General features: G+C 65.0%; 222 protein-coding genes, 4 tRNA genes and 1 riboswitch (2 of these 227 cut by a window edge). Of the genes, 125 read left to right on the top strand and 101 right to left on the bottom strand.

The window, feature by feature from the left end; translation table 11 throughout:
• A protein-coding gene (locus tag KYE46_RS05170; protein ID WP_219003947.1) for a circularly permuted type 2 ATP-grasp protein crosses the window boundary here: on the bottom strand, positions 1-439 show its beginning. It extends 986 nt beyond the left edge of the window; only the first 439 of its 1425 coding nucleotides appear in the window; its start codon is at positions 437-439; its stop codon lies off the left edge, out of view.
• A 553-nt stretch (positions 440-992) separates the two neighbouring features.
• Between KYE46_RS05170 and KYE46_RS05165 the strand changes: the two genes are divergently transcribed.
• The 4 genes from KYE46_RS05165 to KYE46_RS05150 all read left to right on the top strand — a co-directional run bounded on the left by KYE46_RS05165 (position 993) and on the right by KYE46_RS05150 (position 5355).
• Complete coding sequence (locus KYE46_RS05165) at positions 993-2135, top strand: NAD(P)H-dependent glycerol-3-phosphate dehydrogenase (RefSeq protein ID WP_219003946.1); 1143 nt, start codon at positions 993-995, stop codon at positions 2133-2135.
• Positions 2132-2923, top strand: a complete 792-nt coding sequence (locus KYE46_RS05160) for an HAD-IIB family hydrolase (RefSeq protein WP_219003945.1) — start codon at positions 2132-2134, stop codon at positions 2921-2923. Before KYE46_RS05165 ends, KYE46_RS05160 begins: the two co-directional genes overlap by 4 nt.
• Entirely contained in the window at positions 2923-4416 is a 1494-nt protein-coding gene (ggpS, locus tag KYE46_RS05155; RefSeq protein ID WP_219003943.1) for a glucosylglycerol-phosphate synthase, read from the top strand. The genes KYE46_RS05160 and ggpS overlap by 1 nt, the downstream gene beginning before the upstream one ends.
• 66 nt (positions 4417-4482) lie before the next feature.
• The gene (locus KYE46_RS05150; RefSeq protein WP_219003941.1) at positions 4483-5355 is read left to right on the top strand and encodes a UTP--glucose-1-phosphate uridylyltransferase; all 873 of its coding nucleotides are present in this window, start codon (positions 4483-4485) and stop codon (positions 5353-5355) included.
• 97 nt (positions 5356-5452) lie between these two features.
• Here KYE46_RS05150 and KYE46_RS05145 read toward each other — a convergent pair whose 3' ends face one another.
• A complete protein-coding gene (locus tag KYE46_RS05145; protein WP_219003940.1) occupies positions 5453-5614 on the bottom strand; it encodes a hypothetical protein in 162 nt (53 codons plus the stop codon).
• A 319-nt stretch (positions 5615-5933) separates the two neighbouring features.
• Here KYE46_RS05145 and KYE46_RS05140 point away from each other — a divergent pair, with 319 nt between their 5' ends.
• The 3 genes from KYE46_RS05140 to KYE46_RS05130 all read left to right on the top strand — a co-directional run bounded on the left by KYE46_RS05140 (position 5934) and on the right by KYE46_RS05130 (position 8967).
• Positions 5934-6668: a class I SAM-dependent methyltransferase gene (locus KYE46_RS05140; RefSeq protein ID WP_247716919.1), complete on the top strand. Its 735-nt coding sequence runs from the start codon at positions 5934-5936 to the stop codon at positions 6666-6668.
• 22 nt (positions 6669-6690) lie between these two features.
• Positions 6691-7380, top strand: coding sequence for an N-acyl amino acid synthase FeeM domain-containing protein (locus KYE46_RS05135; protein WP_219003938.1), 690 nt, complete (start codon positions 6691-6693; stop codon positions 7378-7380).
• A 177-nt stretch (positions 7381-7557) separates the two neighbouring features.
• Positions 7558-8967: a sensor histidine kinase gene (locus tag KYE46_RS05130; RefSeq protein ID WP_219003936.1), complete on the top strand. Its 1410-nt coding sequence runs from the start codon at positions 7558-7560 to the stop codon at positions 8965-8967.
• Between the two features lie 205 nt (positions 8968-9172).
• Here KYE46_RS05130 and KYE46_RS05125 read toward each other — a convergent pair whose 3' ends face one another.
• The gene (locus tag KYE46_RS05125; RefSeq protein ID WP_219003935.1) at positions 9173-9577 is read right to left on the bottom strand and encodes a response regulator; all 405 of its coding nucleotides are present in this window, start codon (positions 9575-9577) and stop codon (positions 9173-9175) included.
• A gap of 195 nt (positions 9578-9772) precedes the next feature.
• Positions 9773-10954, bottom strand: coding sequence for a S41 family peptidase (locus KYE46_RS05120; RefSeq protein ID WP_219003934.1), 1182 nt, complete (start codon positions 10952-10954; stop codon positions 9773-9775).
• A gap of 191 nt (positions 10955-11145) precedes the next feature.
• On the opposite strand from KYE46_RS05120, the gene KYE46_RS05115 reads away from it, so the two are divergent.
• Positions 11146-11973: a manganese catalase family protein gene (locus tag KYE46_RS05115; RefSeq protein ID WP_219005017.1), complete on the top strand. Its 828-nt coding sequence runs from the start codon at positions 11146-11148 to the stop codon at positions 11971-11973.
• Between the two features lie 19 nt (positions 11974-11992).
• Complete coding sequence (locus KYE46_RS05110) at positions 11993-12436, top strand: ferritin-like domain-containing protein (RefSeq protein WP_219003933.1); 444 nt, start codon at positions 11993-11995, stop codon at positions 12434-12436.
• A 301-nt stretch (positions 12437-12737) separates the two neighbouring features.
• On the opposite strand, the gene KYE46_RS05105 is transcribed toward KYE46_RS05110, so the two are convergent.
• Together KYE46_RS05105 and rarD are read right to left on the bottom strand one after the other, a co-directional pair.
• Positions 12738-12827, bottom strand: a tRNA-Ser gene (locus KYE46_RS05105).
• A gap of 53 nt (positions 12828-12880) precedes the next feature.
• The gene (gene rarD / locus KYE46_RS05100) at positions 12881-13774 is read right to left on the bottom strand and encodes an EamA family transporter RarD (protein WP_219003932.1); all 894 of its coding nucleotides are present in this window, start codon (positions 13772-13774) and stop codon (positions 12881-12883) included.
• Between the two features lie 375 nt (positions 13775-14149).
• On the opposite strand from rarD, the gene KYE46_RS05095 reads away from it, so the two are divergent.
• On the top strand, positions 14150-14800 hold the full coding sequence (locus KYE46_RS05095; protein WP_219003931.1) for a DUF1236 domain-containing protein: 651 nt from the start codon (positions 14150-14152) through the stop codon (positions 14798-14800).
• Positions 14801-14879: 79 nt separating this feature from the next.
• On the opposite strand, the gene ychF is transcribed toward KYE46_RS05095, so the two are convergent.
• Complete coding sequence (ychF, locus tag KYE46_RS05090) at positions 14880-15977, bottom strand: redox-regulated ATPase YchF (protein ID WP_219003930.1); 1098 nt, start codon at positions 15975-15977, stop codon at positions 14880-14882.
• A 156-nt stretch (positions 15978-16133) separates the two neighbouring features.
• Here ychF and KYE46_RS05085 point away from each other — a divergent pair, with 156 nt between their 5' ends.
• Positions 16134-17471 (top strand): MATE family efflux transporter, encoded by a 1338-nt coding sequence (locus tag KYE46_RS05085; protein WP_219003929.1) that lies wholly within the window; start codon positions 16134-16136, stop codon positions 17469-17471.
• Positions 17472-17764: 293 nt separating this feature from the next.
• On the opposite strand, the gene KYE46_RS05080 is transcribed toward KYE46_RS05085, so the two are convergent.
• Positions 17765-17950, bottom strand: coding sequence for a hypothetical protein (locus KYE46_RS05080; RefSeq protein WP_219003928.1), 186 nt, complete (start codon positions 17948-17950; stop codon positions 17765-17767).
• Between the two features lie 200 nt (positions 17951-18150).
• On the opposite strand from KYE46_RS05080, the gene trpA reads away from it, so the two are divergent.
• Entirely contained in the window at positions 18151-18954 is an 804-nt protein-coding gene (trpA, locus tag KYE46_RS05075; protein WP_219003926.1) for a tryptophan synthase subunit alpha, read from the top strand.
• A 79-nt stretch (positions 18955-19033) separates the two neighbouring features.
• Positions 19034-20197, top strand: coding sequence for an alpha-hydroxy acid oxidase (locus KYE46_RS05070; protein WP_219003924.1), 1164 nt, complete (start codon positions 19034-19036; stop codon positions 20195-20197).
• Here KYE46_RS05070 and KYE46_RS05065 read toward each other — a convergent pair.
• Positions 20152-21324, bottom strand: coding sequence for an MFS transporter (locus tag KYE46_RS05065; RefSeq protein ID WP_219003922.1), 1173 nt, complete (start codon positions 21322-21324; stop codon positions 20152-20154). The genes KYE46_RS05070 and KYE46_RS05065 overlap by 46 nt on opposite strands.
• Positions 21325-21460: 136 nt before the next feature.
• Between KYE46_RS05065 and KYE46_RS05060 the strand changes: the two genes are divergently transcribed.
• Positions 21461-22114, top strand: a complete 654-nt coding sequence (locus KYE46_RS05060; RefSeq protein ID WP_219003920.1) for a 50S ribosomal protein L25/general stress protein Ctc — start codon at positions 21461-21463, stop codon at positions 22112-22114.
• A gap of 403 nt (positions 22115-22517) precedes the next feature.
• On the opposite strand, the gene KYE46_RS05055 is transcribed toward KYE46_RS05060, so the two are convergent.
• Both KYE46_RS05055 and KYE46_RS05050 read right to left on the bottom strand, forming a co-directional pair.
• Entirely contained in the window at positions 22518-23222 is a 705-nt protein-coding gene (locus KYE46_RS05055; RefSeq protein ID WP_219003918.1) for an FkbM family methyltransferase, read from the bottom strand.
• Positions 23223-23271: 49 nt separating this feature from the next.
• The gene (locus KYE46_RS05050) at positions 23272-24285 is read right to left on the bottom strand and encodes a zinc-binding dehydrogenase (protein WP_219003916.1); all 1014 of its coding nucleotides are present in this window, start codon (positions 24283-24285) and stop codon (positions 23272-23274) included.
• Positions 24286-24382: 97 nt separating this feature from the next.
• Between KYE46_RS05050 and pth the strand changes: the two genes are divergently transcribed.
• From pth to KYE46_RS05035, 3 genes are all read left to right on the top strand, one after another.
• Positions 24383-25090, top strand: a complete 708-nt coding sequence (gene pth, locus KYE46_RS05045) for an aminoacyl-tRNA hydrolase (RefSeq protein ID WP_219003914.1) — start codon at positions 24383-24385, stop codon at positions 25088-25090.
• Complete coding sequence (locus KYE46_RS05040; RefSeq protein WP_219003911.1) at positions 25087-26103, top strand: DUF2332 domain-containing protein; 1017 nt, start codon at positions 25087-25089, stop codon at positions 26101-26103. Before pth ends, KYE46_RS05040 begins: the two co-directional genes overlap by 4 nt.
• Positions 26104-26185: 82 nt before the next feature.
• The gene (locus KYE46_RS05035) at positions 26186-26566 is read left to right on the top strand and encodes a DUF2237 family protein (protein WP_219003909.1); all 381 of its coding nucleotides are present in this window, start codon (positions 26186-26188) and stop codon (positions 26564-26566) included.
• Positions 26567-26702: 136 nt separating this feature from the next.
• Here the strand turns inward: KYE46_RS05035 and trpB are convergent, their stop codons facing one another.
• The 7 genes from trpB to KYE46_RS05000 all read right to left on the bottom strand — a co-directional run bounded on the left by trpB (position 26703) and on the right by KYE46_RS05000 (position 31072).
• Positions 26703-27932: a tryptophan synthase subunit beta gene (trpB, locus tag KYE46_RS05030; protein WP_219003907.1), complete on the bottom strand. Its 1230-nt coding sequence runs from the start codon at positions 27930-27932 to the stop codon at positions 26703-26705.
• A 114-nt stretch (positions 27933-28046) separates the two neighbouring features.
• Positions 28047-28691, bottom strand: coding sequence for a phosphoribosylanthranilate isomerase (locus KYE46_RS05025; protein ID WP_219003905.1), 645 nt, complete (start codon positions 28689-28691; stop codon positions 28047-28049).
• Between the two features lie 4 nt (positions 28692-28695).
• Positions 28696-29046: a LapA family protein gene (locus KYE46_RS05020; RefSeq protein ID WP_219003903.1), complete on the bottom strand. Its 351-nt coding sequence runs from the start codon at positions 29044-29046 to the stop codon at positions 28696-28698.
• Positions 29047-29106: 60 nt separating this feature from the next.
• The gene (gene ihfB / locus KYE46_RS05015; protein WP_219003901.1) at positions 29107-29394 is read right to left on the bottom strand and encodes an integration host factor subunit beta; all 288 of its coding nucleotides are present in this window, start codon (positions 29392-29394) and stop codon (positions 29107-29109) included.
• Positions 29395-29633: 239 nt separating this feature from the next.
• A tRNA-Arg gene (locus tag KYE46_RS05010) sits at positions 29634-29710 on the bottom strand.
• Positions 29711-29793: 83 nt separating this feature from the next.
• Positions 29794-30255: a GNAT family N-acetyltransferase gene (locus KYE46_RS05005; protein WP_219003899.1), complete on the bottom strand. Its 462-nt coding sequence runs from the start codon at positions 30253-30255 to the stop codon at positions 29794-29796.
• A gap of 127 nt (positions 30256-30382) precedes the next feature.
• A complete protein-coding gene (locus KYE46_RS05000; protein ID WP_219003898.1) occupies positions 30383-31072 on the bottom strand; it encodes a phosphoribosyltransferase in 690 nt (229 codons plus the stop codon).
• A 74-nt stretch (positions 31073-31146) separates the two neighbouring features.
• Between KYE46_RS05000 and KYE46_RS04995 the strand changes: the two genes are divergently transcribed.
• Positions 31147-32322: a M20 aminoacylase family protein gene (locus KYE46_RS04995; protein ID WP_219003897.1), complete on the top strand. Its 1176-nt coding sequence runs from the start codon at positions 31147-31149 to the stop codon at positions 32320-32322.
• Here the strand turns inward: KYE46_RS04995 and KYE46_RS04990 are convergent.
• From KYE46_RS04990 to KYE46_RS04940, 11 genes are all read right to left on the bottom strand, one after another.
• Positions 32319-33230, bottom strand: coding sequence for a nucleoside hydrolase (locus KYE46_RS04990; RefSeq protein WP_219003896.1), 912 nt, complete (start codon positions 33228-33230; stop codon positions 32319-32321). The genes KYE46_RS04995 and KYE46_RS04990 overlap by 4 nt on opposite strands.
• Before the next feature lies 1 nt (position 33231).
• Positions 33232-34569 carry an amidohydrolase family protein gene (locus KYE46_RS04985; protein WP_219003895.1) on the bottom strand — a complete coding sequence of 446 codons (1338 nt, stop codon included), beginning with the start codon at positions 34567-34569 and terminating at the stop codon, positions 33232-33234.
• Positions 34566-35627 (bottom strand): ABC transporter ATP-binding protein, encoded by a 1062-nt coding sequence (locus KYE46_RS04980; protein WP_219003894.1) that lies wholly within the window; start codon positions 35625-35627, stop codon positions 34566-34568. Before KYE46_RS04980 ends, KYE46_RS04985 begins: the two co-directional genes overlap by 4 nt.
• 15 nt (positions 35628-35642) lie before the next feature.
• Positions 35643-36431: an ABC transporter permease gene (locus tag KYE46_RS04975; RefSeq protein WP_219003893.1), complete on the bottom strand. Its 789-nt coding sequence runs from the start codon at positions 36429-36431 to the stop codon at positions 35643-35645.
• Position 36432: 1 nt separating this feature from the next.
• Positions 36433-37257: an ABC transporter permease gene (locus KYE46_RS04970; RefSeq protein ID WP_219003892.1), complete on the bottom strand. Its 825-nt coding sequence runs from the start codon at positions 37255-37257 to the stop codon at positions 36433-36435.
• A 75-nt stretch (positions 37258-37332) separates the two neighbouring features.
• Entirely contained in the window at positions 37333-38370 is a 1038-nt protein-coding gene (locus KYE46_RS04965; protein WP_219003891.1) for an ABC transporter substrate-binding protein, read from the bottom strand.
• A 163-nt stretch (positions 38371-38533) separates the two neighbouring features.
• Complete coding sequence (locus KYE46_RS04960; RefSeq protein WP_219003889.1) at positions 38534-40405, bottom strand: adenine deaminase; 1872 nt, start codon at positions 40403-40405, stop codon at positions 38534-38536.
• A complete protein-coding gene (locus KYE46_RS04955) occupies positions 40405-41367 on the bottom strand; it encodes a nucleoside hydrolase (RefSeq protein ID WP_219003888.1) in 963 nt (320 codons plus the stop codon). Before KYE46_RS04955 ends, KYE46_RS04960 begins: the two co-directional genes overlap by 1 nt.
• A gap of 96 nt (positions 41368-41463) precedes the next feature.
• Complete coding sequence (locus tag KYE46_RS04950) at positions 41464-42567, bottom strand: M24 family metallopeptidase (protein ID WP_219003886.1); 1104 nt, start codon at positions 42565-42567, stop codon at positions 41464-41466.
• Positions 42568-42646: 79 nt separating this feature from the next.
• Positions 42647-44236 carry an ABC transporter substrate-binding protein gene (locus KYE46_RS04945; protein ID WP_219003884.1) on the bottom strand — a complete coding sequence of 530 codons (1590 nt, stop codon included), beginning with the start codon at positions 44234-44236 and terminating at the stop codon, positions 42647-42649.
• A gap of 27 nt (positions 44237-44263) precedes the next feature.
• Complete coding sequence (locus tag KYE46_RS04940; protein WP_219003882.1) at positions 44264-44881, bottom strand: helix-turn-helix domain-containing protein; 618 nt, start codon at positions 44879-44881, stop codon at positions 44264-44266.
• Between the two features lie 145 nt (positions 44882-45026).
• Between KYE46_RS04940 and KYE46_RS04935 the strand changes: the two genes are divergently transcribed.
• The 5 genes from KYE46_RS04935 to KYE46_RS04915 are packed head-to-tail and all read left to right on the top strand — an operon-like array spanning position 45027 to position 49071.
• The gene (locus tag KYE46_RS04935) at positions 45027-46082 is read left to right on the top strand and encodes an ABC transporter permease (RefSeq protein WP_219003881.1); all 1056 of its coding nucleotides are present in this window, start codon (positions 45027-45029) and stop codon (positions 46080-46082) included.
• Between the two features lies 1 nt (position 46083).
• Positions 46084-46980 carry an ABC transporter permease gene (locus KYE46_RS04930; RefSeq protein WP_219003880.1) on the top strand — a complete coding sequence of 299 codons (897 nt, stop codon included), beginning with the start codon at positions 46084-46086 and terminating at the stop codon, positions 46978-46980.
• On the top strand, positions 46977-47807 hold the full coding sequence (locus KYE46_RS04925) for an ABC transporter ATP-binding protein (RefSeq protein WP_219003879.1): 831 nt from the start codon (positions 46977-46979) through the stop codon (positions 47805-47807). Before KYE46_RS04930 ends, KYE46_RS04925 begins: the two co-directional genes overlap by 4 nt.
• Positions 47804-48553, top strand: coding sequence for an ABC transporter ATP-binding protein (locus tag KYE46_RS04920; RefSeq protein ID WP_219003878.1), 750 nt, complete (start codon positions 47804-47806; stop codon positions 48551-48553). The genes KYE46_RS04925 and KYE46_RS04920 overlap by 4 nt, the downstream gene beginning before the upstream one ends.
• 14 nt (positions 48554-48567) lie before the next feature.
• A complete protein-coding gene (locus KYE46_RS04915) occupies positions 48568-49071 on the top strand; it encodes a GAF domain-containing protein (RefSeq protein ID WP_219003877.1) in 504 nt (167 codons plus the stop codon).
• An 11-nt stretch (positions 49072-49082) separates the two neighbouring features.
• Here KYE46_RS04915 and KYE46_RS04910 read toward each other — a convergent pair whose 3' ends face one another.
• Positions 49083-50342 carry an MFS transporter gene (locus KYE46_RS04910; protein WP_219003876.1) on the bottom strand — a complete coding sequence of 420 codons (1260 nt, stop codon included), beginning with the start codon at positions 50340-50342 and terminating at the stop codon, positions 49083-49085.
• A 320-nt stretch (positions 50343-50662) separates the two neighbouring features.
• Here KYE46_RS04910 and KYE46_RS04905 point away from each other — a divergent pair, with 320 nt between their 5' ends.
• The 3 genes from KYE46_RS04905 to KYE46_RS04895 are packed head-to-tail and all read left to right on the top strand — an operon-like array spanning position 50663 to position 54098.
• A complete protein-coding gene (locus KYE46_RS04905) occupies positions 50663-51649 on the top strand; it encodes a TAXI family TRAP transporter solute-binding subunit (protein ID WP_219003875.1) in 987 nt (328 codons plus the stop codon).
• Positions 51646-52119 carry a DUF1850 domain-containing protein gene (locus KYE46_RS04900; protein WP_247716918.1) on the top strand — a complete coding sequence of 158 codons (474 nt, stop codon included), beginning with the start codon at positions 51646-51648 and terminating at the stop codon, positions 52117-52119. Before KYE46_RS04905 ends, KYE46_RS04900 begins: the two co-directional genes overlap by 4 nt.
• Complete coding sequence (locus KYE46_RS04895; protein WP_219003874.1) at positions 52119-54098, top strand: TRAP transporter permease; 1980 nt, start codon at positions 52119-52121, stop codon at positions 54096-54098. The genes KYE46_RS04900 and KYE46_RS04895 overlap by 1 nt, the downstream gene beginning before the upstream one ends.
• 125 nt (positions 54099-54223) lie before the next feature.
• Here the strand turns inward: KYE46_RS04895 and KYE46_RS04890 are convergent, their stop codons facing one another.
• Entirely contained in the window at positions 54224-54535 is a 312-nt protein-coding gene (locus KYE46_RS04890; protein ID WP_219003873.1) for an ETC complex I subunit, read from the bottom strand.
• Between the two features lie 423 nt (positions 54536-54958).
• Between KYE46_RS04890 and uvrB the strand changes: the two genes are divergently transcribed.
• The gene (uvrB, locus tag KYE46_RS04885) at positions 54959-57160 is read left to right on the top strand and encodes an excinuclease ABC subunit UvrB (RefSeq protein WP_283095210.1); all 2202 of its coding nucleotides are present in this window, start codon (positions 54959-54961) and stop codon (positions 57158-57160) included.
• 25 nt (positions 57161-57185) lie between these two features.
• On the opposite strand, the gene KYE46_RS04880 is transcribed toward uvrB, so the two are convergent.
• Positions 57186-57920: an NYN domain-containing protein gene (locus KYE46_RS04880; RefSeq protein ID WP_247716917.1), complete on the bottom strand. Its 735-nt coding sequence runs from the start codon at positions 57918-57920 to the stop codon at positions 57186-57188.
• Between the two features lie 58 nt (positions 57921-57978).
• Positions 57979-59340, bottom strand: a complete 1362-nt coding sequence (locus KYE46_RS04875; RefSeq protein WP_219003871.1) for an SLBB domain-containing protein — start codon at positions 59338-59340, stop codon at positions 57979-57981.
• Between the two features lie 240 nt (positions 59341-59580).
• On the opposite strand from KYE46_RS04875, the gene KYE46_RS04870 reads away from it, so the two are divergent.
• Positions 59581-60321, top strand: a complete 741-nt coding sequence (locus tag KYE46_RS04870) for a metallophosphoesterase family protein (RefSeq protein ID WP_219003869.1) — start codon at positions 59581-59583, stop codon at positions 60319-60321.
• Between the two features lie 48 nt (positions 60322-60369).
• On the opposite strand, the gene KYE46_RS04865 is transcribed toward KYE46_RS04870, so the two are convergent.
• Positions 60370-61047, bottom strand: a complete 678-nt coding sequence (locus KYE46_RS04865) for a sugar transferase (protein ID WP_219003867.1) — start codon at positions 61045-61047, stop codon at positions 60370-60372.
• A gap of 187 nt (positions 61048-61234) precedes the next feature.
• Here KYE46_RS04865 and KYE46_RS04860 point away from each other — a divergent pair, with 187 nt between their 5' ends.
• On the top strand, positions 61235-62323 hold the full coding sequence (locus KYE46_RS04860) for a DUF1972 domain-containing protein (protein ID WP_219003865.1): 1089 nt from the start codon (positions 61235-61237) through the stop codon (positions 62321-62323).
• 67 nt (positions 62324-62390) lie between these two features.
• Here the strand turns inward: KYE46_RS04860 and KYE46_RS04855 are convergent, their stop codons facing one another.
• Both KYE46_RS04855 and KYE46_RS04850 read right to left on the bottom strand, forming a co-directional pair.
• Positions 62391-62909, bottom strand: a complete 519-nt coding sequence (locus KYE46_RS04855; protein WP_247716916.1) for a tRNA (cytidine(34)-2'-O)-methyltransferase — start codon at positions 62907-62909, stop codon at positions 62391-62393.
• Positions 62902-63738 carry a DUF6206 family protein gene (locus tag KYE46_RS04850; RefSeq protein WP_219003863.1) on the bottom strand — a complete coding sequence of 279 codons (837 nt, stop codon included), beginning with the start codon at positions 63736-63738 and terminating at the stop codon, positions 62902-62904. The genes KYE46_RS04855 and KYE46_RS04850 overlap by 8 nt, the downstream gene beginning before the upstream one ends.
• A gap of 170 nt (positions 63739-63908) precedes the next feature.
• On the opposite strand from KYE46_RS04850, the gene KYE46_RS04845 reads away from it, so the two are divergent.
• From KYE46_RS04845 to KYE46_RS04835, 3 genes are all read left to right on the top strand, one after another.
• Positions 63909-64643 carry a hypothetical protein gene (locus KYE46_RS04845; protein WP_219003861.1) on the top strand — a complete coding sequence of 245 codons (735 nt, stop codon included), beginning with the start codon at positions 63909-63911 and terminating at the stop codon, positions 64641-64643.
• Positions 64644-64746: 103 nt separating this feature from the next.
• Positions 64747-65217, top strand: a complete 471-nt coding sequence (locus KYE46_RS04840; RefSeq protein ID WP_219003859.1) for a HugZ family pyridoxamine 5'-phosphate oxidase — start codon at positions 64747-64749, stop codon at positions 65215-65217.
• Between the two features lie 71 nt (positions 65218-65288).
• Positions 65289-65819 carry a hypothetical protein gene (locus KYE46_RS04835; RefSeq protein ID WP_219003857.1) on the top strand — a complete coding sequence of 177 codons (531 nt, stop codon included), beginning with the start codon at positions 65289-65291 and terminating at the stop codon, positions 65817-65819.
• Between the two features lie 3 nt (positions 65820-65822).
• Here the strand turns inward: KYE46_RS04835 and KYE46_RS04830 are convergent, their stop codons facing one another.
• The 4 genes from KYE46_RS04830 to KYE46_RS04815 form a co-directional block, all read right to left on the bottom strand.
• The gene (locus KYE46_RS04830) at positions 65823-66287 is read right to left on the bottom strand and encodes a DUF427 domain-containing protein (RefSeq protein WP_219003855.1); all 465 of its coding nucleotides are present in this window, start codon (positions 66285-66287) and stop codon (positions 65823-65825) included.
• A 131-nt stretch (positions 66288-66418) separates the two neighbouring features.
• Positions 66419-68710: a right-handed parallel beta-helix repeat-containing protein gene (locus tag KYE46_RS04825; RefSeq protein WP_219003853.1), complete on the bottom strand. Its 2292-nt coding sequence runs from the start codon at positions 68708-68710 to the stop codon at positions 66419-66421.
• Between the two features lie 247 nt (positions 68711-68957).
• Positions 68958-69377, bottom strand: coding sequence for a DUF4864 domain-containing protein (locus KYE46_RS04820; protein WP_219003851.1), 420 nt, complete (start codon positions 69375-69377; stop codon positions 68958-68960).
• Positions 69378-69428: 51 nt separating this feature from the next.
• Positions 69429-71009: a lysine--tRNA ligase gene (locus KYE46_RS04815; RefSeq protein ID WP_219003849.1), complete on the bottom strand. Its 1581-nt coding sequence runs from the start codon at positions 71007-71009 to the stop codon at positions 69429-69431.
• 115 nt (positions 71010-71124) lie between these two features.
• On the opposite strand from KYE46_RS04815, the gene KYE46_RS04810 reads away from it, so the two are divergent.
• Positions 71125-71541 carry a tellurite resistance TerB family protein gene (locus KYE46_RS04810; protein ID WP_219003847.1) on the top strand — a complete coding sequence of 139 codons (417 nt, stop codon included), beginning with the start codon at positions 71125-71127 and terminating at the stop codon, positions 71539-71541.
• A gap of 8 nt (positions 71542-71549) precedes the next feature.
• On the opposite strand, the gene KYE46_RS04805 is transcribed toward KYE46_RS04810, so the two are convergent.
• Entirely contained in the window at positions 71550-72137 is a 588-nt protein-coding gene (locus tag KYE46_RS04805; protein WP_219003845.1) for a gamma-glutamylcyclotransferase family protein, read from the bottom strand.
• A 74-nt stretch (positions 72138-72211) separates the two neighbouring features.
• A riboswitch (glycine riboswitch) is annotated at positions 72212-72312 on the top strand.
• A 146-nt stretch (positions 72313-72458) separates the two neighbouring features.
• Between KYE46_RS04805 and gcvT the strand changes: the two genes are divergently transcribed.
• The 3 genes from gcvT to gcvP all read left to right on the top strand — a co-directional run bounded on the left by gcvT (position 72459) and on the right by gcvP (position 76921).
• Entirely contained in the window at positions 72459-73565 is a 1107-nt protein-coding gene (gcvT, locus tag KYE46_RS04800) for a glycine cleavage system aminomethyltransferase GcvT (protein ID WP_219003844.1), read from the top strand.
• Between the two features lie 26 nt (positions 73566-73591).
• Complete coding sequence (gene gcvH, locus KYE46_RS04795; protein ID WP_219003843.1) at positions 73592-73954, top strand: glycine cleavage system protein GcvH; 363 nt, start codon at positions 73592-73594, stop codon at positions 73952-73954.
• Between the two features lie 132 nt (positions 73955-74086).
• Positions 74087-76921, top strand: coding sequence for an aminomethyl-transferring glycine dehydrogenase (gene gcvP / locus KYE46_RS04790; RefSeq protein ID WP_219003842.1), 2835 nt, complete (start codon positions 74087-74089; stop codon positions 76919-76921).
• A gap of 116 nt (positions 76922-77037) precedes the next feature.
• Here the strand turns inward: gcvP and KYE46_RS04785 are convergent, their stop codons facing one another.
• From KYE46_RS04785 to KYE46_RS04770, 4 genes are all read right to left on the bottom strand, one after another.
• Positions 77038-77541: a DUF4329 domain-containing protein gene (locus KYE46_RS04785; protein ID WP_219003841.1), complete on the bottom strand. Its 504-nt coding sequence runs from the start codon at positions 77539-77541 to the stop codon at positions 77038-77040.
• Positions 77542-78588: 1047 nt separating this feature from the next.
• On the bottom strand, positions 78589-78795 hold the full coding sequence (locus KYE46_RS04780; protein WP_219003840.1) for a cold-shock protein: 207 nt from the start codon (positions 78793-78795) through the stop codon (positions 78589-78591).
• Between the two features lie 256 nt (positions 78796-79051).
• Positions 79052-80707 carry an energy-dependent translational throttle protein EttA gene (gene ettA / locus KYE46_RS04775; protein ID WP_219003839.1) on the bottom strand — a complete coding sequence of 552 codons (1656 nt, stop codon included), beginning with the start codon at positions 80705-80707 and terminating at the stop codon, positions 79052-79054.
• 103 nt (positions 80708-80810) lie between these two features.
• Positions 80811-82715 carry a putative bifunctional diguanylate cyclase/phosphodiesterase gene (locus KYE46_RS04770; protein WP_219003838.1) on the bottom strand — a complete coding sequence of 635 codons (1905 nt, stop codon included), beginning with the start codon at positions 82713-82715 and terminating at the stop codon, positions 80811-80813.
• Between the two features lie 283 nt (positions 82716-82998).
• On the opposite strand from KYE46_RS04770, the gene KYE46_RS04765 reads away from it, so the two are divergent.
• Positions 82999-83598, top strand: coding sequence for a nicotinate-nucleotide adenylyltransferase (locus tag KYE46_RS04765; RefSeq protein ID WP_219003837.1), 600 nt, complete (start codon positions 82999-83001; stop codon positions 83596-83598).
• Between the two features lie 10 nt (positions 83599-83608).
• Here KYE46_RS04765 and KYE46_RS04760 read toward each other — a convergent pair whose 3' ends face one another.
• Complete coding sequence (locus KYE46_RS04760) at positions 83609-84481, bottom strand: DMT family transporter (RefSeq protein ID WP_247716915.1); 873 nt, start codon at positions 84479-84481, stop codon at positions 83609-83611.
• A 136-nt stretch (positions 84482-84617) separates the two neighbouring features.
• Between KYE46_RS04760 and dacB the strand changes: the two genes are divergently transcribed.
• Positions 84618-86099 carry a D-alanyl-D-alanine carboxypeptidase/D-alanyl-D-alanine endopeptidase gene (gene dacB / locus KYE46_RS04755; RefSeq protein ID WP_219003836.1) on the top strand — a complete coding sequence of 494 codons (1482 nt, stop codon included), beginning with the start codon at positions 84618-84620 and terminating at the stop codon, positions 86097-86099.
• Positions 86100-86173: 74 nt separating this feature from the next.
• Here dacB and KYE46_RS04750 read toward each other — a convergent pair whose 3' ends face one another.
• The 3 genes from KYE46_RS04750 to gltX form a co-directional block, all read right to left on the bottom strand.
• The gene (locus KYE46_RS04750) at positions 86174-86362 is read right to left on the bottom strand and encodes a PLD nuclease N-terminal domain-containing protein (protein ID WP_219003834.1); all 189 of its coding nucleotides are present in this window, start codon (positions 86360-86362) and stop codon (positions 86174-86176) included.
• A gap of 66 nt (positions 86363-86428) precedes the next feature.
• Positions 86429-87820, bottom strand: a complete 1392-nt coding sequence (locus KYE46_RS04745; protein WP_219003833.1) for an MATE family efflux transporter — start codon at positions 87818-87820, stop codon at positions 86429-86431.
• 132 nt (positions 87821-87952) lie between these two features.
• A complete protein-coding gene (gene gltX / locus KYE46_RS04740) occupies positions 87953-89278 on the bottom strand; it encodes a glutamate--tRNA ligase (RefSeq protein ID WP_219003831.1) in 1326 nt (441 codons plus the stop codon).
• A 69-nt stretch (positions 89279-89347) separates the two neighbouring features.
• Between gltX and KYE46_RS04735 the strand changes: the two genes are divergently transcribed.
• Complete coding sequence (locus tag KYE46_RS04735) at positions 89348-89764, top strand: metallopeptidase family protein (RefSeq protein ID WP_219003829.1); 417 nt, start codon at positions 89348-89350, stop codon at positions 89762-89764.
• Between the two features lie 43 nt (positions 89765-89807).
• On the opposite strand, the gene KYE46_RS04730 is transcribed toward KYE46_RS04735, so the two are convergent.
• The 3 genes from KYE46_RS04730 to KYE46_RS04720 all read right to left on the bottom strand — a co-directional run bounded on the left by KYE46_RS04730 (position 89808) and on the right by KYE46_RS04720 (position 92485).
• On the bottom strand, positions 89808-90236 hold the full coding sequence (locus KYE46_RS04730) for a DUF1801 domain-containing protein (protein WP_219003827.1): 429 nt from the start codon (positions 90234-90236) through the stop codon (positions 89808-89810).
• 66 nt (positions 90237-90302) lie between these two features.
• On the bottom strand, positions 90303-91832 hold the full coding sequence (locus KYE46_RS04725) for a cryptochrome/photolyase family protein (RefSeq protein WP_219003825.1): 1530 nt from the start codon (positions 91830-91832) through the stop codon (positions 90303-90305).
• Complete coding sequence (locus tag KYE46_RS04720; protein WP_219003823.1) at positions 91826-92485, bottom strand: SDR family NAD(P)-dependent oxidoreductase; 660 nt, start codon at positions 92483-92485, stop codon at positions 91826-91828. Before KYE46_RS04720 ends, KYE46_RS04725 begins: the two co-directional genes overlap by 7 nt.
• Before the next feature lie 252 nt (positions 92486-92737).
• Here KYE46_RS04720 and KYE46_RS04715 point away from each other — a divergent pair, with 252 nt between their 5' ends.
• The 7 genes from KYE46_RS04715 to KYE46_RS04685 all read left to right on the top strand — a co-directional run bounded on the left by KYE46_RS04715 (position 92738) and on the right by KYE46_RS04685 (position 101249).
• Entirely contained in the window at positions 92738-94321 is a 1584-nt protein-coding gene (locus KYE46_RS04715; RefSeq protein WP_219003821.1) for a 2-isopropylmalate synthase, read from the top strand.
• A 313-nt stretch (positions 94322-94634) separates the two neighbouring features.
• Positions 94635-95675, top strand: coding sequence for a rod shape-determining protein (locus KYE46_RS04710; RefSeq protein WP_219003819.1), 1041 nt, complete (start codon positions 94635-94637; stop codon positions 95673-95675).
• 23 nt (positions 95676-95698) lie between these two features.
• Positions 95699-96643: a rod shape-determining protein MreC gene (gene mreC, locus KYE46_RS04705; protein WP_219003817.1), complete on the top strand. Its 945-nt coding sequence runs from the start codon at positions 95699-95701 to the stop codon at positions 96641-96643.
• Positions 96640-97167 (top strand): rod shape-determining protein MreD, encoded by a 528-nt coding sequence (locus KYE46_RS04700; RefSeq protein WP_219003815.1) that lies wholly within the window; start codon positions 96640-96642, stop codon positions 97165-97167. Before mreC ends, KYE46_RS04700 begins: the two co-directional genes overlap by 4 nt.
• Positions 97168-97183: 16 nt before the next feature.
• Entirely contained in the window at positions 97184-99133 is a 1950-nt protein-coding gene (mrdA, locus tag KYE46_RS04695) for a penicillin-binding protein 2 (RefSeq protein ID WP_219003813.1), read from the top strand.
• Positions 99130-100269, top strand: a complete 1140-nt coding sequence (rodA, locus tag KYE46_RS04690) for a rod shape-determining protein RodA (protein WP_219003812.1) — start codon at positions 99130-99132, stop codon at positions 100267-100269. Before mrdA ends, rodA begins: the two co-directional genes overlap by 4 nt.
• 38 nt (positions 100270-100307) lie before the next feature.
• Positions 100308-101249 carry a 2-hydroxyacid dehydrogenase gene (locus KYE46_RS04685; RefSeq protein WP_219003811.1) on the top strand — a complete coding sequence of 314 codons (942 nt, stop codon included), beginning with the start codon at positions 100308-100310 and terminating at the stop codon, positions 101247-101249.
• Between the two features lie 67 nt (positions 101250-101316).
• Here KYE46_RS04685 and KYE46_RS04680 read toward each other — a convergent pair whose 3' ends face one another.
• Positions 101317-102090 (bottom strand): SseB family protein, encoded by a 774-nt coding sequence (locus tag KYE46_RS04680; RefSeq protein WP_428845073.1) that lies wholly within the window; start codon positions 102088-102090, stop codon positions 101317-101319.
• Positions 102087-102671, bottom strand: a complete 585-nt coding sequence (locus KYE46_RS04675; protein ID WP_219003810.1) for a uracil-DNA glycosylase family protein — start codon at positions 102669-102671, stop codon at positions 102087-102089. Before KYE46_RS04675 ends, KYE46_RS04680 begins: the two co-directional genes overlap by 4 nt.
• A gap of 76 nt (positions 102672-102747) precedes the next feature.
• On the opposite strand from KYE46_RS04675, the gene KYE46_RS04670 reads away from it, so the two are divergent.
• From KYE46_RS04670 to ureG, 16 genes are all read left to right on the top strand, one after another.
• Positions 102748-103101, top strand: coding sequence for an ArsR/SmtB family transcription factor (locus KYE46_RS04670; protein ID WP_219003809.1), 354 nt, complete (start codon positions 102748-102750; stop codon positions 103099-103101).
• Entirely contained in the window at positions 103094-104119 is a 1026-nt protein-coding gene (locus tag KYE46_RS04665; protein ID WP_219003808.1) for a permease, read from the top strand. Before KYE46_RS04670 ends, KYE46_RS04665 begins: the two co-directional genes overlap by 8 nt.
• 59 nt (positions 104120-104178) lie before the next feature.
• A complete protein-coding gene (locus KYE46_RS04660) occupies positions 104179-105441 on the top strand; it encodes a Na+/H+ antiporter NhaA (protein ID WP_219003807.1) in 1263 nt (420 codons plus the stop codon).
• 175 nt (positions 105442-105616) lie between these two features.
• Positions 105617-106276 carry an ABC transporter ATP-binding protein gene (locus KYE46_RS04655; RefSeq protein WP_219003806.1) on the top strand — a complete coding sequence of 220 codons (660 nt, stop codon included), beginning with the start codon at positions 105617-105619 and terminating at the stop codon, positions 106274-106276.
• Positions 106254-108053 carry a KpsE/RkpR family capsule polysaccharide export protein gene (locus tag KYE46_RS04650; protein ID WP_219003805.1) on the top strand — a complete coding sequence of 600 codons (1800 nt, stop codon included), beginning with the start codon at positions 106254-106256 and terminating at the stop codon, positions 108051-108053. Before KYE46_RS04655 ends, KYE46_RS04650 begins: the two co-directional genes overlap by 23 nt.
• 40 nt (positions 108054-108093) lie before the next feature.
• The gene (gene kdsA, locus KYE46_RS04645; RefSeq protein ID WP_219003804.1) at positions 108094-108927 is read left to right on the top strand and encodes a 3-deoxy-8-phosphooctulonate synthase; all 834 of its coding nucleotides are present in this window, start codon (positions 108094-108096) and stop codon (positions 108925-108927) included.
• Positions 108927-110255 carry a mechanosensitive ion channel family protein gene (locus KYE46_RS04640; RefSeq protein WP_219003802.1) on the top strand — a complete coding sequence of 443 codons (1329 nt, stop codon included), beginning with the start codon at positions 108927-108929 and terminating at the stop codon, positions 110253-110255. Before kdsA ends, KYE46_RS04640 begins: the two co-directional genes overlap by 1 nt.
• 75 nt (positions 110256-110330) lie before the next feature.
• Positions 110331-110405, top strand: a tRNA-Gln gene (locus KYE46_RS04635).
• A gap of 277 nt (positions 110406-110682) precedes the next feature.
• A complete protein-coding gene (locus tag KYE46_RS04630) occupies positions 110683-111483 on the top strand; it encodes an urease accessory protein UreD (RefSeq protein WP_247716914.1) in 801 nt (266 codons plus the stop codon).
• Between the two features lie 3 nt (positions 111484-111486).
• Positions 111487-111789: an urease subunit gamma gene (locus KYE46_RS04625; RefSeq protein ID WP_219003797.1), complete on the top strand. Its 303-nt coding sequence runs from the start codon at positions 111487-111489 to the stop codon at positions 111787-111789.
• A 19-nt stretch (positions 111790-111808) separates the two neighbouring features.
• Positions 111809-111979, top strand: coding sequence for a hypothetical protein (locus KYE46_RS04620; protein ID WP_219003795.1), 171 nt, complete (start codon positions 111809-111811; stop codon positions 111977-111979).
• Positions 111976-112281, top strand: a complete 306-nt coding sequence (locus tag KYE46_RS04615) for an urease subunit beta (RefSeq protein ID WP_219003793.1) — start codon at positions 111976-111978, stop codon at positions 112279-112281. The genes KYE46_RS04620 and KYE46_RS04615 overlap by 4 nt, the downstream gene beginning before the upstream one ends.
• Positions 112282-113991: an urease subunit alpha gene (gene ureC, locus KYE46_RS04610; protein WP_219003790.1), complete on the top strand. Its 1710-nt coding sequence runs from the start codon at positions 112282-112284 to the stop codon at positions 113989-113991.
• A gap of 6 nt (positions 113992-113997) precedes the next feature.
• Complete coding sequence (locus KYE46_RS04605) at positions 113998-114471, top strand: urease accessory protein UreE (RefSeq protein ID WP_219003788.1); 474 nt, start codon at positions 113998-114000, stop codon at positions 114469-114471.
• Positions 114461-115108, top strand: coding sequence for an urease accessory protein UreF (locus KYE46_RS04600; protein WP_219003786.1), 648 nt, complete (start codon positions 114461-114463; stop codon positions 115106-115108). Before KYE46_RS04605 ends, KYE46_RS04600 begins: the two co-directional genes overlap by 11 nt.
• On the top strand, positions 115105-115740 hold the full coding sequence (gene ureG, locus KYE46_RS04595) for an urease accessory protein UreG (protein ID WP_219003784.1): 636 nt from the start codon (positions 115105-115107) through the stop codon (positions 115738-115740). Before KYE46_RS04600 ends, ureG begins: the two co-directional genes overlap by 4 nt.
• Positions 115741-115760: 20 nt before the next feature.
• Here ureG and KYE46_RS04590 read toward each other — a convergent pair whose 3' ends face one another.
• Together KYE46_RS04590 and KYE46_RS04585 are read right to left on the bottom strand one after the other, a co-directional pair.
• Complete coding sequence (locus tag KYE46_RS04590) at positions 115761-116666, bottom strand: hypothetical protein (protein ID WP_247716913.1); 906 nt, start codon at positions 116664-116666, stop codon at positions 115761-115763.
• Positions 116663-117649 (bottom strand): 2-hydroxyacid dehydrogenase, encoded by a 987-nt coding sequence (locus KYE46_RS04585; RefSeq protein ID WP_219003782.1) that lies wholly within the window; start codon positions 117647-117649, stop codon positions 116663-116665. The genes KYE46_RS04590 and KYE46_RS04585 overlap by 4 nt, the downstream gene beginning before the upstream one ends.
• Before the next feature lie 132 nt (positions 117650-117781).
• Between KYE46_RS04585 and KYE46_RS04580 the strand changes: the two genes are divergently transcribed.
• Entirely contained in the window at positions 117782-118309 is a 528-nt protein-coding gene (locus KYE46_RS04580; RefSeq protein WP_219003780.1) for an SH3 domain-containing protein, read from the top strand.
• A gap of 34 nt (positions 118310-118343) precedes the next feature.
• On the opposite strand, the gene KYE46_RS04575 is transcribed toward KYE46_RS04580, so the two are convergent.
• The 7 genes from KYE46_RS04575 to KYE46_RS04545 form a co-directional block, all read right to left on the bottom strand.
• A complete protein-coding gene (locus KYE46_RS04575; RefSeq protein ID WP_219003777.1) occupies positions 118344-120362 on the bottom strand; it encodes a M3 family metallopeptidase in 2019 nt (672 codons plus the stop codon).
• Positions 120363-120413: 51 nt separating this feature from the next.
• The gene (locus KYE46_RS04570; protein WP_219003776.1) at positions 120414-121211 is read right to left on the bottom strand and encodes an amino acid ABC transporter permease; all 798 of its coding nucleotides are present in this window, start codon (positions 121209-121211) and stop codon (positions 120414-120416) included.
• Positions 121212-121253: 42 nt separating this feature from the next.
• A complete protein-coding gene (locus tag KYE46_RS04565) occupies positions 121254-122042 on the bottom strand; it encodes a substrate-binding periplasmic protein (RefSeq protein WP_219003775.1) in 789 nt (262 codons plus the stop codon).
• Positions 122043-122114: 72 nt separating this feature from the next.
• Positions 122115-123167: a HesA/MoeB/ThiF family protein gene (locus tag KYE46_RS04560; RefSeq protein ID WP_219003774.1), complete on the bottom strand. Its 1053-nt coding sequence runs from the start codon at positions 123165-123167 to the stop codon at positions 122115-122117.
• Complete coding sequence (dut, locus tag KYE46_RS04555; RefSeq protein WP_219003773.1) at positions 123167-123649, bottom strand: dUTP diphosphatase; 483 nt, start codon at positions 123647-123649, stop codon at positions 123167-123169. The genes KYE46_RS04560 and dut overlap by 1 nt, the downstream gene beginning before the upstream one ends.
• Before the next feature lie 19 nt (positions 123650-123668).
• On the bottom strand, positions 123669-124883 hold the full coding sequence (coaBC, locus tag KYE46_RS04550; protein ID WP_219003772.1) for a bifunctional phosphopantothenoylcysteine decarboxylase/phosphopantothenate--cysteine ligase CoaBC: 1215 nt from the start codon (positions 124881-124883) through the stop codon (positions 123669-123671).
• Positions 124884-125052: 169 nt separating this feature from the next.
• A complete protein-coding gene (locus KYE46_RS04545; protein ID WP_219003771.1) occupies positions 125053-125934 on the bottom strand; it encodes an RNA polymerase factor sigma-32 in 882 nt (293 codons plus the stop codon).
• Between the two features lie 102 nt (positions 125935-126036).
• Between KYE46_RS04545 and cobU the strand changes: the two genes are divergently transcribed.
• The 4 genes from cobU (at position 126037) to KYE46_RS04525 (ending at position 129520) form a co-directional block, all read left to right on the top strand.
• Positions 126037-126588 (top strand): bifunctional adenosylcobinamide kinase/adenosylcobinamide-phosphate guanylyltransferase, encoded by a 552-nt coding sequence (gene cobU / locus KYE46_RS04540; protein WP_219003770.1) that lies wholly within the window; start codon positions 126037-126039, stop codon positions 126586-126588.
• On the top strand, positions 126585-127166 hold the full coding sequence (locus tag KYE46_RS04535) for a histidine phosphatase family protein (RefSeq protein ID WP_219003769.1): 582 nt from the start codon (positions 126585-126587) through the stop codon (positions 127164-127166). The genes cobU and KYE46_RS04535 overlap by 4 nt, the downstream gene beginning before the upstream one ends.
• A gap of 58 nt (positions 127167-127224) precedes the next feature.
• Positions 127225-127911, top strand: coding sequence for a glutathione S-transferase (locus KYE46_RS04530; RefSeq protein WP_219003768.1), 687 nt, complete (start codon positions 127225-127227; stop codon positions 127909-127911).
• A gap of 67 nt (positions 127912-127978) precedes the next feature.
• A complete protein-coding gene (locus tag KYE46_RS04525) occupies positions 127979-129520 on the top strand; it encodes a YifB family Mg chelatase-like AAA ATPase (RefSeq protein ID WP_219003767.1) in 1542 nt (513 codons plus the stop codon).
• On the opposite strand, the gene gshB is transcribed toward KYE46_RS04525, so the two are convergent.
• The 3 genes from gshB to rsmI form a co-directional block, all read right to left on the bottom strand.
• The gene (gshB, locus tag KYE46_RS04520; protein ID WP_219003765.1) at positions 129517-130461 is read right to left on the bottom strand and encodes a glutathione synthase; all 945 of its coding nucleotides are present in this window, start codon (positions 130459-130461) and stop codon (positions 129517-129519) included. The genes KYE46_RS04525 and gshB overlap by 4 nt on opposite strands.
• A gap of 66 nt (positions 130462-130527) precedes the next feature.
• Entirely contained in the window at positions 130528-130881 is a 354-nt protein-coding gene (locus tag KYE46_RS04515) for a YraN family protein (protein WP_283095220.1), read from the bottom strand.
• Positions 130878-131735, bottom strand: a complete 858-nt coding sequence (gene rsmI / locus KYE46_RS04510; protein ID WP_219003763.1) for a 16S rRNA (cytidine(1402)-2'-O)-methyltransferase — start codon at positions 131733-131735, stop codon at positions 130878-130880. The genes KYE46_RS04515 and rsmI overlap by 4 nt, the downstream gene beginning before the upstream one ends.
• A 197-nt stretch (positions 131736-131932) precedes the next feature.
• On the opposite strand from rsmI, the gene KYE46_RS04505 reads away from it, so the two are divergent.
• The 4 genes from KYE46_RS04505 to KYE46_RS04490 all read left to right on the top strand — a co-directional run bounded on the left by KYE46_RS04505 (position 131933) and on the right by KYE46_RS04490 (position 138495).
• Complete coding sequence (locus KYE46_RS04505; RefSeq protein WP_219003761.1) at positions 131933-133102, top strand: penicillin-binding protein activator; 1170 nt, start codon at positions 131933-131935, stop codon at positions 133100-133102.
• A complete protein-coding gene (locus tag KYE46_RS04500) occupies positions 133062-135893 on the top strand; it encodes a [protein-PII] uridylyltransferase (RefSeq protein ID WP_219003759.1) in 2832 nt (943 codons plus the stop codon). The genes KYE46_RS04505 and KYE46_RS04500 overlap by 41 nt, the downstream gene beginning before the upstream one ends.
• The gene (murJ, locus tag KYE46_RS04495) at positions 135893-137515 is read left to right on the top strand and encodes a murein biosynthesis integral membrane protein MurJ (protein ID WP_219003757.1); all 1623 of its coding nucleotides are present in this window, start codon (positions 135893-135895) and stop codon (positions 137513-137515) included. The genes KYE46_RS04500 and murJ overlap by 1 nt, the downstream gene beginning before the upstream one ends.
• A gap of 68 nt (positions 137516-137583) precedes the next feature.
• Positions 137584-138495 carry a putative rhamnosyl transferase gene (locus KYE46_RS04490; protein ID WP_219003755.1) on the top strand — a complete coding sequence of 304 codons (912 nt, stop codon included), beginning with the start codon at positions 137584-137586 and terminating at the stop codon, positions 138493-138495.
• On the opposite strand, the gene KYE46_RS04485 is transcribed toward KYE46_RS04490, so the two are convergent.
• Positions 138446-139165 carry a rhomboid family intramembrane serine protease gene (locus KYE46_RS04485; protein ID WP_247716911.1) on the bottom strand — a complete coding sequence of 240 codons (720 nt, stop codon included), beginning with the start codon at positions 139163-139165 and terminating at the stop codon, positions 138446-138448. The genes KYE46_RS04490 and KYE46_RS04485 overlap by 50 nt on opposite strands.
• A gap of 71 nt (positions 139166-139236) precedes the next feature.
• Here KYE46_RS04485 and trpS point away from each other — a divergent pair, with 71 nt between their 5' ends.
• The 12 genes from trpS (at position 139237) to KYE46_RS04425 (ending at position 149893) form a co-directional block, all read left to right on the top strand.
• A complete protein-coding gene (gene trpS / locus KYE46_RS04480; protein WP_219003754.1) occupies positions 139237-140262 on the top strand; it encodes a tryptophan--tRNA ligase in 1026 nt (341 codons plus the stop codon).
• A 468-nt stretch (positions 140263-140730) separates the two neighbouring features.
• Positions 140731-141594 (top strand): branched-chain amino acid aminotransferase, encoded by an 864-nt coding sequence (locus tag KYE46_RS04475; RefSeq protein ID WP_219003751.1) that lies wholly within the window; start codon positions 140731-140733, stop codon positions 141592-141594.
• A 62-nt stretch (positions 141595-141656) separates the two neighbouring features.
• A complete protein-coding gene (locus tag KYE46_RS04470) occupies positions 141657-142112 on the top strand; it encodes a universal stress protein (RefSeq protein ID WP_219003749.1) in 456 nt (151 codons plus the stop codon).
• 123 nt (positions 142113-142235) lie between these two features.
• Complete coding sequence (locus KYE46_RS04465; RefSeq protein ID WP_219003747.1) at positions 142236-142799, top strand: NifU family protein; 564 nt, start codon at positions 142236-142238, stop codon at positions 142797-142799.
• A gap of 66 nt (positions 142800-142865) precedes the next feature.
• Positions 142866-143513: a tRNA (adenosine(37)-N6)-threonylcarbamoyltransferase complex dimerization subunit type 1 TsaB gene (tsaB, locus tag KYE46_RS04460; protein ID WP_219003746.1), complete on the top strand. Its 648-nt coding sequence runs from the start codon at positions 142866-142868 to the stop codon at positions 143511-143513.
• Complete coding sequence (gene rimI / locus KYE46_RS04455; protein WP_219003745.1) at positions 143510-143926, top strand: ribosomal protein S18-alanine N-acetyltransferase; 417 nt, start codon at positions 143510-143512, stop codon at positions 143924-143926. The genes tsaB and rimI overlap by 4 nt, the downstream gene beginning before the upstream one ends.
• 180 nt (positions 143927-144106) lie before the next feature.
• A complete protein-coding gene (locus KYE46_RS04450; RefSeq protein WP_219003744.1) occupies positions 144107-145102 on the top strand; it encodes a BMP family lipoprotein in 996 nt (331 codons plus the stop codon).
• Between the two features lie 105 nt (positions 145103-145207).
• Positions 145208-146755 (top strand): ABC transporter ATP-binding protein, encoded by a 1548-nt coding sequence (locus tag KYE46_RS04445; RefSeq protein WP_219003743.1) that lies wholly within the window; start codon positions 145208-145210, stop codon positions 146753-146755.
• A 1-nt stretch (position 146756) separates the two neighbouring features.
• The gene (locus KYE46_RS04440; protein ID WP_219003742.1) at positions 146757-147848 is read left to right on the top strand and encodes an ABC transporter permease; all 1092 of its coding nucleotides are present in this window, start codon (positions 146757-146759) and stop codon (positions 147846-147848) included.
• A complete protein-coding gene (locus KYE46_RS04435) occupies positions 147845-148276 on the top strand; it encodes a hypothetical protein (protein ID WP_219003741.1) in 432 nt (143 codons plus the stop codon). Before KYE46_RS04440 ends, KYE46_RS04435 begins: the two co-directional genes overlap by 4 nt.
• Positions 148273-148911: a LysE family translocator gene (locus KYE46_RS04430; RefSeq protein ID WP_219003740.1), complete on the top strand. Its 639-nt coding sequence runs from the start codon at positions 148273-148275 to the stop codon at positions 148909-148911. The genes KYE46_RS04435 and KYE46_RS04430 overlap by 4 nt, the downstream gene beginning before the upstream one ends.
• A gap of 4 nt (positions 148912-148915) precedes the next feature.
• Positions 148916-149893 (top strand): ABC transporter permease, encoded by a 978-nt coding sequence (locus tag KYE46_RS04425; RefSeq protein ID WP_219003739.1) that lies wholly within the window; start codon positions 148916-148918, stop codon positions 149891-149893.
• A gap of 380 nt (positions 149894-150273) precedes the next feature.
• Here KYE46_RS04425 and KYE46_RS04420 read toward each other — a convergent pair whose 3' ends face one another.
• The 6 genes from KYE46_RS04420 to KYE46_RS04395 all read right to left on the bottom strand — a co-directional run bounded on the left by KYE46_RS04420 (position 150274) and on the right by KYE46_RS04395 (position 155680).
• Positions 150274-151848: a polyamine aminopropyltransferase gene (locus KYE46_RS04420; RefSeq protein ID WP_346345223.1), complete on the bottom strand. Its 1575-nt coding sequence runs from the start codon at positions 151846-151848 to the stop codon at positions 150274-150276.
• Complete coding sequence (locus tag KYE46_RS04415) at positions 151845-152063, bottom strand: DUF350 domain-containing protein (RefSeq protein WP_219003737.1); 219 nt, start codon at positions 152061-152063, stop codon at positions 151845-151847. Before KYE46_RS04415 ends, KYE46_RS04420 begins: the two co-directional genes overlap by 4 nt.
• A 30-nt stretch (positions 152064-152093) precedes the next feature.
• Positions 152094-152276, bottom strand: coding sequence for a hypothetical protein (locus tag KYE46_RS04410; protein ID WP_219003735.1), 183 nt, complete (start codon positions 152274-152276; stop codon positions 152094-152096).
• The gene (locus tag KYE46_RS04405; protein ID WP_219003733.1) at positions 152276-153553 is read right to left on the bottom strand and encodes a DUF4178 domain-containing protein; all 1278 of its coding nucleotides are present in this window, start codon (positions 153551-153553) and stop codon (positions 152276-152278) included. Before KYE46_RS04405 ends, KYE46_RS04410 begins: the two co-directional genes overlap by 1 nt.
• Positions 153550-154185, bottom strand: a complete 636-nt coding sequence (locus tag KYE46_RS04400; RefSeq protein ID WP_219003731.1) for a DUF4178 domain-containing protein — start codon at positions 154183-154185, stop codon at positions 153550-153552. The genes KYE46_RS04405 and KYE46_RS04400 overlap by 4 nt, the downstream gene beginning before the upstream one ends.
• 124 nt (positions 154186-154309) lie before the next feature.
• Positions 154310-155680, bottom strand: a complete 1371-nt coding sequence (locus KYE46_RS04395) for an aspartate aminotransferase family protein (protein ID WP_219003730.1) — start codon at positions 155678-155680, stop codon at positions 154310-154312.
• Between the two features lie 374 nt (positions 155681-156054).
• On the opposite strand from KYE46_RS04395, the gene KYE46_RS04390 reads away from it, so the two are divergent.
• The 5 genes from KYE46_RS04390 (at position 156055) to KYE46_RS04370 (ending at position 161171) form a co-directional block, all read left to right on the top strand.
• A complete protein-coding gene (locus KYE46_RS04390) occupies positions 156055-157233 on the top strand; it encodes a M24 family metallopeptidase (RefSeq protein WP_219003729.1) in 1179 nt (392 codons plus the stop codon).
• Positions 157234-157321: 88 nt separating this feature from the next.
• The gene (locus KYE46_RS04385; protein ID WP_219003728.1) at positions 157322-158308 is read left to right on the top strand and encodes a succinylglutamate desuccinylase/aspartoacylase domain-containing protein; all 987 of its coding nucleotides are present in this window, start codon (positions 157322-157324) and stop codon (positions 158306-158308) included.
• A gap of 203 nt (positions 158309-158511) precedes the next feature.
• Complete coding sequence (locus KYE46_RS04380) at positions 158512-158817, top strand: hypothetical protein (protein WP_219003727.1); 306 nt, start codon at positions 158512-158514, stop codon at positions 158815-158817.
• 68 nt (positions 158818-158885) lie between these two features.
• On the top strand, positions 158886-160430 hold the full coding sequence (locus KYE46_RS04375; RefSeq protein WP_219003726.1) for an ATP-dependent DNA helicase: 1545 nt from the start codon (positions 158886-158888) through the stop codon (positions 160428-160430).
• 12 nt (positions 160431-160442) lie between these two features.
• Complete coding sequence (locus KYE46_RS04370) at positions 160443-161171, top strand: SDR family oxidoreductase (RefSeq protein ID WP_219003725.1); 729 nt, start codon at positions 160443-160445, stop codon at positions 161169-161171.
• 94 nt (positions 161172-161265) lie between these two features.
• Here the strand turns inward: KYE46_RS04370 and KYE46_RS04365 are convergent, their stop codons facing one another.
• The 3 genes from KYE46_RS04365 to KYE46_RS04355 are packed head-to-tail and all read right to left on the bottom strand — an operon-like array spanning position 161266 to position 163354.
• Complete coding sequence (locus tag KYE46_RS04365; protein WP_247716910.1) at positions 161266-161682, bottom strand: nuclear transport factor 2 family protein; 417 nt, start codon at positions 161680-161682, stop codon at positions 161266-161268.
• Complete coding sequence (locus tag KYE46_RS04360) at positions 161679-162434, bottom strand: TIGR02186 family protein (protein ID WP_219003724.1); 756 nt, start codon at positions 162432-162434, stop codon at positions 161679-161681. The genes KYE46_RS04365 and KYE46_RS04360 overlap by 4 nt, the downstream gene beginning before the upstream one ends.
• Positions 162431-163354 (bottom strand): sulfite exporter TauE/SafE family protein, encoded by a 924-nt coding sequence (locus KYE46_RS04355; protein WP_219003723.1) that lies wholly within the window; start codon positions 163352-163354, stop codon positions 162431-162433. Before KYE46_RS04355 ends, KYE46_RS04360 begins: the two co-directional genes overlap by 4 nt.
• 245 nt (positions 163355-163599) lie before the next feature.
• Here KYE46_RS04355 and KYE46_RS04350 point away from each other — a divergent pair, with 245 nt between their 5' ends.
• The 4 genes from KYE46_RS04350 (at position 163600) to KYE46_RS04335 (ending at position 167253) form a co-directional block, all read left to right on the top strand.
• Complete coding sequence (locus tag KYE46_RS04350) at positions 163600-164145, top strand: RNA polymerase sigma factor (protein ID WP_219005005.1); 546 nt, start codon at positions 163600-163602, stop codon at positions 164143-164145.
• Entirely contained in the window at positions 164142-166199 is a 2058-nt protein-coding gene (locus KYE46_RS04345) for a VWA domain-containing protein (protein WP_219003722.1), read from the top strand. The genes KYE46_RS04350 and KYE46_RS04345 overlap by 4 nt, the downstream gene beginning before the upstream one ends.
• A 202-nt stretch (positions 166200-166401) precedes the next feature.
• Complete coding sequence (locus tag KYE46_RS04340; RefSeq protein WP_219003720.1) at positions 166402-166824, top strand: hypothetical protein; 423 nt, start codon at positions 166402-166404, stop codon at positions 166822-166824.
• Positions 166825-166959: 135 nt separating this feature from the next.
• Positions 166960-167253, top strand: a complete 294-nt coding sequence (locus KYE46_RS04335; protein ID WP_219003718.1) for a hypothetical protein — start codon at positions 166960-166962, stop codon at positions 167251-167253.
• A 258-nt stretch (positions 167254-167511) separates the two neighbouring features.
• On the opposite strand, the gene KYE46_RS04330 is transcribed toward KYE46_RS04335, so the two are convergent.
• A tRNA-Ala gene (locus KYE46_RS04330) sits at positions 167512-167587 on the bottom strand.
• 90 nt (positions 167588-167677) lie between these two features.
• On the bottom strand, positions 167678-168016 hold the full coding sequence (locus KYE46_RS04325; protein WP_219003716.1) for a TIGR02300 family protein: 339 nt from the start codon (positions 168014-168016) through the stop codon (positions 167678-167680).
• 126 nt (positions 168017-168142) lie between these two features.
• On the opposite strand from KYE46_RS04325, the gene KYE46_RS04320 reads away from it, so the two are divergent.
• Both KYE46_RS04320 and KYE46_RS04315 read left to right on the top strand, forming a co-directional pair.
• Positions 168143-168862 carry a M48 family metallopeptidase gene (locus KYE46_RS04320; RefSeq protein ID WP_219003714.1) on the top strand — a complete coding sequence of 240 codons (720 nt, stop codon included), beginning with the start codon at positions 168143-168145 and terminating at the stop codon, positions 168860-168862.
• Between the two features lie 4 nt (positions 168863-168866).
• Positions 168867-169520, top strand: a complete 654-nt coding sequence (locus KYE46_RS04315; RefSeq protein ID WP_283095209.1) for a GntR family transcriptional regulator — start codon at positions 168867-168869, stop codon at positions 169518-169520.
• On the opposite strand, the gene KYE46_RS04310 is transcribed toward KYE46_RS04315, so the two are convergent.
• From KYE46_RS04310 to KYE46_RS04290, 5 genes are all read right to left on the bottom strand, one after another.
• Positions 169517-170497 carry a Hint domain-containing protein gene (locus KYE46_RS04310; protein ID WP_219003712.1) on the bottom strand — a complete coding sequence of 327 codons (981 nt, stop codon included), beginning with the start codon at positions 170495-170497 and terminating at the stop codon, positions 169517-169519. The genes KYE46_RS04315 and KYE46_RS04310 overlap by 4 nt on opposite strands.
• A gap of 89 nt (positions 170498-170586) precedes the next feature.
• Positions 170587-171975, bottom strand: coding sequence for a dihydrolipoyl dehydrogenase (lpdA, locus tag KYE46_RS04305; RefSeq protein ID WP_219003710.1), 1389 nt, complete (start codon positions 171973-171975; stop codon positions 170587-170589).
• Positions 171976-172134: 159 nt separating this feature from the next.
• Positions 172135-172536 (bottom strand): MAPEG family protein, encoded by a 402-nt coding sequence (locus KYE46_RS04300; protein ID WP_219003709.1) that lies wholly within the window; start codon positions 172534-172536, stop codon positions 172135-172137.
• Between the two features lie 62 nt (positions 172537-172598).
• Positions 172599-173021 carry a uracil-DNA glycosylase family protein gene (locus KYE46_RS04295; protein ID WP_247716909.1) on the bottom strand — a complete coding sequence of 141 codons (423 nt, stop codon included), beginning with the start codon at positions 173019-173021 and terminating at the stop codon, positions 172599-172601.
• A 146-nt stretch (positions 173022-173167) separates the two neighbouring features.
• Positions 173168-173554 (bottom strand): MAPEG family protein, encoded by a 387-nt coding sequence (locus KYE46_RS04290; RefSeq protein ID WP_219003707.1) that lies wholly within the window; start codon positions 173552-173554, stop codon positions 173168-173170.
• A 342-nt stretch (positions 173555-173896) separates the two neighbouring features.
• Between KYE46_RS04290 and KYE46_RS17580 the strand changes: the two genes are divergently transcribed.
• Positions 173897-174064, top strand: coding sequence for a YHYH domain-containing protein (locus KYE46_RS17580; protein WP_219003706.1), 168 nt, complete (start codon positions 173897-173899; stop codon positions 174062-174064).
• A gap of 85 nt (positions 174065-174149) precedes the next feature.
• Here the strand turns inward: KYE46_RS17580 and odhB are convergent, their stop codons facing one another.
• The 10 genes from odhB to KYE46_RS17535 form a co-directional block, all read right to left on the bottom strand.
• Complete coding sequence (gene odhB / locus KYE46_RS04280) at positions 174150-175694, bottom strand: 2-oxoglutarate dehydrogenase complex dihydrolipoyllysine-residue succinyltransferase (protein ID WP_219003705.1); 1545 nt, start codon at positions 175692-175694, stop codon at positions 174150-174152.
• A 5-nt stretch (positions 175695-175699) separates the two neighbouring features.
• Positions 175700-178654, bottom strand: coding sequence for a 2-oxoglutarate dehydrogenase E1 component (locus tag KYE46_RS04275; RefSeq protein ID WP_219003702.1), 2955 nt, complete (start codon positions 178652-178654; stop codon positions 175700-175702).
• A 79-nt stretch (positions 178655-178733) separates the two neighbouring features.
• The gene (locus tag KYE46_RS04270; protein WP_219003701.1) at positions 178734-179318 is read right to left on the bottom strand and encodes a DUF805 domain-containing protein; all 585 of its coding nucleotides are present in this window, start codon (positions 179316-179318) and stop codon (positions 178734-178736) included.
• Positions 179315-179842 (bottom strand): hypothetical protein, encoded by a 528-nt coding sequence (locus KYE46_RS04265; RefSeq protein ID WP_219003700.1) that lies wholly within the window; start codon positions 179840-179842, stop codon positions 179315-179317. Before KYE46_RS04265 ends, KYE46_RS04270 begins: the two co-directional genes overlap by 4 nt.
• 3 nt (positions 179843-179845) lie before the next feature.
• A complete protein-coding gene (gene sucD, locus KYE46_RS04260; RefSeq protein WP_219003699.1) occupies positions 179846-180727 on the bottom strand; it encodes a succinate--CoA ligase subunit alpha in 882 nt (293 codons plus the stop codon).
• Between the two features lie 112 nt (positions 180728-180839).
• Positions 180840-181364, bottom strand: coding sequence for a succinyl-CoA synthetase subunit beta (locus KYE46_RS04255; RefSeq protein ID WP_247716908.1), 525 nt, complete (start codon positions 181362-181364; stop codon positions 180840-180842).
• A 138-nt stretch (positions 181365-181502) separates the two neighbouring features.
• Positions 181503-182696: an ADP-forming succinate--CoA ligase subunit beta gene (gene sucC, locus KYE46_RS04250; protein ID WP_219003698.1), complete on the bottom strand. Its 1194-nt coding sequence runs from the start codon at positions 182694-182696 to the stop codon at positions 181503-181505.
• Between the two features lie 364 nt (positions 182697-183060).
• A complete protein-coding gene (gene mdh / locus KYE46_RS04245; RefSeq protein ID WP_219003697.1) occupies positions 183061-184023 on the bottom strand; it encodes a malate dehydrogenase in 963 nt (320 codons plus the stop codon).
• 116 nt (positions 184024-184139) lie between these two features.
• The gene (locus KYE46_RS04240) at positions 184140-184454 is read right to left on the bottom strand and encodes a hypothetical protein (protein WP_219003696.1); all 315 of its coding nucleotides are present in this window, start codon (positions 184452-184454) and stop codon (positions 184140-184142) included.
• 124 nt (positions 184455-184578) lie between these two features.
• Positions 184579-184710 carry a hypothetical protein gene (locus KYE46_RS17535; protein WP_283095208.1) on the bottom strand — a complete coding sequence of 44 codons (132 nt, stop codon included), beginning with the start codon at positions 184708-184710 and terminating at the stop codon, positions 184579-184581.
• Between KYE46_RS17535 and KYE46_RS04235 the strand changes: the two genes are divergently transcribed.
• The 16 genes from KYE46_RS04235 to KYE46_RS04160 all read left to right on the top strand — a co-directional run bounded on the left by KYE46_RS04235 (position 184709) and on the right by KYE46_RS04160 (position 196099).
• Complete coding sequence (locus KYE46_RS04235; protein ID WP_219003695.1) at positions 184709-185590, top strand: HpcH/HpaI aldolase/citrate lyase family protein; 882 nt, start codon at positions 184709-184711, stop codon at positions 185588-185590. The genes KYE46_RS17535 and KYE46_RS04235 overlap by 2 nt on opposite strands.
• Positions 185587-186141 carry an NnrU family protein gene (locus KYE46_RS04230; protein WP_219003693.1) on the top strand — a complete coding sequence of 185 codons (555 nt, stop codon included), beginning with the start codon at positions 185587-185589 and terminating at the stop codon, positions 186139-186141. Before KYE46_RS04235 ends, KYE46_RS04230 begins: the two co-directional genes overlap by 4 nt.
• Before the next feature lie 2 nt (positions 186142-186143).
• Positions 186144-186347, top strand: a complete 204-nt coding sequence (locus KYE46_RS04225) for a DUF1737 domain-containing protein (RefSeq protein WP_219003692.1) — start codon at positions 186144-186146, stop codon at positions 186345-186347.
• Complete coding sequence (locus tag KYE46_RS04220) at positions 186344-187372, top strand: MaoC family dehydratase (RefSeq protein WP_219003690.1); 1029 nt, start codon at positions 186344-186346, stop codon at positions 187370-187372. Before KYE46_RS04225 ends, KYE46_RS04220 begins: the two co-directional genes overlap by 4 nt.
• Before the next feature lie 94 nt (positions 187373-187466).
• Positions 187467-187889: a DoxX family protein gene (locus tag KYE46_RS04215; protein ID WP_219003689.1), complete on the top strand. Its 423-nt coding sequence runs from the start codon at positions 187467-187469 to the stop codon at positions 187887-187889.
• Positions 187890-188118: 229 nt separating this feature from the next.
• A complete protein-coding gene (sdhC, locus tag KYE46_RS04210; RefSeq protein WP_219003688.1) occupies positions 188119-188502 on the top strand; it encodes a succinate dehydrogenase, cytochrome b556 subunit in 384 nt (127 codons plus the stop codon).
• An 11-nt stretch (positions 188503-188513) separates the two neighbouring features.
• A complete protein-coding gene (gene sdhD, locus KYE46_RS04205) occupies positions 188514-188885 on the top strand; it encodes a succinate dehydrogenase, hydrophobic membrane anchor protein (protein ID WP_219003687.1) in 372 nt (123 codons plus the stop codon).
• A 10-nt stretch (positions 188886-188895) separates the two neighbouring features.
• Positions 188896-190716 carry a succinate dehydrogenase flavoprotein subunit gene (gene sdhA / locus KYE46_RS04200; protein ID WP_219003686.1) on the top strand — a complete coding sequence of 607 codons (1821 nt, stop codon included), beginning with the start codon at positions 188896-188898 and terminating at the stop codon, positions 190714-190716.
• Positions 190716-190997 (top strand): hypothetical protein, encoded by a 282-nt coding sequence (locus KYE46_RS04195; protein WP_219003685.1) that lies wholly within the window; start codon positions 190716-190718, stop codon positions 190995-190997. Before sdhA ends, KYE46_RS04195 begins: the two co-directional genes overlap by 1 nt.
• Complete coding sequence (locus KYE46_RS04190) at positions 190994-191410, top strand: hypothetical protein (RefSeq protein WP_219003684.1); 417 nt, start codon at positions 190994-190996, stop codon at positions 191408-191410. Before KYE46_RS04195 ends, KYE46_RS04190 begins: the two co-directional genes overlap by 4 nt.
• 5 nt (positions 191411-191415) lie before the next feature.
• Positions 191416-191769 carry a succinate dehydrogenase gene (locus KYE46_RS04185; RefSeq protein WP_219003682.1) on the top strand — a complete coding sequence of 118 codons (354 nt, stop codon included), beginning with the start codon at positions 191416-191418 and terminating at the stop codon, positions 191767-191769.
• Complete coding sequence (locus KYE46_RS04180; RefSeq protein WP_219003680.1) at positions 191769-192098, top strand: hypothetical protein; 330 nt, start codon at positions 191769-191771, stop codon at positions 192096-192098. The genes KYE46_RS04185 and KYE46_RS04180 overlap by 1 nt, the downstream gene beginning before the upstream one ends.
• Positions 192099-192143: 45 nt before the next feature.
• Positions 192144-192938 carry a succinate dehydrogenase iron-sulfur subunit gene (locus KYE46_RS04175; RefSeq protein ID WP_219003678.1) on the top strand — a complete coding sequence of 265 codons (795 nt, stop codon included), beginning with the start codon at positions 192144-192146 and terminating at the stop codon, positions 192936-192938.
• Between the two features lie 3 nt (positions 192939-192941).
• A complete protein-coding gene (locus KYE46_RS04170) occupies positions 192942-193640 on the top strand; it encodes a ZIP family metal transporter (protein ID WP_219003676.1) in 699 nt (232 codons plus the stop codon).
• Between the two features lie 96 nt (positions 193641-193736).
• A complete protein-coding gene (locus KYE46_RS04165; protein ID WP_219003674.1) occupies positions 193737-194591 on the top strand; it encodes an urea carboxylase-associated family protein in 855 nt (284 codons plus the stop codon).
• Positions 194592-194929: 338 nt separating this feature from the next.
• On the top strand, positions 194930-196099 hold the full coding sequence (locus KYE46_RS04160; protein ID WP_219003672.1) for a type III PLP-dependent enzyme: 1170 nt from the start codon (positions 194930-194932) through the stop codon (positions 196097-196099).
• A 117-nt stretch (positions 196100-196216) separates the two neighbouring features.
• Here KYE46_RS04160 and KYE46_RS04155 read toward each other — a convergent pair whose 3' ends face one another.
• From KYE46_RS04155 to KYE46_RS04140, 4 genes are all read right to left on the bottom strand, one after another.
• Positions 196217-197188 carry an aldo/keto reductase gene (locus tag KYE46_RS04155; RefSeq protein ID WP_219003670.1) on the bottom strand — a complete coding sequence of 324 codons (972 nt, stop codon included), beginning with the start codon at positions 197186-197188 and terminating at the stop codon, positions 196217-196219.
• Positions 197185-197889, bottom strand: a complete 705-nt coding sequence (gene deoD, locus KYE46_RS04150) for a purine-nucleoside phosphorylase (RefSeq protein WP_219003668.1) — start codon at positions 197887-197889, stop codon at positions 197185-197187. The genes KYE46_RS04155 and deoD overlap by 4 nt, the downstream gene beginning before the upstream one ends.
• Positions 197889-198206: an H-NS histone family protein gene (locus KYE46_RS04145; RefSeq protein ID WP_219003667.1), complete on the bottom strand. Its 318-nt coding sequence runs from the start codon at positions 198204-198206 to the stop codon at positions 197889-197891. Before KYE46_RS04145 ends, deoD begins: the two co-directional genes overlap by 1 nt.
• Before the next feature lie 116 nt (positions 198207-198322).
• Positions 198323-200287 (bottom strand): protein meaA, encoded by a 1965-nt coding sequence (locus tag KYE46_RS04140; protein ID WP_219003666.1) that lies wholly within the window; start codon positions 200285-200287, stop codon positions 198323-198325.
• Between the two features lie 272 nt (positions 200288-200559).
• On the opposite strand from KYE46_RS04140, the gene KYE46_RS04135 reads away from it, so the two are divergent.
• Both KYE46_RS04135 and ccrA read left to right on the top strand, forming a co-directional pair.
• Positions 200560-201948: a 1-acyl-sn-glycerol-3-phosphate acyltransferase gene (locus KYE46_RS04135; protein WP_219003665.1), complete on the top strand. Its 1389-nt coding sequence runs from the start codon at positions 200560-200562 to the stop codon at positions 201946-201948.
• Between the two features lie 253 nt (positions 201949-202201).
• Positions 202202-203497: a crotonyl-CoA carboxylase/reductase gene (gene ccrA, locus KYE46_RS04130; RefSeq protein WP_219005001.1), complete on the top strand. Its 1296-nt coding sequence runs from the start codon at positions 202202-202204 to the stop codon at positions 203495-203497.
• Positions 203498-203567: 70 nt separating this feature from the next.
• Here ccrA and KYE46_RS04125 read toward each other — a convergent pair whose 3' ends face one another.
• The gene (locus KYE46_RS04125) at positions 203568-204416 is read right to left on the bottom strand and encodes a MurR/RpiR family transcriptional regulator (protein ID WP_219003664.1); all 849 of its coding nucleotides are present in this window, start codon (positions 204414-204416) and stop codon (positions 203568-203570) included.
• A 102-nt stretch (positions 204417-204518) separates the two neighbouring features.
• On the opposite strand from KYE46_RS04125, the gene murQ reads away from it, so the two are divergent.
• Genes murQ through KYE46_RS04090 form a run of 7 tightly spaced genes read left to right on the top strand, consistent with a single transcriptional unit; the run spans position 204519 to position 212625 of the window.
• Complete coding sequence (gene murQ / locus KYE46_RS04120) at positions 204519-205451, top strand: N-acetylmuramic acid 6-phosphate etherase (RefSeq protein ID WP_219003663.1); 933 nt, start codon at positions 204519-204521, stop codon at positions 205449-205451.
• 35 nt (positions 205452-205486) lie between these two features.
• Positions 205487-207004, top strand: coding sequence for an ABC transporter substrate-binding protein (locus tag KYE46_RS04115; RefSeq protein WP_219003662.1), 1518 nt, complete (start codon positions 205487-205489; stop codon positions 207002-207004).
• A 25-nt stretch (positions 207005-207029) separates the two neighbouring features.
• Entirely contained in the window at positions 207030-207992 is a 963-nt protein-coding gene (locus KYE46_RS04110) for an ABC transporter permease (RefSeq protein ID WP_219003661.1), read from the top strand.
• Positions 207989-208831 carry an ABC transporter permease gene (locus tag KYE46_RS04105; protein ID WP_219003660.1) on the top strand — a complete coding sequence of 281 codons (843 nt, stop codon included), beginning with the start codon at positions 207989-207991 and terminating at the stop codon, positions 208829-208831. Before KYE46_RS04110 ends, KYE46_RS04105 begins: the two co-directional genes overlap by 4 nt.
• Positions 208828-210531 carry an ABC transporter ATP-binding protein gene (locus KYE46_RS04100; protein WP_219003659.1) on the top strand — a complete coding sequence of 568 codons (1704 nt, stop codon included), beginning with the start codon at positions 208828-208830 and terminating at the stop codon, positions 210529-210531. Before KYE46_RS04105 ends, KYE46_RS04100 begins: the two co-directional genes overlap by 4 nt.
• The gene (locus KYE46_RS04095) at positions 210528-211496 is read left to right on the top strand and encodes a serine hydrolase domain-containing protein (RefSeq protein ID WP_219003658.1); all 969 of its coding nucleotides are present in this window, start codon (positions 210528-210530) and stop codon (positions 211494-211496) included. Before KYE46_RS04100 ends, KYE46_RS04095 begins: the two co-directional genes overlap by 4 nt.
• Positions 211489-212625 (top strand): anhydro-N-acetylmuramic acid kinase, encoded by a 1137-nt coding sequence (locus KYE46_RS04090; RefSeq protein WP_219003656.1) that lies wholly within the window; start codon positions 211489-211491, stop codon positions 212623-212625. The genes KYE46_RS04095 and KYE46_RS04090 overlap by 8 nt, the downstream gene beginning before the upstream one ends.
• A 29-nt stretch (positions 212626-212654) precedes the next feature.
• Here KYE46_RS04090 and KYE46_RS04085 read toward each other — a convergent pair whose 3' ends face one another.
• The gene (locus KYE46_RS04085; RefSeq protein ID WP_219003654.1) at positions 212655-213581 is read right to left on the bottom strand and encodes an XdhC family protein; all 927 of its coding nucleotides are present in this window, start codon (positions 213579-213581) and stop codon (positions 212655-212657) included.
• Between the two features lie 164 nt (positions 213582-213745).
• On the opposite strand from KYE46_RS04085, the gene KYE46_RS04080 reads away from it, so the two are divergent.
• Positions 213746-214999: an adenylate/guanylate cyclase domain-containing protein gene (locus KYE46_RS04080; protein ID WP_219003653.1), complete on the top strand. Its 1254-nt coding sequence runs from the start codon at positions 213746-213748 to the stop codon at positions 214997-214999.
• Here KYE46_RS04080 and KYE46_RS04075 read toward each other — a convergent pair.
• Entirely contained in the window at positions 214996-215940 is a 945-nt protein-coding gene (locus KYE46_RS04075; RefSeq protein WP_219003651.1) for a LysR family transcriptional regulator, read from the bottom strand. The genes KYE46_RS04080 and KYE46_RS04075 overlap by 4 nt on opposite strands.
• A gap of 128 nt (positions 215941-216068) precedes the next feature.
• Here KYE46_RS04075 and KYE46_RS04070 point away from each other — a divergent pair, with 128 nt between their 5' ends.
• The 3 genes from KYE46_RS04070 to KYE46_RS04060 all read left to right on the top strand — a co-directional run bounded on the left by KYE46_RS04070 (position 216069) and on the right by KYE46_RS04060 (position 220624).
• Complete coding sequence (locus KYE46_RS04070) at positions 216069-217076, top strand: TAXI family TRAP transporter solute-binding subunit (RefSeq protein ID WP_219003650.1); 1008 nt, start codon at positions 216069-216071, stop codon at positions 217074-217076.
• 88 nt (positions 217077-217164) lie between these two features.
• Entirely contained in the window at positions 217165-219381 is a 2217-nt protein-coding gene (locus KYE46_RS04065) for a TRAP transporter permease (protein WP_219003649.1), read from the top strand.
• Positions 219382-219385: 4 nt separating this feature from the next.
• Entirely contained in the window at positions 219386-220624 is a 1239-nt protein-coding gene (locus KYE46_RS04060) for an NAD(P)/FAD-dependent oxidoreductase (RefSeq protein ID WP_219003647.1), read from the top strand.
• A 6-nt stretch (positions 220625-220630) separates the two neighbouring features.
• Here the strand turns inward: KYE46_RS04060 and KYE46_RS04055 are convergent, their stop codons facing one another.
• The gene (locus KYE46_RS04055) at positions 220631-222115 is read right to left on the bottom strand and encodes an inorganic phosphate transporter (protein WP_219003646.1); all 1485 of its coding nucleotides are present in this window, start codon (positions 222113-222115) and stop codon (positions 220631-220633) included.
• A gap of 193 nt (positions 222116-222308) precedes the next feature.
• On the opposite strand from KYE46_RS04055, the gene KYE46_RS04050 reads away from it, so the two are divergent.
• Positions 222309-222935, top strand: the 5' portion of a protein-coding gene (locus KYE46_RS04050) for a LysR family transcriptional regulator (RefSeq protein ID WP_219005000.1). The gene runs 255 nt beyond the window's last position; 627 of the gene's 882 nt are visible here — the first part of the coding sequence; its start codon is at positions 222309-222311; its stop codon lies beyond the right edge, outside the window.

The raw sequence follows: 222935 nt of genomic DNA, 5'->3' as shown, positions 1-222935 counted from the left end.
TATCGGTGCCGACGATGTGGGTATAGACGCCACCGGGCGGGGCAAAATCGATCATCTGCGGCAGGAACGCATCGTTCTGCGCGATCAGCGAGACCGGCACGATGCCTGCGCGCAGGATCTCCTGCCGGTTGTAGATGTCATGAAGGAAGGCGTTCACCGCCCTCACCCGCTGCTCCACCCCGCGCGACAGCAGGTTCCATTCCTGACCTGATAGGATCCGGGGAACCAGATCGAACGGGATCAGCCGCTCTTCCGCGTCATCCTGTCCGTATACGTTGAAGGTGATACCGGTACGCCGAAAGAAGCGCTCGGCTTCCTTGGTCTTCTGGGCCAGCCGCGCAACGTCCTGCGCTTCAAACCACTTCTGGTACCGGTCATAGGGAGGTCGCACACCGTCTGCGCGACACATCTCGTCGAAAAAACCATCTGTTGTCGTCATGGCTCAAGTCTTTCGAGACATTGGCCGAAACGCAAGGAAGGACTTGGCGGCGTTGAAATTGACCTCTGAAACTGCACAGAATTCAGGCATTTGCCGGCCATCAAAGATGACGGCGCGCTCAGGTTTTGACAGGCTGATGCCTTTTGCGAGCGACGATTTAGGCGAGAGACGGACCGCGCCGGGGCTTCGAGCAGTGTGATACTTCGGAGGCTCATGGCGCGGATCGGTGGGTTCAAGGGGCTGCTCCCGTGCTCGGTTTCAAGGCATCGTTGGACCTTCACCTAGCACTCTGACGCAAATTTCGAGCAGCACGCGTAAAAAATGAGCAAAAACCAATGTTTCTTGCCGGGGGAGGGAACATTTCTCTGCGGTGCAGCATTGACAGGACAGAGGGGCAATACAACGTTAACGACATGTATGTTTCAAAAACGACATCGTTGAGCCCCGCCGACACGTCACGCGGCGGGCGCAGAGAAGCCTCCGACATCGATCCGCGCCACCGCCTGACACAGCGTCACGCCGAAAGAAGCGCCCCAAGGGAAGGGAGACCTGCATGAAACACCAAAGCTTTCAGAACGGCCCCGTCCCCTCTGCCGTCACCCCCTTCACCGCGCCCACCGTCATCGGCGCGGGGGCGTGGGGCACCGCGCTGGCCGCGTCCCTTGCCGAGGATGGCACAGCCGTCAAAATCTGGGGCCGCAGCGCGGCGGTGGTCGATGATATTACAAACAACAACCGCAACAGCGCCTTCACCGGAGAGGCACCGCTGCCGCCCTCGCTGAGCGGCTGCTACGAGATGGCGGATGCCCTGCGCGGCGCGGACGTTGTGCTGCTCGTCGTGCCCTCCGGCGCGATCCGCGCGGTCGCCCGTGACATGCGCCCCCACCTCGCGCCCGGCACCCCGATTGCCGTTTGCGCCAAGGGGATCGAGCCCGAGACCGGCCTCCTGATGACGCAGGTGGTGGAAGAGGAGCTCTCCAGCCACCCGGTCGGCTGCGTCTCCGGGCCGACCTTCGCGAAAGAGACGGTCCTGCACCATCCGACCGCCGCGACCGTCGCCTTTGCCTTTTCCCCGGCCGAGCGCCTCGACCCCGCCCGCAGCGTCGCGGCGCGGCTGGCCGTGTCCCTCTCCTCGCAGCATTTCCGCGCCTATATCTCCGACGACCTCGTCGGCGTGGAGATCGGCGGCGCAGTGAAAAACGTCATCGCGCTGGCCTGCGGTATGCTGACGGGCGCCGGTTTCGGCGACAACACCCGCGCTGCCTTGATCACGCGCGGACTGGATGAGATGAAGGCGCTGGCCCTCGCGCTCGGCGGACGTCGCGAGACCCTGACCGGCCTGTCCGGACTGGGTGACCTGACCCTGACCTGCAACAGCCCGACCTCGCGCAACATGTCGCTTGGGCTGCAACTGGGCCAGGGCATCGCGCGCGAAGATTGCTTCGAGGGCCGACCCGTCGTGGTGGAAGGAGAGGCCAACACCCTCTCGATCACCGACCTCGCGCGCGCCCTCGGGATCGAAATGCCGATCTGCGAATTCGTGCGCGCCATCCTCCACGACGGCGCCGATCTCGGTCAGGCCTTCGCCGCCCTCTGGGCGCGCCCGATCGAGGCAGAACCCTTGGCGATGGATGTAGCCTTCGCCCACCCCGCAACCGACCAAGACATTGCAACACTTGCAGAAAGGATCTCATGACCCGGCACGAAACGTTCGACGTTCACCCGATCGCAGAGAAAGACTTCGTCCTCGCCACGGACCTCGACGGAACATTCCTCGGGGGCACCGAGGCGCAGCGCGCCGAGTTCTATCAATGGATTGAGAACAACCGGGCCCGGGTCGGTCTGATCTTCGTTACCGGGCGCGACCCCGGCTTCGTGACGCAACTGGTCCGGGACGGCGTGCCGCGGCCGGATTTCGTTGTCGGCGACGTGGGCACCACGATCGCGGCCTTCGACCTCAACGGCCAGGTCTGCCCCATCGACGCGCTGGAGGCCGAGATCGCCACGGCGTGGGGCGATGCCTCGACCCGCGTCCATGCCGCGCTGCACAGCGCGCCGGGGCTGACGCTGCAATCCACGGCGTTCCGCTACCGGGTCAGCTATGATCTGGACCCGGACCGGTTCGATAACAAGACGCTCGACGTGGTCGCCGGTCTGGGGCTCGACGCGCTCGTCTCCGACAACCGTTTTCTCGATGTCCTGCCCGTGGGCATCAGCAAGGGGCCCTCGCTCCTGCGGCTCCTGGCGCATCTGGGGGTGAAGAACGAGAACACCCTTGTCGCGGGCGACACACTGAATGATCTGTCGATGCTGGAACTGGGATTGCCCGCCGTCGCCGTGGGCGGCTCGGAGCCTGCCCTGCTGGAGCGGTTGGAGGGTCAAGCTCACGTCCATTGCGCCGAGGGCGTGGGCGTCGCCGGGATCGCCGAGGCCATTCTCCACCACAAGCTATTGTCCGAAACAAAGCCACAAGGAGGCGCGTGATGTCATCTGAACTCGTCATCGTCTACCACCGCCAACCCTACGAGGAAGTCGTCGAGAACGGCGAGACCATCCGGATCCCGAACAAGAGCCCGAACGGCATTGTCCCGACGCTCAAGAGCTTCTTCGGCAGCGTCGAGCACAGCTCGTGGATTGCCTGGAAACTCGCCGAGGACCCCTCCGCGCCCGAGTTCGACCGGAAGGTCGAGATCTCGGACGAACACGGCAGCTACACCGTCTCGAGGCTCCCGCTCTCTGAAGAGCAGGTCCGCGAGTTCTATCATGTCACCTCGAAAGAGGCGTTCTGGCCGATCCTGCACGCCTTCAAGGAGCGCTATAACTACGACCCCGTCGACTGGAACAACTTTCGCGACGTGAACCAGCAGTTCGCGCAGGCCGCGGCCGAGGAAGCCGCTGAGGGCGCGCTAGTCTGGGTGCATGATTACAACCTCTGGCTGGTGCCGGGCTACTTGCGGGCGCTGCGGCCTGACGTGCGCATCGCGTTCTTCCACCACACGCCCTTCCCCTCCGCCGATACGTTCAACGTCCTGCCGTGGCGGCGCGAGATCATCCAGAGCCTGCTGGCCTGCGATGACGTGGGCTTCCACATCCCCCGCTACGCGGCAAATTTCGTGTCCGTTGCCAGCAGCCTGTTCGACGTCGATCTGGGCGAGCGGGTGTCCGTCGATCGCTCGTTCATCAGCGAGGCCACGGCCCTGACCGAACGCGAGGTGCGCACCTCGATCACCCATGAGGGCCATACCACCGCGATCAGCGTCTGCCCCGTGGGCGTCAACACGCGGTATCTGGAGTCCGTCGCGCAGACCCCTGAAACCGCTGCAAAGGTGGCCGAGATTCGCAAGGATCTGGGCGACTCGCGGCTGATCATCTCGGTCGGGCGCACGGATTACACGAAGGGCGGCGTGGAACAGCTGGAATCCTTCGAGCGCATCCTCGACGCCCACCCGGAACTGCGGGCCGAGAAGCTGCGGCTGATGCATATCTCCGTCCCCGCCAACCGCAACATGACCGCTTACGCCGTGACGCAGGCGCAGATCGAGGAGGCCGCCGGCCGGCTCAACGGGCGCTATGGCACGTTGGACTGGCAGCCCGTCACCCTCGTCTCGCGGGCGCTGCCGCTCGATGAGCTCGTGGCCTACTACCAGGCCGCCGACGTGGCCTGGATCACGCCCCTGGCGGACGGCATGAACCTCGTGTGCAAGGAATACGTGGCCTCGCGCACCGATGATGACGGCGTGCTGGTCCTGTCCGAATTCGCCGGCGCGGCCGTGCAATTGCACGGGGCGGTCACGACGAACCCCTACTCCCACCGCGGCTCCGACCACGCGATCCTGCAGGCCCTCTCGATGGAGCCGCTGGAGCGCAAGCGGCGCATGAAGCACCTGCGCGCCGCGGTGAAGGCCGACGACATTTCCGGCTGGCGTCCGGGAACGTTGGAGCTGGGTGCTGCGTTAAAACCCGGAGCCGTTGCCTGACTGACAAACCCGATTTCAGCCTGTCCCGCAGGCGTCCCTATTGCTGTTTTTATGAGGTCCACATCCATGACACACCCCGTCCGCACCGCCATCTTCCCTGTTGCCGGCCTTGGCACCCGCTTTCTGCCCGCGACCAAGGCGACGCCCAAGGAGCTGTTGCCGGTGCTCGACACGCCGCTGATCCAATATGCGATCGACGAGGCGCGCGCGGCGGGGGTCGAGCGGATGGTCTTCGTCTCGCACCCCTCCAAGCCCGCGATTGAGCGCCATGTGATGGACGACCTGCGCCTGCGCCGCGAGCTGGAGGCACGCGGCAAGCCGAAATTGGCGGAGGAATTGAAGGAGGCGGCGTTCAATCCGACCGACGACGTGGTCTTCGTGATGCAGGATGAGCCGAAAGGTCTCGGCCACGCGGTCCTCTGCGCGCGCGAGCACGTTCTGGACGGCCCCGTGGCGGTGATCCTCCCCGACGACCTGATCCTCGGAGCGCCCTGCATCCGCGAGATGATCGACGCCTACGACGGCGGCCACATGGTCGCCGCGATGAACGTGGCGCCGGCTGAGGTCTCCAAATACGGGATCCTCGCGGTCACGGGTCAGGAGGGGCGCATCACCCGCGCCGAGGACATGGTCGAGAAACCCAGTGCGGAAGAGGCCCCGTCACAGATGGCCGTCATCGGCCGCTACGTGCTATCGCCCGAGATTTTCGACGCGCTCGAAACCCAGGGCGCGGGCGCCGGGGGCGAGATCCAGCTGACCGACGCGATTGCCAAGGCCGCGAAGACGCGCCCGATCTCGGGCTTCCGCTTTTCGGGCACCCGGTTTGATTGCGGCTCGAAGGCGGGGATGTTGCAGGCCACGCTGCACCTGGCGTCGCAGAACCCAGAATTGGCGGAAGTCATCGAAATGTTCGCCACAGCCCACCCAAGCGCCGCCTGACCGCCGCCGTCCCATTGCCATCGCCCGAAAAAGCGCGCCCTCACGGCGCGCTTTTTTCATCTGGACTGTCCGCGGCGCAGTGGGTGCGACCGGTGCCCTACCCCAGCAGTGGCGTGAGCAGCGGCCGTGTCATGCGAGAGGCTTTTGTGCGCAGCGAATGGCGCGGCGGCGCGTTGTCATTGTCATGGGCGGCCATGCCCAGAAAATGCGCGACGAGCTCCAACTCGACCGGACTATCATAAAGCGCTGTAACTTTCATCACGACTCCGATTCGCTGCCAAATATCAGCTCAACCGTCGTCTGCGAGAATTGGGGCGGCAATTTGGCAGACTGAAGGCAAAGCCCGCCGAAATGAGGCAATAACGCCTTTTTTCCTTGGCTTTTTCGTGGCATCGCGCCCCCCGCCAGACCCCCGAAACCGCCCTCCTCCACCCCTCCCGAAATCGAAAACTCCTTGCAATCAATGACGTAGCAGGTCATTTTTCTCTTACGCACCTTATCGTGCGAAAGTTTTTTACCAGTAAATCAGGAGACGTTCTCCAAAGCCGTCACACGCTTGTGCTGAGAGGTTAATCGAAGTGAACGTCCAAAATCCTGAAACATCCGGTCGGTCGATCCGAGCCGATTGGAGCGCCTACGCCACGGCGTACGATCTGCTCTCCGAGCATAATCCGGCGTATCAGGAGCTTCTGCAGGACTTCGAGGCATTCCTCGGGACTATCGAGACGCCCCGGTTGATTTACGACATTGGCGGCGGCACCGGCAATTACACCGAAGTCGCGGCCCGCACCTGCCCCGATAGCGAAATTCACCTTGTCGAACCCGACATCGGCATGAACGCGGCTGCGCGCGCGAAACTGGCGCAATTCGATAACGTCGAATACGAGGCCTTCGCGCTGGAGGATATCGGCGCCTCGGGCACGGCTGACCTTTTGATCTGCGTGCACGCGCTCTACGCGATGCCGGATCCCGAGCAGCGCCTGCGCGACATGCGCCGTCTGCTGCGCCCGGGCGGCTGGCTCTACCTCATCGACCTTGGCCGCGACATGGATGTCGCCGACTGGCGCAGCTACCTCTTCTCCAGCCTCAAGCGCGAACACGGTCTGACCGGCGCGCTGCGCGTCTTCTGGCAGGGCCGCGAGATCGCCAAGCAGAACAAGACGATCCTCAAGGCGCAGCAAGAGGGCACCTACTGGACCCATACCGCGGAAGAGATCGCCACGGCTGTCACCGCCGCGGGGTTCGAAATCCATCGACGCGAGGCGGTCTACCGAGATTACAGCGACCTCCTCGTATGTCGCGCAAAACCATAATCGCCAGAGCGGAGGGACTTTCATGAACAGTCAAGTCATCGAAACGCTGTCGCGCGCGCGGTACAAGGTTTTGACCAATCAGGACGACCTAGAGCAGGTCTACCGCCTGCGCTACGATTGCTACCGTGCCGAAGGATCGATCGTCGCGAACGAGAGCCGGCTGATGACCGATCCGTTCGACGAGAGCCCGAACTGCGTCCATGTCTCTGTTGAACTCGACGGCGAGGTTTTCGCGGCCGTCAGGCTCCACGTGATGTCGAAGCTCACGCCCACGTCACCCACGCTGGAGGTCTTCCCCGAGCTGATGAAGACGATCAGGCGCGGTCAGACGGCGCTGGACGTGACCCGTTTCGTGATCACGCCGGCCGCCCGCAAGCAGCGGGTGCCGCTGCACTTCCTTGTCCTCCGCATCCCGTTCCTTGCCACGATGTTCTACGACATCGACGTGGCCCTTGCCCCCGTTCGCACCGAACACACTGCCTTCTACCGGCGCTACCTGGGCTACGAGATCGCCTCCGAGCCGCGCAGCTATCCGGCGCTGAAGAAGCCGATCCAACTGCTGACCGCGAAAGTGCGCGAGCAGCGCGCGGCTGTCCTGAAGCGCACACCGGTTTTCGGGCCCGTCAGCGAAGTCCCGCATTCCAACATCGATTTCCCCGAGCTTGCGGACGTCTACGTCGCCTCCAAAAGCACCCGCTTCGAGGCTGCCTGAGCGCGATCAACTGCCTCCTTTTTTCAGCAGAACCTCACGCTACGTCACTTCAGTGGCCGCAATGCTATAATTTCGCCGCAAATTGGTACGAATATGGCCACGTCATATCCGGTAAGCGGTCTATTTTAAACGCATTTGAGCGGTAACTTTTACTTTCACAGAGTGTGGAAGGTGGGAATGGAAAACCTGAAATCTATTTGGGTAAACAGGAGCGACTGGTTCAGTTCGGTCGGTCGCGAGCAGAGTATCCGCGACTATATTCGCCTTGCGAACCAGTTGATCTGGAAGCGTCAGGCGAGCTTTCTTGCCGCCGCGATCCTCGCGGCCTTCTACTATGACCCGGTCACTGTTTTCGCCTGCTACATCATCGTCGCGCTGACCGAGATGATGGATGAGCTCCTCGGCCGCCGCTCGCAATCCTGGGATGGCAAGGACCCCGTCGTGGGGCGCCGCATCCTTAGGCGCATCGCCCGCAACACTGCGCTCAGCGCGGTGGCGATCAGTCTTTTCAGCGTCAACATCGCTGTCCAACAGGGCGAGCCCGGCCATTTCACGCCGCTCTTCTTCCTGTTCTCCGCCGCCGTTTTCGCGGCGATGTACAACAGTCAGATGGTCGGCATCCTGATGCTGCGCCTGTCGATCTACGCGGTCGCGTTCCTGAGCATCGCGTTTCTCGATGTCTTCCGCTACCTGCCGCCGCTCGAGTCGCGGATCTGGCTGGAGTTCTTCACCATCATCTTCGTGCTCTACTTCATCGTCGACATCTCGGTGAAGTTCTACACGAGCCACCAGGAACGGCTCGAACAAATGGAGTTGATCCGTGAAGAGAACGAGCGCACGAAAGCCGCGCTGGAGGTCAAGTCGCGCTTCCTCGCCACCGTCAGCCACGAGCTTCGCACGCCCCTCACCTCCATCATCGGCTCGTTGGAGCTGATCCGGAACGAGAAGCTCGGCCCCCTGCCCGACACGGTCAAACCCGCCATCGGGATCGCGGCCAAGAACGGCCATCGCCTTGCCGCCCTGATCGAGGATCTTCTCGACATGCAGAAGATCGAGGCGGGCGAGATGAAATTCCACTTCAACCCCATCGATGCCAATGCGTTGGTCTGCGAGGCGGTGGAATCCACCGCGGGCTTCGCCAGCAAACTCGGCATCCAGGTCTCGACCAATCTCTGCGGCGAGGACTGCGTGATCAAGGGCGACCGCGGCCGCCTGATCCAGGTGTTGAGCAACCTTCTGTCCAACGCGCTCAAGTTCTCGGACGAAGGCGGCGCGGTGAACGTGAAGGTGGAAGTCCGAGGCTCGCGCGTGCGCATCTCGGTGCACGACGAGGGCACCGGCATCCCCGCCGGCGCATGGGACCGTGTCTTCGGCAAGTTCAGCCAGGTGGATTCCTCCAACATCCGCAAGGTTGGGGGCACCGGCCTCGGGCTCAACATCAGCAAGCAGATCGTGCAGCGCCACAACGCCGTCATCGACTACGTGAGCGAGCTGGGCGTGGGCTCCACCTTCTTCGTGGAGTTCGACCGTCTGAAAGACGAGAACAGCCCCAACCCTGTCTTCAAGCCCCTCGGCAAGGCCGCCTGACCCGAAGGCTGTCCGCCGATGCAGGAGACTGCATGGTGGACGGCCTATCCCCCTCCTAGACAGTAGCGCGGCTTAGAAGCCCCCCGTGTCCAACGACAGGGGGTGCCCCTCCCCGAAGAGGCCAGCGCACGAACAAGCGCCGCCTGAAGCGGGCATTTGTCTAACGATCAGGAAAAATCTCAGGGGCAGCGCATCGAACGGCCGCTCAGGACGCGGCTCGGTCCTTCATGGCGTTGCGCCACAGTTCGACGATCTCGTCGGCCAGGGTCAGGGGATCGAACGGCTTCTTGATCACCGAAAGCGCCCCGTGGCGCATGAGCATCTCGATATCATCGGGCGACGATTTCGCCGTCATGAAGATCGCAGGCGTCTCGTCGAACCCCGGCACCTTGCGCAGCGCCTGCAGGGTTTCGATGCCATCGATCTCGGGCATCATCACATCAAGCAGAAACAGATCCGGCTGCCATTCGGGCGCGATTTCCACGGCCTTGAAGCCGGACGAACACTGCGTGATCGCAAGGTCACCAACGGTTTCCAGTGCCATTCGGGAGATTTCCAGAATGTCGAGATCATCGTCCACATGGAGGATCTTGGGAGTAGCGTTCTGCATCGATTTGCGCCTCGTATGTCGAGTTGCGTTGAACCGTTGCCCGTCTGTTTCGAAGACGTGTTCCGAATCGGAACGGCCCCTTGCGGACTAACGATACGCCAGACGTATCATTCAACTAAGGCGTTTTTGGGATTCGATGCAGGCACGAAGGCGGCGGCACGCCCAGGCGGAAGGTCTGCGCTAACCGCGCATCCGCTAAGACTTCAGGTTATCCAGCACTTCCCGGCATAACCGATCCCGCGAATGGACATCGTCTGAAATCGCGGCCCAACGACGGTCCACCTCCATTGTTCCGACCGCGACGATCTCTTCCGCGATCTCGCGCGGGGTGGTCTCGTCGATGCGCCCCCCGGCCCAATCGTGGAAGGCCGTCGAGTATCGAACTGCCGCGCCGCTGACGGGCAACTCGATCGTGCCCCCTTCCGCGAAGAACGTCAGGCCGTCCCCCATCTCTTCCCCGATGAGGCTGAGCCGGTCTCCGAGGCGATGCTTCAGGATCGCGACGAAAACGATCGCGGCGGAGAAGGTGAACTTGTCGACCAGCACCGCGACCCGGCGCTCCTCGGCCCCTTCCGAAATCGCGTCGATCAAGGGCATGGTTCGGAGGAAATCGCCTCCCGTATTTCCGCGCACATCGACGAAGATGGGCGCGCGCGGGCGCGATCTCACGTGGGCCGTTGCCTCCGATATCGCAGCCGACAGGACAGTCTCTCCGGGGTCAAAGAAGCTCGGAAGCCCGAGGAAGACGCCCCGCTCACCAAAGTCTGTCATCTCCAGAAAGGTCTCAGGCACCCATGCCGCGTCCGTTTTGCCATGCTCGTTTCGCGGGTAGAGCACCGATGCGGGGATCGTCACGGCCGTATCCGGAACAAGCTCACGGACCCGTCCCTCCCCGTCGCGAAGCTGGTAGGTGATCGTCCCGCTGCCGGAGAACGCGGCCAAATGGACCAAAGCGCCGGGCCAGGCGAAGAGGATCGGCCCGATGACGCGTTTACGCTGCGGCGTTCCCGCCAGAAGCTTTTCTGCGACGCGGTCGATCTCGCTGAGAGGCACACCGTTCACGGATAGCAATTTACCGCCAATCGCCGTGGAGAGCCCCGGCGGCGCAGCGAGCAGTCGGACAGAGCCCTCGATGGTGACGAACCTGAGAGGCAGAACCGAGATCGCATCATTTGGGATAAGGCGCGTATGACCGTTCCCGGGAAGCGCCAGAAGGCGCATCACTGACAGCAGAAATGCGTCCTTACCGTGCGCCAGCGCGGCGCACCGCGCGTCGTCGATATGACGCGCCATCACGTCGCGTCCGATGGCCCGGAAACTCGGGTCGACCGGCAGAACCGTCCTCTCAATCAGTTCCAGGTCCTGGATCAATGACATGGGCCACTGTGCATCCATGCGGGATTCAATGTCCAGGAAGGGAAGATACAACCTTAGCACCAAAAAACAGATAAGCCTTTGCCCGACCTATCGGCAACCTATCGCTCAGCCGGACAAAAGCTGGAACCTTGGCGGACTGCCGTTGTTTTCCTCCTGCAAACCCCGCGTTTCAAAATTATCAGGAGAGCTCAATGTTTCATCATTCAAGCAAACTGCAATATAATGTCCGTGTCGATAAACCCGATCCTCAATTCGCCAAATTTCTCCAGCAGGCAATTGGCGGCGTCGAGGGCGAAATTCGGGTCGCCATGCAGTATTTCTTTCAGGCCATGGGCGCGCGCGGTGACGACAAGTATCGCGACATGCTGATGATGACGGCAACGGAGGAATTGTCTCATATCGAATTTCTCGGCCATGCCGTTGCCCTGAATCTCGAAGGGGCCCCTCTCACCGTGCAGGAAGAGGCCGCGAAAGACCCGGTCGTCAATGCGATCATGGGCGGCGCAAACCCCCGGCACATCCTTTCCTCGGGCCTGTCGGCCATGCCGGTGAACTCCAATGGCGTGCCATTCGACATGAGCCACGTTTACGCCACGGGCAATCTTGCCGCGGACATGATGGCAAACGTGACAGCGGAAAGCGGCGGCCGTGTTCTGGCGTCGCGCCTTTACAACATGACCGACGACACAGGCATGAAGGACATGCTGTCCTTCCTGATCGCCCGCGACACGATGCACCAGCAACAATGGCTCGCAGTGATCGAAGAGTTGGGCGGCTGGGAAGCAGCCATGCCGATCCCCAACAGCACGCCGCAGGAGCATGAAGCGACGGAGCATTCCTACTACTTCCTCAACACATCGCTGGATGAACCCACACCCGAGGGGCGTTGGACGTCCGGTCCTTCGTTCGATGGTCGCAGCGAGTTCTCGAAGCGGGACAAGCCTGATCCGCTGGGACAGAAGCCCAGCCTCGGCAAAGCGCGGCCGCATTCCGGCACCCAGACCGAACAGCAGAAATAACTGATAAGGGAGATTATTCATGCCAACCACAGTTGGAACCGAATCCACAGTAGCTGATCTCGTTAAAAACCTCCTCACTTTGGAATATGACGCTATCGCGGCTTATGACAGCACCATTGAACGGCTCGACAACTCGGAATATCGCCAACAGATCGAGAATTTCCGGCGAGATCATGAGTCCCATATTCAGGAGCTCGGCCGCATTGCGGATAGCTTGGGCATCGAAAAACCAGTGGAGGGCGACATGAAACAGTGGCTTACCACCGGGAAAGTCGCATTGGCGGACCTCGCCGGCGATGATGCTATTCTGAAAGCGATGAAAACAAACGAGGATGATACCGTCGCTGCTTATCAGCAGACCCTCGAAAATGATGTCACGGATGCGGAATTACGGCCCGTTGCCGAAAAAGGGCTTGCTGACGAACGCCGTCACCGCGCCTGGATGGAAACAGTCCAAAGTTGAAATCAACCCTATGGGTCGGCGCCTTGAATGCGCCGGCCCAGACCACCGCTGGACACATTAAGTGTCCGCCCGGCGTCAACAGCGCTGAATGGGCTCCTCTTCTGTGAGGGGCCCATTTGCGTTTGGCGACCACGTATAAGCCATTGCTATCGCCTTGTTAGCCAGCGCGCAGGTAGCCGATGAGCCTTTTCCACGAGGCGAGCGGAACAAGTACAAGACATCCCGAACGACGCGCTACACCCTGCAGGACAGAACAAAGGGCCGCCCAAGGCGACCCGATCAAACTGACGAAATTGGCGTGTGGCGGAGACGAAGGGATTCGAACCCTCGAGACAGTTTCCCGCCTACTCCCTTAGCAGGGGAGCGCCTTCGACCACTCGGCCACGTCTCCGTTGACCCGTCTAATGTCGGTGTTCGGGGAAAACAAGCCGGAAATCTCGGGTGTCATGCGACCTTTCGGGATTGTCGGAACAGGGCCACGGAATAGAGCACCAGGGCCGCCCAGATCATCGGGAAGGCGATCATGCGGGCCGGGCCGAAGGGCTCGCGGAAGAGGAAGACCGCGACGAGGAAGATCAGCGTCGGCGCGATGTATTGCAGGATGCCGATGGTGCTCAGCCGCAGCAGCTTGGCGCCGTTCACGTAGAGGATCAGCGGGATCGCCGTGACGAGGCCGCAGCCCAGCAGCAGCCAGGTGTCGAGCGCGTCTCCGGCAAGGAACTGGCCCTGCCTCGTCGCGCCGAGCCAGAGCACGTAGGCCAGCGCCGGCACGCAGAGGATCGCGACCTCGAGGAAGAAGCCCTGGTTCGGGCCGATTGGCAGCTTGCGCTTGCAGAAGGCGTAGCCGCCCCAGCTCAGCATCAGCGCGAGCGCCACCCAGGGCAGGCGACCCTCTTCGACGGTCAGCACGAGCACGGCGAGGGCGGCCAGCGCGACTGCCGCCCATTGCAGGCGGCTCAGGCGCTCTCCCAGCAGGACGGCGCCCAGAAAGACGCTGAAGAGCGGGTTGATGTAATAGCCCAACGCCCCGTCCAACGCGCGGTCATGGGCGATGGCCCAGATGTAGACGCCCCAGTTGATCGAGACGAATAGCGCCGTAATCGCCGCCATGCCGAGCATCCGCGGGCTGCGCAGCGCCGCTTTCAGGTCCGCCGTGCGGCCGGTGATCAGGATCAGGAGCCCGATGATCGGCAGCGACCAGATCACCCGATGTGCCACGATTTCCATCGCCGGCACATGGGCCAGCGCCTTGAGGTAGATCGGCAATCCTCCCCAGAGCGCATAGGCGCTGACCGCATAGGCAAAGCCCGCAGGCGTGTCGTCGGAGGTATTGGCCATGGGGCTGTCGCTTTCAGGATCGTTAACGGGCGGAGAAAGCCTGAAGCGTCCACCGGGGGCAAATGAAAATTTGTGAGACGGGCGATCACGGATCGACCATCGTGGACGCCGGACGAATTCGTCGGTGCCGACCGCTGGCGCCCTACCCCGAGGAGCGCCCTCCTCACGCGCTGACAAATTGTTGATTACGCCGGATGAAATGGGCGCAACGCCGCCCAGCGCGCGCCGTCACATATGCGGAAAAACGCCACTTCGGACCCCCGCACTTTATTATACGCGCAAGCGCTGAAATCGCCGGAACCAAGCCTCATCAGACCCGTTGCCACCTCGACGGAGCGCCAACCCGGTGCCCGCATGAAGTGAAAGGAAACTGACATGAAGAACGTTATCCTTGGTCTGTCTGCCGCAAGCCTCCTGATGGGCACTGCCGCATCCGCAGCCGTTCAAGCCAACGCCACCACCGATCTCAACCTCCGCGCGGGCCCCGGTCCGCAGTTCGACGTGATCGACGTGATCGACGGCGAGGGTGAAGTGACTGTCACCTCCTGCCTCGAAACCCGCAACTGGTGCGAAGTGACCTATGAGGGTCAGACCGGTTGGGCCTTCGCCGATTACCTCACCGCGTCGATGGACGGCTCTGCCGTTGTCGTGAGCCAGACGCCGGAAGTCGAAGTCGAGATCGTGCGCTACGATGACATCGCCGCCGAAGTGGGCGCGGGTGCCACCGGTGCCACCATCGGTGCCATCGCAGGTTCGCTGATCGCGGGCCCCGTGGGCGCCGTTGTCGGCGGAACCATCGCCGGTGCAGCCGCCGTTGACAGCGTTCCGGACGAAGTCGTGACATATGTGCGCACCAACGAAGTCGAGCCCGTCTATCTCGAGGGTGAAGTCGTTGTCGGTGCCGGGATCCCGGCCGAGGTCGAGCTGCAGGCCGTGCCTGATACCGAGTACAGCTACGTCTACGTGAACGGCGTCCCGGCTGTCGTCTCGACCGAGAACCGCACGATCGTGTCCATCATTCGCTAACTTGCGTCTGATCTGACAGGATCTCAGGGCCGGTTGCCTGCAAGGGGGCGACCGGCCCGCTTTCGTTGCAGCGCTTGCCTCAGCCGCCGTGCAGGAAGTGCAGCACGTCGCCGTCCTTGACGACGTAGCCCTTGCCCTCGGCGCGCATCTTGCCGGCGTCCTTCGCCGGGTTCTCACCGCCCAGAGCGACGTAATCGTCGTAGGCGATGGTCTCGGCGCGGATGAACTTGGCCTCGAAATCACCGTGGATCACACCCGCCGCCGCGGGGGCGAGCGTGCCTTCCTTGATCGTCCAGGCGCGGGCCTCTTTCGGGCCGACGGTGAAATAGGTCTGCAGGTTCAACAGCTCGTAGCCCGCGCGGATCAACCGGTCGAGGCCGGGCTCTTCCAGCCCCAGCTCTTCAAGGAACATCTCGGCGTCTTCGGCATCCAGCTGGCTGATGTCTTCCTCGATCTTGGCCGAGATCACCACATGGGCGTTGCCCTGCTTGGCGGCCATTTCCGCCACCCGAGCCGACTGGGAATTGCCGCTGCCCGCGTTTTCTTCCTCGACGTTGCAGACGTAGAGGATCGGCTTGGTGGTCAGCAGTTGCAGCATCTTCCAGGCCTTGGCGTCCTCCTCGTCAACGGCGACCGAGCGCGCGGGCTTGCCGTCTTCCAGCGCGGCCTTCGCGGCGTTGAGCAGGCGTTCCTGCTGCACCGCCTCCTTGTCGCCGCCACGTACCTTGCGGGTCAGGTTCGCCATGCGCTTCTCGATGCTCTCGAGGTCGGCCAGCATCAGTTCGGTCTCGATGGTTTCAGCATCGGCAATCGGGTCGACGCGGCCGTCGACATGGACCACGTCACCATCCTCGAAACACCGCAACACATGGGCGATGGCGTCGGTCTCGCGGATGTTGGCGAGGAACTGGTTGCCCAACCCCTCCCCCTTGCTCGCGCCCTTCACGAGGCCCGCGATATCCACGAAGGTCATCCGCGTGGGGATGATCGACTTCGACGATGCAATCGCCGCGAGCTTGTCGAGCCGCGCGTCGGGCACCGCCACGTCGCCCACGTTGGGCTCGATCGTGCAGAAGGGGAAGTTCGCCGCCTGCGCCGCCGCCGTGCGGGTCAGCGCGTTGAAAAGGGTCGATTTGCCGACGTTCGGCAGGCCCACGATGCCCATTCTGAAACCCATGTGACGCACTCCGCTGAAGCTCAGGAAAAACAAGGGCGCATGTAGGTCGCGGCAGGGGCAAAGGTCAAGGCTTGGCACGCGGAGGCCGCACCCGCCCCGCCGCGCCCGCGCACGACCCGAGATTGACAGTTGCGGCCATCGGCGTAGGACGGAGCCATGCATAGCCAAGCCACCACGCGGGCGGAACTCGCCCCCCTGATCCGCCTATCGGTGCCCCTGATGGTGGGGCTCACCGCGGCGCTGCTGATCGGCGTGGTGGACACCGTGATGATCTCGCCGCTGGGCACCGTGCCGCTGGCGGCGGCGGGGGTCACGACAGCCGTGCTGATCATCCTGATCTCGGCGCTCTGGGGTCTTCTGACCGTCATCTCCGTCCAGATCAGCCAGGCCGAAGGTGCAGCCGACCCGGCCCGCGTGGCGCTGGCCTTCCGCTCGGGACTGCTCCTCTGTTTGATCGGCGGCATCCTCGCGGCGGCGTCGATGGCGGCCGTCTACCCCTTGCTCGGCCCTCTCGGCCAACCGCGCGAGGTGCTCGACATTCTGCTGCCCTACTGGCTCTCCATGGCGCTTTGGATCGTGCCCTTCACCCTGTTTTTCGGCCTCAAGGCGCTGTTCGACGCCGTCGATTGGCCCTGGACGGCCGTGGGCCTCAGCTACATCGGCGTGGTGGTGAACATCCCGGCGAATTACACCTTCATCCATGTGCTCGACATGGGCATCCTCGGCGCGGGCCTCGCCTCGATCCTGTCCCAGAGCCTCTCGCTGCTGGCCGCCTGGATCGTCGTCACGAGGTCCGAGGGCTTGCGTCCCTACCGGCAGGCCGTGGCCGTCGCATGGGCCGACGTGCGTGCGCAATTGCGCGAGAGCGTGCCGCTTTGCCTCGGCTACGCCGGAGAGGGCGGCGCCTATGCGATGATCGGCCTGATGATCGGCTGGCTCGGGGCCGAGGCGCTGGCCGCGCACCAGATCGTCAACGCCATCGGCGGGCTGGCCTACGTGATCCCGCTCGGCATGGCCGGCGCGGTCTCGATCCGCATCGGCAATGCCGTGGGCGCAGGGCGGCCGGACCGCTTGCGCCCGATCCTGAAGGCTTCGTTCCTGATGGTGGTGATTTGGCTCGCGATGGCGTCTTGCGTGTTCATCTTCGGCGGGCGTGCACTGGCCGAAGCCATGTCCGACGATCCCGCCGTCATCACCCTGGCCGCGACGCTCTTCATCATCATGGCGATGATGCAGATCACAGACGGCATTCAGGGCACGTCGCTGGGCGCGCTGCGCGGCATGTCGGACATGAACCGCCCCACGGTCATCACGCTGGTCGCCTATTGGGTCATCGCGCTCCCCGCGAGCTACGCACTCGGCATCATCTTTGATTTCGGCGCCCTCGGGATCTGGGCCGGCTACACCCTCGGCCTCGCCATCGCCGCCATCGCCCTCCCCCTCCGCTTCTGGCGTCTGACGGCCCCGGCGACGATGAAAGCACGAGAGGCCTAGGCGGGCGGTTGGGGTTAGCGTCGGCGACGCCCTGACCTGCTTCACAAGAAGCAGACGCGCCGGCATCAGTCGCGCTTCTCTCAGGGCGCGTGTCGCAAACAGTGAAAATACCGCTCCAGGCACGCCCAGCCAAAGGCAGGGCCTCCTACCGCAGCGCTACCCGGCGGTCCAGCCACGACTTCCGATGCGCCCGTTTCAACGACAGGGAGATATTGCTCGAGATACACCTGCCCCAGGCGCACGGTCGCTCGACCGCCTCGCCACCCGGCTCTGACCGAGTTCGCCAGATCAAATCAGCCGCGCTTTTCGCGGCGTTCGAAGATCACGAACCACGCGAGGAGGACGAACATCGGGTGGGTCAGCCCGCCCGAGAAGATCAGGGCCAATATCCAGATCGGTGCGATGATGATCCCGAGGATGACCCGTCCGGCAAGGAAGATCGACAGGGGTGGTAGCAGAATGGCGAGTAAATAATTCATGCTCAGTAAATGGCTACACCCGTCGGATTGTTCCAGTCCCATCGGGAAAAACCATCGCGCTTTCCCCCTCCGCCATGCCGTCCGCGCCGCGTCCCTTCCGGTGGCTGGCCGACGTACCGCCTCCAATCGCCTCAGCCCATTGATTTCTGCCAACCCTTGGGCCAAACCAATCCAACGCCAGCCAGAGAGAGCATACCCCCATGACCCGCCCCACCACTCGGATCGACGATACCTTCGCGCGCCTGTCAGCCTCCGGCAAGAAAGCCTTCGTCTCCTACATCATGGCGGGCGACCCCGATGCCGATACCGCGCTCGAGATCATGCGCGGCCTGCCTGACGCCGGCGTCGACATCATCGAGCTTGGCCTGCCCTTCACCGATCCCATGGCCGACGGCGCGACGATCCAGCTGGCTGGCCAGCGCGCGCTGGAAGGCGGCATGACGCTGGAGCGCACCCTTCAGATGGCCCGCGATTTCCGCGCGGGCGACGACACCACGCCCATCGTCCTCATGGGCTACTACAACCCGATATACGCGCGCGGCGTTGATAAATTCCTAAGCGACGCGAAAGAGGCCGGGATCGACGGGCTGATCGTCGTGGACCTGCCGCCCGAGGAAGACGAGGAACTCTGCATTCCCGCCCAGGCCGCCGGTCTCAACTTCATCCGCTTGGCCACCCCCACCACCGATGACGCGCGCCTGCCCAAGGTGCTGACCAATACCTCCGGCTTCGTCTATTACGTCTCCGTCACCGGCACGACCGGCGCCGCTGCGGCGCAGGCCTCGGACGTGGCGCCCGAGGTCTCCCGGATCAAGGCCAAGACCGACCTTCCGGTGATCGTCGGCTTCGGCATCAACACCCCCGAGGCCTCTGAGTCCATCGCCGCCATCGCCGACGGCTGCGTGGTCGGCTCCGCCATCGTGTCGAAGATCGCCGACGGCACCCCGGTCCCCGAGGTGTTGTCCTTCGTGAAAAGCCTCGCGGACGGCGCGCACCGGGGCTGAGCGCGCGCATTTTACGCGCCCATGGACAGGCTCCCGCATCATTGGTAAAGAATTCTTACCAAAATTGCGGAGCCCGCCCATGTCCCCCATCACCGAGATCGAAGACCTCAAGCGCATCTACAAGCGGCGCGTGCCGAAGATGTTCTACGATTACGCCGAATCCGGCAGCTGGACCGAGCAGACCTTCCGCGAGAATTCCTCGGATTTCGACCTGATCCGCCTGCGCCAGCGCATCGCGCGTGACATGGCGGGGCGCACGACGGCCTCCACGATGGTGGGTCAGGACGTGACCATGCCGGTGGCGCTCGCCCCGGTCGGGCTGACGGGGATGCAATCGGCGGATGGCGAGATCAAGGCTGCCCGCGCCGCCGAGCGCTTCGGCGTGCCCTACACGCTCTCGACCATGTCGATCTGCTCCATCGAGGACGTGGCCGAACACACGCAGAAGCCGTTCTGGTTCCAGGTCTACACCCTCAAGGACGACGACTTCATGAAGCGCCTGTTCGCCCGCGCAAAGGCGGCCGGCTGCACCACGCTGGTGATCACTGTCGATCTTCAGATCATGGGTCAGCGCCACAAGGACATCAAGAACGGCCTCTCCGCCCCGCCCAAGCTGACGCCCAAATCCGTTGCCAACATGATGACCAAGGTGCCTTGGGGGCTCGAGATGTTGGGCACCAAGCGGCGCTTCTTCGGCAATATCGTGGGTCACGCCAAGGGCGTCACCGACCCCGGCTCGCTGTCCTCCTGGACCGCCGAGGCCTTCGACCCCTCCCTCAATTGGGAGCGGATCAAGGAGTTCCGCAGCTGGTGGGACGGGCCGGTGGTCCTGAAGGGCATCCTCGATGTCGACGACGCGAAAGAGGCGGTGAACGTGGGCGCCGATGCCATCGTCGTCTCCAACCACGGCGGGCGGCAGCTGGACGGCGCGCTCTCCTCGATCCGCATGTTGCCGCAGATCATGGATGCGGTGGGCGACAAGATCGAAGTGCACCTCGATAGCGGCATCCGCTCGGGCCAGGACGTGCTGAAGGCGCTGGCCCTGGGCGCGAAGGGCACGATGATCGGGCGGGCCTACGTCTACGGTCTGGGGGCGCGCGGGCAGCAGGGCGTGACCGAGGCGCTGGAGGTGATCCAGAAGGAGCTTTCCACCACCATGGGCCTCTGCGGCGAGCGTGACGTCGCCAACCTCGGCCGTCACAACCTGCTGGTGCCCAAGGGTTTTTCCGACGGCTGGGTGTAGCTCCGCCGCAGGTAGACCGCCAGCAGCGGCGCAAGCAAGGCGATGGCGCCGACGGTGACGAAGGCCCATCGCAGACCCACCGCCCCCGAGATGAAGCCCATCAACGAGGGCGCCAGAACGAAGCCGATGAAGCCGATCACCGCCGCCCGCGCCACGGCGGCGGTCCGGTGCTCAGGGCGCACCAGGCGTCCCACGATCGCGAGGCCCACCGGCCCCACCGCGGCGATTCCCAGACCCATCGCGCCGAAGCCCACGTAGGCCATCAGCGGCGTCACCGAGGCCGCCGCGATCACCGACCCGATACAGGCAAGCCCGGTGCCGATCACGATGATCGCATGTTCGCTGAACCGCTCGGTCAGCGCCTGCCCCGAGAAGCGTCCCACGGCCATCGTCAGCCCCAGGATCGCCGGGCCGAAGGCACCCTCGGCGGCGCGCCCGCCCAAGGTGCGCTCGATATGGAGCGCCGACCAGGCCTCGACCGTGGCCTCCACGAAGAAGGCGACCAGCACGATCGCCCCGCAAAGCAGGACCACGCCCCAGGGAAACCGGTTCGCGCGCCGCGCCGCGTCGTCTGTCGGCGTCACTTCCGTTCGCAGGAACAGCGCCATGGCGGCGATCGTGACGGCGACGGCCACGAAGATCTGGCCGGGGGCGTATCCGGCCTCCCGCGCGAAGCCGGTCAGGATCGCCGATATCGCGTAAGCGACCGAGAACATGGCGTGATTCGCATTCATCAGGCTGCGCCCGTGGCGCGCCTCTAGCTCCGAGACGCGGGCATTCATCACCACGTCGAGCATCCCCGAGCAAAAGCCCGCCAGCAGCATCGCCACGAAGAACGTCACCGCGCCGCTTGCCAGCGCGGGACCCAGCGCCACGCAGGCGAAGAGTGCGGCGGCGGCGGGCATCGCCCAACTGCCCAGGCGACGGTCGAAAGGCGGCGCCAGCCACATGGTCGCCACCAACCCCATCGAGGTGCCCAGAAGCACCAGCCCGAAGGTCGCGTCATCGGCCCCGATCCCGGCTTTCAGCACCGGAACCTGGGCGGCAAAACTGCCCCAGAACACGCCGACGATCATGAAGGCGATGAGCGGGCGACGCGAGAGGGCGAGAGCGGTCAAGACGGACATGGCGCCACCGCTGGCACGGGCTTAGAGAAGGTGCAAGAGGGGGCTTTCCAAAACCGCCCTCCTCCCCTATACGCGCGGTCTTACGAACCCAGAGCCGACACCCTTGGAGGCGGCTCATAACTCTAGGAGAATTCCAATGGCTGGTGAGATTCCTGATCTTATCGCTGAGGCACGTACGGGGACAGGCAAGGGGGCCGCTCGTCAAGCACGCCGTGAAGGCAAGGTGCCCGGTATCGTTTATGGTGGCGGCCTTGATCCGCTGGCGATCAACATCCCCTACAACGTGCTGTTCAAGCGCCTGAAAGACGGTCGTTTCCTCTCGACGCTGTTCAACCTGAAGGTTGAAGGCGAAGACGACGTGCGCGTGATCTGCCGCAACGTGCAGCGCGATGTGGTCAAGGACCTGCCGACGCATGTCGATCTGATGCGCCTGAAGCGCACCTCGAAGATCGCGCTCTTCATCCCCGTCACCGTTGTCGGCGAAGAAGAATGCCCCGGCCTGAAAAAGGGCGGCGTTCTGACGATGGTCCGCCCTGAGGTCGAGCTGCGCGTGACCGCCGGTGACATCCCCGAAGAGATCACCATCGATCTCACCGGTCTCGAAATCGGCGACACCGTGACGATCAGCTCGGTCACGCTGCCCGAGGGTGCGAAAGCCACGATCGACCGTGACTTCGTGATCGCGAACCTGACCGCGCCGTCCGGCCTCGTCTCCTCCGAGAGCGAAGCCGACGACGAAGACCAGCCCGCACCCGACGAAGTGCCGGCCATCGAGGTCGACGAAGAGTAATCTTCCGCCCTCAAGCACCAACCTGAAGCGCCGTCCGGATCCCCCCGGGCGGCGCTTTTCCTTTGCGACAACAAGGCCCCGCGCGACAACCTCAGACAAAGCGCCATATCGACCGCACCAAGCGCCCGCCCCCCAAGCTGCTAACAAACACCCATCCCCAGCCCGCCACCAAGTACCAAGGCCCACCGCAGCACGCGCCGCTCCCCCCTTCATCTTGGCAATTACAACTCAATCCCACACCTGCCCCCAAACGCTGCCGGTCGCGCCTTTGCCGCACCCGCCACGGCAACTCCCCTCCACGAGCCAACCAGCCCCCAAGGCCCGCCGCAGCACGCCCCGCTCCCTCTTCATCCTGGAAAATGCAACTCAATCCGACAGAAGCCCCAAACACTGCCGCTCGCGCTCAGACGCCCTCGCTCCAGACCTTGCGGAACCCGAGGATCTTGCCGCGCGAGGTGACCGGATCATAGGTCATGTCCATGGCGCTCATCCGGTCGACGATCTTCTTGATCACCGCCGCATCATATTGCTTGGGGTGGATCTCCATCACGCAGAACCGCAGCGGGCATTTCCACGCGCGGTCGAAATAGCCCGCTTCCGCCCCTTCCACATCCATCAGCACGACATGGGGCCTTTGCGCCCGGATCAGCTCGTGGAATCCGATCAGCGGCACCTCGACCTGCCGCCCGCCGCGCGCGCCCAGCCGCGAGCCGGTGAACCCGCCGGCGATGTGGAAGCGCGCTGTCGCACCCTCTTCCGCGTGCCCCACCACCGCGCCGTGCATCAGGCTGACCTCCTCCACGCCATTGCGCGCGTGATTGGCGCGGATCACCGGCAACAGCTCCGGGTTCGCCTCCACCGACAGGATATTCTCCGGCTCGCTCTTCAGCGCCGCAAGGGTGCCGACATAGCCGAGCCCTGCCCCCAGTTCGAGAACCCGCAGGCCCGGCCGCACGCAGCGATCCACCGCGCGCGCCTCGTCGGCCTCGTAGCTGCCATCGGCCAGCTTATCGATGATCGACGCATTCGCCAGACCCTCCGGCAGCCCGAGCGACACGCCGTTGATTTCGAAGACGCGCTCTGCACCGGCGTCGGGGGGAGGGGTCATTTCTGTCATATCCTGCCCGTTAGAAGGCGATTTTGGCGATTTGAGGGCGTCAAAGCCCCAGCGGGTAGGCGCCGGTCGAGATCAGTATCTTGCCGCCGCTCATGTCTCTTGCATAGTCCGACGGTGCCCGCGCGGCCTCTTCCAAGGGAACCGAGCGCGCCACGCGGGTCTGCGCGAAGCCTTCCTGCAATCCTTTCGTCACCTCCCGCATCATCAGGAACACCTTGGGCGCGGCCATCCTCTCCAACCGCTTCGACAGCCAGAACCCCTGCACGTTCAACCCCTTGAAGATCATCGTGCCGGGATGGAGCGTCGTGGGTTCTCCGGACAAGCCGCCGTAGATCAGGATCTTGCCCCCACCGCGCAGCGCCTCGGCCAGCCGGTAGGTCATCGCGCCGCCCACGGCATCAAACGCCACCCGGCAGCGCAGCGCCTTGCAGGCCTCGGCCAGCGCGGCCTCGAAACCCGCCTCGGTCTCGTTCAACACGTGGTGCGCGCCCTCGGCCTTCAGCGCCTCCACCTGTGCCTCCGTGCGCACGATATTGATGATCTCCACCCCCTTCTGCGCCGCCCGCCGCCGGATCATTGCTCCGAGCGCCCCGCCCGCGGCCGTCGACACGGCGCTCTTTTCGCCCGCGTCCAAGACCTCCTGCACCAGCGCCATGGCGGTCAGCGGGTTCACGAAGCAACTCGCCCCCACCCCCAGCGGCAGGTCCTTGGGCAGGGGCAGGACCCGGCCCGTGGGCACCACGACATATTCCGCCCACAGCCCCTGCGTCTCGCCCACCAGCGCCACATTCCGACCGACCATGAACCGCGCCATCACGCCGCCGCCGCCCTGCACCACGACGCCCGAGCCTTCCAGCCCCGGGATCAACGGATAGGGCCAGCCCAAGCCGTATTCACCCTGCAGCATCGCCAGATCCGACGGGTTGATCGGAGAGGCCACGACCCGCACCAGCACCTCGCCTGCCCCCGGCTCCGGGCAGGGCACCTCTTCCAACTGCAACGGCGCACCGGGCGCGCGCAGCACGAGGGCGCGCATTGTCTTGGGCTGTTCCATCGGTTCTCTCCTGTCGGTGCAGCTGCCTCGGCCCACATTGCCTTGGCAAACGCAGACCCAACCCATATCACATGGGCGCAAGTACAGGGGGCCAGTCATGCAGCTTTGGGTCGGTCTGGGCAATCCGGGCGCGAAATACGCGGGCAACCGCCACAACATCGGCTGGATGGCCGTGGATCGCATCGCCGAGGATCACGGCTTCGCGCCCTGGCGCGCCAAGTTCCAGGGCAAGATCACCGAGGGCGTTCTCGACGGCGAAAAGGTGCTGCTCCTCAAGCCCGAGACCTTCATGAACCTCTCCGGCCAATCCGTGGGCGAGGCGATGCGCTTCTACAAGCTCGACAGCACCGATGTGACCGTCTGGCATGACGAGATCGACCTCGCCCCCGCCAAGGTGCGGGTCAAGGCGGGCGGCGGCCACGCCGGCCACAACGGGCTGCGCTCGATCCATCAGCACATCGGCCCGCACTATGACCGCGTGCGTCTGGGCGTCGGCCACCCCGGCCACAAGGACCGGGTGCCGGGCTACGTCCTCAGCGATTTCGCCAAGGCCGAGCAGGAGTGGCTCGACGATGTGCTGCGCGGCGTCTCGGACGGCGCGCCACAGCTGGCGAAGGACGACAGCGGCAAGTTCCTCAACGCCGTGGCGCTCCGCGTGGCGCCGCCGCGCTCCTCCACTACCGCGCCCAAAGCCAAGCCGCAATCGCAGCCCCCGGCCGCCGCAGCTACGCCACCCGAAGCCGACGCGCCCGCCCCCGACGCCCGCAGCGCGCTGCAGAAGCTGGCCGACAAGTTCCGCGGATGAGCCGCCTGCGCGACGCCTTCGCGTTTCACGCCCATGCCTGTGCGATCCTCGGCTCGCCCTTCATGGTGCAGCTCTGCAACCTGTTTGCCACGCGCCTGCACCCCGGCACGCCCTTCACCGACCGCCTCTTCGACTGGCCGGGCGACGTCGGCCCGCGCGGCCAATCCGTGCCCCTGCGGCTCTGCGGCGCGCTCCATGCGCTGCGCCTCTCGGGTGATCCCACGCTGGCCGAGGTCTACCCGCCCCACGATGCCAGTGACGACGCGCTTTGGGACGCCGTGGCGCAGACCCTCACCAACCACGCCGAGGCCATCGACCGCTTCATCGACAGCCCGCCGCAAACCAACGAGGTCCGCCGCGCCAGCGCCCTCATTGCGGCCGCCCATGTCATCGCGGCGCATCACGACCTGCCGCTGGAGCTCTCGGAACTGGGGGCGAGCGCCGGGCTGAACCTCAACTTCGACCGTTTCGCGCTGCGCATCGGCGCGCATTTCTTCGGCCCCGAGGATGCGGCGCTGACCCTCACGCCAACGTGGAATGGCCCCCTGCCGCCCGCCACCCGTCCCCGCATCGCGTCCCGGCGCGGCGTTGACCTGAACCCGCTCGATCCGCAACGCGACGCCCTCCGCCTGCGCGCCTACCTCTGGCCCGACCAGCCCGAGCGCCTTGCCCTGACCGAGGCCGCCCTCGCCCTGCCCCCTCCCCCGGTGGACCGCGCCGATGCCATCGACTGGCTGGAGCCGCGCCTTGCCCCATCGCCGGGCCACTGCCGGATGATCTACACCACGGTTGCCTGGCAGTATTTCCCCGCCGCGAAGCAGGGCGAGGGCCTTTCCCTCATCGAAGCGGCCGGCCGCGCCGCCACCGCGCAAAGCCCGCTGGCCTTCGTGCAGATGGAAGACGACGGCGGCGCCCGTGGTGCGGCCCTGACCTTGCGTCTCTGGCCCGGTGATCTGCGTCTCGATCTTGGCCGCGTCGACTTTCACGGCCGCTGGATCGACTGGTCCGCCTGAGCCGCCTTGTCGCCCGCCCCGCGCCCGTGCCAAGCTGTGGTGAGAGGTCCAGTCAGACGGGACCAGACAGAAGGGGAAAGCGATGCAACCGGAGCCCTCCGTGAACGTGCGCGGCACGCCATTGAAAACCTGCTCGACAGACCCGATGACCGGCTATTTCCGCAACGGTGCCTGCGACACCTGCGCCGAGGATAGCGGTTCGCACACCGTCTGCTGCGTGATGACGGCAGAGTTCCTCGCCTATTCCAAATACGTCGGCAACGACCTCTCGACACCGCGCCCCGAGTTCGGCTTTGCGGGCCTGAAACCGGGCGACGGCTGGTGCCTCTGCGCCAGCCGCTGGATGCAGGCCGCCGAAGAGGGCGCCGCCCCGCGGGTCAACCTCGACGCCACGCACCGCCGCGCGCTCGAAATCATTCCCCTGGAGGTGCTGGAAGCCCACGCCGTGTCAGCGGAGAGCTGACCGTCGCGCTCACGTTCGCTCTCGCACACGCGAACGCGACCCCGCTTGGGGGGACGAGAAAAGGCTAAAGAAAAACGGATTTTTGTTCTAAATCAGATGCTTGGATGAGGTGAGCAACCCTGCACATCCCAAAAAATCAGAACCCATCCATCTCCCACCCCAGCGCGCGCGCCACGGTGAAGATATCCTTGTCGCCCCGCCCGCACATGTTCATGCAGATCAGGTGATCCTTCGGCAGATCGGGTGCAATCTTGGCCACATGGGCCAGCGCATGGGACGGCTCCAGCGCCGGAATGATCCCCTCGGTCTCGCAAGACAGCTGGAACGCCTCCAGCGCCTCCTTGTCGGTGATCGAGACATATTGCGCCCGCCCGATCTCATGCAGCCAGGCATGCTCCGGCCCGATCCCGGGATAATCCAGCCCCGCGCTGATCGAATGCCCCTCCAGGATCTGCCCGTCCTCATCCTGCAGCAGGTAGGTCCGGTTCCCGTGCAACACCCCGGGCCGTCCCCCGGTCAACGAGGCGCAATGCTCCATCTTCTGATCGACCCCGTGACCGCCGGCCTCGACACCGATGATATCCACATCCTTGTCGTCGAGGAACGGGAAGAACAGCCCCATCGCGTTCGATCCGCCACCGATCGCGGCCACCAGCGTGTCCGGCAAGCGCCCCTCGGCTGCCATCATCTGCTCTTTCGCTTCCTTGCCGATGATCGCCTGGAAATCCCGCACCATCGCCGGATAAGGATGCGGCCCCGCCACCGTCCCGATGCAGTAGAAAGTATCGCGCACATTGGTCACCCAGTCGCGCAGCGCGTCATTCATCGCGTCCTTCAAGGTCCCGCGCCCGGACGTCACCGGCACAACTTCGGCGCCCAGAAGCTTCATCCGGAATACATTGGGAGCCTGCCGTTCCACGTCCGTGGCACCCATGTAGACGACGCATTTCAACCCGAACTTCGCACAGACCGTCGCCGTCGCCACCCCGTGCTGCCCGGCGCCCGTCTCGGCAATAATGCGGTTCTTGCCCATCCGCCGCGCGAGAATGATCTGCCCCAACACGTTGTTGATCTTGTGCGCGCCCGTATGGTTCAGCTCGTCGCGCTTGAGGTAGATCTTCGCACCCCCCAACCGCTCCGTCAGACGCTCGGCAAAATAAAGCGGCGAGGGCCGGCCCACGTAATGGGTCCAGAGATCGTTCATCTCCGCCCAGAACCTCTCGTCCGTCTTCGCGTGCTCGTATTGCTCCTCCAGTTCGAGGATCAACGGCATCAGCGTCTCCGACACGAACCGCCCGCCAAAATCGCCAAACCGACCCTTCTCGTCAGGGCCTGTCATGAAGCTGTTCAATAGATCGTCCGGCATATCGTGTCTCCAACACCACGGGCACGCCCTGCCCTTCCTCGTTCCTTAAATATCCTGGGGGGTCTGGGGGGCAAGCCCCCCAGTTGGTCGACGCGCGCAGCGCGGCGACGTCCCTCAGTCCCGCAGCGCTGCGGCAAAAGCCTTCATCCGGGCCGCATCCTTGACCCCCGGCGCGCTCTCGATGGCCGAACTCAGATCGACCTGACGCGCCCCCGTGACCCGAACCGCTTCCGCGACGTTGTCCTGCGTCAGCCCTCCTGCGAGCATCCACGGGACGGTCCAATACTTGCGCCCGGCCAGCAGGCGCCAGTCAAACGTCAGGCCGTTGCCTCCGGGCCGATCCGCATCCTTCGGTTTCTTGGTGTCGATAAGCAGCTGATCGGCCACCGGCGCATAACGATCGATCGCCTCGAGATCCGAGGCCTCCGCCACACCGATCGCCTTCATCACCGGCAAGCCATAGCGGGCGCGGATCTCGGCGACGCGCCCGGGCGGCTCCGATCCGTGAAGCTGCAGCATGTCCAGCGGCACCTGCGCGACGATCTCGTCCAGCGTGGCGTCGTCCGGATTGACCACAAGGGCCACCTTGGCGATGCCCATCGGCACCTCCAGCGCCAGATCGCGCGCCTGGGCGACCGAGACGTTGCGCGGTGATTTCTCGAAAAAAACGAAGCCCACGTAGCGCGCACCCGCCTCCGCCGCCGCGGACACGTCTTCCGCCCGGCTCAGGCCGCAGAACTTGATCGAAACGTCAGGCACAGGCTTAGCGCGCGGTCTCGGAGTCTTCGAGGATCGCCAGAACCTCGTCCTGCTCGTCGCTCCCGCGGCCCTTCACGGCGGCCACTTCCTGCCGCAGCCGGCTTGCTTCGCGCCGATGCACCCGGGCCTCCGCCCGATACTGGTGCTCGCGCAGCCACTCCAGAACATAGCCCACCACGATGCCGATCAGCAGCGCGCCCACGACCACGAGAAACAGCGGCACCGTGAACTCGTTCCGCATGCCCATGGCATTGGCCAGCGCATCGGGCATCAGGTTCAGCACGACCGGGTCGTTGTTGGCGAAAAACAGGAACACCAGCGCCAGCAGGACCAGCACCAGAAACAGGAGTTTCACAAACCGTAGAATTTTCAAAGCATCCCCCTCGGGCCCCACGGCCCCCAAGGACCGTTACGCCTAGCTTTCTTGACCGTTCAGCCTGTCGCGTAGCAGTTTCCCCGCCTTGAAGAAAGGCACATGCTTTTCTTCCACCGAGACACTTTCGCCCGTGCGGGGATTGCGGCCGATCCGGGCGTCGCGTTTCTTCACCGAGAACGCCCCGAAACCGCGCAGCTCGACTCGGTCACCCGAGGCAAGAGCATCGATGACTTCCTCGAAAATCGAATTGACGATCCGTTCGACGTCGCGCTGATAGAGGTGCGGGTTTTCGTCAGAAAGCTTCTGAATCAGCTCGGAACGTATCATCTCTCATCCCCCGGGATCTTAGGTGGCGCGGCAGTGCCGACTAGCAAACACTATAACTGCAACACGACCTAATGAATACTTCAAAGCCGGGCGTTTCTGCGCCCTCAGACCGCCAAACGCCTGTTTACAAGCGGGATTTCGCCGGGGTGAGAAGGCAGGTGAGGCTTGCAAGGGCGCGCCGCGGCCTCCGCACAAAAACCGATTCGCAAGCCGCTGAGGCCAGGAATGCCGCAGTCGGATGGCGGGCCCAGAAGGACTCGAACCCTCAACCTGCCGATTAGAAGTCGGCTGCTCTATCCAGTTGAGCTATGGGCCCGCGTGGGCGCGGTTTAGCGGGTCCGGAAGAGCCCGGAAAGAGGGCGCGGACGACAAATGTGAGCCTCGCCGCGATTTACCCTCTCAGAGATCGCGGCACATGAAGGCCGAATTGGGGTCGTCGCGGTAATCGCCGAACGGCGCGCAGCGGGTGAACCCGGCGCGCTTGTAGAGGTTGCGGGCGGCGGCATGGGCCTCGAGAGCCCCGGTTTCGAGGTACATCCGGGTGCAGCCCGCCTCGCGCGCGTCGTCGATCAGGGCGGCGACGATCTTCATGCCGACCCCAAGGCCGCGCGCCTCCGCCAGAACATGGACCGATTTCATCTCGGCGAGCGAGGCGCCGAAAGGCTTCCAGCCCCCCATGGCGAAGGGCTGCCCGTTGGCCTTTGCGACGAACATCCGCACGCCCTCGGCGGCCAGCGTGTCGCCATCCATGTTGTGCTGGCTCTCGTCCGGATAATCCTCCGCGCCATGGGCCTGATGCAGCGCGATGATCCGGCGCAGCATCGGGTCGTCAGGGGCGCAGGGGGCCGTCTCTATGGGCATGTTGCGATACATCTTGCCTCTTGGCCGTGAGCGCAGGGTGGATGACCGCGAGCTTAGGGCGAGGTTTCGCCGTCAGGCAAGCCATCGCGCCACGGGAAACCCGGACAGACATCGGCTAAAAGTGAGATCAAGCCGACCCGCCCTCCTCCGCCACCACATGGCCCGCTTCCGTTTCGCGCAGGAGGGGCGAGCGTAGCGCACCGCGCACGCGTTCCGGGTTCGGCAGGACCGCGCGCCAGCGCGTCCCCTGCTCCATCGCGACTGCAATGCCGAAGGGCACGATATCGGCTTTCCGCAGCAACCTCAGAACCGCCGCGAGGGAGGTCCCCGTGCTCACCACATCATCGACCAGCAGAACGCGGCGTCCTTCCAGAAGCGGCACCATACGGGGGTCGAGGTAGATCGTCTTGCCCTTCCCCGGCGAGGTGATCGAGCTGATCGGCTCGGACAGCGCGTCGGTGTACCAGAACTTGCGCGAGGTGCCGAGCGGCACCATGCGGCTGTGCCCGAGGCGCCGGGCAAGGGCGTTGGCCAGCGGCAGTCCGAGGGTCGGCACACCGATCACCACCTCCGGCGCGTCACCGCGCCATTGCTCGGCCATTGCATCGGCCAGCGCATCCTCCACCGCGAAAGAGGCCTGGTTCACGATCAGCGAGGCCACGGCACCGCCGTCCGGCAGATCACGGATCGGCAGGAGCATCTGGCGCCCGTCGGGCAGCGTCGCAGGATAGGCGCCGGCATAGGTCGTGCCGGGGGCGGTCGCATAGGTGCCGGGGGCGTCCAAGCGCTGCCAGAATGCGTGGGGTTCCAGGGACATGGGTTGGTTCCTTGTATCGATCCCTACGATGGGCCAGACAGGCGCTCGTATAGGACACAAAGGATTTGCAGGCCATGTCTACGCCCCTCGATCTCGACGAAAAAGAACACGCGATGCTGGTGGACTTGCGCCACGATCTCCATGCGCATCCGGAGTTAGGTTTCGAAGAGGAGCGCACGTCCGAGATCGTCGCGGGCAAACTGGCCGAGGCGGGCATCACCGTGCATCGCGGGCTTGGCAAGACCGGCGTCGTCGGAACGCTCACCGTAGGCAATGGCACCGGGCGCATCGCGCTGCGCGCCGACATGGACGCGCTGGCCATGCCCGAGACGGGCAACCCGCCCTACAAATCCACCGTGCCGGGCAAGATGCACGCCTGCGGCCACGACGGGCATACCACCATGCTGCTCGGCGCCGCGCGGCACCTGGCGGCGACGCGAAATTTCTCGGGGACGGTGCATTTCATCTTCCAGCCCGCCGAGGAGGGCCGCGGCGGGGCGCGCGCGATGATCGAGGACGGCTTTTTCGAGCGCTTCCCCGTCGACCGTGTCTACGGGCTGCACAACATGCCCGGGCTGGACCCCGACGAGATGGCCGTGGTCTCCGGCCCGCAGCTGGCCTCGTCAGACAGTTGGGACGTGACCTTCACCGGCGTCGGCACTCACGGCGCCAAGCCGCACCTCGGCCGTGACCCGATCACGGCGGCAGGGCAGTTCCTGTCCTCGATCCATTCCATCGTGGCGCGTGTCGTCGACCCGCTGCAACCTGCGGTCGTCAGCGCCTGCGCGCTGGAGGCGGGGGATTTCAAGGCGCTCAACGTGATCCCCAACGACGTGCGCATCGCCGGCACCGCGCGCGCCTATACGCCCGAGGTCCGCGACCAGTTGGAGGCCAAGATCGGCACGCTGGCCCATGGCATCGCGCAGGCCTTCGGGGTGAGCGCGCGCTACAACTTCATCCGCCGCATCCCGCCGGTGGTGAACGACGCCGAGGCCACGTCCCGCGCTTTGGCCGCGGCGCAGACGGCACTCGGCGAGCGCCGCGTCCGCACGGAGTTTCCGCCGTCCACCGCGGGCGACGACTTCTCCTTCTTCTCGCAGGAGGTGCCGGGGTGCTTCGTCTGGTTGGGCAACGGTCCGGCCCGCGACGGGGCGCTGCACCACAACACCGGCTACGACTTCAACGACGCCGCGATCACGCCCGGCGTGGCCTTCTGGTCGAAACTGGTCGAGATGGAATTGTCCGCCTAGGCGCCGAGCCCCTGCCAGAGCGCGTCGAGCGCGGCGGGGGCGTCGATCTCCATCGCCGCGGAGACCGGCGCGCCGGTTTCCGAGCGGGTCAGGCGACCGGGATGGTCACCATCGAGGTCCACAGCCAGCCGCATCTCCACCACCCCGAACAGTTCGGGCCGCAAGGCCATGAGCATCACGCAGGGGTCGTGCAAGGGCCGCGAGGCGCGGTCGGCGTTGCCGTGGAAATAGGCGCGGATCAGGTCGGCCGAGAGGGTGGCGGCACGGGTGTCGAAAGCGGCGAGCCGGTCGAGGTCCTCCGCCGTGGCCCGTATGCGCCGCGTCACGTCGAGCGGGATCAGCGTGACAGGCACCTCGCCCGCTAAGACCTCGGCGGCGGCCAGCGGATCGCAGGCGATGTTGAACTCAGCGAAGGGGCCGACGTTGCCCCGCTCCTCGATGGCGCCACCCATGGCGATGATGCGCCCGATCCGGGCGTAGGCGTCGGGTGCCTCGCGGCGCAGAAGCGCAAGATTTGTGAGCGGGCCGAGCGCCAATACGGTGCACGTGCCATCAGGCGCGGCGGAGAGCCTCTCGGCCAGAAGCGCCACCCCGCCCCGCGGATCGGGCGCCGTCAGGGGTTCGGGCAAGGTCACGCCGCCCAGACCATCATCGCCGTGGATCGCGACTTCGTTGAGGGACGCGCCTTGCAGCGGACCGGCCGCACCGGCGGCATAGGGAATGCCTCCCTGCCCCATTGCGGCCAGCAGGCGGCCGATGTTGCGGGTGGTGGTCTCGATCCCGATGTTGCCTGCCACGGCGCTCATCGCCTCAACACGGAAGCCGCCGCAGGAGAGCGCGTGCAGGATCGCCACGGCATCGTCGAGGCCCGGATCGGTGTCGATCAGGATCGGCAGGGGCGCGGTCATCTCAACCCTCCGCCGCCGCGCGGGCGGCGTCGATGGCGGCGATCTCGGCGCGGAACTGGCCGGCGACCTCGTTGGCATCGGCCAGCACCTTGGCCTGCTCCAGCGTTTCCACCGCGCGGTCGCGCATCAGCCAGCGACCGTCGACCATGACATCGCGCACATCGTCGGGCTTGGTGGCGAAGACGAGCACCGAATAGGGATCGTAGATCGGCTGCATACGGGGCGCCGAGATATCAACGCGGATCAGGTCCGCGCGCTTGCCGACTTCGAGCGAGCCGGTCACGGCATCCAGTCCGAGCACCCGCGCGCCTTCCACGGTCGCCATGCGGATCACCTCGCGGGTGGGCAGCGGCTTGCGGGAATGGCCGAGAACCTTGGCGAAGATCGAAACGACGCCGAACTGCGAGAAGAGATCTAGGGTATTGCCGCTCATCGGGCCGTCGGTGGCGATGCCCACCGGGATACCGGCGCGGCGCATGTCCTCGACCCGCGCCATGCCGCGCCCCGCCTTGCCGTTGGAGCGCGCGTTGTGGGCGACGCCGGTGCCAGTGCGGGTCAGCGTCTCGATATCGGCGTCATCGACCAGCAGGCAATGGGCCGCCACGGTGCCGGGCTTCAGGAGCCCCGCCGCGTCGCAGACGGCCGTCGTGCTCATGCCGTGGGTCTCGGCGGCCCAGGCGGCTTCCGGTTCGGTCTCGGCCAGATGGATCTGGATCACCGTTTCAGGGTTTGCTTCGTGCCAGTCGACGACACGTTCCAGCACAGCGCGGCCGGTGGAATAGGGCGCGTGGGGCGCGATGGAGGCAGTGACGCGCGGCAGGCCTTCGCAATGGGCCACCAGCGCGTCGCAGAGGGCGAAGCCTTCATCGAAGCTCGCATGATCGGGCGGGTCGAAATCGGCAAGGGTCTGGCCCACGACGCCGCGCATGCCCGAGTGGTGGAGGACGTCGGCCACTTCGGTCTCGTGGTAGTACATGTCGGCGACGCAGGTGACGCCGCCCATGATCATCTCCAACGCCGACAGGGTGGAGCCCGCGCGTACCATTTCGGGCGAAACGAACTTGCGCTCCAGCGGCAGCATGTATCGGAACAGGCGGTCGTCGACGTCTTCGCCAAGGCCCCGGAACAGCGACATGGCCATGTGGCAATGGGGGTTCACCATGCCCGGCATGACGATGTCCCCGCCCATGTCGCGGACCTCGGCCCCCGGCGCTTCGGGCGCAGCACCCTCTCCCATGGCGGCGATGGTGCCGTCCTCGACCAGCAGCCAGCCCCGTTGGTATTCGGTCATCGCGGCGTCCACCGCGATGATCCAGGCGTTGGTCAGGAGGGTCTTCATTCCGGCTGCAGGATCGCGCATTGGTCCGGGTTCGGCACCAGCGTCACCTTGGCACCCGGCTCGAAGGGCGTGGCCAGCGAGCTGTTGGCGAGCAGTTGCCCGCTGCCGGTCTGGCACTGGTACTGGTAGGCGCGGCCGAGGTAGGTGCGCAGGCCGAGCGTGGCGGGCAGGCCCTCGGCACCCTCGTCGTCGGTGACGGTCAGACCATCGGGCCGGGTGGCGAGGATGAAGGCATCGGGGATCGCACCCATGCGTTCCTGCGAAAGGGTCAGCGTGGCGCCATCCTCGGCGACGGCAGTGACCCTGTCGCCGTCGCGGGCCGTCACCTTCAGGTCGATCAGGTTCTCAAACCCCACGAAACGGGCGACGAAACTGTTGGCCGGGCGCTGGTAGAGCGTCTCGGGCGTGTCGAGCTGCATGATCCGGCCCTGGTTCATGATCGCAACGCGGTCGGAGATCGAGAAGGCCTCTTCCTGGTCGTGGGTCACGTAGAGCGCGGTGGTGCCGTTGGCACGCTGCAGCTCGCGGATCTCCACCCGCATGTCGACGCGCAGCTTGGCGTCGAGGTTGGAGAGCGGCTCGTCGAACATCAGGAGCGGCGGCTCGATAACCAGCGCGCGGGCAAGCGCCACGCGCTGCTTCTGGCCACCGGAGAGCTCTCCGGGCAGGCGATCGGCGAGGTGCGAGAGGCCCACGCGGTCGAGCATCTGCATGGCACGGGTGCGCTGCTCGGAGGAGGGCAGCCGGCGCTGTTTCAGGCCGAAGGCCACGTTCTGCATCACCGACAGATGCGGGAACAAGGCGTAGCTCTGGAACACGAGACCGATGTCCCGGCCATGGGCAGGCAACTTCGTCAGGTCAGTCTCGCCCAGGCGGATCGCGCCGCTGGTGGGCTGCATGAACCCGGCAACAAGCCGCAGGGTCGTGGTCTTGCCGCAACCCGAGGCACCCAAAAGCGAGACGAGCTCACCGTCGCCAACGTGAAGCGACAGGTCCTCCAGCACCTTGGTCTTGCCGTAGTGCGCCGTGATCTGGTCAATGGAAAGGGGCAGTGTCATTGATGCAAGTGCCTTCTATTTCGCCACGATGGTCAGGCCGAGCGTGCGCTCGACGATAACCATGACGATGATGGTCAGACCCATGAGCAGGACCGAGACGGAGGCGACCGTCGGGTCGAAGAACTGCTCGACATGGGCGAGGATCTGGATCGGAAGCGTGGAGATGCCCGGCCCGGTCAGGAACAGGGACACCGACACGTCGTTGATGGAGGTGATGAAAGCCAGGATGAAGGCCGCGATCACGCCGGACCGGATGTTCGGCAACACGATGGTGAAGAAGGACTTCACCGGATGGCTGCCAAGCGAGATCGCCGCCTCCTCGATGGAGAAGTCGAACGACGCCAGCGAGGCCGAGATCACCCGGACCACGTAGGGCAGTACCAGCAGCGTGTGGCCGATCAGCAGGGTAGCAAAGACCGGCGCGCCGAGGCCCACGTTGACCGAGCGCAGCAGCGAGAAGCCGATGACGATCTCGGGCACGAGGATCGGCAGCACGAAGAGCGTCGAGAGCCAGCCCGGCAGGTGAATGCGGTGCCGGTTCAGCGCGTAGGCCGCGGGAATGCCGATCAGTAGCGCGAAGAAGGTGCCGAGGAAGGCCACCTGCAGGGAGGTGACGATGGTGCGGCGGAAGGCCGAAATCTCCCAGATGTTCTCGAACCAGTGCAGCGTCAGCCCCTGGGGCGGGAAGGCGAGGAAGGTGGTGTCCGAGACCGAGGCCCCAAAGATGATGATCAGCGGGCCGAGCAGGAAGATGTAGACCAGAATGGTCATCAGGATCAGCAGCGGGTGGATGCGGTTTGTCATGTCAGGAGGCCATCGGGTTGAGGCGCTTGGCCAGCCGCGTCATCACGAGCACGGTGGTGACGATCACCACCACCATGATCGCCGCCACGGTCGAGGCGCTGGTCCAGTCGAAGGAAGTCATCGCGCGCTGGTGCAGGAAGGTGCCCATGGTCATCTGCCGGGTCCCGCCAAGCAGGTGCGGCGTCGCGTAGGAGGTGAAGCTGGCGGTGAAGACCAGCACGGCCCCCACGATCAGCCCCGGCGTGGCCAGCGGCAGGACCACCTGCACGAAGGTCCGGGTCGGCGAGGCGCCGAGCGATGCGGAGGCCTGCAAAAGATCGTCGGGGATGTTCTCGAGCACGCCGATCAGCACGAGGATCATCAGCGGAATGAAGATGTAGATCAGCGCCAGCACCACCGAGGTCTGGGTGTAGAGCAGCGACAACGGCCGCTCGATCACGCCGAGCCATTCGAGGCTGTTGTTCAGCACCCCGTTGCGGCCGAGGATGATCAGCCATGCGAAGGAGCGCACGACCACGCCGGTCAGAAGCGGGAAGACCGCCAGCACGATCAGCACCGACTTCATCCACGGCGCGCTGCGCGAGACGACATAGGCCGTCAGCAGCCCGAGGATCAGGGAGATCACCGTGGTGATCGCCGCGATCTCGAAGGTGCGCCACAGCACGGTGCGCTGGAAGCCGGAGGAGAAGAAATCCACGTAGGGCGCGAAGGTGCCGCCGGGCGCGGTGAAGGTAACCGAGATCGTGGCGGCAACCGGGATGATCAGGAACAGCGACACCGCGAGGGTCGCGGGGGACGACAGGATCCAGCCTGCGAGGGTTTTCATGGGAGGGTCTTCCGGGTGAAGGCAGCAAAAACCCCGGGGCGGTCGCCCGCCCCGGGTGTTGGTGAAAGGGTCGGCTTACATGCCGAAGATCTCGTTCCAGCGGTTGATCCACTCATCGAGGTTCGCGTTGAGCGGCACGTAGTCGATGCGGTTCAGGCTGGAGATCATCTCATCTCCGTAGGTCCACGGGGCGGCCTCTTCCTCGGTCAGATCGACGCCCGCGTTCACCGGCGCATCGACGCCACGCACGGCCAGCGTGTGCTGGATCTCTTCGGAGAGCACGAAGTTGAGAAACTGGTGTGCCAGCTCGACGTTCTCGGACCCGGTGGGGATGTTGATTGTGTTGAGCGTGGCGATGGCGCCATCCTCGAGATCGGCCCAGACGACGGAGGGCACGGCGGCCTGCAGGCGACCGAGCGCGAAGTCCTGCGCCATGGAGACGGTGATCTCGCCGGTGGAGAAGAGGTTAATCATCTCGGAGCCGGTGTTGTAGTTGGTCAGCACGTTGGGCTGCAGCTCGGCCACTTCGGCGAAGGCCGCGTCCGGGTCCTCGTAGGCGTCGACCCCGGCGCGGGCGCCGGCGCGCAGCACGACCATGGGGCCTGCCGTGGTGGTGATGCCCGGCAGCGAGATGGAGCCCTGAAGGTCCTCACGCCACAGGTCATCCCAGGACGTGATCGGCGATTCCACCTCGTCGGCGTTGTAGACGATGCCGACGCGACCGATGGAATAGGCCGGGCCGTATTCGCCCTGCGGGGCCTGTGCGAGGTCATAGAGCTCGTCGATGTTGGGCACCTGCGCGCGGTCGATCGGCTGGAACAGGCCAAGCTCGATGCCGAGCTGCGAGAAGCGGTCGGTCAGGTAGATCACGTCCACCCCTTCGCCACCGCGCAACTGCAGGCGGCTCAGGCGGTCGGAGTTGTTGCCGGTCTCGAAGATGACCTCGCAGTCGCACATCTCCTGGAACGGCTCGATGATGATCTCTTGCAGCGCGTCGCCGTTGAAGCCCCACCACGACACCGTGAAGGTGCGGTCCTGCGCCAGTGCGGGCGATGCCGCCAGAAGCGCCGCGGAGGATACCGCCGCGATGCGCGAAATGTTCAGTTTTTTCATTTTGTGATCCCCGTGAATTGGAGCGCCTCCAGTAGCGCTCTGCCAGTAACAGACATTTGAGAAGCGTATTGGGCAGGGTTAACGGACGCAAGGTCATCGCGTTGTGCTCGCCCTTCTCGTTCCTTCAAGTGCCTGAATTTCATTCAATTATCTTTCTTGCAGACTACCAGACGACAGGATGTGTCTGGCCGGTCGAAACATTCACGAATCCGTCGGGTGCGCGGTCGGACGGCGCCACCAGCACCCACCGCCACGGCGCGCAGGTGAGCGTCGCGAAGGCGAGGCGTTCGGGGAAGCCGGGGAACCAGCGCGGGCTGAACGTCGGCTCGTACATCCAGTCGATCTTCTCGCCCTCGGCGTAGAGGTTCTGCATCTCGGCATCGAGCTCCTCGGGCGCGCGGCAGGTCATCAACCCGCCGACTTCATAGCGCACGGTGGCGACCAGTTCGCCCTCGCGCACGAGCGCCCACCCGCCCTGGGTTTCGCGCAGCGCGTTGACCGCCTGCGCCATCGCCGCATCGGAGGAACCGACGACCCAGATGTTGTGCTTGTCGTGTCCCATCGAGCAGGCCAGCGCCGTCTCGGGCGAGCGCGGCCCGGTGCCGAGCCAGAACATGGCCGAGGTCTTCCCCTCGCCCGAGAAGCGGTCGACGATGGCGAACTTCGTGACGTTCCGCTCCGCGTCGCGCTGAACGAGGCCATCCGCGACGGGCAGCTCCATCTCGATGAAGTCGTCGTCCCAGTGGAAGGGGCGCAGCAGCGCCGCCTGCATGGTCTGCCGGCCCTCTGCCGCCGCGATGGCGAAATCTTCTGCCGTCATCTCACGCGCGATGTTCACCGTCTGCGTGGCCCAGTCCGGCCAGTCGATCTTCGGCACCGGCTTCACGTAGGCGCCGCCCTCCGCCACCAGATCGCCATCGGCCCAGACCTTGGCGATGGAGAGGCTTTGCAGATCATCCAGCAGCACCACGTCCGCGAAGCGGCCGGGCGCAATGGAGCCGACCCAGGGCGTCAGGCGCATGTGGCGTGCGGGGTTGATGGTGACCATCTGGATCGCGATTTCGGGCACGAGGCCCGCCTCGATGGCGAGGCGCACGTTGTGATCGGTAGCACCCATCTTCAGCGTGTCGGAACAGGAGCGGTCGTCGGTGGTCAGGGCAAATTGGCTCCAATCGGTCAGCCCGGCCTCCAAGAGGCCCGCGACCATCTCGGGCAGCGAATGGGGGCGCAGCTCCATGAAGAGGCCCCGGCGCAGCTTGTCGAGCACCTCTTCCGTGGTCCAGGCCTCGTGGTCGGAGGCGAGGCCAGCGGCAGCGAAGGCGTTGATCGTGGGCAGTTCCCGGATGCCGGCGGCATGGCCCTCGACCACGCCGCGCTTCTCAAAGGTCGCCTCGATCATGCCCCAGAGCCGATTGTAGGAGGGGTTTTCCGGGTTCCAGACAGCCGGCCAATCCATCACCTCGTCAAGGCCCGCAACCATCAGGTGCTCGGCCATGAAGTCGCGCTGCTCGTCGTAGCCGAAATGCCCCCCGCCCCACTCGTAGGCGGTGGGCGGCACGGCGGAGCCGGGCAGCGGGAAGATCTTCTGCGGGCTGCCCTCCAGCCGTGCCTTGAACCAGAACTCGAGGTTGCGCGGGCCGTTGACGTTGGAGAACTCGTGGCTCGCCTCGCAGGTCCAGGTGTTGCCGTGGGGCAGGACCAGCGCGGCCTCCCATTCCGGCGTGACGTGGGAGGATTCGATGTGCTTGTGCACCTCGCCGAAGCCCGGCACCGCCATCAGGTCGGGCTCATGCACCTCGCGCGTCACCGTGCCCGCGTAGCTGCCTGCCGGGCCCGCATGGGCGATGCGGCGGCCGACCATGACGATCTCCTGATCGTCGAGCCACATGCGCGAGTGGACGTCCAGCAGCCGCCCCACCCGCAGCCGCGTGTCGGCGGGCTCCTGCCCGAGGGCCACGCGCACGAGGCGCTGGCGGATCTTCACCTCGTCGGCGGCGCTGATCAGGGCATCGGCGGGGTGGTCCTGCTCCGTCATCACGCCGCGCCCTCCGGGGCCTTGCAGGATATCGACGCCTCATAGATCGCCGCGACGCGGTCCGTGTCGGCCTCTTCCAGCAGGGTGATCTTCGGCGTTCCAAGGCGGCCCGAGGGGTCGACCACGGTCATGCCACGGGTGATGCCGGGGGCGAGCGCCACGTCGACCGAGGCCGAAAGTGTCTTGGTCGCGAGGGACGGGTCGATCACGCAGGCGGCGGCGAGCGGGTCGACGAAGCGGAAGTAATCCTTGCCGGTGTAGCCTTGGCTGACCGCGCGCGCGTGTTTCACCAGCGCGGCGGAGAAAGGTTTCGTCGCCGTCTCGGGCGCGTCGGCCAGCATTTGGTCGACCGTCTCGCCGCTGATGCGGTGGTCGGTGCAGACCTCCCACGGGACCAGAAGCGTCTCGATCTCGGCGGCGAAGACGATGGCGGCGGCCTCGGGGTCGGAATAGATGTTGAATTCCGCCGCCGGGGTCACGTTGCCGCGCCCGTGGATCGAGCCGCCCATGATGGTGAGCTGGCCGATCCCCTCGACGCAGTCGGGCGCCACGCGCAGGGCGAGGGCGAGGTTGGTGAGAGGCCCGATCATCAGCAGGTCGACCTTGTCGCCTGCCCGCGCGGCCTGACGCAGCTCTTCGATCAGGAGGCCGACGCCATCACGGCTCACGGGTTCCGGGATTTCAGCGGGTCGCGGCGCGCCACCGAGGCCGTCCGCGCCGTGGATCTCGGTGGCATCGACGTAGGGCTGGATCAGCGGCCGGTCGGCCCCGAGGTGGACTGGCACATCCCCCTGCCCCGCAGCAGAGAGCACCGTGAGGATATTGCGCGTTGCCTGCTCCAACCCGACGTTGCCGAAAACCGTGAGGATCACGTCCGGCGTCCGGCCCGCTGCGATCAGCATCAGAAGGGCCTGCGCGTCGTCCACGCCGCCGTCGGTGTCTAGGATGAGCCTGCGCTGCATGGGGGTCCCCGTCTTGAGCCTTGGAAAGATCGGGCCCTGTGTCCGGGCCCGATCCGTTAATTTCACAATCTTTCGCGCCGCACCAGCGGCGGTGGCTCAGCCCTCAGGCGTCCAGATCGTGCGCGGCAGGGAGGAGAGGACATCGGGGCCCACCGCCGTGGCCAGCACGATATCCTCCAGCCGCACGCCGAACTGGCCGGGCAGGTAGATCCCCGGCTCGATCGAGAAGACATTGCCGGCGAGCATCTCGGTCTCGGAGGTGGCGGTGATGTAGGGCGGCTCGTGCACGTCGATGCCGAGGCCGTGGCCGGTGCGGTGGACGAAGTATTCACCATAGCCTGCCGCCTCGATCACGCCACGCGCGGCGGCGTCGATCTCGCGTGCCAGCACGCCGGGGCGCACGACATCCATGGCGGCCTGCACGGCTTCCTCCACGACTTGCGTGACCTTCCGGAACTCGTCCGTGGGGGCATCGCCAAACCAGCCGCAGCGGGTCATGTCGCTCGGGTAGCCCTTGTAGCGGCAGCCGGTGTCGATCAGCACGGCCATGTTGTCCTCTAGCACGCTGTCGCCGGTGTGGTGATGGGGGAAGGCGCCGTTTTCGCCGAATCCGATGATGGTGAACTCGGGCTTGGCGCCGTGGGCCTTGTAGTAATCGTGGATGATCGTCTGCACGTCGCGCTCGGACATGCCGGCGCGCAGGCTGTCGAAGGCCAGCGTCACGGCGGCATCGTTGAGATGGGCGCAGGCACGCAGGGCATCGACCTCGGCGGCATCCTTCATGGCGCGCAGATGGCCGAGGGTGTCGGTGGAGAACCCGCGCTTGGGGCTGTCCATCGCGTCGAGCAGGAGCAGTGCGAAATCGGCGCGCATGGCCTCGTCGATGGCGACGCTCTGGCCCGCTGCGGTCGCGCCGCAGGCATCCAGCAGGCGGTCGAGCGCGGCGGCGGGGCCTTCTTCGTCGGACCATGTCTCGAACGGCAGGTCTGTCACCTGCCGCACGGCGTTGGCGTTGAGGGCGGGCATCAGGAAAGCGGCGTGCTTCTGGCTCACCAGCAGCATCACGGGACGCTCATCACCATGGGGATCCGCGCCGGACAGCCATGTCATGTGGCTGGTGGGGCCGAGCGCGACGAGGTCCGTGCCGGTTTCGGTCATACGGTCGCGCAGGCGGGCGAGGCGGTCTTTGTAAATATCCATGAAGGTGCTTTCCGGACGTAGAATTGGAAATGAAAATCGCCGGCCCCACGCGAGGGCCGGCGACATTGTTGAAGTTGGATCAGCTCTTGTCGACGAGGCGGTAGAACACGAAGTCCGAGGTCGCGCCGTTGACGTAGCCCGAGACGTTCGCCGCCATGCCGACCTGGTAGGAGGCCTGGAACATGATCACGATGGGCGAGTTCTCCTGCACCCGGCGCTGCAGCTCGAGATACATCTCTTCGCGGGCGGCCGGATCGGCTTCGGTCAGGGCTGCGCGGGTCATCTCGTTCAGCTCTTCCGGAACCGCCCAGGAGTTCCGCCAGGTTGTCGTGGCGGTGTAGGTTTCCTGACGGTTGTCGGAGTTGTATGCGAAGGCCTTGGCGTTGGAGTGGGGGTCCATGAAGTCGGGGCCCCAGTAGAGCAGCATCGCCTCGTGGCTGCGATCGCGGTAGCGCGTGATCACCTGGCTGCCGGTGCCGGGCAGGATCTCGAACTCGATGCCCGCTTCCGCGAAGGAGGCCTGCAGCGATTGCGCCATGTCGGTGAAGGGAGCCGAGTTGATCACGTCGAGGGTGACGGTGATCGGCAGTTCGACGCCCGCATCCTCGAGGATCTGCGCAGCCCGCTCGGGGTCGTAGCTGTAGGGCGTGTCGGTCAGCGCGCCGGGGAAACCTTCGGGCCAGAACGCCTGATGGACTTCCATCTGGCCGGCGATGATCGAGTTGGTCATGCCCTCGTAATCCACGAGGTAGCGCGCGGCTTCCCAGACGGCCGGATCGGTCAGGCTCTCGACGTTCTGGTTGAACGACAGGAAATGGACGGCGGCCTGCGGGAAGGTGTCGATCTGCAGCGACTCCCCGTCGAGCGCGGCGATCTGGTCCGGCGTCAGGTTGCGGGCGATGTCCACGTCACCGGCTTCCAGCAACAGCTGCTGCGTGGCGCTTTCGGCCACGTGACGGATGATGACACCGTCGATGGCAGGGGCGCCGTTGAAGTAGTCGGGGTTGGCATCCATGCGGATCAGCTCGGCCGCGCGGAAGGTGTTGAGAGAGAACGGGCCGGTGCCGGCGGTGTTGGCGTTCAGCCATTCGTTGCCCATGTCGCCGTCGACCTCGTTGGCCATGACGGTTTCCATGTCGACGATGGAGGCCGGGCGCGCGGCCAGGACGTTCATCACGAAGGCAGGAGAGAAGTCGCCGTCGTAGCGCACCGTGACGGTGTTGCCCTCGGCGGTGACCATTTCCTCGACGTTCTCGGGCGTCCAGCCGAGCTGCGTGAGGATGAAGGCCGGCGTCAGGTTCAGTTGCACGACGCGGGCGAAGGAGCCCACGACATCCTCGCCGCGCAGCGGGTTGCCGGAGTGGAAAGTCACGCCGTCACGCAGGGTGAAGACGATGGTCTTGGCTTCGGCGTCGATCTCCCAGGACTCGGCGAGACCGGGGGCCAGAACCGTGGTGTCCTCGGCATCGTATTGCACGAGGCGGTCGTAGGTGTTGGTGACCAGCTCGCCCGAGGTGAACTCGTAGGCCTGGGCCGGGTCGATCGCGACGATGTCGTCGATGTTCTGGGCCACGACGAGGATATCGGGCGGCGTATCGGCAAGCGCCGCGGGCGTGGCCAGCGGCAGGGCCAGCATCGCCGACAGAAGGGCGGGTTTCAGCAGTCTCATGGGGTCAATCTCCGTGCTGGTTTCAGGTTAGCCATTTGTATTGGCCGGGTTTATCTCGGGCAGTTTCACCGCGCCCTTGCGTTGCAGCACCGAGAGGGTGCCGGTCCACAGGATGCGCGTGGTCGCGTCGGTCTCGTTGGACCATGAATGGGGGGTTGAGCCGGAATAATGCAGGCTGTCCCCCTGTTGCAGAATGAAGCTCTGACCGCCGAGGGTCTGGGTGATCTCTCCGTCGAGCAGGAAGATGATCTCTTCGCCCTCGTGGTGCACTTCTTCGGAGGCATAGCCGGGAGGCACGTGGAGAATGTAGCACGACAGCTCTGCCCCCGGAAAATCGGCGCTCACCGCCTCGTACTGGATCGAGGAGCCGTCGATGGAGAACTGCGGCCGCGCGCCGGCGCGTGACAGGCTGTCAGAGGGCTTGGGCGTGGTGATGAAATACTCCAGCCCGACCGAGAGCCCCTGCGCGATCTGCGCAAGCGTGCCGAGCGACGGGGTCGCCTGCCCCCGCTCCACCTGGCTGAGGTATCCGACCGACAGACCGGCCGAATCGCAGAGCGCCTGAAGCGTCAGGCCGAGCTGTTTGCGACGCTTGCGGATCAACGCGCCAAGGACGGGATCATTGGTTGTCTTAGGTCGCGCCATGTCCCCTCCCCCGGCTTGCAGCAATCATCATAATTTTTTTGATCTAAGCAAAACTATTTGCCAAATCCAAGCAAAATGTTGCATCACGACCCCAAGAAGACGGCGTGGCGCTTGGTCCACGTTCGTCGAAGGGACACCGAAATCGATGGCATTCCAAGACATCAGATCAGGCGTTATCGGCGGCACCGCCATCGGGATATTGCGGTTCATCATCGTTGTGGCGCTGACCTTTCTGGGCCTTCTGGCGCTGACGTTTTTCATCGGCCGCGTGGTGCCGATCGACCCGGTCCTTTCCGTCGTGGGCGACCGCGCGACGCCCGAGCAATATGAAGTGGCGCGCGTGGCCATGGGTCTCGACCGGCCGCTGATCGTGCAATTCGTGAGCTACGTCGCCGACGTGCTGCGATTCGACCTCGGGATGTCGACCTCCACCAACCGTCCCGTCGCCGAGGACCTTGCCCGCGTCTTCCCCGCGACGATGGAGATGGCGAGCCTCGGCATCCTGATCGGCGTCGGACTGGGTGTGCCGGCGGGCGTTCTCGCCGCCGCGTGGCAGGGCAGTTGGGTGGACCAGGTGATCCGCGTCTTCGCACTTCTGGGCTACTCGGTGCCCGCCTTCTGGCTTGGCCTCGTGGGGCTCGCGGTCTTCTACGCGTGGCTCGGATGGGTCGAGGGGCCGGGGCGCGTGAGCATCTATTATGACGGGATCACGCCGGTGGTGACGGGCCTGCTGACGGTCGACGCGCTGATCGAGGGCGATTGGGACGTGTTCAAATCCGCCTGGTCCCACATCATCCTGCCCGCCGCGATCCTCGGGGTCTTCTCGCTGGCCTATATCGCGCGGATGACGCGGTCGTTCATGCTCGACCAGTTGAACCAGGAATATGTCACCACCGCCCGGGTGAAAGGCGTGCCGGAGTGGCGGGTGATCTGGGTTCATGCCTTCGGCGCGATCCGTGTGCCGCTGATCACCGTCATCGGATTGAGCTACGCGGGCCTGCTGGAAGGCTCGGTGATGATCGAGACGGTCTTCTCCTGGCCCGGCATCGGCAACTACCTGACCACCGCGCTTTTCAACGCCGACATGAACGCCGTGCTCGGCGCGACGCTGGTGATCGGCGCGGTCTTCATCATCATCAACAAGGTGTCGGACGTGCTCTACCGCGTCCTCGACCCCCGCAGCCGCGAAGGGAGCCGCTGACATGCGCGCCTGGCTTCTCGACGACAGCCCCGCCTCCCGCTTCCAGGCGGCCTCGGGGCGGGCCTATCGCATCACGCTGGACCTGCTGCGCAACCCGCTGGCGGTAACCGGCGCGCTGATCATCGCGGCGTTGATCCTGACGGCGATCTTCGCCGACACCATCGCGCCCGAAGGGCCCGGCGGGCAGTTCCTCGACCAACGGCTCGAGCCGCCCTCGGCCGAGCATTGGTTCGGCACCGACCAGTTGGGCCGCGATATCTTCGCCCGCGTCGTGCACGGCGCGCAGATCACGCTGCAGATCGTGGCGCTGGTGGCGATTATCTCGGCGCCACTCGGCCTCGTGCTCGGGGCGATCTCGGGCTATTTCGGCGGCTGGATCGACCGGGGCATCATGGGGGTCACCGACGTGTTCCTCTCGATGCCGAAGCTGGTGCTGGCGCTGGCCTTCGCCGCCGCCCTCGGGCCTGGGATCGAGAACGCGATCATCGCCATCGCGATCACCACATGGCCCGCCTACGCGCGGATCGCCCGGGCCGAGACCCTGACGCTGCGCAACTCGGAATTCGTGGCCGCCGCGCGGCTGCTCGGTGCTTCGCATACGCGGATCATCACCCGCCACGTGCTGCCGCTCTGCACCTCCTCGATGATCGTGCGTGTCACCCTCGACATGGCGGGGATCATCCTGACGGCGGCGGGCCTCGGCTTCCTCGGGCTTGGCGCGCAGCCGCCGCAGCCGGAGTGGGGCGCGATGATCTCGGGCGGGCGTTCGTTCATCTACGACCAGTGGTGGGTCTCCACCTTCCCCGGATTTGCCATCATCCTCGTGTCGCTCGGCTTCTGTTTCCTCGGAGACGGCCTGCGCGACGTGCTGGACCCGAAATCGGAGCGCAAGGGATGAGCCTTCTTTCAGTCGAGAACCTTTCCGTCAGCTTCCCTACCCCGAAGGGCCGGGTGAACGTGGTCGACGGCGTCTCTTTCGACCTCGGCCGCGAGCGGCTCGGCATCGTGGGGGAAAGCGGCTCGGGCAAGTCGATGACCGGCCGCGCGATCCTGCGGCTGATCCGGCGGCCCGGTGAAGTCACCGGCAAGATCACTTTCGAGGGAGAGGACCTCGGCGCCCTGTCCGAGCGGCAGATGCGCCAGATGCGGGGCGCGAAGATCTCGATGATCATGCAGGATCCGCGGTATTCGCTGAACCCGGTGATGACCATCGGTGCGCAGATCGCCGAGGCGCTGCGCACCCACGAGCGTCTGCCCCGCGCGGAGATCAAGGCCCGCGTCCGCGAGATGCTGGAGGCGGTGCGGATCAACGACCCCGACCGCGTCGCGCGGATGTATGCCCACGAGCTGTCGGGCGGCATGGGCCAGCGGGTGATGATCGCCATGATGCTGATCCCGCGCCCGCGCCTGCTGATCGCCGACGAGCCCACCAGCGCGCTCGACGTCAGCGTGCAGGGCGACGTGCTGGCGCTGATCAACGATCTGGTCGGCGGCAGCGCCATCAACCCCGAGGGCATGGGGCTGATCCTGATCAGCCACGACCTGCCGCTGGTGGCGCGCTACTGCGACCGCATTTTGGTGATGAACTCGGGCCGCGTGGTCGAAACCTGCGCCGCCAAGGACCTGCACAAGGCCACCCATCCCTATACCCGCGGGCTGCTCGCCGCCGTGCCGAAGATGCACGAAACCCGCGAGACCCTGCCCGTGATGGAGCGCACCACATGACCGCCCCGGCCATCTCCCTCGAGAACCTCGACATCGCCTACGACGGGCTGCGCGTCGTCAAGGGCGTGACCTTCGACGTGGCGCCGGACGAGAGCTTCGCGCTGGTGGGTGAAAGCGGCTCGGGCAAGTCGACGGTGCTCAAGGCGCTCTGCGGATTGGCACCCGAGTGGACCGGCAAGATGGAGGTGCTCGGCCAGCCCGGCCCGCATCGGCCCGACCGCGCGCTGGCGCAGCGCTGCCAGATGGTGTTCCAGGACCCCTACGGCTCGCTGCATCCGCGCAAGACGGTGGACACGGTCCTCTCCGAGCCGCTTTCGATCCACGGCATCGGCGACAAGGACGCGCGGGTGCAGCAGGTGCTCGAGGACGTGGGTCTCGATGCCCGCTTCCGGTTCCGCTACCCGCACCAGATGTCCGGCGGCCAGCGCCAGCGCGTGGCCATCGCCCGCGCCCTGATGCTGGAGCCCGAGGTGATGCTGCTCGACGAGCCGACCAGCGCGCTCGACGTGTCGGTGCAGGCCGAGATTCTCAACCTACTCAAGCGCCTGCGCGCCGAGCGTGGGCTGACCTACCTGATGGTGACCCACAACCTGCCCGTCGTCAGCTTCATGTGCGACCGCATGGCAGTGATGAACAAGGGCGAGATCGTCGAGATCGCCCCCGCCACGGCGCTGCACGACGGCAGCTTCTCGGACCCCTACACGCAGAAGCTCTACGCCGCGAGCGGCGGCAACGAAGACCAATAAAAAGGAGACGACCGATGACGCAGGCAGAAACCGCGCGGGCAGAATTCGACACGGCGCTGGACGCCGCCACGACCGAGGATCAGGTCTTCGACGCGCTCTACGCGCTCAGCGACGCGCTGGTGCCGGTGCGGCTCTGGACCGTGATGACCGTCGACATGGAGGCCGGCGTCGCGCGCCGCGCCTATACCAACATGCCCGAGGCCTACCCCGCCTCCGGCACCAAGCCGATCACCCGCAACGCATGGTTCGAGATCGTCCACGACCGCCACGAATGCTTCGTCGCCAATACGCTGGATGAGATCGCGCAGGTCTTCCCGGACTTCGAGCTGATCGGCTCGCTCGGCTGCGGCTCGGTCCTGAACCTGCCGGTGATCGACGGCGGTGAGTTGGTGGCCACGGTGAACCTGCTCGACGCCGAGGGCCATTTCACGACGGACCGCGTGGCGCGCTGCCGCGAGGTGCTGACCGAGCCCGCCCTGCGCGCCATGCGCAAGGCGCGGGCGTTGCAGCAGGGCTGATCGCGCCGCGCTCAGCGGGCGGGGGCGGCCTCGGCTACCACAGTCATGATCCGGGCGTGCGGCAGGGCGATCAGAAGCATCGCGACACCCGAGGCGGCCAGCACCACGAAGGCGCTGCCGCTCCACCCTCCCGCCAGTTGCACGGCGAGCCCGCCGAGCACCGGGCCAAGCAGTTGGCCCACGCCCGCATATTGATAAATGACCCCCGCGGTCAGCGACGATCCGCGGCGCGATTGGGCGGTGAGTTGCGGGATCAGTGCCCAGATGACGCCCGGCACCACGCCCGCGACGGCGGTGAAGGTGCAGCCGGCGGCGATCCTGAGGGCTGGCGCGAAAAGGTCGGTCAGGAAGGTCGCGCCCGAGACCCCCATGACGACAAAGCCGAAGCGCAGCAGAAGCCGCGCGCTGACGCCGCGCGACAGCAGGAATGATCCGACGAGGTTGCCGGGAATGACGAGAAGGGCCGAAGCGCCGCCCAGAAGAGTCGCGTTGGTGATGGACATCGACAGCGTCTCGACCGCCACGCTCGGCAGGAAGCCCTGCACCGTGAGGTAGGAGGCCGAGAAAAGCGCAAAGACGCCGCCGTAGATCTGCACCGTCGCGCCGGGCATGTGCCGGAGCAGGCGCTGGACGGCGCCCGATGCGCTTTCGACCGGCTCCGGGGCACGGGCGGCGGCAGGGAGGGGCGCGTGGGTCCTGACCAGCACGAACAGCGCGGCGAGCGACAGCAGGGGCAGTACGCCACAGGCAATGTAGAGCCCGCGCCATCCCCATTGATCCAGCATCACTACGGAGAGGCCCATCGCCAAGGCCACACCCAAAGGCAGCCACGCCGACCAGAATCCCATCGCCATGACCCGCGCGCGTCCGATGCTGTAGCTCTGGATCAGCGCGGGCATGGCCACGACAACAAGCGGCATCCCCACAGCCTCCAGCAGGCGGGCGAAGATGAACGGGGTCCATGTGCCGGCTAAGGGGCCGAGCAGGCTTCCCAGGGCGAGCAGCGCCAATCCGACGACACCGGCGCGCAACCCGCCGATGCGGGTTGTCATCAAGCCAAGGACCGCGCCGAAGATCGCAGCACCGAGGCTTGCGAGGGCGAGATACCAAGAGGCCGCCGCAACGCCCGCGTCAAACTCCGCGCGCAAAAGCGGCAGGGCTGCGCTCGCCTTGCCGATCTGCAAGGCCGCCGCGACCCCGGCGGCGCAGGCGGCCGAGACCACCAGCCAATTGGTGCGGTCCGGGTTGGATCGGGATTCAGGGTGGCTCATCTGCCCTCCAAATTCGGCCTGCAAGGGTACAACTGCGCCCTTGGGCCGAAGCTCCAGTGTCAAGGTCATGGCCGAAGCGGCGGCGTGCCTCGCCCCAACGGCCACGGCGCCGGGCAATGGGATCGTCCGCGCGCAAATAATATGTACACTATTGTTTTGCCGGGGTTCGCGGCAAGCCGCAAGCGCCTCGCTGCCGCCCGCGCAGGCAATCGGGTTGCCGCGCGGGGGCGGTGTTTTTTGCGCTCGGGATTTGCTACCCCTTGAAAAGCTCCGGAAAAAACCGGAGCTTTGTGGGCGCAAAAACCCCTAGGGAGGATATTATGCTACATCACTTGCTCGGCAAGCACGCAGGCTTGTTTGGAACCGCGGCACTCACCGCGATGACCTTTGCGGCCCCCGCCGCGGCACAACAGCAGCTGTCGATCGCCACGGGCGGCACCGGCGGCACCTATTATCCGGTTGGCGGCGGCCTGGCCGAAATCGTCAACAACCACGTCGAGGGTTATTCCGCCACGGCGGAAGTCACCGGCGCCTCGGTCGAGAACATGGGCCTGATCGCCACCGGCGACGCCGACCTCGCCATTGCCTTGGCCGATACCGTCGCCCACGCCTACAACGGCACCGGCAACTTCGAGGGCCAGCAGCTTCCGATGATCCGCGGTCTGGCCTCGCTTTACGCCAACATGGTTCACATCGTGACCCTGGCCGACAGCGGCATCACCTCGCTCGATGACCTTGCGGGCATGCGCGTCTCCATCGGTGCGCCGGGTTCGGGCACCGAAGTGAACGCGGCCGCCATCCTCAACGCCAATGGCATCACCTACGATGACATCGAAGAGCAGCGCCTGAACTTCAACGAGACGGCGGACGCTCTGGCAAACGGCGACATCGACGCCGGTTTCTGGTCCGTGGGGGCGCCGACCTCTTCGATCATGAACCTCGCAACGACCCAGGGCATCGTGATCCTCGAGCTGACCGAAGACCAGCTGAACGCCGCGATGGGCGCCCATGAAACCTTCGCCACCACCACCCTGCCCGGCGGCAGCTACAATGGTGTCGATGACGACGTGGCGGTTCTGGGTATTCCGAACGTGCTGACGGTGTCCTCCGAGATGTCCGATGACCTGGCCTACGAGCTGACGCGGGCGATGTTCGAGAACATCGCGGAGCTGCAGGCGGTGCATCCGGCGGCGAACGAGACCACGGTCGAGTTCACCATGTCGGCCACGCCGATCCCCCTGCACCCCGGTGCGCTGCGCTACTACGACGAAGTCGGGGCCGACGTCCCGGACGCTCTACGCGAGTGAGTGTCAAACTGCGAGGGGGGCTCTGCGCCCTCCTCCTGCTTGCCTCTGCCGGCACTGCTGTCGCGGCGGACGAGCTTGTAGCAACCCGTGAAAACGGCGAGGAGATCGCCCGGCTGTCCGTGCCCGAGGGCTCGGAATGGTGTGTGCTCTGGCACCACTCGGTGCAGGGTTTCGAGGTGACCGATTGCTACGAGAACCGCGCCGGGCACATGGTGCTGGTGCACTCCCATCTGCCTGATTTCGCGGCCGGTCTGGATCACATCCCCGGTCGGGGGCAGCAGGTCTCCGATGGGCAGGGCGGCTACTTCATTCTTGATATCGACGAACCGGTGCCGGGTGACGCTTACGTCCTGCGGCCCGGATTGCCGCCGGTGGATCACCGGTTGCGCGTAGGCGACACGGTGGTGTCCCTCTCTGACGCAGCACCCCGCGAGAGGGTGCGGATCGCCTTGATAAGGAGCACGGATTGATGGTCACCGATACGGAGATCCCGACCCAGACGCCCCCTGAACAACCCCTCTACGTGCTGCGGGCGGTTGCCGTGATCGGCATTGCCCTGTCGCTGTTCCAGCTTTACGCGGCCGGGGTGCAGCCCCTTGGCCTGTTCTACCAGCGCCCGATCCATCTGGGCTTCATCCTGGTCCTCTGTTTCCTCATCTACCCGGCCTTCGGACGCGGGCGCCCGCGTGGTGTTCTGGGCTGGATCATCGACGGCATCCTGATTTGCTGCGGCATCGTGGCGGGTGCCTGGGTGCCAATCAACATCGACACGATCGCCAACCAGATCTTCCCGCGCACGATCGATGTATGGATCGGCGTGATGACGATCATCGTTGTGCTGGAAGGCGCGCGCCGGGCCGTGGGCCTTGGCATGACGATCATCGGCGCGGGCTTCATCGCCTATGCCTTCGCGGGTCAGCGGGGCGAGTTGCCCTTCCTCGCCGACTGGATGCCCGGCATCCTCAACCACCGTGGCTATTCGCTGGAGCGTTTGTCGAGCCAAATGACCCTGGGCGCGGAAGGCATCTTCGGCATCCCTCTGGGCGTTGCGGCCACATTCGTCTTCATCTTCGTCCTTTTCGGCGCCTTCCTCGAAGTGACCGGCGCGGGCAAGTTCTTCATCGACCTCGCCTATGCCGCCACGGGCCGGCAACGCGGCGGACCGGCGAAGGCCGCTGTCATCGCGAGCGCCGGCATGGGCTCGATCTCGGGCTCGGCGATTGCCAACGTGGTGACCACGGGTGCGTTTACCATTCCGCTGATGAAGCGCCTGGGCTACCGGCCCGCGCAGGCGGGCGGGATCGAGGCCGCGGCCTCGACCGGCGGACAGATCATGCCGCCGCTGATGGGCGCGGGCGCCTTCCTGATGAGCGAGTTCACCCGGGTGCCCTATGTGGACATCGTACTGGTCTCGGTCTTTCCGGCGGTGCTCTATTTCGGCACGGTCTACCTGCTCGTCCATATCGCAGCGGTAAAACAGGGCATGACCGGCATGGCCGCAACCGACCTGCCCCGGGTGCGCGCGGTTCTGGCCGAAGGCTGGCACTTCCTGCTGCCACTGGTGGCGCTGATCGCGCTGCTCGTCGCCGGATATTCGCCAATGCGCGTCGGCTTCTACGCGATCCTCTCCATCGTGGCGGCAGCCGCAGCGCGCGCGCTCTGGACTTTCATGGCCTCCGGGCCTTCGGCTTCCGGCTTCGTCACCTTGTGCAAGCGGGGCTTCACCCTGACGCTGCAAGCGCTCGATCTGGGCGCACGCAATGCGGTTGCCGTCTCCATGGCCTGCGCGGTCGCGGGCATCGTGGTGGGCGTCGTCGGGCTGACCGGGTTGGGATTGAAGTTCTCGGCGATGATGATCGCCTTCTCGGGCGGCAACATCATACTGGCGCTGATCCTTGTGCTGCTGGCGAGCCTGATCCTCGGCATGGGGCTGCCGGTCACGGCGGCTTACATCGTGCTGATCATCCTCGTGGGACCGGCCCTGACCGAGCAATTCGGCATGCCGATCCTGATCGCCCACCTTGTCGTGTTCTGGTATTCACAGGACAGCAACGTTACGCCCCCGGTGGCGCTGGCGGGTTTTGCCGGGGCGGCGATTGCCGGGTCGAAACCGATGGAGACGAGTTTCCAGGCGTGGAAATATGCCAAGGGGCTCTACCTCATTCCGCTCTTCATGGTGTTCAACCCCGAGATCGTCATGGGCGGGCCGCTGCTGCTAGTGCTGTGGAGCGGGGCCATTGCGGCGCTCGGCCTTGCGGCCTTCGCGGTGGCCTTGGAAGGCTACCTCTGGGGGCCGATGCCGCTCTGGATGCGGGGCCTGCTCTGTGCGGGTGTCGTGGCGCTGTTCTGGCCCGACCTGACCGTGGAGATCGTCGGCGCTGTCGTGATCGTCGCGGTCTTGGGCATGAACTGGGCGCAGGGGCGCGGGTCGCAGACTGCGGTGAGTTAGCGGGACGAGCCGGGTCGCTGATCCGGGAGGATGCCAGGGGCTCTGCCCCCGCCCGCGCCTTGGGGCGCGGGCTCCCCCGGAGTATTATTGGCCAAGATGAAGGAGGGAGAGGGGCGCTTGTTGCGTCAGTGCGTCCAGGCGCCGCGACGGTCGGTGGCGAAATTCTCGCCGTAGCCGCCCTGGCGGATGTTGGGCTTGCGGGTCTTGGGTTTGAGCACGATGGCATCGATCCCGTGATCCTCGGCATAGGCTTTCGCGGCTTCGAGCGTTTCGAACTTCAAACGCACCTGGCTGTTCATGTCCGATGACGATGTCCAGCCCATCAGCGGATCGATGCGACGCGCTTCGGACGGGAGGAATTCCAGTACCCAGTCTTTCGTCTTTGCCGTGCCCGAGGACATGGCGGTGCGCGCGGGTTTGAAAATTCGTGCGGTCATGGGCAATCTCCGATCAACTTGCAGCCGTTATGGGCAAATCTGGCGAAGCTCGCAATGCGCCAAATGCGCCGCGTGACGGAGCGGCGTGGCACTTGCGCATGATCTGGGGGAGAGGCTGAAATAAGAGGGGCTGCCAGCCTTGCCCGTGAGAGCGAGGGTGGGTGGGTACGGCCAAGGCCGGCAACCGCTTCTGCTGCTTGCCTGTTCCTTTTACGTTCTCATGCCATTTCACGCAAAGGATATGTCCTGAAAATGCCTCTTACATTGTTAACCTTTGCACCTACATGGCATTCAACCCCTCCCTCTCGCGCCGCCCGGTGACAAGCTCCTGACACCGTGCTGTCACCAGCTGACATGTTCTGTTGCCGGAAGACCTTGCAGCTTCGCGCGAAGGCTCCATTCTATGACGCAAGGAGACGCGCCATGCACAACAACTCGCCCGAACAGATGCCCGACACCGGGAGGCCGGTGGACGCCTTGCGGGCGCAGTTGAAGATGGAAGGTGGCAAGCGTTTCGTCATGCATTCGGACTTCGAGCCGGCAGGCGACCAGCCGACGGCGATTGCAGAGCTGTCGCAGGGGATCCGCGACGGCGAGCGGGACCAGGTGCTTCTGGGGGCCACGGGGACGGGCAAGACCTTCACCATGGCCAAGATGATCGAGGAAACGCAGCGGCCTGCGATCATTCTGGCGCCAAACAAGACGCTGGCCGCGCAACTTTACAGCGAATTCAAGAACTTCTTTCCGGAGAACGCTGTCGAATATTTCGTCAGCTATTACGACTATTACCAGCCCGAGGCCTATGTCGCGCGGTCGGACACCTACATCGAGAAAGAAAGCCAGATCAACGAGCAGATTGACCGGATGCGCCACTCGGCCACCCGGGCGCTGCTGGAGCGCGATGACGTGATCATCGTGGCCTCGGTCTCCTGCATCTACGGTATCGGTTCGGTCGAGACCTACGGCGCCATGACGCAGGACCTGCACGCCGGGCATGACTACGACCAGCGCAAGGTGATCGCGGACCTCGTGGCGCAGCAGTACCGCCGCAACGACGCCGCCTTCCAGCGCGGCACTTTTCGCGTACGCGGCGATAGCCTGGAGGTCTGGCCCGCCCACCTTGAGGATAGCGCCTGGCGGTTGTCGTTCTTTGGCGAGGAGCTTGAGGGGATCACCGAGTTCGACCCGCTGACAGGACAGAAGACCGGCTCTTTCGACAAGATCCGGATCTATGCGAATTCTCACTACGTCACGCCGCGACCCACGATGCAGCAGGCGATGAAAGGCATCAAGGCCGAGCTCGCGATGCGTCTGAAGCAGATGATCGACGAGGGGAAACTGCTGGAAGCACAACGGCTTGAGCAGCGCACGAACTTCGATCTGGAGATGCTGGAGGCCACCGGTGTCTGCAACGGGATCGAGAACTATTCGCGCTATTTGACCGGACGTGCGCCCGGCGAGCCTCCCCCTACCCTTTTCGAGTACATCCCCGACAACGCCATCGTCTTCGCCGACGAAAGCCACGTCTCGGTGCCGCAGATCGGCGGCATGTACCGGGGCGACTACCGGCGCAAGTTCACCCTCGCCGAGCATGGCTTCCGCCTGCCGTCCTGCATGGACAACCGGCCCCTGAAGTTCGAGGAATGGGACGCCATGCGGCCGCAATCGGTCTTCGTTTCGGCAACGCCCGCCGCGTGGGAGTTGGAGCAGGCGGGCGGCGTCTTCACCGAACAGGTGATCCGACCGACCGGCCTGCTCGACCCGGTGATCGAGATCCGCCCCGTTGAAATGCAGGTCGACGACCTGCTGGACGAGGTTCGCAAGGTCGCGGCGGATGGCTTCCGGACGCTGGTCACCACGCTGACCAAGCGCATGGCCGAGGACCTGACGGAATACATGCACGAGCAGGGCATCCGGGTGCGCTACATGCACTCGGACATCGACACGCTGGAGCGGATCGAGATCCTGCGCGACCTGCGGCTCGGCGCTTTTGACGTGCTCATCGGGATCAACCTGCTGCGCGAGGGGCTCGACATTCCCGAGTGCGGCTTGGTCGCCATTCTGGATGCGGACAAGGAGGGCTTCCTGCGCTCGGAAACCTCGCTGATCCAGACCATCGGCCGCGCCGCCCGGAACGCCGAAGGGCGGGTCATCATGTATGCCGACAAGATCACCGGCTCGATGGAGCGCGCCATGCGCGAGACCGAGCGTCGGCGGGTCAAGCAATTGGCCTACAACGAAGAACACGGCATCACGCCGGCCACGATCAAGAAGAACGTCGATGACATCCTGCTTGGCGTTTACCAAGGCGATACCGATCAGGCGCGGGTCACCGCCAAGGTCGACAAGCCGCTGGTGGGCGCGAACCTTCAGGCGCATCTTGAAGGGCTGCGTGACAAGATGCGCAAGGCTGCCGAAAACCTCGAGTTCGAGGAGGCCGCCCGTTTGCGCGATGAGGTGAAGCGGCTGGAATCGGTCGAACTTGCGATTGCCGATGATCCGTTGGCCCGTCAGTCAGCCGTGGAGGCCGCCGTTGAGGATGCCGCAAAGGCCAGCGGGCGCAGCACCGGCGGGCGCGGCGGGATGCGCGGCGGCAAGGCGCGGCGGGGCAGCGCGAAACGGTGAGTTGCGTCGACGGGGATGGCGGGCGTCAGCTCGCCAATGCTCGGTCGTCGAGCCAAAGCGCCCCGTGGTCATAGCCGCCCTTGATGAGCGTGCCGGGGGTGGCGACCTCGGGGAAATCGTCGGCCCAGTCGCGAAAGCGGTCGTTGGTGATGACCTTCGCCTTCAGATCGCGCGCCGCGGCCAGAATCGTCGGATCCGCGGGCTCGCCTCTTGCCACGACCACGACGCAATCTCCCGGCAAATTCAGGAGCTTGGCGAAGTCGCGGTCGTCCATGTAGCTGTCGGTCAGCTTGTAGCCGGCATTGGCGTCAAAGACGACGCCGGGTTGGTAGCCTTGGGTACGCAAGGCGGACACCACCTCCCGTACCGTCGTCAGCCGGGGCTCCGCTCCGTTCCAATGCATGACATTCGAGCCGTCGATGACGACGCGGGGACCAGCGGGCTTCCGCGTCACGCGCTTGGGCGCCACGTGATTGAAATGACGCGGTTTGCGGCGCGGTGTGATTTCGGACTTCAGCGGCTCCGGTTCATGGGAAGACCGCCTCGTGAGGCGCAGGTTGCGCCCCTGAAACGCCGCCTTGAGCGCAAGGATCGTGGCCGCGATGCCAGCCAACGCGATGACCGCCAACGGCAGGGTCAGTTCCGGCCCGTTCGCCGTGTAGAGCGCGCCGAAGCTTGTGAGGGAAAGTGCGAGTAAAACAAGGGGCGTGCGCATGGTCGTCGTATCCGTTGGAAGGGCCGTGTCAGAATCTCGTTCCATCTTGGCAATTCTGTGACGCGAACCCGGCTTTGAAGGGACTAGGCGGGATTTCGCGCGCTCAATTCACGGCCGCCGCACCGAGGTTAAAGATGGTCGGCGTGATCTGGTCGATGACGCGGTTCCAGCGGGTCACAGGCTGCTCGGCCACGAAGATGACATCGCCGGGGCGCAGCTCCATCCGGGTGGCAAGGGTCAGGTTGAGAGCGTTCGATCCGTCCAGGCGATAGGCGGTAATCGCGCTCAGTTGTTCGCCAGCCGAGGCACCGCGCATCAGGTAGATTTGCGATGGATCGCCCGTGGCCTCGCTCCACCCGCCCGCATCGAAGAGCGCATCGGCCAGGGTGGCGGTGTTCCCGAACGGCAGCTCGAACCGTCCGGGACGTGTAACCTCTCCTGCGATATAGACAAAATCTCCGCCCGCAGCCCCGAACTCGACCCGATCCCGGAAGTTCTGGCGGCTCTCCTCCAGCGCGTTGCGGCGGATCGAAACCTCTGCCTGCAATGCGGCGATGGCGTTTGCGCGCGCATTCTGCGTGAACTGCGCGCGCTGGATGGTTTCCTCGAAATAGGCCTGCGCCTGCTCGAAATCATAGGCCGTGTCGACGAAGATGGAATCGCCGTTGACTAGGCGGATGCGCTGCAGGTTCTGGTCGGCATAGAGATCGGCGGTGGGGATCTGGTACAACGTCCCGTCGCGATAAATGCGGATCACCGAGAAGGCATCCGAGCCCACGTCCACCCCACCTGCCTGCGCCAGAACCTCATTGAGGTAGACCGGTAACATGCCGATCGGCACCACGCCCGGCTCGCGCACAGCGCCGCCGATGGAGATGCGCTGCGAGTTGAACTCCGCCACTTCGAGGCTGAACGTCGGGTCGATACGGGCCGCGATCAAACGCTCGAACACCGCATCTTCTGCCTCGGACAGGGTCATGTTGCCGACGTTGATCCGGCCGATGTCCGGGATCGCGATGTCGCCGTTGTCTTGCACCGTATAACCCTGTCGCTGGTTTTGCGCCGCGACGAGGCCGGCCATTTCCTCGACCGACGATTCCCACCGCGGGGTCGCGAGGATCAGAACGTCGCCCACCCCGATAACATAAGACCCCGGATCGACCGCCGGCGGCACGCGGAGTTCCAACGCGCCGGGGCGCGTCTGCGGATCGAAGACAGGCTCCGGCAGGCGCGCACCCCCGCGCAGCCGGGACCCCGCCCCCGCGATCCGCGAGAACGCGGCCGGAAGCGCCTCGGGTTGGTAGGCGGAGCGGTTGGCCTGCGCCACGACTGCGGTCGAAAGATCGACGACCTGAACGCTGTCATCGCCCCGGAAATTTGCGATGTCAGAAGAGATATATGCCGCCCCGCAGGCCGAAAGGCTCGCGAAAGCCAGACCAGCGATGAGGATGCGGATGATAGCCATGAAGCGTCCTTTGGTGCGCCGCCGCGCTCCAGCTGTACCGGAACACGAGGTTCTCGCGATCACAGAGGTGGGGCGCTTGCCGCGGCCGACATGTTTCCTCTGACGATGGCGTTCGTTAACCAACAAAAGATGCGTAAAGTGTTAATTAACAATTAAGACGCTAGGGATTTAACGCGTTTGACTGGCGTGCGTTTTGATAGCCCGCCTGTGTCCGCATCCGGAGGCGAGGAGAGTGAGAAAATGAGAAGCTGGGACGCGCCCGCCCCTGCGGAATTGGTCTACGTTGTCGGAGACGTGCACGGCTGCGTCGACAAGCTGCACACCCTCCTGACGCGGATCGACATGGATGCGGGCGACCATGCGGGCGGGTCCGGCAAAGTCGTCTTCGTGGGCGATTATATCGACCGCGGTGAGGCCAGCGCAGACGTGTTGCGTTTTCTGGCGGAGATGACGGCTGACTTCCCGGAACGGATCGTGGCGCTCATGGGCAACCACGAACGGATGATGCTGGATTTTCTGGCTGATCCCACCGGGGCGGCGAAGCGCTGGCTTCGCTACGGCGGCCTGCAAACTCTGGCCAGCTTCGGCGTCGGCGCGGGGTTGACGACGGACAGCAGGAACGCCGGAGACCTCCTCGACGCGGCAGGGGATTTGAGGGAGGCCATGGGAACCGACCTCGTCGATTGGATCAAGAATCTGCCGCTCTCCTGGTCAACCGGCACGCTATGGGTCACCCATGCCGGTGCCGATCCGGACCTTGCGATGAGCGTCCAGAAATCCAAGGCGTTGCTGTGGGGAGCAGATACCTTCCTGTCGCAGGAAAGAACGGACGGGCAATGGGTCGCATTTGGCCATCAGCCCTTCGAGACGCCTTTCGCAGAACAGGGACGCATTGCCGTCGATACCGGCGCCGTTTACGGCGGCGTCATGACGGCCGCGCGCGTGGACCCAAGTGGCGATGTCCGCTTTCTTCAGTCGTAAGGCCCGGCGCGCGGCGTCATACCTCAACGAAATCCACGCGGCGTCCCGTCAGTCTCCACGCCCATGGATCATGGTGAGCAAGGTCTGCCAGACGATCCACGCATCGAGCCGGAAGCAGGCGCGATTGATATACTCCGCATCCGTGGCCGCCTTGGCGCGGGTGTCCTGCAACCCCACGGCATAACCATGTCTGATTTGCGAGAGGCCGCTCATCCCCGGCAGAAACGCGAGGCGCTGCCGGTACTCGGGGATGCGCGTCAGAAACTCTGCGGCATGATGAACGCAATCGGGACGCGGGCCAATCAAGCTCATTTCCCGACGCAGCACGTTGATTGCCTGCGGTAGTTCATCAAGCCCCATGCGGCGCAGGATCCGACCGAGTGGCGTGATACGGTCCACCTCCACCGGGTCGAAGGCCCCTCGTTCACATGGCCCCGGCGCCATCGTGCGGAACTTGTAGGTCACGAAACTCTCTCCCCCCCTGCCCATGCGGCACTGGCGGTAAAACAAGGGTCCGGGGTTGAGAATTGGGTTCAGGATCAACAGCGCGGCGCCCAGTAGGACCACGATCGGCATGAGAGCGAGAGCGCCGAGAACATCCAGAACCGCGCGGACACGCCAATAGGCTTCCGAGCCACCAACACGTTGTCCTCGCGGAGGGGCGAGGTCCACGAAGCCTTGCAATGGCAGGGCGAGAGACCGGTCAAAATTCGGGACGATCGTCATGTCATTTCCTCAGCCACACAACGGCAAATACCTCAGACAACGCAACGCGACCTGAGGCGCGTAATACGGCAACTCAACCCGATGTCCTTTAAGATCAGGTTAAACACTGCGGCCTATGGTCGAGAGATTGCAGGAGAGCCCGATGCGGGAGGGCACAACGGTATCTTGCGTCCGATAGAGGATTGAAATGGCAGGAAAGAAGAGCCCCCGGATCGCCATTCTCGGCTCTGTCGGCGTCCCTGCGCGATACGGAGGATTTGAAACACTTGCCGAGCATCTGGTGCGTTTCCATGCAGCGCACGATCGGCCCGAAGAGCTGAGCGTCTATTGCAGCACCCGCGCCTACGCGCAGCGGCCTGATACCTTTTGCAACGCCGCGCTGCGATATTCCCGCCTCCCGGCCAACGGCGCATGCAGCGTGGTTTATGACGCCACAACCCTGCGCGATGCCGCGCGACGGGGCACCGATGTGGCGCTCCTCCTTGGCGTTTCAGGCGCCATCGCCCTGCCAAGGCTGTCGCGCCGTGACATGGCGGTGGTGACCCATGTGGATGGGCTCGAATCGCACCGGGCGAAGTGGTCCCGCCCCGCGCGCGCCTTCCTGCAGTGGTCCGAGACGTTGGCGGTCAGATATTCCGACGCGATCATCGCCGACAGTCCGGTCATCGCCGCGCGCTTGCGTCGGACCTATGGCATCAGGGCCGAGGTCATTGCCTACGGCGGCGATCATGCCACGCACACGCCGGATCCGCCGCCCGCGCGGTGCGACCTGCCCGAGGATTACGCCCTCGCGCTGTGCCGAATCGAGCCTGAGAACAATGTCGAGATGATCCTGCAGGCCTTCTCAACTTCGGACAAGCCTCTGGTTTTCGTCGGAAATTGGGATGCCAACAGCTATGGCCGAGGCCTGAAGGCACGCTATGCGGCCGCCTCGAACCTGCACCTTCACGACCCGGTTTATGAGGCCGCGCGCCTCTATCAGCTGCGTCAGGGTGCGGCGCTCTATGTTCATGGCCATTCAGCAGGCGGCACCAATCCATCGCTGGTCGAGATGATGCATTTCGGCCTGCCCGTGCTGGCCTATGACTGCGCCTTCAATCGCGAGACGACTGCGAACAAGGCTCAATACTTTGACGGAAATGATGCGCTCATTGCCGCGTTGAAGGCACCTCTTTTGGCAGATGGAGATGCCCTGAAGCGCGTCGCGCTGAACAACTATACTTGGGAGAAGGTCGGCGGTGCGTATTTCGACCTGTTCGCGCGTCTTGCGGGTTGAATGTCGCGAACAGAGCCTTGTTCGCCCAGACGCCGCCCTCGAGATAGGAGCAGCCGTGACCGAACGTTCAGCTCAGATGCGCGCGCATGGCCTGATAGATCACGGCCGTGGCCGCATTGGCGAGGTTCAGGGAGCGGATGTGGGGCGAGCGCATCGGCAAGTGGAACGTCCGCTTCGCACGGCTTTCCAGCACCTCGGCGGGAAGACCCTTCGTCTCTCGTCCGAATATCAGATAGGCATCGCCGGGGTATACCGGCTCGTAGACGGAGCCGCCTTCGCCGTCATTCTCGAACAGGAACAACTGCTCTTCGCGGGGGGCGCGGGCCGCGATGAAGTCCTGCCAGCTTTGGTATTCGCTCAACCGCACGTGCTTCCAGTAATCGAGCCCGGCGCGGCGCACGGATTTGTCGGAGATGTCGAAGCCGAGCGGATGGATCAGGATCAGTTCCAGATCCAGCGCCACGCAGGTCCGCCCGATCGTGCCGGTATTGCCGGGGATTTCGGGATGCACGAGCACGACCTTCATGTCCGCTCGGGGCGCTTCGGGATCAGGCGCCGCGGTTGCGGCGGCAGTCGGCTCAGGCATGAGGGCGGTCGCGTCCTGCCACGGTGCGCCACCGGTTCGCGCTTACCTTTGCGGAGCGGGCGTGGCGAGCGAGTTGCGCCTGAACGGCGTTGCGCCATGGGCCCTCAAGGCGCGTCGTTGCAAAGCCGTCCGCCCATTCGAGGATCTCTTCCGTATCGTCGGGGCGCAGGCGCAGGGCGCCGTCGATCAGGGTCTGGACCGAACCCGCGGGCGTGTACCAACGGTCCTGCATTTCGCGCAGGCGGCCGGGCAAGACCTTGCCCAAGCCGCGCACAAGCCCATTGTCCGCGAAACGCTGGATCAGGTGGCCCATCTCGTCGCGGCTGTAGGAGATCAGCGGCGGAAAGGTATCGAGGAAAAGCGGCCCCTTCTCGTCCATCGCGAAGCGCTCGATCTGGGCATGAAACCCGATACGCTCCGGGCGCTGCGCGACGCGGCGCCAGAACTCGGCCACATCGGTCGCCACACGGTCCAAGAGGCCGATGGCCGCCTTCGTGCCGGCCTTGCGGACCAAGGGCACCAGCATCATGTCGGGCGCCACGGCCTTCTGCGCAATCACCGGACGCAGCGATCCGGCTTCATCGATCAGCCGCAGGTGCGTTTCGGGCACGCGGATACCCGCCAGTCGCAGGCAGTCCACATAGGCATCGTGGCGGCGGGCCAACAGCTCCTGCACCTCGGGGTCACGGCCGCCGCGATAGACCGTCAGATCGTGATTGGCGAGCGGGCCGGAGGTCGGACGCATCGGCGCGCCGAAATGGCGCCGCTCGGTCGACGCGGTGCCGCCGGCGGCAAGCGCCGCGCGGATCATGCTGGTCAGATCAGACATGACATTCGGCTCTGCCACGTGCGGGCAGGACGAGACGAGCGGTCGACGGCAATGCGTGAAACATGATGGCGATCCCCCCGAATCTGATGTTGTGGTGTGGCCTGACCATGTACGGCGCCCCGCCTCCCGGACAAGTCACGTTAGCGTTTTGTTAACTCTGGGGCGTCTTAATGCCTGACATGCGTTGCGTAGGGGTCACGGTTTCAGGTCTCGCCTTGGTGACGGGCCTCTGCGGCTCGTCGGCCAGCGCCGGGCCATGGGCGCGCGACGCGGGGAGCGTGTTTACCTCGTTCCAGATCTCCGCCGAAGAAGCGCCCTTCGATGTCTCGGTCGGCCTGTGGGAGCCCGAGACTTACCTCAGTGCCTACGCAGAACTCGGCCTGGGGCGCAGCCTGACGCTCGGCGCGGATATCGGGCAGGGCGACACCAGCCGGCAGGCGGTGGGTTTCCTGCGCTATACGCTCTCTCCTCCCGACGCGACGTGGCAATACGCGGTGGATGCAGGTCTCGGCGCGCGTCAGGTAGGAGAGGCCGAACCCCACCGCCTCGTCAGGCTCGGCGCGTCGCTCGGGCGCGGGTTCGGTGAGGGCGGAGACGCGTGGTACATGCCGCTCCGCCATGACGGCGGTTGGGTAAACCTCGACATCACGGCGCTCTACGATCTGGAGTTGGAGGAGCCGATCCTGCAGGCCGAAGGGACCACCGGTTTCAGCCTGACGGACCGTGCCTCGCTGACGTTCTCGGTCAAGGCCGAACAATGGCCGGGGTCGGACCCCTTGGTGACAGGGTCCTCGTCTTTCGTGTTCCAGATCCTCGACAACACCCACCTGCGCCTCGGCGGGCGGGGGGCGCTCGCGGGGAGTAACGTGGTCGGTCTGACGTTGTCGGTATGGCAGGAGTTCTAGCGAGGGCGCGGCGCCCGACGCGCGGCCTCCCGCGCGTGATCAAAGCGCATCGCGACGCCCCCGCTCTCTCGCCGCGCCGGTTGGGAGCTGCTAGCGTCTCGCCATGACGACCGATCCCATCCGCCCCACTGATGACGAGGCCCGCGGCCTTGCGCGCGCGCTCATCGATACGGCCCGCTTCGCCGCTCTGGCCGTACTCGATCCCGCGACCAGTACCCCTTCCGTGAGCCGTATCGCGCTCGTGCCCGGTCCCGATGGCTGGCCCGTGACCCTCATTTCGACGCTTGCGAGCCATACGGCGGCGCTTGTCGCAAACCCCGCCTGCTCGATTCTGATCGGAGAGCCCGGTGCTAAGGGAGATCCCCTCACCCACCCGCGCCTGAGCTTGCAAGCCACGGCGGTTGCAGCGCAAAAATCCGAGCTTCGCGATCATTACCTTGCGCTCTACCCCAAGGCGAAACTCTACATCGATTTCGCCGATTTCCAGATGTTTCGTTTCGTGCCAACCCGTGCGTTTCTCAACGGCGGTTTCGGAAAGGCTTTCGAGCTGACACCGGACGACCTCTTGGGCTGATTGCCGCAATCCGGCCCCCACCCATGCGTTAAGCATTAGGCAACGCTCGAATTTCGTGCCAATCTGACAGCATGACAGATCGTACGCTCGACCCCGCCTTGATCGGAATCTGGCTGTTGCCCGGTCAGCCTCAAACCTATGAAATCACCGGCGATGGCAGTTACTACATCGCCGAACCCGAGGAGCCGTTGCAGTTCGCCGACGGTGGCGCGCAGATGATCTGGGGCGGGCGCAGCTACACCCGCGTCATTGGTGAGGGAGAGACCCATATCGGCACGTGGCGCGAGGATGCGACGGGCGACGGATGGGACTTCACCGTCGATCACGCCTACACGATCCTGAGCGCCTCGGATGGCTCGGGCGAGACCTTCACCGGCATCTGGGCGTTGCGCAACGAGGACACCAGCCTGTGGACCTGTGAAAAACAGGCGGAGATCGAGACCGACGGCGCGCATCTCACCTTCGTGACCCCCTCGGCCGAGCGCCTGACCTATGGATATGCGATCGACGAGGGCATTCTGACCCTGCTCGATCCCGACACTTGGCAGGAATTGACGCGCTACATCAGCGCTGAACGCATGGTCCGCAGCGCCGCAGGTTGAGCGCTATCCGCGTCCGAGCACGCCCTTGATCCTGCCCGTCAGGTTCGGCGTCACCCACCCGCCGTGAAGGTCACCGGGCTGCGGAATGACCTTGAGTTCCCCCACATGGGCCGCGTCCAGCGCGGTGGCGAAGAAGGCGATGTGATTGCGGAGCGCCTCGTATCGCGCGGTGGGTGCCGGGAAGCTCCACGCCGCGGCACGGGCGCGACGCCCGTTGATGACAAGATCGTAATAGATCGCCCGGCCCTTCACGGGGCAGGTCGTTTCATGGGCGATGGAAACCAGCGCAGACATCACGATGTCGGCGGGCGGGAAGAAGTAGGTCGGCGCCCGGCCCGTCTCGATCAGACGCTGCCCGGCGTCGGTGTCGGCGATGGGCACGCCCTTGAACCGCGCGGTCAGGCGATGCGGGACGCTCTGCACCTCGGGCGGAGAGGGATAATCTGAGACATTCTCGACGGGTAGCACGCAAGGCCTTTCCTGTGATCCTGCCCGCATCTACCGCGCGCGCCGCGCGGGCGCCACCTTGCAAAAGATGACCCCCGAAGGGCTGACGCGCCGCCGGGGGTGATCCAAGGCTCACAAGGCGTACGGCCTACTCAGTTATCGCAACGCGCGGTGACATAGGCCGCGCCCTTTACCGCCTGCGACCAGGTCACGCGCAGGGTCTGACCCGCGACGCCTTGGTAGCCCTGCGCGTAGGGGGCCGAGTAGATCGTCACGTTGGAGCTGGATTTCAGCGGGCCATCGGGCAGAACCGACAAGGCGTATTTCGCCGGCGCGCCGAAGGGCAGGTAATCGCTAAGATCGACATTCCAGCTTTGCACGGCAGAGCCCTCCACCGCGCGCACCGAGATCGGGTTCTCGGTCCGTTTGACGATGCCGTGGAAGACGTTGCCTTTGAATTCCAGATCCGCCGTCCGGTTCAGGTCCAATGGTGCGACGGAATCGTCGACACCGTCCACCGCCTCCAACTGCGCGCCGTTGGTCTTCTTGAACAGGTTGCCGGTGATCGACACGCCGTTAATGAAATGATCATCTCCGTGTGGCTTGATCGAGATGAAACGCATCCAGGGCGCGGTATTGGTGGCGAAGAAGATATTGCCCTGCACGGTGAGCCCGTGGAACGACAGCCCGCCCGAGAAATCCGGGCTCGGGTCCTTCTCGTTGGTCCACTCGACGTAGCAGTTGTCGACGTAATTGCCGGTGAAGGTGCATTTCGCATTGGCCTCGGCGATGACGATCCCCGGCGAGCGGACGCCCTCGACGATCCCGTCGCCCTGAAAAAAATGATTGCCCGAGATCAGGTTGCCCGAGCCCGAGATCACCCCGAAATGAAGGAACTTGTTGGCCCGGTTGTCGCGGATCTTGCAGTCGCTGGAGTTGATGTTGAAACAGATCGATTTGCGTTGTGGCACGTCCAGACCCTGCTCGTTCGACAGGAACTGACAGCGGTCGATCTGCATCCCCTGGCACCCTTCGTCGGCGCTGGTGATCGCGCGGTCCTTGGGGCCGGTGAAGTAGCAATCCTGTATCTGGAACACGAGCCCGTCGAGCGGCAGGTTGATGGCCGAACACAGACCGCCGCAGAGAAACTCGATATCCTTGATGATGAACCGCTGCAGGTTCTGCCAGCCGATGAAGTCCAGCATGTATTTGAAGCGGGTGAACGTGTAGGTCTGATTGGCTGGCGCGGCGCCAAGCGGCGACGACAGATAGACCTTGCTCTGGGCTGCATTGACCGCGCGGACATAGACCTCCCGGCCTACGCCTTGGGGCGCCGTGATTAGCGAGCCCACCTCGATTGAAGCCGCGTTGCTGACCCCGGTCAACTCGAACGCCGAGGCGGCGGAATACCCGGCGCTGCGGGTCGTCGTGGTATCGTCCCACGCGGCCGAGGCGCTGGCGGCGAACTGGCCATTCCGCACGACGCGCCGGTTCGCGTAGCTGTTCTTGTTGCCGACGATGGCCTGCACATCCAGCGGCGCGTCGAGGATGATCCGCCGCCCGCAGAGGTCGAACGCCTCGAAGTCGGACTGGTTGAAGAGCTGTTGCAGGCCTTTCTTCAGGCCCGTGACCTCATCGCCGAAGGCCTCGGCATAACCGTCGAGATCGAAGTTCTCGTTCAGCGCGAGGCGGACGCTGTCGGGCATGATGATCCGGCCCTCGAAACGCGCCGGATTGGTGAAGGTGAGGTTCGAGCCGATGTAGTAATCACCCTCGGGCACCAGAACCTCGCGGCCCTCGGCGGCGGCGTCTGCGGCTGCGAAGGCGGCGCGGTCGTCGGTGGTGCCGTCCCCCACGGCGCCGTAATCCCGCACGTCGACCCAATCCATCATCTGCCGGTGAAAAACGTGAGTCACGTCCTCCACGGTGATGCTTTCAATCCGCACCTGGCCGCCATTCGGGCCGGTGAGATCAAGGCCCACATGGGCATAGGTCGGCGCGACACCCCATGCCAGATCGACACCGCCGCGCTGGCCGGTGCCGAGGATCGCGGACACGGTCACGATCGTGCCGTAGGCAGGGATGGCGACATCGCTCGCCACCTCGGTCAGACCCGAGACATGCACATCGGACCCGCTGCCCGGCCATGCGGCAATCCGCACGTCCGGAAGGTTCCCGGAGAGCACCTTCACCCGGGCAGAGACCCGCAGGTAGGTGCCCGGAATGATCGGCGTCTGCCCCATCCAGCGCAGTTTCGTCACCGCGTCCGCCTTCACGATTTCCAGACAATCGCCGAAATCGCTGTCGGCCGCGGCGATGGCGGCATTCGCGGCGGTGGCCCATGTGTCGCTGCCCGGTCGGCCGTCCTGCCGTGACCAATCCGCAAGACCCTCGGCAAAGGCTGGCGGCATCAGGATTAGGCCGTCTGTGATAACCTGGTTCATGTCATACCCCTTTTCCGACGGGGCCGTGCGCCCGTCCAAAGGGGCCCCGCATGTTCCATCGACCGGAACAGGGGCAACCGAGGCGCCTGAACGGTCACCTCGGTTGTTTGCATTGTCTGCTGAAGAACCCCGCGATCAGCCGACTGGGACGGCCGAGCCACGGGTTGCGCTGCCATGATTAGGCCATAGAGGTTAAGAGATACTTAACGGCGGCGGTTTTTATGTCTGCGAGAGCGACCTTGTAGCGCTATACGCCCAGATCCGGCGCACGCAGCACTTGCACACCGTTGATGCGCCAGCCTGCCTCTGTCTCGATCATCGAGTAGCCGAGGTAGTGCAGGTTTCCAGCCTGATCGATCACCTCGACCCGCTGCACCGTCATGGAGCCCAATGTTTGCAGATCGATGAACTCGAAATCACTGGGCTCCCACACCATGGGGAACGCCTGCTGCACCATGCGGCCGAAGTTCTGCGGATCACCGAACAAGGCCTGAATGCTCGGGCTGGCGTATTGCCAAGCGTCGGTCACGTCTTCGGCCTCGAAGGCGCTGAACTGGCTGCCGATGACGGCTTCAATCTGCGGGTTTGGGTCAAGAATTTCCTGCGCCGTGGCGGGCAGAACCGCCGCGATGGCAAGGGCGAGGGACAGGATCAGGGCGCGGATCATGGGGCATCTCCTTGAAAAACACCCCATGATGTAGCGCGGCGTGACGCAAAGTCAGCCTGCGAGTTTGCCGGCCAGCCCGTCCTCGATCAATTGCACTGTTTCATCAATGCCATAGAGCGCGATGAAACCGCCGAAACGTGGCCCTTGCGAGGCGCCGAGGCAGACCTCGTAGAGCGCCTTGAACCAGTCACGCAAGGGCTCGAACCCGTGCTCCTTGCCGACCGCGAAGACGATGGTCTGGATCGCCTCGTCCTCCACCGGGCCGTCGTAGGCCTTGAGGCGAGACACGAGGTCTTCCATCGCCGCGCGCTCCTTCTCGTCGGGCAGGCGGAACTGGCGCGTGGGCTTCACGAAGTCGTTGTAGTAGCGCACCGCGAAGCCCGCCGCCTGATCCAGATCGGGGTGGGTCTCGGGGCTGGCGTCGGGCGCATAGCGGCGGATGAAGCCCCAGAGGCCTTCCTTGTCCTCGGCGCTGGCAACGCTGGCGAGGTTCAGGAGCATCGCGAAGCTGACGATCAGGGTCGAAGTCGGCACGTTGTGGCCGTGGATATGGTAGACCGGGTTGGCGAGCCGCTTGGCCGTGTCCTGATCGGCATAGGCGCGCAGCTGCTGGTGGTATTCGTCCACCGCCTTGGGGATCACGTCAAAATGCATCCGCTTGGCCGTCTTCGGCTTGCCGTACATGAAGTAGGACAGCGACTCGGTGGAGGCATAGGAGAGCCACTCATCGATGCTGATGCCGTTGCCGGAGGTCTTGGAGATCTTCTGCCCGCCCTCGTCGAGGAACAACTCGTAGGTATAGGTCTCGGGCGCCTTGGTGCCGAGGATCTCGCAGATCCGCGAATAGATCGGCGCGTTGGTGGAATGGTCCTTGCCGAACATCTCGAAATCCACGCCGAGCGCGGCCCAACGGGCGCCGAAATCGGGCTTCCATTGCAGCTTCACGTTGCCGCCTGTGACCGGCAGCGTCCATTCGCGGCCGTCCTCGTCGTCGAAGGTGATCGTGTGATCCTCGGCGTTCACCGACTTCATCGGCACGTAGAGCACACGGCCCGTCTCGGGATGGATCGGCAGGAAGATCGAATAGGTCTGCTGCCGCTCCTCGCGGAGCGATTTCAGCATCACCTTCATGATGTCGTCGTAACGCTCCACCGCGCGCTTGAGGATTTCGTCGAAGCGGCCGGACTTGTAGAAATCGGTGGCGGAGTAGAACTCGTACTCGAAGCCGAAGGTGTCGAGGAAGCGCCGCAGCATGGCGTTGTTGTGGTGGCCGAAGCTCTCGTGGGTGCCGAAGGGATCAGGCACGGCAGTCAGCGGGCGCTGCAAATGCGGCGTGAGGCTCTCGGAGTTGGGCACGTTGCCCGGCACTTTCCGCATCCCGTCGAGGTCGTCGGAGAAGCAGATCAGCTTGGTGGGAATGTCCGAGAGCACTTCGAAGGCCCGGCGCACCATGGTGGTACGCAGCACCTCGCCGAAGGTGCCGATGTGCGGCAGGCCCGAGGGGCCGTAGCCCGTCTCGAACAGCACGTAGCCCTTCTCGGGCGGCGCCTTCTCGTAGCGTTTCAGCACGCGGCGCGCCTCTTCGAAGGGCCAGGCCTTGGAGGTCATTGCAGCGTCGCGCAGATCGGTCATCTTCTCTCTTCCCATGGAACAGGGCCTTTCACGGCAGGCCCAAAACGATGACACCGCCCTATTGTCTGGGGCGCGCGTCGTCAATAAATGACACGCAGCAAGAGGAGAGACGCGGATGAGCGATCACAGTTTCACCCCCGAAGACAGCCTTGTCGCGGTCATGGTCGGCATTTCCGTGTCCGATCAGACGATCCGCACGTCCGAATTGCTGTCGATCGAGCAGATGGTGAACTACCTCCCGGTTTTCGGAAACTACGATTCCGACCGGATGCAGACCGTGGCCACGATCGTCTTCGACCTCCTGGAAGACGAGGACGGGCTCGACGCGCTTTTCGGCCTCGTGCTGGAGGGTCTGCCCGAGCATCTTTTCGAGACGGCCTATGCGCTGGCCTGTGACGTGGCCGCCGCCGATGGCAAGCTGGCGCAGGCCGAGCTGCGGTTCCTCGAGGAGATCCGCCACGTCTTCAACATCGACAGGCTCCATGCCGCCGCCATCGAGCGCGGCGCCCGCGCCCGGCACCAGACGGTCTGACGGCCAGCTCAGCCTTTCAGCGACACCCGCCGGGTGGTGTCTGACGTGCGCAGCGCCTCATGGATGCGGCGCAGGTTTTCATCGACGAAAGCCCGCTCACCGTCGGTCAGCTCGGTCACGCGGGGGTACATCGGATCGTGCCGGTCGTCGCGGATCGGCATGTCCCACCCGCCTGTCTCGTCAAAGAACGCACGCGCGCCGTCTTCGCCGAATTCCGTCAGGAACCCCTGAATGACCGTGTCGAGATAGCTGAGCAGGATCGGGTGCACGCCCTCCTCCTTGTGCTTCGGATCGACGGCGTAGATCTGCACCTCGAAGTCCTGCGCCTGACCGTGGGTGATCTGCGCAACGGGATGCCGCTGGTAGGCGCCCTCGCGCAGGTCGAGGGCTGTCCAATCCGCACCGGGCACCGCGGCGATCAAACCGTCGATGCGACCCTCCGAATCAGGTTCGACCGAGAGGAACGCGAGCTTGCGCAGTTTCGTGCCCTGCCAGACCCGTCGCCACCCCCTCACCTCGGCGGGCGATGCGAGCGGATAGGTGTGGGTTTTGCGGTTTACGAGGCTGCCATAGCCGAAGAAATACGGATCAATCATATGCTTACGAATGGGCCAATAGGCATCCTCTATCAAGCCCCTTGATCCGTCCCGCCGCTTCTGTATTCTCTCGCACGCACCCATAGGGAGACTTGGGCTCGTCGTTCTCGGCAGGCTTGGGCCGAAGGAGCAACCGCCCCGGTAAACTCTCAGGCAAATGGACCTGTGACGTGCAAATGATACTCTGGAGAGTGAGGGGAAACCCTCCGCCGAAGGGATAACGATCTCAGGCTGAAGGACAGAGGGGGCATCAGGATGGCATCGCGCTAGGCGGTGGACACATGATGCCGGGCCATTTGCCCCGCGCGGGAGGGGTAGAAGATGGCGAACGACGATCTGAAGACATTGGCATTGGCGGATCTGCACGCGGAACTGGGGGCGAAATTCGTCCCCTTCGCAGGCTACTCCATGCCGGTGCAATATCCCCTCGGCGTGATGGGAGAGCACCAGTGGACGCGAGAGAACGCGGGCCTCTTCGACGTCAGCCACATGGGTCAGGTCATGTTGCCGGCCGATGCGGTCGCGGGCCTTGAGAGCCTCGTGCCCGTCGATGTTGCCGGCCTCGCCGAAGGGCGCCAGCGCTACGGATTTTTCACCAACGATGCGGGCGGCGTGCTGGACGACCTGATGATCGCGCGGGTTCCGGACGGATTGTTCCTCGTGGTGAACGCCGGGTGCAAGGAGGCCGACATCGCGCATCTGCGCGCCCATATCGACGGCGTCGAGGTGATCGAGGACCGCGCGCTGCTGGCGTTGCAGGGACCGAAGGCGGAGGCGGCCCTGTCCGAGGTGCTGCCGGGCGCGGCAGCGATGGCGTTCATGGACAGCACCCGCATGGATTGGGACGGCACCGAGGTCTGGATCAGCCGGTCGGGTTATACCGGCGAGGACGGGTTCGAGATCTCGATCCCCGAGGACCGCGCCGAAGCCTTCGCGCGCGCGCTGCTTGCCGATGACCGGGTCGAGGCCATCGGCCTGGGCGCCCGGGACAGCCTGCGGCTGGAAGCGGGGCTGCCGCTCTATGGGCAGGACCTCTCTCCCACCATCAGCCCGGTCGAGGCCGGTCAGGCATGGGCCATCGGCAAGGTGCGCCGGCCCGGCGGTGAGCGCGCCGGCGGCTTTCCCGGTGCCGACGTGATCCTGCCGCAACTGGGCGGCAACGCCCCGCGCCGCCGCGTGGGACTGCTGCCCGAAGGCCGTGCACCGATGCGCGCCGGGGTTCAGATCTTCGACAGCGAGGACGCAGAAACGCCCATCGGGGAAATCACCTCCGGCGGATTCGGTCCCAGCCTCGGCAGCCCGATGGCGCTCGCGTTGATTGACGCCGACACGCCGAAGGATATTTCCTTGTTTGGAGAGGTGCGGGGCAAGCGCTTGCCCGTCACCCAGACCAAGCTTCCCTTCACCCCTCCCGGCTACAAACGCTGACCCTACCTAAACGACGGAGACACCTGATGAAATTTACCGAAGATCACGAATGGCTCAGCGCTGATGGCGACATCATCACTGTCGGCATCACGGAACACGCCGCGACGCAACTTGGCGACGTCGTCTACGTGGAACTTCCCGAAGTCGAGACGCAGGTCTCCAAGGGTGACGAGATCGTGGTGATCGAATCCGTGAAGGCGGCCTCCGACATCATGTCGCCGCTGGACGGCGAGATCGTCGAGACCAACGACGCGCTGGCAGACAAGCCCTCACTCGTGAACGAAGACGCCCTGGGCGCCGCATGGTTCTTCAAGATCAAGGTCGAAGATCCCGACGCGATCAACGAGTACATGTCCGAGGACGAGTACAAGGATCTGGTGGGCGACTGACCCACCGCCCCGCGCCAGACTGCAGGGGGAACCCCTTGTGGGTCAGAATTTGGGGGGCCAGCCCCCCAAACCCCCGGCCGTATTTGTGAAAAGATGAAGGAGCGCCCCGGTGGCGCGCGATGGAGCTCTATTATGCCTTGGACAACCACTGACTACGATCCGACCGACTTTGCCAATCGCCGCCATATCGGCCCTTCTCCTGCCGAGATGGCCGATATGCTGGAGGTTGTCGGGGCGAAGACCCTTGATGCGCTGATCGACGACACGGTGCCGGCCTCCATCCGGCAGGACACGGCGCTCGACTGGCCCGCGCTGTCGGAGGCAGAGCTTCTGGAGCACATGCGCGCGATCGCGGCGAAGAACAAGCCGATGGTCAGCATGATCGGCCAAGGGTATTTCGGCACCCACACGCCGCCCGCGATCCAGCGCAACGTGTTGGAAAACCCGGCATGGTACACGGCTTATACGCCCTATCAGCCGGAGATTGCCCAAGGGCGGCTCGAGGCGCTGCTGAACTTCCAGACGATGGTGGCCGATCTGACCGGGTTGCCGGTGGCCAATGCCTCCTTGCTGGATGAAGCGACGGCGGCGGCGGAAGCCATGGTGATGGCGCAGCGCGCGTCGAAATCCAAATCGCGCGTTTTCTTCGTGGACGAGAACTGCCACCCCCAGACCATCGCGGTCGTCGAGACCCGAGCCGAGCCCTTGGGCATCGAGGTTCAGGTTGCGGCGAGCGACAGCCTAGAGGCCGACGCGGTCTTCGGGGCGTTGTTCCAGTATCCCGGCACCTTCGGCGGCCTCTCCGATCCGTCCGAGCAGATCGCGGCATTGCACGAGCACAAGGCAATCGCCGTGGTGGCGACTGACCTGCTGGCGCTGACGCTGTTGAAAGAGCCGGGCGCCATGGGCGCGGACATCGCCGTCGGCTCAGCGCAGCGCTTCGGCGTGCCGCTTGGTTACGGCGGACCGCATGCCGCCTTCATGTCCTGCCGCGATGCGCTCAAGCGCTCGCTGCCCGGACGCATCGTGGGTGTCAGCGTCGACAGCCACGGCCAGAAAGCTTACCGCCTGTCCCTGCAAACCCGCGAGCAGCATATCCGCCGCGAGAAAGCGACCTCCAACGTCTGCACCGCCCAAGCACTACTGGCGGTCATGGCAAGTTTCTACGCCGTTTTCTACGGCCCCCAAGGCCTGCGCGCCATCGCCGAGCGGGTGCACCTGCGCGCCGCGCGGCTGGCCACATCGCTGGCAGCCGGTGGCTTCGCGCCGCAAAACGAGACCTTTTTTGACACGATGACCGTGGAAGTGGGCAACAAGCAGTCGCGCATCATGGCCGCGGCCGTGGCGCGGGGCATCAACCTGCGCGACGTGGGCGCCGACCGGATCGGCATTTCACTTGACGAGGTAACGACCGAGGCCCACCTCTCCGCCGTCTGCGAGGCCTTTGGCGTCGCGCTGGCCCCGGTGACCGATCTGCCGGCAATCCCCGACGACCTGCTGCGGAGCTCCGACTATCTGACCCATCCGATCTTTCACATGAACCGGGCCGAGTCCGAGATGATGCGCTACATGCGCCGCCTCTCGGATCGCGACCTGGCGCTCGATCGCGCGATGATCCCGCTCGGTTCCTGCACCATGAAGCTCAACGCCGCGGTGGAGATGATGCCGATCACCTGGCCGGAGTTCGGCAACCTGCATCCTTTCGCCCCCGCAGACCAGGCCGCGGGCTATGCCGAGATGCTGGAGGACCTCTCCGCCAAGCTCTGCGAGATCACCGGCTACGACGCCATGTCGCTCCAGCCGAACTCCGGCGCTCAAGGGGAATACGCCGGCCTGCTGACCATTGCCGCCTATCACCGCGCCAATGGCGAAGACCGCAACATCTGCCTGATCCCGGTCTCCGCCCATGGGACCAATCCGGCCTCTGCGCAGATGGCGGGAATGCAGGTGGTCGTGGTCAAGGCGCAGGAGAATGGAGACATCGACCTCGCCGATTTCCGCGCGAAGGCGGAGGCCGCAGGCGACAAGCTGGCCGCCTGCATGATCACCTACCCCTCGACCCACGGCGTGTTTGAGGAATCGGTGCGCGAGGTCTGCGACATCACCCATGAGTTCGGTGGCCAGGTCTATCTCGACGGCGCCAACCTGAACGCCATGGTGGGCCTCTCGAAACCTGGAGCCTTGGGTGCCGACGTCAGCCACCTGAACCTTCACAAGACGTTTTGCATCCCCCACGGCGGCGGCGGTCCCGGCATGGGCCCGATCGGCGTGAAATCGCACCTGGCACCCCACCTCCCCGGCCACCCAGAGACGGGCGGCGCGGCAGGTCCCGTATCGGCTGCGCCCTATGGCTCGGCCTCGATCCTGCCGATCTCCTATGCCTACATCCACCTGATGGGCGGCGAGGGCATCACCCAGGCAACCAAGGTGGCGATCCTCGGCGCCAACTACATCGCGCGCCGGCTCGAGGGGGACTACGGCGTTCTGTTCAAGGGCAAGACCGGTCGCGTCGCGCACGAGTGCATCCTCGACACCCGCCCCTTCGCGGAGGCCGGCGTGACCGTCGATGACATCGCCAAGCGCCTGATGGACAACGGCTTCCACGCCCCGACCATGAGCTGGCCCGTGGCCGGCACGCTGATGGTGGAGCCCACGGAATCCGAGACCAAGGCCGAGCTCGACCGCTTCATTACCGCCATGCAGTCGATCCGTGCGGAAATCGCCGAAGTCGAGAGCGGCAAGATCGCGGCTGACGACAGCCCGCTGCATCACGCGCCCCACACGATGGAGGACCTCGTCCGCGATTGGGATCGCCCCTATTCGCGCGAGCAGGGCTGCTTCCCGCCGGGCGCCTTCCGCGTCGACAAATACTGGCCCCCGGTCAACCGCGTCGACAACGTGGCCGGCGACCGCAACCTGATCTGTACCTGTCCGCCTCTGGAAGAATACATGGACGCGGCCGAATGACGAATAAGCCCCGGTCGCTCCACGCGCACCGGGGCTTTCTTCATCTTGGCCCATACAACTCTGGGGGGAGTCTTCCCGAAAGGAAGACGGGGGGCTAGCCCCCCTCCCCCGCCCCCTCAGCGCGAGCGGCCGAACCTTTGGTACAGGCCTTCCAGCGTGTACCTCTCGGCCACTGGGCCATGTTCCTCGGGATAGAAATTCGGATCGACGGGGATGCAATCGCGACCGCAGGCCTGCACCATCGTGCCTGTCGTGCCATCGACGAACCACAGCCGGCCGCCCGGCGTCGCGACCCAACCGTTCACCCCATAGCGCATGTCGCCTTCTACATCCTGGATCGATGGCACTTCCCCATCGTACCCCAATCCCCAGGCCGCATGGGTGTGCCAGGACGAGACGGCTCTCTGCCCCTCTTCGATCGGGAGCGACGCGCAACTCGCTTCGCCGCCCCAGGACACTTTCGTCGATGAATAATTGCCTTCCGCGTCCTGCAGGATGAAACCGCAGACCTCTCGATTGAAGCGGACCGACAGTTGGTTCATCGATTCCATCAGACCCTGCACAAACGCGAGTTCGCCCGCGTCTTGCGCCTTTGCGCCTGACATGGGAACGATTGCCATTGCAATGGCCAGAACGGCCGCGGTGGCGGTAGACTGTAGGGGGGATGAGCACATGGCAGTCAGGCTCCTCTGCGGGAAATGCAGGAAAAACCTAACGAAAATCGGCTGTCACGCAAAGCAGAAGATCATGGGTGCTTGGTGACTGAATAGTTTGTCGCTCTGGGCGACACGCTCGCGATTCCATGACGCGGGCTTGAAATGTGAGTGTCGAATACGGTCCGTTCAGATGGCGGCCCAATCGGTGTAGCGAAACGGCTTCGGGCGGGGCTTGCGCTCTTGGGGCTTGGGCTGACGCGGGCTCATGATCGGTTTCCTTTTCAACTTCACTTAAGAGGACAACAACTTGCCTCCCGTGGAAGTTCCGAAGGGTGCCGTTCAGATCGCCGCCCAATCCGTAAAGCGGAAGGGTTGAGGGCGGGGCTTGCGTTGCTGATGTTTCGGTTGGCGAGGGGTCATTGTCTTGCTCCTTTCCCGATCGAGATTAACCGTTTTCGACAGAACAATCTGCGGGCGGTCTCCTGTCTTGACAGGGCTAGATCGAGGCCCAATCGGTAAAGCGAAATGGTGTAGGAGCGGGTTGTGCGGGCGGGGTGCTCGGCTGATGGCGAGGCGTCTGGGCGGGGCGGGTCATGGTCTTTCCTTTGGCTGGTGTGACGGATGCAAACACGGTGCGGAACACCCCCGCTGTCACACAAAATCGCCGCGCTGATATCCGATATCCCAAGCCACGTTCCAGTTGGAAATTGCCGTGCATTCAGACATTTGGCGGAATGCAGCCGAAGGTCTCCTACCGTGAGCGGGAACTGGCACAGCGCTCGATTCTTTCGGTGTGCAGACGGAAATCCGCGCACTCGGAAGCCGCGAAGCCGCACCCTGACAACGAAGATGCTATTGGATTCTCGGTATCGCCGTCACCGGATTCGCAGACCAAGATTGCCCGCGCTTGTTGCACCCCGCAGGCCGGAAGGTCGCCTGAGCCCGGACACAAAAAAGGCGCGTCCGAAACCGGGCGCGCCATCGTCTTGTCAGCAAGTGCTGAAGGGTCGCTTAGACCGTCTTCAGGTTCACGGCGCTCTCGCGGCCATCGCGGCCAGCTTCGAGGTCGTAAGTCACTTTCTGGTTGTCGGCGAGGCCGGTCAGACCGGAGCGCTCAACAGCAGAGATGTGCACAAACACGTCCTTGCCGCCCGTCTCGGGTGCGATGAAGCCGAAGCCTTTAGTAGAGTTGAACCATTTCACGGTGCCGTTGGCCATCGTGTGTCTCCTAAGTATGTAGTCCGCCCGCGTGCATGCGGCGGTTTGGCGTCAGTTGGATAGCAGATCGAGACTGAGGCCTTGGTAGAGGAGACAGTAGATCGAGGTGCGGTAACGGTCGCAATTTCGATATGGCGTGGATCGGCAAGGAAATCAAGGGAAAGGGTTGGGGCGTCACCTCTCGCCGGATATTCGGCAATAGACTGCCGATAGGCGGGAAAGCACTAACGCGCTTCCCCGGTTGTCACGCGGTCCCTTATCGCACGAACTTCTTGTGTTTCAAACGCTTGGGCTCCAGCGCATCGGGGCCGAGGCGGCGCTTCTTGTCCTCCTCGTAGGCCGAGAAATCGCCCTCGAACCATTCCACGTGAGCCTCGCCCTCGAAGGCGAGGATGTGGGTGCAAATACGGTCGAGGAAGAAGCGGTCGTGCGAGATGACGACGGCACAGCCTGCGAAATCTGTCAGGGCGTCTTCCAAGGCACGCAGGGTTTCAACATCAAGGTCGTTGGTCGGCTCGTCGAGAAGCAGGACATTACCGCCGGATTTCAACAGCTTGGCCATGTGAACGCGGTTACGCTCACCGCCCGAGAGCTGGCCGACCTTCTTCTGTTGATCGCCGCCCTTGAAGTTGAAGGCCGAGCAATAGGCCCGCGAGTTCATGCTGGCGTCACCCAGTTCGATGATCTCGGCACCGCCGGAGATCTCCTCCCAGACCGTCGTGTTCGGGTCCAGCGCGTCGCGGGACTGATCGACATAGGCGAGGTCGACGGTATCGCCGTATTCCAGCGTGCCGGCATCGGGTTCTTCCTGTCCGGTGAGCATCCGGAAGAAAGTCGATTTGCCCGCTCCGTTGGGGCCGATGACACCAACGATGCCGCCGGGGGGCAGCGCGAAGGAGAGGTCTTCGATCAGCAGCTTGTCGCCGTAACCTTTTTTGAGATTCTCAATCTCGATCACCTTCTGGCCGAGCCGTTCCCCGTTCGGGATGATGATCGTGGCACGCGACAGCTTCTCGCGTTCGGATTTACCGGCCAGATCCTCGTAGGCGTTGATCCGGGCCTTCTGCTTGGCCTGACGTGCCTTGGCGCCCTGGCGGATCCACTCGAGTTCGCGCTCCAGCGTCTTCTGGCGCGTCTTGTCCTCGCGGGCCTCCTGCTCCAGCCGCTTGGCTTTTTGCTCCAGCCATGCGGAATAATTGCCCTCGTAGGGGATGCCCCGGCCGCGGTCGAGTTCGAGGATCCAGGACGTGATATCGTCAAGGAAATAACGGTCGTGGGTGACGATCAGGATCGTGCCCTTGTAGTCGATCAGATGCTGCTGAAGCCAAGCGATCGTCTCGGCGTCGAGGTGGTTGGTCGGCTCGTCGAGCAGCAACATCTCGGGCGCTTCGAGCAACAGTTTGCACAGCGCAACGCGCCGGCGCTCACCACCGGAGAGGGTTTCGACCGGCGCGTCATCGGGGGGGCAGCGCAGGGCCTCCATCGCGACGTCGATCTGGCTGTCGAGGTCCCAGAGGTTGTTGGCGTCGATCTCGTCCTGCAGCTGCGCCATCTCGTCGGCGGTCTCGTCGGAGTAATTCATCGCCAGCTCGTTGAAGCGGTCGAGCTTGGCCTTCTTCTCGGCCACGCCGAGCATCACGTTCTCGCGCACCGAGAGGCTCTCGTCGAGTTGCGGTTCCTGCGGCAAGTAGCCCACGCGGGCGCCTTCGGCGGACCATGCCTCGCCGGTGAAATCCTTGTCGATGCCCGCCATGATCTTCATCAGCGTGGATTTACCCGCGCCGTTGACGCCCACGACGCCGATTTTCACGCCGGGCAGGAAGGACAAGCGGATGTTTTCAAAGCACTTCTTGCCGCCGGGGTAGGTCTTGGACACACCGTCCATGTGGTACACGTATTGATAGGCCGCCATGGGTCCGCTCCGTTCCGAGAATTCGCTGTTCCGGCCTTCTTTAAAGGGGTGCCGCAGGAACAGCAATCAAGCGGCGTGAAGCTGTCGGCGAATGATCGCGGGCTCAGGCAGATTTCGCCGTCAGCACCTCTGCCGCGGGGATCACGACCGGCGCCGCGGCATCCACCATGGCAATCAGCGCGGCCCGGTCCATGGGGCGGGCAATGCCATACCCCTGAAGCTTGAAGCAGCCGTGTTCCTTCAGGAAGTCCGCTTGCTCAGCGCTCTCGACACCTTCCGCCAAGGTGCTGACACCCAATTCATCACAGAGCCGCAAAATCGAGGTGGTGATGATGCGGGCGGCGCGTTGGTGTGTGACATTGGAGATCAATGATCGGTCCAGTTTGACGCCGCTCACGTCCAGTTGGCTGAGGTGGGCCAGCCCCGCATATCCGACGCCGAAATCATCGAGGTACACAGCGAAGCCCTTGTTTCGAAGATCAGAAATGCGGGCGGCGGCGAGGCTGTCCGTGGTGTCGGAGCCGAAGAATGTCGTCTCGAGCACCTCGGCCACGAGAGAGGTTGAATCGAGCCCCGCGCGGCGCGCCTCATGATCCAGCCGGTCCAGGAAATCCGGGTGCGCGAGCGCGTCAGACGACGTGTTAAACGCCCCTTGAATCTTGTGACCCATCCCCTGCAGTTCAGAGACCAGCGACGTGGTCGCGCGGATCGCCGCGAAGTCGATGTCGGCCATCCGGTTCAGCCGCGCGGCAAATCCGAGGAATGTGTCGGGGCCGACCAGTTCGCCGTTCTTGCGGTGCCACCGCGCCAGCGCCTCGAACGAGCGGATCTTGCCGGTGCTTGTATCCAGAATCGGTTGGTAGACGAAACTGATGCCTCCCGAATCGAGCGTCTCGGCGAATTCTTCCAACAGGGCGTATTCCGCCTCCTGCCGCTCGTGCAGGACGGCATCGTAGCGGGCCACGTGCGGGGCGCCCGGCTTCTTCGCCTCATAGAGCGCGAAATCGGCAGATCGGATCAGGTCTTCGGCGGTCACCTTCTCGCCGTTGCTGAGCGCGATGCCGATGGAGGCGTTGCAGACCAGTGTCGCATCGACCCAGGTGATCGGAGTCCGGATTCGGTCGAGCAAAGCGTCGGCAATATGCTGCAGCTCATCAAAGGTCGCGACACCGGGACATCCCATGACGAATTCATCGCCCCCCATGCGGCACAGGAAATCGCCGTTGCGCGCCGTCGCCCGCATGGCATCGGCGACATGGATCAGCAGTTGATCGCCCGCGGCGTGGCCGTGGCTGTCGTTGACCGTCTTGAAATGATCCAGATCGATGAAGATCAGGCCCAGTTCACGGCCCTCCTTCGTGTCACGCCGCAGGATCGCGCTGGCATCGGCCAGCAAGGCGGCGCGGTTTTCCAGCGCGGTCAGGGCATCATGATGGGCGGCGTGGTAGAGGTAGGATTGCGCCTCTTTCAGCTCTTCCTCGTGATGCACCTGAGAGGTCACATCGCGCGACACCAACACCACGCGGTCTTCGCCGTCCCGCGATTCCACGACCGACAGATTGAACTCGTGCCAGAAGACCTCTCCATTCTTGCGCATGTTGGGGCGACGCACGAGGTTGTGGAATTCATAGCTGTCGGTGTCGAACGCGTAGGTCTCGATCTCTTCATCGCGGGGCTTCAACTCGGGCGGAAAGCAAAATTCCTGCGGCCGCCTGCCGATGATTTCCTCCAGCGTCCGGCCCATCGTCCGGCAATAGGCGGGGTTCGCCCAAAGAATGCGCGCGTTCATGTCCTGGTAGACCAGACCGTCGTTGGCATTCTCGACGACAGCACGCAGCACCGCCTCCTGCGCGGAGACGTCATCGAGGGTCTGCTCGACCTCTTCCAAGGCATTCTGCGCCCTGCTCGAAACGCGCATCTTGAGGAGCAGTATCGCCAGCGTCAAAAGCAGGAGGGACGCCAAAGCCAGCTCCGCGGCCAGAAACAGGATCGCGGGATCGACAGCCATCGGCTGCAGCCAATTTGCCAATGGCGCACTCATCATCACCCTACCTATCGCTGCACAGCCCGTTGCCGACGCGGCGCTTTCGCAGCCGCGCAGCGTTGGTTTCAGGGGACTTGATAGGAGGCGGGTTGCAAACCGAGCGTTAATGTCAGGGTCGCCGATAAACAGGTTTTAGCGCAAACATCGTTAAAATCCGCCATGGTTGCGCGAGGTGTCGCGCTACGGGCGACGATTGACAGGGCGCGCGCGCGGTCGCATCAAAGCGCGACTTTGAAGGGGCTGCACCTTGCGCCACATCCTGCCATTTGCCCAACCCGGACAGACGATTGGCCTCTTTGGCGGATCGTTCAACCCGCCGCACCGGGGCCATGTTCACGTCAGCCGCGAAGCCTTGAAACGCTTCGGGCTGGACCGCGTGTGGTGGCTGGTCTCTCCGGGCAATCCCTTGAAAACGAAGGGTCCCGCGCCACTTTCGCGGCGCATGGCAGCAGCGCGGGCGCTGGTCACCCATCCGCGTATCGAGGTCACCGATATCGAAGCGCATCTGGGCACGCGCTACACGGCGCAGACGCTGGAGAGGCTCTGCGCGCTCTATCCCGGTGTCCGCTTCGTCTGGCTCATGGGTGCCGACAACCTGGCGCAGTTTCACCTCTGGCAGAGGTGGGAATGGATCATGGAGTCCGTGCCGGTCGGCGTGCTGGCCCGCCCCGGCGACCGGATCTCGGCGCGCACCTCGGTCGCGGCGCAGAGGTACCGCCACGCAAAATTGCCGGCATCGGCGGCGCATCTGTTGGGCCGAACGACCCCGCCCGCGTGGTGCTTTCTCAACGTCCCGATGCTCGATGTCTCTAGCTCGGAGATACGCGCGCGCGGCGAGTGGGAATAGGCCGCAGCGGTCATCCGGCGAGGTGCCGCTCCCGGATCGCGAGCGAGGCTAGACCTGAGATCAGCAGCAAGGCGATCCCGGCCAGTGCAAGCCCGTCCGGCAAGGCGCCGAACACGAGCGCCCCGAAGAGCGTCCCCCAGACCAGTTGCGTGTAGACGAAGGGGGCCATGCGGCTGGCCTCGGCCCTGCGATAGGCGATGATGAGCAAGAGATTGCCGAGCATCGAACACGCCGCCGAGACCAGGGTGAGCCCGGCGACGGGCACGGTGAGCGTCGGCATCGCCGAGAGCCCCGGAACGGTCCGGATCAACGCTCCGATGACCAGTTGCGAGAACAGCAGCGCGCGGGGTCGCGCCACGTTCGAGATCCAGCGGCTCATCACGAGGTAGCCGCCGTAGAACATCCCCGCCAATATCGCGAACCCCATGCCGGGCGTCATCCCGAAGCCCGGTTTCACCACCAGAAGGACCCCGGCAAAGCCCAAGCAGATCAACCCGAAGCGCGCGGTCGAGAACGGCTCTCGCAGGAGCCAAACGGAGAGCAGCCACGACACGATAGGCCCTACAAAAAAGGCCGCAAAGACGTTTGCGATGGGCTCGGTCGACAGCGCGGTAAGGATCGAGGTGATGCCGCAGGCGACCAGAAGCGCGCGCGCCCAGATGCGCCAATCCGCAAAAAGCCGTGGCTCGACCAGATGGGCGACGAAGGGCGCCACCATGATCGCGCCGAGGGCGAAGCGGCTCCACGCCACGAAGAACGGGGCCACCGGCGTGCCACCGGAATGCAGCCCCGCGGTGAGGAATTTCCCGGCCGTATCGCCAGCCGGGATCAGGGCCATGGCAATCAACATCAGCGGGAGGGCGTGGCGCGTGTTCGTGTCCATCTCGCTAATCCTCTACGCGCTCCGCAGGGCGGGGGAAACCCTGGCTAGCTGTACACAAGTTCGTGTCATTTCCGGGGGTTGAGCGCCGCCCACAGGGCAACGTAAGCTGGACGAAACTGCCATGTGAATCGACTCGATGCTATCCAGACGGATTTTCCTCAGCGGGCTTCTTGCAAGCACCGCACCCGCTGCTTGGGCCGCCGCTCCGGAACGGTCGTTGCGTCCGACTGTCCGCCCCGACGATTTCCTGCGGCGCACGGTGCCCGAGGCTGCCGATATCCTCGAGGCCGCAAACCTCAGCGGGCGCGTGGGTTTCGCGGTGGCCGATGCCACCACCGGCGAGATGCTAGAGGTCGAAAACCCCCTCTACCCCCTGCCCCCCGCGTCGGTCGCGAAAACTGTTACCAGCGCTTATGCGATGGATCGTCTGGGTCCCAACTTCCGCTTCCGCACCCGGCTGGTGTCCGATGGCGTGGTGGCAGATGGCCGGCTGGATGGCGATCTGTGGCTCGTCGGCTCAGGCGATCCTCTGTTCGATACCGATGCGCTGGCCGCCATGGCCGACGCGCTGGTGACGCTCGGCGTGCAGGAGGTCACGGGTCGTTTCATGGTCGCCACCGGCGCGCTGCCCGAGATCTGGCAGATCGATCCCGATCAGCTCCCCCACGTGGGCTACAATCCGGCGATCTCTGCGTTGAACCTCAATTTCAATCGGGTCCATTTCGGGTGGGAACGGGTTGGTGAGGATTACACGATCTCCATGGACGCACGCTCGGCCTCGTTCCGGCCTGCGGTTCAAGTCGCCCGGATGCGGGTGGAGGAGCGGTCATCGCCCGTCTACACCTACGCCGATGCGCAGAGCCATGACGCCTGGACCGTCGCGCGCGGCGCATTGGGAGAAGCCGGCTCGCGGTGGCTGCCGGTGCGCCGTCCTGCCGCCTACACGGCCGATGTCCTCCAGACGCTGATGGAGGAACATGGGGTACGGCTCGGCGCGCCGGAGTTCGCGGCGGAGGCCCCCGGTGCGGCGCTCGTGCTGGCCGAGCACGTATCCGAGCCGCTCGAAGATATCCTGCGCGGCATGATGCGCTGGTCCACCAACCTCACCGCCGAAGTGTCGGGCCTTCTGGCCACGCAAGCCTCGGGGCAGGAGGTCACGAGCCTCGAGGAATCCGGCGCCGCCATGACGGCCTGGATGGAAGAGACCCTGGGCGCGCGAAACGCCGTCTTCGTGGATCATTCCGGCCTGGGCGTTGACAGCCGCATTCGCCCGCAGGACATGACCCACGCCCTTGTGGCGGCAGGACCGGACGGCCCCTTGCGCGGGTTGATGAAAGACGTTCCGATGCGCGATCCGAATGGCAACGTGATCCAGAGCCATCCGGTCGACGTTGTGGGCAAGACCGGCACGCTGAGCTTCGTCTCGGCGCTCACAGGCTTCGCACGCACGCCTTCGGGCCGCGATCTGGCCTTCACGATCTTCTGCGCCGATCTGGACCGCCGCGACGCGATCCCCGATGCGGAGCGGGAACGCCCCCCCGGCGCGCGCACGTATAACGGTGCGGCGAAGCGGCTTCAGCAGGCGCTGATCGAGCGGTGGGGCGTCGTCTACGACTGAGCGCGCGCGTTCGCGCTCCTCAAACGCAAAAGGCCACCCCGAGGGGTGGCCTTTGTTTCGTCTGTCGGCAGGTCTTACACGTTCAACGTGTTGCCGCCCTTGGGACCAGCGACCAGCCAGGCGATGAAGCCCAGGATCGGCAGGACCAGAATGACGATGGTCCAGATGACCTTTGCCAGCGTCGAGGCGCTGGAGGTCCATGTCTTGAAGATCGCGTAGATGTCAGCGATCAGGACGAGCAGGCCGAAAATGCCATATTCCATTGGGTTTCTCCTAAAGTGTTGCGTTGTTTGAACAACAGCGCCGGGAGAGTTTGGTTCCCAATTAATTTACCGGTGACGGTGGAACAGCGCGAAAATCCGCGCCTGCCGCGCAAAAGGTTCTGCGGCAGGGGCGCTCCGGGCGGTTGCCATCAGGCGCCGCGCAATGGCGAAGGACAAGAGCCCGAAGACAACGCCGCCCGCCGCCTGGCCGATCAGGACGCCCTCGGCTCCGAGCCATGCGGAGAAGACCAGCACCGGCAGGATCGTCCCGATCGTGTGACGCCCCCAGTTCACCCAGGTCGAGGTGAACGGATAGCCGATGTTGTTGAGGCTTGCGTTGGACACGAAGAGCATCCCGTTGAAGAAGAATGCCAACGCGAGCGGGCCGCAGAACAGGTAGATGAGCCCCCGCGCCTCTCCGGTGGCGTCGAAGAGGTTCACGATCGATTCGCGGAGGCCGAAGAGCACGGCACTCACGAACAGCACGACCAGTGCGGTGAACAGCAGGGCGTTGGTGTAGGCGCGCTTCACCCTCGCCTCGTTGCCGGCACCGAAATTCTGCCCGACGATTGGTCCGACTGCGCCCGAGAGCGCGAAGAGCACGCCGAAGGCCACGGGGGTCAGCCTGCCGATGATGGCCATGCCTGCCACGGCTTCCTCGCCATATTCCGCCATGGAGCGGGTCACGAAGGCTTGCCCGATGGGGGTGGCGAGTTGCGTCAGTATTGCCGGTGCCGCCAATGCCACGATTGGCGCGAAATCGAGCCGCAGGTCCGGCAGCGAGGGGCGCGCCAATCCGCCGTGGTGACGGTAGAGCGGGATGAGCGCGACCGCCGCGATGGCAACCCGTGCCACGACCGAGGCGATGGCCGCGCCGGTCAATTCCAGATCGAGGCCGAAGATCAGGATCGGGTCCAGAACAGCGTTGACGACCCCGCCGATGATCGTCGCCATCATCGCGCGCCGCGCGTCGCCGTGAGCGCGCAGGATCGCGCCGCCGACCATGCCCACCAGCAGTAGCGGCAGCGACGGGATCACGATGCGCAGATAGCCGACCGCCAGATCATGGGTCGCCTCGCTCGCGCCAAGCAGGGTGACCAGCGCCGGCAGGTTGAGCCAGACAATCGTCGCGAAGGTCGTACCGAGCAAGAAGCCCACGAGGAGCGTCGTACCGGCCCGGCGCCGGGCCGCGACGCCGTCTCCTGCGCCAAGCGCCCGTGCCACCAACGCGCCGCCTGCAATCGCCATGCCGATGCCGAACGACGAGGTGAAGAACAGGATGGCGCCTGCATAGCCGATGGCGGCTGCAAGTTCCTCTTTCCCCAACATCGAGATGAAGATCATGTCGACGAAGTCCACAAGGAACACCGCCATCAAGCCGACCGAAGAGGTCAGGGACATGATGGTGATGTGCTTGAAGAGAGAGCCTTCGAGGAAGACCGCTTGCGAATTTGCCATGGTCTGACCGTGCCATGGCGACGCGGCGCCCGCCACTCAAATGTATCACGGAGCTCGCGGCTGTTCGACCGTGGCGCGGCTCGGACAACCGCCGCGCCTATCCGTGCGAGTAAAGCAGGTGCAGGCCCGGCCTCAGAGGCTCGGCTTTACCTGCATCAGCCGCATGACATCCGCCATTTCCGGCCCCTTCTCGCGGCCCGTGACGGCCTTGCGCAGCGGCATGAAAAGACCCTTGCCCTTGCGGCCGGTCGCCTCTTTCACCGACGCCGTCCAATTGGCCCACGTGGTCTCGTCATAGGGCAGATCGGGGAGCATCCCGAAGGCCTCTGCGATGAACGCACGGTCCTCGTCAGCGACCAGTGGCGTCGCGCCGTCGCGGAACAGGGTCCACCAATCGGCGATCTCGGCACGCTTGGAGATATTGGCGCGAGCCACCTCCCAGAAATCCGGCGCGATCTCGGCGGGTACGCCGAGGGCCGCGATTTCGTGGGAGACATCCTCGTAGGGGGTCGCGTGCAGCACGCTGGCGGTCAGCGGCCATAGGTCCTCGACATCGAATTTCGTGGGGGCCGAGCCGAAGTGGTCCAGATCAAAGCCCTCAGCCAGTTCATCGACCGAAGAGGCCAGCTCCACCGGCTGAGAAGAACCGATCCGCGCCATGTGCGAGAGCAGCGCCATCGGCTCCATCCCCGCCTCGCGAAGATCCCGCAAGGACAGCGTGCCAAGGCGCTTCGACAGCGCCTCGCCCTGCGGTCCGGTCAGCAGCGAGTGATGGGCGAAGGCGGGCGCGGTCTTGCCGAGCGCTTCCATGATCTGGATCTGCGTCGCGGTGTTGGTGACATGGTCCGAGCCGCGCACGACGTGGGTCACGCCCATGTCGGTGTCGTCGACGACCGAAGCAATGGTGTAGAGCACCTGTCCGTCGGCGCGGATCAGCACCGGGTCGGAAACCGAGGCCGCGTCAATCGACAGATCGCCGAGGATGCCGTCGGTCCACTCGATCCGCTCGTGGTTCAGCTTGAAGCGCCAGACACCCTGCCCCCGCTCGGCGCGAAGGGCGGCTTTCTCGTCCTCGGAGAGCTTCAGCGCGGCGCGGTCATAGACGGGCGGCTGATGCATGTTCAGCTGCTTCTTGCGCTTCAGGTCCAGCTCGGTCGGTGTCTCCCACGCCTCGTAGAACCGCCCCTTCTCGCGCAGCTCGTCAGCGGCAGCGGCATAGCGGTCGAGACGGTCGGACTGCTTCTCGATCCGGTCCCAAGTCAGGCCGAGCCATTCGAGGTCTTCCTGAATCGCGTCGGCATATTCCTGGGTCGAGCGCTCGGGGTCGGTGTCGTCAAGGCGCAGGATGAACTCGCCGCCGGCCTTGCGCGCGATCAGGAAGTTGAACAGCGCGGTGCGCAGGTTGCCGACATGGATGAAACCAGTGGGGGAAGGGGCGAACCGGGTAACGACAGACATGGGACGAGCCTTTCAAGGAATGCGCGCCTTCCTCTTTCATGTGTGCCCGGATTTGTCCATATCGGGGGCATGAGCGCCGATCCCGCCCCACCTGACAGCTTTGCTCCAGACCTCGCCGTGATCGAGGGCATCGCCCTTGCCGCGCGCGACGCCTTGGCGCCGCCCTGGGCCGGACCCGCGCGCGAGGTGCTGATCCGGGTGGAGGAGATGGCCGACGACCAGATGCTGGCGGATCTGGAGATGGACGATCCGTTCGAGCTTACCGGCCTCTACGAGGGCATTCCGATGACCCACAAGTCGGTGCTGGACATGCCCGAGCGGCCCGACACCATCTGGCTCTTTCGCCGCGCGATCCTCGACGAATGGGTGGACCGCGGCAACGTCACCCTGACAGAGCTTGTGACCCACGTCCTGATCCACGAGTTCGCGCATCATTTCGGCTGGTCCGACGAGGACATCGCCCGCGTCGACCAATGGTGGGATTGAGCCCGCACCGCTCCCCCACAAAGGGCGCGCCCGGACGTCGCTTTCAGCGCGGTTTCACCGGCCAGATGGCGTCCAGATCGCGCAGACCGGCCGCAATGATCTCCTCCAGCACGCCAAGATCAACGTCGGCAAGCTTGTTGATGTAGAGGCAGGCCGCCCCCTTCTTGTGCTTGCCCAGACGATCCAGCATCTCGCCGAAATCGGCATAGCCCGGCATGATATAGATCGAGAGGTTGGCCTTGCGGGGGCTGAACCCCGTGGCCAGAGACGACCCGGAGCGACCGGTCTTGTAGGTGTAGTCATAGCGCCCGTAGCCGACGATGGAGGGGCCCCACATTTGCGGCTCGAACCCGGTGACCTGTCGAAACAGAGCATCCAGCGTCAACCCATCGGCACGGCGCGTCGGATGCTCGACCGCGTCGAGAAAGGCCATGACATCGGCGTCGGTTGGTTGGGTCTTGTTCTCGGTCATGCGCGAACCTTTGCGTGGGTCACGAGGGCTTATACCACAGATCGCGCACCCTGGAGGAGCCTGCGCTCAGACCCGCTCGCCCGCGTCCAGCTTTGCCAGAAACGCCTCGGCGCTGGCGATGGTCGCTGCGCGTTTCTCTTCGTCCATCCGGTTCCAGGTCCGATACATCTGCGCCATGCGTGGGTTCTTCGAGAAGCGCTCCTCGTGGCGGTCGAGAAACTGCCAATAGAGCGCGTTGAACGGACAGGCCCCCTCGCCGGTCTTCTGGCTGACGGCATAGGCACAGGACTTGCAGTAATCCGACATCTTGTTGATATAATTGCCGCCCGAAACGTAGGGCTTCGAGCCGACGATCCCGCCGTCGGCGAACTGGCTCATTCCGATGACGTTGGGCGCCTCCACCCATTCGTACGCGTCGGCGTAGACGGCAAGGTACCATTCGTGGACCTCATGCGGATCGACCCCGGCCAGCAGCGCGAAATTCCCCGTCACCATGAGCCTCTGGATATGATGGGCGTAGGCTTCGTCCCGTGTCTGGCCGATGGCTTCCGCGAGGCAGAGCATGTCCGTGTCGGCGCTCCAGTAAAACGCGGGGAGCGGACGATCGTGGCGCAGGACGTTGCGCTCGGTGTAGCCAGGTCCTTCGAGGAAATAGATCCCGCGCATGTATTCGCGCCAGCCGATGATCTGGCGGATGAAGCCTTCCACGGCGTTCAGGGGCGCGTCACCCGCACGGTAGGCCGCCTCCGCCGCGTCGCAGACCTCGCGCCAGCCAAGCAGGCCCGCATTCACATACATCGAGACGATCGCGTGGTAGAGGAAACGCTCCCCCTTCATCATCGCGTCCTGATAATCGCCGAAATGCGGCAGCGCTGTCTTGGTGAAATGGCTCAGCGCACGGCGGGCCTGCGCGGTGTCGGTGGCGAACCAGAAGGGCGTGAGCGTGCCGAAATTGTCGCCGAAGCGCGCCTCCACCAGTTCCAGCACCTCCGCCACCGTGTCGTCGGGGGTGAAGCGCATGGGCGCGACCTCGACAGAGCCGGGAGGCGGCTTGCGGTTCTCGTGGTCGTAGTTCCACTTGCCACCCTCGGGCGCGTCGCCGTCCATCAGCAGGCCGGTCTTGCGGCGCATCTCGCGGTAGAACCACTCCATCCGCAGTTCCTTGCGGCCCTCCGCCCAATCCGCGAACTCGGCGTGGGAGCAGAGGAAGCGGTCGTCGGGCAATTGGTGGACCGGGATCGGGCACTCCTCCAGCGCCGCGATCAGGCGGAACTCGCCGGGTTCGGTGGCCAGCACCTCTTTCGCGCCGGTCACCTCGGCCGCGCGCAGGATCTCACCGGGGATGGAGCCTGCATTGTCGGGATCGTCGAGGCGCGTGTAACGAACGGTCCAGCCGCCCTCGCGCAGGGCAGCGGCAAACTTGCGCATCGCCGCGAAGAGGAAGGCGATCTTCTTGGGGTGGTGTGGGACGTAGCTGGCCTCTGACCCGACCTCGGCCATGAGCACGACGTCGCGCGTCTTGTCCGCCTCGCGCAGGGCAGCAACGTCGGGAGAAAGCTGATCGCCCAGAACCAGGACGAGGCGCGGCGCTACCATGGGATCTCGGCCCCGGCGTAATCGACGAAAGTGCCGGTCTCTTTCAACTGCCCCATCACGTCGCAGAGCAGGCTGGCGGTTTCATCGGCGGGGACGGTCTTGTGGCTTGCCGCGTAGTTTGCAGTGAAAGGCGTGGCGACCGTGCCGGGGTGCATCGCTGCAACAAGCGCGTCGGGGTGGGTCCGCGCCAGTTCGATCGCCGCGCCGCGCACCAGCATGTTCGCCGCCGCTTTCGAGGCGCGGTAGCTGTGCCAGCCGCCGATGCGGTTGTCAGTGATGGAGCCCACGCGCGCCGTCAGAAACGCCGCGACCGAACGGCCGCGCTTCGGCAGGAGGCGCGGCAGGTGACGCAGTATGTTGGCGGTGCCGATGGTATTGACGGCAAAGACCTGCGCCATGGCGTCCGCGTCGATGGCCGCAAGCTGCTTTTCCGGCGCGTGACCCTCCTGCGCAAGAATGCCTGTAGCGACGAAAACCGTTTGAAACGGCTGCTCCAGCGCACCAAGCACCCGGTCCACGCTGGCCGCGTCGGCCACGTCCAGCCCATCCTCGCGCCGCGAGAGGGTTGTAACCCGCCCGCCCCGCGCCCGCATCTCGGCAACCATCGCCTGCCCGATCCCACCGGACGCGCCTATGACCAGAGCATCTATCATCTGCACGGAGGTAGATGGGCGCGGCTTTCGGTCAACCGCGCTGACCCGATATTTGGGGTTTTCAACCGCAGATGGATCAGTATTGTCTGCGCCCATGACCACGCGCATTCATATCGCCTTACCGACGGCTCCATTGCCGTCCGCGCTGCTTGGTCTGCTCCTCCTTAGCCGCCTCTGAGCGTGCCTTCTGGCGCGACCGCTCAGAGGGGAAACCGCGCCGGAGACACCATCAAACAAGCTAAGGAACACACCATGACCTCTGAAAACCATGCCTCCAAGATCGACTCCAACCGCGTCCTGATCTTCGACACCACCCTGCGCGACGGCGAGCAATCGCCCGGCGCGACGATGAGCCATGACGAGAAGCTGGAGATCGCAGGCCTGCTCGACGAGATGGGCGTCGACATCATCGAGGCCGGTTTCCCGATCGCCTCGGAGGGCGATTTCAACGCCGTCTCCGAGATCGCGAAGAACGCCGTCAACTCCACCATCTGCGGTCTGGCGCGCGCCAACCTGAAGGACATCGACCGCTGTTGGGAGGCGGTGAAACACGCGAAATCGCCGCGCATTCACACCTTCATCGGCACCTCGCCGCAGCACCGCGCGATCCCGAACCTGACCATGGACGAGATGGCCGACCGCATCCACGAGACGGTGACCCACGCGCGCAACCTCTGCGACAACGTGCAATGGTCGCCGATGGACGCCACGCGAACCGAGTGGGATTTCCTCGCCCGCACGGTCGAGATCGCGATCCGCGCCGGTGCCACGACGATCAACATCCCCGACACCGTCGGCTACACCGCGCCTGAGGAGAGCGCCGACCTGATCCGCCGCCTGATCGCCGAGGTGCCCGGCGCCGACGAGATCATCTTCGCGACGCACTGCCACAACGACCTCGGCATGGCGACGGCGAATTCGCTGGCCGCCGTCGCGGGCGGTGCGCGCCAGATCGAGTGCACCATCAACGGCTTGGGCGAGCGTGCGGGCAACACGGCGCTGGAAGAGGTCGTCATGGCGATGAAGACCCGCCACGACATCCTGCCCTACACCACGAAGATCGACAGCACGAAGATCATGCACTTGAGCCGGCGTGTAGCGACGGTCTCGGGCTTCAACGTGCAGCCCAACAAGGCCATCGTCGGCAAGAACGCCTTCGCCCACGAAAGTGGCATCCATCAGGACGGGATGCTGAAGTCCGCCGACACTTTCGAGATCATGCGGCCCGAGGACGTGGGTCTGGTTGAGACCAACATCGTCATGGGCAAGCATTCGGGCCGCGCCGCGCTGCGCTCGAAGCTGAAGGACCTGGGCTTCGATCTGGCCGACAACCAACTCAACGATCTCTTCGTGCGCTTCAAGGCGCTGGCCGACCGCAAGAAGGAGGTCTTCGACGACGACCTGATCGCGCTGGTCACTGACGCTGGCAGCGACGGGGAGGGACATCTGGAGGTCAACTTTCTGCGGGTCGTCTGCGGCACCGAGGCGCCCCAGACGGCAGAGCTGTCGCTGCGCGTGGGCGAGGAGGACAAGCAGGCGAGCGCCCAGGGCGACGGCCCGGTGGATGCCGCCTTCAACGCGGTGAAGGCCGTGTTCCCCAACGAAGCCGCCCTGCAGCTCTACCAGGTGAGCGCCGTGACCGAGGGCATGGACGCCCAGGCCACCGTGACCGTGCGCATCGAGGAAGACGGGCGCATCGCTACTGGCCAGTCGGCGGACACCGATACGGTGGTGGCCAGCGTGAAGGCCTACGTCAACGCGCTCAACCGCCTGATCGTGCGGCGCGAGAAGTCCGGCGGCGACGTGCCCGAGGTCTCCTACAAGGACATCGGTTGACACTGCGACCGGGGCACCATCGTGGTGCCGCGCGATCCTGAGCGATAGGTCTATGAGGCGGGCGGCAGCCCCCATGGAACGGTGACCGAAAGCGGGCGATGGGACACGCATCGCCCGCGGCGCCGCACGACACCGGACCCGGCGACTCATTGATTTCGCAGCGAAGCTGACCCGCCCCGCGACGGCGCTTCCATGCCTATGGTCCCTGCCCCCACTCTTGCGGGCAGGGGCCATGGCCGTCTATATGCGAGTCTGTGTTGGGCATCCTCGAAAAGGGGAGGCCCCTTTTTGAATGACGATTGGACCTCGCCCCATGGTCGGATTTTTTAGCAACTTGTTCTCGTCTGACATGGCGATCGATCTCGGGACCGCGAATACGCTGGTCTACGTGCGCGGTCGCGGCGTGATCCTGAACGAGCCCTCGGTCGTGGCCTACCAGGTCAAGGATGGCGTGAAGAAAGCGCTGGCCTTCGGGGAGGACGCCAAGCTGATGCTTGGTCGGACCCCCGGTTCAATCCAGGCGATCCGGCCCATGCGCGACGGGGTGATTGCGGACTTCGACGTGGCCGAGGAGATGATCAAGCACTTCATCTCGAAGGTGCACAAGCGCACGACCTTCACCAAGCCCAAGATCATCGTCTGTGTGCCCCACGGCGCGACGCCCGTGGAAAAACGCGCGATCCGGCAATCGGTTCTGGGCGCAGGCGCGCGCAAGGCGGGCCTGATCGCGGAACCCATCGCCGCGGCGATCGGGGCGGGCATGCCAATCACCGATCCCACCGGCTCCATGGTCGTGGACATCGGCGGCGGCACCACCGAGGTCGCGGTCCTGTCGCTGGCCGACATCGTTTACGCCCGCTCCGTGCGGGTGGGCGGTGACCGGATGGACGACGCGATCATCTCCTACCTGCGCCGCCAGCATAATCTGCTGATCGGTGAAGCCACGGCGGAGCGGATCAAGACCTCTATCGGCACCGCGCGGATGCCCGACGACGGGCGCGGCGCCTCGATGCGCATTCGCGGCCGCGACCTGCTCAACGGCGTGCCGAAAGAGACCGAGATTTCGCAGGCCCAGGTGGCCGAGGCGCTGGCCGAGCCGGTGCAACAGATCTGCGAGGCCGTCATGGGCGCGCTGGAAGCCACGCCGCCCGATCTGGCCGCCGATATCGTCGACCGTGGGGTGATGCTGACCGGGGGCGGCGCGCTTTTGGGAGAGCTGGACCTTGCCCTGCGCGAACAGACGGGCCTTGCGATCTCGGTCGCGGACGAGAGCTTGAACTGCGTCGCCCTCGGCACCGGCAAGGCGCTGGAATACGAGAATCTCCTGCGTCACGCGATCGACTACGACAGCTGAAGCAGCTCCCCGAAAGGCGATAGATGGCCCGGGACAGTTACGACGATTCCTATGCTCGCCCCGTCCGGCGTCTGCTGCTGACGGTTCTGGTGCTGTTGTTGCTTGTGCTCGTGTTGATCTGGCGCATCGACAACCCGCGGGTCGAACGGATGCGGGCGGCAGTGATCGACCGCTACGTGCCGAACATGGAATGGGTGATGGCGCCGATCACCGGCATCGCCCGGATGGCCGAGGATTTCCAAAGCTACACGCGCCTGTTCGAGCAGAACCAGGAACTGCGGCGCGAGTTGCAGCAGATGCGCGCCTGGCGCGAGGCGGCGCTGCAGCTGGAGCAGGAGAACGCCCGCCTGCTGGACCTCAACCGCGTGCAGCTCGATCCCGAGCTTACCTTCGTGACCGGTATTGTGCTAGCTGACAGCGGCTCCCCCTTTCGCCGGTCGGTGCTGCTCAACGTTGGCGCGCGCGACGGCATCCTCGACGGATGGGCGACGATGGACGGCCTTGGCGTCGTAGGCCGGATCTCGGGCGTCGGCGAAAGCACCAGCCGGGTGTTGTTGCTGACCGACGCGGCAAGCCGCATTCCGGTGACGATCCTGCCCTCGGGCCAGCAGGCGCTCTTGATGGGCGACAACACCGGTACGCCGCTTCTGGACTTCATCGATGACGCGCAGGACGTGGCGGCTGGCGACCGGGTCGTGACCTCGGGCGATGGCGGGTTGTTCCCTCCGGAACTGCTGGTCGGCCAAGTCGTCTTCACGTCCGACGGCCGGATGCGCGTGCGGATGTCGGCCGATCTGCAACGGCTCAACTTCATGCGCGTGATGCGCAGCCATCCCGGCACGACGCTCGACAGCCCTGCTGATCTGATCGGCCCGCCTTGGCCGCCGGAAGGCATGACGCTGAATGACGAGGGCGTGCCTGTCGCGCTGGAGCCGGAGGTCGAGGACCTTGCGGAAGAGCAGCCGTGAGCGTCTTCTCGCCCCGGCACATCTGGACCTACCGCGCCATCTTCGTGGGCCTCAGCCTCGGCATCATCACCCTGAAACTCCTGCCCCTGAACCTTGCGGCATCCGGCATCCCCGGCCCAGACCTCCTTGTTCTGCTGGCCTTCGCCTGGATGGTGCGGCAACCGGCGCTGGTGCCTCTCGGGCTGCTGCTGGTGATCTTCCTGCTGGCGGATTTTCTTTTCATGCGCCCGCCGGGGCTCTGGACCGCGCTGCTTCTGCTTGCCGCCGAAAGCCTGCGTCGCCGGCGTCTGACGATGACCGAGCTGCCGTTTCTGGTGGAATGGGGCATGGTGACGGTCATGGTCATGGGCATGGTTCTGCTCAACCGGCTGATCCTGTGGATGTTGCTGGTGGACCTCGATAGCCTTGGGCTAACGCTCGCTCATGGGATTGTGACGGTGGCGACCTATCCGGTCGTTGTTGTCATCTCGAAATTCGTTCTGCGAATCCGTAAACTGGGGCCTACTGAACTCGAAGCCCTCTGAGTCTGCCTGACATCCGATGAAACGCACTGCCAAAGAGCTTGAAGACAGCGCCCGCCAGATCGGGCGACGCGGCCTCATCGTGGGCGGCCTGTTTCTTGGCACCTCGGCGGTGCTGGCGGGCCGGATGCGCTACCTGCAGGTAGAGCGGGCCGATGACTTCCGGCTGCTGGCCGAGGACAACCGCATCTCCATCCGGGTGCTGCCACCGGAGCGCGGGCTGATCTTCGATCGCTCGGGCGTGCTTCTGGCGGGCAATGAGCCGGTCTACCGGATCACCTTCGTGCGCGAGGATGCCGACGACGTTGATGCCGTGCTGGACCGGTTGAGCCAGATCGTGACCCTCGACATGGAGCAGCTGGAACGCAAGCGCGCCGAGATTTTCGCCGTGCGTCCCTGGGTCCCGGTGACCATCGCCGACCGCCTGAGTTGGGAGGAAATGTCCTCGGTCGCCGTCAACGCCCCCGCCCTGCCCGGCGTGAACCCCGAAGTCGGCCTGTCACGCGCCTACCCGATGGGCGCGGATTTCGCCCATGTCGTGGGCTACGTGCGCAACGTGCCCGACGGATATCGGCAGGAAACCGGCGACAATGATCCGGTGCTGAGCATCCCCGATTTCCAGGTCGGCCTGCTGAACGTGGAAGAAGGGCTGGAAGAGACCCTCCGCGGCGATGCCGGCACGAAGCGCGTGGAGGTCAACGCCAACGGCCGCGTCATGCGCGAGTTGGATCGCGATCCCGCCGTGGCCGGAGGCGACGTGCAACTGACGGTGGACGCGGGGCTGCAGAACTACGTCGAGGCGCGGCTGCATGGCGAAAGCGCGGGCGTGGTGGTGATGGATTGTCAGAACGGCGACATCATGGCGCTGGCCTCCGCGCCCTCCTACGACCCGTCGATCTTCACCCGGCCCCTGTCCTCGACGATTTACGGCGGGTTGCTGAACGATCCCTACCGGCCGCTGTCGAACAAATCGACGCAAGGCCTCTATCCGCCCGGCTCCACCTACAAGATGGTGGTGGCCCTCGCGGCGCTGGAAGGCGGCTTCATTGCCCCGGACGAGACGGTGAACTGCCCCGGCTACATGGAGGTCGGCAACCGCCGCTTCCACTGCTGGCGGCGCGGCGGCCATGGGCGGGTCGACCTCGCCCGCAGCCTCGAGCAATCCTGCGATGTCTACTACTACGAACTGGCCCAACGGGTGGGGATCGAGAACATCTCCGCCATGGCAGTACGGCTCGGCTGCGGCGTGCGCCACGACCTGCCGCTCTCCAGCATCGCTCAAGGCCTCGCCCCCACCATGGATTGGAAGCGCCGCCGCTACGAGCAGGACTGGGTCGTGGGCGACACGCTCAACGCCTCCATCGGGCAGGGTTTCGTGCTGTCCTCGCCGCTGCATCTGGCGGTGATGACCGCCCGCATCGCCTCGGGCCGCGCGCTGGAGCCCTCGCTGGTGCGTTCGATCAACGGCGTACCACGGCGCGGCCCGGAGGCGCCCGATCTCGGCATCGACCCGGCGCACCTTGCGTTGGTGCACGAGGGCATGTGGCGGGTCAGCAACAGCTCCCGCGGGACCGCCTATCGCAGCCGCACCATGGCCGACGAATACACCATCGCCGGCAAGACCGGCACCAGCCAGGTCCGCAACATCACCGCCGCCGAGCGTGCGGCAGGGGTGATCAACAACCGTGACCTGCCTTGGGAACGGCGCGATCACGCGCTCTTCGTGGGCTTCGCGCCCTACGACAACCCACGCTACGCGGTCTCCGTCATCGTCGAGCATGGCGGCGGCGGCTCCACCGCGGCGGCCCCCATCGGGCGCGACGTGCTGCTGCGCGCGCAGGTGGGCGACGTGCCCCCGCCCGATCTCTACCCGGTCAGCCAGCGCCGCTCGATCCAGCAGATGCACGAGCGCCTGCCGATCCTCGAGACGCCCCCCACCCCCTCGGGCCGGGAGCCGCGCCGGGCATGAGTTTCCTCGAGTACAACGTCAAGTCGACCCCCACCGGCTGGCGCAAGATCCTCTACCTGAACTGGGCGCTGGCGCTCCTGCTCACCTCGGTGGCCTCGGTGGGCTTCCTGATGCTCTATTCCGTGGCCGGAGGCTCGTTCCAGCCCTGGGCCGAGGCGCAGATCCAGCGCTTCATCCTCGGTTTCGCCGTCATGCTGATCGTCGCCATGGTGCCGATCTGGTTCTGGCGCAACATGTCGGTCCTCGCCTATATCGTGGGGATCATCCTGCTGCTCTGGGTAGAATTCTTCGGCGTCTCGGGCGGCGGCGCGCAACGCTGGATCGACCTCGGCTTCATGCGCCTGCAACCCTCGGAGGTGGCCAAGATCACCGTGGTGATGATGCTGGCCGCCTATTACGACTGGCTCGACCTCGGCAAGGTCTCGCATCCGCTCTACGTGGCGATCCCGCTTTTGATTATCGGCCTGCCGGTGGGGCTGACCTTCATCCAGCCCGATCTCGGCACCTCCATGCTGATCCTGATGGGCGGCGGCTCGGTGATGTTCATGGCGGGCATGCATTGGCTCTATTTTGTCTCGGTCATCGGGTTGGGCGTGGGCGCGGTGAGCGCCGTCTTCGCCAGCCGCGGCACGTCGTGGCAGTTGCTGGCCGATTATCAGTACGGACGCATCGATACCTTCCTCGACCCCTCCTCCGACCCGCTCGGCGACGGCTATCATATCACCCAGAGCCAGATCGCCCTCGGCTCCGGCGGCTGGACCGGGCGCGGCTTCATGCAGGGCACCCAGATCCAGGGCGACTTCCTGCCCGAGAGCCACACCGACTTCATCTTCCCCACCCTGGCCGAGGAATTCGGCTTTGTCGGCGGCGCCTCGCTCCTGCTGCTCTACGTGTTGATCCTCGTCTTCTGCATCGTCACCGCCCTGATGGCGCGGGACCGCTATGCCTCGCTGATGGTGATCGGCGTGGCGGTGACGTTCTTCCTCTACTTCGCGCTCAACATGGCCATGGTCATGGGACTCGCGCCCGTGGTGGGCGTGCCGCTGCCGCTGGTCAGCTACGGCGGATCGGCGATGTTGGTCTTGATGGCGGCCTTCGGTTTGGTGCAATCAGCCCATGTGCACCGCGCCCGCTGATCGGGTGCCTGCCTGTCGCAAGCACCAAAGGAGACCCGATGTCAGCCCCCACGATCCTCTTCGCCGCAAAGCCCGACCGCTGGCCCACCTACGAGCCACATCTGCGCCGCGCTCTGGCCGCAGCGGGGATCAGTGACGCGAACCTGACCACGCAGGCTGACCCCTCGGACGTCGACTATATCGTCTATGCGCCCAACTCCGAGGTGCAGGATTTCACGCCTTACACCAAGCTCAAGGCGGTCCTGAACCTCTGGGCCGGGGTCGAGAACGTGACGGGCAACGCGACGCTCACGGCGCCCCTGGCACGGATGGTCGACACCGGGCTGACCGACGGCATGGTGGAGTGGTGCGTCGGCCACACGCTGCGCCACCACCTCGGCATGGATACCCATATCCACGGACAGGACGGCATCTGGCGCAATGGCAGCGTGCCGCCCCTCGCCCGGAACCGCCCGGTGACAGTGCTCGGCCTCGGCGCCCTGGGTGAAGCCGTGGCACAGGCGCTCCACGGCCTCGGCTTCCCCGTCAGCGGCTGGTCCCGGTCCCCAAAGAGTATCGCGAACGTCACGACCCACCACGGAGAGGAGGGTCTGCAGGCCGCACTCTCCAGGGCTGAAATCGTCATTCTCCTGCTTCCCGACACGCCAGCAACCGAGAATATCCTGAACGCCAAGACCCTCGCAGCCCTGCCCGAGGGAGCCGTGCTGATCAACCCCGGCCGCGGCCCGCTGATCGACGATGACGCCCTGCTCGCAGCCCTCGACAGCGGCCAGATCGGCCACGCCACCCTCGATGTCTTCAGGCAAGAGCCCCTGCCCGAGGCGCATCCCTTCTGGGCCCATCCCAAGATCACGGTGACTCCGCACATCGCCTCCGAGACCCGACCGGAGACAGCTTCGGAAACCGTCGCGGAGAACATCCGCCGCGGCGAGGCAGGCGAGCCCTTCCTCCATCTCGTCGATCGCAACCTCGGCTACTGATCCGACGCCTAGGCTTCATCTTTTCAAAAATACGGCCGGGGGTCCGGGGGCTGGCCCCCGGCCACCCTCACCGCAAACGCGGCGGCTTCTCGGGATCGCGCCCGGGCGCCGAGGGCACTGCGGGCTCTGCCGGTTGCGGCAGGTCGAACCGCAATCCAACCTTCGCAAAAGTCGCGCACATCGGGTCCGACGCGCGGAAGAACCCGACGTCGAGGCTGCCGGCTTCCAGCCCCGAGAAGCTGAGGGCGTCACCCACCAGTTGCGCCAAGGCACCCTCGTAGCCGTCCACCGCATCGACAAAAGCCAGCAAATGCCCGCGGCGGCCGTCGTCGTAGCCGGTGGCCACGAGATAGGCCAGCGCGGCGCGGCCGTGGGTTGTTGCAAGGCGCGCATCCAGCGCGGTCAGCAGCGTCTCGGGCAGACCCTGCGGCGGCAACACCTCGTCGGGGCGGTCTTCCACGGTCTCCGGCGCCTGCGCCAAGGTGCCCGACAGCCATTCGACAGCCTCGCCCTCCAGTACCGTCTCGAAATCCGTGCCGAGGTTGACGGCAAGCCCCAACCCGGCCTCCGCCAACATCCCTGACATGACCCGGCCGGACATGCCGACGAAAGGCGCGATCTTTCCGGCGAAAGCCGCGAGCCGTTCCTCCCGGTCGAAGGCCACGACAAGGTCCGCCCCCTCGACCGAGAACACCTTCGGCTTGATGCTCTCGCCTTCGGCCTCTTCGTCGAGCAACAGGAACATCTCGGACGCGGCGAGGCGGTCGAACCAGGCGAGCCGCGCCTTGGCGTCCTCCGGGGCGGCCTCCATGGCTGCGAAAGATTCATCCAAAGGTGTCATCGCGATAATTCCTCTGCCACTCGGGCGCGCAGGACGGGCAAAAGCTCCTCCTCGAACCACGGATTGCGTTTGAGCCACGCGGTATTGCGCCACGAGGGATGAGGCAAGGGGAAGACATCCGGGCCGTGCTCGCGCCACGCGGCCACCCGGGCTGTCACCGTCGACTTGTCTCCCAGATGCCACGCCTGGGCATAGCCGCCGACCAGCAACGTGAGCCGAACGTCTCCCAACGCCTCCAGCAGCGGCGCACGCCAGGTGCGCGCGCAGATTTTCGGCGGCGGCAGGTCGGACCCTTTCGCGTCATAGCCGGGAAAACAGAAGGCCATGGGCAGGATCGCGATCTGGTCGCGGTCGTAGAAGATGGCCTTGTCCACGCCCATCCAGTCCCGCAGGCGATCCCCTGAGGGGTCGGTGAAAGGTCGCCCCGAGTTATGGACCCGCGCGCCGGGCGCCTGTCCTGCGATCAGGATGCGCGCGCTTGGGCGGAACCAGACCACCGGGCGCGGGACGTGGCGCGTCTTGGTCAGCGCGAATCGCTCCGCGCAGAGCTGGCAGCCGGTGATCTGCTTGGCGATATCCATGGCGCCTATCTAGGCAGCATTTGCAGGGGCGAAAGGGGGCTGGACTACAATTCTTCATTTCTATAAATATAGAAATATGAAACAGACCACACCGCCCCTCCCCGAGATCACCCTCGCCGCAACGGCCTTCGCGGCGCTCGGGTCCGAGCAACGGCTTGCCATCGTGCGACGCCTCGTTCGCGCGGGACCCGCCGGGTTGCCGATGGGGGACCTGGGCCGTGACGTGGGCGTCACCGGCTCGGTCCTCACGCATCATCTCAAGCAGCTTGTTTCGGCGGGATTGGTGAAACAACGAAAAGACGGTCGGCGCATCCTGTCGAGCATCGACCTCCCGGCAATCAACGCGCTCTCGGCGTTTCTCGTGGCGGAATGCTGCGCGGACGTGGGTTGGGAGCATCTGGAAAACGGACACGGACACACCCATGACTGATCAATCCCTCTCGCCCCGCCTGTTGCCGAGCCTTTGGGGCCGGATCGACCGCGTCGCCTTGACCGGCGCGTTGATCCTGCTCGTCCTCGCCATCTTCGACCGGCCCGCCGTGGTGCCGACGATTGAGGAAACGCTCGAGCACTTCTGGGGCACCCTGCCCTTCATCCTCTTTGCCGTGCTTGCCATCGGCTACATGAAGGCCACCGGCTCAGAGCGCCTGCTCGATGGCGCGTTTCAGGGCCGCGAGATGCGGATGATCGTGATGGGCGCGCTTGTCGGCGGCCTCTCCCCCTTCTGCTCCTGCCAGGTCATTCCCTTCGTCGCCGCCCTCCTTGCCGCCGGCGCGCCCTTGAGCGCGGTCATGGCCTTCTGGCTGGCCTCGCCGCTGATGGATCCCGCGATGTTCTCGATCACCGCGGGCGGCATCGGCTTTGACTTCGCCGTAGCCAAGACAATCGCGGCCGTGGGCCTGGGGATCATGGGCGGCTTTACCGTCAAGATGCTGGCCAACAGCGCCGTTTTCGCCGACCCGCTGCGCGCGCAACCGGCTAGCGCTGGCTGCTGCAGCGGCAAGAAGCTGACGCTGAACTGGAAGTTCTGGCAGGACGCGGACCGCCGATCGACCTTCGGGCGCACGACTTGGGACAATCTGCTGTTCCTCGGCAAATGGCTGATGTTCGCCTACCTCCTGCAATCGCTCCTGATTTCCTATGTGCCCGCAGACCTGATCGCGCAGGTCATCGGCGGCGACGGTCTGATGCCAATCCTGATCGGCGCGCTGGTCGGCGCTCCGGCTTACCTCAACGGCTATGCGGCGGTGCCACTGGTCGGCGGCCTGATGGAGCAGGGCATGAGCCCCGGTGCCGGCATGGCCTTCATGGTTGCAGGCGGCGTCAGCTGCATCCCCGCGGCGGTGGCCGTCTGGGCCCTCGTGAAGCCGCGTATCTTCGTGGCCTACCTCGCCCTTGCGCTTTCCGGTGCCGTAATCGCAGGGATTGCGTGGAGTTTCGTCGCTTAGTTATGGACGCCCCGGCCCCCATTCGTTAATCACCTTTGAACGAAAAAACGGGGACGGACATGTATCGGGTTTGGAACTTCATCACCGGTTATTCGCTGCTTTTGATCTCGGGCGCGGTCATCGCGCTGATCTGGGCGAATATCGACATCACCAGCTATCACCACTTCACCGAGTTCGTGATCTGGGAGGATGGCCCGATCGGCCACCTGCATGATGACGGCCACGGCCATGTCGTACGGACCCTGACGCTCCACTACCTCGTGAACGACGTCCTCATGGCGCTGTTCTTCGCCATCGCGGCGAAAGAGGTCTGGGAGGCCGTGATCCTCAAGAACGGCTCGTTGCGCGGCAAGAAGGCGGCGACGCCCCTCGTGGCGACCCTCGGCGGTATGGTCGGCCCGATCTCGATCTACCTCGGCATCGCTTATTTCCTTGGCTCTTCGACCTATGACGCTGTGGCAAACGGATGGGCGATCCCCACCGCCACGGACATCGCCTTCTCCTACCTCGTCGGGCGCATGGTCTTCGGCGCCGGTCACCCGGCCGTCCGCTTCCTGTTGCTTCTGGCGATTGCCGATGACGCGGCAGGCTTGCTGATCCTCGCGATTTTCTATCCGTCGGGCGAACTCGCACCGGTCTGGTTGCTGCTCTCCTTCGGCGCCGCCCTTGGTGTGTTTCTCCTGGCCAACTGGCTGCCCCGCTACCTCGACCGAGGCGACCAGGTGCGTCGCCGCTCCACTTGGGTGCGCCAGAAGCTGACGTTCTGGCCCTACGCCATCGCGGGCTGCCTCAGCTGGTACGGCTTCATGATGTCGGGCCTGCACCCGGCCCTTGGCCTGCTGCCCATCGTGCCGACGATCCCCCACGCCGACCGCGCTTTCGGCCTGTTCTCGGCGGCGGAAGAGCATCTGCACGACCTTCTCAACACCATGGAACATGCGCTGAAATACCCGGTCGAGATCATCCTTGGCCTGTTCGGCCTGATGAACGCGGGCGTGGCCTTCTCGGCCATGGGCGAGGCGACGTGGCTGGTTCTGGCCGGTCTTCTCATCGGCAAGCCGGTCGGCATCTTCCTGTTCGGATGGCTCGCGGCAAAGCCCCTCCGGTTGGGGCTGCCACAGGGCATGCGCCTGATTGACCTCGTGGTGATCGGCTTCGTCGCGGCCATCGGCTTCACCGTCTCGCTCTTCGTGGCCGCGGTCGCCTTCGATCCCGGCCCGGTGCAGGACGCGGCGAAGATGGGTGCGCTGTTCTCCTTCGGTGCAGCTGCCGTATCGATCCTGTCGGGCAAGCTGACACGCGTCCAGAAGCAAGAGCTCTGAGCCCGCATCCCCCGTGCCACCCGGCGCGGGGGATTGCTCAATTGTTTGAAAATTCCCTGTGATTGATGGGGAAATGGACATAATACTGCCCTAATGGGGCGGTATGTTTCCACAATGGTGACGTCTCGCATCCAAGACAGGACGCACCGGGCAGGCAAATTGGGCGGCAGTAATAATGTTGGAGTTCTCGGGAGTATCGAAGTCCTTTTGGACCGGTGAGCGCCGAAAGGTGATCCTCGACCGAGCCTCGTTCCGCGTCGACATTGGCTATTCGATGGGCATCCTGGCCCCCAATGGCACCGGCAAGACGACCCTCATCAAGATGATGTGCGGGCTGGAAAAGCCCGACGAAGGCACGATCACCCGCAACGCCCGGATCTCGTTTCCGCTCGGCTTCATGGGTGGCATCCTCAACAAGCTCTCGGCCAAGGAAAACGCGCGTTACATCGCGCAGCTCTACGGGCTCGACCCCGACTACGTGGAAGCCTTCTGCCGGTGGGTCTGCGGGATCGAGGAATATTTCGATATGCCCGTCGGCACCTATTCCGGCGGCATGAAGGCGCGATTCAACTTCTCGCTGCTTTTGGCGCTGGAGTTTGATATCTACCTGATCGACGAAGGCATGCCGAGTTCGACGGACGCCGAGTTCAACCGCCGCGCAGGCGGCATCCTTGCGGAACGCATGAAGAATTCAACTGTCGTGATCGTGTCCCACCAAGCCACCACGCTAGAAAAATTTGCGCGTCGCGCCGCTGTCCTTCGGGACGGAAAACTGTATCAGTTCGACACGCTGGAAGAGGCGAAGCAGCTTTATGACTACCAAACCCAAGGCTAGAAAATTCCGCATTCGCCGCACGGACGGCGCGGGCCCGGGCGGTGATAGTCGCGCGACGGGCACCGATGGCGCGCCCGACGCGGCAGCTTCGGCGGCAGCGGCCGCAGCCAGCATGCGCACGGCCGCGGCAGACACCTCCGCAGAACAGGCTCCGCGCCGCGCGGCGGCCGCGCCCGACGCGCCGAAGGACGTGACGCCCGAGGACACCAGCCTGCCCAACAAAACGGAAGATGGGTTCGGGGACATGGCCCTGCCCGGCTCTGCCGCCGCGGACCGAGCACGCAGCGCCCCCCAAGGCAGCGCGCCGCAATCCGCCGAAGCCGAACTGGCTGCGATCCGGTCCGAAGGACTGACCGGACGGCAGCTGCGCATGGCGCGGCGAGCGGCACAGAAACACGGGCTCAGCCCCTCCTCCGACTTTGACGCCGTGCGCCAGTTGCGGATGCGCGGCATCGATCCCTTTGGCCAGTCCAACATGCTGGAACTGGTGGTGAACGAGGCGCAGAAGGGCGCCGATGCCGGTGCTGCCGGAGGCAACACTCTGCCGGTCCGCGCCGCGACCGCTCAGGTGCCTGCAACGCAGGTCGCACCGCAGCCGCCGGCGGGCATTACCCACACCCCGGAATCTCGGGCCTCCGAGATCATGAACGTGCAGCGCGATATCGCGAACCGCCGCCGTCGCAAGCTGATCCAACTCGCCACACGTCTGGCGTTGTTCGTCTTCCTGCCCACGATGCTGGTCAGCTATTACTACTACGCTGTCGCCACGCCGCTTTACGCCACGAACACCGAGTTTGTGATCCAGAAGGCCGAATCCTCGGCCGGAGGCAGCGGGCTAGGCGGGCTTCTGGGCGGCACCAGTTTCGCCACGGTTCAGGAATCGATCACCGTTCAGAGCTATCTCGAAAGCCGCGAAGCGATGCTGCGGCTCGACGAGGAACTGAACTTCCGCGAGCATTTCTCGGGCGAGGATATCGACCCGCTGGTCCGCTTGGCGCCGGACGCCTCGGACGAGCAGATGTACAGCACCTACCTGCGCAACCTGACGATCGGCTATGATCCCACGGAAGGCTTGATCCGGATGGAGGTTCTGGCCGCCGATCCCGCCGTGTCGCAGGCATTCTCCGAAGCGCTGATCACCTACGCCGAGGAGCGGGTTGACCAGATGTCGTCGCGTCTGCGCGAAGATCAGATGGCCGGTGCGCGCGAAGGCTTTCAGGAGGCAGAGGAACGCTCGCTGCAGGCTCAGATGCGCGTGCTGGAGCTGCAGGAGCAGCGCGGCGTCCTCTCTGCGGAAGCCGAAGTGAACCAGGTTTTCAGCCAGATCGCCGCCTTTGAAATGCAACTGGCCGAGGAGCGTTTGCGCTTGGCCGAGATCAACGCCGCCTCGCGTCCCAACGCGACCCGCGTGCAGGTGGCAGAGGCCAACATCGCCCGCTACGAGGCGGTGATCGCGGGCCTGCGGGCCTCTCTGACCGAGGAAGCCCAGGGAGAGGTGTCGCTCGCGCGCATCCAATCAGAGCTGGTCATCGCCCAGGCCGATCTCGAGACGCGCCAACTGATGCTGACCGAGGCGTTGCAGGCGATGGAATCGGCACGTTCGGAAGCGAACCGGCAGTCGCTCTACATCTCGATGGGCGTGTTCCCCGTCGCCCCGGACGAGGCCGCCTACCCCAAGGCATTCGAGAAGACGCTGCTTGCACTTATCGTCTTTTCTGGCATCTACCTTCTGATATCGATGACTGCCTCGATCCTGCGCGAACAGGTTAGCTCCTGATCCCGCGCGGCCCGGGGCCATGGCCCCGGGGGACCTGCAGATGAAAACGGTTGAGATTGGATCGCTGAGCGTCTCGAACGCCGCACCCTTGTTGGTGATCGCGGGGCCTTGCCAGCTCGAAAGCCTCGATCACGCCCGGATGATCGCAAGCCACATGGCCAAGGTCTGCGCCGATGCCGGCGCCCAGTTCGTCTTCAAGGGCAGCTATGACAAGGCCAACCGCACCTCGCTCAAAGGCAAGCGCGGGCTCGGGATGGAGGCAGGATTGCAGATCCTGGCCGATATCCGAGAGGAATTCGGCTGCCCGGTCCTGACCGACATCCACGCCCCCGATCAATGCGCCCCCGTGGCCGAGGCTGTCGATATCCTGCAGATCCCTGCCTTCCTGTGTCGCCAGACAGACCTGCTGCTTGCGGCGGGTGAAACCGGTGCCGCGATCAATATCAAGAAGGGGCAGTTTCTGGCGCCGTGGGACATGCAGAACGTCGCCGAAAAGGTTGCGAGCACCGGCAACGAGAGGCTCCTTTTGACGGAGCGTGGTGTCTCCTTCGGCTATAACGCGCTTGTGGCAGATATGCGCGCGCTGCCGGAGATGGCGAAGACAGGCTACCCGGTGGTGATGGACGCGACCCACGCCGTCGCGCAGCCGGGCGGACTGGGCGGCTCCTCCGGCGGGCAACGCGAGTTCGCGCCGGTACTTGCCCGCGCCGCCGTGGCGCTTGGCATCGGCGGGGTCTTCCTCGAGACCCACGAGGACCCGGACAACGCGCCCTCCGATGGTCCGAACATGATCCGGCTCGACGATATGGCCGAGGTCATCAACACCCTGATGGCCTTGGACGCCGTGGCCAAGGCAAACCCGGTACGCCTGTGATGCGCCGCCTCCTGCACCCCATTCTCGCCACGCTCCTCGCCATCGCGCTCGGCGGCCCGGTCGTGGCGCAGACCGACGGCGGCCAACCCGATGGCACCATCGCGGTGGAGAGCGACCGGGCGCAGGATTTCGCGGTCCGCGACCGGATCATGGCGATCCTCGGCCAACTCGAGGGCTATGACGACGTCCGCGCCACGGTGTCCAGCGGCATCGTGACCCTGCGCGGCACCGTGGTCGACGCCACCCGCATCACCGCCCTGAATGACCTTGTCGCGCGCGTCGAAGGGGTCGTCGCGATCGAGAACACCGTGTCCGAAAGCACGGACGTGGTGGAGCGCCTCAACCCCGCGGTCGAGCGGATGCAGGAGCGAATCGCGCAAACCATCGCCTTCTCGCCTCTGATCCTCGTCGCGTTGAGCGCCGGCGGATTGATCATCATCTTCGGGTTCTGGCTCGCGCGGCTCAAGTGGCCCTGGGACCGGATCGCCCCCAATGCCTTCATCGCCGATATCTACCGCCAGATCGTGCGGCTGGCCTTTGTCGTCATCGGCATCGTGCTGGCGCTCGATTTGCTGAACGCCACGGCGCTGCTCGGCACGATCCTCGGCGCTGCGGGGATCGTCGGCCTCGCCATCGGCTTCGCGGTGCGCGACACGGTAGAGAACTTCATCTCCTCCATCATGCTCTCGATCCGGCAACCGTTCCGGCCCAAGGATCTGGTCGAGATCGAGGGCGACCTCGGCCACGTGATCCGGCTCACCAGCCGCGCGACGATCCTGCTCAGCCCGGACGGCAACCACATCCGGATTCCCAACTCGACAGTCTTCAAGGCGAAGATCATCAATTACACGCGCAACGACGAGCGCCGCTTCACCTTTCTCGTCGGCATCGACCCCAACGCGGACATTTCCGAGGCGCAGCGAATCATCCTCGCGGCGCTTGGAGAGCTGCCGTTCCTGCTCGACGCCCCCGGCCCGGCCGTATGGGTCGAAGGGCTCGGTGCCTCGACCATCGACATCACCGCGGCGGGGTGGATCAGGCAGCACGAGACCGGGATCGGCATGGCCAAGGGCGAGGCGATCCGGGTCGTGAAGGCCCGTCTGGAAGAGGCCGGCATCGCCCTGCCAGAGCCCACCTATCGCCTGATCGGCGCGGAAGCCTCCGAGCTTGATACCAGCGCTCCGGCCAAGCCCACCGCCGCCCCGGCGCAGGTCGAGGTCCAGAATGTCGGCACCGACGAGGACGCCGCCTTGAAGGAGATCATCGAGGCCGAGCGCGAAGCCCTGCCCGACGATGACCTCCTCCGCCGTGAAGCCCCGCAGGAATAGCAAAATAACTACGCGGAAAAACGCAAACTGGGTCTTGATCCCTGCCCCGGTGCGTCGTATCCCCTCCGGCACAGTTGGGGTGTAGCCAAGCGGTAAGGCATCGGTTTTTGGTACCGTGTATCGTAGGTTCGAATCCTACCACCCCAGCCATTTTCCTTAAGTCCCTCAGCTTTGCCCCCACCCGGCCATGGCAACGCGCTCACGTGGTCTCTCGACTGCTCTGACACCTGCGCAAGTATCGCTGAAATGATGGGCACTCTTGGCGACCTCGCTCAAAAAGCGGTCACCCCTCCGCAAGATTGAGCCTTTCCGCGCCTCCCGCGATGCACTTTCGCCGTCTCCTGTGATGAACACGGGACCGAGAAATGAGCCTCGGGAGCCCGCGATCACCGTTCGTCCAGCCATAGATTTGCGAGACTGCTCCGGCGTGCAACCTCGGGCCATTGGTTCGGCGGCGCTGTCGGTCCGCGCTGGCATCACGGGACGGACGCAGATCGCGAACCTGCGTCAGGCGGGGGCTACGAAACTGGTCTTTCCAAGATCCTACGGGCGCGGCACCGAGGCCGTGATGGTGAACACGGCAGGCGGCGTGACGGGCGGCGATCGTTTCGATCTGGATGTCTGCGTCGAGGAAGATGCGGCGCTGACCCTTACCACGCAGGCAGCCGAGCGCGCCTATCAGGCTCAACCCGGTGAGGTCGGGCATATCTCGACGCGATTGACCGTCCGGAATGGCGCGTGCCTCAACTGGTTGCCGCAAGAGCTGATCCTCTTTGACCGCTGCAATCTGCGGCGTCGGTTGGAGATTTCTCTCGATACCGAAGCACGCCTGCTGATGGTCGAGCCTTTCGCCTTTGGTCGTACCGCCATGGGTGAAAGCTTGAGAGAGGTCGCCTTCCAAGACCGGATCAGGATCCTCCGCGCGGGGCGGCCTCTCTACCTTGATGGCATGGATTTGCACGGCGACGTGGCTGCGCACCTGCAGAAAGCCGCGACCGCGAATGGCGCCACGGCGATGGCGTCCGTGGTGATGGTCGCGCCCGACGTCAGCCGACACGTGCCGGACCTCAGGGCCATGTTGCCAGAGACCGCAGGGGTGAGCCCTTTGACCGAAGACGTGCTCGTCCTGCGCCTCCTCGCGCCTGACAGCTTGGGCCTTCGCCGCGTGTTGATCCCCGTGCTGGAGCGCCTTTCCGGGAACAATCTGCCGATGTCATGGAGACTTTGACCAATGCAACTCAGTCCACGCGAGAAGGACAAACTGCTGATCGCCATGGCCGCGGAGGTGGCGCGCAAACGGTTGGCGCGCGGCGTCAAGCTGAACCACCCCGAGGCCATCGCGCTGATCACCGACGCCGTTGTCGAAGGGGCACGCGATGGGCGGTCTGTCGCCGACATAATGGAGGCCGGGGGCCATGTCATCACCCGCGACCAATGCATGGAGGGCATCGCCGAGATGATCCACGACGTGCAGGTCGAAGCCACCTTTCCGGACGGCACCAAGCTGGTCACCGTCCACAATCCCATCCGCTGATCGCATCAAGGAAATTGCCATGAAACCCGTCCTGTCCGCCCTTGTCGTCCTCGCCTTCGCCAGTGCGGCCGCCGCTCACGGCACCGGTCATCTGCATCACCACTCCGGCGATCCTTACTATCTGCCGCTTCTCGGCGGTCTCTTCGTTATCGCGGCGGCGCTGGCTGTCGGTGTCCGGGGCCGCAAATGATCCCCGGAGAGGTATTGCCCGCCGAGGGGACCATCACCCTCAACGCCGGGGCCGAAGCGCTCACGCTGATCGTGGCCAACACCGGGGACCGGCCCGTGCAAGTGGGCAGCCATTACCACTTCGCCGAAACCAACCCGGCTCTGGCGTTTGACCGCGAGGCTGCGCGCGGCAGGCGGCTCGACATCGCGGCCGGAACGGCGGTGCGGTTCGAGCCGGGCCAGCGGCGCGAGGTCCAGCTGATCCCCATCGGGGGGCGCCGACACGTCTATGGTTTCAACGCGCAGATCATGGGAGCGCTGTAGATGCCGGTCGAAATTCCCCGCCCGCAATATGCTGCCATGTACGGCCCGACAACCGGCGACAGGCTGCGCCTCGCCGATACGGACCTGATCATCGAAGTCGAACGCGACCTGACGCGCTACGGGGAAGAGGTGAAGTTCGGCGGCGGCAAGGTGATCCGCGACGGCATGGGGCAGAGCCAGACCACCCGCGCGCAGGGTGCCGTGGATACCGTGATCACCAATGCGCTGATCGTGGATCATTCCGGCATTTACAAGGCCGATGTGGCGCTCAAGGACGGGCTGATCCACGCGATCGGCAAGGCGGGCAATCCGGACACGCAGAGCGGCGTGGATATCGTCGTCGGCCCCGGCACCGAAGTCATCGCAGGTGAGGGGCGCATCCTTACGGCGGGCGGCATGGACAGCCACATCCATTTCATCTGCCCGCAGCAGATGGAGGACTCGCTGCATTCTGGCGTCACCACCTGTTTCGGCGGCGGAACGGGCCCGGCCCACGGAACGCTGGCGACGACCTGCACGCCGGGACCGTGGCACATCGGCCGGATGCTGCAATCTTTCGACGGCATCACGATGAATATCGGCCTCTCGGGCAAGGGCAACGCCAGCCGACCCGAGGCGCTGGTCGAGATGGTGCAAGGCGGCGCCTGCGCCCTGAAGCTGCACGAGGATTGGGGGACCACGCCTGCCGCGATCGACTGCTGCCTGTCGGTCGCGAACGATATGGACGTTCAGGTGATGATCCACACCGACACCCTGAACGAGAGCGGCTTCGTGGAGCATACCGTGGGCGCCATGAAGGGCCGCACCATCCACGCCTTCCACACCGAGGGCGCGGGCGGAGGCCATGCGCCGGACATCATCAAGATCTGCGGTGATGCGAACGTATTGCCCTCCTCCACCAACCCGACGCGGCCCTTCACCGCCAACACGCTGGAGGAACACCTCGACATGCTGATGGTGTGCCACCACCTCGACAAGTCGATCCCCGAGGATATCGCCTTCGCCGAGAGCCGCATCCGGCGCGAGACCATCGCCGCCGAGGACATTCTCCACGATCTCGGTGCCTTCTCGATCATCGCCTCCGACAGTCAGGCCATGGGCCGGGTGGGCGAGGTGCTGATCCGCACCTGGCAGACCGCCGACAAGATGAAGAAGCAGCGCGGCGCCCTGCCCGAGGAAACCGGCGACAACGACAATATGCGCGTGCGGCGCTACATTGCGAAATACACGATCAACCCGGCGATTGCCCAAGGGGTCAGCCACGTGTTGGGCGATATCAGCGTCGGCAAACGCGCCGATCTGGTGTTGTGGGACCCGGCGTTTTTCGGTGTTAAGCCCGAGATGGTCCTGATGGGCGGATGCATCGTGGTGGCACAGATGGGCGATCCCAACGCCTCCATCCCGACGCCGCAACCCGTCTACACAAGACGGATGTTCGGCGCCTTTGGCTCCGCGCGCCAGCATACTTCCGTCAGCTTCATCTCGCAGGCAGCGCAGGCCAATGGTCTGCGCGAGACGCTCGGACTGGCCAAGCAAACCCTCGCGGTCAGGAACACGCGCGCCATCGGCAAGGCCGACATGATTCTGAACGACGCGCTGCCTGAGATCGAGGTGCATCCCGAAACCTACGAGGTCCGTGCCGATGGGCAACTTCTCACCTGCCAACCCGCTGACGTCCTGCCGATGGCGCAGCGCTACTTCCTGTTCTGAGGCCCCATGACAACACTCCCCATCGCACAGACGCTTTACCGCAACGGCACATGGTCCGGGCCCGCCGAGCGTTGCGAGCTTGACTACGACGCGCGCTTTCTCCGCCGCAAACGGCTCAGCACCGCGCGGGGGAAACCCTTCCTCGTGGACCTGCCGCAGACGACATCCCTCGACCAAGGCGACGCGCTGAAGCTGGAGGACGATACGCTGGTGGAGATCACTGCCGCGCAAGAGGCGCTTTACCGTGTCACCGGCCCCGATCTAGTCCGCCTCGCGTGGCACGTTGGCAACCGCCACACGCCCTGCCAGATCGGTGCCGATCACCTGTTGATCCAAGCCGATCCGGTGATCGGGCACATGCTGGAACACCTTGGCGCGGCAGTCACGCCGGTCACGGCGCCGTTCACACCCGAGGGGGGCGCCTATGGCCACGGCCGCACGCATTCCCACGAACATGTCGCGACGGCCCATGACCATTGAAGGCAACATCCTGACGCTCGCCCAATGGCTGTCTCCGGGTTTTCCTGTGGGTGCCTTCGCCTATTCCCACGGGCTGGAGACGGCGATCACGGACGGCACGATCGCGACTGCCGACGACCTGCAAGGCTGGCTGGAGGACATCCTGCGCCACGGAACAGGCCGCAACGATTGCATCCTGCTCCGTGCGGCGCATGGGAGCCGATCCGAGAGCGAGCTGGAGAACATCGGCGCGGCCGCGCTGGCCTTTGCCGGCTCTGCCGAGCGCGTGTTGGAGACATCGCTGCAAGGTGCTGCATTTGGCAGGACGACCGCAGCGATCTGGGGCGGCGACGGGGTAGACCTCCCCTACCCTGTCGCCGTCGGAACAGCCGCCGCGCGGCTCGAGATCGACGCGGGCACGACAGCCGCGATGTACCTGCAGGCTTTCGTGGCCAACCTCGTCTCGGCGGCCGTCCGCGCCGTGCCGCTTGGACAGACCGAGGGGCAAGGCGTTCTGGCCGCCCTCTCTCCCCTGTGCCTTCAGATCGCAACCGAGACGGCCTCGACCACCCTCGACCACCTGCAGAGCACCGCCTTCCTCTCCGACATCGCCGCCATGCGCCACGAGGCGCTTCAGCCAAGGATCTTCCGCTCATGACGACACTCAACGGCCCTCTTCGGATCGGCATCGGTGGCCCTGTGGGGGCCGGGAAAACGACCTTCACCGCCGCCCTCGCGCGGGCGCTGCATCCGCAGCTTTCCATCGGGGTGATCACGAATGACATCTACACGCAGGAAGACGCCGAAGCGCTGATGCGGATGCAGATCCTGCCGCAGGACCGCATCATCGGCGTCGAAACGGGGGGCTGCCCCCACACGGCGATCCGGGAGGACGCCTCGATCAACCTTGCCGCCATCGCCGAGATGGAGAAGCGGCACAGCGACCTGCAGGTCGTGATGATCGAGAGCGGCGGAGACAACCTTTCGGCCACCTTCAGTCCGGAGCTCGCGGATCTGACCGTCTATGTGATCGACGTCGCCGCCGGCGAGGAAATTCCGCGCAAGGGCGGACCCGCGATCACCAAGTCGGACCTTCTGGTGATCAACAAGATCGACCTCGCCCCCCATGTCGGTGCCTCCCTCGACGTGATGGAACGCGATTGCCGCAAGGTCCGGGGCGCGCGGCCCTACGTGTTCTGCTCTCTGCGTCACGGGCGCGGCGTTGCAGAGGTTCTGCAGAAGATCACCGAGTTGGGCGGCCTTCAGGTTGAGCCGGAACTAGCGCAGTAGGCTCTCCGCCCGATCCGCAGTCACGCGATGCTTTTGCGCAGCACGGCCATCACGGACCACATGAGAAGGATCGGCAGGACTAGCGTGCGCAGGATGAAGATGCCGATAATCGTCAGGGTTGCCGTGAACAGCGCATCGGCCTGCTGCGTGAAGACGCCTGCCGCCGCGACGTAGCTCTGCACCGAAGCGGTGGCATCGTTGAGCGTGCCAAGCAGCCCCGAGAAGAAGCCGCTGTCTTCGGGAGCGTCTGCGAGCATTTCAGCCTCGGCGGTGCCGATCAGAACCTGCGCCTCGCCTGCCACCGCATTCAATCGCCCGACCGCGTCGTTCCATTGCACCATCGTCGCGCGCTCTCCAAGCCAGACGCCTCCGGCAAAGACGAGGGGCAGGATCAGGCCCAGCGCCGCGCCGAGGCGCACGGCCCGCAAGCTTGCAGCCGCGACCGAGGCGCTCGGAGCGTAACCCGCGCCGGCCAACCCGATCAGCCCGGCGCCCAGAACGACAAGGCCGATTGCTGCCACCGGCTCCAATCCCACGGTCACCATGGCGGCGCCAGCGGCCACGGCAAAGACCACGTCAGCGACCCTCTCGACGGTGTCATCCACGGGTTCCAGCACCTTCAGGGGTTGGAAACTGGCCTGCGCACCGATGGAGGCACCGATCTCCACCTCCTGCGCGGCGGAGAGGGCGGCATTGATCGCGCGCAGCGAGACATAGACGCTTGCGGAGACCACGGCGATATCCTGCGCCGCGACCTCGGCTGGCGGCAGGGCGGGGTTCACGCTGCCGCCGCGCGTGAGGTCCAGAAGACCGACCGCCAGCGCCACGGCCCCAAGGATCGCAAAGGCAATGGACCGCCACGCAGACCGGCTGCCCGCAGTCTTCGAGGGCGGTGCAGGCCGAACGAAGTCGCGCGGTTCGGTCACAGCATGCTCGGCACAACCAGGTCGGGCGGCCGGTGTCCGTCAGCGAAGGTCTTGATGTTGATCAGCACCTTCTCCCCCATCTCGGCGCGGCCCTCGCGGGTGGCGCTGCCCATATGCGGCAGCAGCACGACGTTGGACAACTCGCGCAGGCGGGGGTTCACCTCGCGGCCCTTCTCGAAGACGTCGAGACCCGCACCGGCGATCTCGCCCGAGCGCAGCATCCGTGTCAGGGCGTTCTCGTCGATGACTTCCCCGCGCGAGGTGTTCACGATCACCGCTTCAGGCTTCATCAGCTTCAGACGGCGCGCATTCATCAGGTGAAAGGTGCTCGGCGTATGGGGGCAGTTGACGCTGATCACGTCCATCCGTGCGATCATCTGGTCGAGGCTTTCCCAATAGGTCGCCTCGAGCGCAGTCTCGATATCTTCGTGGAGCCTGCGACGGTTGTGGTAATGCACCTGCATCCCGAAAGCGGCGGCGCGGCGGGCGACCGCCTGCCCGATCCGACCCATCCCGAGGATGCCAAGACGCTTGCCGCCGACACGCCCGCCCATGAAGGCTGTAGGCGCCCATCCGGCCCAGTTGCCTTCCTGCATCACGGCCATACCTTCGGGAACCCGGCGCAGCACGCCGAGGATCAGCGCCATCGTCATATCGGCGGTGTCATCGGTCATCACGCCCGGCGTGTTCGAGACCAGAATGCCCCGCTGCCGTGCGGTCGAGACATCCACGTGATCGATCCCCGCGCCATAGTTGGCAATCAGCTTCAGCCGGTCTCCAGCCTGTCCCAACATGCCGCCGTCGATCTTGTCGGCGATGCAAGGCACCAGCACATCGGCGCGGCGCATCGCGTCGACCAGTTCATCGCGGCTCATCGGGCGATCCTCCTCGCGCAGCTCCACGTCGAACAGCTCGCTCATCCGGGTTTCCACCGCTTCGGGCAACCGTCGCGTAACGACAACACTTAATCGCTGAGATGGCATGGGTTGGCTCCGTCTTGTGGATTTTCGTCTGCTCACGTGACACTCTCTTATCGTCACCCGAGGCGCAAGATCGCGGGGACATCAGAGGACATTCGGGGCCGGACACACGCCCCATGAATCGAGGCAGCCCCCATGCGGATCTTATTGATCGGCCTATTCTCCCTTTTCGCCCTGTTTTCTGTTCACAGCCTGACCGTGTCTGCTCAATCCGAGGACGCAGCCCCGGCACGGGCCGTCGGCCCGGTGACAGGCTATCCCTTGCCGCGCTACGTCACCATGCGCGCGACCGAGGGCAATGCCCGGCGCGGGCCGTCGCGAAGCCACCGAATCGACTGGGTTTTCACCCGTCGCAACATGCCGATGATGATCGTTGCCGAGCATGGCCATTGGCGCCGCGTAGTAGACCGCGATGGCGCCGGCGGCTGGATGCATTATTCGTTGCTGTCCGGTGAGCGCGCCGCGATCGTCGAGACCGACATGCTCCCGCTCTATGCGCGCCCTGATCCCTCCTCCCCGGTCCGCGCCCATGCCGAGATTGGCGTCACCGGACGGCTGGAGGAATGCGTGCCCGGTTGGTGCATGATGGAGGTCGGCGGCTATCAGGGTTGGGTCGATGCCAACGCCATCTGGGGTGTCGAGCAGGGCGAGACCTTCGACTGACCTCGCCCGCGCCAACGCATAGGTTGGCCGCGTCCTAGGCGACCTTGTCCAGCCCGCGTCCCTTCAGCAGCGCCTCCACGCCCGGCATCCGGCCACGGAACGCCTTGTAAAGCGTGTCTGCCTCCTTGCTGCCACCGGCGGAGAGGATGTTTTCCTCCAGAGACTTGGCAAGCGCCGGGTCAAAGGGCCCGCCCGCCTCCTCGAAGGCGGCGAAGGCATCGGCGTCCATGACCTCGGACCACATGTAGCTGTAGTAGCCACTGGAATAGCCGTCGCCCGAGAAGACATGGGCGAACTGCGGCGTGCGGTGGCGCATCTCGATGGCGTGGGGCATCCCGATCGCCTCCAACGTCTCGGTCTGGGATTGCATCGGGTCAGCCGGGGCTGCGCCGTCGTGGAAGTTGAGGTCGACCAGCGCCGAGGCGACATATTCCACCGTGGCAAAACCCATGTCGTAGGTCTGCGCCGCCAAGAGCCGCTCCAACAGCGCCTTGGGCATCGGCTCGCCCGTCTCCACGTGGACGGCGAACCGCTCCAAAACTTCCGGCACTTCCAGCCAGTGCTCATAAAGCTGGCTCGGCAGTTCCACGAAATCCCGCGCCACGGAGGTGCCGGAAATCGAGCCGTAGGTCACGTCGCTCAGCATCTGGTGCAGGGCGTGGCCAAACTCGTGGAACAGGGTGCGGGCGTCGTCATAGGAAAGCAGCGCCGGGTCGCCCTTGGCGAAGTTGCAGACGTTCACCACGATGGGCCGCGTCTCGCCGCCGAGCTTCTTCTGCGACCGCATGGCCGAGCACCACGCGCCGGAGCGTTTGGAACCGCGCGCGAAGTAATCGCCGATGAAGACCGCCATGTGCCGCCCGTCACGCGTCACTTCCCAAGCGCGGGCATCCGCGTGGTAGAGCGGGATGTCGAGGGGCTTGAATGACAGGCCGAACAGACGGTGCGCGCAGTCGAAGGCCGCCGCGATCATCGCGTCGAGCGAGAGGTAGGGCTTGAGCTCCGCCTCATCCAGATCATGCTCGGCCCGGCGCCGCTTCTCGGAATAATAGCGCCAATCCCAAGGCTCCAGCGGACCGTTGACGCCGTCCTCGGCCATCATCGCCTCGAGCTTTTCGGCGTCCGCCTCTGCCTGCGCTTTCGCGGGCTCCCAGACAGCCATCAGGAGGTCGCGCACCTTGTCCGCGGAGCCGGCCATCTCCGTCTCCAGCTTGAAGGCCGCGAAATCCTTGTAGCCCAGAAGCTTCGCCCGCTCCTCGCGCAGCGCCAGCGTCTCGGCAGCGATCCCGAGGTTGTCTGTCTCGCCGCCATTGGCGCCGCGCGCGGCCCAGGCCCGGTAAGCCTTCTCGCGCAGGTCACGCCGGGGAGAGAATTGCAGAAACGGCACGATCAGCGAGCGCGAGAGGGTGACGACAGGACCGTCTGCGCCCTTCTCCTCCCCCGCCGCGCGTGCCGCGCTGACGACGAAATCCGGCAGGCCTCCAAGATCATCCTCGCCCAGGTCCATGTGCCAGGAACGCTCGTCCGCCAGAAGGTTCTGCGTGAACTCGGTCCCGAGCACGGCGAGCCGCGATTTGATCTCGGTCAGCCGCGCCGCGTCCTCCCCCTGCAAAGCCGCGCCGGCCCGCACGAAAGAGCGATGCGTGAGCTCCAGCACCCGAGCCTGTTCGTCGGTCAGCGACAGCGCATCACGGCGGCGCCACAGGTCATCGATCCGCGCAAAAAGCTGCACGTTGTTGGTGATCTCGGAGGCGTAAGCCGCGAATTTCGGGGCGTATTCCCGTTGCAGCGCTTCCCGCGCGGGCGTCGCGTCGGCGCCTGCAAGGTTGAAGAACACGCCCGCGACGCGGTCCAGCGTCTCGTCCGCCAATTCCAGCGCGTTGATGGTATTGGCGAAGGTCGGCGCCTCTGCCTGCTCGGCAATCGCTTTCACCCGGGCGCGCCCCTCTTCGAGGGCGACCTCCAGCGCGGGACCGAAATCTTCATCTGAAATCTGTGCGAACGGCGGCATCCCGAACGGCGTGTCCCAGGTTTCCAGCAGGGCATTTTTCATCATTGTCTCCTTTTCCCAACACATAGGCGAGATCAGGACGGCCAACACCCCCTAGCTGCGATGTTGTTTCCGCAATCGCCGCTCCAGACGCCGCAGCAGGAGAGACAGGGTCACGGTGATCGTGAGGTAGACCAGTGCCACGACGTTATAGGTCTCGAAATAGCGGAAGTTGGAGGCCGCCGTGACCTTGCCCAACTGCGTCACGTCCAGAACGCCAAGGACAGAGACGAGCGAGCTGTCCTTCACCATTGCTACGAAGTCATTGCCCAAGGGCGGCAGGATCGTGCGGATCGCTTGCGGGAAGACGATGTGGCGAAACCGATGCCATCGGTTCAACCCAAGCGCATTCGCAGCCTCGATCTGCCCCGGATCGACCGACTGCAACCCGGCGCGGAAGACCTCGGCGATGAAGGCGGAATAGCCGATCGCCAACGCGATGACGGCGCGCCAGAGCAGAGGGAAATCGCGCGTGCGCATCGGCTCCAGCCCCACCCCGTCGGCGGCCCAGTTGTAGGCCGCAACGATCCCCGGCGCGAAGACGAAAGCCACGTAGAGCAAAAGCACGATGATCGGCACGCCGCGCACGACCTCGATGTAGAGCCGTGCTGCCTGACGCAATAGCAGGTGCCGCGACAGGCTCATCAGCGCCAAGCCCAATCCCGCGAGGCTGGCGATGGCAAAGCCCACCAGCGTCACGATCACGGTGATCACGATGCCCCGCTTCAACGTCGTGAGCACCTGCCAGTAGATGTCGCTCGTCCACAGCTGCCATAGCGCAAAGAGGCCGAAGGCCGCCAACGCGACCAGCCACCACGGGAAATCATCATCTTGGGGGGAAGGAGACAGCATCAAGACCGACGCGCCGGGCAGCCCCGGCGCGCCGAATAACCTCTATTGGCCAAGGGCGTAGTCGACGAACCAACGCTGGTCCAACTCTTCCAGCGTACCATCCTCGCGCATGCTTTCGATGCCGGCGTTGATCGCGGCGGTCAATTCGCTGTCGTTGGGGAAGATGAAGCCGAATTCCTCGGTGCCGAGCGGCTCTCCGATCATCTGCAGCTGGTCGGGATTGGCGCTCACATAGCCCTGCCCCCCAGCGCTATCGGCCAGCACCATGTCCACGTCACCGACCATCAGCGCCTGAATGGCGGCCGGGATCGTCTCCAGCAGCACCAGCCGCGGGTTGGCCTCGTCTCCATCGAGCACGTCGTAGACGCCCACGTAGAACGGCGTCGTACCGGCCTGCGTGCCGATCAGCAGATCCTCATCCGCGGCAAAGCTTTCGGCGTCGGTGAACCGCGTCTCATCCGCGGCCACGAGCATCCGCATTTGGCTGACCATGTAGGGCACCGAGAAGTCGACCAGTTCGTCGCGGTCCTCGCGGATCGTGATTCCGGTCATGCCCATGTCGTACTGACCTTCCGAGATCGCCGGGATCATCGCGTCCCACGAGATGTTCTCGATCACCGGGGTGAAGTTCAGACGCTCGGCCAGGATGTTGAGCGCGTCGTATTCCCATCCGATCGGAAGGCCCGAGACCGGATCGACGAATTGCAGCGGCGGATAGGCGTTTTCCGTGACAACGACGACTTCCTGACCGCCCAGATCAGGCAGATGCCCGTCAGCGGCGGCGGTGAGGGGCATCATTGCGGCCAAGGCGGCGGCGATAAAACGAGTCATGTCGGTCTCCCTGATGTTTGCGCCAGTATGGCGCGCCTGCGCCTGCCGTCCAGCCCCTCGACGGCGGGCAGGTCAGCGCGCGCCGCAGACCGCGCAATCGTCCCTGCGTTCCAGCGTGATGACCCGCACCTCGGCGTAGAGCGCATCGTAGATCAGCATGCGGCCCCGCAGCCCTTGTCCGGCACCGGTGATCTCCTTGATCACCTCCAACGCCATCATCGAGCCGATAAGCCCCGGCAATGCCCCGACAACTCCCGCTTCCGCGCAGGTAGCACTCAAACCGGGCGCAGGCGCATCGGGGAACACGCAGGCCATGCAGGGCGCGCCCATGGCCGGGTCATAAAGCGTCACCTGCCCTTCCCAGGCCGAGATCGCCCCGGCCAAGAGGGGGCGCTTCGCCACCACCGCGGCTCGGTTCACCATCTCGCGCACGGCGAAACTGTCGGTGCCATCGACGATCAGATCGTACTCGCTGAAAAGCTCCGGCGCGATCTCGTCGGTCAGGGCACGGTTGTAGGCACGCACTTCGACATGAGGGTTCAGCTCCTTCATCGCGATCTCGGCCGAGAACACTTTCGCCATATCACTGCGGGCATCGGTGTGGATCACCTGCCGCTGCAGGTTCGAGAGGCTCACCGTGTCGTCGTCGATCACCCCGATGCGCCCGACGCCCGCGGCCGCAAGGTAAAGCAACACCGGAGAGCCAAGGCCCCCGGCGCCCACCACCAGCACGCGAGCCTTTTTCAACGCCAACTGCCCAGCGCCGCCGATATCCGGCAGGGTGATGTGGCGCGCGTAGCGTTCCAACTCCACATCCGAGAACGGCCCGGCTGGCGCCTCGGCCACCTCATCGCGCGCGGCCTCGATCCCCTCGGCGCGTCCCCTCAGCCGAACCAGAAGCGCCCGGTAGCCAAGCACCAGCGCGGCCGCTGCGCCAAGCAGCAACCAAAGCGCCACCGATCCGCCGGTCAGCTCGCGCAGCGGGTGCCCTTCCGGCAGCAACAACTGCACCGCGATCACAACCCCGTACAACACCGCCAGCATTCGAAGCCGCACGGCCAACGGCGATTTCATCAGATGCCCGATCCCCCACAGGACCGCCGCAAGAAACAGGACAAAAGCCATCAGTCGGTCCCTGTCGAGCCGAAGCCCCCGCCACCGCGCTGCGTCACGCTCAAGGTCTCGACCTCCGCGAAGCCTGCTTGCACCACCGGCGCTACGACCGCCTGCGCAATCCGCGCGCCATGGGCGATCTCGAAGGGCTCACTGCCCAGGTTAATAAGGATCACGCCCAGCGGCCCGCGGTAGTCGGCATCGATCGTACCCGGTGCGTTGACCAAGGTAATGCCATGTTTCAGCGCCAATCCCGAGCGGGGCCGGATCTGCATCTCGTACCCGTCGGCAATCGCCACCCGCAGACCTGTCGGCACCAAAGCCCGCTCGCCGGGCTGCAACACGATGCCGGCCCGCGTTTCGAAATTCGCCCGCAGATCGGCTCCCGCCGCGCCCGAGGTCGCGTAGTCCGGCAGCGCCACGCTCCTGTCCGCCCACGCCTCGCGCACCACCTCGACGATCACGCGCGCCGCTCCTGCTTCATCTTGGCCCATACAACTCAATCCAACGGTCTCAACGCGCGCCGACCGTTTCCGCGATGCGCGCGGCAAGCAGCCGGGCGACCTCCTGCTTCGACATCCGCGGCCAGACCTCCGCGACATTCTCCTCGATCAGGACAATCGCGTTCTCCGCGCCGCCCATGATACCGGTGTCGGCCGAGACATCATTGGCCACGATCCAGTCACATCCCTTGCGCTCGCGTTTGGCCGTGGCATTGGCCACTACGTCGTCCGTCTCCGCGGCAAAGCCGATCACGAGGCCGGGCCGGCCCTCTGTCATCTGCGCCACGCCCGCGAGGATGTCGGGGTTTTCCCCGAACTCCAGCGCCGGCACCTTGCCAGAGCCATCCTTCTTCATCTTCGACCCGCTCGCATTGGTGACATGCCAATCCGCGACCGCCGCCGCGAAGACGGCCACATCTGCGGGAGCATCTGCGGCATTCGCCTTTTCCACCGCCTCCCGCATCTCTTGCGCGGTCTTGACCCGGACCACGTCGACGCCCGCGGGCGGCGGCACCTCGGCCGGGCCGGTCACGAAGGTCACGCGGGCGCCAAGGTCGCGCAAGGCGGCCGCCATGGCTGTGCCCTGCGCGCCGGAGGAGCGGTTGGCGATATAGCGGACCGGATCAATCGGTTCATGGGTCGGGCCGGAGGTCACGATCGCATGGCGTCCCTTCAACGGGCCTTCGGCGAAAGCCTCCGCCACCGCCTCGATGATCTCGGGCACTTCGGCCATGCGGCCCGGTCCGAACTCGCCGCAGGCCATCGCACCCTCGTCCGGGCCGACGACCAGAACGCCGTCCCCCTGCAATACCGAGAGGTTTCTCTGGGTCGCGGGATGCTCCCACATGCGGACATTCATCGACGGCGCAATCAGGACGCGCTTGTCGGTCGCCATGAGCAGCGTCGAGGCAAGGTCATTCGCCAGACCCGACGCCATCTTCGCCATCAAATCCGCCGTCGCGGGCGCCACCACAACCAGATCGGCGGCGCGCGAAAGCTCGATATGGCCCATCTCGGCCTCATCGGTCAGATCGAACAGGTCGCGGTAGACCTTCTGCGCGGCCAGCGCCGAGACCGAGAGAGGGGTCACGAATTCCTCCGCCGCACGGGTCAGGACCGGCACGACCTCTGCGCCCTGCTCGCGCATGCGCCGGATCAGGTCGAGCGCCTTGAAGGCCGCGATGCCGCCGCCGATGATCAGTAATACCCGCTTGCCTGTCAGCATCTCAGACCGCTCCCCGTCTTCCCCGTGCAACGGTAGGCCCGCCGCGCGCCTGCTTCAATCGCAAACCATCACCCATGGAAAGCGTCCGTGTCCCGAACGGCTCCCCTCCAAGCAAAAATGCCCCCGACCGGTGACGGCGAGGGCATGCTACGATCAATAGAAGCTCACCTTACGCGGCAAGGAACGAGCGGACTTCCTTGGACTGCGCGTCCAGCGTCTTGCGCATCTTGCCAAAGGCGGCGGCCTCCAGCTGACGGACACGCTCTTTCGAAAGGCCCAACTCGGTGCCGAGGCTTTCCAGCGTGCGCGGCGCCTCGCGCAGCTTGCGTTCACGGACGATGAAGCGCTCGCGCTCGTTCAGGGCGTTCATGGACGAAATCAGCCACTCGCGCAGGCAGGCCATGTCGTGGGAATGCTCGACGATATGCTCGGCCTGTTCGCCGTCATCTTCTAGCGTATCGATCCATTCGCGCCCTTCATCCTCGGTCGACTGCGTTGCATTCAACGAGAAATCGGAGCCGGCAAGCCGTCCCTCCATCATCTCGACGTCATGCAGCGGCACGCCCACTTCGCTGGCAATCATCTGCAGCAGCTGGTGTTTGTCGAGCGTCTCGCCCTTCTTCTGGGCCTCGCGTTCCAGCCGCGCCTGCACGCGGCGCATGTTGAAAAACAGGCTCTTCTGCGAAGAAGTTGATCCCGTCCGCACCATCGACCAGTTGCGCATCACGTGATCCTGAATGCTCGCCTTGATCCACCAGACGGCATAGGTCGAGAACCGCACGCCGCGATCGGGGTCGAACTTGTCGGCGGCTTTCATCAGGCCAAGGCCCGCTTCCTGGATCAGGTCATTCATCGGGGCGCCGTAGCGTTTGAACTTGGCGGCCATGGAGATCGCAAGCCGCATATAGGCCGTCACGAGGCGGTGCAGACTGTCTTCACATCGCTCATCACGCCAAGCATATGCCAGCCTCAACTCCGTCTCGGCATCCAGCATCTCTGCCTTCATTGCCCGACGCGAAATGTTGAATTCTCCACTTCGATCATTCGCCATAACGGCCCCCTGACTTACCACCTGGATCAGACGCGTGTTTACCGCGGCTACATATATGCTACGCAGAGTTCCGTCGTTTGGTTCAAATTTAGGGAAATAAAATTGCGCCTTCCTCCGATCAGCCTCATCCTCGGGGGCGCCTCCAGCGGCAAATCTGCCTTTGCAGAAAAGATGGTTCGTCAATGTGGCTTGGCTAAAGTCTACATTGCCACCGCCGAGGCCCATGACGGTGAGATGAGCACGAAGGTTGCCAGGCACCGTGCAGCCCGTGCAGGCCAAGGCTGGCGCACGGTCGAGGCGCCGCACGAGACGGCAAAGGCCCTCACCCATATCGAGTCCGGTGAGGTTGCACTTGTCGATTGCGTGACCTTCTGGCTGACCAACCTGATGATCGACGAGGGCGATTGGGACGAGGAGTTGGAGATCCTGATCGACGTCATGGTGCAGATGCGCGCGCCGGTCGTGCTGGTCAGCAATGACGTGTCAGGCGGTGTCGTGCCAGAAAACGCTCTGGCCCGCGCCTTTCAACGGGCCCAGGGCGAAGTCAACCAGAGGCTGGCGGCGCAGGCCGATCTGGTGGTCTATGTCACCGCCGGGCTGCCGACCGTCCTCAAGGGGGAACCGCAGCTCGATGATGTGGATGAGCCCTGGTGAGCCCGCGGCGCCTGTTCCTGATCCGGCACGGCCCGACCCACGAAACCGCGTTCACTGGATGGCGTGACGTGCCGGCGGACCTCTCGGACACGGCCGCCATCGCGCGCATGGACGCCCACCTTCCGGCGCACGCTTGCGTCGTCTCCTCCGACCTGATTCGCTGCGTTGCAACCGCCGACGCGATCTCGGGGGGACGCACACGTCTGCCCCATGACCCCGCCTTGCGAGAATTCGACTTCGGCGCGTGGGACGGTTTGGGGTTCGAGGCGGTAAGCGCCCGGGACCCGGTGCTGAGCCGCCGTTTCTGGGACGAGCCGGGCGACGTGGCGGCCCCGGACGGGGAAAGCTGGAATGCTGTCGCAACGCGCGTCGGCGCGGCGATCGAGGGACATTTGGCCTCGCATGCGGGCGACCTCGTCGTGGTGGCTCATTTCGGCGCGATCCTGTGCCAGATCGGTCGCCTCACCGGGCGCACCCCTCAACAGATGCTGGCGCAGAAGATCGATCCTCTCTCGGTGTCCGAATTGCACCTGCACGACGGCGCATGGTCGCTGGCTTCCGTCAATCAGCGCCCTTGATCCCCCGGATCATCGTCTTTCGATTGACCGGCCCTGCCCCACGGCTCTAACTGCTTGCATGGCTTATGAACTTCTCATCGGACAGCAGTCCTATTCCAGTTGGTCCTTGCGCGGCTGGCTGTCTTTCGCCCCGTTCGACATCCCCGTCACGCTTCGCAAGGTGGAGATCTACGGCGACAGCTTCTTTCAGGACGTCGCGGCCTTTGGCGGCCATCGCACGGTGCCCGCCGCGCGGACACCCGACGGCGGCCTGTTGACCGACAGCCTCGCGATTGCCTGGCATATCGCGGAGACCTTCGCGGACCGAGACGTGCTGCCCTCCGACCCCATTTTGCGCGCCGAGGCGATGTCGATCATCTCTGAGATGCACGACGGCTTCACGGCGATCCGAGGGGCCTGCCAGGTGAACCTGCGCACGGCGTGGGCCGGGTTCGAGCCTTCTGCGGCCGTGCTCGCCGATGTGGCCCGCTTCGAGGAAATCCTCGACCGCGCGATGACACGGTCGGGCGGACCGTTCCTCTACGGCGCCTTTACCCTCGCGGATGCGTTCTACGCGCCGCTCGCCACGCGCCTGCTGACCTATTGCCTGCCGATGTCAGGCACCGCCAGCGCCTACGCCGAGGCGATCGTCACGCATCCCTCTTTCGTGGAGTGGCGCGAGGCCGGGATGAAGGAAACCCGGGAAATCGCGCGATACGACAAGGCGCCCCTCAAACGCATCCCGTTTCCGACCTTCACCGAGTGACGCGCGCCTTAACCAAATACGGCTCGCGTTAACCAATCGCTAACCTCGCTGCGGCAAGGTTTGCGGCATGTTCGAGTCCCCAAGCGCCGAAGCTCTCGCCCTGACCCATACCGTGGCCTTCGAAGGCCTCGAGGCACGGCGGGTCGAGGTACAATGCGCCGTGACGGCGGGCCTGCCCGGTTTCGCTATCGTGGGCCTTCCGGACAAGGCCGTGTCCGAGGCGCGGGAACGGGTCCGCACCGCGCTCCACGCCATGGCCATCGCCCTGCCCTCGCGCCGGATCACGGTGAACCTGTCCCCGGCTGACATCCCGAAGGAGGGCTCTCACTTCGACCTGCCCATCGCGCTCGCGCTTCTGGCCGCATTGGGGATTCTGCCCAAGGAGCGGGTCGAGGGCGCGTTATCATTGGGGGAGCTTTCGCTGAACGGTCGCCTCGTGCCGGTGCTCGGTGCCTTGCCCGCCGCCTTGGCCGCGGGCGAGGATCACCGGATCATGCTCTGCCCCGAGGGCTGCGGCGCAGAGGCTGCATGGGTCGGCGCGACGCCCGTTTTTGCGGCTGCTTCATTAGGCGATCTGATTGCCCACCTCACCGACCGCGCCCCCCTGGAGCCAGCCGAGCCGGGCGAGGTACTTGCCGAGGCCGGCACGAAATGCCTGTCCGAGGTGCGCGGGCAGGAGCGCGCCAAGCGCGCCCTCGAAATCGCCGCGGCGGGGCGTCACCACTTGCTGATGGTCGGCGCGCCGGGGTCCGGCAAATCGATGCTGGCGGCGCGCTTGCCGGGCATCCTGCCGCCGCTCTCCGCACCCGAGGCGCTGGAAACCTCGATGATCCACTCGCTTTCCGGCCTGCTCGATGAAGGCGGCATCTCGCGCACACGTCCGTTTCGCTCGCCGCATCACACCGCCTCCATGCCCGCAATCGTGGGCGGCGGGCGCGGCGCGAAACCCGGCGAGATCAGCCTCGCGCACAACGGCGTGCTGTTTCTCGACGAGTTCCCGGAATACCCCCGTGCGGTGCTGGAGACGCTGCGCCAGCCGATTGAGACCGGCGATGTCGTCGTTGCGCGGGCCAACGCCCATGTAACCTACCCATGCCGCTTCCTTCTGATCGCCGCGGCGAACCCGTGTCGCTGCGGAAATCTCTACGATGCGAACGAGGCCTGCAGCCGCGCGCCGATCTGTGGGCAGGATTACATGGGGAAGATTTCCGGCCCACTGATGGACCGGTTCGACCTCCGCCTCGAGGTGCCGCCGGTGGCCTTCGCCGACCTCGACCTGCCAGCCTCCGGCGAAACCAGCGCTGCTATTGCGATACGCGTCGCCAAGGCGCGCGAGGTGCAGGCCGCGCGGTTCGCAATCCTTGGCGCGCAGGCCCGGGTCAACGCCGATGCCGAAGGCGCGTTGCTGGATCAGATCGCCACCCCGGACGCCGAGGGAAAAGCGATGCTTCTGCAAGCGGCCGACAAATTCAAGCTGACCGCGCGGGGCTACCACCGGGTTTTACGACTGGCGCGCACGATCGCGGATCTGGACGCGGCAGAGACCGTCGGTCTGCCGCATATCGCCGAAGCCATCGGCTATCGCCTGATTGCCGCGAAAGAGGGCTAGCCCGCTTCAGCGAGGCGCTTGTCGATGGCGTCCCAGATCTTTCCAGCGATGTTCACGCCGTCAAAACGCTCCAACTCCTGGATGCCGGTGGGCGAGGTTACGTTGATTTCCGTCAGCCAGTTGCCGATCACGTCGATGCCCACAAAGACCTGCCCCATCTCCTTCAACCGGGGGCCGATGATGGCGCAAATCTCTTTCTCCCGCTCAGTCAGGGCGGTCGCTTCGGGCCGCCCCCCCACGTGCATGTTGGAGCGGACTTCGCCCTTGGCAGGCACCCGGTTGATGCCACCCACGGGCTCTCCATCCACAAGGATCACGCGCTTGTCGCCGGCCGACACGTCCGGCAGGAATTTCTGCATGATGAGCGGCTCGCGATTGATGCCGACGAACAGCTCATGGAGCGAGTTGAGGTTGCGATCCTCGCGGGTCAGGCGAAACACGCCGGCCCCGCCGTTGCCGTAGAGCGGCTTTAGGATCACATCTCCATGGTCTTCCTTGAAGGCTTTCAGCATTTCGAGGTCCCGGGCGACCATCGTCGGCGGTGTCAGGTCGGGATAATCCAGCACCAGCAGCTTCTCGGGCGAATTGCGTACCCAAAACGGATCATTCACGATGAGGGTCTTTCCCCGCAGGCGATCGAGCAGGTGGGTCGTCGTGATATATCCCATGTCGAAGGGCGGATCCTGGCGCAGCCAGATGACATCAACCTCCGCCAGATCCACGATCTCGGGCGCATCGGCGGCAACGTGGTTGCCCTTCACTCGCTGCAGGGTGACGCGGCGGGCGCGGGCGCAGACCTTGTCCTCGCGATAAAAGAGATCGTCCGGAGTATAGACCAGCAAGTCATGGCCCCGTGCCTGCGCCTCTTCCGCCAAACGGAACGTGCTGTCCGCGTTGATATCCACGTCTTCGATTGGATCCATTTGAAACGCGATCAACATGTCTGCCCCTCCGGTTCTGGCCTGTCCCTTTATGTGACGTGGCGCGACGGCAGGCGCAATGGCCGATCAGGCCGAAAGGGCGTTGACGATCACGTCAAACCGGCCCTGCCCGTCGATCAAGGCGACGTCAAAGCGCATCGGGGTAGCCGAGCCCAAGGGAAAGGTGCCGAGACAATCTTCGGCGCTGCGCAGCAGGCGATCGATCTGGCGCTTGGTCAGGGCTTCCGCCGCGCGCGCATGGGTGCTGGAACACTTGACCTCGACGAAGATCACCTCGCCATCCTTCTCCATCACAAGGTCAATTTCCCCGGCCGGGCCGCGCCAGCGGCGGGCGACGAGCCTGTGGCCGTGATCGAGATAGACCCGCAGGGCGTGGTCTTCGGCAGCCTTGCCCTTGAGATAGGAGGTCTTCCCCCTCAGTCGCCGTTTTTCAGCTGCAATCCCAGTTGGTAGACGTCCCGCTTGGACATCCCCAATTCCTCCGCCACGCGGGCAGAGGCCGCCTTCAACGGCAGGTCTTCCATCGCCGCCGTGAGCGCCGCTTCCACGTCCTGAAACGACGGTGCCCGGGCCACGGCGCGGCCGATAACCACCACGATCTCGCCCTTCAGCGTGCGTTCCGACAGAAGGTCGCGGACCTGCCCACAGGTTCCGCGCAGCACCTCCTCGAAGCGTTTGGTCAATTCCCGGCATACGGCCACCTCACGGTCATCTCCCAAAGCCTCGCACAATTCACCTAACATTCGGTGAATGCGTTTCGGGCTTTCGTAGGCGATCACCGTGGCTCCGGCAGCATCGAGCCCTTTCATCCATTTCGCCCGCGCGCCGGTCTGGCTCGGCGCGAATCCGGCGAAAAGGAACCGGTCCGATGCAAGTCCTGATACCGTCAGGGCGGCAAGGGCCGCTGAAGGACCGGGTGCGGAGAACACGTTGAAGCCCGCGTCGATCGCCGCGCGACCCAGTTGATAACCAGGATCCGCCACCAAGGGCGTTCCGGCTTCAGAGACGTAGGCGACGGAGAGGCCTTTCTCCAACACGCCCAGAACCCTCGGCCGGGCCTCGGCGCCGTTGTGATCGTGGTACGGGATCATCGGGCGGTTGTTGACCGGAATTCCGTGGATTTCCATGAGCTTGCGTGCGGTGCGGGTATCCTCGGCCGCGATTACGTCCGCCGCACCGAGGATATCCAGCGCGCGCAGCGTGATGTCTCGGGCAGAGCCGATCGGCGTGGCGACGAAATGCAGGCCCGGCGCTACAGAGACAGGGCGGCTCATGGGCGTCGGTCCGCTTGGAATGGACGAACTGGCAATCCGCCCATTGCTTTGAACAGGCAATCCGGTCCATTAGCCAATTCGTGGGCCGATTGGCTCGGGGTGGTGCGTTTACTTGAACTCTTGTTCGCCGTAGCGTGCATCTGCGGGCCTCTCGCCACGTCTGGTTTTGTTACGCCTCAAGGGGAGGGCCTTCGCCTATGGTTTCCGGTTTCAGCAGTCTTCGCAACCCGCTGCGCGCGGCGGTGGCCGTTCTTTTGTCTTTGGTGCTGACAGCTTGTCAGATCGGCGGCGGCCCGATCGGCCTCGGCGCGGGTCCGCGCGTGGGTCAGACGGTGCAGGTCGCCATGCTTCTGCCCGTGAGCGGTGGCGCCGGTGACGCGACCCTCGCCCGCAGCCTTGAAAATGCAGCCCGTCTTGCGGCAGCCGACGTGGCCGGATCGACGACGGTCGAAATCACCGTCTACGACACCGCGGGCAACGCCTCCACGGCGGCAAGCCGTGCGCAGGAAGCCGTTTCTGCCGGCGCCGACGTCATCGTGGGGCCGCTGCGCTCCGATGCGGCCGCGGCCGTGGGCGTGGCTGTCGCGAACTCCAACATCGCGGTCCTCAGCTTCTCCAACAACACCGAGATCGCGGGCGGCAACGTCCTCGTGCTCGGCCACACATTTGCCAACACCGCCTCGCGGATCGTGACCTATTCGTCGCGTCAGGGCCGGGGCAACATCGTGCTGGTGCACGCCAACAACCTCGCCGGAGAGGTCGCCCGCGACGCGGTGCGCACCGCCGCAGCCCGTTCCGGTGCCTCGATCTCGGCCACGATCCCCTACGAGTTCAGCCAGAACGGCGTCGTCAACGTGGTGCCGCAGGTGGTATCGGCTGCGCGCTCTAACGGCGCCAACTCGATCCTGCTGACGTCCGATAGCGCCGGCGCGCTGCCGCTCTTCGCGCAGCTTCTGCCGGAGAACGGCCTCGATGTGTCGAGCACGCAATTGATGGGCCTCACCCGGTGGGACATTCCGCCCGCAACGCTTGAATTCTCGGGCTTGCAGGGCAGCTGGTTTGCCCTGCCCGATCCGGCTGCTTCCGCGAGCTTCAACGCGCGTTATGCTGCGGCCAACGGCGGTGCGCCGCACCCCTTGGGCGGGCTCGGCTACGATGCCATCCGCGCCGTTTCGGCCGCCGCGTCCACCGGGCGTCTGGGTTCCGCCGACCTGATCGGCGCCGGTCAGATCGATGGCGCAGGCGGTGTGTTCCGGTTCCTCAACGACGGCACGAACCAGCGTGCCTTGGCCGTAGCGCAGATTGCCAACCAGCAGGTAAACATCATTGACCCAGCCCCAAGAAGCCTTGGCGGTTTCGGCTTCTGATCAGCCGTTAAACCCAAGCCTCTCTGCTGCATCTTCCCCGGGCACGCTCCTGTTGCCCGGGGAAGAGATTATTGACCAACCGGCCTTGGCCGCGCGCATCGATGCAGCCTGTGCATCGGCCGCGAACCCAAGTGAAATCCGCGCAGCCACCGTGGCGGAACTGGCTAAGGCGCAGTCCGCAGCCCGCGCCACGCTGGCCGAGGCCTTCACCGCAAATCCTCTCGCCGCCCGGCGTGCCACCCGCTCCTACGCCTTCATGACCGATGTGCTGGTGACCGAGGTTCTCCGCGTCGCGCAGACCTACCTCTACCCCACGAACATCCAATCCGAGGGAGAGCGGATCGCCGTGCTGGCGGTCGGCGGTTACGGCCGCGCGGAAATGGCGCCGTTCTCGGACGTGGACCTACTGTTTCTCACGCCCTGGAAGGTCACCGGCAAGGTCGAGAGCATCATCGAGAGCACCCTCTACATGCTCTGGGATCTGCGCCTGAAGGTCGGCCACTCGTCCCGAACCATCAAGGACTGCCTGCGGCTCGGGCGCGAGGATTACACGATCCGCACGACGTTTCTGGAGATGCGCCACCTCAGCGGCGACGCGTCGCTTTCGGCGGAGTTGCAAGAGACCCTGCGCGAGCAGCTGTTCGAGGGCACCATCGGCGAGTTCGTCGAAGCCAAGCTTGAAGAGCGTGACACCCGCCACGAAAAGCAGGGCGGTCAACGCTACATGGTCGAGCCCAACGTCAAGGAGGGCAAGGGCGGCCTGCGAGATCTGCAAGCCCTCTACTGGATCGCCAAATACGAGCATAGCGTTGCGAAGGCGGGCGAATTGGTTGGCCTCGGCATCTTCCGTCCCGAGGAGTTCGCCGCCTTCGACGAGGCCGAACGGTTCCTCTGGGCGGTGCGCTGTCACCTGCATCTGCTGGCGGGCCGGGCACAGGATATGCTCAGTTTCGACATGCAGGTCGAAGTGGCCGCACGGCTCGGATACAGCGACCATTCCGGCCGACGCGCGGTCGAGCACTTCATGCAGGATTACTTCCTGCAGGCCACGCAGGTGGGCGATCTGACGCGGATCTTTCTGACCGGGTTGGAAGCACGCCACGTGAAGACCGAACCCGCGATCCTCGGCTTTCTGCGCGGCGTCACGCGGCGCAAGCGGCTCAAGCCGGGGTACACGCTCAGCCAGAACCGGCTCGACATCGCTTCGCCGGAGGAATTCTTCGAGGACCCGCTCAACATCCTGCGGCTCTTCGAGGAGGCCTTGCGGACCAGCTACCTGATCCACCCCAATGCCATGCGCGAGTTGACGGCACGGCTGGACCTGATCGACGACACGATGCGGTCCGACAGGGAAGCCAACCGGATCTTCCTCGACCTGATGCTGAAACACGGCAACCCGGAGCGCGCCCTGCGCCGGATGAACGAGCTTGGCGTCCTCTCGGCCTTCATGCCGGAATTCGGGCATATCGTGGCGATGATGCAGTTCAACATGTATCACAGCTACACCGTCGACGAGCACACGATTCAGGTGATCTCGACCCTCGCCCAGATCGAGCGGGAGGAGCTGGAGGAAGAGCTTCCCCTCGTCTCTGGCATCCTGAAAAGCGGTGTGAACCGGAAGGTGCTTTATGTCGCCTGCCTGTTGCACGACATCGGCAAGGGCCGGAACGAGGATCACTCGATCCTCGGCGCCCGCATGGCGCGGAGCATCGCGCCTCGGCTCGGACTGAAACCGGCAGAGTGCGAGACGGTGGAATGGCTGGTTCGCTACCACCTGTTGATGTCCGACATGGCGCAGAAACGCGACATCGCCGACCCGCGCACGGTGCGCGATTTCGCCAAGGCCGTGCGCACCCGCGAGCGGTTGGACCTGCTGACGGTGCTGACGGTCTGCGACATCCGCGGTGTCGGGCCGAATACGTGGAACAACTGGAAAGCCACCCTGCTGCGGTCGCTGCACCGCTCCACAGCAATGGCGCTGGAGACGGGGCTGGAGGATCTCAACCGCGAGCAGTTGGAGGGCGAGGCCAAGAAACGCCTGCGCAAGGCGCTGTCGGACTGGAAGAAATCAGCGGTCAAGGTCGAGGTCGATCGCCATTACGGCCCTTACTGGCAAGGGCTCGATCTGGCGACACAGGTCACCTTTGCCAAGATGCTGAACGGGTTGAAGAGCCACGAAATCAAGATCAAGACCAAGCAGGACGAAAACCGCGATGCCACGCGGGTCTGCTTTGCGCTGGTCGATCATCCGGGCATCTTCAGCCGGCTGGCGGGCGCGCTGTCGCTGGTGGGAGCAAACGTGGTGGACGCGCGGACCTACACGTCGAAGGACGGCTATGCCACGGCCGTCTTCTGGGTGCAGGACCGCGACGGCAACCCCTATGAGAAGGCTCGCTTGCCGCGCCTGACCACGATGATCCGCAAGACGCTCAAGGGCGAGGTCGTGACCTCCGAGGCGATGGAGAAGCGCGACAAGATCAAGAAGCGCGAGCGGCCCTTCAACGTGCCCACCACGATCACTTTCGACAACGAAGGCTCGGAGATTTACACCATCATCGAGGTCGATACCCGCGACCGTCCCGGCCTTCTCTATGACCTCACCAAGACGCTCGCCGCGGCCAATGTCTACATCGCCTCGGCCACCATCGCGACCTACGGGGTGCAGGTCGTCGATACCTTCTACGTCAAGGATACCTTCGGGCTGAAACTGCACTCGGAGCAGCGGCGCGCCGCGCTGGAAAACAAGCTTCGCGACGCGATCCTGCGGGTCGCTGAACGGGCCGGCGCGTGATGGAGAACGACCCGAAGCAAGCGCCGTCCGAGGCTCCGAACGCGCCCGCTCCGATCCGCCTGATCGCGGGCGTCTTTACCGTGGGCTTCTGGACCATGTGCTCGCGGATCCTCGGCTTCGTGCGCGACATCCTGATCGGTGCCTTTCTGGGTGCCGGTCCGGTGGCCGAGGCCTTCCTCGTGGCCTTCGCCCTGCCCAACATGTTCCGCCGCTTCTTCGCCGAGGGCGCTTTCAACACGGCCTTTGTGCCGATGTTCTCCAAGAAAGTGGAAAGCGGAGACGACGCGGAGCGTTTCGCGCAGGATGCCTTCTCGGGCCTCGCCTCGGTCCTGATCGCGCTGACACTTCTGGCGCAACTGGTGATGCCGTGGCTGGTCCTCGCCATGGCGGGTGGCTTCGCGGGGGACGAACGCTTCCCTCTCGCCGTCGACTATGGCCGCATCACCTTCGTCTACATCCTGTTCATCTCGCTGGCGGCGCTCTTCTCCGGGATGCTGAACGCCACCGGGCGCTTTGCTGCCGCCGCCGCCGCTCCCGTGCTTCTCAACATCATCCTTGTGGGCGTTCTTACCGGGGCCTCCCTGTGGCAGCCCGACGGCAAGATGACCACGCTGGTCGACCCGGCCGAGACCTATGGCGACGTGCTCGCCTGGGCAGTGCCGCTGGCGGGCATCGCGCAGATGGCGCTGGTCTGGTTCGCCGCCGCGCGCGCCGGCTTCCGCATCCGCCCGCGCCTGCCGCGCCTGACGCCGGACATGCGGCGGCTTGCATGGATTGCCTTCCCGGCAATGCTGGCGGGCGGTGTGGTGCAGGTGAACCTGCTGGTGGGCCGTTTCGTGGCGAGTTTCTTCGACGGGGCGATCGCCTGGCTCTACTACGCCGACCGGCTTTATCAATTGCCGCTCGGGGTGGTGGGCATTGCCATCGGCATCGTGCTTTTGCCCGATCTGTCGCGCCGGCTGCGCGCCGGCGATGACGCGGGCGGACGCCACGCCTTCTCTCGCGCGGGGGAACTAGCCATGGCGCTGACCATTCCGGCCGCCGTGGCATTGGTGGTCATCGCCGTGCCGCTGATCTCGGTCCTGTTCCAGCGCGGCGCCTTCACCTCCGACGATACCGCCGCCACGGCGCTGGCCCTGTCGGTTTATGCCGTGGGCCTGCCCGCCTTCGTGCTGCAGAAGGTCCTGCAACCGGTCTATTTCGCCCGCGAGGACACCCGCCGCCCGTTCCAATATGCGGTGGTGGCCATGGTGGTGAACGCGGTCGTGGCCGTGGGCCTCGCCATGGTCATCGGCTTTCTGGGAGCGGCGGTGGCCACCACGGCGGCGGCTTGGGTCATGGTCGGCCTGCTGTCGCGCGGACGCCGTGACCTGGGCGAGGTCGCCCAGTTCGACGACCGTTTCCGCGCCCGGATCTGGCGCATCTGCGGCGCCGCCTTCGCCATGGGCGGCGTGCTCTACGCCAGCGGCCTGATGCTTGGACCCTTCCTTGGCGAGCCGGGGCTGCGCTACGTGGCGCTGGCGCTTCTCGTGGTGATCGGCCTCGTCAGCTATTTCGGTTTCGCCCGCCTCTTCGGCGCATTCAGCCTGAAGGAGCTGCGCGGCACCATGCGGGGACGCTGAGCGCCCGCGTTTTGCTGGCAAGTCTCTGCCACAGCCCGTAAACTCCGATCGTCAGCAGGAGAGCCCCCTTGAACCCCAGGACCGTGAAAGGCGCCATCAAATCGTGGCTCCGCCCCACTGAACGCGACCGCACCCTGCGTGATCTGCGCGAGAATGCCGAGCGTGTCGCCCCCTCTAGCGACGTGCCGGTAGTGTTCTGCGCGCCGCTGATGGGCAAGCATTTTGCCGAGGATTGGGCCAAGGTCTCTGCTGGCGTGGCCCGGATGGTGCGTAGCCTGCTGGCCCAGAGCGATCCGAACTGGACGCTGCTGCTGACCTCCCAGGATCGGCCCGAGGGGCTACCCGACGATCCGAGGATCGTCTTCCTGCCCTTCGAGGCAGAGGTCACGGGCATGGACAAGCGGCAGAAGGTCATGCACCTGATGCAGGAACTGGCCAATCATCTGGCGGGGCGGGATGGTTACCTCCACGCATTGGATGCCGATGACATCCTGCACCCTGACGTCGTTGCGCACATCCGCTCGGACAACAACGGGCAAGGGTATTGGTACAAGTGGGGCGGTATGCTCGATGCCGAGACCGGGACCATCGCCCGCTGCGGCCCGCGCAGCCTGCGTTATCCGACAAGCCGCCCGTTCCTCAGCCAATGCGGCTCCAGCGCCGCGATCTACGTCGATTTCCGCGCGCCGGAGCGGCGGGCGGCAGAGCAGGCAACACTGTTCTACGGCTCCGGCCACCGCAATTTCCTGCGCGTGACCAAGGCGCTCGGCCTCACGCTTGCCCCGCTACCCTTTCCGGCCGGTCTTTACGTGATGAACACGGGCGAAAACATGCGCCAGAAGCGCGGGCTGATGCATCGCAAGATGACCTATCTGAAGCAGAACCGATTGCCCGAGCAGCAGCAGGAAGAATACGCCGCGATGTTCGGGCTCAGCGCTGACGCACCCGCGCCAGCATCCGTCGCCACCCGCCGGGGCTGACGACGAACGACAGCGCCAGACCGGTCACGAAGCCCGAGAAATCCGCGACGACGCGGCCAAACTCTCCGGCAATCAACCCGAAGAGAAGCTGGATTCCCAAGAGGACGCCGATCAACCCGAAGGCGCGCAACTGGCCCGAGCCTTCTGCCTCGGCCCGCACCCACATCAGGAAGGTGAAGGCGCCGATCAGCCCGTAGACCCCCGGGTAGCCGCCGATCAGGGGATACTCGCTGTCCATCAGAACCACGAAGCCGAGCGCGCCCATGATCGCAGAGATCCAGAAGACGGCGAGGAAGGCCGCGACCGAATAGACCTCCGCAACCATCTTGCCGAGCGCGAGGATGAAGACCACTACGAAGGCCGCGTGGACGAAGCCCTGATGGATCAACGGATAGGCGATGAAGCGGACGAGATGCTCGACCGGAAACTGCCCGGTGGAGATCATCCAGGTCCAGACTGCATCGAGCACGGCGTAGTCCTGCACGGCTGCCAACCGCCACGCGAGGCCGCCCTGCCCGCCAAGAAATCCTGCGGTGGCCGCCTGAAACATCAGCTCCAATCCGAAAATCACCACCGCGAGGGCGATCACGACCGGGGGCAGTGCGTTGAACGGAGAGACGTTGTGCTGGTCCATCGAGACGACCCCTTGGTTGACGATCCTTGCCCCCATGGGTAAGCCCGTCCGCGCCGATTGGCCAGTGGGCCGGGCGGAAATAACCACGCCTGTGAAGGACGATCACCATGGCCGAGACCCAGTTCAAACCGCGCGCATTTTCGGGTATCCAGCCCTCGGGCGGGCTGACCCTCGGCAATTACCTTGGTGCCCTGAAGCGGTTTGCCCAGACCCAGAACGCCGGCACTCACGAGACGATCTTCTGCATGGTCGACCTGCACGCGATCACCGCGCGCCTGCTGTCGCCGGACGAATTGCGCAACAACACCCGCGAGCTCTGCGCCGGTTTCATCGCCTCGGGCGTCGATCCTGAGAAGTCGATCCTGATCAACCAGAGCCAGGTACCGGAGCACGCGCAGTTGGCGTGGATCTTCAACTGCGTGGCGCGGATGGGCTGGATGGGTCGCATGACCCAGTGGAAGGACAAGTCCGGCAAGGACGCCGAAGGCGCTTCGCTCGGGCTTTTCGCCTATCCCGCGCTGATGGCTGCCGACATCCTGATCTACCACGCCACCCATGTGCCCGTGGGTGACGACCAGAAACAGCATCTGGAGCTGACGCGCGACATCGCCGCGAAGTTCAACCATGACTACGGCGTGGATTTTTTCCCGATCACCGAGCCGGTGATCGAAGGCGCGGCCACGCGGGTGATGAACCTGCAGGACGGCACCAAGAAGATGTCGAAGTCCGATCCGGTGGACAAGACGCGGATCAACATGACCGATGATGCCGACGCGATCGCCAAGAAGATCCGCAAGGCCAAAACCGACCCGGACCCCCTGCCCGACGCGGTGGATGGGCTGGCCGAGCGTCCCGACGCGCGCAACCTGGTGAACATCTACGCGGCGCTGGCCGATCTTGATCCGCAAGCGGTCCTCGACGAGCACGCGGGCGCGATGTTCGGCCACTTCAAGGTGGCCCTCGCCGACCTCGCCGTGGCGAAGCTTTCGCCGATCTCCTCCGAGATGTCGCGGCTGATGGACGACCCCGCAGAGATCGACCGCATCCTCGGGCGCGGCGCCGAGCGCGCGCGGGAAATCACCGTGCCGATCCTCGAGCAGACCTACGACATCGTGGGCATGCTGCGGAGCTGAGCCGCAGAATCGCCGCGCATCGGAATTTTTTTGTTCATGCTCCGGGCGCGGCGACCAATCTGGTAACGCTAACATCTTTCAGCGAAATTTTCGTGCGGCGCGGGGCTGTTCACGCCTCCTGTCCTGACGTCATGGGGACGAAGCGTGAACGTTAACTGGACATTTACGGAAGCATAGGCATATAACTGCCGAGCAAACCACACATCGCTATCATTCTTGGGGGAACTGTATGAACAGGCGTCTCGATAAACGTACCGACTCTGTCCGCGTCACCGATCGGATTCCGGCCACGGCCACGACCGACCGCAAGCCCGTTAAGGCGGCTCGCACCGACCATAAGACAACCCGTGCCGAACCCCGTGCCGATGCCTCCGAAGGCGTGAGCATGGACTACCAGATGGGCTTCACCTCTGGACCTTCCATCTAGCCTGGGCATACGTTCCCCTGAAACAGGACAGGGGAATGACGATGGCGACCGGAACCAATATCAAAACCTACTTCGACGGCGCTTGGCATGACGACGATATCCCCGTCATGCGCGCGGCCGACCATGGCGCATGGCAGGCGACCACGGTCTTTGACGGTGCGCGCTACGTCGACGGCCTCGCGCCGGACCTTCTGGCCCATTGCGAGCGTGTCGTACGCTCCGCCAAGGCGCTCTCCCTGAACCCCGGCAAGACCGGGCAGGAAATCTACGACATCATCTGGGAAGGGCTGAAACGCTACCCGACCGATGTCGCGGTCTACGTGCGTCCCAACTTTTTCGGCATTCAGGGCGGCCATTACGGAATCGTGCCCGGCGATGCCGAGGCGGGGTTCTACGTCTGCCTCGAAGAAGTCCCCATGGCCGCGCCGGACGCGGCCTCGCGGCTGGCAAAAACGCAGTTCCACCGTCCGGTGCTGGCCACGGCGGTGCTTGGCGCCAAGGCGGGCTGCCTCTACCCGAACAACGCGCGAATGCTGATGGAAGCGCGCGCCAAGGGCTACGACAACGCGCTGGTGTGTGACGCCATGGGCAACGTGGCCGAGACCGCGACCGCCAACATCTTCATGGTCCGCGATGGAGAGGCCTTCACCCCGATCCCGAACGGCACCTTCCTCAACGGCATCACGCGGCAACGGCACATCGCCAACCTGCGCGCCGATGGCGTCACCGTCACCGAGGCCGTCCTGACCTTCGATGATTTCCGCGCCGCGGACGAGGTCTTTATGACCGGCAACCTCAACAAGGTTACCCCGGTTCTGGAGTTCGACGGCACCCATTACCAGCACGGGCCGATCACGAAACGCGCGCGTGAGCTCTACTGGGACTGGGCGGCCTCCACCGCTTAATCGCCGGTAGACACGCCCGCCCGCAATCGGCATTGTCGGGCGTCGGAAGAGGGACAAATCTGATGCGTAAATTTCTCGTCGTGCTCGATGACACCCGCGAATGCCTGAACGCGATGCGTTTCGCGGCAATGCGCGCCCATAATACCGGGGGCGGAGTCGAGATCCTGTCGGTCATCCCGCCGGACGAGTTCAATCACTGGATCGGCGTCGGCGACATCATGCGAGCCGAAGCCCGCGAACGGATCGAGGCGCACTTCAACGTCTTTGCCAAATGGATGCGGGACAAGCAGGACATCGACCCCACGCTTGTCATCCGCGAAGGCGTGCCGGAGGAGCAGATCCTCGCCCATATCGAGGCCGACAAGGAAATCGGCGTCCTCGTGCTCGGCGCGAACTCCGGCAAGGGCGGCCCGGGCCCGCTGGTCACGGCAATGACCAAAATGGCCGGCAACCTCCCCGCCCCGATGACAATCGTCCCGGTAGAGCTCAGCAAGGAACAGTTGGAAGCGATTACCTGAGGGTTCTCCGCGGACGACGGGGCCGTCACAACCGCGCGTTCTTCCACTTTAGAATGATTCCAGTTCCTTGACTCTGCGACCTGTCGGGCGCATATCTGACCTAACCAGTAAGGAAATGCGCCGATGTTCATTCAGACCGAATCCACTCCGAACCCCGCGACCCTGAAATTCCTGCCCGGCCAGACCGTGCTGGAGATGGGGACCGCCGATTTTCCGAGCAAGGAGACCTCGGCCAAGTCGCCTCTCGCGTCGCGCATCTTCGCGGTCGAGGGCGTCACCGGTGTGTTCTTCGGGATCGACTTCGTCACCGTCACCAAGGCGGATTCGGTGGAGTGGGACCATGTGAAACCTGCCATTCTCGGCGCGATCATGGAGCACTATCAATCCGGCGAGCCGGTGATGGAAGGCGACCACAAGGCTGACGGCGGCCATGCTGAGCATAGCGGTGAAGACGGCGAGATTGTGGGTCAGATCAAGAACTTGCTTGATACCCGCGTGCGTCCCGCCGTGGCGCAGGATGGCGGTGACATCACCTTCCATGGCTTCGATCGCGGCGTTGTCTATCTGCATATGCAGGGCGCCTGCGCGGGTTGCCCCTCGTCGACGCTGACCCTGAAAATGGGCATCGAGAACCTGCTGCGCCATTATATTCCCGAAGTCGTGGAAGTGCGCCCCGTCAACACCTGACACGATTCAGCACCTGCTGCCCTGCCCCGCTTGCACAGGCCGGGCAGGAGCGGCTAAGCCGCTGCCATGGCGCATCCGACGATCCTCGCATTCGACACCTCCGGCCCCTGGGTCGAAACGGCCGTGTTGCGCGGTTCAAAGATCTGTGCCGCCAGATCCGTGGACATGGCCACGGGCCAGGCCGAGCGCCTGATGCCCCTGATCGAGGAAACCCTCGCCGAGGCGCAGGTCGAGTTGAAGCAGCTTGACGCGATCGGTGTCGGAATCGGCCCCGGCAATTTCACCGGCATCAGGATTTCCGTCGCAGCGGCGCGCGGGCTGGCACTGGCCCTTGCGCGGCCCGCCATCGGCGTCTCGATGCTCGACGCGCTGGCCTTTCACGCTCCGCGCCCCTGTCTCGCGCTCCTGAGCGCCCCCCGCGACATGGCCTACCTTCAGCGTTTCGGAGCAGACGTCGCGTGCGCGGCAACGATGATCTCCAAGGCAGAGCTGCACCAATGGGTCACGCCGGGCATCACGCTGGTGGGCGACGGCGTTGCGGAACACGCTGAGCCCCTCGGCCTCCCCCATGCTCCCGCCGCCTGTGCCCCGGCCTGCGCCATTGCCCATCTGGCAGCTGAGCGGCTCGGCACCGGGCAAACCCGCCCCGCGCCGCTCTATATCAAGCCTGCAGATGCCGCCCCCTCCCGCGAAAAAGGGCCGGTGATCCTATGACGCCGGCCGAGATGGCGCGGCTCCATGGGGCGAGCTTCACACGCGGCTGGTCCGAGGATGAATTCGCCGACCTGCTGGCGCGCCCCTCGACGCTTGCCACCAGTACCGCCACCGGATTCGCGATTCTGCAGGTGATCGTGCCGGAAGCCGAGGTCGTGACCATCGTGGTCGACCCCGCCCGTCGGGGGCAGGGCGAAGGACGCAAACTGCTGAACGAGGCCCTGAAGGCCGCCGCCGGGCGGGGCGTCACCGACGTGTTTCTCGAGGTTGACGAGACCAACGCCGCGGCCTTGGCGCTCTACGAGAAGAACGGCTTCACCCGAACGGGCCTCCGCCCGGGATACTACCGCCATGCGGACGGCCGCCACAGCGACGCGGTGCTGATGTCCTGTGCAATTCCGGCGGGCACGTAACGTAAACCCGCGTCTCGAGGCCCCTTGTCCTCCGGAATTGGCTTGACCCTCCGCTTGCCCTTTGCCCTTATTCCCCATGAGGATTCCGTTGTTCGACGGAGTACCACGCGTTTGGGGACGCAAGGCCACCATAAGGCCGGTATCAAAAGCGCCCCGCAACCTGACTTGGGAGACGACCCTATGACCATGATGAAAACCCTGCTCGGCGCTTGCGCCACGCTTGCCATTTCCGCCACCGGCGTGCTGGCGGACGGCCCTGCGATCATCTTCGACCTGGGCGGCAAGTTCGACCGCTCCTTCAACGAAAGCGCCTTCAACGGTGCGGAGCGTTGGGCCGAGGAAACCGGTGGCACTTACCGCGAGATCGAGCTCCAGAACGACGCTCAGCGTGAGCAGGCAATGCGCCGCCTCGCCGAGGCCGGCTCCAACCCGATTGTCATGGCAGGCTTCAGCCAGGCCTCCGCGCTCGAGGTTGTTGCGCCCGATTATCCCGACACGACCTTCGTCATCATCGACGGCGTGGTCGATGCGCCGAACGTGCAGTCGATCATTTTCTCCGAGCATGAAGGCTCCTACCTCGTCGGCATGATGGCCGGCATGGCGTCCGAATCCGGCACCGTCTCTTTTGTGGGCGGCATGGACATCCCGCTGATCTCGCGCTTTGCCTGCGGCTTTGCGCAGGGTGCGGTCGCAGCCGACCCCGACGCGACGGTCATCGCCAACATGACGGGCACGACCCCTGCCGCCTGGAACGACCCGGTGCGCGGTGGAGAGCTGACCCGAGGCCAGATCGGTCAGGGCTCTGACGTGGTGTTCGCTGCTGCTGGCGGCACCGGCCTTGGCGTGCTGCAGACCGCGGCCGACGAAGGCATCCTGTCGATCGGCGTGGACGCCAACCAGAACTACCTGCACCCCGGTTCGGTCCTGACTTCCATGGTCAAGCGCGTGGACGTGGCCGTCTATGACAGCTTCTCCGCCGAGACCATCGAGCCCGGCATCTTCGTCTACGGCCTCGCCGAAGACGGCGTTGGCTACGCGATGGACGAGTTCAACGCCGAGCTGGTGACCGAAGAGATGATCGCCGCCGTGGACGCCGCGCGCGAACAGATCATTGCGGGCGAGATCGAAGTGCACAACTTCTCCGACGACGGCACCTGCCCCGTCGCCATGCAGTAAGATCCGGTCTGCCGGGCCGCTCGCGGCCCGCGCATTCCCGACACCTTCGGGCCGCGCCCCATTCGGACGCGGCCCGTATCATATACCCCGCCAAGGACCGCACCCATGACGGCACCCGCCTCTTCCTTCCCGGCCATCGAGCTAAAGGGCATCTCGAAAGCCTTCGGCCCGGTGCAAGCGAACAAGAACATTTCGATTTCCGTGAAGAAGGGCACGATCCACGGGATCGTCGGCGAAAACGGCGCGGGCAAATCAACGCTGATGTCGATCCTCTACGGCTTCTACAAGGCCGACGCCGGAGAGATCTGGATCAACGGACAACATACCCACATCCCCGACAGCCAGGCTGCCATTCGCGCCGGCATCGGAATGGTGCACCAGCACTTCAAGCTGGTCGAGAACTTCACCGTCGTCGAAAACGTGATCCTCGGGGCAGAGGACGGCGCGCTTCTGCAGCCCTCCATCGCCAAGGCGCGGCGCATTTTGACGGAATTGGCCGCCGAATACGGGCTGGACGTGAACCCCGACGCGGTCGTGCAGGATCTGAGCGTTGGCCACCAGCAGCGGGTCGAAATCCTCAAGCAGCTCTACCGTCAGGCCGATATCCTCATCCTCGACGAACCCACCGGCGTGCTGACGCCCTCCGAAGCCGACCAGCTTTTCCGCATCCTTGGCCGCCTGAAGGACGAGGGCAAGACGATCATCCTGATCACCCACAAGCTGCGCGAGATCATGGACGTGACAGATACCGTCTCGGTCATGCGCCGGGGCGAGATGACCGCCACCGTCAAGACCTCCGAGACCTCCCCCGCCGGACTGGCAGAGCTGATGGTGGGCCGCAAGGTTCTGCTTCAGGTGGACAAGGCCCCGGCCAATCCGGGCGAGGTCGTGCTGGCGGTGAAGAACCTGCGCGTCGTCGACGCCACGGGGGTCGAGAGGCTCAAGAGCATCTCCTTCGAAATCCGCGCCGGAGAGATCCTCGGGATCGCGGGCGTGGCGGGCAACGGCCAGTCCGAACTGCTCGAAGTGCTCGGCGGCATGATCGCTGCCACATCCGGCGAGGTCACTTTGCACGGCCAGCCCATCGACATCACCGGCCGCAACAGCGACGCGGGCTCACGCCGGAAGCGCGGCATCGGCCATGTGCCGGAAGACCGTCAGGTCGAGGGGCTGATCATGCCTTTCGAGGCATGGGAGAACGTGGCCTTCGGCTATCATCACGACGCGAAATACCAATCGGGCATCCTCATGGACAACGCCGCGATCAAGGCTGATTGCGCCGACAAGATGGAGCGCTACGACGTGCGCCCACCCAACCCCCGGCTTCCGGCCCGCAACTTCTCGGGCGGCAACCAGCAGAAGATCGTCGTGGCCCGCGAGATGGACCGCCAGCCCGAGCTGCTGCTCGTCGGCCAACCCACCCGCGGCGTCGATATCGGCGCCATCGAGTTCATCCACAAGGAGATCATCGCGCTGCGCGACGCGGGCAAGGCCGTGTTGCTGGTGAGCGTTGAACTCGACGAAATCCTCGGGCTCTCGGACCGCATCGCCGTCATGTTCGACGGCGCGATCAGCGGCGAGCGTCTGCCAGAGAATACCAACGAGGGCGACCTGGGCCTACTGATGGCCGGCGTCACGGAAGGGGCCGCGTAAGATGGACAAGATGCCAAAATGGGCCGATGTGCTCCTCATCCCGCTGATCTCGGTTCTGCTGGCGTTGATCGCCTCGGGGATCGTCGTGGCGCTGATCGGCGAGAACCCCTTCGAGGCGATGCAGATCATGATCCGGGGCGCCTTCGGCAATGCCTACGGGTGGGGCTACACCCTGTTCTACACGACCAATTTCATCTTCACCGGACTCGGTGTCGCCGTGGCCTTCCACGCGCGCCTGTTCAACATCGGCGGTGAGGGGCAGGCCGCGCTCGGCGGCCTTGGCGTGGCGATCATGGCGCTGTCCGTGCCCTGGCCGCATTGGTCTCTGGCCCTGATCGCCTGCACCATCGCAGCCGCCGTTTTCGGCGCCGCCTGGGCCGCGATCCCGGCATATCTGCAAGCCAAGCGTGGCTCTCACATCGTGATCACCACGATCATGTTCAACTTCATCGCCTCGGCCTTGCTGGTCTATTTGCTGGTCAACGTGTTCCGCGTTCCGGGCTCCATGGCGCCCGAAACCGCGCGCTTTGCCGAGGGCACGCATCTGCCCAATGCCGCCGCTTTCGCAGGCTTCCTCGGCTTCCGGTCCTCGACCCCCCTGAACGTGTCCTTCTTTGTCGCCATCGCCGCCTGTGTCGCCGTCTGGCTGCTGATCTGGCGCACCCGTCTGGGCTACGAGATCCGCGCCTTCGGCCATTCGCAGACCGCCGCCGTCTATGCCGGGATCAACCCGGTGCGCATCACCATGATCGCCATGCTGATCTCGGGCGCGCTCTGCGGGATGATGGCAATCAACGGCGTTCAGGGCGAAGCGGAACGTCTGGTCATCGACTCCGTTCAAGGCGCCGGGTTCGTGGGCATCGCCGTGGCGCTCATGGGCCGTTCCCATCCGATCGGCGTCTTCCTCGCCGCGTTGCTCTTCGGCGCGCTCTACCAGGGCGGTGCGGAGCTTGAATTCGAAATGCCCGCCATCTCGCGCGAGATGATCCTCGTGATCCAGGCCCTCGTGATCCTGTTCACCGGCGCGCTCGACAACATGGTGCGCATGCCGATGGAGAAGCTCTTCCTGGCCCTGCGTCCGAGGTCTCAATGAGCAGGGTCTGGCGCATCACCAAGGACGACCCGGCGGACCTCGGCTTCGCCACCTCGGCCTGCACCTACGAAGCCGTCACGATGGCGGAGTTCCGGGCTTGGGCCGAGCGGGTCGTGATGACCACGCCCGATGCGGACCTGCCGTCCTACATGATCGACTACATGACCGGCCCGTCAATCGAGTCCGGTGCCTTCAAACACCGCACCACCGGTCCCGGCGGCTTCACGCCCTACGACCCCCTGCTCGACAAGCGCGCCCATGCCAAGGCCCTGACCGGGATCGGCCACCGCCGCGGCGTGGTGCAGCAGCCCGAGGCGGATGCCTGGGTGAGCAAGGAAGACGCCCTCGACGCGTTGGAGGCGCATCCCGTCGTGGCCGACCGCTTTCTTGAGGTCTTCGACACGCTCCAGATCGGAGCCGCGCAATGACCGATACCCTTCTGCCGTTCCTGCCTGCCTTCTTTATCGCCCACAGCTTTCTGCTGGTCGGCGCGCTCTCACCGGGGCCGGCCGTTGCCATGCTGATGGGCATCTCCGTGGGCCAGGGTCGCGCGGCAGGCCTGATCGCCTGCGCCGGGATCGCCACGGGATCGGCCACGATCAACCTGCTGACGATCCTCGGGGTCGGCCTGATCCTGAGCCAGGCTGCTTGGGCGATGATGATCCTGCGCATCGCGGGGTCCGCCTATCTCGCGTACCTCGCCTACGGCGCGTTCCGCAAAGCGCTCAACCCGCCGACGATTGCAGCGATGAACGTCCGCCGCCAAGGCACAGGCGCCCTGTTCGTCAAAGGCTACCTGCTACAGATCACCAACCCCAAGGCGATCGCCTTCTGGCTGGCCATCGCAGGTGTCGGAGCGACCGCCAATGCGCCGCTCTGGGTGGTCGCGCTGTTTGTCGGCTCGATGTGGGTCCTCTCCTTCGCTTGCCACGGCGCATGGGCTGTCGCCCTGTCAGCCTCGCCGGTGCGCGCCGCCTATCATTACGCCCGCCGCTATATCGAGGCCGCCCTGGGCGCGTTCTTCGCCTTCGCAGCCTTCACTCTCGCCACTTCTCGGAGCTGAGCCCATGGATTTCATGACCATCTTGCAATTGCTCGACAGTTCGATCCGCCTTGCGACGCCGCTCCTGCTGGCGTGCCTCGCTGGATTGTTCTCGGAACGGGCCGGCATTTTCGACATCGGGCTGGAAGGCAAGATGCTCGCAGCGGCCTTCTTCTCCGCCGCCATTGCCTTTACCTCCGGCAGCGTCTGGATCGGGCTCGGGGCCGGTGTCCTCGCCTCCATCGTCCTGTCGCTCCTGCACGGGCTGGCGTCGATCACCTTCCGGGGCAACCAGCTGATCTCCGGCGTCGCGATCAACTTCCTCGCCGCCGGCCTGACCGTAGTCATCGCACAGACGTGGTTCTCTCAAGGTGGCCGTACGCCACCGCTCACCGGCAGCGCGCGCTTTGACGAGATTGTTCTGCCCGGTGCCGTCTCCCGTATCCGCGACATCGCCGAATTGGGACCCCTGGGACAGATCTATTCCGAGCTCATCTCCGGCCACTCGATCCTGGTCTACGCCTCGCTGCTAATCGTGCCACTGTCGTGGTGGGTCCTTTATCGCACGCGCTTCGGCCTGCGCCTGCGAGCCGTGGGCGAAAACCCCGGCGCCGTGGATACGGCGGGTATCTCGGTCGTGGCCTTGCGCTACTCCGCCGTGGTCATCGCGGGCGTCCTCTGCGGTCTCGCTGGCGCCTACCTCGCCACCGGGCTCTCGGCCGGCTTCGTGAAGGATATGAGCGCCGGCCGTGGCTTCATCGCCCTCGCCGCCCTGATTTTCGCGAAATGGCGCCCTTGGTACGCGCTCTACGCTTGCCTCCTCTTCGGTCTGCTCGATGCCGTGGGCAACCGGTTTCAGAACATCGAGCTGTTCACGATCACCGTGCCGGTGCAGTTCATGCAGGCGCTGCCCTATATCCTCACCGTCGTGATCCTCGCAGGCTTCGTCGGCCGCGCCATCCCGCCGCGTGCGGGTGGCGAGCCCTATGTGAAAGAACGCTGAGAGGGTGCGGCCCGTGTCAACGGGCTACGGGTTTGGCCGATTTGGGGATTGAGTTGTACTTGCCAAGATGAAGGGGGAGCGTCGTGCCAGAAAGGCACTGAGAGAGCTCCACCCCGACGTCGGCTTTAGCGGGTTGGTTACCGGTATGTCCGGGCGCCGGGGCTTCACCTTGGACGCCGCATCACTCTCCAGCTAGCGGCGCATCTCCAGGCTCACCTATTGAGGTTAAGATTAGGTTTATGACGTTGGGTGCCCACTCGCGTGATCCTTGAACCCGCTCCTTCATCTTGGCCTATACAACTCCGGGGGATGGGGATCTTTTCGTCAGAAAAGTCGCCAAGGGGGCTGGCCCCCTTTCACCGGTTGCCGAACGCGCGAGCCTATCGAAACCAGTAGTCCCAGCCGCGTTGATAGGCCGCCACAAGGGGATGGCCCTGGATCGTGTTGACGGGCACCTCATCTGGCCGCGCCTGATCGGCGCCGAAGGCTTGGGAGGCCTGCCAGAGGTCTGCCGTCATATAGCGAAGGCCTTCGGGTAGGTCCGGCGCCCGGTCGGGGGCGGGCAGCGCGGGGCCAGCCATGACGAAACCCCAATTCCCGAAACTCGGCAGATACGTCTGGTAGGCCAGTGTTTCGAGGGTTTCGCCGGGCGCCGTGGGGCTGCGGGTGGCCGCAAGTGTCGCTTCGGTAATCCAGAAGGCGTCGGTGGCAAAGGTGGGAGAGCCCGCCTGCGTGACAAAAAGCCCGTGGCCCGAGAGCCGCTCTGCGATCATGGCGTAGAATTCCACCGAGTAGAGCTTGCTCAGCGCGATGCTTTTGGGGTCCGGTAGATCGGCGATGATGACGTCATAGACCTCTTCCGCCTCCGCTGCCCATACCCAGGCATCTGCGTTGATGATCTCGACCCGCGGGTCCGTCAGGGCGCCGGCGTTCAGCGAGACCAGCGCGGGGTTCTCTGCAAAGAGCTCGGTCACGCGGGGGTCGAGGTCGACCAGCGTGACATGGGTCACTCCCTCGTGACGCAGCACCTCGCGCACCGCCATGCCGTCGCCGCCGCCAAGAACCAGAACGCGGCGGGCATCGGGGACGAGGCCCATCGCGGGGTGAACCAGAGCCTCGTGGTAGCGATGCTCATCGAGGCTGTCGAACTGAATCGAGTGATCGAGAAACAGGCGGTAGCGGTCGTCGAAGCGGGTGATGACGATGCTTTGGTAGGCCGTGGTTTCGGAGAAGATCACCTCGTCCTGGAACAGGCGCGCGTCTACAGCCGAGACCATGCGCTCGCTCATCCCGAAAGCCACGAGCGCGGCAAGGAGAAGCCCGCCCCAGGCCCACCACAGCTGCCGCGGCAGACGCTCGGAGAAGAGGTAAAGCGAGAAGCCCGCCACCAACAGATTGAGAATGCCGAAGGCCAGGGAAGCGCTCATTAGCGGCAGGTTCGGCACGATCAGCAGGGGGAAGGCCAGTGACGCGGCCAGGGCACCGATGTAATCGGCGGTCAGCACGTTCTCGAACCGGAATTCCGCGGCGCCGATCTCTTTCATCACGCGGCTGATCAGGGGGATCTCCATACCCGACAACACGCCGATGGCGACGAGGCCGCCGTAAAGCGGCAATCCCACCGAGCCGTAAATCGCATAGGTAAAGAACAGCACCGGCCCGAGCGCGCCCCCGATCGCCCCAAGCGCGATCTGCGCCCGGACGAAGCCCGACAGCGCGTCGCCCACGAAGCGCGAGGCCCAGGCTCCCACGCCCATGGCACTGAGAAACACGCCGATGACGAAGGAGAACTGACGGATCGAGTCGCCAAGCAGGTAGGAGGATATCGTGGCCGCGATCAGCTCGTAGATCAGCCCCGCGACGGCCACGATGAAGGTGGCCGCAAGCAGCCAGGCAACCTTCGGGGTCAGCCCGCCGTCATCCGGTCCGGCCTGCCCCCCCGTGGCCTCGCTCACGAAAGGATAACAGCCGCGATGATGATCGACATGGCCACGAAGACAGAGCCGATCAGGATCGCCAGCGAGGTGTTCTGGTCTTCCTCGATCTCTTTCACGATCGGGAAGGGCGAGACGATCTCGATCACCTTGTAGGCGACGTACATCAGCAACATGCCGACGACGCTATAGAAGATCATCGAAATGAACTCGGCGAGGATGATTTGTTCAAACATGGCGCGAAGGCTCCTGTTGTTGCATGGCGTTCATTTGATCCGACCGAAGGCGAAGAAGCCCCCGCCTGACCCTGTTGATCCCGCCCGGACCGAGGGCGGACCGGCGGCGGCGAGGTCACGGCTTTCGCGGCCCACGCCATAGTAGCTGAGGTAACTGGCCCCCAGAAGGGCGATCACGGCGCCGCCGATGATGATGAGACGGATAGGGGCCATCAGTCGTTCCAGTCAGAGCCGGCGAACCGGCGTTTCTTGTGGGCCGCGCTCCGGGCGGTCACGGCGAGCCAGCCAAGGCCGGCGATCACGGCAAGACCGATCAGCCAGAAGCCCGTCGGCTTTCCTTGGGACACGCGCATGGAAACGGTGCCACTGCCGGGGTTCGAGGCCGCGACCTGAACCAGCGACGCCCGGTAGGTGCCCGGTTGCGTGGGGCGGAACCGGATCGTGCTGCGGCGGCTGCCCTCGGACCAGCTCTCGCCGCCGGAGCGGCCGGAATAGAACGAGACGGTGCGCTCGCCGGTCAGGATGACCTCGCCGTCCGGATCGCGCAACTCGGTGCCGAAGGTCGCCCATTGATTGTTGAAGGTGGTGCGGAACTGAAGCTGCGCCAATTGCGCGGTGTTATCGATCTCGAACTCGACGATCTGGGGCAGTGTCGCGGTCTCGAGGTAGGGCGATTCCAGTATCACGCGCCCGCCCGAGAACCAGAAGATCATGCCAAGCACGGCCGCGACAACCGCAACGCCGGCGAGGACGCGCCGCAAGAGCCGTTCCTCAGGCATCGGCACGTAGGGCGCCAGCGGATGCGCCTGTCCGACCGGCCCGAGGGCCGCTTCATCGAAGCCCAGATCACGGGCGGTCTCGGCGCGCGGCAAAAGCCGTGTCAGCTCCACCTCTCGCTCCGTCTTCGACTTGGTCAGGGTCAGCATGGCGTCGGGCCCGAGCAGGTTCACGCTCGTGGTCTTCTCGCCCAGTTTCGGCACCCAGTTGAACTCGCCTTCCATGAAGTCGATCTCGGCGACGGTCGTGTCGTAGTAGCGATATTGCTCGGTCTTGTAGACGCGGATCGGCGGCGTCTCCGAGCGCTCCACCGTCGCGGGGCTGAGCCACGCACTCATGTTGTAGTCGCGGATCTTGCGCGTGTAGCTGAGATGCCCGTCCTCGACGTTCAACCACAGGTATCCGTGGGTGGGCGAGAACAGCTGATGCTCCACCCAACGCCACTCGCGCCCGCCGTAGCGCTCGACCATGCCAAGGGTGCCGATCACGGTGAACTCCACCCCCTCGAGGGTCAGCGACTGGCCGATCTGCACAGGGCTGTCAGGGTGGTTGCGTTTGCCGATGTTGGCGATCTCGCGGTAATTGTCCTGCGCGTCCAGCACTGCGCCACAGTAGCCACAGACATGCGTCTCGACCCGGCCGCCGCCGAGCACCGAAAGCCCCGCCCCGCAGGAGGTGCAATTGACCGAACCCAAGCCCATCTTGCTTGTCATGGGCGTGTGCTCCCATCCTGACGGCGCACCTTCAGGGTGAAAGGATCAAGCCAATCCCCCTCGTACCATTGGCGTCCACCCTCCCAGAACTCACCGGACAGCAATTGGCCGGAAGCGCCTGAAGCGTTGATGAAGAAATGCGCATCATCGACGCGGATCAGCTCGGGGAATTGACCGCGCACAGCGATGCATGTGGCCGTGTCGCCCTCGGTCACCGTATAGTCCTTGCCGGAATAGCTGAACTTCTCGCCCACCGCCGGCGGCGTGTCGCGGCGCGGGCCGGAGCCGCTGTCGAAGGCGTGCTGGATGACCACGTCGCCTTCGTCGATGGAGAACCAGGCACCCAGGCCGGTGCTGTCCTCGCCATAGAATTCATCCCACGTCCCGCGGCCGTAATCGTAACGGGCATGGCCCTGGATGATGTAGCTTTTGCCTTCGGCTTCAACGGTGTCACCGATCCCGAACAGCATCGGGTAGTCGTGCATCTCGCCACTGTTGCCGATGGGTTTCACCGCGTCCTGTTCGAGGTAGAGCGTGGTGCCGCAGGCGGGGCAGTCGAACATCCGGGTGGATTTGCGGAGATTATCGTGGCCGTAGCCGCAATTTGGACATGTGACGTGGCTGTCAGGCATTAAGGCGGCGGTCCGAAATCGGGTTAAACTATAATGGGTTGATACTAGTCGGACCTTTGTCGTTGCGTAAAGGGGGAAGCGCGCGCGGCACCTCCCCCTCCCTATCTTGGTCTCGAGGCCTGTCTCAGCCCAGAACCTCGGCCACAGCCTCGACCGAGACGCCGACGATGGTATCGGCCTCCTCGCGGGTCAGGCAGAGCGGGGGCGAGTAGCCCACGATATCGGCCTGCGGCATGGCGCGGGCGATCACCCCGCGCTTGGCCATGGCCGCGGCGATCTGCGGCACGAGCTTCTTCTCCGGATCGAACCCCGCACGGGTGTCGCGGTCCGAGACCAGTTCCAGCGCGGTCATCATGCCGACGCCGCGGATGTCACCGACATGGTCGTGACCCTCGAAGGCCTTGCGCATCTGCTCGGTCAGGTAGGGGCCGACCTCGCCCGCATTCTGCACGAGGCCAAGGCTGTCGAGCAGCTTCAGGTTCGCCACGCCCGCCGCCGCGCCGATCGGATGGGCCGAGTAGGTCCAGCCGTGGCCGAGCGGACCGTTCTCGTCGGTGCCCCGAGCCAGAACCTCGAACACGCGGTCGTGGACGATGGAGCCCGAGAGCGGCGCATAGGCCGAGGTCAGACCCTTGGCGATGGTGATGATGTCGGGATCCATGTCGTACTTCGGCGAGCCGAACATGGTGCCCAGACGCCCGAAACCGGTGATCACCTCATCCGCGATCAGCAGGATGTCGTGCTTCTTGAGCACCTTCTGGATCGCCTCCCAGTAGCCCTCGGGCGGCGGCACGATGCCCCCGGTGCCAATCACCGGCTCGGCGATGAAGGCCGCGATGGTGTCCGCGCCCTCCTTCTCGATCAGCGCCTCCAGATCGGCGGCACATTGGGCCGAGAACTCTGCCTCCGATTGCGACGCATCCTCGCGCTGGTAGTAATAAGGCGCCGTCGTGTGGCGCACGGTATCCAGCGGCAGGTCGAATTTCTTGTGGAACAGCGACAGGCCGGTCAGGCTCCCGCTCATCAGGCCCGAGCCGTGATACCCGCGCCAGCGCGAGATGATCTTCTTCTTCTGCGGCCGCCCAAGGATGTTGTTGTAATACCAGACCAGCTTGATGTTGGTCTCGTTCGCGTCCGAGCCGCCTTGCCCGAAGAAAACGCGGTTCAGCCCCTCGGGCGCGCGTTCCGCGACCATCTTGGCCAGCGTGATCGAGGCCTCTGTGCCATTGCCGACGTAGGAATGGTAATAGGCCAACTCGCGTGCCTGCTCGGCGATGGCCTCGGCCACCTCCTGCCGCCCATAGCCGATGTTCACGCAATAAAGCCCGGCAAAGGCGTCGAGCATCCGGTTGCCGTCGCGGTCGGTGATGTGACAGCCCTCAGCCGTCTTGATGATCATCCCCTGCGCCTCGCCCCGCGAATGGGCCCCCAGCGCGGTGGACGGGTGAAAGAAGTGGTCCTGATCCCACTTGCTCAATTGGTCGTTCGTCAGCATCTCTGGTCCTCCGTGTCTGGCGCCACGCTATCAACATAGGCTCCCGTGAAAAGGGGGTATTCAACGAAGCCTCACACCGCAGCGAAATTTCCACAATCCCCGCACGCGCCACCCCGCGGTCCCCCACAGCGCTCCCCCTTCATCTTGGCCCATACAACTCCCGCCGGAGGCTCCCGCACGCACAACAATGCGCTACGCCCCCCGCATCGCCCCACGGCCGAACGAACCATCCTTCCTCCAGTCCGAAACACCGCCCCGAAAGACGCAAGCACCGGCAGGATGTCGCAAACAGGCGGGACCGCGTCGGCGGGAGCAACGAATCTCGCCGGAAAATCCGGGGCTTGCCCGCCCCGCCGACCGCAGAAAGCACGCTCATGTCCAGCAACAACCTCGCCTTCCCGACCGCCGACTACGAAGCGCGCCTCGCCAAGCTGCGCGCCGAGATGGACAAGCGCGCGCTGGACTGGCTGGTCATCACGGATCCGTCGAACATGGCGTGGATCTCGGGCTACGACGGCTGGTCGTTCTACGTGCATCAGGCCGTCATTGTCGGCCGCTCCGGAATGCCGCTCTGGTGGGGCCGTGCGATGGATGCGCTCGGCGCCCTGCGCACGGTCTACATGCCCGACGATCACGTGGTGGGCTATGACGACATCTACGTCCAGAACCCCGACCGGCATCCGCATGAAACCCTGGCCGAGCTGCTTCTGGAACGCGGTGCGGAAACGGCTCGGATCGGGGTGGAGATGGACAATTACTATTACTCCGCCGCGGCCCATGCGACCCTGGTGGGCCACCTGCCGCAAGCGCGGATCGTCGACGCCACCGGGCTGGTGAACTGGCAGCGCGCCGTCAAGTCGCCCGCCGAGATCGACCGGATGCGCAAGGCCGCCGGTATCGTCGAGGCGATGCACCGCCGCATCCTCGAGGTCGCCGAACCGGGCCTGCCCAAACACCACCTCGTGGCCGAGATCATGCGCGCCTCCGTCCTCGGCACCGATGAGGCCTGGGGCGACTACCCCGCCATCGTGCCCCTGACGCCCTCCGGCATGGACGCCACCGCGCCGCATCTGACCTGGGACGACCAGCCGATGCGCCCCGGCGAGGCCACCTTCTTCGAGATCGCGGGCGTCTACCGCCGCTACCATTGCCCGCAGTCGCGCACGCTGTTTCTCGGCACCATGCCCGACGAATTCAAACGTGCCGAGGAAGCGGTGCTGGAGGCCAGTTCCAAGGCGCTCGATCAGGCCAAACCGGGCAATACCTGCGCGGATATCGCCAATGCCTTCAACACCACGCTGAACGCCCGTGGCTACGTCAAGGAGAGCCGCTGCGGCTATGCCATCGGCCTCAGCTACCCGCCCGACTGGGGCGAGCGGACGATGTCGTTCCGCTCCGATGACACCACGGTGCTGGAGCCCGGCATGACCTTCCATTTCATGCCCGCCCTCTGGCTCGACACCGGCGGGATCGAGATCACCGAACCGATCCTGATCACCGAGACCGGCGTCGAATGCCTCTCGTCCCTGCCGCGCGAGGTCTGCATCAAATAACCGCGCCAACGACCTCTGCAGGGCCTGTAAGCGCCGGAAAACGCGGGCTACCCTGCACACACACGCCTCAACCTGCAAAGCGCCCTCCATGACCCTCACCGTTCCCCTCGACGTTCCCGGCAAACACTTCGGCCACATCCGCCTGCCGCATTCGGCCGACGACAGCGCCTGGGGGCACGTCATGGTGCCGGTCTGCGTGGTGAACGGGGGCGCCGGGCCCACGGCGCTGGTCGCCGGCGCCAACCATGGTGACGAATACGAGGGGCCAATCGCCATCCGCCACCTGATCGACGTGGCTTCCCCACAGGAAACGACAGGCCGCCTGATCCTGATTCCGCATCTCAACATGCCCGCGTTCGAGGCCGCGACCCGCACCTCTCCGATCGACGGCGTGAACCTCAACCGCGCCTTCCCCGGCAGCGCCACCGGCACCGTGACCCAGAGGCTGGCGCGTTTCGTGAATGATCACCTGATCGCGCTGGCCGACCTCGTGATCGATTTCCACTCCGGCGGCAAAACGCTCGATTTCCTGCCCATGGCGCTGAGCCATATCCTTGATGACACCGAACAGGATGGCCGCTGTGCCGCCGCCGCACGCGCCTTTGCCGCGCCCTACACCGCACGCCTACGCGAGATCGACGATACCGGCATGTTCGACGGCGCGGCCGAACGCGCTGGCAAGACCTTCGTGACGACCGAGATCGGCGGCGCGGGCACCAGCACGCCCATGTCCGCGGCCATTGCCATAGACGGGCTCCTGCGGACGCTTGCGCATCACGGCATCTACGGCACGCCGGCGTCAGAGCCTGCGCCCTCGCGCGGGCTCGACCTCTCGGATCCCGAGGGCTTCCACTTCGCCACCTGTGCGGGCCTCCTCCATCCCTTGGCGGGTCTCGGCGATACGGTCGAGAAGGGGCAACCACTGGCCCACATCCGCGCCACGCAGGACCTGCAACACCCGCCCCAGACGATTGTGGCACAGCGCGGCGGGCTCCTTGCCGCGCGCCATGTGCCGGGGCTGATCAAACTGGGCGATTGCGCCTTCGTGATCGGCAGCGATACCGGGCCGGTCTGACGCGCCTGCCCCGCCTCGCCCGCGCAAAGCCTTAACCATCTATCTAAAATTGTCTGTTTCCAAAGACGGCATTGCCGCCACGGCCGCGCCCGACTACTTGCCGCGTGCTCACCCGAGCCGACGTCGATGAAACCGACCACCCCTGCGGGAGAACCCCGGTCGCCCCTCCTTCCCAAACGGACGGCACAGACCGCGATCATCCCATGCGTAAAGACTTCGAAACCCTCCTCGAAAATGTACTGGCTGCTGTCATGGCGCCTGAAAACGACGCCCTCGCCCTCGCCACCAAGGTGCACAGCACCATGGCGGATGAAGCCGCCATCACCGTGATCCGCGCGCTGCTCGCCGCCGACCGCGCGATCGCGGAAACCTTCAACGGAGACGCGGAGCGCCGCGCCGATGCCGCCCTTGCCCGCGGGCTCGCCCTGACCCTCGCCGAGGCCGCCGACGAGCTTGCCCATGAACGCGGCGACCCCGATCCGATCCGGCTTGGCGATCTGATCCACTAGGCGATCTTATCGCCGCAAATGACCCACCGCCCCTACCCCTCGCCCGGCGGCGCGGGTAGGGTCCGACCATGACAACGACCGCGCTCGCCCCCACCTTCTCCGACGATCAGGCCCAGGCTCACGACCGCATCGCCGAGGTGCTGCGCGAGATGGGTGTCGACATCGACAACGACAGCCTGACACCGGCCAAGGACACCCAGTCGAGCGTGCTCGCCGTGACCGGCAAGGCGGGCTCCGGCAAGACCCTCTTGCTCGCCGAACTCGTCAAGGCGCTGGAACGCACCGGGGTCGAGATCGTCTCGGGCGATTGGGAGGGCAAGCGGCGCAAGGAGCGGCGCACGGTGGCGGTGCTGGCGCCGACCAACAAGGCGGCCTCGGTCCTGCGCAATCGCGGTGTGCCGGCCACCACGATCCACCGCATCCTCTACACGCCGATGTATGACCCCGAGTTCGAAAAGGTCGCCGAATGGCTGGCCGGTCAAGGCGAGCGCCCCGAGATCGAGGCGCTGACCGACGCCGCCATGGACCGGGCGAAAGAGGTCTACGAGGCGACCAAATCAGTGCCCGCCGCGCTTGCCTCGGCAGGCCTGCGCGGCTCGGATTTCATCACCGGCTGGAAACGGCGCGAGGACGGGCTCGACATCGGTCTGGTCGATGAATCCTCGATGCTCGACGACAAGCAGTTCCAGGACCTGAAGGAGATCTTCCCGACCCTGATCCTCTTCGGCGATCCGGCGCAGCTGGCCCCGGTCGGGCAATCGGGCGAGATGATCTTCGACCGGTTCAAGGGCGATAACCTCCTGCATCTGGGCCGCGTGCACCGGCAGGATGCCGACAACCCGATCCTCGATCTGGCCCATGCGCTCGGCGACCCGCAGCTCGACTTCCACACCTTCGAGCAGATGATCGAAGACGCCGCCGCCCGCGATGATCGTGTCGTCGTCAGCCCGCGCGCCAATTCCGACATGATGGCCCGCTCGCCGGTGCTGGTCTGGCGCAACGCCACCCGCATCCGCCTGATCGCCGCCTTCCGCGCGGCCTTCGGGGCCGCCGATGATGAAATCCTCCCCGGCGAGCCGCTGATCTGCGACGGCATCGAATTGCCCCTGAAGCACCGCAAGAAGCGCATCGACTTGGAAGCGCGCGGCCTGATCAAGGGCGCGCCGGTGATCTACCTCGGGCCGGGCAACAAGCCGGGCTTCTCCCGCCTGCACGTCATGGGCGCGGAAACGCCGCGCTTCTCGGCCGCCTCGATCGTGAAGATCGAGAAGCCCGGCGAGGAAGAGCCTTTCCTGCCCTATGCCGCCCGGATGGGCGCCGCCTTCCTGCACGGCGCGGCAGTGACGATGCACAAGGCCCAGGGCTCGCAATGGCCCGAGGTGCAGGTCTTCGCCCCCGATCTCTACGCCGCCTCACGCGCCGGCCGGATGGAGGCGGGACAGGCACTGTGGAAACGGCTGGCCTACGTGGCAATCACCCGCGCGGAAGAGCGCCTGATCTGGGTCACCCGCTACATGCTGTCGCGCCCCTCAGGGGCGCTCAGCACCGACGACCTTATCTCCAAACCCGCCCCCCTCGCGCTGGAGGCGGAAGACGAAGGCGACACACCCTAGAGGAGGCTCCCCATGCGGACGATCCTGATCACCGGCGCCAGCTCCGGCATCGGCCGCGCCACCGCCGAGGCGTTTCTGGCCGACGGCTGGCGCGTCGCCCTCGTGGCCCGCCGCGCGCCGCTTCTGGCCGAGGTTGCCGGCGACCACCCGAACGCTCTGGCGCTTCCCGCCGACGTGACACAATTGGCCGAGATGGAAGACGCCGTGGCACGTGTCGTCACACGGTGGGGCCGCCTCGACGCCGTGTTCAACAACGCCGGCATCTTCACGCCACAAGGCACGATCGACGAAATCGACGTGAGCGATTGGCACCAGAGCCTCGCGGTGAACCTCACCGGCATGTTCAACACCGCCCGCGCCGCCTTCGCACAGATGCGCGCGCAGGATCCCCAGGGCGGCCGGATCATCAACAATGGCTCCCTCTCCGCCCATGCCCCGCGCGAAGGCTCAATCTGCTACACGACAACCAAACACGGTGTCACCGGCCTGACCAAAACTCTCAGCCTCGACGGCCGCCCCTTCAACATCGCGGCCGGCCAGATCGATATCGGCAACGCCCGGACCGACCTCGTCGACGCCCTCAACGAACGCCGCCGCGCCGATGGCAAACCCCTGATGGACATGATGAACGTCAAGGAAGCCGCGCAATCGGTCCTGCACATGGCAAACATGCCCGCCTCGGCGAACGTACTCTTCCAGACGGTCCTCGCCACCAAGATGCCCTTCGTCGGACGCGGCTGACCCGACCTTCATCTTTTCAAAAATACGGGCGGGGGTGGGTGACTTTTCCCTTGGGAAAAGACGCCAAAGGGGGCAGAGCCCCCTGCAACCCCAGTCAGATCCGGGCGCGACGTACCCAGGCCGCGCGCCAGGGCGGCGCCTCGAAAGGATCGGGCCAGAACTCGCGCTGGAACGCGATCAGATCACCCCGCACCGTGTGAAACGTCAGGGCCGTGGCCCGCGCCGCGCCGTCGCTCACCCCGACCTCGGTCACGATCTGTGCGCCCTCGCCGACGATCCGTCTCAGCTCGAAGGTCCAGGGCCCCTGCGCCGGGTACGCCGTGTTGAGCGCGGCGAAATTCTCCCGCCCCTCGATCACCTCGTCGGACTGCGGCCATTGCAGGCGGAAATCTTCGGTCAGGCAGAGGCTGGCGGCGTGGAAATCATTGCTGGCCATCGCTTTCCAGAAGCGGCGGACAACCCGCTGCGCGGCAGTCGACACGGGCACGGCGCCGTGGGCCTGCGCGCTCACGCCCGGATGTAGCGGAACACGGCAGAGGCCAGCCAACCTGCCAGAATGGCGATGGTCAACGACAGGATGCCGTAAACCAGGGGCCGTTCATGGGCGAGATTGTAGATGAACCGTTCCAAACCGACTTTCCGCACCGCAATGTCTTGCTGATAAACGTCGAGGACTTCGCCCCCACGGGTCAAGATTATGCGCGTCCGGTAGTCACCTTCAACCAGGTTCGCGGGTAATTGAATGGCGGTGTCGAACAGCGTCCCCTCGCGCAGGGTCACGCCGCCTTCGATCAATTGGTAGAGATCCTCGGATTCGCGGATGCGGATCAGGGCCGATGTGAAGGCCCCCGCATCCTCGACGCCCAGGCCGACCGCCCGGATCGCCCGTGGGATCGAGACCCGGTGCCGCAGGTTTTCAGTGGCCGAGATCACCTCGCGGAACGGCGAGGTCGTAGCTACCGCGTAGAAGGACGGCGCGGCGTCCACCTCGATCGAGTCGGTGTTCACCCAGATGCCGAAGCGGCGGTCCTTGCGGCGCACGGCGACGGGCACCGAGGGGCCCTCGACCGTGATAATCACCTCGAGGTCGCCCTCCGGGGCCGGGGCCACGCGGCTGACCGCGCCGAAGATCAGGATCTCGGAGCCCTCGAAATTCGCGGTGATGTTGATGGCATCTTGCGACAGGCCCGCCACGACCTCTTCCGAGGTTGCGGGCGCGGCGGCCACGAGGAAACTCGCGATCAGGACGGCAAGCGCTCTCAATGACCCGCCCCCGTGCCGATGGAATACAGCTCGGACGGCATCACCAACAGGTCGAACGCCAGCTTGCCGCAGACCAGCAACACCATCATCGCCAGAAGGATGCGCAGTTGCTCGGCCTTCAGCTTGGTGCCGATCCGCGCGCCAATCTGCGCGCCCACGACGCCGCCGACCAACAACAGAACGGCCAGCACCATGTCGACGGTATAGTTCGTCGTCGCGTGCATCAGCGTCGCGAAACCCGTTACGAAGATGATCTGGAACAGCGAGGTGCCCACCACCACCTTCGTCGGCATGCCGAGAAGGTAGATCATTGCCGGCACCATGATGAAGCCGCCGCCCACACCCATGATCGCCGACAGGATACCGACGAAGAGGCCGACGACCACCGGCGGGATCACCGAGACATAAAGCCCCGAGGTCCGGAACCGCATCTTGAAGGGCAGCGCATGGATCCAGCCGCGCTGGCGCCGTTTAGGCGGCACGACGCCCCCGGCCGAGCGGGTCTTGCGGATCGCGTTGAGGCTCTCGAAGAACATCAAGCCGCCGATGATACCCAGGAAAACAACGTAACAGAGCTTCACCAACAGATCGACCTGACCGATCGCAGTGAGCGCGGCGAAGACCTGAACGCCGATGGCCGCGCCAATCAGACCGCCGACAAGCAGCACTCCGCCCATCTTGAGATCGACCGTTTTCCGTTTGAAATGCGCCAAGACGCCCGAGAAGGACGAGGCGACGATCTGGTTCGCTTCGGTCGCCACGGCCACGGCGGGTGGAATGCCGATGAAGAACAAAAGCGGCGTCATCAGGAAGCCACCGCCGACCCCGAACATGCCTGACAGAATGCCGACGAGCCCGCCCAACCCCAGCAGAAGGAACGCGTTTACGCTCACTTCGGCAATAGGTAGGTAGATCTGCATTGTGTCAGCGCCTTCTCTTTTCACCCATGGAAGCGTCGTACTCGCCTGCGGCTCCGAACGCCAGAGCGACACCTGCGGCGAATGGCATTAACGCGTCAGACCTCCGCTTTGGCCCTCTGGCCGACCCAAGGTCAAGGGCATTTTGAGAATACTGGTCTCAATTTTACCCACAGTGATGCGCAAGTTGGAAATATTTCGTGACCGCTCCCAAGGATTGCATGGGTCGATGCGTCTTAGGTTATGACATGCGCATGGATGTGAGTGATGAAGACCTGGCCCTTGCGGCCGCAGGCGGCGATCGCGCCGCCTACCGGCTCTTGCTGAGTCGCGTCTACGACCGTCTTTTCGGCCTCTGCTTCCGGCTGACGGGAAGCCACGCCGAAGCCGAGGATCTGACCCAGGATATCTGCCTCGCCCTGCCCGGCAAACTGTCGGGCTACCGGGCGCAGGCGAAGGTCACCACATGGCTCTACCGCGTCGCGGTTAACGCGGCCACGGACCGGCGGCGCCGTCAGGCAAGCTACGCCCGCGCCACCGACGGTTGGGCCGATTGGGAGGTGGACCGGGTGCAAACCGCGCAGGAGGCGGAGGAAGCCACCGCTTGGCTCTACCGCGCGATGGCGGCGCTGTCGCCCGCGCTGCGGGAAACGCTGGCGCTGGTGCTCGACGATGTGACCCACGCCGAGGCGGCCGAGATTCTCGGCGTGTCGGAAGGGACGATTTCATGGCGCGTGGCCGAGGCGAAAAAGAAGCTCCGCGCACTCAAGGCAGAAGAGGAGGAGGACGCATGACCTCCGATAAGTTCGACGATCTGGACGATCTGAAAAAGGCGATGGCGCAGGCCACGCCCACGCCCGATGCCGCGCGCAAGGCCGACGTGATGGCCCGCTCGATGGAAATTTTCGACCGCGCCCAAGGATCGCAGGACGCCGCGCGTCAAAGCTCTGAGACCCCGGAGAGCCGGGGCATTTTCAGAGGAGCGTTTGACATGTTGATTTCCAAGACCACCGGCGCTTTGACCGCCACCACCGCCCTCGTCGCCGTGGGCGTTCTTTTCCTCAGCCCGCAGGGCCAGCAACTCCTGCAAGGGCCGATTGCCATGGACGGCCCGACGACCCCGGTCGTGGAGGGACCGTCCGAGACCCGTGTGCGCGAGGCCAGCGCCCCCGAAAGCGTCACAGCCGCCGTCGATGGTGCCGCCTATGGTGAACTCGCCGCAGAGCCCACCGCCCCGCCGCCGATGATCGCGGCGGAAATGCCGGAGTCCGATTCTGCCGCGCCCGCCCGTGAACCGCGCGTCGCCGCCCCGGCGCCAAGTGGCGGCCTCACCGGCCTGACCGCCGCCACACCCGCGCAGCAGGGTTATGGCAACACGCAGCCCCAAGGGCGCCTCGCCCCGAGCGCGGTCGACACGGTTCTGGCCCCGGCACCGCTGACCGAGGAATTTGCCAATGCCGACGCCAATCCCCTGCAGATCGTGGCGGAGGACCCCGTCTCGACCTTCTCGATCGATGTCGACACCGCCTCCTATGCGCTGCTGCGCTCGACCCTGAACCGGGGTCAACTGCCCGCATCCGACGCGGTCCGGATCGAGGAGATGGTGAACTATTTCCCCTATGATTACCCGGCGCCGACCGAGGAGGACATCAGCCCCTTCCGCCCAACCGTGCAGGTCTTCGAGACCCCCTGGAACCCCGACACGCAGCTTCTTCACATCGGCATTCAGGGCGAGATGCCCGTGGTGGAGGACCGCCCGCCCCTGAACCTCGTGTTCCTGATCGACACCTCCGGCTCGATGAATGACCCGGCCAAGCTGCCGCTGCTGATCCAGTCCTTCCGGCTGATGCTCGACCGGCTCTCTCCCGAGGACGAGGTCGCCATCGTGACCTACGCGGGCAGCGCCAGGGTGGCCCTCGCCCCGACCCCGGCCAGTGACACTGCAACGATCTCGGCCGCGCTGACCGCCCTGCAGGCGGGCGGCTCCACCAATGGCGTCGGCGGATTGGAAGAGGCCTACCGGCTGGCCGCAGAAATGTCCGAGGAGGGCGACGTCAGCCGCGTGCTGCTGGCCACCGACGGGGATTTCAACGTCGGGCTCGACGACCCTGACGCGCTGGAGGACTACATCGCCCGACAGCGCGAGACGGGCATCTACCTCAGCGTTCTGGGCTTCGGACGCGGCAATCTGCAGGACGACACGATGCAGGCGCTGGCCCAGAACGGCAACGGGACGGCGGCCTATATCGACACGCTGCACGAGGCGCAGCGGGTGCTGGTCGACCAACTCGCCGGCGCGCTCTTCCCGATTGCTGACGACCTGAAGGTGCAGGTCGAATTCAACCCCGAGGTGATCGCCGAATACCGCCTGATCGGCTACGAAACCCGCGCCCTCGCCCGCGAGGACTTCGCCAACGACGCGGTGGATGCGGGCGATATCGGGGCCGGGCATTCGGTGACGGCGATCTACGAGGTCACGCCGGTGGGCTCGCCCGCCATCCTCGTGGCCCCGCTTCGCTACGCCGCCGACGAGGGCGATACAGAGGCCGCGCCCGGCTTCGACGATGAGTTGGGCTTCATCTCCTTGCGGTGGAAGGAGCCGGGGGAGGAGGACAGCCAGCTGGTGGACTTTCCGATCCCGGCCGCCGCCTCGGAACCCGGGACGGAGGCCCAGTTCGCGGCGGCCATCGCCGGGTTCGGGCAATTGCTGCGAGGCTCGGACTTCCTGGGGGACTGGGATTACGCCGATGCCATCGCGCTGGCCAACGCCAACCGGGGCGCGGATGAGTTCGGCTATCGGGCGGAGGCCGTGCAGCTGATGCGGCTGGCGGAGAGCCTGGCCCAGTAGCGGGCTCCTGTAACGGCCGGGCGTCCGGTCTCCTGCGGGATCGGGCGCTCCGCGTTCGGGTGAGCACGCGTGAACAGCCGGTTAAGGTGTTGGTTAAGAATGCTTTTAGCCCTGTTCACCTCCAGGGTGCGTTGGAGCGGCTTTTTTGATACAATGGAACTCTTCATTGCTTTTCAAACTTCTGATTTGGGAGCGTTTTTCCATGGGCACTTTACCGAGAACCACCCTGCGCACGACTATTTTGGCCGTCTCCATTACCCTTCCCGGCGCTGCAATGGCAGAGGGGCATTTCAACGGCGTCTGGCAGCCCTTCAGCCGCCCGGTCGAAATGTTTGGCGCAATGACCATAACCGCGGACCAGTTGAGCTACGCAACCGGGCCACAAGTCCAGATCGAGGCCGTGCGGGCGGGTGGCAGCATCTTCCGTATCATCTCGCCGGAGGTTGAGGAATTTCGCGTTTGCGGACCGGATCCCGCCAATTACGTCGGCTTCCACGTGCTCGACAACGGAGATTTGGCGCATTTGCTCTATGTCGCCGACACATCCCCTGCGGAGCCCACGGGCGGCAACTCGCTGGAGGTCGTGCGCAACGGCGCGTGTTCGGTCATGTTCTACGTCAGGTAAGGTGCCGTGACCTGTCGTCCCGCGGGCCCTTGCATTCAAGCACGCGCGCATACGAAAAATTAACGAATTCCGGGTTCAAATGGGCCTGTTGAGGCGATCATGCGGACGAGGCCCAACCAAAAGGAGATGGGGAGCATGATCATGCGGATATTTCAGGTCGTCACGCGGCCCGGCAAGGAAAAGGAATTTGCTGATTTCTTTCACAACACGGCGATTCCCCTGATGCGGCGCACGAAAGGGATCGTTCAGGTTCTGCCGGGGGCGGCCCGGGCGGAAAGCCCCAGAGAATTCAGTTTCGTCATGGTCTGGCAGGACCTGCACGCGCTGAAAAGCTTCGTCGGTGAGGACTATGAAAGCCCTCATATCGACCCTGCCGAGGCGGAATTGGTCGAGTCGCGGACGATCAAGCACTACGAGCTGATCGAATGACGGTCGATGGTATTGGCGGGCTGTGGGGGCGAGGCGGTCTTTAGGCGGACAGAGGAGTGCCAATATCCGGCGCGCGGCAAGGTCTGTTCGGGAGTGAGGCGCTCATCCGCGCGGCCGCGATGGGGGACAAGGGCTACGCGCGTGCAGGACTGCGGCGGCATTACATCAGTAAATGCTGGAGAACTTGTCCTCTCGGGACATTTCCTTTCAGGAAATACCCTGTCGGACTCGCGCTTTCCTGCTTTGCATGAAAGCGCTTGGTGGAGCCTAGCGGGATCGAACCGCTGACCTCCTGCATGCCATGCAGGCGCTCTCCCAGCTGAGCTAAGGCCCCATTGGCGGGCGGTGTAAGGCCGAGGCTCGAGCCGTGCAAGCGAAAAATCCGCTCGGGCGTCAATTCCTCGGCCAGACCGCGCTTGCCGGGTCAGTCGTCGCCTTCTTCCGAGGCCACGTCTGCGATATCGTCGAGGGCTACGGTGTCCTCGTCGTCATCATCCAGCACATCATCGTCGGGCAGATCGGCGTCATCTTCATCATCGATGTCGATGTCGTCGTCGAGGACCAGATCCTCTTCTTCCGATTCGTTATCCTTGGCTTTGGTCGCGGCCTTGTCGGCTACCAGGCTCTGGGCACCGCCCTTGCCGGTTTCCAGAACCACGACTTCGCCCGTGTAAGGGCTGACGATCGGGCTTGCACCCAGATCGTAAAAGCGTTTTCCGGTTGTGGGACAGACGCGCTTAACGCCCCATTCCTCTTTGGGCATAACACCCCCCTAATTTCATGGGCTTCAATCATCGCTATCGCGGGAACTCGCGCTCTGCCATAGTGTCGTCAGGCTGTCAAAGCCTTTCCGGCCGCGCGCGGCGTCCTGCAGTTTGGAGCACTACATTTGGCAGTTCGATCCCCCGTTTCAACCCATGTCCTGCCCGGAGACCCGCCGGTGGAGGTCCTGTTGCGCCGAAACGCGCGGGCGAAGCGATTCTCGCTGCGGGTCAGCCGGTCGGACGGGCGCGTGTCGCTGAGCCTGCCGACATGGGCGCCGGAGGCCGAGGCGCTGGCGTTCCTTCGCGAGAGGGAGCCTTGGGTGCGCGAGCATCTGGGACGATCGCCCGGCATTCTGGCGGCGCGGATCGGGGCGGAGATCCCGATTTGCGGCGTGCCGCGCGCAATCGTGGCGGGTACCGGACGGGCGGCGCGATTCGTCGACGGTGTCGTGCAGGTGCCCGAAGGCCCGCGCGAGGGGCCGCGGATCAAGGCCCTGCTGAGCGCCATGGCGCGCGAACGGCTGAGCGCGGCGGTGGCGGTCCACGCCGGGGCCATCGGCAAGCGCTATGGCAAAATCACCCTGCGGGATCCCCGTTCGCGGTGGGGGTCTTGCTCGTCCAACGGCGATCTGATGTTTTCGTGGCGACTGATCATGGCGCCCCCGGCGGTGCTGGATTACGTGGCGGCCCACGAGGTGGCGCATCTGGTGGAGATGAACCATTCGGCGCGCTTCTGGGGGCTGTGCAAGCAGCTTTGCCCGACGACCGACCAACACCGCCGCTGGATGCGTGCCAATGGCGCGGATTTGCTGGCGTGGCGCTTCGATGCGCCGGCGCAGGAGTGACCGAATGCTGATGAACCCCCGCCCCACCGAGACCGGCGCGGCCGTGGCCCATGACCGCGTCTACCGCGCCCTGCGCTCGCGGATCATGTATGGCGAGGTGAGCCCGGGTCAGGCGATGACGCTGCGCGGTGTCGGGCGCGAGTTCGGCGTCTCGATGACCCCCGCGCGCGAGGCCGTGCGGAGGTTGGTGAGCGAAGGCGCGCTGTTCCTGTCGACCTCGGGCCGGGTCTCGACGCCGGAATTGTCGAACGAGCGGATTGAAGAGCTGGCCTCGATCCGGGCGCTGCTGGAGCCGGAGCTGGCGTCGCGCGCCCTGCCCCGCGCGCATCCGGCGCTGATCGAGCGGATGGAGGCGATCAACGGCCAGATCGCGCAGGTCATCGCGCGGCGCGATGCGGTGGCCTACATCAAGCTGAACCTCGAGTTTCACCGCACGCTCTACCTGCGCGCGCAAGCACCGGCGATGCTGGCGCTGGCCGAGACGGTCTGGCTGCAGATGGGCCCGACAATGCGGGCGCTCTACGGGCGTTTGGGACGAACGGAATCGCCGCCGCACCATCGGTTGATCCTCGCGGCGCTGAACGCGGGTGACGAGCCGGGCCTGCGGCTTGCGCTGCGCGCAGATGTCACCCAGGGGCTGCGGCTGCTGGCGGCCTAGCGCAGGGCCAGAAGCGCCTCGTGGCCGCGCAGGAACGGGCGGGCGGCGACCATCGGATCGACGCTCAACTCCGGGAACAGGGCGCGCACTTCCTCGGCGGCGTCGCGGTCAAAGCCCGACAGCGTGACATCGGAGGCCAGAAGGCTCTCGCTCGGGGCGCCTTCGGCGATGACGATCTGATGGCTGTCGAACATGATGTGGTGATAGGCGACGCGCGGGCACGGCGCGGGACGGGCCAGCCCGAGCTTCACCAGTTGACGCGCCGAGACGAGGGCGCTGTCGGTGCCCATGGCCAGCTCGCAGCCAGCGCCGGAAATCAGCATCCGGTGTTGTGGCGAGACCAGCAGATCACGTTTTAGCCCGTTCCAGCCGGCGGGGATGCGGACGGGGGCATAGGCGCCGGTTCCCGCGACTATCCGCGCACCGGTCCAGCGCAGGGGCTGGTCGCCCGCGTCGAGGGTGCGGACGAGATCGCCGGGGGCCAGATCCTCGATCGCCGACCAGCCGCGCGGGGTGCGCAGCCGCGTCCCGGCGACGAAGCAGGCGACGTAATCGTCATAGGCGTTGGCCTGCTGGTGCGAGGTCCGTTCGGTGTCGAATTGGTAGGGGGTGGCCGGCACCAGCTCGACGGTGGAGACGATGCCATCCACCGGCCCCTGCTGGAAGCCGTCGCCGCCCAGATGGAAGCTGGTGACGCGATGCCCGGTGCCGCTGTTGATCAGGTCATAGGCGGTGTTGATTGTGGTGCCCGCGGGATGGGACGTGCCGCCGATGGAGACGGAATCGGCGAGGGCCTGGGTGCCGTCGACCTCGTCGAACACCGCGTCGTCATCCTCTACCGCGATCAGGGTCGGTGTCGCGCCGGGCAGAAGCACCAGGGCAAAGGGCGCGCTTCCTTCCGCCGCCGCGTTTACTTCATCGGGCAAGCCGCCGAGGAAATCGGACGGCGCGTAGACGTAGAGATAATAGACAGCCATCGGGGCACCCAGACACATGATCGATCATGCTCTGAATGCCCCGACAATTTGACACGAATGCGGCACATCTGCGCCGCTTTTCCGGTGGTTCAGGCGTGGATCGCCCCGTCACCGCAGGCCAGCGCCGCCTCGCGCACCGCCTCGGAATAGGTCGGGTGAGCGTGACAGGTCATCGCGAGGTCCTGCGCCGAGGCGCCGAACTCCATCGCGACACAGACCTCGTGGATCAGGTCGCCCGCCATCGGTCCGATGATATGGGCGCCGAGGATACGGTCCGTTTCGGCATCGGCGAGAAGCTTCACGAAGCCCTCCCCCGCAAAGTTCGCCTTGGCGCGGCCGTTGCCCATGAAGGAGAACTTGCCGACCTTGTAGGCGTGGCCATTCTCTTTCAGCTGCTCCTCGGTGGCCCCGACGGAGGAGACCTCAGGGTGGGTGTAGATCACGCCGGGGATCACGTTGTAATTCACGTGGCCATGCTTGCCGGCAGCCGCCTCGGCGGCGGCGATGCCCTCATCCTCGGCCTTGTGCGCGAGCATCGGGCCCGCGACCGCGTCGCCGATGGCGAAGACGTTCTTCACGCTGGTGCGATACTGGTCGTCGATCTCGATCTGACCCCGCTCGGACATCTTGACGCCAAGCGCCTCCAGCCCGAGGCCGTCGGTATAGGGTTTGCGCCCGGTCGCGACGAGGACGACATCGGCGTCGACCGTTTCCTCGGCGTCGTTCTTGCGCAGCTTGTAGGTCACCTTCGCCTTGGTCTTCGTGGTCGAGACCGATTGCACGGCGGCGCCAAGGGTGAAGCTGATGCCCTGTTTCTTCAGGGTCCGCTGGAACACCTTAGAGATCTCGGCGTCCATGCCGGGGGTGACGTGGTCGAGGTATTCGATCACCTGCACCTCGGCCCCCAGACGGCTGTAGACGGAGCCAAGCTCCAGCCCGATCACGCCCGCGCCGATCACGACCATCTTCTTCGGCACCTTCGGCAAGCTCAGCGCGCCTTCGCTGTCGACGACGATCTTCTGATCAAGCTCGATCCCCGGCAGCGCCGAGGGCTCGGAGCCGGTGGCGATGATGATCTTCTTGGCCTCGTGAACCTCGTCACCGACCTTGACCTTGCCTGCCTCGGGGATGGAGCCCCAGCCTTTGAGCCAATCGATCTTGTTCTTCTTGAACAGGAATTCGATGCCCTTGGTGTTCTGGCTGATCACGTCTTCCTTGTAGGCCTGCATCTGCGGCCAATCGACGGAGGGGGATTTGCCCTTGAGGCCCATCTTGGCGAAATTATGCTCGGCCTCGTGCAGCATGTGCGAGGCATGGAGCAGCGCCTTGGAGGGAATGCAGCCGATGTTCAGGCATGTCCCGCCGAGGGTTTCGCGGCCCTCCACGCAGGCCGTTTTCAGGCCCAGTTGCGCACATCGGATGGCGCAAACATAGCCGCCGGGGCCGGAGCCGATTACGATAACGTCATAGCTGGACATGGGATCTCCATCGGATCTGAAATACCCCCAAAGGATATGCCCGCCCGGGCAGTCACACAACCGCCGCCCCCGCAGTATTCAGCGGATTCTCCGACGAATTTTCGCATTTGACGGCAGCGCGATAGCGGGTGTGATCACAAATGCGGCGGCGCCGCGGGATCAGAGCCCGAAAAGCGCCGCGAGCACCATGGCGACCATGGAGAGCAGGCCGACGAACCAGATCAGGCTGCGGCCCGGACGCCAGCCCAGCGCATAGGCCGGGACATAGAGCGCCCTTGCCGCGAGGTAGATCCACGCACAGGCGGCGGTGAAGGCCGTGGATTGGCCGGAGGCCGTCACGACGACCACGGCAATGGTGAAGAGGATCAACGCCTCGAAATGGTTGTCGAAGGCGCGGCCGAGGCGGGCGGTACGCTCGGACATCGGGCGGGAGGGATCACGGTCGCGGGCCGAGCTGGTGTAGCCCATGCCAAGCTCGCGGTTGGCGGGCACCGCGTAGAGGGCGAATTGCACGATCTGCAGCAGGAAGGCGAGAGCGAGGACGGTGAGTTCTGGGGTCATGGCAAGGGTTCCGCGTGTTGGCTGCCCGGACTATGGGACGCGACCCCCGGGGTGGGCAAGCGTCACCCCGCGTCCTGTCGGGCCTGCGCGTCGCGGAGGGCCGTGGCGAGGGTCTCGGCGCGGTGGGCAAAGGACAGGCCACGCGCGGAGGGATGCGGCGTCGCGATATGGGTGATGTCGGCGGCGCGCAACACGCGGGCCGCGTCGGTACCGGCGGCGATCGGCAGACGGCCGATGATCTCGTGCCGGACGACAGCCTCGAAGGAGGCCTGCGCGTCGCGAAAGGGCAGCGCGAAGGAGCGGCGGGGCGGCAGGAGGCAGAAGACGGGAGAGATGTAGATCTGGGACCGGGTGAGCCCCGCGAGGCCCAGCGCATGGTCGAGGACGCGGTTGAAGGGCATCTGGGGCAGGTAGCCCGTGGCGCGCAGCTCCGCGCGATGGTCGCGGGCGGAGGGGGCGTCGAGCCAATCCTTGCTGATGATCATCGGCCCGTCGAGGTTCCCGGACGTGATCTGGATCGGCGAGACATAATCGCCATCGAAGCCACATTCGGCCAGCGTCGCATAGCCCGGCAGCCGGAAGGCACGCCGCGCAGCGATGGCGCGCCGATAGGCGGCGGAAGCGGCGATGGTCAGAGCGCCAGCAGGTAGAGCCAGAGGGTAGCGAGGAACCCCGCCATCCAGACGCCGGTCCGCGCCCAGGGGATGCCCGCCGCGTAGATGACCACGTAGGCCACGCGGGCCAGCAGGAAGATCTGCGCCGCCAGAAGGGCCGAGGCCGCGACCTCGCCCTGATGGGTGAGGATCAGCACCGCCGGCGCGAAAAGCGCCATCGCGACGACGGAATTATCAACGGTCCGCACCATGCGTCCGGCAAGTCCGGTCAACTCCGGCATGTCGTCCCGGTTTCGCGCGAGGGTAACGAGGCCCACCTGCGGCAGGGCGGCCAGCACCTGAGCCACGATGGTAACGATAACGAGCAGCCCGTAGAGGGCAAGAATGGTCAGCAAGTCAGACATGGGCGATCCTCCGGTCGTGTCGTGCCGCGCAGGATAGCACGGAAATACCCGATTGCGGAAAAGGGAATGGGGGCGGCTGGTTGGGGGGGGAAACGAAGGGAGCGCCCGATAGGAGAAACCGTCGCACATTTGCACGCGCTCGAGGAGCAGTGAGTGTTGTTTAACGGGCGATCGGCTTAAAGAATGTGGCTAAGAATCTATAAATCTCTCTGATTTTTATTTTTGCCTCCCTGTATACAGATACGAAAATTCTCTTTTCCTTTAATTTCTCCAGCCGTATTGCGCTAATAATCGTTAACGGAATAGGGTGCGGGAATTAAATATGATTGGGAGAAAAATACGATGAAGCTCATTTCTGCTGCGGCACTGGTTCTTGCTATGACCGCTCCGGCGATTTCCGCCCCTGCTCTTCTGCCGACGGCTTCGTCGGAAAGTGTATCTCACAGCGGTGGCCTGAATCGCTCTGGCTGCCACAATGAGACGCGCACGGGGGGCTATCACTGCCATTGACGAGAAAACCCGCCAGCACAGGCTGACGGGTTAAATTCTTAATAGAATTAAGTAGCCGCGCCATTAATTGGCGCGGCTATTTTCATTACAAGTCCATCAGCAATCGACGCGGGTCTTCCAGCGCTTCCTTCACGCGGACGAGGAAGGTGACGGCGCCTTTGCCGTCGACGATGCGGTGATCGTAGGAGAGCGCGAGGTACATCATCGGGCGGATCTTCACCTCGCCGCCGATGGCCATGGGGCGGTCCTGGATCTTGTGCATCCCGAGTATGCCGGACTGCGGCGGGTTGAGGATCGGGGAGGACATGAGCGAGCCGTAGACGCCGCCGTTGGAGATGGTGAAGGTGCCGCCCTGCATTTCGGCCATGGACAGCTTTCCGTCACGGGCGCGGGCGCCCTTCTCGCCGATGGCCTTCTCGATGTCGGCGAAGCTCATCTGATCCACGTCGCGGATCACCGGCACCACGAGGCCCTGGGGCGTGCCGGCGGCGATGCCCATGTGGACGAAGTTCTTGTAGACGATGTCGGTGCCGTCGATCTCGGCGTTGACCTCGGGGACTTCGCGCAGCGCATGGACGCAAGCCTTGGTGAAGAAGGACATGAAGCCGAGCTTCACGCCGTGCTTCTTCAGGAACAGCTCCTTGTACTCGTTGCGCAGCGCCATGACCTCGGTCATGTCGACCTCGTTGTAGGTGGTCAGGATCGCGGCGGTGTTCTGGGCGTCCTTCAGGCGGCGCGCGATGGTCTGGCGCAGGCGGGTCATCTTGACCCGTTCCTCGCGGCTTTCGTCCTCTGCGGCCACGGGCGCGCGGGGGGCCTGGGCGGCTGGCGCGGGGGCGGAGGATTGCGCGGCGGGGGCCTGGGCGGCCTTCATCACGTCTTCCTTCATGATGCGACCGTCACGCCCGGTGCCGGTCACCTGATCGGCGGAAATGCCCTTGTCGGCCATCAGCTTCTCGGCAGAGGGGGCATTGGCCACGTCCTTGCCCTCGGCACTGCCTTTCGACGCCGCAGGGGCCGCCGCGCCGGAGGTGGACGGGGACGCAGAGGCGGAGGCCGCCGCGCCGGATGCGCCGCCGATCACGCCGAGCTTGGCCGAAGCCTCCACGGTCGTGCCTTCCTCGGCGAGGATCTCGGAGAGCACGCCCGCCGCGGGCGAGGGCACCTCGACGGAGACCTTGTCGGTTTCCAGCTCGCAGAGCATCTCGTCCTGCGCCACGGTGTCGCCGACCTTCTTGAACCATGTCGACACGGTCGCCTCGGTCACGCTTTCGCCGAGCGTGGGCACCATGACGTCAACGGCCTCGCCCGAGACTTCCTCGCGCGGGTTGGACGCGGCATCGTCGCCTTTCGCGGCTTCCTTGGCCTTGGGCGCGGCCTTGCTGCCGGCGTCGCCTTCGCTGAGCGTGGCCAGAAGCGCATCGACGCCCACGGTCTCGCCTTCGGCGGCGACGATCTCTCCGAGGGTGCCGGCGGCAGGAGAGGGCACTTCGACGGTGACCTTGTCAGTCTCCAGCTCACAGAGCATCTCGTCGACGGCGACCGTATCGCCGGGCTTCTTGAACCAGGTGGCGACGGTCGCCTCGGTCACGGATTCGCCCAGGGTGGGCACACGAACTTCTACAGACATATCTCTTACCCTTCGATGGTCAGCGCACTATCGACGAGTGCTGCTTGTTGGGATTTGTGGGCGGAGGCCAGACCCGTTGCGGGCGAGGCCGAGGCACTGCGGCCCGCGTAGCGCGGGCGGGTGGTGTCGGCGCCGATGCGCGTCAACACCCATTCAAGGTTCGGCTCGATGAACGACCACGCGCCCTGGTTCTTGGGTTCTTCCTGACACCAGACGATCTTCGCTTTCTTGAAGCGCTCCAGTTCCTTGGTCAGCGCCAGCGCCGGGAACGGATAGAACTGCTCCAGCCGCAGCAGGTAGATGTCGTCGATGCCCCGCTTGTCGCGCTCTTCCAGCAGGTCGAAGTAGACCTTACCGGAGCACATCACGACCTGCTTGATCTTGTTGTCGGGCTTCAGCTCGGTGTCCGAATTGCCCTTTTGCGCGTCATCCCACAGCACCCGGTGGAAGCTGGAGCCGGTGGTGAAATCCTCGGCCTCGGAAACCGCCAGCTTGTGGCGCAGCAGGGATTTCGGCGTCATCAGCACCAGCGGCTTGCGGAAGTCGCGGTGGATTTGGCGGCGCAGGATGTGGAAGTAGTTCGCGGGCGTGGTGCAATTGGCGATGATCCAGTTGTCCTGACCGCACATCTGCAGGAACCGCTCCAGCCGGGCGGAGGAGTGCTCGGGCCCCTGCCCCTCGTAGCCATGGGGCAGCAGGCAGACGAGGCCGGACATCCGCAGCCATTTCGATTCACCCGAAGAGATGAACTGGTCGAACATGATCTGCGCGCCGTTGGCGAAATCGCCGAACTGAGCCTCCCAGAGCGTCAGTGCGTTGGGTTCGGCCAGCGAGTAGCCGTATTCGAACCCGAGCACCGCGTATTCCGAGAGCATCGAGTCGATGACCTCGTAGTGCGCCTGCCCCTCACGGATGTGGTTCAGCGGGTAGTAGCGTTCTTCGGTATTCTGATCGATCAGGCCCGAGTGGCGCTGGCTGAAGGTGCCGCGCGTGCTGTCCTGACCGGAGAGGCGGACGGGGTAGCCCTCGGTCATCAACGAGCCGAAGGCCAGTGCCTCACCGGTGGCCCAGTCGAAGCCCTTGCCGGTCTCGAACATCTTGGCCTTGGCATCGAGCAAGCGGCCGACGGTCTTGTGCAGGGCCACCCCCTCGGGCGCGGTGGACAGCGCGCGGCCGACCTCGGCGAAGGTCTCGGGCGCGATCGCGGTGGTGCCGCGGTCGTATTCGCCCTTCTCGCGATCCAGATGCGACCAGCGCCCGTCGAGCCAATCGGCCTTGTTGGGCTTGTAGTCCTTGCCGGCATCGAACTCGTCGCTGAGGTAGTTCTGGAAGGTGGCCTTCATGTCCTCGATCTCGCCCTCGGGGATGAGACCGTCCTTCACGAGACGTTCGGTATAGAGTTGCAGCGTGGTCTTCTGCGCCTTGATCTTCTTATACATGATCGGGTTCGTGAACATGGGCTCATCGCCCTCGTTGTGCCCGAACCGGCGGTAGCAGAAGATATCGATCACCACGTCCTTGTGGAACTTCTGGCGGAATTCGGTGGCCACGCGGGCGGCGTGGACCACGGCTTCGGGATCGTCGCCGTTGACGTGGAAGATCGGCGCTTCGACCATCAGGGCAATGTCCGTGGGATAGGGCGAGGAGCGCGAGAAATGCGGCGCGGTGGTGAAGCCGATCTGGTTGTTCACTACGATGTGCAGCGTGCCGCCGGTGCGATGCCCGCGCAGGCCCGATAGGCCGAAGCCCTCGGCCACGACGCCTTGGCCCGCGAAGGCCGCGTCGCCGTGCAAAAGCACGCCCATGACCTTGGTGCGCTCGGTGTCCTTCTTCTGGTCCTGCTTGGCGCGGACCTTGCCGAGAACCACGGGGTTCACCGCTTCGAGGTGCGAGGGGTTGGCCGTCAGCGAGAGGTGCACGGTATTGCCGTCGAACTCGCGGTCGCTGGAGGCGCCGAGGTGATATTTCACGTCGCCGGAGCCGTCGACATCCTCGGGCTTGAACGACCCGCCCTGAAATTCGTTGAAGATCGCGCGATAGGGCTTCGCCATCACGTTGGCGAGCACCGAGAGGCGGCCACGGTGGGGCATGCCGACGATGATCTCTTCGATGCCGAGCTGGCCGCCGCGCTTGATGATCTGCTCCATCGCCGGGATCAGGCTTTCGCCGCCATCCAACCCGAAGCGCTTGGTGCCCATGTATTTGACGTGGAGGAATTTCTCGAAGCCCTCGGCCTCCACCATCTTGTTGAGGATCGCCTTACGGCCCTCCTTGGTGAAGTGGATTTCCTTGCCGTAGCCCTCGATCCGCTCCTTCAGCCAGGCGGATTGCTCGGGGTCGGAGATGTGCATGTATTGCAGCGCGAAGGTGCCGCAGTAGGTGCGGCGCACGATCTCGATGATCTGGCGCATCGAGGCCATTTCAAGCCCGAGGACATTGTCGATGAAGATCGGGCGATCCATGTCGGATTCGTCGAACCCGTAGGAGGCGGGGTCGAGCTCGGGGTGCGGGGTCTGGTCGCGCATGCCGAGCGGGTCGAGGTCGGCCACGAGGTGGCCGCGGATACGGTAGGCGCGGATGATCATCAGCGCGCGGATCGAGTCGAGCACGGCGCGCTGGACCTGATCGTCGGTCAGCTCGACGCCCTTGGCTTCGGCCTTCTCCTTGATCTTCTTGCCCGCTTCCTTGCCCTCGGCCGCGACGGGATATTCTCCGGTCAGGGCGGCGGTGAGGTCATCGCCCGGCATCGGCGGCCAGTCGGCGCGCGCCCACGAAGGGCCAGAGGCGGGCGCTTCGGCATCCTCGGCATCACCGAGCTGCGCGAAGAAATCGGCCCATGCCGCGTCCACGGCGGCAGGGTCCTTGGCGTACTGGGCGTAGAGCTGCTCCAGATAGGCCGCGTTGTGCCCCTGCATGAAGCTTGAGGCGTGAAGCTGGTCGTTGGGGGATTGGTCATTCATCGGGCTGATCCTCGGTTGAGGGGAAAACGGGGGGCGGTCAGGGGCAGGAAGCCGGGAGAGCAATGCCTTCGCGTTCGGGTCATGCGAGCGGGTCCTCTCCGTATTTGTTGGGACCTTCGGTGCCCTTGCTGGCCATCCAGATGATGATCAGCAGGCTCGGCAGGGTCTGGAGGCCCGAGAGGATCGACGACAGCCGGTTCATGTCATCCATCTGGGCAAGCATCTCGTTGATCTCAACCGTCGAGGCGGCGGGATCGAAGGCGATGCGCATCATTTCGGCCGATTGCGGGCCCATGATGCCGAAGGTGATGAAGGACATCACCGTCACGAAGATCACGGTGGCGACGTACCACCAGCCGGGCCAGTTGCAATCATGCATCCGCCGCACGCCAACGGCGATCAGCGGCAGGTAGTTCAGCAGGTACCAGAACGTCGTGATCGGCATGATCCGGATGTAGAAATCGCTGACCGAGCCGAAGCTTTCGACGAGGAAGGGGCCGATCTGGTCCATCGGCGGCCAGAAGATCAGGAAATCCAGAACGAAGGTGACGAGCGAGCCCAAGGTCACGAAAAGGACGTACCACCAATAGGCCGAGCGTGGAGAGCGGCCATGGAAGTTCAGGCATTCGACGATGTTGGAGCGGATCGCCTCGGTCATGGTCATGGCGTGTCACCCGAAAAGATCTCGGCGTGGCAGGCCGTCATCCGCGCCCAAGCGGTTTCGCGGTAGGCTGCGGCATCCTCGGCCAGTGCCTCGTCGCGGGCCGTTTGCGCGGCGGCCATTGCCGGGGCGACGAGGGCCTGGCTCTCGGGGTAGTCGGTGTCGGTGTAGCGGCTGGCACGGCGGCGCATCTGCTCGAACCTGTCTTCGAAATCGGCGGTAAAGGCAGGCGCGGCGGCGGGGTCCGCCTCTGCCTGCGCGTGCAGATGTTGATGGAGCGCGACCGCCTCGGCCCAACAGGGCACGAAGACCTCGGGCGGCACCTGTTCCATCGGGTCCGACGCGCCATTGGCGTCGTCGTAAAACTCCCTCTCGGACAGGTAGATCGCCCCGGCCCCGACACCCGCGACCGCCGCGAAGACCCCTGCGAGCAGGAGCTTTTCGCGGAGGTCACCCTGCCCGGCGTCACGGGTCCGGACCGAGCGGTCCGGAGCCTGCCGTTCAGGAGTGCCGCGGTCGTGCGCCATTGCTTAGCCGATCGCCTTCAGCACGGCCTCGCCGAGCGTTGCGGGGCTGTCCGCCACGACGATACCGGCCGATTTCATCGCTTCGATCTTGTCGTCGGCGCCGCCCTTGCCACCGGCGACGATGGCGCCCGCGTGGCCCATGCGGCGGCCCGGAGGCGCCGTGCGGCCGGCGATGAAGCCTGCGGTGGGCTTCCAGCGGCCCTTCTTCTTTTCGTCGGCGAGGAACTGCGCCGCCTCTTCCTCGGCGGAGCCGCCGATCTCACCGATCATGATGATGCTCTCGGTCTCATCGTCGGCCAGGAACCACTCCAGCACGTCGATGTGCTCAGTGCCCTTGATCGGGTCGCCGCCGATGCCGACGCAAGTGGACTGGCCGAGGCCCACGTCCGTGGTCTGCTTCACGGCCTCGTAGGTCAGCGTGCCGGAGCGCGAGACCACGCCGCAGGAGCCGCGCTTGTGGATGTGGCCGGGCATGATGCCGATCTTGCAGGCGTCGGGCGTGATCACACCGGGGCAGTTCGGACCGATGAGCTTAGAGGAGGAGCCTTCCAGCGCCCGCTTCACGCGCATCATGTCGAGCACCGGGATGCCTTCGGTGATGCAGATGATCAGCTCCATCTCGGCGTCGATCGCCTCGAGGATCGAGTCCGCGGCGAAGGGCGGCGGCACGTAGATGACGGAGGCGTTGGCCTCGGTCGCGTGCTTGGCCTCGTGGACCGAGTTGAACACCGGCAGATCGAGATGCGTCATGCCGCCTTTGCCCGGCGTCACGCCGCCGACCATCTTGGTGCCATAGGCAATCGCCTGCTCCGAGTGGAAGGTGCCTTGGGAGCCGGTGAAGCCTTGGCAGATCACCTTGGTGTTTTCATCAACGAGTACGGCCATCGGGGCCTCCTGTGGTCGTTTGGATTACGAATTGTGTCATGGGACGAGGCTCCGTGCGGAGCCGCCATGGGTGAGTGTCTGGTGCAGGGCGCGTCGGATCATCGGCGCGCCCCTATTTGTCCGGGTCGCGCGGGGTGAGCCGCTCGACCATCAGGAAGGTTTCGGTGCCGTTGGGCCCCGGTCGCGTGCCGACATGGACCACGGCAACGCGGTTCGGGTTCAACTGCCGCGCCGCCAGCAGATCGGTGCCTTCGGTCGGCTGGTAGCTGTCGGGCACGGGCGCCTCGGTATCGATCCCCTCGGCAATCAGCCCGCCGATGGCGGCCTCCACCGCCAATGCGCCATGGGCGCCGTCGAAGGCCACCTCGCAGCGCCGGTCGGTGCCCTCGGTCTGCGCGCGCCCCGTGACCGGAGACTGCGGCCCGCCCGAGAGCGGATCGAGGTCGTAGAAGTCCACCCGCGCGCCGGTCGAGGCAAGAACCTCCTGCGCCCGCTCGGCCGTCATGAAGGGGCTGAAGCAATGGTCGGCGAAGGCCTGGCTGGCCCGCGTCGCCACGGCGTCGCCCTGCGCGACGGCCGGCAGAGGCGCCAGAAGCGCCACTGCGGTGAGGATGGAGGTCAGGGGAATGCGTGTCACGATGGGTCTTGCGCCTCCGTCATCATGGCGCGCGGCGCAAAGGCCGCCCGCCCCCGGAAGCTGCCACGCAGCCCCCGTGCCGGGCCAATGGCCCCCGCGCCCCGTCCGAGCGCGATCTGGAGGTCGCACCCCACCGGGTCAGCCCTTGACCGCCTTCACGATCTTCTCGGCGCCGTCCTTCAGGTCGTCGGCGGCGATCACGTCGAGACCGGAGGAGCGGATGATCTCCTTGCCCTTCTCGACGTTGGTGCCCTCGAGGCGCACGACGAGCGGCACCTGCAGGCCGACTTCCTTGACGGCGGCGATGACGCCCTCGGCGATGATGTCGCAGCGCATGATGCCGCCGAAGATGTTCACGAGGATGCCTTTGACCTGTGGGTCCGAGGTGATGATCTTGAACGCCTCGGTCACTTTCTCCTTCGTGGCGCCACCGCCCACGTCGAGGAAGTTGGCGGGCTCAGCGCCGTAAAGCTTGATGATGTCCATCGTCGCCATGGCGAGGCCCGCGCCGTTGACCATGCAGCCGATCTCACCATCCAGCGCGATGTAGTTGAGGTCGTACTTGGAGGCCTGAAGCTCCTTGGCGTCCTCTTCCGTCTCGTCGCGCAGGGCGGCGATATCGGCATGGCGGTAGATGGCGTTGCCGTCGAAGGAGACCTTCGCGTCCAGCACCTTGAGGTTGCCCTCGTCGGTGAGGATCAGCGGGTTGATCTCCAGCATCTCCATGTCCTTCTCTTCGAAGGCCTTGTAGAGCTGACCCATCAGCTTGACGCATTGCTTGACCTGCGCGCCTTCCAGCCCGAGGGAGAAGGCAACGCGGCGGCCGTGGTAGGGCTGGTAGCCGGTGGCCGGATCGACGGAGAAGGAGAGGATCTTCTCGGGCGTCGCCTCGGCGACTTCCTCGATGTCCATGCCGCCTTCGGTGGAGCAGACAAACGAGATGCGGCTGGTCTGGCGATCGACCAGAAGGGCCAGGTACATCTCGGTCTCGATGCCCGAGCCGTCTTCGATGTAGATGCGGTTGACCTGCTTGCCCGCGGGGCCGGTCTGGTGGGTGACAAGGGTCCGGCCGAGCATTTTCTTGGCTTCGTCCGCCGCTTCCTGCGCGGATTTCGCGAGGCGCACGCCGCCCGCTTCGCCGGCGTCGGCTTCCTTGAAGCTGCCCTTGCCGCGGCCGCCCGCGTGGATCTGAGCCTTCACGACCCAGAGCGGCCCGTCCATTTCGCCGGCCGCGGTCTTGGCCTCTTCCGCGCGCAGCACAACGCGGCCGTCAGACACTGGAGCGCCATATTGCGCGAGGAGGGCTTTCGCCTGGTACTCATGAATGTTCATGAAAAAAGTCCATTCTTTTGGTCATGTTCGGCCCACGTAAGCACATCCCGCCAGAGCAATGGAACGGCAATTTGCCATGTTACATAGGATTTGCGATAGAAAGCGACATTTGTGATCACGGACATTTTTGTGTGATCACAAAACGCTCGATGGCGGCGGCGGACCGCCTGCGAAGCGGCGTCTGGCAGGTGAGTCGGCGGCGGTTTGCCGCCGGGTGGGCCTGCGACTCGGGTGGTGAAGCCGGCGCGGGAGGCGTCCGACACGGCAGAGGGAGGTGGCGCTTTTGCGCAAACGAAAACGGCCGGGCGAGGTGCCCGGCCGTTTCGACTTTGCAAAGGCCGGCGAGACGCCCTGCCCTGTGGGATCAGGCAAGCGACTCGTCGATGGATTTGCACGCATCGACAAGGCCGTTCACGGCGGCGACGGAATTGTCGAACATCGCCTGCTCTTCCTTGTTCATCTTGATGTCCACGATCCGCTCCACGCCGCCGGCGCCGATAACGGTGGGGACGCCCACGTACATGCCCTTGAGGCCAAGCGCGCCGTCCACGTAGGCGGCACACGGCAGAACGCGCTTCTGGTCCTTGAGGTAGGCTTCGGCCATCTCGATCGCGGAGGTCGCGGGGGCGTAGAAGGCGGAGCCGGTCTTCAGGAGGCCCACGATCTCGGCGCCGCCGTCACGGGTGCGCTGAACGATGGCGTCCATCTTCTCCTGCGTGGTCCAGCCCATCTCGATCAGGTCGGGGAGCGGGATACCGGCGACGGTGGAATAGCGGGTCAGCGGCACCATGGTGTCGCCGTGGCCGCCCAGAACGAAGGCGGTGACGTCCTTCATGGAGACGTTGAATTCGTCGGCGAGGAAGTGGCGGAAGCGCGCGGAGTCGAGCACGCCTGCCATGCCGCAGACCTTGTGGTGCGGCAGGCCGGAGAATTCGCGCAGCGCCCAGACCATGGCGTCCAGCGGGTTGGTGATGCAGATCACGAAGGCGTCGGGGGCGTTGTCGCGGATGCCTTCGCCGACGGATTTCATCACCTTGAGGTTGATGCCCAGCAGGTCATCGCGGCTCATGCCCGGCTTGCGGGCGACACCGGCGGTGACGATGCAGACGTCGGCGCCGGCGATGTCGGCGTAGTCGTTGGTGCCGGTCATCGTGGCATCGAACTTCTCGGAGGGACCCGATTCCGCGATGTCGAGGGCCTTGCCCTGCGGCACGCCTTCCGCGATGTCGAAGAGGACGACGTCCCCCAATTCTTTCAGCGCTGCAAGGTGGGCAAGGGTGCCACCGATCTGTCCCGCGCCGATGAGTGCAATTTTGGGTCTAGCCATATCTCAAGATCCTCGGATTCAGAGTTCTGTCGCGCGGAGGGGTAGCCGCAGCGCGGCACGGACGCAAGGGAGCCCTTGCCTGACAGCCTGATCCGGTGGCCGATCCGAGGCCTTTGCTAGAGGTCTTCACCGGGAATGGCAGGCGCCATCTGCGCGAAATGCCGGCCCGCCGCCATCAGGCACATCGTGCCGTCGGCAGAGGTGACGGCAATCGTCCAAGACCCTGTTTCTGCTGAAACATAAACCTCCACGATGCGGTTCTGGTTGGCCAGCCCCATGCCGTGGACTTCCTCTCCATACCGGCCGGTAAGCTCGTTCACGATGATGCTGCGATCGGCGCAGAGCATGTTCACACGCTGATTTTGCGCCTGCGACGGTGCGGCGGTCATGACCACCAGTACGATCCAGGCAAGGAGTGCGAATCTATTCATAGCAATCGTCCCTTTCCGATGCGGGACGCGCCATGATCCAGATTGAAGCGACCCGGTCCCAAATGGACCCCTCTCCAATCTTGCAGCACCTCTGCGGGGTGCCTGACCTGTCGAGTATGCAGGCTCATCCGTTAATATTTGATGAAATCGCCACGAAATTTTGTTGCGCGATGTTCTGCATTGCAGCAAGACCCTTGCGCTCGCGTCGCTCATGTGGTCCCAAAAGGGCCAATTCAGCAACCGCGGTGACCGCCATGACCCAGACCCCCTCGCCTGTTTCGTCTCAACCCTGCCGGTCCGTGCTCTATATCCCTGCCTCGCGCGCCCGCGCGATGGAGAAAGCGAAGACGCTGGCCATCGACGCGATCATCTTCGACCTCGAAGACGCCGTGGCCGCCGACGAAAAAGCCGCCGCGCGCGACACGCTGACCGAGACGTTGAGCGCCGGTGGATTCGGGCCGCGGATGCAGATCGTGCGAATCAACGGCTTCGACACCGCCTGGGGCGCGGATGACCTGGCGACCGTGGCCCGCGCCGCCCCGCAGGCGGTCCTGCTGCCCAAGGTGAACAGCGCGCGCGACATCGAGGCGCTGGCCAAGCTGCTGGAGGCCGATCCGAAGACCCGGGACACGCAAATCTGGGCGATGATGGAGACGCCCCTCGGCATCCTGAACGCGGCGGAGATCGCCGCCGCGCCGCGGATGGCGGGTTTCGTGATGGGGACGAATGACCTTGCCAAGGACCTGAACGCGCGCAGCCGCGCGGCGATGGTGACCTCCCTGCAGCTTTGCCTGCTGGCGGCGCGGGCCCATGGGATCTTCTGCGTCGACGGCGTCTACAACGCGTTCAAGGACGAAGACGGGTTGCGCGCGGAATGTGCGCAGGGCCGTGACTTCGGGTTCGACGGCAAGACCTTGATCCACCCCGCGCAGGTGGCGGTGGCAAACGAGATCTTCGGTCCCTCCGCCGAGGACATCGACCTTGCCCGACGCCAGATCGACGCCTATTCCGAAGCCATCGCCAAGGGCGAGGGGGTGGCTGTCGTGGACGGCAAGATCGTGGAGAACCTGCACGTCGAAACCGCCCGCGCCACCTTGGCCAAAGCTGACGCTATCGCCGCATTGGAGGCATCATGATCTACTGGATTCTACTTATCGCCGGGGTTGCTCTCTGGTCCGGCGCGCACCTGTGGAAGCGCGTGGCGCCCGCCTCTCGCGCCCGGCTCGGAGACAAGGGCCGGGGCATCGTCGCCCTGCTGAGCATCGCCGCCATCGTCTTGATGGTGATCGGCTATCGCGGGGCTTACGGCCCGGTCTGGTGGGGCCGCTCGCCGGCGCTGGTGGGGATCAACAACCTGCTGATGATCTTCGCCTTCTACCTGTTCGCCGCCGCCGGGGCGAAGACCTGGATCACCGGCAAGATCAAGAACCCGCAGCTGACCGCCTTCAAGATCTGGGCGGTGGCGCATCTGCTGGTGAATGGCGACCTTGCCTCTTTCGTGCTGTTTGGCGGGCTGCTGGCCTGGGCGGTTGTCGAGGTGATCGTGCTGAAACGCCACGGAGAGCCGTGGACGCCGCCGCACCCGGTGCCGGTGCGCAAGGAGATCACCACCGTCGTCGCCACGATCGTCGTCGTCATCGTCGTCATGGGGCTGCACTACGCCCTCGGCGCACAACCCTGGGGATAGAGATGCTGATTTACCGCTTGCTGACCGAGGATGATTCCTCGGAATTCTGCCACAAGATCTCGGACGCGCTGGCCAAGGGCTGGGTGCTCCATGGCGACCCCACCATGTCCTTCGATGCGGCGCGGGGCGTCATGCGCTGCGGGCAGGCCGTGGTGAAGGACATCGACACCCCCTATTCGCCGGACATGAAGCTGGGCCAGCAATGAGCAAGACGAACGCGGGCTACTTCTTCGAGGATTACCGGGTCGGTCAGGTGCTGACCCACGCCACGCCGCGCACGTTGAGCGCGGGCGACGTGGCGCTCTACCAGGCGCTCTACGGGCCGCGTTTCGCGCTGCAGTCCTCGGGTGACGTGGCCGAGGCGAGCGGTCTGCCGCGGGGGGTGGTCGACGATCTGATCACCTTCCACACGGTCTTCGGCAAGACGGTGCCGGATATTTCGCTGAACGCGGTGGCAAACCTCGGCTATGCCGAGGGACGGTTCCTTTCGCGGGTGCAGGCAGGCGACACGATCCGCGCGGAATCCGAGGTGATCGGACTGAAGGAGAACTCCAACGGCAAGACGGGGATCGTCTGGGTCCGCACGAAGGGCTTCGCCAACGGCGACCGTCCGGTGCTGGAATACGTGCGTTGGGTCATGGTGCGCAAAGGCGACGTCACTGCGCCCGCGCCCGAGACAATGGTGCCGGAGCTAGCAGAGGCCGTTGCGGCAGAGGCGCTGCAGGTGCCCGAGGGGCTCGACTGGTCGGATTTCGATTTCGACAGCAGCGGCGAGCCTCACCGGTTTGGCGATTACGCGGTGGGCGAGGTGATCGACCACGTGGATGGTGTGACCCTGACGGACCCCGAGCACATGATGGCGACGCGTCTGTGGCAGAACACGGCGAAGGTGCATTTCGACGTGACGGCGCGACCCGACGAGCAGCGGTTGATCTACGGCGGGCACATCATCAGCCTCGCGCGCGCGCTGTCGTTCAACGGCTTGGCGAACGCGCAGTTGCTGGCGGCAATCAATGGCGGCGCCCATGCCAACCCCGCAGTGGCGGGCGACACGATCCGCGCGTGGTCCGAGGTGCTGGATACGGCGCGGACAGAGAACCCGAGCGTCGGCGCACTGCGCTTGAGGCTTGTGGCGACGAAGGGCGCGCCGGGCGCTTTGCGGGGCGAGGATGGCAAGTACCTGCCCGAGGTCTTGCTTGATCTCGATTACTGGGCGTTCATCCCGATCTGAGGATATGTGCGCTCACGCACTAATCCTGCGCGTTGCGCGATCACATGTGCAAATCTATGTCTCCGGCATCTTCAGATTTTCCGGAGGCCTGAACATGGCAACGCTGACCACCAATTCCCCCGCAACCCCCGCGCTGGCGGCGCAGGCTCACTGGCTGATCCGCCTGCCTGTCGCGGCGACGTTCCTTTACCATGGCATCGACAAGCTGCCCGCGCTCGAAGCGGGTGCGGCCTTCATGGGGATGCCTGTCCTGCTTTGGACGCTCGTCGCCGTGGTCGAGATCTTCGCGGGCATTGCCCTGCTTGCCGGAGGCGCGCTGCGCAACGCGCTCGGAGATATCGTGACGCGTCTGGGCGGCGCCTCGGTCATCGCGATCATGCTCGGCGCGATCTTCCTCGTGCATTGGGGCCAGTGGAGCGCCCTGCCCTCGGAGACACACCCTGTGGGCGGCATGGAGTTCCAGGTTCTGCTGCTGGCGCTGGGTGCCTTCTTCGCCCTGCGCGGGAATCGCGTCTAGTTTTCTGACGAGAGCAAACGGGAGGGCGTGCGTCTTCGGGCGGGCGCCCTTTTGTTGTGATCACACGGCCAACTCGTGTGATCACAAGTGACGTTTCTGCGTCGTTAAGCCCCACGAGGCCCCATAAATTTACCGCGCGACCCCGTGACTACAGTCAAAAACCCGCTATTGATATGTGAACGAACGGAACCAGCCAGACCTGACGGCATAATCAAGGGGGACTCTAGCCATGGCCGACGTCAACCGCGGCAATCGTCCGCTTTCACCTCATCTGACGATCTACAAACCGCAGCTGAACTCGATCACCTCGATCCTGATCCGCATTACCGGCAACGCGATGCTTGTCTCCGCGTTCCTCGTGGTGTGGTGGCTGATGGCTCTGGCCTCGGGGCCGGAGTACTTCGAGACGGTGGATGGTTGGGTCACCAGCGTGCTGGGCGATATCGTCATGACGCTGTCTGTCCTCGGCCTCTGGTATCACGCGCTCGGCGGGTTGCGTCACCTCGTGTGGGACGCGGGCTACGGGCTGGATGCCGACACCTCCGACAAGATGGGGTGGGGCATGTTGATTGGTGCCGTCGCCCTCACCTTCCTCACGCTCATCGCGATTTAAGGGGTACGAGCATGGCATTTCTGACCGACCGCAAGCGCGTCAACGGGCTGGGTTCCGCGAAAAGCGGCACCGCGCAGCATTGGACGATGACGATCACCTCTGTCGCGCTGTTGATCCTGACCCCCTTCTTCCTCGGCATCGTGGGCTCTGCCCTTGGCAGTGATTACGCCGAGGCGATTGCCCTGCTGGGCCGTCCCGTGCCGGCTATGGTCGTGGCGGTCTATATCGTCGTGGCGATGCATCACCTGCGCTACGGGATGCAGATTATGATCGAGGATTACACCCACGGCATGAACAAGAAGATCGCGATCATCGCGACGACCCTTATCTGCTACGGGCTGGCCGCTGGCGGCCTCGTTGCCCTGATGCAAATCGCGCTTTGAGGAGCAGACGATGAAAGACACGACCACACCCGCCTATGAGCTGACCCACCACAATTACGACGTTGTCGTCGTGGGCGCGGGCGGCTCGGGCCTGCGTGCGACCCTTGGCATGGCCGAGCAGGGGCTCAAGACGGCCTGTATCTCCAAGGTGTTCCCGACCCGCTCGCACACCGTGGCGGCGCAGGGCGGCATCGCGGCGTCGCTGTCGAACATGGGGCCGGACCATTGGCACTGGCACATGTACGACACCGTGAAGGGCTCGGACTGGCTGGGCGACACCGACGCGATGGAATACCTCGCGCGGGAGGCGCCGAAGGCGGTCTACGAGCTGGAGCACTACGGCGTGCCCTTCTCGCGCACCGAAGAAGGGGAAATTTACCAGCGGCCCTTCGGCGGCCACACCACGGAATTCGGCGAAGGCCCCCCGGTGCAGCGCACCTGTGCCGCCGCCGACCGGACCGGCCACGCGATCCTGCACACGCTCTACGGCCAGTCCCTGAAGCACGACGCCGAATTCTACATCGAGTATTTCGCCACCGATCTGCTGATGAACGAGGCCGGCGAATGCGTGGGCGTCGTGGCGTGGAAGCTCGACGACGGCACCATGCATGTCTTCCATTCGAAGATGTGCGTTCTGGCCACCGGCGGCTATGGCCGCGCCTATTTCTCGGCCACTTCGGCGCATACCTGTACCGGTGATGGCGGCGGCATGGTCGCCCGTGCAGGCCTGCCGCTGCAGGACATGGAATTCGTGCAGTTCCACCCCACCGGCATCTTCGGATCGGGATGCCTGATCACCGAGGGCGCCCGCGGCGAAGGCGGCTATCTGACCAACTCCGAGGGCGAGCGCTTCATGGAGCGCTATGCGCCCACCTACAAGGACCTCGCCTCGCGCGACGTGGTTTCGCGCTGCATGACGATGGAGATCCGCGAGGGTCGCGGCGTGGGTGAGGGCAAGGACCACATCCACCTGCACCTGAACCACCTGCCGAAGGAGACTCTGGACCTGCGCCTGCCGGGCATCAGCGAATCCGCCCGCATCTTCGCCGGCGTCGACCTGACGAAAGAGCCGATCCCGGTCCTGCCGACCGTGCATTACAACATGGGCGGCATCCCCACGAACTACCTGGGCGAAGTGCTTAACCCGACCGAGGACAATCCGAACCAGACCGTGCCGGGCCTGATGGCCGTGGGCGAAGCGGGCTGCGCCTCGGTCCATGGGGCCAACCGCCTCGGCTCCAACTCGCTGATCGACCTCGTGGTCTTCGGCCGCGCCGCCGCGATCCGGGCAGGCGAGATCGTCGACCCCGACGCCGCGAACCCCGATGTGCCGCAGGCCGAGATCGACAAGGCGCTGAGCCGTTTCGACGACGTGCGCCATGCCAGCGGCTCAATCCCGACGGCCGAGCTGCGGTTGGAAATGCAAAAGACCATGCAGCAGGACGCCGCCGTTTTCCGCACCGACAAGACGCTGGCCGAGGGGCTGGAGAAAATGACCGGTGTGGCAGGCAAGCTGGACGATGTGGCGGTCACCGACCGGTCGCTGATCTGGAACTCGGACCTGATGGAAACGCTGGAGCTGACCAACCTGATGCCCAACGCGCTGGCGACCATTGCCGGGGCCGAGGCGCGCAAGGAATCCCGTGGCGCCCATGCCCACGAGGATTACCCCGACCGTGACGACGAAAACTGGCGCAAGCACTCGCTGGCCGTTGTCGATGGCAACAAGGTCGAGCTCAGCTACCGCGCCGTGGGCCTCGAGCCGCTGAGCGGTCAGGAGGCCGGCGGCATCGACATGGACAAGATCAAGCCGAAGGCGCGGGTCTACTGATGCGCGCCCTCGCCCTGATCGCCGCGGTACTTGTCACCTCGCCTGCGTTTGCGCAAACTTCGGTTGCACAACTGCAAGGGATGATCGCCGCGGATACGGTCGGGGCGGGCTTTGCCCCCGAGGTGGCGGACGCGATTGCCACCTGCTTCACATCGCGCATGACCGAGGCGGAAGCCACGGCGGTTCTGACAAGCGATGACCTGACGGAGCAGCAACAGGCCCTCGCGGCGATCCCTGCCTACACCGAAGCGGTCGCTTGCGCGGCGGAGGAGTTACAATGATCCGGAATGCCATTTTCGCCCTGCCGATGCTGGCCCTCGTCGGCTGTGTGACCACGCAGGAAACCGACGTCATCATCGTCCACCCGGAATCGGTGCAGATCGCGGCGCATGAGGCCTGCTTCGCCGAGCAGCGCATCGCCGCGCGCTTCACGCCCCACGTGCGCCGTGTAGACGACAGCCATGTCATCGTCACCACCGTCCACGGCAACGGCGTGACCGTCGTGCAGGCGGAGGCCGTAAACCAATGCGCGCGGGCGCGGCTGGTGAGCGGCAGCGTCGCGCCAGCGGGCGCGGGCGTCTATGTCGTTCCGGCGCCGACCTACCACGCCCCCGTCGCGCCCACCGCGGGCTGCCGCGAAGGCTTCAGCGCGATGCAGGCGGGCACCCGCATCTGCGTAGGCTATTCCGGATGAGCGAGATGCGCGCCCGTACCCCGCGCGCGGTCCTGCGCGTCTTCGCGCTGGCGGCGCCGCTCCTTCTCTCGGCCTGTGTCGGGTTTCAGGACGCGGCCGACCAACTGGCGCGGCAACAGGCGCGGGCCTATGTGAACACCGAGGTCGAGCGGCGCTTTCCCGGTATCGACGCCACGCCGATCACAAATTGCGTCATCGACAACGCTTCGGCGCAGGAGATCGTGACCATCGCGGGCGGCATCGCGCTGGGCAATTCCACCGCCGCCTCGAACACCGTGGGCGACGTCCTGCAACGCCCCGCGACGCTGCAATGCACCGCTGGAAACTACCTCGACGGCTTGCTGCGGGGGCTTGGCTGATGCGCTTGCTGACCCTCGCCTCGCTGACGTCCGTGCTGTTTGTCGTCCTGACCTCCTGCGGCCCGGCGCAGCCCCCCTCGCGCGCGACAGCCGAGCGGCTCTGCGCCGAGGAAGCCGCGCTGGCCGATGGCATCGCGGGCAACGTCGGCGTCGCCGGCGGCACCTCGGGCGCCGGCGCACGTGGCAGCGTGACGATCACCTCCGATATCCTGAACCCCCGGTCCGAAGCTGACGCGCTGCGCGACTGCGTCGCCCGCCGCATGGCCGGCCAGCCAAACCCGCGCGGCGGTGGCCTGACGCTGGGCCTGAGCGTGGGTGGCAGCACATGACAAATACTCAAGCGGAGCCAATCCGCCTCCAAGGAGAACACCAAGATGGTTGAACTCACCCTCCCGAAGAATTCTCGCATCACCCGTGGCAAGACCTGGCCGAAGCCGGAGGGAGCCACGAACCTGCGCAAGTTCCAGATCTATCGCTGGAACCCCGACGACGGAAAGAACCCCTCGCTCGACACCTATTGGGTCGACATGGATACCTGCGGGCCGATGGTTCTGGATGCGCTAATCAAAATCAAGAACGAGATCGATCCGACGCTGACCTTCCGACGCTCCTGCCGCGAGGGGATTTGCGGCTCCTGTGCGATGAACATCGGCGGGGTGAAATCCAAGGGTATCAACACCTTGGCCTGCATCTACGGCATGGACGAAATCCAGGGCGACGTGGCGATCTATCCGCTGCCGCACATGCCTGTCGTCAAGGACCTGATCCCTGACCTCACGCATTTCTACGCGCAGCACGCCTCGATCATGCCCTGGCTCGAAACCAAGACCCGCCGCCCCGAGAAGGAGTGGAAGCAATCGATCGAGGATCGCGAGAAGCTCGACGGGCTCTATGAATGCGTGATGTGCGCCTGCTGCTCGACCTCCTGCCCGTCCTATTGGTGGAACGGTGATCGCTACCTCGGGCCGGCGGCGCTGCTCCATGCCTACCGCTGGATCATCGACAGCCGCGACGAATACACCGGCGAGCGTCTGGATGACCTTGAAGATCCGTTCAAGCTCTACCGCTGCCACACGATCATGAACTGCACCAAGACCTGCCCCAAGGGTCTGAACCCGGCCAAGGCGATCTCGTCGATCAAGAAGCTGATGGTCGAACGGACGATCTGAGCCATGGAGCCGCTGTTCCTCGCGATCGTGCTGGCGGGCGTGGCGGGCCTGTCCATGCCGCTGGGGGCGTGGCTGGCCACGCTGAAGGACGAGCCGGAGCCGATCAACCATGCGATCACGGCGTTCGGCGGCGGTGCCCTCGTCTCGGCCGTGGCGCTGGTGCTGGTGCCGGACGGGGCCGAGCATCTTCCGGGATGGCTCTCCTGCCTGCTGCTGCTCCTGGGGGGCCTCGTGTTCTTCATCGTCGACAAGGCTGTGTCGAAATCCGGCGGCGCGGGCGCGCTCCTGCTGGCGATGTTGCTGGATTACCTGCCCGAGGCCGCGGCGCTCGGCGCGATGATCGTCATCGACCGCGCCACCGCCTGGGTGCTTGCGGCGATCATTTTCCTGCAGAACCTGCCCGAGGGCTACTCGGCCTTCCGCGAGATCCTTGCCTCGCATACCGTGCCAAAGAAACGCGGCTTCGCGCTGTTCATCGCGCTGGCGCTGATCGGCCCGGTCTGCGCCGTCATCGGCCTGACAACCCTCGCCGACCAGCGCGCGCTTCTTGGCGGCATCATGATTTTCGCGGCCGGCGGCATCCTCTACCTGGTGTTTCAGGACGTGGCCCCCTCCATCTCTGGCGAGGGGGAAGCACGCCCAGCGCTCGGCGCGGTGGCAGGCTTCGCGCTCGGCCTAGCGGGACATCTGGCGGCTGGCTAGCGACGACGGAGCGCAACCCGCGCCGCCACCCCGTCGGCAGGCCTTGCACCTGCGCGCCAGCCGCGCGAAACCCGGGGCGCCCAACCGGAGAGCCCCATGCCCAACCGTCGTCCCAAAGCCTCCCCTGCCCCCGCTGACGCCGCCGCGCGGCGCGCGATCCCGCCGGTCGTGTGCTACCCGCCCGACACCTTGCCGGAACCCACGAACCTCGGCCCCGCCACGCCGACAGGCCCGGTGACGCGCGTCCTCGCAGCGCCCCGCGATGCGGCCAGCTTCCACGCCCGCGCTGGTCAGACAATCCGCATCACCTCGGTGGAGGGGCCGCAGGTGGGCGACCTCAACCTCTGGAACGCCCATGACCTGACCGAGCGGTTCTTCTCCGGCAAGACCCGCGCGCTGCACGGCACTCACGTGACGACGGGCGACACGCTCTGGTCCAACCTGCCGGACCTGCGCCCCATGGCGACCGTGACCCACGACAGCCTCGACTGGTACGGCATCGACACCTTCGGCGGCGCGGTCCACGACGTCATCGGCACCCGCTGCGATCCCTACACGCACGCGCTGTTGAGCGAGGGCGGCCAATACCACCACTGTTGCCATTCCAACCTGACCCGCGCCCTGGCCGACGCCGCAGATATTTCGCTGCACGAGGCCGAGGGCCACGTCCACGATGTGCTCAACGTCTTCATGTGCACCGGCTTCACCCGCGATACCGGGCAGTATTTCATGAAGGCCTCCCCCGTTCGCCCCGGCGATTGCTTCGAATTCCGCGCCGAGATCGACCTCCTCGGCGCCCTCTCCGCCTGCCCCGGCGGCGACTGCGGCGCCGAGCATTCCTCGGACGTCACCCCCTGCTACCCGCTACAGGTCGAGGTCTTCGACACGGTCCATACGGCAGGCCACACCCCCTCCTCCGCGAACCCCTACGACCGCACCCACGGCCGCTAAGACACCGCGCCTGCTCCTTCATCTTGGCCAATACACCTCCGGGGTCGTCGGCTTGTTCCCCGAGGGAACGGGCCGGCGTAGGGGCAGAGCCCCTTGCCACGCCATCCGCCCGCACCACCGCCCCGAACAAATTTCGCTCCTCGCGAAAAAACTTCTTGATCCGAATCCACATTCGCCCCAAATGCGCCCCATAGACGCCAACGCACGCGCCTCTGTCACGGGTGGTAAGTCGGAGATCTCTCCGGGATAACCATCGCAGTTACGTAGCGACGGTAACGTCTCCCTTTGAATGCAACGCGTCCCCTTGAATGGGGCGTTCCGTCCACTTGGAGAACGTGATGACCGCTACTTTTACCGCCCTCTCGGGCGCCGCTCCCGTATCTGTATCCCGCTGCGAGACCTTCGCCCGCGCGCACAGCTTCGAGCGCCCGACGCTGATCCTCGACGTGGATCGCGTGGCACAGCAATACGACGCGCTGGCGGCAGGCCTCGGTCAGGCCCACATCCACTATGCCGTGAAAGCCAACCCCGCGCCGGAAATCCTGTCGCGCCTCGCCGCGATGGGCTCCGGGTTCGATGCCGCCTCGCGCGTGGAAATCCAGATGTGCCTCGATGCCGGCGCCGCACCGTCGCATATTTCCTTCGGCAACACCGTCAAGAAGCCCGCCGACATCGCCTACGCCCATTCCGTCGGCGTCGATGTCTTTGCCGTGGACGCCGCCGAAGAACTGGAAAAAATCGCCGAGCACGCCCCCGGCGCGCAGGTCTACATCCGCCTCCTGGTCGAAGCCACCGGCGCCGATTGGCCCCTGACCCGCAAGTTCGGCACCACCCGCGACAGCGCGCTGGAGCTGATGGAGACCGCGCGCGCGCTCGACCTGCGCCCGGTGGGCCTGAGCTTCCACGTCGGCTCGCAAACCCGCGACCCGCAGATGTGGGCGCCGGTTCTGGACGGGATCGCGGCGGTCTGGAACGCCGCCCACGGAGCAGGCTTCGCGCTGGATCTCCTGAACATCGGCGGAGGCTTCCCGGCATTCTACGGCGAGGACATCCCCCATCCCACCGCCTATGCAGCCAAGGTGATGGACCTCGTCCACGCCCGCTTCGGTGACGTGCCCCGCATCATGGCCGAGCCCGGTCGTGGCCTCGTGGCCGAAGCCGGCATGATCGCCGCCGAGGTTCTCCTCGTCTCGCGGAAATCCCCAGATGACCTGCACCGGTGGGTCTATCTCGACATCGGCAAATTCTCCGGCCTTGCCGAGACCATGGACGAGGCGATCCGCTACCAGTTCGCCACCGAGCGCGACCACGAGAACACCGGCCCCTGCATCCTCGCAGGCCCCTCCTGTGACAGCGCCGACGTGCTCTACGAAAAACGCCCCGTGGCCCTGCCCTTGGGTCTCAAGGCCGGCGACCGGATCTGGATCCGCAACTGCGGCGCCTACACGACGACCTATGCCTCGATCGGCTTCAACGGCTTCCCGCCGCTCGACGTCGTCATCGTCTGACTGCAGCGCGCGTTAACCTGATATCACGGTTAACGCGCCGCTTCCCGGAGGGGAGCCCCGGCTCCCTTCATCTTGGTAAGTACAACTCAATCCCGAAAATCACCACGGGCGCGGCGGTCAGCAGTAGCTCTCGACCGCGGCCCATTGCGCGTCGGAATAGCGCGCCCCATGGGCGAAGCCGGCAGGCAGAAGACGCTCAATCTCGGCCAGATCCTCCTGACCCAAGGCAATCTCCACCGCTCCGACCAACTCGCGCAGATGCTTGGCCGTGCGGGTGCCGGGGATCGGGATCACGTGGTCACCCTGCGCCAGGACCCAGGCCAGCGCCGTCGCCGATGTCGCCCACCCCCGCGCGGCGCAGAATCTTTTGAACCCCTCGATCGCGGCGAGATTTGCCTGGTAGTTCGGATCCTGGAACCGCGGCTGTCCGGATCGGAAATCGCCCGCTGGAAAATTCTCGCGCCCTTGGAAATGATCGCACAAGACGCCGCGCCCCAACGGTGAGAAGCCCACGAAGGCCGCTCCCACTTCGTCACAGGCCCGGATCATGCCCAACTCGGGCAGGCGGGTCCAGAGTGAGTACTCCGATTGCACCGCCGCCACCGGGGCGACCTTGACCGCCCGCCGCAGGGTGGCGGGCGCAATTTCCGACAGGCCGATGCCACCGATCAGACCCTCGGCCATGAAGCCCGCGAGGGTCTCCATCACCTCCTCAACGGGCCGTTCATGCTCGCGCCGATGGAGGTAGAACAGCTCCACCCGGTCGCGCCCCAACCGCTTCAACGACCCTTCGAGCGAGCGTCTCAGATCGCTGGCGGCATTGCTGAAGTGACGCCTCGGTTGCGTGTAGATGCCGGCCTTGGTTGCGAGCGTCACGTCCGCGCCGGTCTCGGCCAGAAACCGGCCGATCACGCTTTCGCAGACACCGCCGCCGTAGATCTCGGCCACGTCCCAATGGGTCACGCCGAGGTCGAGCGCCGCCTGCATGCAGGCGAAACTCTCTTTTTCATCGGTAGCGCCGTAGATGCCACCGAAGCTCATGCAGCCAAGACCGATCGGGCCAATATCCCTTCCGGCCAATTGCCTCACGAAAACGCAGCCTCCAAGGCGATCTCCACCATGTCCGAAAAACTCGACTGACGCTCTTCCGAAGGTAAAGCCTCTTCCGTCAGCAAGTGATCCGATACGGTCAGCACCGCCAGGGCCCGTGCATCATGGCGTGCTGCAAGCGTATAGAGCTCTGCGGCTTCCATTTCCACAGCCAGAACACCGTGGCGCACCATCTGTTCGTTCAGGTCGGGCCGCTCATCATAAAACACGTCCGAGGAATAGATCCCCCCGACATGGATGCCCGCGCCCTTTCCCTCTGCCGCCTCATAGGCCGCCTGAAGCAATCCGTAATCTGCACAGGGCGCGTAATTCAGCTCTCGGAAAATACCCGAGGATGGGGTCGAAAGGGTCGACGCCGTCATCGCGAGAATCACGTCGCGCAGCTTTACGGATTTCTGCATCGCCCCGCAGGAGCCGATCCGGATCAACGTCTTTGCTCCGTAATCGCGGATCAATTCGTTGGCGTAGATCGACAGGCTGGGCATGCCCATACCGGAGCCATGGATCGTCACGCGATTGCCACGCCACGTTCCCGTGAACCCCAACATTCCACGCACTTCATTGACGCAGACCGGATTTTCCAGAAACCGTTCTGCCGCCCATTTTGCCCTCAGAGGGTCGCCCGGCATGAGCACCGTTTCAGCGATATCTCCAGGCTTTGCACCGATATGGACAGTCATTAAATTGCGAACTCTTCCAGGGACTTGCCAGACGCCAGGGCATCCTTGATCCAGTTTGGCTGCCGCCCGCGACCGGTCCAGGTCTGGCTCAGATCAGCGGGGTTTGCATATTTCGCAACACCTTTGGGGCCGGATTTGGATGACGATTTTCCACCGGTGAAATCATCGAGTGAAAAACCGTGCTTCTTGGCAACGGCTTTCAATTCCGCAAGGCAGTCTGCTTTGCGTTTCTTTTCATAACCCTTGATCGTCGCCTCCACTTCGCGCTGATGGGCCTGAAGCTCTTCCAAGCTCATTTTCTCAAGAGATGCTGCCATGCGAATTCCCCTTTCACTTTTGGCTTCCAGTAAGGGGCATTTGCCAAGATACGTGCCCTTCTGGCAAGTATACAAATGGACATGTACTTTTTCCGGCGTCAAGAAGCCGAGACGGGTTATTCTGCAGCCATTCCGGCAGGATCCGCGAGGTTCACGATATCGGACATGATCCGATTTAGCTCGAAATCCTTCGGCGTGTAAATCCGCGCCACCCCCTGCGCTAAGAGGGCGTCGCGATCCTCGTCGGGAATAATGCCCCCCACCATGACCGGAATTTGCAGGCCCTCTTTCCGCAAAATCTCCATTACCTGCTCAATCAGCGGCACATGGCTGCCCGAGAGAATGGAGAGACCGATGACATGGGCATTTTCCGATTTCGCCGCTTCGACGATTTCGGACGGCGTCAGCCGGATTCCTTCGTAGCTGATATCCATTCCGCAATCACGCGCGCGGTAGGCAATCTGTTCGGCCCCATTGGAATGGCCGTCGAGCCCCGGTTTGCCGACGAGGAACTTGAGCCGGCGGCCCAGCTTGGCGCTGACAAGATCGACGGCCTCGCGGATATCCTCCAGCCCTTCCGTCTGGTTCGAGACCGCGCCCGAGACGCCCGTCGGCCCACGATATTCACCATGAACGGCCCGCATGACGCCGGCCCATTCCCCGGTCGTGACCCCGGCCTTGGCCGCCGCGATGGAGGCCGGCATCACGTTGCGCCCCTCCCGCGCGGCAAGGGAAAGCGCCTCCAACGCCTCCGCCACAGCGCCCGCGTCGCGCGCCGCGCGCCATGCCTCCAGACGCCCGATCTGATCCTGCTCCACGGCGGGATCAACGACCATGATGCCCCCGTCCTCCCCCAACAGAGGTGATGGCTCGGAGGCCGTGTACTTGTTCACCCCGACCACGACCGTCTCGCCGCGCTCGATCCGGTTGACCCGCTCGGCATTGGAATCCACCAGCCGCCCCTTCATGTAATCGATCGCCGAAATGGCGCCGCCCATGCTCTCAAGGTTGGCCAGTTCAGCCCGCGCGCCGGTCTTCAAGGCTTCGACCTTGGCATCCACGACAGGATTGCCATCAAAAAGATCACCATACTCCAGCAGGTCCGTCTCGAAGGCCATGATCTGCTGCATCCGCATCGACCATTGCTGGTCCCACGGACGCGGCAGGCCCAAGGCCTCGTTCCAGGCCGGCAATTGAACGGCACGGGCGCGGGCCTTCTTCGAAAGCGTCACCGCCAACATCTCGATCAGGATGCGATAGACGTTGTTTTCAGGCTGTTGCTCGGTCAGCCCGAGAGAGTTCACCTGCACGCCGTAGCGGAAGCGGCGGAATTTCGGATCTTCGACGCCATAGCGCTCGGCACAGATCTCGTCCCAGAGGTCGACAAAGGCGCGCATCTTGCACATTTCGGTCACGAAGCGGATGCCCGCGTTCACGAAGAAGGAAATCCGCCCGACCAAAGTCGGAAAATCCTCGGCAGCCACCCGCGGGCGAAGCTCATCGAGCACCGAGATCGCCGTAGCCAAGGCGAAGGCCAGCTCCTGCTCCGGCGTCGCGCCCGCCTCCTGCAGATGGTAGGAGCAGACGTTCATCGGGTTCCACTTCGGCACCTCGCGGGAGCAGTACTCGGCCACATCCGCGATCATCGCAAGCGAGGGCTTCGGCGGGCAGATGTAGGTCCCGCGCGAAAGGTACTCCTTCATCAGATCGTTCTGCACCGTCCCCTGCAGCTTCGAGACATCGGCCCCCTGCTCCTCGGCCACCGCGATATAGAGCGCCAGCAACCACGGCGCGGTCGCATTGATCGTCATCGAGGTATTCATCTGCTCCAGCGGAATATCCGCGAACAAGGCCCGCATGTCGCCAAGGTGGCTGACCGGCACCCCGACCTTGCCCACCTCGCCGCGCGCCAGAACGTGATCGCTGTCGTACCCCGTCTGCGTCGGCAGATCGAAGGCCACCGAAAGACCGGTCTGTCCCTTCGCGAGGTTGCCGCGGTAGAGCGCATTGGACGCCGCCGCCGTCGAATGTCCGGCATAGGTCCGGATCAGCCAGGGGCGGTCTTTCTGAGCCTGTGTCATGGGCACGCTACCTTCTCGCAAAGCAATATCGTTTCGCAAGACTGCATATATTCGGAATAAAATGACTCTGTCAATTCGCTGCCCACGCAAAGCTGCACCGCGGCACGAATACGCGCCGCTCCCTGCTTCATCTTGGCCGTACAACTCCGGGGGCTTGGGGGCAGCGCCCCCAATCGGCAGATGCCCCAGCCACGACATCGCCAACCGTCTCCCAACAACCCAAACCCCGCGCAAATATTGCGCCGCCGCGCGTTTCCTGACACCTATCTTCCATGACGACGCCCATCACCCTGCCGCTCTGGCTCTTTGTGCTGATCCTGCTCTTTGCGGCAGTCACCTTCGCGTCGCATTTCCTGTTTCCCTCTGTGCGCTGGTTCCTGCGCCGCCGACTCGAAAACGCCGTCGCCGAATTGAACAAACGCCTGAAAACGCCGATCCAACCGTTCAAGCTGGCGCGGCGCATGGATACGGTGCGCCGCCTCGTCTATGACCCCGAAGTGGCGCAGGCGATCATCGAGCATGCCAAGGCCAAGGGCGTCCGCGAGGACGTCGCGGCGCAAACGGCCGAGCGCTATGCCCGCGAGATCGTCCCGGGGTTCTCGGCTTTCACCTATTTCGCCTTCGCGATCCGGGCCGCGCGCTTTCTCAGCCAATCGCTCTACCGGGTCCGCCTGACCGACGCGAATTCGGACGCGCTGGAGGCCATTCCCGCCGATGACACCGTGGTTTTCGTGATGAACCACCGCTCCAACATGGATTACGTGCTGGTCACATGGCTGGTCGCCGAGCGCTCGGCCCTGGCCTATGCGGTGGGAGAATGGGCGCGGGTCTGGCCCCTGCGCGGGCTCGTCCGCGCGTTGGGCGGCTACTTCATTCGCCGCCGCTACAACAACCCTCTCTATCGCAAGGTGCTGGCCCGCTACGTGCAGATGGCGACCGAGGCTGGCGTCACCCAGGCCGTTTTCCCCGAGGGCGGCCTGTCACGCACCGGTGGCTTGGGAGAGCCGAAACTGGGGCTGATCTCTTATATCCTCGACGGCTTCCACCCCGGCAAATCGCGCAATGTGACCTTCGTACCCGTCGCTCTGAACTATGACCGTGTGATGGAGGACCGGAACCTGATCGCGGCGCAGAAGCGGGGTACCGGGGGCTTTCGCTTCTCGCTTTTGCCGATCTACCGCTACCTGCGGCGACAGGTCTGGCACCGCCTGACCGGCAAGTTTCACCGCTATGGCTATGCCGCCGTTTCCTTCGGTGACCCACTTTCCCTGACCGATTTCCTTTCGCACCCCCACAACGACAACGCTGCCGATCTGGGTGAGGCGTTGATGTCGCGCATCGCCGCCGTGACGCCGATCGTGCCTGTACCGCTGGTCTCCCACGCGCTTCGCGATGGCGCGCGGGACATGGCAAGCCTGCAGGCCGAGGTGCGGACCCGGATCGAGCGGGCGCAGAGCCGCGGCGTCTCGGTGCATCTGGCGCGCGATGATCTCGACTACACCATCGAGGCGGGGTTGCGCGCCTTGATGGAGCGCGGGTTCGTCGAACGCAAGGGCGAGACGCTGGCGGTGTCCGATCGCGGCAGCCCGGTCGTCGAGTACTACGCGGCGAGCGTGGCGCATCTTCTCGATGTCGAAGCTCTCGCCGCGCCTGAAGGCTGAACCGCCGCGCCGCTTTCCCGCTCCCCCATCGTTGCAACCTCCTACAACTGGTCGCCACCAGAAGGCATCGGCGTGCCCTGTGTCTCTCTGGGTATCCCATGGCGCGCTAAATCCGCGACGACATAAAATTACCCAAACTGGCAATTCAGGGTTGCATTATTTCTTCGTGATTAATATTCCTCGCATCAGCAGCATTTGATTCCGCAGCGCGGCATCGCCGCCGGCGAAGGATATGACAATGACGGAGAGCACCATGGCCCTAGACGCGCCCACCACCGCCGCCCCCTACGATGCGCCGATGAAAGACCTCTACGAGATGGGCGAGATGCCCCCGATGGGCTACGTACCGCCCAAGATGTACGCCTGGACCATCCGCCGCGAGCGCCATGGCGAGCCGGATCAGGCCTTCGAGGTCGAGGTCGTGGATACGCCGGTGCTCGACAGCAACGAGGTGCTGGTCCTCGTGATGGCGGCGGGCGTGAACTACAACGGTGTCTGGGCCGGGCTCGGCCAGCCGATCAGCCCCTTCGACGGCCACGGCGCGCCCTATCACATTGCGGGCTCCGACGCCTCGGGGATCGTCTGGGCGGTGGGTGAGAAGGTGAAGCGCTGGAAGGTCGGCGACGAGGTGGTGATCCACTGCAACCAGGACGACGGCGACGACGAGGAGTGCAACGGCGGCGACCCGATGTTCTCCACCTCGCAGCGGATCTGGGGCTACGAGACGCCCGACGGCTCCTTCGCGCAGTTCACCAATGTGCAGGCGCAGCAGCTCATGCCGCGCCCTAAGCACCTGACCTGGGAGGAAAGCGCCTGCTACACGCTGACGTTGGCGACCGCCTACCGGATGCTGTTCGGCCATGAACCCCATGACCTCAAGCCCGGCCAGAACGTGCTGGTCTGGGGCGCCTCGGGCGGCCTCGGCTCCTATGCGATCCAGTTGATCAACACGGCAGGTGCCAATGCGATCGGGGTAATCTCGGACGAGGACAAGCGCGAATTCGTCATGGGCCTCGGCGCCAAGGGCGTGATCAACCGCAAGGACTTCAACTGCTGGGGCCAGCTGCCCAAGGTCAACACGCCGGAATATGCCGATTGGTTCAAGGAAGCCCGCAAGTTCGGCAAGGCGATCTGGGACATCACCGGCAAGGGGAACAACGTCGACATGGTCTTCGAGCACCCCGGCGAGGCGACCTTCCCGGTCTCCACGCTGGTCTGCAAGAAGGGCGGCATGGTGGTGATCTGCGCCGGCACCTCGGGCTTCAACTGCACCTTCGACGTGCGTTACATGTGGATGCATCAGAAACGCCTGCAGGGCAGCCACTTCGCCCACCTCAAGCAGGCCGCCGCCGCTAACAAATTGATGTGCGAGCAGCGGCTGGACCCCTGCATGTCCGAGGTCTTCCCTTGGGAGGAACTGCCCGGCGCCCACACCAAGATGCTGCGCAACGAGCACAAGCCCGGCAATATGTCGGTTCTGGTTCAGGCGCCGCGCACCGGGCTGCGCACTCTCGAAGATGTGTTGGAGGCAGGCCCCAAGGCCGGCTGACCGCGCCCGAGCTTGTTCACTTGGGCCAAGGCCCGCGCCCCTCGCGCGGGTCTTGGTTTTTGCGCGGCGGCTACAGCTTCAGCGGGGCTACTGCTTCGGCCGCGCCGCTGATCAACTCGACCGCGCCATCGCGGATCTGCACCAGCCGCAGGAACACCATGTCGAGAAGGATCAGCTGCGCATCGCGCGAGGTGATCGCCGAGGAGCGGACCCGTTCTTCATCGGTCACGGTGCGCAGAGCGATATCGGCCAGTTCCGCCAGCCGGTTGGGATGCAGGCCTGTCACTGTCAGGATCGTCGCGCCGCGTTGCCGCGCGGTCTCGGCCACGCGCAGCGTCTCGAGACTGGTGCCCGATTGCGAGAGCGACACGAGCACATCGCTTTCCGTCAGGGTCGCGGCATGGGCGATCTGGATGTGACTATCCCCGTCGAAAAGCACAGGAATGCCCAGTTTCTGCAGCTTGTAGGCGAAATCACGGGCCACGAGCGATGACGCACCGACCCCGGAAAGCTGCACCCGCGCCGCACCGTTAAGCATATCGCGGGCGGCGTCCATCTGCCCGGGCGCGTTGATGCCGAGGGTTTCCTGCAGGGACTTGATCTTGCTCGACAACAGCTTTTGCGCCGTGATCAGCGCGTCATCCCCGGTGTCGATGGTGCTGTGCACCGCGTCGAGGGGCGCGCTCCGGGCCGCGGCGGCGGCGCGGGTGATCTCCAATCGCAGGTCCTGGTAGCCCGAGAAGCCCAGTTTCTGGCAGAATTTCACCACGGAAGACTGACTGCGCCCCGACTTCCGCGCCAGTTCGATCGACGACAGGCGGGCCATCATGTCGGGATCATCGAGGATCGTGTTCGCGATCTGTCGCTCGCCCGCCGAGAAGGTTTCAAGCTGCGCCTGCATCAAGGTGAGAATGGACAAGGATCACGACCCGCTTTGCTCAGTTTGGAATAACTTATCACAAAAAAATTGACATGGGGGAATAAAAAATTCAATCTTCTCTCAAGAAGGGGAGTCGCTGCCGTGTCTACCGCCACTCGATCAGACCTCGCATCACTTGTGTCCGAGGCGCGCAACCCGCGTTCGGCCAAGATCGATCTGATGACCGCGTCCGAGATCGTCACCTGCATGAATGTCGAGGATCAGGGCGTGGCCAAAGCGGTCGCCGCCGAGATCCCCGCAATTGCCCGCACGGTGGACCAGATCGTGGAGGCGATCTCCCAAGGCGGGCGGCTGATCTACATCGGCGCAGGCACCAGCGGGCGGCTCGGCGTGCTCGACGCCTCGGAATGCCCGCCGACGTTTTCGGTGCCTGATACGATGGTCGTCGGCTTGATCGCCGGCGGCGAACGCGCCCTGCGCTACCCGGTCGAGGCGGCCGAGGACGATGCCGATCAAGGCGCCGAAGACCTCAAGGCCATTGATCTCGAGGCGCGCGATGTGGTCGTCGGCATCGCGGTCAGCGGTCGCACGCCCTATGTCATCGGCGCACTGCGCCATGCAAAGGAGGTCGGCGCGTTCACCGCGTCGCTGTCCTGCAATCCGGGCTCTCCGATCACCGAGATCGCTGACGCCGCGATCTCCCCCGTCGTGGGGCCCGAGGTCATCACCGGGTCGACCCGACTGAAGTCAGGCACGGCGCAGAAAATGGTGCTCAACATGCTGAGCACCGCCAGCATGATCCGCCTCGGCAAGACCTGGGGCAACCGGATGGTCGACGTGACGATCTCGAACCAGAAACTCGCGGACCGTGCCGAAGAGATGTTGCGCGACGCGACCGGGTGCGACGCCAAAGAGGCGCAGGACCTGCTGCGCAAAAGCGACGGCAGCGTGAAGCTCGCCATCCTGATGCAGATCACCGACCTCGACGCCGACAAGGCGCGCGCGATCCTGGAAGCCGAAGGCGGTTTCCTGCGCAAAGCCATTGAACGAGCGGGAAAAAACTCCGCCGCCTGAACCGCAGTACATCAACCCAAGGGAGATATCCGGAAATGAAATCGATCACACACACCGCCAAGACCACGGCGCGGGCGCTGGCGCTCGTCAGCACCGCCCTCGCCGCGCCGCTATCGGCGCAAACGCTCGATCTGGCCTGGTCGCAGGACGCCACGGGTCTGGACCCCCACACGCAGCCGGGCTTCGCCACGATCCGCCTGCTGGAACTGCTTTACGAGCCGCTGGTGCGCTTGGACGAAGGGCTGGAATTGCAGCCTGCCCTGGCCGAAAGCTGGAGCTTCTCGGACGATGGCCTGCAACTGACGTTCCAGCTTGATGCCGACGCGATGTTCCACGACGGAACGCCCGTCACCTCTGCCGATGTGCGCGCCTCTTTCGACCGCATCCTGAACGAGGAAACCGGCGCCATCGCGCGGGCCAACTATACCTCCATCGTCAACATCGAGACCCCGGATGACCACACGGTGATCTTCGAACTCGACGCCCCCAATGCGCCGCTGCTGAACGGTCTGGCCTCGGTCAACGCCGCCGTGGTTCCCGCCTCGGCCATCGAGGCCGGGACGCTGGATACCGAGGTGATCGGCTCCGGTCCCTTCACGCTCGACGCGCGCACACCCAACGCCTCCGCCACGCTCGGCGCGTTCGAGGATTGGGCCGGCGGCGACGTGGCCTATGATGGGATCAACATCAGCGTGTTGCCCGACGAGACCGCCCTGCTGGCCGCCCTGCGCGCCGGTCAGGCCGATTTCGCGCTAATCAACGACCCGTTGGTCGCCACGCTGGTGCCGGATTCTCCCGGCCTGCAACTCAATGCCGCCCCGACGCTCAGCTACTACGTGCTGCAGCTCAACGCCTCGCGTGAGCCGATGGGCGAGCTGGCGCTGCGCCAGGCCATCGGGTGCGCCATCGACCGGCAGGACGTGCTGGATGCGGCCCTGCTTGGCGAGGGCGAAGTCACCGGCCCGCTGACCTCTCCGGCCTATCGCTCGGACCCGAGCGGCCTCTTCTGCTACGAGCAGGATCAGGACCGCGCCCGCGAGTTGCTGGCCGAGGCCGGTCATCCCGACGGCTTCACCGCCACCGTGATCGCGGCCAACGGCGAGCCACCCACCGCCTCGGCCGTGGCGCAGGTGCTGCAATCGCAACTGTCGGAAGTGGGCATCACGCTGGAGATCGAGATGCTGGAACTCAGCGTCTACATCGACCGCTGGCTGGCCGCCGACTTCGACATGGCCGTGGCGCTGAACGGCGGTCGCGTCGATCCCTACACCATGTACAACCGCTACTGGACCCGGGACGGCAACCTGCAGGGCGTCGCCAACTACATCGACGACACGCTGGACAGCCTGATGAACGAGGGCCGCGCCGAGACCGACGAGGCCGCCCGCGCCGAGATCTTCGCAAACTTCGAGAGCCATCTGGCCGAGATGTCGCCCTGGATCTGGCTGTTCACCGGCAACACCTACACGGCGCAGACCGAGGCCGTTTCCGGCTTCACCTCCTCGCCCACCGGCACGCTGTTCGGCCTCACCAACGTGACGCTGGCAGAATAACGAGACGAACGGACAGGCACCCGACATGAATTATCTTCTCAGACGCCTCGCGGTTTTTCCGCTGGTCATGTTGGGTGTCTCGATCTTCGTCTTCGTTGCGATAAGGCTGGTGCCCGGCGACGCCATCACGGCGATGTTGGGCACCGAGGCCGGCATGTTGACGCCCGCGCAGCGCGAGGCACTGACCGTCTATTTCGGGCTCGATCAGAACTGGTTCGTGCAATATTTCCGCTGGCTTGGCGGGCTGTTGCAGGGTGATCTGGGCATTTCCATTACCTATGGGCAGCCGGTGCTGGACCTGATCCTCGAACGCTTTCCCCTGACCCTGCAACTGGCGCTGATGTCGATGGTCATTGCGCTGGCGATCGGCCTGCCGGCCGGGGTCTACGCCGCGACGCGCGCCAACCGGCCCTCGGACCTGATCGTGCGCATTTTCGCCATGATGGGCCAATCCATGCCCAACTTCGTCGTGGCGCTTCTTTCCATCTACATCCTTTCCGTGGGCTTCGGCGTGCTGCCCACCATGGGCCGCCAGGTCACCTTCTCCGAGAACCCGCTCGGCAATCTCGCGCAGATGATCCTGCCGGCCTTCGCGCTTGGCACCGCCTTCGCCGCCGCCGTCACCCGCATCACCCGTGCCGCGATGCTCGACATCCTGAGCGAGGATTACGTGCGCACCGCCCGCTCGCAGGGGTTCAGCCAGGGCTACGTCATCTGGCGCCACGCCCTGCCGAACGCGCTGATTCCGGTGCTGACGCTGAGCGGGGTGGAGTTCGGCTACCTTCTGGGCGGCGCCGTCATCGTGGAGCAGATCTTCGCCCTGCCGGGCCTTGGCCGCGTGGTGCTCGATGCGATCCTCGAGCGCGACTACGCGCTGGTGCAGGGGGTGATCCTCTTCATCGCCTTCAACTTCATGCTGGTGAACCTGCTGGTCGACCTCGCCTACGCGGCGCTCGATCCGCGTATCCGCTACGGAGGCAAATCATGAGCCTGCTGCGCGCGCTGGCCCGCCATCCCGCCGGGCGGATCAGTCTCGTCCTGATCGGTCTTCTCGGGCTTGCCGCCCTCCTCGGCCTGCTTGGCCTGACGCCCCATGATCCGCTGGCTCAGGACCGGCTGTCCCGCTTGCAAGGGCCGAGCTCCACCTACCTGCTCGGCACCGACCTCTTCGGGCGCGACATGTTGAGCCGCCTGATGGAGGGGATCGGACGCTCCTTCGTGGTGGCGCTTTCCTCGGTCACTATCGCGGCGACCCTCGGCACCGTGCTCGGGCTGACCGCCGCGTGGTTCGGCGGGCTCTGGGACGGGGCCACGATGCGCACCATGGACGTGCTGCTGGCCTTCCCCGCGATCCTTCTGGCGCTGCTGATCGTGGCCATCCTGCAGGCGAGCATGTGGACCTCGATCCTTGCCATCGCCGTGGTCTACACGCCGATCTTCACCCGCGTGGCGCGAGGGCCGGCGCTGTCGCTCAAGACCCGCAGCTTCGTCGACGCCGCGCGCACCTTCGGCAGTTCGCGCAGCTACATCATGTCCCGCCACCTGCTCGGCAACCTCGTAGCACCGCTGACCGTGCAATACACGCTGGCGCTGGCCTGGGCGCTGCTGACCGAGGCGGCGCTGAGCTTCCTCGGCCTTGGCACGCAGCCGCCGGACCCGTCGCTCGGGCTGATGCTCTCGGACAGCCGCAACCTGATGGAGATGGCGCCCTGGCTGCTGATCTTCCCGGCGGCGACGATCATGCTCGCCGTTCTGGGCTTCAACCTGTTGGGTGACGCGCTGCGCGACATCACCGATCCGAAATCGCAAGGGGGAGGCCGGGCATGACGCTTCTATCGGTCAGGGACCTCCGCGTGGGCTTCGGGCGCGCGGGGCAGGAGAAAGAGGTTGTCCACGGTGTCAGCTTCGACGTGGCGCCGGGCGAGACGCTGGCGATCGTCGGCGAAAGCGGCTCGGGCAAGTCGGTCACGGCGATGTCGATCAACCGGCTGGTGGATTACGGCGGCGGGCGCATCCTTGGCGGGCAGATCCTGCTCGACGGCACCCGCGACCTCGTCACCGCGACCGAGGCCGAGATGCAGGGCCTGCGCGGGCGCGAGATCGGGATGATCTTTCAGGAACCGATGACCTCGCTCAACCCGGTGCTGAAGGTCGGCACCCAGATCGGCGAGATCTTTGCAAAGCGCCATGGCCTCTCGGGGCGCGCGGTGCGCGATGCAGCGATCCGCGCGCTCGACCGGGTGCGCATCCCCGATGCCGCGCGCCGGCTGGATCAAGCGCCACACCAGATGTCGGGCGGGATGCTGCAGCGGATCATGATCGCCATGGCGCTGGCGAGCGAGCCGCGCCTGCTGATCGCAGATGAGCCGACCACGGCGCTCGACGTGACGATCCAGGCGCAGATCCTCGCCCTGCTGGCCGAGTTGCAGCGCGAGACCCGGACCGGGCTGATCTTCATCACCCACGACATCGGCGTCGTCGCGGGGATCGCCGACAAGACCGTGGTGATGCAGCACGGCAAGGTCGTGGAGGCTGGCACGACGAACGACATCATCGACAGGCCGACCCATCCCTACACGCAGCACCTGCTCTCGGCCGTGCCGCACTTCCGCCACGGCGCCGCTGCGCCCGAGGCACGCCAAGCGCCCGGCACCCCGGCACTGGCGGTTCGCGACCTTGCCGTACGTTTTCCCGTGGGCGGGGGCTTCCTGCGGCCCGCGAAGGGCGAGGTGCACGCCGTCTCCAACGTTTCCTTCGAGCTGCAACCGGGCGAGACGCTCGGCATCGTTGGCGAAAGCGGCTCGGGCAAGTCCACCATGGCGCGCGCGATCCTCGGGTTGAATGAGCCGACGCGGGGAGAGATCTCGGCCGGTGGCCCGCGCGCGGTGCAAATGGTGTTCCAGAACCCCAATGCCTCGCTCAACGGGCGGATGAACGTGCGCACCCTGCTGGCCGAGCCGGTGATCGCGGCGGGCCGCAAGGTGGACCGCGCAGCGGAGGACCGGATGCGCATGCTGCTCGACAAGGTGGACCTGCCCACGGATTCGCTGGAGCGCTACCCGCATGAGTTCTCGGGCGGCCAGCGTCAGCGCATCTGCATCGCCCGCGCCCTGATGCCCGAACCGAAGATCCTCGTGCTGGACGAGGCGGTCTCGGCGCTGGACGTCTCGGTGCAGGCCAAGGTGCTGGACCTGCTGGTGGACCTGCAGCGCGAGTTCGACCTCGCCTACCTCTTCGTCTCCCACGACATGGGCGTGGTGGAGCGCATCGCCCACCGCATCGCAGTGATCTACGCAGGCCAGATCGTCGAGATCGGCCCCTCGACAGAGGTCCTCTCCGCCCCGCAGCATCCCTACACGCGCAAGCTGATCTCAGCCGTGCCCGCGCTGGACCGCCGCGAGGTGGATTTCGCGGTGGAGACCGACGAGGTGCCTTCCACCCTGCGCCCGCTCGGGTGGGAGCCCGCGCCGCTGGCGTGGCACGAGCATGGGCCCGGCCACCGCTCTGCCGTGGAGCCGCGGCCATGAGTTTCGACGCGGCCTGGGCGCGCGTGGAAGATGCAGTGCGCGAGAAACGCATTCCCGGCGCGATCCTCGGCGTGGTGAACGGCGCGGGCCGGCAGGTTGCGTGGACGGGACAGGCCGCGCTGGTGCCCGAGCCTGCACCCGTGACCCGCGAGACGATCTACGACCTCGCCTCCCTCACCAAGGTGGTCTTCACTACCGAGCGCATCCTTGCCCATGCGCAGGCCGGGCGGCTCGACCTCGACGCGCCGCTGACCACGGTGATCCCCGATTTCCGCCAGTATGACGCGGGCTGTTGGGAGCGCGCGACGACCTTCCGCGACTGCCTGGGCCACCTCACGCATTTCCCGGCAGTGGTACCGATCTACACCTACGGCGCTGATCCCGCGACGCTCCGCGCCTTCGTGTTGCAACGAGAATGGGCTCGGGTGGAGACTCCGGTCTACTCCGACATCAACTTCATCTGCCTCGGCATCGCGCTGGAGCGGATCGAGGGCCGGATGATCCGCGAGATGGATCCCGGCGCGGGCTTCACCTTCGCCCCCGAGCCCTCTGCCTGCGCCGCGACCGAGGCCTGCACATGGCGCGGCCGCGTGATGCGCGGCGAGGTCCACGACGAGAATTGCTACGCGCTGCAAGGCTCGGGCCATGCCGGTCTCTTCGGGACCGCCGACGCGCTTCTCGACTTCGGTGAACGCCTGCTGGCACGCGGCCCGGATCTCACCTGCGAGCGGCTGCGCGACCAGCGCACCCATGGGTGGGAAATCCGCTATCCCGGCTGGTCCGGCGGGCAGGCCTGCGACGAGGACACCATCGGCCACACCGGTTTTACCGGCACCGGCCTCTGGATCGATCACCGAGCGGGGCAGGTCTGGACCCTGCTGACCAACCGCGTGCACCCCTCGCGGCACGTGGAGACCGGGATCGCGGCATTGCGACAGGAAGTGGGAGAGGCCCTCTATGGCTGAGAACGAGATGCGCTGGTGCGTCGGGCTGATGACCGGCACCGTGCTGGACGGAAACATCGACGTGGCGCTTCTGAAGACCGACGGCGAGACGATCGGCGCCTTCGGCCTTTTCGCGCTCTACCCCTACGACGCGGAGACCAACGCGCTGCTGGCGCGCTGCCTGCAGGAGGCCATGGCATGGGGGTTCGACGGGCCGGAGCCCGCGATCTTTGCCGAGGCCGAGGCGCGGATCACCGCCGCGCAGTCGGACGCCGTGGCGCGGTTGGTGGAGGAGGCCGGGCTGGCGCTCTCGGATATCGCTGCGGTGGGCTTCCATGGACAGACGGTGCTGCACCGCGCGCCGACGCCGGAGCGGCTCGGGCAAACCCGGCAGCTTGGAGAAGGCGTCGAGATGGCGCGCCGCCTTGGTTCGGAAGTGGTCTTTGATTTCCGCAGTGGCGACATGGCCGCTGGCGGGCAAGGCGCGCCGCTGTCCGCGAATTACCACGATGCGTTGCTCTCGACGCTCGATGATGCCGAGGGGACCGCGATCCTGAACCTTGGCGGCGTCGCGAACGTGACGGGCCGCGCGGCCGATGGGACGCTGGCGGCCTTCGATACCGGCCCGGCCAACGCGCCGATCAACGATTTCATGCGCCACCGTGGCTTGGGCGAGATGGACCGCGACGGGCAGCTTGCGGCCACGGGGCAAGTGGACGCGACGCGGCTCGCGCGCGCTCTCGAGCATCCCTACCTCGATCAGGCCTATCCGAAATCCCTCGACCGGTTCGACTTCGGCCATGACTGGGTGGCAGAGCTTTCCGACGCCGATGGGGCGGCGACCCTCACCGCCTTCACAGCCTCGGCCATCGGGCGCGGGCTCGACCACCTGCCGGTTCGTCCGGATCGCCTGATCGTCTGCGGCGGCGGGCGGCACAACCCGACGTTGCTGCGGATGATTGCCGAATATGCGGGCGTTGCCGTGGAGAAGGCCGAGGCCCGCGGTTGGGAAGGCGACGCGACAGAGGCCCAGTGCTTCGCCTACCTCGCGATGCGGCGTTTGCGGGAATTGCCGGTGACATTTGCCGGCACCACTGGCGTGGCCCACCCAATGATGGCCGGGCGCATCGCGTCAGAGACCCAGGTCTAGACGAACGCTTGCGATTGATGTCGTGCAGATCAGGCGGCGCGGATGCCGGTGGGCAGGGCGGCGACCACTTCGGCCATGGCCGAAAGCGCGATCAGCGGCGCCTCGCGCAACGACGGCACCAAGCCAATCGGGCCGCGCAAACGGTCGAGCTCGTCTGACGCCACGCCCAGGGCCGCCAGACGCGCAAGCCGTGCGCCATGGGTGCGCTGGCTACCCAAGCTGCCGATGAAGGGTGACCGGGTCTCGAGCGCGGCGCGCAACAGCTCCGGCTCCCAGTCGTGATCGTGGAACAGGGTGAGGAAGGCCGAATATTCATCCAGCACCGAAATCGGCACGAATTGTCCCGGAGACGTGAGATGGGTGGGTGGCTGATCGCAAAGCGCGGCGGTGGCCGCGATATCGTCGGCGTCGGGTGACAGGAGGTAGATCTGGAACCCCGCCGACTTGCCGACCTGAGCCGTCGCCCGGAACACCGCGCCGCGTCCGGCCAGAACCAGACGCATCTTCGGCGCATAGGTGAAGGCGAGCGAGCGTTCGTCGGGCGCGGGCGTCTCGAACGTTAGCGTCGCGGGCTGTCGCGCGGCGAGGGCGGCATCGGCGGCCGCAAGCGCTGCCATGTCGGGGGCCGGGTCGATCAAAACCTCCAACGCGCCGCCGCAGGGCAGCTTGAGGTCGAGGAACTGGGAGCCTTCACCGTAGCGGATCAGACGTTTCTCGCCGCGTTGCAGCGCCTCGCTCGCATGGTGCTGGATGTCCTTGTCGATGCATCCATTCGAGAGGTAACCGACCATCGCCCCGCCCTCCTCGACCAAGGCCAGAGAGCCCACTTCCCGCGCCGCGCCGCCCTCAATGGCGACCGAGGTGATCAGCGCAAAACCCCGGCCCTGCGCCCCGAGGGCGACTGCATGGGCCAGCACGTCACTGGGGTGTTCAACGTAGGCAATGTCTTCAGACAAAGGCATCCTCATTCGCGGCGGCGGCGCCCCTGTGGGCGACAGGAGCGACCGTATCAGGCGCGCCGCTGGTGTCGAGGCGAAGATCACCCCGGCAGAAAGGGCTTGGTCACGGGCCGCCACCGCCTATCCTGCCCCAAGGCGAGAGCCGTATCACAGGAGCTGTTATGCAATCGCGCGTCTACCTCGAGAAATGGCGTCTGCCGGACTGGATGGTCTGGTACGTGAGCTATGGCACCGAAGGGTTGCACGGCCCCGAGCTTCGCCAACGGCGCACGCTGAACGTGATCTCGGCGCTCATTCCGCTATCGGGTAGCTCCTACGCCGCGCTCTACCTCTGGATCGATGCGCCCGGTCTCTGGCCCGCTGCCGCTGCCGTGTCGCTATTCGGGCTGTTCCTGCTCTGGCCGATGATCGCGGCGCGCAACATGCTGGCCGCGTGGATCTTCGGCGCGACACTGGCGGTTGTGGTGCAGGCGATACTTGTCTGGCTTCTGGGGCGCGGCTCGGGCCTGCACCTGTATTTCCTGAGCATCCCGGTGATCGCCATCGTCTGCTTTGGCACCCGCCACGCGGGTTGGCTGGTGGGCCTCGTCCTGATCTGCGCGGCGGCGATGGTCTATTCCGAAATGTTCATCACGGACCCCGCACCGTTCATTCGGGTCAGCGACGGGCTGCTCACCTTCCTGCAGGTCAGTGCCTTCGTCGTGGTCACCTGCTTCGCCACGCTCGGGGTCTACGTGGGCTTCATCCATGCCGACCGCGCGGAGCGGTCGCTCGAGGCGGAATACGCGCGCTCGGAAGACCTGCTCTACAGCCTGCTGCCGCGCGAGATCGCGGGGCGACTGAAAGCGGAACCCCATGCGACCATCGCCGACAGCCTGCCCAACGTGGCGATTGTATTCGCGGATATCGCCGATTTCACGCCGCTGTCGATCCGGCTCGACCCGCGGGAGATCGTGGACCTGCTCAACACGGTCTTCACCGAGTTCGACGCCTTGGCCGACCGGCACCAGATGGAGAAGATCAAGACCATCGGCGACGCCTACATGGTCGCCGCGGGGATGCCGAACGCGGTCGGTGATCCGGCCCATCGCGCTGCGGACATGGCGCTTGATATGCTGAAAGTGGCCCGGACCTCCGCCGCGTTCCTGCCGGACGGGTTCGAGATCCGCATCGGGCTCCACGTCGGACCGGTGGTGGCGGGCGTCATCGGCAATCGCAAGCTGTTCTACGATGTCTGGGGCGAGACGGTGAATACGGCCAGCCGGATGGAGAGTTACAGCGCGCCGGGAAGAATTCTTGTCACCCCCGCCGCGCGGGCGCAGTTGGGATCGGATTTCACCTTCGAGAAACGCGGCGAGATCGACGTGAAAGGGATCGGGCCGGTGGAGACGTGGTGGCTGACTGCGCGGGCCTAGCTGTCCTCGGCGCGGGGGGCTGAGTCCATTTCGGTGAGCATGCGCCAGACCTCGGCTTCCCATTTCTTGCGCACCTCGACCGCGAGGGTGGAGATCGCGCGGAAACGCGGCCAGTAGATCCCGTAGCGATAGCGAAACCTGTCGCTCAGGGGCCGCACGGCGATGGCGGATGCGCCTTGGCCGGACGCCTCGATATGCGCCTTGGTCAGCGGATCCACGATGGCGGCGCAGAGCCCCTGCTCGACGAACTGCAGGATCGGCAGATAGGTCTGGCTTTCAAGGAAAATATGCGGCGAGACGCCCGCCATCTCCATCTGCGCGTTGAGCTTGCGGTGCAGGGCGTGGCCCCGGTGCAGCGTCCCGAGCGCGACACCGCCGAGGTCCGCGAGGCTCACGGTCTCGCGCTGCGCGAGAGGATGACCGGGGTGCAGCGCCACGCAGCATTGGGCGGAGATGACCTGACAGTCGAACAGGCTCCGCCCCTCGGGACTTTGCGGCGCATCGCCGAACCCGAAATCTATGCTCTGCGCCTTGGCGAGTTCCTCGATCTGGGGAGAGCTGCGCGCAAAAAGCGACAGGGAGAGCCCGTCGACGCCTTGCAGGATACCGGCAATGAACCGCGGAAACAGGAGTGAGGCCGGGCCGGGCATCGCGACCGCCGACAGAGAGCCCGCCTGACCAAGAGCCATGGTCTGCATCGTGTGGGCGATCCGCTGGGATTGCGCCAACATCGTTTCGGCCTCCGACAGGAGGTAATGCGCCTCGGGCCGGGGAGAGAGCTTCCTGCCGTCGCGATCGAACAGGGTCACGCCCAAGGCATCCTCGAGCGCCTTGAGCGACGCACTGACGGCGGGCTGTGTCCGGCCCAGTTTGTTCGCGGCGTCGGACATGTTGGACGAGGTCATGATCGCCCGAAAGGTACGGATCTGCTGGAGGTTCATGGCCGACGAATAAGCAGAATTTTGGTAAATGTAAATTTTTCAAGTTAGCTTTTATATTCACGACGGTTACGGTCGGCTTGTTCAACGCATCGTCCAAACGGTGCCAATCATAAGACAGGGAGATCGCAATGACATTTGCACCCAAATTGGCTGGCTTCGCGCTGGTGGCGGCAATGGCTGCTGCAGCGCCGGCGACGGCCCAGGAATTTTTCCGCATCGGCACCGGTGGCGCAGGCGGCACCTACTTCCCCATCGGCGGCGCAATTGCCTCGGCGATTTCGGCCCCTCCGGGCTCGCGTCCCTGTGACGAGGGTGGCCAATGCGGCGTGCCGGGCCTGATCGCCATCGCGCAGTCCACCACGGCCTCGGTCTTCAACAACGCCGCCGTGCAGAACGGTGAGCTGGAGGCGGGCCTTGCCGCCGCCGACGTGACCCGCTCGATGTACCTCGGCGAAGGCGCCTTTGAAGGCCGCGAGCACCCGAACCTGCGCGTGATCGCGAACCTCTTCCCCGAGGACCTGCACCTCGTCCTGCCCGCGGGCGTGGAAATCGACAACCTCGGCGACCTCGAGGGAATGCGCGTGGGCATCGCCCAGGCCGGATCCGGCACCCAGGTGGCCGTGCTGCAGATGCTGGAGCTTTGGGGCATCACCCGCGACAACATCGAAGAGGCTGAGCTGAACAACAGCCAGTCCGCCGCGCGGCTCGCCGACGGTCAGCTCGACGCCTACTTCTACGCCGCCGGCTGGCCGGTCGCGGCAATGGTGCAGCTGGCTTCCACCTCGGGCATGAACCTGCATTCCTTCACCGAGGAAGACATGGCGCGGATCAACGAAGCGGTCCCGGCCTACATTCCTTCGATGATCCCCGGCGGCACCTATGAGGGCATCGACGAAGACACGATGACGCCCGCGGTCTCGGCGCTTCTGGTGACCTCCTCCGAGGTCGAGGAAGAGCTGATCTACGGCATCACCCAGGCGCTCTGGAACGAAGCCACCCGCCGGATGCTCGACAACGGCCACCCGAAGGGCCGCCTGATCACCGCGGACACCGCGCTGGCAGGCATGGAAGCGCTTGGTGTGCCGCTGCACCCCGGTGCGCAGCGCTACTACGAAGAAGCGGGCCTGATGGAGTAACTCCACAGCCATTTTTCGCAACAGGTTGGGGCGTCCTGAGAGGGCGCCCCAGTCACCTCAGCAAGACGACCCGGGAGAGGGGCACCCCATGTCAGCACAGACCGCAGACCAGACCAGCACCGACGAATTGAGCGCCGAGGAACTGGCCGAGATCGAACGGAAATACGACGAGGGCGCGGCCACCCGGCCCGTCGGCCCCCGCCTCGCCCTTGGCCTGCGCGCGGTGGCCCTGACCTTTGCCGTCTACCACTACCTGACCGCAGGCTTCGCCCTGCCCGCCGACCACTGGCATATGGGCTGGCACCTGTCGGGCCTGTTCATCCTGACCTACGCGCTGTTCCCCGTCTTCAAGACCAAGCGCGCCTTCGAGGTCCGCAATTCCGCTTTCCGGATCGGCAATGTGCCGATCTTCGATTTCATCCTGATGATCCTTGGCGTCGCCTCGGCGCTCTATCTCGGTCTTGCATGGCGCGGTGTGCCGATGCTCGGCATCGACGAGCAGACCTTCCGGATGGGCAACCCGAACAACTACGACATGTTCTTCGGCACCTGCCTGATCATCCTCGTGCTCGACATCGCGCGCCGCACCCTTGGGTGGATCCTGCCCGCGATCATCTGCGTCTTCATTGCCTATGCCCTGTTCGGGCCGTGGTTCCCCGGCGTCCTGCAGCACCCCGGCGTGCGCGTGCGCACCTTCGTATCGTCGATGTATTTCCCGCAGGAGGGCATCTTCGGCGTCACCCTTTGGGTGGTCTCGACCATCGTCTTCCACTTCGTGCTGTTCGGCGTCATCGCGCAGCGCACCGGGCTTGGGCAGCTTTTCATCGACAACGCGACGATCCTTGCCGGCCGCTACACCGGCGGGCCGGCGAAAGTCTCGGTCGTCTCGTCGGCCTTCTTCGGCACGATCTCGGGCAGCTCGGTGGCCAACACCGTCTCCACCGGGGCACTGACGATTCCCAACATGAAACGCCTTGGCTATCCCGGCCATTTCGCTGGCGGAGTCGAGGCGGCCTCCTCCGCCGGGGGGCAGATCACCCCGCCGATCATGGGGGCCGCGGCCTTCATCATGGCCGAGTTCCTCGAGGTGCCCTACACCACCATCGTCATCGCCGCGATCTTCCCCGCGCTGCTGCATTACGTGGGCGTCTTCACGGTCGTGCACCTGATGGCCAAGAAGCTGGACCTCAAGGGCCTGACCCGCGAGGCGCTGCCGCAGTTCGCCGCCGTCTGGCGCGAGGGTTGGGCCAATATCGTGCCGCTGATCGCGCTGCTGGTCGTGCTCTTCTCGGGCTACACGCCCTACATGTCGGCCTTCTGCGGCATCTCGGTCGCCCTGATCGCGGGCATGTCCCGGGTGCGGGAGCCGATCACGCTGATCTACGCCGCGGCCTTCATCGCCTTCGTTGTCTGGAAATACCTCGGCGGTGGCTTCGATCTGGGCATGTCGGCGATCCTGATCGCCTGTGGCGTTCTCGGGACGCTCAACCCCCAGACGCGCATCCGCCTGCCGCAAATGGCCACAACCTTCGAGACCGGGGTGAAATACGCCCTCGCCGTCGGCGCGGCCTCGGCGGCGGTGGGCATCGTCGTGGGTGTGATCAACACCACCGGCATCGGCTTCCGCATCGGCTTCATGGTCACGCAGGGCGCGTCGAACCTCGGCACGGACCTGCATGTCCTCTTCGACATGACCGGCCTGCAATTCATCACCGTCGAGGACCTGACGCTGTTCATCAGCCTCGTCTTCATCGCCATCGCCTGCATCCTGATGGGCGCGGGCATCCCGACGACGGCGCTCTACATCATGCTGGTCTCGGTCGCACAGCCGGCACTGGCGCAACTGGGCATCCCGCCAATCGCGAGCCACATGTTCGTGCTCTATTACGGCGTGGTGGCAGAGATCACGCCGCCGGTCTGCACCTCGGCCTATGCGGCCGCGGCGATTGCCAATTCAAACCCGTTCCGAACCGGCATATCGGCCTTCACCCTCGGGCTCGGCAAGGTCGTGGCGCCCATGGCCTTCGTCTATGCGCCGGTCTTGCTGTTCGTCTCGTCCACCGGGTTCGACCTGTGGGAGTTCACCTATACCGCGGCGTCCTGCATCGCCGGGGTCGTGGCGTTGTCGACGGCCGTGGTGGGCTACTTCTTCGCCCCAGTGAACATGGCCTTCCGCTGGCTGCTGGCGTTCGCCGGATTGGTCTTCATCGCGCCGTCGCTGCAGGCCGACCTCTTCGCGCTCATCCTGTGCACGCCGGTGATCCTGAGCCAGGGCCTCAAACGGCGCGCGAACGCGGTCGCCTGAGCCCATGGACCATCCGATTACCATTCTCGGCGCCGGCGCTGTCGGGCTCTGCTGTGCCCTCTCCCTCGCCGAGCGCGGCCACGCGGTGCGCCTGATCGACCGGCAGGAACCGGGGCGCGAGACCTCCTTCGGCAATGCCGGGGTGATCTCTCCCTGGTCGATCATCCCCCAGAGCATGCCGGGGCTGTTGAAGCAGATCCCCGGCCTGCTGACCGACCGCGACAAGACGCTGCGCATCCATGCCCGCCATTGGCCCGCGATGGTGCCTTGGGGCCTGCGGTTCCTTGCGCAGGGGCGCGTCGCGCGGGTGCGCGAGATCGTCGACGCGATGGAGCATCTTTGCGGCCCTTCCGTCGATCTCTACCGTCGCCACCTGCAAGGCACGGGGCAAGAGCACCTCGTGCAGGATTCCTTCTACATCCACGCGTTCCGCAAGGCGGAGAAGGCGGATATCACCGCGCTCGGCTATGCCCTCCGCGGCGAGAAGGGCGCGGAGATGGAGGTGGTCGAGGGCGGCGCGCTCCGCGAGTTGGAGCCCGGTCTGAGCGAGGCGTTCAAGGCCGCCATCCTCATCAAGGGTCAGGCCCGCGCGCTGTCACCGGGAGAGATCTGCGACGCGCTCGCCGCCAAGGCCCGCGGTCTCGGGGTGGAGATCATCCGCGACGAGGTGGAGGCCCTACAGCAGGGCGAAACGGGGTGGAGCGTCCGCTGCAAAGGCGACAGCTACGAGGCCGCGCGCGTCGTGATCGCCATGGGGGTCTGGTCAAAGACCCTCCTTCAGGGGTTGGGCATGAAGGTGCCGCTTCAGGCCGAGCGCGGCTACCACGTGGAGTTCCGCAACCCCGGTGTTTCCCTGAACCATTCAGTCATGGACGTGGATCGCAAGGTGGTGTTGAGCCGGATGAACGGCGGCATCCGCATCGCGGGCCAGGCCGAGTTCGCCGCCATCGACGCCCCGCCGGACCCGAGCCGTGAGGCGATCCTCACGGATGCCGCCTCAGACGCGCTGCGGGGGTTGAACACCCAAGACGGCAAGCTGTGGATGGGCCAGCGCCCCTCGTTCCCCGACAGCCTGCCCGCCATCGGCGAGGTGCCGGAGCGACCGGGCCTGTTCACCTGCTTCGGCCATTCCCACTACGGGTTGATGATGGCGCCGAAGTCGGGGGAGGTCGTGGCCGACCTGATAGAGGACCGGCGCAGCAACGCCGACCTCGCCCCCTATGCGATCACGCGGTTCGCGTGACCCGGCCTAGCCCGTCACGAGGGTGATCAGGAAGAAGATCGCCGCCGAAAGAACCGCCGCGGCGGGCACCGTGATGACCCAAGCCGCGATGATCGTCATGAAATGCGACCGGCGCACCAGCTTGCGGCGACGGCGCTCCTCCGGGGCGTATTTCGGGCGGTCGGGCATTGCCAGCCGCGCCTTCTTGATCCGGCGCTCGGCGTCCCATTCGCGGAAGAAGCCGACACCGAAGACCGCGCCCACGGCGATGTGGGTGGAGCTGACAGGCAGACCGAGCCAGCTTGCCACAATCACCGTGATTGCCGCCGAAAGCGCCACACAATAGGCGCGCATCGGGTTCAGCTTGGTGATCTGGCCGCCGACCATGCGGATCAGTTTCGGCCCGAAGAGGAACAGGCCGAAGGAGATGCCGAAAGCGCCGATGACCATGACCCAGAAGGGGATCGAAACCGCTTGCGTGAAATCCCCCGACTGCGAGGCCTGCACGATGGCCGCCAGCGGGCCGACCGCGTTGGCCACGTCGTTGGCGCCATGGGCGAAGCTCAGCAGCGCGGCGGAAACCACGAGCGGGATGCCAAACAGCACCTTCAGAGACTTGTTGCGGTTCTCCAGCCCCTCGGACTGGCGGCGGATCACCGGGATCATGACTACCCAGACCAAGACGCCCACGATCGCGCCAATGATCAATGCCGTCGGCATGTCGATCGGCAGGATTTTCTTCAGGCCCTTCAGCGCGAGGTAGGCGGCAAAGGTGCCTGCCATGATGCCCACGAGGATCGGCACCCAGACGCGGGCCGAGGCGATCTTGTCGTCACGGTAGATGATCCGCGACTTGATCAGCGCGAGGAACAGCGCCGCCACGCCGCCGCCCAGAACGGGCGAGATCACCCAGCTGGCCGCGATGGCGCCCATGGTGCCCCAGCTCACCGCCGCGAAACCGGCGGCTGCGATGCCCGCACCCATCACGCCGCCCACGACCGAATGGGTGGTGGAGACCGGCGCACCGACCCAGGTGGCGAGGTTGACCCAGAGCGCCGCCGCCAGCAGCGCCGCCATCATCGCCCAGACGAAGACCTCGGCCGTACCCATGCTCTCGGGCGCGATGATGCCCTTGGCGATGGTGGAGACAACGTCGCCGCCCGCGATCAGGGCACCGGCGCTCTCGAATATGACCGCGATGGCAATGGCGCCGCCCATCGACAGCGCATTAGCGCCCACGGCGGGACCCATGTTGTTGGCCACGTCGTTGGCGCCGATGTTCAGCGCCATGTAGGCACCGAGGCAGGCGGCGATGACGACGATCAGCGTGTTGCTGGCCTGTCCGAAAAACAAAAGCGCCGCGAGGCCCGCGAGGACCACGAAAACAAGCGAGACGCCTGTGCCGACCATTGGCCGTGCCACCATGCTGGTCGCCCGTTCGAGGTTGGAAAACCGGTCCAAGTCTCGGTCAAGCGTCTCCAAGTGACGCGGATCACCTTGCTGCTGAGTCATGTCATTCCCCTATTTGCGAGCGCTGTTAGCGCCCTCGACCTGTCGAAATCAACGATTCCGTGCGCCGTGACGCGGAAGACTGTCACGAAACTGCAATACGTGTCTTTTTCGACCCGTTGTGCGGAGAGGTAGACTTGCCGGCTTTGCTTGCCATAGAAACTCAGGATCAAGTTTCCTGATCGGTTTGGTGCGGATGATAAAAAGCCAGCTTACCCTCAAGCAGTTGGAGGCCTTCGTCAGTGTCGTCGACATGGGCACCTTCCGGAAGGCGGCCCATGCGCTCGGCACGACGCAGCCCAATATCTCCACCCGGATCGCATCCTTGGAACAGACGCTGAGCACAGTCCTGATGCATCGCGACGCCGGTTCCGTGCGCCTGACCGAGAAGGGCGCGACGCTGCTGGAGGCGGCGCGAAAGGTGTTGCTGGCCGGAGAGGATTTTCTGACGATTGCCGGAAGGCAGGACCTGATCGACGACCGGCTCCGCCTCGGGGTGACCGAACTCGTCGCCTGTACGTGGCTCCACGATTTCTTACGGGCGTTCAAAGACCTCTACCCCAGTGTCCGGGTCGAACTGGACGTGAACCTTTCGGTCGAGATCGAGAAGGATCTTGCCGCGAACCAGTTGGATCTCGCCCTGCAAACCGGCCCCTTTGCCCGCAAGTTGGGAGGCAGCCTGCCGCTAGGCCATGCGCCTTATTGCTGGGTCGCGGCGCCCGATGTGGCAACGGCCGAGACCTTCGCCGCGCTTTTCGAGGGGCCGGTGATCAGCCACGGGCGCAATACCCGCGCGTCGGCGGCATTGGCAGAACATGCGCGG

This window comes from Gymnodinialimonas ceratoperidinii, from assembly GCF_019297855.1.
Taxonomy (GTDB): Bacteria; Pseudomonadota; Alphaproteobacteria; order Rhodobacterales; family Rhodobacteraceae; genus Gymnodinialimonas; species Gymnodinialimonas ceratoperidinii.
The sequence above is the reverse complement of the archived record's forward strand: the minus strand, read 5'-3'. Positions and strand labels throughout refer to the sequence as shown.

What these genes read in the sequence shown, in the direction of transcription:
- KYE46_RS04915 (WP_219003877.1), top strand. Translation starts at nt 48,568, where the DNA reads ATGACGCAGGCAGAAACCGCGCGGGCAGAATTCGACACGGCGCTGGAC.
- rimI (WP_219003745.1), top strand. Translation starts at nt 143,510, where the DNA reads ATGACGCCGGCCGAGATGGCGCGGCTCCATGGGGCGAGCTTCACACGC.
- KYE46_RS04995 (WP_219003897.1), top strand. Translation starts at nt 31,147, where the DNA reads ATGTCTACGCCCCTCGATCTCGACGAAAAAGAACACGCGATGCTGGTG.
- sdhC (WP_219003688.1), top strand. Translation starts at nt 188,119, where the DNA reads ATGGCCGACGTCAACCGCGGCAATCGTCCGCTTTCACCTCATCTGACG.
- KYE46_RS04080 (WP_219003653.1), top strand. Translation starts at nt 213,746, where the DNA reads ATGCAATCGCGCGTCTACCTCGAGAAATGGCGTCTGCCGGACTGGATG.
- KYE46_RS04340 (WP_219003720.1), top strand. Translation starts at nt 166,402, where the DNA reads ATGGGCACTTTACCGAGAACCACCCTGCGCACGACTATTTTGGCCGTC.
- KYE46_RS04730 (WP_219003827.1), bottom strand. Translation starts at nt 90,236, where the DNA reads ATGACCGAGAACAAGACCCAACCAACCGACGCCGATGTCATGGCCTTT.
- KYE46_RS04935 (WP_219003881.1), top strand. Translation starts at nt 45,027, where the DNA reads ATGGCATTCCAAGACATCAGATCAGGCGTTATCGGCGGCACCGCCATC.
- KYE46_RS04065 (WP_219003649.1), top strand. Translation starts at nt 217,165, where the DNA reads ATGTCAGCACAGACCGCAGACCAGACCAGCACCGACGAATTGAGCGCC.
- KYE46_RS04075 (WP_219003651.1), bottom strand. Translation starts at nt 215,940, where the DNA reads ATGAACCTCCAGCAGATCCGTACCTTTCGGGCGATCATGACCTCGTCC.
- KYE46_RS04940 (WP_219003882.1), bottom strand. Translation starts at nt 44,881, where the DNA reads ATGGCGCGACCTAAGACAACCAATGATCCCGTCCTTGGCGCGTTGATC.
- gshB (WP_219003765.1), bottom strand. Translation starts at nt 130,461, where the DNA reads ATGTTGATCGCGTTTCAAATGGATCCAATCGAAGACGTGGATATCAAC.
- KYE46_RS04990 (WP_219003896.1), bottom strand. Translation starts at nt 33,230, where the DNA reads ATGACCGCGCCCCTGCCGATCCTGATCGACACCGATCCGGGCCTCGAC.
- KYE46_RS05085 (WP_219003929.1), top strand. Translation starts at nt 16,134, where the DNA reads ATGCATAGCCAAGCCACCACGCGGGCGGAACTCGCCCCCCTGATCCGC.
- KYE46_RS04530 (WP_219003768.1), top strand. Translation starts at nt 127,225, where the DNA reads ATGGCTTATGAACTTCTCATCGGACAGCAGTCCTATTCCAGTTGGTCC.
- KYE46_RS04400 (WP_219003731.1), bottom strand. Translation starts at nt 154,185, where the DNA reads ATGCCTGACAGCCACGTCACATGTCCAAATTGCGGCTACGGCCACGAT.
- ychF (WP_219003930.1), bottom strand. Translation starts at nt 15,977, where the DNA reads ATGGGTTTCAGAATGGGCATCGTGGGCCTGCCGAACGTCGGCAAATCG.
- KYE46_RS04290 (WP_219003707.1), bottom strand. Translation starts at nt 173,554, where the DNA reads ATGTCTGACTTGCTGACCATTCTTGCCCTCTACGGGCTGCTCGTTATC.
- KYE46_RS04140 (WP_219003666.1), bottom strand. Translation starts at nt 200,287, where the DNA reads ATGACACAGGCTCAGAAAGACCGCCCCTGGCTGATCCGGACCTATGCC.
- KYE46_RS04375 (WP_219003726.1), top strand. Translation starts at nt 158,886, where the DNA reads ATGACAACGACCGCGCTCGCCCCCACCTTCTCCGACGATCAGGCCCAG.
- KYE46_RS04170 (WP_219003676.1), top strand. Translation starts at nt 192,942, where the DNA reads ATGGAGCCGCTGTTCCTCGCGATCGTGCTGGCGGGCGTGGCGGGCCTG.
- KYE46_RS04135 (WP_219003665.1), top strand. Translation starts at nt 200,560, where the DNA reads ATGACGACGCCCATCACCCTGCCGCTCTGGCTCTTTGTGCTGATCCTG.
- KYE46_RS04430 (WP_219003740.1), top strand. Translation starts at nt 148,273, where the DNA reads ATGACCGATACCCTTCTGCCGTTCCTGCCTGCCTTCTTTATCGCCCAC.
- KYE46_RS04905 (WP_219003875.1), top strand. Translation starts at nt 50,663, where the DNA reads ATGCTACATCACTTGCTCGGCAAGCACGCAGGCTTGTTTGGAACCGCG.
- KYE46_RS05110 (WP_219003933.1), top strand. Translation starts at nt 11,993, where the DNA reads ATGCCAACCACAGTTGGAACCGAATCCACAGTAGCTGATCTCGTTAAA.
- KYE46_RS04680 (WP_428845073.1), bottom strand. Translation starts at nt 102,090, where the DNA reads ATGACACCTTTGGATGAATCTTTCGCAGCCATGGAGGCCGCCCCGGAG.
- KYE46_RS04335 (WP_219003718.1), top strand. Translation starts at nt 166,960, where the DNA reads ATGATCATGCGGATATTTCAGGTCGTCACGCGGCCCGGCAAGGAAAAG.
- KYE46_RS04350 (WP_219005005.1), top strand. Translation starts at nt 163,600, where the DNA reads ATGCGCATGGATGTGAGTGATGAAGACCTGGCCCTTGCGGCCGCAGGC.
- mdh (WP_219003697.1), bottom strand. Translation starts at nt 184,023, where the DNA reads ATGGCTAGACCCAAAATTGCACTCATCGGCGCGGGACAGATCGGTGGC.
- ggpS (WP_219003943.1), top strand. Translation starts at nt 2,923, where the DNA reads ATGTCATCTGAACTCGTCATCGTCTACCACCGCCAACCCTACGAGGAA.
- ettA (WP_219003839.1), bottom strand. Translation starts at nt 80,707, where the DNA reads ATGGCGGCCTATCAATACGTGTACCACATGGACGGTGTGTCCAAGACC.
- KYE46_RS04575 (WP_219003777.1), bottom strand. Translation starts at nt 120,362, where the DNA reads ATGAAAAATGCCCTGCTGGAAACCTGGGACACGCCGTTCGGGATGCCG.
- KYE46_RS04980 (WP_219003894.1), bottom strand. Translation starts at nt 35,627, where the DNA reads ATGACACTGCCCCTTTCCATTGACCAGATCACGGCGCACTACGGCAAG.
- KYE46_RS04240 (WP_219003696.1), bottom strand. Translation starts at nt 184,454, where the DNA reads ATGAATAGATTCGCACTCCTTGCCTGGATCGTACTGGTGGTCATGACC.
- KYE46_RS04225 (WP_219003692.1), top strand. Translation starts at nt 186,144, where the DNA reads ATGCTGATTTACCGCTTGCTGACCGAGGATGATTCCTCGGAATTCTGC.
- KYE46_RS04175 (WP_219003678.1), top strand. Translation starts at nt 192,144, where the DNA reads ATGGTTGAACTCACCCTCCCGAAGAATTCTCGCATCACCCGTGGCAAG.
- KYE46_RS05165 (WP_219003946.1), top strand. Translation starts at nt 993, where the DNA reads ATGAAACACCAAAGCTTTCAGAACGGCCCCGTCCCCTCTGCCGTCACC.
- KYE46_RS04810 (WP_219003847.1), top strand. Translation starts at nt 71,125, where the DNA reads ATGAGCGATCACAGTTTCACCCCCGAAGACAGCCTTGTCGCGGTCATG.
- KYE46_RS04780 (WP_219003840.1), bottom strand. Translation starts at nt 78,795, where the DNA reads ATGGCCAACGGCACCGTGAAATGGTTCAACTCTACTAAAGGCTTCGGC.
- KYE46_RS04925 (WP_219003879.1), top strand. Translation starts at nt 46,977, where the DNA reads ATGAGCCTTCTTTCAGTCGAGAACCTTTCCGTCAGCTTCCCTACCCCG.
- KYE46_RS04660 (WP_219003807.1), top strand. Translation starts at nt 104,179, where the DNA reads ATGTATCGGGTTTGGAACTTCATCACCGGTTATTCGCTGCTTTTGATC.
- KYE46_RS05150 (WP_219003941.1), top strand. Translation starts at nt 4,483, where the DNA reads ATGACACACCCCGTCCGCACCGCCATCTTCCCTGTTGCCGGCCTTGGC.
- KYE46_RS04835 (WP_219003857.1), top strand. Translation starts at nt 65,289, where the DNA reads ATGACAGATCGTACGCTCGACCCCGCCTTGATCGGAATCTGGCTGTTG.
- KYE46_RS04405 (WP_219003733.1), bottom strand. Translation starts at nt 153,553, where the DNA reads ATGACAAGCAAGATGGGCTTGGGTTCGGTCAATTGCACCTCCTGCGGG.
- KYE46_RS04265 (WP_219003700.1), bottom strand. Translation starts at nt 179,842, where the DNA reads ATGGCGCACGACCGCGGCACTCCTGAACGGCAGGCTCCGGACCGCTCG.
- trpA (WP_219003926.1), top strand. Translation starts at nt 18,151, where the DNA reads ATGACCCGCCCCACCACTCGGATCGACGATACCTTCGCGCGCCTGTCA.
- ihfB (WP_219003901.1), bottom strand. Translation starts at nt 29,394, where the DNA reads ATGATACGTTCCGAGCTGATTCAGAAGCTTTCTGACGAAAACCCGCAC.
- KYE46_RS04090 (WP_219003656.1), top strand. Translation starts at nt 211,489, where the DNA reads ATGGCTGAGAACGAGATGCGCTGGTGCGTCGGGCTGATGACCGGCACC.
- dacB (WP_219003836.1), top strand. Translation starts at nt 84,618, where the DNA reads ATGCTATCCAGACGGATTTTCCTCAGCGGGCTTCTTGCAAGCACCGCA.
- KYE46_RS04270 (WP_219003701.1), bottom strand. Translation starts at nt 179,318, where the DNA reads ATGACCATGACCGAGGCGATCCGCTCCAACATCGTCGAATGCCTGAAC.
- dut (WP_219003773.1), bottom strand. Translation starts at nt 123,649, where the DNA reads ATGGGCCAAGATGAAGCAGGAGCGGCGCGCGTGATCGTCGAGGTGGTG.
- mreC (WP_219003817.1), top strand. Translation starts at nt 95,699, where the DNA reads ATGGCCCGGGACAGTTACGACGATTCCTATGCTCGCCCCGTCCGGCGT.
- KYE46_RS04355 (WP_219003723.1), bottom strand. Translation starts at nt 163,354, where the DNA reads ATGCAGATCTACCTACCTATTGCCGAAGTGAGCGTAAACGCGTTCCTT.
- KYE46_RS04445 (WP_219003743.1), top strand. Translation starts at nt 145,208, where the DNA reads ATGACGGCACCCGCCTCTTCCTTCCCGGCCATCGAGCTAAAGGGCATC.
- KYE46_RS04615 (WP_219003793.1), top strand. Translation starts at nt 111,976, where the DNA reads ATGATCCCCGGAGAGGTATTGCCCGCCGAGGGGACCATCACCCTCAAC.
- KYE46_RS04785 (WP_219003841.1), bottom strand. Translation starts at nt 77,541, where the DNA reads ATGGCAATCGTTCCCATGTCAGGCGCAAAGGCGCAAGACGCGGGCGAA.
- KYE46_RS05145 (WP_219003940.1), bottom strand. Translation starts at nt 5,614, where the DNA reads ATGAAAGTTACAGCGCTTTATGATAGTCCGGTCGAGTTGGAGCTCGTC.
- KYE46_RS04185 (WP_219003682.1), top strand. Translation starts at nt 191,416, where the DNA reads ATGCGCGCCCGTACCCCGCGCGCGGTCCTGCGCGTCTTCGCGCTGGCG.
- KYE46_RS04505 (WP_219003761.1), top strand. Translation starts at nt 131,933, where the DNA reads ATGGTTTCCGGTTTCAGCAGTCTTCGCAACCCGCTGCGCGCGGCGGTG.
- KYE46_RS04560 (WP_219003774.1), bottom strand. Translation starts at nt 123,167, where the DNA reads ATGGCTTTTGTCCTGTTTCTTGCGGCGGTCCTGTGGGGGATCGGGCAT.
- KYE46_RS04760 (WP_247716915.1), bottom strand. Translation starts at nt 84,481, where the DNA reads ATGGACACGAACACGCGCCACGCCCTCCCGCTGATGTTGATTGCCATG.
- ureC (WP_219003790.1), top strand. Translation starts at nt 112,282, where the DNA reads ATGCCGGTCGAAATTCCCCGCCCGCAATATGCTGCCATGTACGGCCCG.
- odhB (WP_219003705.1), bottom strand. Translation starts at nt 175,694, where the DNA reads ATGTCTGTAGAAGTTCGTGTGCCCACCCTGGGCGAATCCGTGACCGAG.
- rsmI (WP_219003763.1), bottom strand. Translation starts at nt 131,735, where the DNA reads ATGAGCCGCCCTGTCTCTGTAGCGCCGGGCCTGCATTTCGTCGCCACG.
- KYE46_RS04110 (WP_219003661.1), top strand. Translation starts at nt 207,030, where the DNA reads ATGAATTATCTTCTCAGACGCCTCGCGGTTTTTCCGCTGGTCATGTTG.
- KYE46_RS04525 (WP_219003767.1), top strand. Translation starts at nt 127,979, where the DNA reads ATGTTCGAGTCCCCAAGCGCCGAAGCTCTCGCCCTGACCCATACCGTG.
- KYE46_RS04600 (WP_219003786.1), top strand. Translation starts at nt 114,461, where the DNA reads ATGACCATTGAAGGCAACATCCTGACGCTCGCCCAATGGCTGTCTCCG.
- KYE46_RS04820 (WP_219003851.1), bottom strand. Translation starts at nt 69,377, where the DNA reads ATGATCCGCGCCCTGATCCTGTCCCTCGCCCTTGCCATCGCGGCGGTT.
- KYE46_RS04675 (WP_219003810.1), bottom strand. Translation starts at nt 102,671, where the DNA reads ATGGATATCGCCAAGCAGATCACCGGCTGCCAGCTCTGCGCGGAGCGA.
- KYE46_RS04060 (WP_219003647.1), top strand. Translation starts at nt 219,386, where the DNA reads ATGGACCATCCGATTACCATTCTCGGCGCCGGCGCTGTCGGGCTCTGC.
- KYE46_RS04815 (WP_219003849.1), bottom strand. Translation starts at nt 71,009, where the DNA reads ATGACCGATCTGCGCGACGCTGCAATGACCTCCAAGGCCTGGCCCTTC.
- KYE46_RS04855 (WP_247716916.1), bottom strand. Translation starts at nt 62,909, where the DNA reads ATGCCTGAGCCGACTGCCGCCGCAACCGCGGCGCCTGATCCCGAAGCG.
- KYE46_RS04230 (WP_219003693.1), top strand. Translation starts at nt 185,587, where the DNA reads ATGATCTACTGGATTCTACTTATCGCCGGGGTTGCTCTCTGGTCCGGC.
- KYE46_RS04805 (WP_219003845.1), bottom strand. Translation starts at nt 72,137, where the DNA reads ATGATTGATCCGTATTTCTTCGGCTATGGCAGCCTCGTAAACCGCAAA.
- KYE46_RS04570 (WP_219003776.1), bottom strand. Translation starts at nt 121,211, where the DNA reads ATGCTGTCTCCTTCCCCCCAAGATGATGATTTCCCGTGGTGGCTGGTC.
- mrdA (WP_219003813.1), top strand. Translation starts at nt 97,184, where the DNA reads ATGAAACGCACTGCCAAAGAGCTTGAAGACAGCGCCCGCCAGATCGGG.
- KYE46_RS04300 (WP_219003709.1), bottom strand. Translation starts at nt 172,536, where the DNA reads ATGACCCCAGAACTCACCGTCCTCGCTCTCGCCTTCCTGCTGCAGATC.
- deoD (WP_219003668.1), bottom strand. Translation starts at nt 197,889, where the DNA reads ATGACTGTCCATATCGGTGCAAAGCCTGGAGATATCGCTGAAACGGTG.
- KYE46_RS04845 (WP_219003861.1), top strand. Translation starts at nt 63,909, where the DNA reads ATGCCTGACATGCGTTGCGTAGGGGTCACGGTTTCAGGTCTCGCCTTG.
- KYE46_RS04605 (WP_219003788.1), top strand. Translation starts at nt 113,998, where the DNA reads ATGACAACACTCCCCATCGCACAGACGCTTTACCGCAACGGCACATGG.
- KYE46_RS04410 (WP_219003735.1), bottom strand. Translation starts at nt 152,276, where the DNA reads ATGGCCCCTATCCGTCTCATCATCATCGGCGGCGCCGTGATCGCCCTT.
- murJ (WP_219003757.1), top strand. Translation starts at nt 135,893, where the DNA reads ATGGAGAACGACCCGAAGCAAGCGCCGTCCGAGGCTCCGAACGCGCCC.
- KYE46_RS04930 (WP_219003880.1), top strand. Translation starts at nt 46,084, where the DNA reads ATGCGCGCCTGGCTTCTCGACGACAGCCCCGCCTCCCGCTTCCAGGCG.
- rarD (WP_219003932.1), bottom strand. Translation starts at nt 13,774, where the DNA reads ATGGCCAATACCTCCGACGACACGCCTGCGGGCTTTGCCTATGCGGTC.
- KYE46_RS04425 (WP_219003739.1), top strand. Translation starts at nt 148,916, where the DNA reads ATGGATTTCATGACCATCTTGCAATTGCTCGACAGTTCGATCCGCCTT.
- KYE46_RS05160 (WP_219003945.1), top strand. Translation starts at nt 2,132, where the DNA reads ATGACCCGGCACGAAACGTTCGACGTTCACCCGATCGCAGAGAAAGAC.
- KYE46_RS04750 (WP_219003834.1), bottom strand. Translation starts at nt 86,362, where the DNA reads ATGGAATATGGCATTTTCGGCCTGCTCGTCCTGATCGCTGACATCTAC.
- KYE46_RS04770 (WP_219003838.1), bottom strand. Translation starts at nt 82,715, where the DNA reads ATGGCTGTCGATCCCGCGATCCTGTTTCTGGCCGCGGAGCTGGCTTTG.
- KYE46_RS04670 (WP_219003809.1), top strand. Translation starts at nt 102,748, where the DNA reads ATGAAACAGACCACACCGCCCCTCCCCGAGATCACCCTCGCCGCAACG.
- ureG (WP_219003784.1), top strand. Translation starts at nt 115,105, where the DNA reads ATGACGACACTCAACGGCCCTCTTCGGATCGGCATCGGTGGCCCTGTG.
- KYE46_RS04650 (WP_219003805.1), top strand. Translation starts at nt 106,254, where the DNA reads ATGACTACCAAACCCAAGGCTAGAAAATTCCGCATTCGCCGCACGGAC.
- KYE46_RS04465 (WP_219003747.1), top strand. Translation starts at nt 142,236, where the DNA reads ATGTTCATTCAGACCGAATCCACTCCGAACCCCGCGACCCTGAAATTC.
- KYE46_RS04975 (WP_219003893.1), bottom strand. Translation starts at nt 36,431, where the DNA reads ATGACAAACCGCATCCACCCGCTGCTGATCCTGATGACCATTCTGGTC.
- trpB (WP_219003907.1), bottom strand. Translation starts at nt 27,932, where the DNA reads ATGCCGGACGATCTATTGAACAGCTTCATGACAGGCCCTGACGAGAAG.
- KYE46_RS17535 (WP_283095208.1), bottom strand. Translation starts at nt 184,710, where the DNA reads ATGGCGGTCACCGCGGTTGCTGAATTGGCCCTTTTGGGACCACATGAG.
- KYE46_RS05000 (WP_219003898.1), bottom strand. Translation starts at nt 31,072, where the DNA reads ATGTCCCTGGAACCCCACGCATTCTGGCAGCGCTTGGACGCCCCCGGC.
- sdhA (WP_219003686.1), top strand. Translation starts at nt 188,896, where the DNA reads ATGAAAGACACGACCACACCCGCCTATGAGCTGACCCACCACAATTAC.
- KYE46_RS05120 (WP_219003934.1), bottom strand. Translation starts at nt 10,954, where the DNA reads ATGTCATTGATCCAGGACCTGGAACTGATTGAGAGGACGGTTCTGCCG.
- KYE46_RS04435 (WP_219003741.1), top strand. Translation starts at nt 147,845, where the DNA reads ATGAGCAGGGTCTGGCGCATCACCAAGGACGACCCGGCGGACCTCGGC.
- KYE46_RS04710 (WP_219003819.1), top strand. Translation starts at nt 94,635, where the DNA reads ATGGTCGGATTTTTTAGCAACTTGTTCTCGTCTGACATGGCGATCGAT.
- KYE46_RS04095 (WP_219003658.1), top strand. Translation starts at nt 210,528, where the DNA reads ATGAGTTTCGACGCGGCCTGGGCGCGCGTGGAAGATGCAGTGCGCGAG.
- KYE46_RS04390 (WP_219003729.1), top strand. Translation starts at nt 156,055, where the DNA reads ATGTCCAGCAACAACCTCGCCTTCCCGACCGCCGACTACGAAGCGCGC.
- KYE46_RS04215 (WP_219003689.1), top strand. Translation starts at nt 187,467, where the DNA reads ATGGCAACGCTGACCACCAATTCCCCCGCAACCCCCGCGCTGGCGGCG.
- KYE46_RS04055 (WP_219003646.1), bottom strand. Translation starts at nt 222,115, where the DNA reads ATGACTCAGCAGCAAGGTGATCCGCGTCACTTGGAGACGCTTGACCGA.
- KYE46_RS04640 (WP_219003802.1), top strand. Translation starts at nt 108,927, where the DNA reads ATGCGCCGCCTCCTGCACCCCATTCTCGCCACGCTCCTCGCCATCGCG.
- KYE46_RS04565 (WP_219003775.1), bottom strand. Translation starts at nt 122,042, where the DNA reads ATGACTCGTTTTATCGCCGCCGCCTTGGCCGCAATGATGCCCCTCACC.
- KYE46_RS04310 (WP_219003712.1), bottom strand. Translation starts at nt 170,497, where the DNA reads ATGGCTGTCTATTATCTCTACGTCTACGCGCCGTCCGATTTCCTCGGC.
- KYE46_RS04665 (WP_219003808.1), top strand. Translation starts at nt 103,094, where the DNA reads ATGACTGATCAATCCCTCTCGCCCCGCCTGTTGCCGAGCCTTTGGGGC.
- KYE46_RS04625 (WP_219003797.1), top strand. Translation starts at nt 111,487, where the DNA reads ATGCAACTCAGTCCACGCGAGAAGGACAAACTGCTGATCGCCATGGCC.
- trpS (WP_219003754.1), top strand. Translation starts at nt 139,237, where the DNA reads ATGGCCGAGACCCAGTTCAAACCGCGCGCATTTTCGGGTATCCAGCCC.
- KYE46_RS05080 (WP_219003928.1), bottom strand. Translation starts at nt 17,950, where the DNA reads ATGAATTATTTACTCGCCATTCTGCTACCACCCCTGTCGATCTTCCTT.
- KYE46_RS04655 (WP_219003806.1), top strand. Translation starts at nt 105,617, where the DNA reads ATGTTGGAGTTCTCGGGAGTATCGAAGTCCTTTTGGACCGGTGAGCGC.
- KYE46_RS04385 (WP_219003728.1), top strand. Translation starts at nt 157,322, where the DNA reads ATGACCCTCACCGTTCCCCTCGACGTTCCCGGCAAACACTTCGGCCAC.
- KYE46_RS04725 (WP_219003825.1), bottom strand. Translation starts at nt 91,832, where the DNA reads ATGGTAGCGCCGCGCCTCGTCCTGGTTCTGGGCGATCAGCTTTCTCCC.
- KYE46_RS05035 (WP_219003909.1), top strand. Translation starts at nt 26,186, where the DNA reads ATGCAACCGGAGCCCTCCGTGAACGTGCGCGGCACGCCATTGAAAACC.
- KYE46_RS04970 (WP_219003892.1), bottom strand. Translation starts at nt 37,257, where the DNA reads ATGAAAACCCTCGCAGGCTGGATCCTGTCGTCCCCCGCGACCCTCGCG.
- KYE46_RS05135 (WP_219003938.1), top strand. Translation starts at nt 6,691, where the DNA reads ATGAACAGTCAAGTCATCGAAACGCTGTCGCGCGCGCGGTACAAGGTT.
- gltX (WP_219003831.1), bottom strand. Translation starts at nt 89,278, where the DNA reads ATGTCTGTCGTTACCCGGTTCGCCCCTTCCCCCACTGGTTTCATCCAT.
- KYE46_RS04960 (WP_219003889.1), bottom strand. Translation starts at nt 40,405, where the DNA reads ATGACGGAGCAGGACCACCCCGCCGATGCCCTGATCAGCGCCGCCGAC.
- KYE46_RS05125 (WP_219003935.1), bottom strand. Translation starts at nt 9,577, where the DNA reads ATGCAGAACGCTACTCCCAAGATCCTCCATGTGGACGATGATCTCGAC.
- pth (WP_219003914.1), top strand. Translation starts at nt 24,383, where the DNA reads ATGCAGCTTTGGGTCGGTCTGGGCAATCCGGGCGCGAAATACGCGGGC.
- KYE46_RS04875 (WP_219003871.1), bottom strand. Translation starts at nt 59,340, where the DNA reads ATGGCTATCATCCGCATCCTCATCGCTGGTCTGGCTTTCGCGAGCCTT.
- KYE46_RS04910 (WP_219003876.1), bottom strand. Translation starts at nt 50,342, where the DNA reads ATGAGCCACCCTGAATCCCGATCCAACCCGGACCGCACCAATTGGCTG.
- gcvT (WP_219003844.1), top strand. Translation starts at nt 72,459, where the DNA reads ATGGCGAACGACGATCTGAAGACATTGGCATTGGCGGATCTGCACGCG.
- KYE46_RS04865 (WP_219003867.1), bottom strand. Translation starts at nt 61,047, where the DNA reads ATGACGATCGTCCCGAATTTTGACCGGTCTCTCGCCCTGCCATTGCAA.
- lpdA (WP_219003710.1), bottom strand. Translation starts at nt 171,975, where the DNA reads ATGTCCAGCTATGACGTTATCGTAATCGGCTCCGGCCCCGGCGGCTAT.
- KYE46_RS04965 (WP_219003891.1), bottom strand. Translation starts at nt 38,370, where the DNA reads ATGAAAAAACTGAACATTTCGCGCATCGCGGCGGTATCCTCCGCGGCG.
- KYE46_RS05040 (WP_219003911.1), top strand. Translation starts at nt 25,087, where the DNA reads ATGAGCCGCCTGCGCGACGCCTTCGCGTTTCACGCCCATGCCTGTGCG.
- KYE46_RS04685 (WP_219003811.1), top strand. Translation starts at nt 100,308, where the DNA reads ATGTCAGCCCCCACGATCCTCTTCGCCGCAAAGCCCGACCGCTGGCCC.
- gcvP (WP_219003842.1), top strand. Translation starts at nt 74,087, where the DNA reads ATGCCTTGGACAACCACTGACTACGATCCGACCGACTTTGCCAATCGC.
- KYE46_RS04450 (WP_219003744.1), top strand. Translation starts at nt 144,107, where the DNA reads ATGACCATGATGAAAACCCTGCTCGGCGCTTGCGCCACGCTTGCCATT.
- tsaB (WP_219003746.1), top strand. Translation starts at nt 142,866, where the DNA reads ATGGCGCATCCGACGATCCTCGCATTCGACACCTCCGGCCCCTGGGTC.
- KYE46_RS05095 (WP_219003931.1), top strand. Translation starts at nt 14,150, where the DNA reads ATGAAGAACGTTATCCTTGGTCTGTCTGCCGCAAGCCTCCTGATGGGC.
- KYE46_RS04115 (WP_219003662.1), top strand. Translation starts at nt 205,487, where the DNA reads ATGAAATCGATCACACACACCGCCAAGACCACGGCGCGGGCGCTGGCG.
- KYE46_RS04895 (WP_219003874.1), top strand. Translation starts at nt 52,119, where the DNA reads ATGGTCACCGATACGGAGATCCCGACCCAGACGCCCCCTGAACAACCC.
- KYE46_RS04440 (WP_219003742.1), top strand. Translation starts at nt 146,757, where the DNA reads ATGGACAAGATGCCAAAATGGGCCGATGTGCTCCTCATCCCGCTGATC.
- KYE46_RS04160 (WP_219003672.1), top strand. Translation starts at nt 194,930, where the DNA reads ATGACCGCTACTTTTACCGCCCTCTCGGGCGCCGCTCCCGTATCTGTA.
- KYE46_RS04100 (WP_219003659.1), top strand. Translation starts at nt 208,828, where the DNA reads ATGACGCTTCTATCGGTCAGGGACCTCCGCGTGGGCTTCGGGCGCGCG.
- KYE46_RS05060 (WP_219003920.1), top strand. Translation starts at nt 21,461, where the DNA reads ATGGCTGGTGAGATTCCTGATCTTATCGCTGAGGCACGTACGGGGACA.
- sdhD (WP_219003687.1), top strand. Translation starts at nt 188,514, where the DNA reads ATGGCATTTCTGACCGACCGCAAGCGCGTCAACGGGCTGGGTTCCGCG.
- sucD (WP_219003699.1), bottom strand. Translation starts at nt 180,727, where the DNA reads ATGGCCGTACTCGTTGATGAAAACACCAAGGTGATCTGCCAAGGCTTC.
- KYE46_RS04860 (WP_219003865.1), top strand. Translation starts at nt 61,235, where the DNA reads ATGGCAGGAAAGAAGAGCCCCCGGATCGCCATTCTCGGCTCTGTCGGC.
- KYE46_RS04840 (WP_219003859.1), top strand. Translation starts at nt 64,747, where the DNA reads ATGACGACCGATCCCATCCGCCCCACTGATGACGAGGCCCGCGGCCTT.
- KYE46_RS04485 (WP_247716911.1), bottom strand. Translation starts at nt 139,165, where the DNA reads ATGGGGGCAAGGATCGTCAACCAAGGGGTCGTCTCGATGGACCAGCAC.
- KYE46_RS04195 (WP_219003685.1), top strand. Translation starts at nt 190,716, where the DNA reads ATGCGCGCCCTCGCCCTGATCGCCGCGGTACTTGTCACCTCGCCTGCG.
- KYE46_RS04950 (WP_219003886.1), bottom strand. Translation starts at nt 42,567, where the DNA reads ATGGATATTTACAAAGACCGCCTCGCCCGCCTGCGCGACCGTATGACC.
- gcvH (WP_219003843.1), top strand. Translation starts at nt 73,592, where the DNA reads ATGAAATTTACCGAAGATCACGAATGGCTCAGCGCTGATGGCGACATC.
- KYE46_RS04380 (WP_219003727.1), top strand. Translation starts at nt 158,512, where the DNA reads ATGCGTAAAGACTTCGAAACCCTCCTCGAAAATGTACTGGCTGCTGTC.
- KYE46_RS05115 (WP_219005017.1), top strand. Translation starts at nt 11,146, where the DNA reads ATGTTTCATCATTCAAGCAAACTGCAATATAATGTCCGTGTCGATAAA.
- KYE46_RS04715 (WP_219003821.1), top strand. Translation starts at nt 92,738, where the DNA reads ATGACCTCTGAAAACCATGCCTCCAAGATCGACTCCAACCGCGTCCTG.
- KYE46_RS04985 (WP_219003895.1), bottom strand. Translation starts at nt 34,569, where the DNA reads ATGAAGACCCTCCTGACCAACGCCTGGATCATCGCGGTGGACGCCGCG.
- KYE46_RS04315 (WP_283095209.1), top strand. Translation starts at nt 168,867, where the DNA reads ATGCTGATGAACCCCCGCCCCACCGAGACCGGCGCGGCCGTGGCCCAT.
- KYE46_RS04585 (WP_219003782.1), bottom strand. Translation starts at nt 117,649, where the DNA reads ATGCCATCTCAGCGATTAAGTGTTGTCGTTACGCGACGGTTGCCCGAA.
- KYE46_RS04545 (WP_219003771.1), bottom strand. Translation starts at nt 125,934, where the DNA reads ATGGCGAATGATCGAAGTGGAGAATTCAACATTTCGCGTCGGGCAATG.
- KYE46_RS04345 (WP_219003722.1), top strand. Translation starts at nt 164,142, where the DNA reads ATGACCTCCGATAAGTTCGACGATCTGGACGATCTGAAAAAGGCGATG.
- KYE46_RS04825 (WP_219003853.1), bottom strand. Translation starts at nt 68,710, where the DNA reads ATGAACCAGGTTATCACAGACGGCCTAATCCTGATGCCGCCAGCCTTT.
- kdsA (WP_219003804.1), top strand. Translation starts at nt 108,094, where the DNA reads ATGAAAACGGTTGAGATTGGATCGCTGAGCGTCTCGAACGCCGCACCC.
- KYE46_RS04370 (WP_219003725.1), top strand. Translation starts at nt 160,443, where the DNA reads ATGCGGACGATCCTGATCACCGGCGCCAGCTCCGGCATCGGCCGCGCC.
- KYE46_RS04105 (WP_219003660.1), top strand. Translation starts at nt 207,989, where the DNA reads ATGAGCCTGCTGCGCGCGCTGGCCCGCCATCCCGCCGGGCGGATCAGT.
- KYE46_RS04415 (WP_219003737.1), bottom strand. Translation starts at nt 152,063, where the DNA reads ATGTTTGAACAAATCATCCTCGCCGAGTTCATTTCGATGATCTTCTAT.
- KYE46_RS05055 (WP_219003918.1), bottom strand. Translation starts at nt 23,222, where the DNA reads ATGACCCCTCCCCCCGACGCCGGTGCAGAGCGCGTCTTCGAAATCAAC.
- KYE46_RS04955 (WP_219003888.1), bottom strand. Translation starts at nt 41,367, where the DNA reads ATGCAGCGCAGGCTCATCCTAGACACCGACGGCGGCGTGGACGACGCG.
- KYE46_RS04735 (WP_219003829.1), top strand. Translation starts at nt 89,348, where the DNA reads ATGAGCGCCGATCCCGCCCCACCTGACAGCTTTGCTCCAGACCTCGCC.
- KYE46_RS04070 (WP_219003650.1), top strand. Translation starts at nt 216,069, where the DNA reads ATGACATTTGCACCCAAATTGGCTGGCTTCGCGCTGGTGGCGGCAATG.
- KYE46_RS05050 (WP_219003916.1), bottom strand. Translation starts at nt 24,285, where the DNA reads ATGGAACAGCCCAAGACAATGCGCGCCCTCGTGCTGCGCGCGCCCGGT.
- KYE46_RS04470 (WP_219003749.1), top strand. Translation starts at nt 141,657, where the DNA reads ATGCGTAAATTTCTCGTCGTGCTCGATGACACCCGCGAATGCCTGAAC.
- KYE46_RS04870 (WP_219003869.1), top strand. Translation starts at nt 59,581, where the DNA reads ATGAGAAGCTGGGACGCGCCCGCCCCTGCGGAATTGGTCTACGTTGTC.
- KYE46_RS04190 (WP_219003684.1), top strand. Translation starts at nt 190,994, where the DNA reads ATGATCCGGAATGCCATTTTCGCCCTGCCGATGCTGGCCCTCGTCGGC.
- KYE46_RS17580 (WP_219003706.1), top strand. Translation starts at nt 173,897, where the DNA reads ATGAAGCTCATTTCTGCTGCGGCACTGGTTCTTGCTATGACCGCTCCG.
- KYE46_RS04235 (WP_219003695.1), top strand. Translation starts at nt 184,709, where the DNA reads ATGACCCAGACCCCCTCGCCTGTTTCGTCTCAACCCTGCCGGTCCGTG.
- KYE46_RS04880 (WP_247716917.1), bottom strand. Translation starts at nt 57,920, where the DNA reads ATGGAACGAGATTCTGACACGGCCCTTCCAACGGATACGACGACCATG.
- KYE46_RS04580 (WP_219003780.1), top strand. Translation starts at nt 117,782, where the DNA reads ATGCGGATCTTATTGATCGGCCTATTCTCCCTTTTCGCCCTGTTTTCT.
- rodA (WP_219003812.1), top strand. Translation starts at nt 99,130, where the DNA reads ATGAGTTTCCTCGAGTACAACGTCAAGTCGACCCCCACCGGCTGGCGC.
- KYE46_RS04145 (WP_219003667.1), bottom strand. Translation starts at nt 198,206, where the DNA reads ATGGCAGCATCTCTTGAGAAAATGAGCTTGGAAGAGCTTCAGGCCCAT.
- sucC (WP_219003698.1), bottom strand. Translation starts at nt 182,696, where the DNA reads ATGAACATTCATGAGTACCAGGCGAAAGCCCTCCTCGCGCAATATGGC.
- KYE46_RS05130 (WP_219003936.1), top strand. Translation starts at nt 7,558, where the DNA reads ATGGAAAACCTGAAATCTATTTGGGTAAACAGGAGCGACTGGTTCAGT.
- KYE46_RS04325 (WP_219003716.1), bottom strand. Translation starts at nt 168,016, where the DNA reads ATGCCCAAAGAGGAATGGGGCGTTAAGCGCGTCTGTCCCACAACCGGA.
- KYE46_RS04720 (WP_219003823.1), bottom strand. Translation starts at nt 92,485, where the DNA reads ATGATAGATGCTCTGGTCATAGGCGCGTCCGGTGGGATCGGGCAGGCG.
- KYE46_RS04850 (WP_219003863.1), bottom strand. Translation starts at nt 63,738, where the DNA reads ATGTCTGATCTGACCAGCATGATCCGCGCGGCGCTTGCCGCCGGCGGC.
- KYE46_RS04620 (WP_219003795.1), top strand. Translation starts at nt 111,809, where the DNA reads ATGAAACCCGTCCTGTCCGCCCTTGTCGTCCTCGCCTTCGCCAGTGCG.
- KYE46_RS05065 (WP_219003922.1), bottom strand. Translation starts at nt 21,324, where the DNA reads ATGTCCGTCTTGACCGCTCTCGCCCTCTCGCGTCGCCCGCTCATCGCC.
- KYE46_RS04180 (WP_219003680.1), top strand. Translation starts at nt 191,769, where the DNA reads ATGCGCTTGCTGACCCTCGCCTCGCTGACGTCCGTGCTGTTTGTCGTC.
- KYE46_RS04295 (WP_247716909.1), bottom strand. Translation starts at nt 173,021, where the DNA reads ATGATCATCAGCAAGGATTGGCTCGACGCCCCCTCCGCCCGCGACCAT.
- KYE46_RS04165 (WP_219003674.1), top strand. Translation starts at nt 193,737, where the DNA reads ATGCCCAACCGTCGTCCCAAAGCCTCCCCTGCCCCCGCTGACGCCGCC.
- coaBC (WP_219003772.1), bottom strand. Translation starts at nt 124,883, where the DNA reads ATGCTGACAGGCAAGCGGGTATTACTGATCATCGGCGGCGGCATCGCG.
- uvrB (WP_283095210.1), top strand. Translation starts at nt 54,959, where the DNA reads ATGCACAACAACTCGCCCGAACAGATGCCCGACACCGGGAGGCCGGTG.
- KYE46_RS04890 (WP_219003873.1), bottom strand. Translation starts at nt 54,535, where the DNA reads ATGACCGCACGAATTTTCAAACCCGCGCGCACCGCCATGTCCTCGGGC.
- KYE46_RS04920 (WP_219003878.1), top strand. Translation starts at nt 47,804, where the DNA reads ATGACCGCCCCGGCCATCTCCCTCGAGAACCTCGACATCGCCTACGAC.
- KYE46_RS04395 (WP_219003730.1), bottom strand. Translation starts at nt 155,680, where the DNA reads ATGCTGACGAACGACCAATTGAGCAAGTGGGATCAGGACCACTTCTTT.
- KYE46_RS04475 (WP_219003751.1), top strand. Translation starts at nt 140,731, where the DNA reads ATGGCGACCGGAACCAATATCAAAACCTACTTCGACGGCGCTTGGCAT.
- KYE46_RS05005 (WP_219003899.1), bottom strand. Translation starts at nt 30,255, where the DNA reads ATGCCCATAGAGACGGCCCCCTGCGCCCCTGACGACCCGATGCTGCGC.
- KYE46_RS04745 (WP_219003833.1), bottom strand. Translation starts at nt 87,820, where the DNA reads ATGGCAAATTCGCAAGCGGTCTTCCTCGAAGGCTCTCTCTTCAAGCAC.
- KYE46_RS04945 (WP_219003884.1), bottom strand. Translation starts at nt 44,236, where the DNA reads ATGAGACTGCTGAAACCCGCCCTTCTGTCGGCGATGCTGGCCCTGCCG.
- ccrA (WP_219005001.1), top strand. Translation starts at nt 202,202, where the DNA reads ATGGCCCTAGACGCGCCCACCACCGCCGCCCCCTACGATGCGCCGATG.
- KYE46_RS05070 (WP_219003924.1), top strand. Translation starts at nt 19,034, where the DNA reads ATGTCCCCCATCACCGAGATCGAAGACCTCAAGCGCATCTACAAGCGG.
- KYE46_RS04220 (WP_219003690.1), top strand. Translation starts at nt 186,344, where the DNA reads ATGAGCAAGACGAACGCGGGCTACTTCTTCGAGGATTACCGGGTCGGT.
- KYE46_RS04275 (WP_219003702.1), bottom strand. Translation starts at nt 178,654, where the DNA reads ATGAATGACCAATCCCCCAACGACCAGCTTCACGCCTCAAGCTTCATG.